The 230,686-nt window shown below is 52.5% G+C and carries 202 protein-coding genes, 1 pseudogene and 1 other annotated feature (2 of these 204 cut by a window edge); of the genes and pseudogenes, 37 read left to right on the forward strand and 166 right to left on the reverse strand.

Features of this window, described 5'->3' with window-relative positions:
• The 3 genes in view from LOS79_RS08375 to LOS79_RS08385 are tightly spaced (at most 3 nt apart) and all read left to right on the forward strand, a layout consistent with a single transcriptional unit that may run on beyond the window.
• Positions 1–590, forward strand: the 3' portion of a protein-coding gene (locus LOS79_RS08375) for a (Fe-S)-binding protein (protein ID WP_315418068.1). The gene continues 160 nt to the left of window position 1, outside the view; only the last 590 of its 750 coding nucleotides appear in the window; its start codon lies beyond the left edge, outside the window; it ends in the stop codon at positions 588–590.
• Entirely contained in the window at positions 587–2,017 is a 1,431-nt protein-coding gene (locus tag LOS79_RS08380) for a LutB/LldF family L-lactate oxidation iron-sulfur protein (RefSeq protein ID WP_315418071.1), read from the forward strand. The genes LOS79_RS08375 and LOS79_RS08380 overlap by 4 nt, the downstream gene beginning before the upstream one ends.
• 3 nt (positions 2,018–2,020) lie before the next feature.
• A complete protein-coding gene (locus tag LOS79_RS08385) occupies positions 2,021–2,737 on the forward strand; it encodes a LutC/YkgG family protein (RefSeq protein WP_315422078.1) in 717 nt (238 codons plus the stop codon).
• Positions 2,738–2,799: 62 nt separating this feature from the next.
• Here LOS79_RS08385 and LOS79_RS08390 read toward each other — a convergent pair whose 3' ends face one another.
• The 3 genes from LOS79_RS08390 to LOS79_RS08400 form a co-directional block, all read right to left on the reverse strand.
• Complete coding sequence (locus LOS79_RS08390) at positions 2,800–3,024, reverse strand: hypothetical protein (protein WP_315418074.1); 225 nt, start codon at positions 3,022–3,024, stop codon at positions 2,800–2,802.
• 100 nt (positions 3,025–3,124) lie between these two features.
• Positions 3,125–3,736 (reverse strand): sugar O-acetyltransferase, encoded by a 612-nt coding sequence (locus LOS79_RS08395; protein WP_315418077.1) that lies wholly within the window; start codon positions 3,734–3,736, stop codon positions 3,125–3,127.
• Between the two features lie 216 nt (positions 3,737–3,952).
• The gene (locus LOS79_RS08400) at positions 3,953–4,792 is read right to left on the reverse strand and encodes a hypothetical protein (RefSeq protein WP_397386744.1); all 840 of its coding nucleotides are present in this window, start codon (positions 4,790–4,792) and stop codon (positions 3,953–3,955) included.
• Positions 4,793–4,945: 153 nt separating this feature from the next.
• Here LOS79_RS08400 and LOS79_RS08405 point away from each other — a divergent pair, with 153 nt between their 5' ends.
• Positions 4,946–5,887 carry a zinc-binding dehydrogenase gene (locus tag LOS79_RS08405; RefSeq protein WP_315422080.1) on the forward strand — a complete coding sequence of 314 codons (942 nt, stop codon included), beginning with the start codon at positions 4,946–4,948 and terminating at the stop codon, positions 5,885–5,887.
• Between the two features lie 395 nt (positions 5,888–6,282).
• Positions 6,283–6,963: a class I SAM-dependent methyltransferase gene (locus LOS79_RS08410; protein ID WP_315418082.1), complete on the forward strand. Its 681-nt coding sequence runs from the start codon at positions 6,283–6,285 to the stop codon at positions 6,961–6,963.
• A 190-nt stretch (positions 6,964–7,153) separates the two neighbouring features.
• Here the strand turns inward: LOS79_RS08410 and LOS79_RS08415 are convergent, their stop codons facing one another.
• The 3 genes from LOS79_RS08415 to LOS79_RS08425 form a co-directional block, all read right to left on the reverse strand.
• Complete coding sequence (locus LOS79_RS08415; RefSeq protein ID WP_315418084.1) at positions 7,154–7,822, reverse strand: DNA alkylation repair protein; 669 nt, start codon at positions 7,820–7,822, stop codon at positions 7,154–7,156.
• A 62-nt stretch (positions 7,823–7,884) separates the two neighbouring features.
• Positions 7,885–8,556, reverse strand: a complete 672-nt coding sequence (gene bshB2 / locus LOS79_RS08420; protein ID WP_315418086.1) for a bacillithiol biosynthesis deacetylase BshB2 — start codon at positions 8,554–8,556, stop codon at positions 7,885–7,887.
• 25 nt (positions 8,557–8,581) lie between these two features.
• A complete protein-coding gene (locus LOS79_RS08425) occupies positions 8,582–9,460 on the reverse strand; it encodes a LysR family transcriptional regulator (protein ID WP_315418088.1) in 879 nt (292 codons plus the stop codon).
• A 110-nt stretch (positions 9,461–9,570) separates the two neighbouring features.
• Here LOS79_RS08425 and LOS79_RS08430 point away from each other — a divergent pair, with 110 nt between their 5' ends.
• Positions 9,571–10,950, forward strand: coding sequence for an MFS transporter (locus LOS79_RS08430; RefSeq protein ID WP_315418091.1), 1,380 nt, complete (start codon positions 9,571–9,573; stop codon positions 10,948–10,950).
• Between the two features lie 53 nt (positions 10,951–11,003).
• Here LOS79_RS08430 and LOS79_RS08435 read toward each other — a convergent pair whose 3' ends face one another.
• The 8 genes from LOS79_RS08435 to LOS79_RS08470 form a co-directional block, all read right to left on the reverse strand.
• Positions 11,004–11,573 (reverse strand): YdeI/OmpD-associated family protein, encoded by a 570-nt coding sequence (locus LOS79_RS08435; RefSeq protein ID WP_315418094.1) that lies wholly within the window; start codon positions 11,571–11,573, stop codon positions 11,004–11,006.
• A gap of 252 nt (positions 11,574–11,825) precedes the next feature.
• A complete protein-coding gene (locus LOS79_RS08440) occupies positions 11,826–12,356 on the reverse strand; it encodes a DinB family protein (protein ID WP_315418096.1) in 531 nt (176 codons plus the stop codon).
• Between the two features lie 83 nt (positions 12,357–12,439).
• Entirely contained in the window at positions 12,440–13,351 is a 912-nt protein-coding gene (locus tag LOS79_RS08445; protein ID WP_315418099.1) for a helix-turn-helix transcriptional regulator, read from the reverse strand.
• Between the two features lie 22 nt (positions 13,352–13,373).
• Positions 13,374–14,717, reverse strand: coding sequence for a serine hydrolase domain-containing protein (locus LOS79_RS08450; RefSeq protein WP_315418102.1), 1,344 nt, complete (start codon positions 14,715–14,717; stop codon positions 13,374–13,376).
• A 119-nt stretch (positions 14,718–14,836) separates the two neighbouring features.
• Entirely contained in the window at positions 14,837–15,145 is a 309-nt protein-coding gene (locus LOS79_RS08455; protein ID WP_315418105.1) for a hypothetical protein, read from the reverse strand.
• A gap of 18 nt (positions 15,146–15,163) precedes the next feature.
• Positions 15,164–15,706, reverse strand: coding sequence for a GNAT family N-acetyltransferase (locus tag LOS79_RS08460; protein WP_315418107.1), 543 nt, complete (start codon positions 15,704–15,706; stop codon positions 15,164–15,166).
• A gap of 26 nt (positions 15,707–15,732) precedes the next feature.
• Complete coding sequence (gene bshB2 / locus LOS79_RS08465) at positions 15,733–16,452, reverse strand: bacillithiol biosynthesis deacetylase BshB2 (protein WP_397386745.1); 720 nt, start codon at positions 16,450–16,452, stop codon at positions 15,733–15,735.
• A gap of 22 nt (positions 16,453–16,474) precedes the next feature.
• Positions 16,475–16,819, reverse strand: coding sequence for a YojF family protein (locus LOS79_RS08470; RefSeq protein WP_315418109.1), 345 nt, complete (start codon positions 16,817–16,819; stop codon positions 16,475–16,477).
• Between the two features lie 163 nt (positions 16,820–16,982).
• Between LOS79_RS08470 and LOS79_RS08475 the strand changes: the two genes are divergently transcribed.
• A complete protein-coding gene (locus tag LOS79_RS08475) occupies positions 16,983–17,189 on the forward strand; it encodes a hypothetical protein (RefSeq protein ID WP_315418112.1) in 207 nt (68 codons plus the stop codon).
• A gap of 142 nt (positions 17,190–17,331) precedes the next feature.
• On the forward strand, positions 17,332–18,072 hold the full coding sequence (locus tag LOS79_RS08480) for a YfjL-like protein (RefSeq protein WP_315418115.1): 741 nt from the start codon (positions 17,332–17,334) through the stop codon (positions 18,070–18,072).
• Between the two features lie 147 nt (positions 18,073–18,219).
• Here LOS79_RS08480 and LOS79_RS08485 read toward each other — a convergent pair whose 3' ends face one another.
• The 3 genes from LOS79_RS08485 to LOS79_RS08495 all read right to left on the reverse strand — a co-directional run bounded on the left by LOS79_RS08485 (position 18,220) and on the right by LOS79_RS08495 (position 21,011).
• Positions 18,220–18,834, reverse strand: coding sequence for an HD domain-containing protein (locus tag LOS79_RS08485; RefSeq protein ID WP_315418117.1), 615 nt, complete (start codon positions 18,832–18,834; stop codon positions 18,220–18,222).
• 167 nt (positions 18,835–19,001) lie between these two features.
• Positions 19,002–19,994 (reverse strand): Gfo/Idh/MocA family protein, encoded by a 993-nt coding sequence (locus LOS79_RS08490; protein ID WP_315418120.1) that lies wholly within the window; start codon positions 19,992–19,994, stop codon positions 19,002–19,004.
• A complete protein-coding gene (locus tag LOS79_RS08495) occupies positions 19,995–21,011 on the reverse strand; it encodes a Gfo/Idh/MocA family oxidoreductase (RefSeq protein ID WP_315418123.1) in 1,017 nt (338 codons plus the stop codon).
• Between the two features lie 179 nt (positions 21,012–21,190).
• Here LOS79_RS08495 and LOS79_RS08500 point away from each other — a divergent pair, with 179 nt between their 5' ends.
• Entirely contained in the window at positions 21,191–22,057 is an 867-nt protein-coding gene (locus LOS79_RS08500; RefSeq protein WP_315418126.1) for a MurR/RpiR family transcriptional regulator, read from the forward strand.
• 98 nt (positions 22,058–22,155) lie between these two features.
• Here LOS79_RS08500 and LOS79_RS08505 read toward each other — a convergent pair whose 3' ends face one another.
• The 9 genes from LOS79_RS08505 to LOS79_RS08545 form a co-directional block, all read right to left on the reverse strand.
• Positions 22,156–23,265, reverse strand: a complete 1,110-nt coding sequence (locus LOS79_RS08505; protein ID WP_315418128.1) for an AI-2E family transporter — start codon at positions 23,263–23,265, stop codon at positions 22,156–22,158.
• A gap of 45 nt (positions 23,266–23,310) precedes the next feature.
• Positions 23,311–24,729: a sensor histidine kinase gene (locus LOS79_RS08510; RefSeq protein ID WP_315418130.1), complete on the reverse strand. Its 1,419-nt coding sequence runs from the start codon at positions 24,727–24,729 to the stop codon at positions 23,311–23,313.
• Positions 24,707–25,414, reverse strand: coding sequence for a response regulator transcription factor (locus tag LOS79_RS08515; protein WP_315418132.1), 708 nt, complete (start codon positions 25,412–25,414; stop codon positions 24,707–24,709). Before LOS79_RS08515 ends, LOS79_RS08510 begins: the two co-directional genes overlap by 23 nt.
• 240 nt (positions 25,415–25,654) lie before the next feature.
• Complete coding sequence (locus LOS79_RS08520; RefSeq protein WP_315418134.1) at positions 25,655–26,869, reverse strand: MFS transporter; 1,215 nt, start codon at positions 26,867–26,869, stop codon at positions 25,655–25,657.
• Positions 26,856–28,040 carry an MGDG synthase family glycosyltransferase gene (locus tag LOS79_RS08525; protein WP_315418136.1) on the reverse strand — a complete coding sequence of 395 codons (1,185 nt, stop codon included), beginning with the start codon at positions 28,038–28,040 and terminating at the stop codon, positions 26,856–26,858. The genes LOS79_RS08520 and LOS79_RS08525 overlap by 14 nt, the downstream gene beginning before the upstream one ends.
• A gap of 256 nt (positions 28,041–28,296) precedes the next feature.
• Entirely contained in the window at positions 28,297–28,707 is a 411-nt protein-coding gene (locus tag LOS79_RS08530) for a hypothetical protein (RefSeq protein WP_315418139.1), read from the reverse strand.
• Between the two features lie 296 nt (positions 28,708–29,003).
• Positions 29,004–29,693: a response regulator transcription factor gene (locus LOS79_RS08535; RefSeq protein WP_315418141.1), complete on the reverse strand. Its 690-nt coding sequence runs from the start codon at positions 29,691–29,693 to the stop codon at positions 29,004–29,006.
• Positions 29,690–31,144: a sensor histidine kinase gene (locus LOS79_RS08540; protein ID WP_315418143.1), complete on the reverse strand. Its 1,455-nt coding sequence runs from the start codon at positions 31,142–31,144 to the stop codon at positions 29,690–29,692. Before LOS79_RS08540 ends, LOS79_RS08535 begins: the two co-directional genes overlap by 4 nt.
• Positions 31,145–31,241: 97 nt before the next feature.
• Entirely contained in the window at positions 31,242–31,676 is a 435-nt protein-coding gene (locus LOS79_RS08545) for a divergent PAP2 family protein (RefSeq protein ID WP_315418145.1), read from the reverse strand.
• A gap of 196 nt (positions 31,677–31,872) precedes the next feature.
• Between LOS79_RS08545 and LOS79_RS08550 the strand changes: the two genes are divergently transcribed.
• Entirely contained in the window at positions 31,873–33,321 is a 1,449-nt protein-coding gene (locus LOS79_RS08550; RefSeq protein WP_315418147.1) for a hypothetical protein, read from the forward strand.
• An 8-nt stretch (positions 33,322–33,329) separates the two neighbouring features.
• Here the strand turns inward: LOS79_RS08550 and LOS79_RS08555 are convergent, their stop codons facing one another.
• Positions 33,330–33,854: a winged helix-turn-helix domain-containing protein gene (locus LOS79_RS08555; protein WP_315418150.1), complete on the reverse strand. Its 525-nt coding sequence runs from the start codon at positions 33,852–33,854 to the stop codon at positions 33,330–33,332.
• 196 nt (positions 33,855–34,050) lie between these two features.
• Here LOS79_RS08555 and LOS79_RS08560 point away from each other — a divergent pair, with 196 nt between their 5' ends.
• The gene (locus LOS79_RS08560) at positions 34,051–34,845 is read left to right on the forward strand and encodes a MotE family protein (RefSeq protein WP_315418153.1); all 795 of its coding nucleotides are present in this window, start codon (positions 34,051–34,053) and stop codon (positions 34,843–34,845) included.
• 74 nt (positions 34,846–34,919) lie between these two features.
• Here LOS79_RS08560 and LOS79_RS08565 read toward each other — a convergent pair whose 3' ends face one another.
• From LOS79_RS08565 to LOS79_RS08600, 8 genes are all read right to left on the reverse strand, one after another.
• Entirely contained in the window at positions 34,920–37,724 is a 2,805-nt protein-coding gene (locus LOS79_RS08565; protein ID WP_315418156.1) for a DUF8487 domain-containing protein, read from the reverse strand.
• An 11-nt stretch (positions 37,725–37,735) separates the two neighbouring features.
• The gene (locus tag LOS79_RS08570) at positions 37,736–39,340 is read right to left on the reverse strand and encodes a response regulator (RefSeq protein ID WP_315418159.1); all 1,605 of its coding nucleotides are present in this window, start codon (positions 39,338–39,340) and stop codon (positions 37,736–37,738) included.
• 1 nt (position 39,341) lies between these two features.
• A complete protein-coding gene (locus LOS79_RS08575) occupies positions 39,342–41,129 on the reverse strand; it encodes a cache domain-containing sensor histidine kinase (protein WP_315418162.1) in 1,788 nt (595 codons plus the stop codon).
• A 62-nt stretch (positions 41,130–41,191) separates the two neighbouring features.
• Positions 41,192–42,886, reverse strand: a complete 1,695-nt coding sequence (locus LOS79_RS08580; protein ID WP_315418165.1) for a type 2 periplasmic-binding domain-containing protein — start codon at positions 42,884–42,886, stop codon at positions 41,192–41,194.
• Positions 42,887–42,961: 75 nt separating this feature from the next.
• Positions 42,962–43,858 carry a carbohydrate ABC transporter permease gene (locus LOS79_RS08585; RefSeq protein WP_315418167.1) on the reverse strand — a complete coding sequence of 299 codons (897 nt, stop codon included), beginning with the start codon at positions 43,856–43,858 and terminating at the stop codon, positions 42,962–42,964.
• Between the two features lie 6 nt (positions 43,859–43,864).
• Positions 43,865–44,758 carry an ABC transporter permease gene (locus LOS79_RS08590; RefSeq protein WP_315418170.1) on the reverse strand — a complete coding sequence of 298 codons (894 nt, stop codon included), beginning with the start codon at positions 44,756–44,758 and terminating at the stop codon, positions 43,865–43,867.
• Positions 44,759–45,417: 659 nt separating this feature from the next.
• Complete coding sequence (locus tag LOS79_RS08595) at positions 45,418–46,398, reverse strand: aldo/keto reductase (protein WP_315418173.1); 981 nt, start codon at positions 46,396–46,398, stop codon at positions 45,418–45,420.
• A 37-nt stretch (positions 46,399–46,435) separates the two neighbouring features.
• Positions 46,436–47,419: an aldo/keto reductase gene (locus LOS79_RS08600; RefSeq protein WP_315418175.1), complete on the reverse strand. Its 984-nt coding sequence runs from the start codon at positions 47,417–47,419 to the stop codon at positions 46,436–46,438.
• 303 nt (positions 47,420–47,722) lie between these two features.
• Between LOS79_RS08600 and LOS79_RS08605 the strand changes: the two genes are divergently transcribed.
• The gene (locus LOS79_RS08605; RefSeq protein WP_315418178.1) at positions 47,723–48,640 is read left to right on the forward strand and encodes an AraC family transcriptional regulator; all 918 of its coding nucleotides are present in this window, start codon (positions 47,723–47,725) and stop codon (positions 48,638–48,640) included.
• Positions 48,641–48,646: 6 nt separating this feature from the next.
• Here the strand turns inward: LOS79_RS08605 and LOS79_RS08610 are convergent, their stop codons facing one another.
• From LOS79_RS08610 to LOS79_RS08695, 18 genes are all read right to left on the reverse strand, one after another.
• Positions 48,647–50,128: an Lsa family ABC-F type ribosomal protection protein gene (locus LOS79_RS08610; protein WP_315418180.1), complete on the reverse strand. Its 1,482-nt coding sequence runs from the start codon at positions 50,126–50,128 to the stop codon at positions 48,647–48,649.
• A 319-nt stretch (positions 50,129–50,447) separates the two neighbouring features.
• Positions 50,448–51,305, reverse strand: coding sequence for a Cof-type HAD-IIB family hydrolase (locus tag LOS79_RS08615; RefSeq protein ID WP_315418182.1), 858 nt, complete (start codon positions 51,303–51,305; stop codon positions 50,448–50,450).
• Positions 51,306–51,502: 197 nt separating this feature from the next.
• On the reverse strand, positions 51,503–52,636 hold the full coding sequence (locus tag LOS79_RS08620; protein WP_315418184.1) for an amidohydrolase family protein: 1,134 nt from the start codon (positions 52,634–52,636) through the stop codon (positions 51,503–51,505).
• Positions 52,637–52,638: 2 nt separating this feature from the next.
• Positions 52,639–53,697, reverse strand: coding sequence for a pyridoxal-phosphate-dependent aminotransferase family protein (locus LOS79_RS08625; protein ID WP_315418187.1), 1,059 nt, complete (start codon positions 53,695–53,697; stop codon positions 52,639–52,641).
• 533 nt (positions 53,698–54,230) lie between these two features.
• Positions 54,231–54,980 (reverse strand): ABC transporter ATP-binding protein, encoded by a 750-nt coding sequence (locus LOS79_RS08630; RefSeq protein ID WP_315418189.1) that lies wholly within the window; start codon positions 54,978–54,980, stop codon positions 54,231–54,233.
• Positions 54,971–55,735 (reverse strand): ABC transporter ATP-binding protein, encoded by a 765-nt coding sequence (locus LOS79_RS08635; protein WP_315418191.1) that lies wholly within the window; start codon positions 55,733–55,735, stop codon positions 54,971–54,973. Before LOS79_RS08635 ends, LOS79_RS08630 begins: the two co-directional genes overlap by 10 nt.
• The gene (locus LOS79_RS08640) at positions 55,735–56,601 is read right to left on the reverse strand and encodes an ABC transporter permease (RefSeq protein WP_315418193.1); all 867 of its coding nucleotides are present in this window, start codon (positions 56,599–56,601) and stop codon (positions 55,735–55,737) included. The genes LOS79_RS08635 and LOS79_RS08640 overlap by 1 nt, the downstream gene beginning before the upstream one ends.
• Entirely contained in the window at positions 56,598–57,587 is a 990-nt protein-coding gene (locus LOS79_RS08645; RefSeq protein ID WP_315418195.1) for an ABC transporter permease, read from the reverse strand. Before LOS79_RS08645 ends, LOS79_RS08640 begins: the two co-directional genes overlap by 4 nt.
• Positions 57,584–59,164 (reverse strand): ABC transporter substrate-binding protein, encoded by a 1,581-nt coding sequence (locus LOS79_RS08650; protein ID WP_315418197.1) that lies wholly within the window; start codon positions 59,162–59,164, stop codon positions 57,584–57,586. Before LOS79_RS08650 ends, LOS79_RS08645 begins: the two co-directional genes overlap by 4 nt.
• A gap of 234 nt (positions 59,165–59,398) precedes the next feature.
• On the reverse strand, positions 59,399–60,523 hold the full coding sequence (locus tag LOS79_RS08655; RefSeq protein ID WP_315418200.1) for an NAD(P)/FAD-dependent oxidoreductase: 1,125 nt from the start codon (positions 60,521–60,523) through the stop codon (positions 59,399–59,401).
• Complete coding sequence (locus LOS79_RS08660) at positions 60,520–61,296, reverse strand: alpha/beta fold hydrolase (protein ID WP_315418203.1); 777 nt, start codon at positions 61,294–61,296, stop codon at positions 60,520–60,522. Before LOS79_RS08660 ends, LOS79_RS08655 begins: the two co-directional genes overlap by 4 nt.
• A gap of 126 nt (positions 61,297–61,422) precedes the next feature.
• The gene (locus LOS79_RS08665; RefSeq protein ID WP_315418208.1) at positions 61,423–61,857 is read right to left on the reverse strand and encodes a hypothetical protein; all 435 of its coding nucleotides are present in this window, start codon (positions 61,855–61,857) and stop codon (positions 61,423–61,425) included.
• Positions 61,858–61,860: 3 nt separating this feature from the next.
• Positions 61,861–62,742: an amidohydrolase family protein gene (locus LOS79_RS08670; RefSeq protein ID WP_315418211.1), complete on the reverse strand. Its 882-nt coding sequence runs from the start codon at positions 62,740–62,742 to the stop codon at positions 61,861–61,863.
• Positions 62,743–62,778: 36 nt separating this feature from the next.
• On the reverse strand, positions 62,779–65,886 hold the full coding sequence (locus tag LOS79_RS08675) for a GNAT family N-acetyltransferase (protein ID WP_315418213.1): 3,108 nt from the start codon (positions 65,884–65,886) through the stop codon (positions 62,779–62,781).
• Between the two features lie 103 nt (positions 65,887–65,989).
• Positions 65,990–66,484, reverse strand: coding sequence for a DedA family protein (locus LOS79_RS08680; protein WP_315418215.1), 495 nt, complete (start codon positions 66,482–66,484; stop codon positions 65,990–65,992).
• Between the two features lie 5 nt (positions 66,485–66,489).
• On the reverse strand, positions 66,490–67,014 hold the full coding sequence (gene pssA / locus LOS79_RS08685; protein ID WP_315418217.1) for a CDP-diacylglycerol--serine O-phosphatidyltransferase: 525 nt from the start codon (positions 67,012–67,014) through the stop codon (positions 66,490–66,492).
• Between the two features lie 31 nt (positions 67,015–67,045).
• Positions 67,046–68,815 (reverse strand): sensor histidine kinase, encoded by a 1,770-nt coding sequence (locus LOS79_RS08690; protein WP_315418221.1) that lies wholly within the window; start codon positions 68,813–68,815, stop codon positions 67,046–67,048.
• On the reverse strand, positions 68,812–69,492 hold the full coding sequence (locus LOS79_RS08695) for a response regulator transcription factor (RefSeq protein ID WP_315418223.1): 681 nt from the start codon (positions 69,490–69,492) through the stop codon (positions 68,812–68,814). Before LOS79_RS08695 ends, LOS79_RS08690 begins: the two co-directional genes overlap by 4 nt.
• A gap of 739 nt (positions 69,493–70,231) precedes the next feature.
• On the opposite strand from LOS79_RS08695, the gene LOS79_RS08700 reads away from it, so the two are divergent.
• Entirely contained in the window at positions 70,232–70,513 is a 282-nt protein-coding gene (locus LOS79_RS08700; RefSeq protein WP_315418226.1) for a hypothetical protein, read from the forward strand.
• Positions 70,514–70,550: 37 nt separating this feature from the next.
• Positions 70,551–70,973, forward strand: a complete 423-nt coding sequence (locus tag LOS79_RS08705) for a hypothetical protein (protein ID WP_315418228.1) — start codon at positions 70,551–70,553, stop codon at positions 70,971–70,973.
• Positions 70,974–71,027: 54 nt separating this feature from the next.
• Here LOS79_RS08705 and LOS79_RS08710 read toward each other — a convergent pair whose 3' ends face one another.
• The 5 genes from LOS79_RS08710 to LOS79_RS08730 all read right to left on the reverse strand — a co-directional run bounded on the left by LOS79_RS08710 (position 71,028) and on the right by LOS79_RS08730 (position 76,961).
• A complete protein-coding gene (locus LOS79_RS08710) occupies positions 71,028–72,866 on the reverse strand; it encodes an ABC transporter ATP-binding protein (protein ID WP_315418231.1) in 1,839 nt (612 codons plus the stop codon).
• A complete protein-coding gene (locus tag LOS79_RS08715) occupies positions 72,850–74,574 on the reverse strand; it encodes an ABC transporter ATP-binding protein (protein WP_315418234.1) in 1,725 nt (574 codons plus the stop codon). The genes LOS79_RS08710 and LOS79_RS08715 overlap by 17 nt, the downstream gene beginning before the upstream one ends.
• Positions 74,575–74,626: 52 nt before the next feature.
• Complete coding sequence (locus LOS79_RS08720) at positions 74,627–75,112, reverse strand: nitroreductase family protein (protein WP_315418236.1); 486 nt, start codon at positions 75,110–75,112, stop codon at positions 74,627–74,629.
• Positions 75,099–75,428 carry a hypothetical protein gene (locus LOS79_RS08725; RefSeq protein WP_315418239.1) on the reverse strand — a complete coding sequence of 110 codons (330 nt, stop codon included), beginning with the start codon at positions 75,426–75,428 and terminating at the stop codon, positions 75,099–75,101. Before LOS79_RS08725 ends, LOS79_RS08720 begins: the two co-directional genes overlap by 14 nt.
• 258 nt (positions 75,429–75,686) lie before the next feature.
• Positions 75,687–76,961, reverse strand: a complete 1,275-nt coding sequence (locus LOS79_RS08730) for a glycoside hydrolase family 1 protein (RefSeq protein ID WP_315418242.1) — start codon at positions 76,959–76,961, stop codon at positions 75,687–75,689.
• A gap of 248 nt (positions 76,962–77,209) precedes the next feature.
• Between LOS79_RS08730 and LOS79_RS08735 the strand changes: the two genes are divergently transcribed.
• The gene (locus LOS79_RS08735) at positions 77,210–78,205 is read left to right on the forward strand and encodes an AraC family transcriptional regulator (RefSeq protein WP_315418245.1); all 996 of its coding nucleotides are present in this window, start codon (positions 77,210–77,212) and stop codon (positions 78,203–78,205) included.
• A 4-nt stretch (positions 78,206–78,209) separates the two neighbouring features.
• Here the strand turns inward: LOS79_RS08735 and LOS79_RS08740 are convergent, their stop codons facing one another.
• From LOS79_RS08740 to LOS79_RS08790, 12 genes are all read right to left on the reverse strand, one after another.
• Complete coding sequence (locus LOS79_RS08740) at positions 78,210–79,448, reverse strand: cellulase-like family protein (RefSeq protein WP_315422085.1); 1,239 nt, start codon at positions 79,446–79,448, stop codon at positions 78,210–78,212.
• A 257-nt stretch (positions 79,449–79,705) separates the two neighbouring features.
• Entirely contained in the window at positions 79,706–80,647 is a 942-nt protein-coding gene (locus LOS79_RS08745; RefSeq protein WP_315418247.1) for a ketopantoate reductase family protein, read from the reverse strand.
• Between the two features lie 186 nt (positions 80,648–80,833).
• Complete coding sequence (locus LOS79_RS08750; RefSeq protein WP_315418250.1) at positions 80,834–83,155, reverse strand: universal stress protein; 2,322 nt, start codon at positions 83,153–83,155, stop codon at positions 80,834–80,836.
• Between the two features lie 86 nt (positions 83,156–83,241).
• A complete protein-coding gene (gene kdpC / locus LOS79_RS08755) occupies positions 83,242–83,928 on the reverse strand; it encodes a potassium-transporting ATPase subunit KdpC (protein WP_315418253.1) in 687 nt (228 codons plus the stop codon).
• Between the two features lie 498 nt (positions 83,929–84,426).
• Positions 84,427–86,460, reverse strand: a complete 2,034-nt coding sequence (gene kdpB, locus LOS79_RS08760; protein WP_315418256.1) for a potassium-transporting ATPase subunit KdpB — start codon at positions 86,458–86,460, stop codon at positions 84,427–84,429.
• An 18-nt stretch (positions 86,461–86,478) separates the two neighbouring features.
• A complete protein-coding gene (kdpA, locus tag LOS79_RS08765; RefSeq protein ID WP_315418258.1) occupies positions 86,479–88,155 on the reverse strand; it encodes a potassium-transporting ATPase subunit KdpA in 1,677 nt (558 codons plus the stop codon).
• Between the two features lie 25 nt (positions 88,156–88,180).
• Entirely contained in the window at positions 88,181–88,258 is a 78-nt protein-coding gene (kdpF, locus tag LOS79_RS33040; RefSeq protein WP_157764199.1) for a K(+)-transporting ATPase subunit F, read from the reverse strand.
• Between the two features lie 230 nt (positions 88,259–88,488).
• The gene (locus tag LOS79_RS08770; protein WP_315418260.1) at positions 88,489–88,824 is read right to left on the reverse strand and encodes a hypothetical protein; all 336 of its coding nucleotides are present in this window, start codon (positions 88,822–88,824) and stop codon (positions 88,489–88,491) included.
• A gap of 244 nt (positions 88,825–89,068) precedes the next feature.
• Complete coding sequence (locus tag LOS79_RS08775; RefSeq protein WP_315418262.1) at positions 89,069–89,785, reverse strand: response regulator; 717 nt, start codon at positions 89,783–89,785, stop codon at positions 89,069–89,071.
• Entirely contained in the window at positions 89,778–92,438 is a 2,661-nt protein-coding gene (locus LOS79_RS08780; RefSeq protein WP_315418264.1) for an ATP-binding protein, read from the reverse strand. Before LOS79_RS08780 ends, LOS79_RS08775 begins: the two co-directional genes overlap by 8 nt.
• 123 nt (positions 92,439–92,561) lie before the next feature.
• Positions 92,562–93,659 (reverse strand): hypothetical protein, encoded by a 1,098-nt coding sequence (locus tag LOS79_RS08785; protein WP_315418267.1) that lies wholly within the window; start codon positions 93,657–93,659, stop codon positions 92,562–92,564.
• A 49-nt stretch (positions 93,660–93,708) separates the two neighbouring features.
• Positions 93,709–95,634, reverse strand: a complete 1,926-nt coding sequence (locus LOS79_RS08790) for an AAA family ATPase (RefSeq protein WP_315418269.1) — start codon at positions 95,632–95,634, stop codon at positions 93,709–93,711.
• Positions 95,635–95,808: 174 nt separating this feature from the next.
• Between LOS79_RS08790 and LOS79_RS08795 the strand changes: the two genes are divergently transcribed.
• Both LOS79_RS08795 and LOS79_RS08800 read left to right on the forward strand, forming a co-directional pair.
• Positions 95,809–96,798 (forward strand): SHOCT domain-containing protein, encoded by a 990-nt coding sequence (locus tag LOS79_RS08795; RefSeq protein WP_315418272.1) that lies wholly within the window; start codon positions 95,809–95,811, stop codon positions 96,796–96,798.
• Between the two features lie 306 nt (positions 96,799–97,104).
• Positions 97,105–97,761, forward strand: coding sequence for a YitT family protein (locus tag LOS79_RS08800; RefSeq protein WP_315418274.1), 657 nt, complete (start codon positions 97,105–97,107; stop codon positions 97,759–97,761).
• On the opposite strand, the gene LOS79_RS08805 is transcribed toward LOS79_RS08800, so the two are convergent.
• The 5 genes from LOS79_RS08805 to LOS79_RS08825 all read right to left on the reverse strand — a co-directional run bounded on the left by LOS79_RS08805 (position 97,742) and on the right by LOS79_RS08825 (position 107,351).
• Positions 97,742–99,298, reverse strand: coding sequence for a peptide ABC transporter substrate-binding protein (locus LOS79_RS08805; RefSeq protein ID WP_315418276.1), 1,557 nt, complete (start codon positions 99,296–99,298; stop codon positions 97,742–97,744). The genes LOS79_RS08800 and LOS79_RS08805 overlap by 20 nt on opposite strands.
• Before the next feature lie 212 nt (positions 99,299–99,510).
• On the reverse strand, positions 99,511–103,425 hold the full coding sequence (locus LOS79_RS08810; RefSeq protein ID WP_315418279.1) for a discoidin domain-containing protein: 3,915 nt from the start codon (positions 103,423–103,425) through the stop codon (positions 99,511–99,513).
• 268 nt (positions 103,426–103,693) lie between these two features.
• Positions 103,694–105,754 (reverse strand): RCC1 domain-containing protein, encoded by a 2,061-nt coding sequence (locus tag LOS79_RS08815; RefSeq protein WP_315418281.1) that lies wholly within the window; start codon positions 105,752–105,754, stop codon positions 103,694–103,696.
• 156 nt (positions 105,755–105,910) lie between these two features.
• Positions 105,911–106,402, reverse strand: coding sequence for a GNAT family N-acetyltransferase (locus tag LOS79_RS08820; protein WP_315418283.1), 492 nt, complete (start codon positions 106,400–106,402; stop codon positions 105,911–105,913).
• A gap of 667 nt (positions 106,403–107,069) precedes the next feature.
• Positions 107,070–107,351: a hypothetical protein gene (locus tag LOS79_RS08825; RefSeq protein ID WP_315418285.1), complete on the reverse strand. Its 282-nt coding sequence runs from the start codon at positions 107,349–107,351 to the stop codon at positions 107,070–107,072.
• A gap of 388 nt (positions 107,352–107,739) precedes the next feature.
• Here LOS79_RS08825 and LOS79_RS08830 point away from each other — a divergent pair, with 388 nt between their 5' ends.
• Entirely contained in the window at positions 107,740–108,177 is a 438-nt protein-coding gene (locus LOS79_RS08830; RefSeq protein WP_315418288.1) for a GAF domain-containing protein, read from the forward strand.
• A gap of 189 nt (positions 108,178–108,366) precedes the next feature.
• The gene (locus LOS79_RS08835) at positions 108,367–108,969 is read left to right on the forward strand and encodes a P-loop nucleotide/nucleoside kinase family protein (protein WP_315418291.1); all 603 of its coding nucleotides are present in this window, start codon (positions 108,367–108,369) and stop codon (positions 108,967–108,969) included.
• Here the strand turns inward: LOS79_RS08835 and LOS79_RS08840 are convergent.
• The 3 genes from LOS79_RS08840 to LOS79_RS08850 all read right to left on the reverse strand — a co-directional run bounded on the left by LOS79_RS08840 (position 108,942) and on the right by LOS79_RS08850 (position 112,023).
• On the reverse strand, positions 108,942–109,505 hold the full coding sequence (locus LOS79_RS08840; RefSeq protein ID WP_315418294.1) for a GNAT family N-acetyltransferase: 564 nt from the start codon (positions 109,503–109,505) through the stop codon (positions 108,942–108,944). The two genes, LOS79_RS08835 and LOS79_RS08840, sit on opposite strands and share 28 nt — an antisense overlap.
• A 106-nt stretch (positions 109,506–109,611) precedes the next feature.
• Positions 109,612–110,535: a class I SAM-dependent methyltransferase gene (locus tag LOS79_RS08845; protein WP_315422088.1), complete on the reverse strand. Its 924-nt coding sequence runs from the start codon at positions 110,533–110,535 to the stop codon at positions 109,612–109,614.
• Positions 110,536–110,646: 111 nt separating this feature from the next.
• Positions 110,647–112,023 (reverse strand): sedoheptulokinase, encoded by a 1,377-nt coding sequence (locus tag LOS79_RS08850; protein ID WP_315418297.1) that lies wholly within the window; start codon positions 112,021–112,023, stop codon positions 110,647–110,649.
• A gap of 139 nt (positions 112,024–112,162) precedes the next feature.
• On the opposite strand from LOS79_RS08850, the gene LOS79_RS08855 reads away from it, so the two are divergent.
• Positions 112,163–112,921 (forward strand): SDR family oxidoreductase, encoded by a 759-nt coding sequence (locus LOS79_RS08855; RefSeq protein WP_315418299.1) that lies wholly within the window; start codon positions 112,163–112,165, stop codon positions 112,919–112,921.
• A gap of 60 nt (positions 112,922–112,981) precedes the next feature.
• Here the strand turns inward: LOS79_RS08855 and LOS79_RS08860 are convergent, their stop codons facing one another.
• From LOS79_RS08860 to nirB, 5 genes are all read right to left on the reverse strand, one after another.
• Positions 112,982–113,299 carry an iron-sulfur cluster biosynthesis family protein gene (locus LOS79_RS08860; RefSeq protein ID WP_315418302.1) on the reverse strand — a complete coding sequence of 106 codons (318 nt, stop codon included), beginning with the start codon at positions 113,297–113,299 and terminating at the stop codon, positions 112,982–112,984.
• A gap of 119 nt (positions 113,300–113,418) precedes the next feature.
• The gene (cobA, locus tag LOS79_RS08865) at positions 113,419–114,186 is read right to left on the reverse strand and encodes a uroporphyrinogen-III C-methyltransferase (protein WP_315418305.1); all 768 of its coding nucleotides are present in this window, start codon (positions 114,184–114,186) and stop codon (positions 113,419–113,421) included.
• On the reverse strand, positions 114,183–115,055 hold the full coding sequence (locus LOS79_RS08870) for a formate/nitrite transporter family protein (RefSeq protein WP_315418308.1): 873 nt from the start codon (positions 115,053–115,055) through the stop codon (positions 114,183–114,185). The genes cobA and LOS79_RS08870 overlap by 4 nt, the downstream gene beginning before the upstream one ends.
• A 29-nt stretch (positions 115,056–115,084) precedes the next feature.
• Positions 115,085–115,396 (reverse strand): nitrite reductase small subunit NirD, encoded by a 312-nt coding sequence (nirD, locus tag LOS79_RS08875; RefSeq protein ID WP_315422090.1) that lies wholly within the window; start codon positions 115,394–115,396, stop codon positions 115,085–115,087.
• An 18-nt stretch (positions 115,397–115,414) separates the two neighbouring features.
• The gene (gene nirB, locus LOS79_RS08880; protein ID WP_315418311.1) at positions 115,415–117,844 is read right to left on the reverse strand and encodes a nitrite reductase large subunit NirB; all 2,430 of its coding nucleotides are present in this window, start codon (positions 117,842–117,844) and stop codon (positions 115,415–115,417) included.
• A 291-nt stretch (positions 117,845–118,135) separates the two neighbouring features.
• Between nirB and LOS79_RS08885 the strand changes: the two genes are divergently transcribed.
• Both LOS79_RS08885 and LOS79_RS08890 read left to right on the forward strand, forming a co-directional pair.
• Positions 118,136–118,732, forward strand: coding sequence for an ANTAR domain-containing response regulator (locus tag LOS79_RS08885; protein WP_315418313.1), 597 nt, complete (start codon positions 118,136–118,138; stop codon positions 118,730–118,732).
• A gap of 11 nt (positions 118,733–118,743) precedes the next feature.
• On the forward strand, positions 118,744–119,799 hold the full coding sequence (locus LOS79_RS08890; RefSeq protein WP_315418315.1) for an anthranilate phosphoribosyltransferase: 1,056 nt from the start codon (positions 118,744–118,746) through the stop codon (positions 119,797–119,799).
• 420 nt (positions 119,800–120,219) lie between these two features.
• On the opposite strand, the gene LOS79_RS08895 is transcribed toward LOS79_RS08890, so the two are convergent.
• From LOS79_RS08895 to LOS79_RS08905, 3 genes are read right to left on the reverse strand one after another with little or no spacing between them, the layout of a single operon-like run.
• Positions 120,220–120,720 (reverse strand): DMT family transporter, encoded by a 501-nt coding sequence (locus LOS79_RS08895; protein WP_315418317.1) that lies wholly within the window; start codon positions 120,718–120,720, stop codon positions 120,220–120,222.
• 52 nt (positions 120,721–120,772) lie between these two features.
• Positions 120,773–121,471, reverse strand: a complete 699-nt coding sequence (locus LOS79_RS08900) for a Crp/Fnr family transcriptional regulator (RefSeq protein ID WP_315418319.1) — start codon at positions 121,469–121,471, stop codon at positions 120,773–120,775.
• A gap of 32 nt (positions 121,472–121,503) precedes the next feature.
• Positions 121,504–121,929, reverse strand: coding sequence for a DMT family transporter (locus tag LOS79_RS08905; protein WP_315418321.1), 426 nt, complete (start codon positions 121,927–121,929; stop codon positions 121,504–121,506).
• A gap of 203 nt (positions 121,930–122,132) precedes the next feature.
• Here LOS79_RS08905 and LOS79_RS08910 point away from each other — a divergent pair, with 203 nt between their 5' ends.
• A complete protein-coding gene (locus LOS79_RS08910; protein WP_315418324.1) occupies positions 122,133–122,507 on the forward strand; it encodes a VOC family protein in 375 nt (124 codons plus the stop codon).
• 146 nt (positions 122,508–122,653) lie between these two features.
• On the opposite strand, the gene LOS79_RS08915 is transcribed toward LOS79_RS08910, so the two are convergent.
• The 5 genes from LOS79_RS08915 to LOS79_RS08935 form a co-directional block, all read right to left on the reverse strand.
• Entirely contained in the window at positions 122,654–123,055 is a 402-nt protein-coding gene (locus LOS79_RS08915) for an NUDIX hydrolase (RefSeq protein ID WP_315418326.1), read from the reverse strand.
• Positions 123,052–125,034 carry a TetM/TetW/TetO/TetS family tetracycline resistance ribosomal protection protein gene (locus tag LOS79_RS08920; protein WP_315418331.1) on the reverse strand — a complete coding sequence of 661 codons (1,983 nt, stop codon included), beginning with the start codon at positions 125,032–125,034 and terminating at the stop codon, positions 123,052–123,054. The genes LOS79_RS08915 and LOS79_RS08920 overlap by 4 nt, the downstream gene beginning before the upstream one ends.
• 9 nt (positions 125,035–125,043) lie before the next feature.
• Positions 125,044–126,027 carry an aldo/keto reductase gene (locus tag LOS79_RS08925; protein WP_315418334.1) on the reverse strand — a complete coding sequence of 328 codons (984 nt, stop codon included), beginning with the start codon at positions 126,025–126,027 and terminating at the stop codon, positions 125,044–125,046.
• A 263-nt stretch (positions 126,028–126,290) separates the two neighbouring features.
• On the reverse strand, positions 126,291–126,470 hold the full coding sequence (locus LOS79_RS08930; RefSeq protein ID WP_315418335.1) for a hypothetical protein: 180 nt from the start codon (positions 126,468–126,470) through the stop codon (positions 126,291–126,293).
• 65 nt (positions 126,471–126,535) lie between these two features.
• On the reverse strand, positions 126,536–127,372 hold the full coding sequence (locus LOS79_RS08935) for a GNAT family N-acetyltransferase (RefSeq protein ID WP_315418338.1): 837 nt from the start codon (positions 127,370–127,372) through the stop codon (positions 126,536–126,538).
• 144 nt (positions 127,373–127,516) lie between these two features.
• Between LOS79_RS08935 and LOS79_RS08940 the strand changes: the two genes are divergently transcribed.
• Entirely contained in the window at positions 127,517–127,720 is a 204-nt protein-coding gene (locus LOS79_RS08940; protein WP_315418341.1) for a TOBE domain-containing protein, read from the forward strand.
• 137 nt (positions 127,721–127,857) lie between these two features.
• Here the strand turns inward: LOS79_RS08940 and LOS79_RS08945 are convergent, their stop codons facing one another.
• The 9 genes from LOS79_RS08945 to LOS79_RS08985 all read right to left on the reverse strand — a co-directional run bounded on the left by LOS79_RS08945 (position 127,858) and on the right by LOS79_RS08985 (position 136,349).
• Complete coding sequence (locus LOS79_RS08945) at positions 127,858–128,199, reverse strand: VOC family protein (RefSeq protein WP_315418344.1); 342 nt, start codon at positions 128,197–128,199, stop codon at positions 127,858–127,860.
• Between the two features lie 21 nt (positions 128,200–128,220).
• Positions 128,221–129,507, reverse strand: coding sequence for a sensor histidine kinase (locus LOS79_RS08950; protein WP_315418347.1), 1,287 nt, complete (start codon positions 129,505–129,507; stop codon positions 128,221–128,223).
• Complete coding sequence (locus tag LOS79_RS08955) at positions 129,494–130,174, reverse strand: response regulator transcription factor (protein ID WP_315418350.1); 681 nt, start codon at positions 130,172–130,174, stop codon at positions 129,494–129,496. The genes LOS79_RS08950 and LOS79_RS08955 overlap by 14 nt, the downstream gene beginning before the upstream one ends.
• Positions 130,175–130,196: 22 nt before the next feature.
• Positions 130,197–130,973, reverse strand: a complete 777-nt coding sequence (locus LOS79_RS08960) for an ABC transporter ATP-binding protein (RefSeq protein ID WP_315418353.1) — start codon at positions 130,971–130,973, stop codon at positions 130,197–130,199.
• Between the two features lie 43 nt (positions 130,974–131,016).
• Entirely contained in the window at positions 131,017–133,386 is a 2,370-nt protein-coding gene (locus LOS79_RS08965; RefSeq protein ID WP_315418356.1) for an ABC transporter permease, read from the reverse strand.
• Between the two features lie 173 nt (positions 133,387–133,559).
• Entirely contained in the window at positions 133,560–134,732 is a 1,173-nt protein-coding gene (locus LOS79_RS08970; RefSeq protein ID WP_315418359.1) for an alanyl-tRNA editing protein, read from the reverse strand.
• 3 nt (positions 134,733–134,735) lie between these two features.
• Positions 134,736–135,173 carry a GNAT family N-acetyltransferase gene (locus LOS79_RS08975; protein WP_315418362.1) on the reverse strand — a complete coding sequence of 146 codons (438 nt, stop codon included), beginning with the start codon at positions 135,171–135,173 and terminating at the stop codon, positions 134,736–134,738.
• 23 nt (positions 135,174–135,196) lie between these two features.
• Positions 135,197–135,961 carry a TSUP family transporter gene (locus tag LOS79_RS08980; RefSeq protein ID WP_315418364.1) on the reverse strand — a complete coding sequence of 255 codons (765 nt, stop codon included), beginning with the start codon at positions 135,959–135,961 and terminating at the stop codon, positions 135,197–135,199.
• 208 nt (positions 135,962–136,169) lie between these two features.
• Entirely contained in the window at positions 136,170–136,349 is a 180-nt protein-coding gene (locus LOS79_RS08985; protein ID WP_315418367.1) for a hypothetical protein, read from the reverse strand.
• Between the two features lie 181 nt (positions 136,350–136,530).
• Here LOS79_RS08985 and LOS79_RS08990 point away from each other — a divergent pair, with 181 nt between their 5' ends.
• Positions 136,531–138,786: an ATP-binding cassette domain-containing protein gene (locus tag LOS79_RS08990; protein WP_315422093.1), complete on the forward strand. Its 2,256-nt coding sequence runs from the start codon at positions 136,531–136,533 to the stop codon at positions 138,784–138,786.
• Between the two features lie 123 nt (positions 138,787–138,909).
• Here the strand turns inward: LOS79_RS08990 and LOS79_RS08995 are convergent, their stop codons facing one another.
• From LOS79_RS08995 to LOS79_RS09060, 14 genes are all read right to left on the reverse strand, one after another.
• On the reverse strand, positions 138,910–139,629 hold the full coding sequence (locus LOS79_RS08995) for a YebC/PmpR family DNA-binding transcriptional regulator (protein ID WP_315418370.1): 720 nt from the start codon (positions 139,627–139,629) through the stop codon (positions 138,910–138,912).
• A gap of 94 nt (positions 139,630–139,723) precedes the next feature.
• Entirely contained in the window at positions 139,724–141,277 is a 1,554-nt protein-coding gene (lysS, locus tag LOS79_RS09000) for a lysine--tRNA ligase (RefSeq protein ID WP_315418372.1), read from the reverse strand.
• 90 nt (positions 141,278–141,367) lie between these two features.
• Positions 141,368–141,634 (reverse strand) — a binding site (T-box leader).
• Positions 141,635–141,681: 47 nt separating this feature from the next.
• Positions 141,682–142,827, reverse strand: a complete 1,146-nt coding sequence (locus tag LOS79_RS09005) for a 5-methyltetrahydropteroyltriglutamate--homocysteine S-methyltransferase (RefSeq protein WP_315418374.1) — start codon at positions 142,825–142,827, stop codon at positions 141,682–141,684.
• Positions 142,828–142,842: 15 nt separating this feature from the next.
• Entirely contained in the window at positions 142,843–143,775 is a 933-nt protein-coding gene (locus tag LOS79_RS09010) for a LysR family transcriptional regulator (RefSeq protein ID WP_315418377.1), read from the reverse strand.
• A 78-nt stretch (positions 143,776–143,853) separates the two neighbouring features.
• The gene (locus LOS79_RS09015) at positions 143,854–144,975 is read right to left on the reverse strand and encodes a phosphodiester glycosidase family protein (protein WP_315418380.1); all 1,122 of its coding nucleotides are present in this window, start codon (positions 144,973–144,975) and stop codon (positions 143,854–143,856) included.
• A gap of 127 nt (positions 144,976–145,102) precedes the next feature.
• Positions 145,103–145,612 carry a GNAT family N-acetyltransferase gene (locus LOS79_RS09020; protein WP_315418383.1) on the reverse strand — a complete coding sequence of 170 codons (510 nt, stop codon included), beginning with the start codon at positions 145,610–145,612 and terminating at the stop codon, positions 145,103–145,105.
• A 223-nt stretch (positions 145,613–145,835) separates the two neighbouring features.
• Positions 145,836–147,398: a TPM domain-containing protein gene (locus LOS79_RS09025; RefSeq protein ID WP_315418385.1), complete on the reverse strand. Its 1,563-nt coding sequence runs from the start codon at positions 147,396–147,398 to the stop codon at positions 145,836–145,838.
• A gap of 126 nt (positions 147,399–147,524) precedes the next feature.
• Positions 147,525–148,355: an aldo/keto reductase gene (locus tag LOS79_RS09030; protein WP_315418387.1), complete on the reverse strand. Its 831-nt coding sequence runs from the start codon at positions 148,353–148,355 to the stop codon at positions 147,525–147,527.
• A gap of 37 nt (positions 148,356–148,392) precedes the next feature.
• Positions 148,393–152,886 carry a hypothetical protein gene (locus LOS79_RS09035; protein WP_315418390.1) on the reverse strand — a complete coding sequence of 1,498 codons (4,494 nt, stop codon included), beginning with the start codon at positions 152,884–152,886 and terminating at the stop codon, positions 148,393–148,395.
• Positions 152,873–153,631 (reverse strand): DUF6063 family protein, encoded by a 759-nt coding sequence (locus LOS79_RS09040; protein WP_315418393.1) that lies wholly within the window; start codon positions 153,629–153,631, stop codon positions 152,873–152,875. The genes LOS79_RS09035 and LOS79_RS09040 overlap by 14 nt, the downstream gene beginning before the upstream one ends.
• Positions 153,628–155,148 (reverse strand): hypothetical protein, encoded by a 1,521-nt coding sequence (locus LOS79_RS09045; protein ID WP_315418396.1) that lies wholly within the window; start codon positions 155,146–155,148, stop codon positions 153,628–153,630. The genes LOS79_RS09040 and LOS79_RS09045 overlap by 4 nt, the downstream gene beginning before the upstream one ends.
• A gap of 737 nt (positions 155,149–155,885) precedes the next feature.
• Positions 155,886–156,473: a GNAT family N-acetyltransferase gene (locus LOS79_RS09050; RefSeq protein WP_315422095.1), complete on the reverse strand. Its 588-nt coding sequence runs from the start codon at positions 156,471–156,473 to the stop codon at positions 155,886–155,888.
• A 53-nt stretch (positions 156,474–156,526) separates the two neighbouring features.
• A complete protein-coding gene (thrS, locus tag LOS79_RS09055) occupies positions 156,527–158,440 on the reverse strand; it encodes a threonine--tRNA ligase (protein ID WP_315418398.1) in 1,914 nt (637 codons plus the stop codon).
• Positions 158,441–158,882: 442 nt separating this feature from the next.
• Entirely contained in the window at positions 158,883–159,560 is a 678-nt protein-coding gene (locus tag LOS79_RS09060) for an HAD family hydrolase (protein WP_315418400.1), read from the reverse strand.
• Positions 159,561–159,681: 121 nt separating this feature from the next.
• On the opposite strand from LOS79_RS09060, the gene LOS79_RS09065 reads away from it, so the two are divergent.
• Together LOS79_RS09065 and LOS79_RS09070 are read left to right on the forward strand one after the other, a co-directional pair.
• A complete protein-coding gene (locus LOS79_RS09065; protein ID WP_315418403.1) occupies positions 159,682–160,167 on the forward strand; it encodes a DUF6803 family protein in 486 nt (161 codons plus the stop codon).
• A 125-nt stretch (positions 160,168–160,292) separates the two neighbouring features.
• A complete protein-coding gene (locus LOS79_RS09070) occupies positions 160,293–160,964 on the forward strand; it encodes a DUF1796 family putative cysteine peptidase (RefSeq protein ID WP_315418406.1) in 672 nt (223 codons plus the stop codon).
• Here LOS79_RS09070 and LOS79_RS09075 read toward each other — a convergent pair.
• The 11 genes from LOS79_RS09075 to LOS79_RS09125 form a co-directional block, all read right to left on the reverse strand.
• Positions 160,961–162,358, reverse strand: a complete 1,398-nt coding sequence (locus LOS79_RS09075) for a sensor histidine kinase (protein ID WP_315418409.1) — start codon at positions 162,356–162,358, stop codon at positions 160,961–160,963. The genes LOS79_RS09070 and LOS79_RS09075 overlap by 4 nt on opposite strands.
• Complete coding sequence (locus tag LOS79_RS09080; protein ID WP_315418411.1) at positions 162,348–163,061, reverse strand: response regulator transcription factor; 714 nt, start codon at positions 163,059–163,061, stop codon at positions 162,348–162,350. The genes LOS79_RS09075 and LOS79_RS09080 overlap by 11 nt, the downstream gene beginning before the upstream one ends.
• 28 nt (positions 163,062–163,089) lie before the next feature.
• A complete protein-coding gene (locus tag LOS79_RS09085; protein ID WP_315418416.1) occupies positions 163,090–163,578 on the reverse strand; it encodes a YfbM family protein in 489 nt (162 codons plus the stop codon).
• 165 nt (positions 163,579–163,743) lie between these two features.
• The gene (locus tag LOS79_RS09090; protein WP_315418419.1) at positions 163,744–165,102 is read right to left on the reverse strand and encodes a glycoside hydrolase family 64 protein; all 1,359 of its coding nucleotides are present in this window, start codon (positions 165,100–165,102) and stop codon (positions 163,744–163,746) included.
• A gap of 309 nt (positions 165,103–165,411) precedes the next feature.
• Entirely contained in the window at positions 165,412–165,924 is a 513-nt protein-coding gene (gene msrA / locus LOS79_RS09095; RefSeq protein WP_315418422.1) for a peptide-methionine (S)-S-oxide reductase MsrA, read from the reverse strand.
• A gap of 129 nt (positions 165,925–166,053) precedes the next feature.
• Entirely contained in the window at positions 166,054–166,479 is a 426-nt protein-coding gene (locus LOS79_RS09100) for a GNAT family N-acetyltransferase (RefSeq protein WP_315418424.1), read from the reverse strand.
• Between the two features lie 19 nt (positions 166,480–166,498).
• Positions 166,499–167,080: a TetR/AcrR family transcriptional regulator gene (locus tag LOS79_RS09105; RefSeq protein ID WP_315418427.1), complete on the reverse strand. Its 582-nt coding sequence runs from the start codon at positions 167,078–167,080 to the stop codon at positions 166,499–166,501.
• A gap of 169 nt (positions 167,081–167,249) precedes the next feature.
• Positions 167,250–168,275: a Gfo/Idh/MocA family protein gene (locus LOS79_RS09110; protein ID WP_315422099.1), complete on the reverse strand. Its 1,026-nt coding sequence runs from the start codon at positions 168,273–168,275 to the stop codon at positions 167,250–167,252.
• Positions 168,276–168,313: 38 nt separating this feature from the next.
• A complete protein-coding gene (locus LOS79_RS09115) occupies positions 168,314–169,402 on the reverse strand; it encodes a Gfo/Idh/MocA family protein (RefSeq protein ID WP_315418430.1) in 1,089 nt (362 codons plus the stop codon).
• Positions 169,399–170,178 (reverse strand): sugar phosphate isomerase/epimerase family protein, encoded by a 780-nt coding sequence (locus tag LOS79_RS09120; protein WP_315418433.1) that lies wholly within the window; start codon positions 170,176–170,178, stop codon positions 169,399–169,401. The genes LOS79_RS09115 and LOS79_RS09120 overlap by 4 nt, the downstream gene beginning before the upstream one ends.
• 54 nt (positions 170,179–170,232) lie before the next feature.
• Complete coding sequence (locus LOS79_RS09125) at positions 170,233–171,396, reverse strand: Gfo/Idh/MocA family protein (RefSeq protein ID WP_315418435.1); 1,164 nt, start codon at positions 171,394–171,396, stop codon at positions 170,233–170,235.
• A gap of 158 nt (positions 171,397–171,554) precedes the next feature.
• Here LOS79_RS09125 and LOS79_RS09130 point away from each other — a divergent pair, with 158 nt between their 5' ends.
• Positions 171,555–172,400 (forward strand): helix-turn-helix domain-containing protein, encoded by an 846-nt coding sequence (locus tag LOS79_RS09130; protein WP_315418437.1) that lies wholly within the window; start codon positions 171,555–171,557, stop codon positions 172,398–172,400.
• Between the two features lie 56 nt (positions 172,401–172,456).
• Here the strand turns inward: LOS79_RS09130 and LOS79_RS09135 are convergent, their stop codons facing one another.
• The gene (locus LOS79_RS09135; RefSeq protein ID WP_315418439.1) at positions 172,457–172,843 is read right to left on the reverse strand and encodes a hypothetical protein; all 387 of its coding nucleotides are present in this window, start codon (positions 172,841–172,843) and stop codon (positions 172,457–172,459) included.
• A 233-nt stretch (positions 172,844–173,076) separates the two neighbouring features.
• Here LOS79_RS09135 and LOS79_RS09140 point away from each other — a divergent pair, with 233 nt between their 5' ends.
• A complete protein-coding gene (locus LOS79_RS09140; protein ID WP_315418442.1) occupies positions 173,077–174,348 on the forward strand; it encodes a BNR-4 repeat-containing protein in 1,272 nt (423 codons plus the stop codon).
• A gap of 227 nt (positions 174,349–174,575) precedes the next feature.
• Here LOS79_RS09140 and uxaC read toward each other — a convergent pair whose 3' ends face one another.
• Positions 174,576–175,985 carry a glucuronate isomerase gene (uxaC, locus tag LOS79_RS09145; RefSeq protein WP_315418445.1) on the reverse strand — a complete coding sequence of 470 codons (1,410 nt, stop codon included), beginning with the start codon at positions 175,983–175,985 and terminating at the stop codon, positions 174,576–174,578.
• A gap of 210 nt (positions 175,986–176,195) precedes the next feature.
• On the opposite strand from uxaC, the gene LOS79_RS09150 reads away from it, so the two are divergent.
• Positions 176,196–176,879, forward strand: coding sequence for a GntR family transcriptional regulator (locus LOS79_RS09150; RefSeq protein WP_315418450.1), 684 nt, complete (start codon positions 176,196–176,198; stop codon positions 176,877–176,879).
• 36 nt (positions 176,880–176,915) lie between these two features.
• Here the strand turns inward: LOS79_RS09150 and LOS79_RS09155 are convergent, their stop codons facing one another.
• Positions 176,916–177,965 carry a YeiH family protein gene (locus LOS79_RS09155; protein ID WP_397386785.1) on the reverse strand — a complete coding sequence of 350 codons (1,050 nt, stop codon included), beginning with the start codon at positions 177,963–177,965 and terminating at the stop codon, positions 176,916–176,918.
• Between the two features lie 219 nt (positions 177,966–178,184).
• Here LOS79_RS09155 and LOS79_RS09160 point away from each other — a divergent pair, with 219 nt between their 5' ends.
• Positions 178,185–179,060 (forward strand): LysR family transcriptional regulator, encoded by an 876-nt coding sequence (locus LOS79_RS09160; protein WP_315418457.1) that lies wholly within the window; start codon positions 178,185–178,187, stop codon positions 179,058–179,060.
• 10 nt (positions 179,061–179,070) lie between these two features.
• On the opposite strand, the gene LOS79_RS09165 is transcribed toward LOS79_RS09160, so the two are convergent.
• The 18 genes from LOS79_RS09165 to LOS79_RS09250 all read right to left on the reverse strand — a co-directional run bounded on the left by LOS79_RS09165 (position 179,071) and on the right by LOS79_RS09250 (position 203,404).
• The gene (locus LOS79_RS09165; RefSeq protein WP_315418460.1) at positions 179,071–180,849 is read right to left on the reverse strand and encodes a glycoside hydrolase family 36 protein; all 1,779 of its coding nucleotides are present in this window, start codon (positions 180,847–180,849) and stop codon (positions 179,071–179,073) included.
• A gap of 16 nt (positions 180,850–180,865) precedes the next feature.
• Positions 180,866–182,584, reverse strand: a complete 1,719-nt coding sequence (locus tag LOS79_RS09170; RefSeq protein WP_315418463.1) for a cache domain-containing sensor histidine kinase — start codon at positions 182,582–182,584, stop codon at positions 180,866–180,868.
• A gap of 1 nt (position 182,585) precedes the next feature.
• The gene (locus LOS79_RS09175) at positions 182,586–184,154 is read right to left on the reverse strand and encodes a response regulator (protein ID WP_315418466.1); all 1,569 of its coding nucleotides are present in this window, start codon (positions 184,152–184,154) and stop codon (positions 182,586–182,588) included.
• 137 nt (positions 184,155–184,291) lie between these two features.
• A complete protein-coding gene (locus LOS79_RS09180; RefSeq protein WP_397386786.1) occupies positions 184,292–185,935 on the reverse strand; it encodes an extracellular solute-binding protein in 1,644 nt (547 codons plus the stop codon).
• Positions 185,936–186,003: 68 nt separating this feature from the next.
• The gene (locus LOS79_RS09185; protein WP_315418470.1) at positions 186,004–186,903 is read right to left on the reverse strand and encodes a carbohydrate ABC transporter permease; all 900 of its coding nucleotides are present in this window, start codon (positions 186,901–186,903) and stop codon (positions 186,004–186,006) included.
• A gap of 49 nt (positions 186,904–186,952) precedes the next feature.
• Positions 186,953–187,816: an ABC transporter permease gene (locus tag LOS79_RS09190; protein WP_397386787.1), complete on the reverse strand. Its 864-nt coding sequence runs from the start codon at positions 187,814–187,816 to the stop codon at positions 186,953–186,955.
• A gap of 214 nt (positions 187,817–188,030) precedes the next feature.
• Positions 188,031–191,006, reverse strand: a complete 2,976-nt coding sequence (locus tag LOS79_RS09195) for a glycosyl hydrolase (RefSeq protein WP_315418478.1) — start codon at positions 191,004–191,006, stop codon at positions 188,031–188,033.
• A gap of 177 nt (positions 191,007–191,183) precedes the next feature.
• On the reverse strand, positions 191,184–193,445 hold the full coding sequence (locus LOS79_RS09200; RefSeq protein WP_315418481.1) for a WD40/YVTN/BNR-like repeat-containing protein: 2,262 nt from the start codon (positions 193,443–193,445) through the stop codon (positions 191,184–191,186).
• A gap of 419 nt (positions 193,446–193,864) precedes the next feature.
• The gene (locus LOS79_RS09205; RefSeq protein ID WP_315422104.1) at positions 193,865–194,734 is read right to left on the reverse strand and encodes an IS3 family transposase; all 870 of its coding nucleotides are present in this window, start codon (positions 194,732–194,734) and stop codon (positions 193,865–193,867) included.
• An 11-nt stretch (positions 194,735–194,745) separates the two neighbouring features.
• Positions 194,746–195,060 carry a transposase gene (locus tag LOS79_RS09210; RefSeq protein ID WP_315414133.1) on the reverse strand — a complete coding sequence of 105 codons (315 nt, stop codon included), beginning with the start codon at positions 195,058–195,060 and terminating at the stop codon, positions 194,746–194,748.
• Between the two features lie 219 nt (positions 195,061–195,279).
• Complete coding sequence (locus LOS79_RS09215) at positions 195,280–195,954, reverse strand: ABC transporter ATP-binding protein (RefSeq protein WP_315418483.1); 675 nt, start codon at positions 195,952–195,954, stop codon at positions 195,280–195,282.
• Positions 195,951–197,075 carry an ABC transporter permease gene (locus LOS79_RS09220; protein WP_315418486.1) on the reverse strand — a complete coding sequence of 375 codons (1,125 nt, stop codon included), beginning with the start codon at positions 197,073–197,075 and terminating at the stop codon, positions 195,951–195,953. Before LOS79_RS09220 ends, LOS79_RS09215 begins: the two co-directional genes overlap by 4 nt.
• A 141-nt stretch (positions 197,076–197,216) precedes the next feature.
• Entirely contained in the window at positions 197,217–198,593 is a 1,377-nt protein-coding gene (locus LOS79_RS09225) for a sensor histidine kinase (protein ID WP_315418489.1), read from the reverse strand.
• Positions 198,590–199,267, reverse strand: a complete 678-nt coding sequence (locus LOS79_RS09230) for a response regulator transcription factor (RefSeq protein WP_315418493.1) — start codon at positions 199,265–199,267, stop codon at positions 198,590–198,592. Before LOS79_RS09230 ends, LOS79_RS09225 begins: the two co-directional genes overlap by 4 nt.
• A 45-nt stretch (positions 199,268–199,312) precedes the next feature.
• Entirely contained in the window at positions 199,313–200,167 is an 855-nt protein-coding gene (locus tag LOS79_RS09235; RefSeq protein ID WP_315418496.1) for an NAD(P)H-binding protein, read from the reverse strand.
• Between the two features lie 33 nt (positions 200,168–200,200).
• Complete coding sequence (locus LOS79_RS09240) at positions 200,201–200,665, reverse strand: MarR family winged helix-turn-helix transcriptional regulator (protein ID WP_315418498.1); 465 nt, start codon at positions 200,663–200,665, stop codon at positions 200,201–200,203.
• A gap of 204 nt (positions 200,666–200,869) precedes the next feature.
• Positions 200,870–202,003: an IS200/IS605 family element RNA-guided endonuclease TnpB gene (gene tnpB, locus LOS79_RS09245; RefSeq protein ID WP_315418501.1), complete on the reverse strand. Its 1,134-nt coding sequence runs from the start codon at positions 202,001–202,003 to the stop codon at positions 200,870–200,872.
• Between the two features lie 201 nt (positions 202,004–202,204).
• Entirely contained in the window at positions 202,205–203,404 is a 1,200-nt protein-coding gene (locus tag LOS79_RS09250; RefSeq protein WP_315418503.1) for a metallophosphoesterase, read from the reverse strand.
• A 278-nt stretch (positions 203,405–203,682) separates the two neighbouring features.
• Here LOS79_RS09250 and LOS79_RS09255 point away from each other — a divergent pair, with 278 nt between their 5' ends.
• Positions 203,683–204,132, forward strand: a complete 450-nt coding sequence (locus tag LOS79_RS09255) for a GNAT family N-acetyltransferase (RefSeq protein WP_315418505.1) — start codon at positions 203,683–203,685, stop codon at positions 204,130–204,132.
• A 130-nt stretch (positions 204,133–204,262) separates the two neighbouring features.
• Here the strand turns inward: LOS79_RS09255 and LOS79_RS09260 are convergent, their stop codons facing one another.
• Positions 204,263–204,676: a bacteriohemerythrin gene (locus tag LOS79_RS09260; RefSeq protein WP_315418508.1), complete on the reverse strand. Its 414-nt coding sequence runs from the start codon at positions 204,674–204,676 to the stop codon at positions 204,263–204,265.
• 237 nt (positions 204,677–204,913) lie between these two features.
• Between LOS79_RS09260 and LOS79_RS09265 the strand changes: the two genes are divergently transcribed.
• Positions 204,914–205,057: a DUF5808 domain-containing protein gene (locus LOS79_RS09265; RefSeq protein ID WP_315418511.1), complete on the forward strand. Its 144-nt coding sequence runs from the start codon at positions 204,914–204,916 to the stop codon at positions 205,055–205,057.
• Between the two features lie 106 nt (positions 205,058–205,163).
• Here the strand turns inward: LOS79_RS09265 and LOS79_RS09270 are convergent, their stop codons facing one another.
• Positions 205,164–205,667: a ferritin gene (locus tag LOS79_RS09270; protein WP_315418513.1), complete on the reverse strand. Its 504-nt coding sequence runs from the start codon at positions 205,665–205,667 to the stop codon at positions 205,164–205,166.
• 116 nt (positions 205,668–205,783) lie between these two features.
• Between LOS79_RS09270 and nagZ the strand changes: the two genes are divergently transcribed.
• Entirely contained in the window at positions 205,784–207,115 is a 1,332-nt protein-coding gene (gene nagZ / locus LOS79_RS09275) for a beta-N-acetylhexosaminidase (RefSeq protein WP_315418516.1), read from the forward strand.
• A 99-nt stretch (positions 207,116–207,214) separates the two neighbouring features.
• On the opposite strand, the gene LOS79_RS09280 is transcribed toward nagZ, so the two are convergent.
• From LOS79_RS09280 to LOS79_RS09300, 5 genes and pseudogenes are all read right to left on the reverse strand, one after another.
• The gene (locus LOS79_RS09280; RefSeq protein ID WP_315418518.1) at positions 207,215–208,315 is read right to left on the reverse strand and encodes an efflux RND transporter periplasmic adaptor subunit; all 1,101 of its coding nucleotides are present in this window, start codon (positions 208,313–208,315) and stop codon (positions 207,215–207,217) included.
• Positions 208,316–208,336: 21 nt separating this feature from the next.
• Positions 208,337–209,722 (reverse strand): ABC transporter permease, encoded by a 1,386-nt coding sequence (locus LOS79_RS09285; protein ID WP_315418521.1) that lies wholly within the window; start codon positions 209,720–209,722, stop codon positions 208,337–208,339.
• Between the two features lie 212 nt (positions 209,723–209,934).
• A pseudogene (locus LOS79_RS09290) lies at positions 209,935–210,600 on the reverse strand (ABC transporter ATP-binding protein); the annotation flags it as partial.
• Between the two features lie 90 nt (positions 210,601–210,690).
• The gene (locus tag LOS79_RS09295) at positions 210,691–213,267 is read right to left on the reverse strand and encodes a hypothetical protein (RefSeq protein ID WP_315418523.1); all 2,577 of its coding nucleotides are present in this window, start codon (positions 213,265–213,267) and stop codon (positions 210,691–210,693) included.
• Positions 213,268–213,453: 186 nt separating this feature from the next.
• A complete protein-coding gene (locus LOS79_RS09300; protein ID WP_315418525.1) occupies positions 213,454–214,287 on the reverse strand; it encodes a helix-turn-helix transcriptional regulator in 834 nt (277 codons plus the stop codon).
• 145 nt (positions 214,288–214,432) lie between these two features.
• Here LOS79_RS09300 and LOS79_RS09305 point away from each other — a divergent pair, with 145 nt between their 5' ends.
• The 3 genes from LOS79_RS09305 to LOS79_RS09315 all read left to right on the forward strand — a co-directional run bounded on the left by LOS79_RS09305 (position 214,433) and on the right by LOS79_RS09315 (position 218,292).
• A complete protein-coding gene (locus LOS79_RS09305; RefSeq protein WP_315418527.1) occupies positions 214,433–216,496 on the forward strand; it encodes a beta-galactosidase in 2,064 nt (687 codons plus the stop codon).
• 705 nt (positions 216,497–217,201) lie between these two features.
• Positions 217,202–217,975: an AzlC family ABC transporter permease gene (locus tag LOS79_RS09310; RefSeq protein WP_315418530.1), complete on the forward strand. Its 774-nt coding sequence runs from the start codon at positions 217,202–217,204 to the stop codon at positions 217,973–217,975.
• Positions 217,966–218,292, forward strand: a complete 327-nt coding sequence (locus LOS79_RS09315) for an AzlD domain-containing protein (protein ID WP_315418531.1) — start codon at positions 217,966–217,968, stop codon at positions 218,290–218,292. The genes LOS79_RS09310 and LOS79_RS09315 overlap by 10 nt, the downstream gene beginning before the upstream one ends.
• 5 nt (positions 218,293–218,297) lie before the next feature.
• Here the strand turns inward: LOS79_RS09315 and LOS79_RS09320 are convergent, their stop codons facing one another.
• From LOS79_RS09320 to LOS79_RS09380, 13 genes are all read right to left on the reverse strand, one after another.
• Positions 218,298–219,239, reverse strand: a complete 942-nt coding sequence (locus tag LOS79_RS09320) for an alpha/beta hydrolase (protein WP_315418534.1) — start codon at positions 219,237–219,239, stop codon at positions 218,298–218,300.
• Positions 219,240–219,330: 91 nt separating this feature from the next.
• Positions 219,331–219,924 (reverse strand): lysozyme inhibitor LprI family protein, encoded by a 594-nt coding sequence (locus LOS79_RS09325; RefSeq protein WP_315418537.1) that lies wholly within the window; start codon positions 219,922–219,924, stop codon positions 219,331–219,333.
• Positions 219,925–219,972: 48 nt separating this feature from the next.
• Positions 219,973–220,380 carry a MerR family transcriptional regulator gene (locus LOS79_RS09330; RefSeq protein ID WP_315418540.1) on the reverse strand — a complete coding sequence of 136 codons (408 nt, stop codon included), beginning with the start codon at positions 220,378–220,380 and terminating at the stop codon, positions 219,973–219,975.
• 31 nt (positions 220,381–220,411) lie between these two features.
• On the reverse strand, positions 220,412–221,743 hold the full coding sequence (locus LOS79_RS09335) for a hypothetical protein (protein ID WP_315418543.1): 1,332 nt from the start codon (positions 221,741–221,743) through the stop codon (positions 220,412–220,414).
• Positions 221,740–222,828: a DUF58 domain-containing protein gene (locus LOS79_RS09340; RefSeq protein ID WP_315418545.1), complete on the reverse strand. Its 1,089-nt coding sequence runs from the start codon at positions 222,826–222,828 to the stop codon at positions 221,740–221,742. Before LOS79_RS09340 ends, LOS79_RS09335 begins: the two co-directional genes overlap by 4 nt.
• Positions 222,829–222,831: 3 nt before the next feature.
• A complete protein-coding gene (locus LOS79_RS09345) occupies positions 222,832–223,809 on the reverse strand; it encodes an AAA family ATPase (protein WP_315418548.1) in 978 nt (325 codons plus the stop codon).
• A gap of 180 nt (positions 223,810–223,989) precedes the next feature.
• Positions 223,990–225,096 (reverse strand): GerAB/ArcD/ProY family transporter, encoded by a 1,107-nt coding sequence (locus tag LOS79_RS09350; protein WP_315418550.1) that lies wholly within the window; start codon positions 225,094–225,096, stop codon positions 223,990–223,992.
• Between the two features lie 18 nt (positions 225,097–225,114).
• Positions 225,115–226,278: a Ger(x)C family spore germination protein gene (locus LOS79_RS09355; RefSeq protein WP_315418552.1), complete on the reverse strand. Its 1,164-nt coding sequence runs from the start codon at positions 226,276–226,278 to the stop codon at positions 225,115–225,117.
• The gene (locus tag LOS79_RS09360) at positions 226,275–227,708 is read right to left on the reverse strand and encodes a spore germination protein (protein ID WP_315422106.1); all 1,434 of its coding nucleotides are present in this window, start codon (positions 227,706–227,708) and stop codon (positions 226,275–226,277) included. The genes LOS79_RS09355 and LOS79_RS09360 overlap by 4 nt, the downstream gene beginning before the upstream one ends.
• A gap of 161 nt (positions 227,709–227,869) precedes the next feature.
• A complete protein-coding gene (locus tag LOS79_RS09365) occupies positions 227,870–228,682 on the reverse strand; it encodes an undecaprenyl-diphosphate phosphatase (protein WP_315418554.1) in 813 nt (270 codons plus the stop codon).
• 9 nt (positions 228,683–228,691) lie between these two features.
• On the reverse strand, positions 228,692–229,285 hold the full coding sequence (locus tag LOS79_RS09370; RefSeq protein ID WP_315418557.1) for a DedA family protein: 594 nt from the start codon (positions 229,283–229,285) through the stop codon (positions 228,692–228,694).
• 56 nt (positions 229,286–229,341) lie between these two features.
• On the reverse strand, positions 229,342–230,382 hold the full coding sequence (locus tag LOS79_RS09375; RefSeq protein WP_315418558.1) for an LCP family protein: 1,041 nt from the start codon (positions 230,380–230,382) through the stop codon (positions 229,342–229,344).
• Between the two features lie 41 nt (positions 230,383–230,423).
• Positions 230,424–230,686, reverse strand: the 3' portion of a protein-coding gene (locus LOS79_RS09380) for a hypothetical protein (RefSeq protein WP_315418562.1). 241 nt of this gene lie beyond the right edge of the window; 263 of the gene's 504 nt are visible here — the last part of the coding sequence; its start codon lies off the right edge, out of view — the gene reads right to left on this strand; its stop codon occupies positions 230,424–230,426.

A 230,686-nucleotide genomic window follows, 5' to 3' on the forward strand; every position in this document is an offset into this window, starting at 1 on the left:
AATCTAAGCTGGCGATGCAGAACATGATGCTTGCCTTTGAAGCTTCCGATTATGTCGTCGGCCCGTCAGGCTCCTGTATTGCCATGTTCCATGAATACCCGAAGATCTTCCAGGGCGACCCTCACTGGGAATTGAAAGCGATTGCTTTAAAAGAAAAGTCCTACGAATTCACCCAGTTCATCGTCAAGGTGCTCGGTGTAACAGATGTTGGCGCGAGTCTTGAAGGAACCGCCACCTATCATCGCTCCTGCCATATGACCCGGCTGCTTGGAGAGAAGGAAACGCCGTTCCAGCTGCTGGAGCATGTCAGAGGGCTGCAGCTTGAGCCGCTCAAGAACAGTGATAACTGCTGCGGCTTCGGCGGCACCTTCTCGGTGAAGATGCCGGAGATTTCAGCGCAGATGGCTGATGAGAAATGCGGCTGTGTCCGGGATACCGGCGCAGAAATTCTGATCAGTGCGGACATGGGCTGTCTGATGAATATCGGCGGCCGCCTGTCCCGTAAGGGCGAACCGGTACGAATCATGCATATTGCCGAAGTACTGAACCAATTGGAGCCGGAAACGGCTAAAGGGGGGCATCCGGCTTGAGCCTGCAAACCGATACACGCCAGTTCAGTGAACGTACTTCAGACGGCCTTGGTGATGCCTTCATGCGCAGTGCCGTCGGCTCGGCACAGGACAGTCTCAAGACCAGGCGCCTCTCTGCGGCAACCGCACTGGGAGACTGGGAGCAGTGGCGCAGTGCAGGCCAGCTGATCCGCCAGCATACGCTGCAGAATCTGGATTATTACCTGAACCAGCTTGCGGAGAACATCGAGAAGCAAGGCGGACATATCTATTTCGCCGCTACTAAGGAAGAAGCCAGCAGCTATATCCGGGATGTCATAGTGCGCCAAGGCGCACGCAAGGTCGTCAAATCAAAATCCATGGTCACAGAGGAGATTGAGCTGAACCATGTGCTGATGGAAGCGGGCTGCGAGCTGGTTGAGAGTGACCTTGGGGAATACATCCTGCAGATGGATGACTGGGACCCGCCCTCTCATATTGTTGCCCCGGCACTGCACAAGGACCGGAAGCAAATCCGGCGGGTATTCGCCGAGAAGCTTGGGTATACCGGGGATGAGACGCCGGAGAACCTCGCCGCCTTCGCCCGGACTGTTCTCCGGGAGAAGTTTCTTGACGCAGAGGTCGGCATTACAGGCTGCAATTTCGCTATTGCCAATCTGGGGGCGATTAATCTGGTCACCAATGAAGGCAATGGTGATCTCACCGCCGCCATTCCGAAGACGCATATTGCCGTAATGGGCATGGAACGGATTGTGCCGACTCTGGAGGAAATGGAGGTGCTGGATAATCTGCTCTGCCGCAGTGCAGTCGGGCAAAAGCTGACCAGCTACATTACCGTGATGGGACCTGCCGCTGCCGGAGATACGGACGGCCCGGAGGAATTCCATCTGGTAGTCGTGGATAACGGGCGCTCCGATATTCTCGGAAGCGAATTCAATGAAGCACTGCAGTGCATCCGCTGCGGCGCCTGCCTGAATGTCTGCCCCATCTACCGCCACATCGGCGGGCATGCCTACGGGTCGATTTATCCGGGACCGATCGGGGCAGTGATCACCCCGTTGCTCGGTGGATATGACGATTACAAGGAGCTGCCGTTCGCCTCCAGCCTCTGCGGCGCCTGCACCGATGTCTGCCCGGTCAAGATTCCGCTGCATGAGCAGCTGATTTTGCACCGGCAGAACATCGTGGATCAGAAGCGGACCAGCTCCGGCGACCGGCTGCAGATGAAGGCGGCCAGCCGGCTGCTTGCCTCCCCTGCCCTGTTCGGCAAAGCGCTGCGGCTGGCCCATCCGGCGACTAAGCTGCTGAGCAGACAGGGGCGGATTGTCCGGGGACCGGCACTGCTGCAGGGCTGGATTCAATCCCGTGATCTGAACCAGCCGGTGAAGCAGCAGGACAGCTTCCGCGCCTGGATGGAGAAGCGCAGCAGCCAAGGAGGGGACAGCTGAATGATGATACCGGCGGATAACACAATTGGGACGAATCCTGCACATACAAGAGATAAGACAAACAAGGAAGCTTTTCTGAACACTATAGCCGCCAAGCTGGGCCGGGAACGCAGGCATGAGGTGCAGCGCCCGGCACTTCAGGAAGTCCTGCCGGACAGCTATGGTCCCCTGACTGAAGAAGATTTGGTAGAGATGCTCAAGGAGCAATGCTTCTTTATTCATACCCAGGTGATTGAATCGGTGCCGGAGCTGCTGCAGCGGACTCTGGATGATCTGATTGCAGGCAATGGCGGCGGACAGGTGATGACTTCCGGCGATCCGCGGTTTGCCGGCTACGGATTGCAGTTCCCGGATGCATCCGTTTGGGAAGAAGCCGCCGGACGTGAGGCTAATATCAGACATGCGGAAGCGGCGAATACAGCCATCGTATTCGCCGACTATGCCCTGGCGGAGTCCGGAACAGTTGTCGTAGAGAGCCGTCCGGATCAGGGCCGCGCGCTGCACTTCCTGCCCGCGCATTATATTGCCGTAATTGAGAAGAAACGGCTGGTGCTGCGTTCCACTCAAGCCGCCGCTGCGTTGAACCGGAGGGTCCAGGATGGCGGGGCGTTAGGCTCCTCGATTAACTTCATCTCCGGTCCTTCCAACTCCGCTGATATTGAGATGAAGCTGGTCGTCGGTGTGCATGGACCGCTGCGGGCTACTTATGTGCTGATCTAAGACAATGCGGCAGCCCGGGACGGGAAATCCGGTCCTGGGCTGCCGCTGTTTTTATTATAAAGTCACTTCTGATCATCGTCGCGGTAACCGAATTCTTCTGTCTTCACGCCGTTTTCATACACCTCAATAAATCGTGCGTGGCCTTCTTCACCTGAAGCAGCAATCATCCTGGCTGTCGCTTCGTGTGCTGTAGCTCCGGCGATTTTCTCTATCTGCTTATCATTGTGAAAATATAAATCTATCACCACATACACCTTATCTTCAAGATTAAGTTTAATTTCACTCATTGTTGTCGCCTCCAGTTCCTTAAATATATCCCGTAAGGAATAATATGTAAATGCATTGAAGGACCCTATATGCGGCTTCTACTTATTACCTATTATTCATCTACTTATAATCTTCCACGTCAAATTCCCTGTCTTTATAGTAATATTTCCGGTCTTCTTCGGTAATCTCACGGATGACCCGGCAAGGGCTGCCCACGGCAATTACATTGTCCGGGATATCCTTGGTCACTACACTGCCAGCCCCGATTACAACATTATTACCTATGGTTACGCCTGGATTTACAACAACATTGCCGCCAATCCATACATTATTTCCGATCGTTATGGCAATCCCGTACTCATACCCTGAATTCCTGGACTCGGGATGAACCGGATGCCCTGCAGTATACAGCGACACATTCGGAGCAAACATGACGTTATCACCGATAACAACTCTGCCGACATCCAGAATAGTACAGTTGAAATTAGCGTAGAAGTTATTCCCTACCGTAATGTTCGTCCCGTAATCACAGCGGAAAGGCGCTTCAATATGGGTGTTCTCGCCAGCCTGTCCGAGGATATCCCGGATTAGCCCTGCCCGCTTCTCATGTTCGTCAGGTGACAGCTGATTGAACTGGTGGACCTTCAGCCTGCTGGCTGTCCGCTCCTCTAATAATCCGTCCAACCAGGCTTTGTATGGGAGTCCTGCGAGCATTCTTTCTTTCTGATTCATGATTTTGTCCTGCCTTTTCTGAGAGTTGTTTTGTACGAAAAAAGTATATTCAAACCTTCTTCCGACTTTTTATATAACTTATAATAAGTATAAACATAAATTATTTTTAGCTAAATGTCCACTTTTATAATGTCCGGAATGTATTACCGGATCGTCAACCACTCGTGACTAAATGCAGCAGCGGCAGCCCGGGACTATAAAGTTGTTGATGTCAGGTTATACAAATGCACAATCAGCAGGACATCCAAGGCTCCCGAAAACTGTCCGCGCTGCAGAATCTGCCGGCAGGAAAACCTGAATCTGCGGATATAAGCGCCCGCCTGCAGAAATCGAAACCTGCTTGTAGCGCACGGGAACAAGCTCTCCGGAGCTTTCCATTCTGGCTAGAATTGTTTGTACTGGATCAGCCTCTTCCGCTGCATCCTGCCGATTTAGATAATCGCGCGCGTTATATTTCTGAATTCTGTCCAGCAATTTTTGATACCATACATCATATCGCGAGAGCATGTGTTCCCTCTTAAAGGCTTGTAATCCGTTTATGATGTGCTCCTCCCATTGCTTAAACGACACCTTGTCAAATGTGGAGCGGGACCGGACAGGAAAACCGGAACTAAAATGTAAATCGATCCTATTCAATAAACCGTCCAATGAACGCTCGAGGGGAATTTCAAACAATTGCTGAAAAGGCTCATTGAATCCCTTGATATCCTGAGTATGTGTTACGATCATAGCGGGAAAAGGAATACTCTTCATCGTTAGTTGAGCCCACTCCAATGCACGCTCCAACAACCGTCCATCTAGTTCGGTCTGAATTGGAAGAAAACCGGCTGCCATAAGCAAATCGTTACGCTCGTCGGAGGTACACTCCAGATATTCTGCAATATTTATTATCGTCTGGCGGGTCGGTATGCGATGGGTACGTCCAACCAGCAGATTTTTATACGAAGGAAAAGCCTCATCGTTCAACTCTTGTTGAGTAAACCGTTTCAAGAACGGTTGGGGGCGATCGGCAAGATTTTTCCGGCGTTTTATCCGCAGGGCTTCAATTTCACTCATTACGATTCTATGTCTGGAATTCTCCATATCCATCTTCTCACTCCTTATCTTATGAAGTGTAGTTCTGCACTTGGGGCGAAACTTTATTTAAAGTATACTCCTCATTGAAATGAAGATCATCCAATGACCATAACCAAGATGGAGGAAACCGATATGATTCGTACTATTGTAGTTGATCCGCATGAAAAGTCACTTTTTCGCTTCAAAGAAGTCGACGCCCCGCAGGCTAAACCTTGGGAAGCGCTTGTGCAAGTGAAGGCCGTCTCACTCAACCGGGGTGAAGTGAGTGACGCTAAGAATCAGGAAATGTCTAGCCGTCCTGGATGGGATTTCGCCGGGATTGTCCTCGAGCCGGCAGAGAATGGCGCAGGACCGCAAAAAGGGGCTCAGGTTGTTGGTTTACTGTCGATGGGAGCATGGAGCGAGCAAGTGGCTGCTCCCGTATCGTTGTTGGCCGAAATCCCGGACAAGCTCACCTTTACGGAGGCGGCTACTCTCCCCGTAGCAGGGCTCACTGCACTTTACGCACTCCGAAAAGGCGGCATGCTGCTTGGCAAACGCATTTTCATTACAGGCTCTAGCGGCGGGGTTGGGTTATTCGCTCATCAGCTTGCAGCCCAATCCGGCGCATTCGTTGTAGGTACGGCAAGTACGGAAGAGAAGGCCGGGCTTGTTCGGGAGAATGGATCTGACGAGGTGATCATTGGATATTCCGCAATATCATCAGCCCGTAAGTTTGGGCCGTACGATCTGATCATTGATTCAGTAGGCGGCAATACACTGGCGACGCTGCTGCCGCTGCTGGCGCCCCGGGGAGTTTGCGTTGCGGTAGGTTTTTCCTCTTCAAATACGGCAATGATTGATATGATGAATCTGGTGACCAGCGGCGGAAGAACCTTGTACAGCTTCTTTTTAGGTGAGGAGCTCTCTCGTCAATCAGCCACGGACGATCTGAGTTTGCTGGTCCGTCTGGTCACTGATGGGCTGTTAATCCCCCGAATCGGAGTAGAAGCATCTTGGACCGAAATTAACACCGTTGCCCATAATCTAATGGAACGGAAATTCTCGGGCAAAGCCGTACTTCTCATAGATTGATTGTACAAGTTTGCAGCTGGAATGCCAGAAATCTAAAAATGAATCTGAAGAAGAACCGGCAGCAGTAAACCTTGACTCGTTCTAGCAGGGAGTACTGCTGCTTTTTTGTATTATTGAGCTATTGGTTTCCGTTAGTTGAATCCGCATGCTTTCTTTTATTACACAATATCTTCGTACTGCGCATTAGTCACTAAGACTCTCAATGAAAAATTATTATTAGGCAAACGGTAGGGTAGTAAAAGATGGTGTCTTTGATTGTTTTTTGATAAACTAGGAATATATCAGAAATGGAGGCGGTTTACATGAAAAGTAAGGAGAACAATGGGCAAAAAAACGGGGAATATAGCGCCTAATTAGCCCTATAACTGCGACTCCCCATTAGGGAGAAAAATGTCTTGAATAATCCTTTCATAAGTATCCAAAAACCAACGCCATTAGGTGCGGGTTCATACGAAATGGCTCTGCCGCTGATTACTGCTTTAGAATTGAAGCCAGGTATGCGTGTATTGGAAATAGGCGCTGGTACTGGTCAAGTTGCGGCAACGTTAGCTAAACATTGGGGAGTAACTGTAATTACATTAGAATTCTGGGAAAGTTTGAATGTTATCCAGGAATACGCATCAGAACAGGGTGTAGATAATGACGTTCTGGTAGTAAAGGCGAATGCTGAACTTTTGCCATTTCCGGACGAAGCATTTGATGCAGTCTTTAGTATCGGCTCTTTTTTTATGATAGAAGATAGGGAACAAGCGCTGAAAGAAATCACACGCGTTACTCGTACTAACCGTTTTTTTGGAATTGCAGAGCCTATGTGTACGTTAAATCCGATACCGCCTGGTTTGGATAATTTCGATATATTACAGTCTTATAAAAAATGGGTTCGGACGTTAGATTGGAATTGCAATTTACTTCGAGATCACGGTTTTTTTATTACTGAAAGTTATTACTTCTCTGAGAGTTACCAATGGATGCTCGATAATTTCCGATATTACGATGGCGAGAAGGATTTTATATTGCACGATGAAGGACGTTGGTTGGGACTAGGGCTGGCTGTTGGCAAGATAGTACGACGATAAGCGTTGAATTAACAGGGAATGACTCTTGAATAACGAAGGACTGCCATATGGTAGTCCTTCGTTATTCTAAAGGGCCACATTAGCTCAATAACACAATGGCAATCTCTGGCTTTATTTTCTCGTTCCAGGGAATCCCTCCCTTACTGCGCCGTTTGCGTCAAATACGATATCCACCACTTCTCTTATTCGACTAATTATTCTTTCGTTTGTTTACTTCAATCGCAATGAAATCCGGCAAATAATTGGGAGTACAGCCCCGTGATACCATGTCATCTTTATACAGTCCCGTTATTTCTCCCAGTTTAATACAACGCGCACGATTATTGTCGTCATAAACGCCTATCCAGCCTGCGGTGAAATTCATAGCCCATTGAACTTCCGGTTCTTCCTGTGTAATTCTAGTCTCTAGTGCAGATAGCAGGTACTCGGTGTTATCAGGCGGTGTTTGTCCAGTCCATCTGAGCCGCGCTTGATAATACCAGAAAGTGCGTCTTTGTAATGCAGAAGAGCTATTTTCCCATGACTCCATCCAGGCAATTGTCTTCTTGTCCTTGCTGAGCTGATTAGCCATTAACCAATCCATTAAGTTATTCCGCTCATCATAGGTATGCGTCTGCATATCCTTATCAAGCTTATTTAGCTCTTCTTCTGAAAGAAGTTTTTTATCCATAATTAAGATTGCTAATAGTCTGGGTAAAAACGCCTCGCTTGACCATAGCTCCATAGCTAATCCGTGATCTTTTTTAATATCCTTTGCGAATTTTCGCAAGTCGCCCAGCTTGGTTGCACTATTAATCTGTTGTAGAATGTTTTCTGCTTTGGCAGAGCGTTTCATTACTGTACTTTTATCCTTACTCATTCTATACAGCTCCTTTAGCGGGCGCTCTTTAATGTAAAAGCTGCCTACAATAATTTCTGATATTAGAACGGATAGGTCCAGAATTGCTCCCGCCCGAACCGGACCCTGATTTCCTCTGCGCTCAGCTCACGGCTTCCGACAAGCTCCGCAGCTTGAAATTGGGAACGGTGCGCCTGAATGGAGGCCATTTTCTGCGTAAGGAAGTCAGTTACATCCACATTCACATCTGCTGTTCCGATCATCTGCTCATGCCCCGCAGAGAAAGCGACACAGTGAACCGCCGGCCGCTCTCCCTCCGGCAGCCGGCTAACTGCGCGGATCGCGGCTGCACCGGTAGCATCGTGGTCGGGATGCACACTATATCCGGGATAGAAGGTAATCAAGAGCGACGGAGCGAGCTCCTTAAGCAGCGAAAGAATGGTGCGTTCCAGCAGGACCTGATCTTCGAACTCAATCATTTTATCGTGGAAGCCGAGCATTCTTAGATCCTGTATGCCAATCGCCCGGCAGGAAGCGGTCAGCTCTTCCCTGCGGATCTCCGGCAGGCTGACACGGCTGGCAAACGGCGGGATGCCCATATTACGGCCCATCTCCCCCAAGGTCAGGCAGGCATAAGTGACCTCAGCGCCGCTGCTGATGTATTTCGCCAGGGTTCCGGCGGCAGCGAAGGCCTCATCATCAGGATGCGGGAATACAACCAGTATACGCTGCGTTGCAGCTTGATTAATCTCCATCGTATATAGTCTCCTTCTGGTAAACTCAGTTTGAGTCCGGAGCGAAGTATTCAGTAACAACCTCGCGGAATACCTGTCCGGCTTGTGATATATAACGGTCTTTATGCCACAGCAAGGCGATTTCCCTGACCAGATCGTGATCCCTTACAGGAATCAGAAGAATCTGATCCTGCGGGCTTTTGGCTGTGCCGGGGATGAAGGCCAATCCGACCTCCGCTTCGACGAGAGCGATCAGTCTTGCCGGTTCATCCCCCTCATATACATAACACGGGGTGAACCCGGCGGTCTGGCACACAGCGTCTATTGTATCACGGATGCCGTAGCCTTTTTTCACACCGACGAACCATTCATCCTTAAGCTCTATAAGAGACAAGCTGCTCCGCTTAGCAAAGCGGTGGCCCGCAGGAACCGCCACGAAGATAGGGTCCATGCAGACAATCCGGCATTCAATTTGTTCTCCCCGTACCGGTGGTGAGGCCAGGCAGAAATCAACCTCTCCCCTGTTCAGCAAGGTAATCATTTCAGGCATGGAGAGCATCTGTACATGAAAATGGATTGCAGGCAGCTTCTTGCGGAACTCCCGGAGCAGATTAGGCAAGGTGCTCGCGGTGGTCACTGCCAGCTTAAGCGTTCCCGGTTCAAGGCTGGACAGGTCACGCAGCTCCTGCCTGCCCTGCTCAAGCTCAAACAACGCCTTCTCCGCCCGCGGCAGGAAGATGCTTCCGGACTCATTCAAACGCAGCTTCCGGCCGGTCCGGTCGAACAAGGGCACACCCAGATCTTCCTCCAGCCGCTGAATCGTTTTACTGAGTGAAGACTGAGTTACATGCAGGCTGTGAGCAGCCTCAGTCATATGCTCCAAGCGGGCAACAGCGATGAAGTATTGCAATTGCAGAAGTTCCATATCCGCCTCCATTCATTCCCTTAAGTCTATGGAATTATAGCATGAAATGCGTTGGAGTATATCATTCGTTTCAAGTACGATATCACTACAACACATTAGGAGGAATAACAATGAATGTCCGCAGCTGGTGGCTGATGCTATCCGTGGGGCTCGGAATGCTGCTGAATCCGCTCAACTCTTCGATGGTTTCTGTGGCCCTGCCAAGATTACAACATGAGTTCAGGCTCGATTTTTCCACAGTCTCGTGGATTATTTTTTCGTTCTATATTGCAAGTGCCGCAACTCAGCCTGTTATGGGGAAAGTGAGCGATATTTTCGGCCGCAGGTTTATCTTCCTCACCGGACTTGTGATTACCTTCGCCGCATCTTTATTAGCACCATTATCCCCCGGCTTCGGTTGGCTTATAGCTTTCAGGGTTATGCAGTCCATTGGCACCAGTATGGTAGTGGCCGTGGGCATGGCTGTGGTAAGGATTCATATTACGGACAAGCAAGCGGCCGCTCTGTCAGTCCTGTCCATGTTTACCTCAGGGGCTGCGGCGGTTGGTCCTTTTATCGGCGGGGTCTTTATTCATCTTTGGGGCTGGACCTCTATCTTCTATATGAACATCCCGTTCGTTGCAGCAAGCTTCCTGTTAGGCTGGCATGTGATTCCTAGGGATAAACCGCCTGCAGCTGGAGCAGGCCATAAGCTGTCTTTGCGGCAATGGATGAAACGTATGGATGCAACGGGTATCCTGCTGTTTACGGCGGGCCTGGTTGCCCTGCTTGCCCAGCTGCTGTCCGCGAAATCCTCCGGGCATGTCTCATTACCTAATGTTCTTATTGGCCTGGGCGGTCTGATCCTGCTGCTTGCTTTCGTACGGCACGAGCTGCGGTCAGAGCTGCCTTTCATTCCACTGCGCACCTTTGCCGGTTATCCTGCGTTAACCAAAGTGAATATTGAATTTATGCTGGTGAATCTTCTGTACTACTCCGTCTTTTTCGGACTTCCTTCTTACTTGCAGCTGGTTCGGCAGGTCAGTGAACTCCACACAGGAATTCTCATGCTGAGTCTGGGCTTATGTTCACTCGCTGCTTCTCCGCTGGCAGGCAGATGGATAGACAGATCCGGCCCCAGGCCGGCTATGCTGGTGTCCGCAATCCTTATGGCGCTGGGGTCAGTGTGGATCATAATGCTCACGCCCGCCTCACCGGTATTAACGGTCTGTCTCGCCCTGGCCGCCTTCGGGGTCAGCAACGGTCTGAATAATGTCGCGATGCAGGCAGCCCTGTTCAATAGTTCACCGAAAGAGATCATCGGTGTAGCCTCCGGCTTGTTCAGTACGTCCAGATATTTCGGAACGATCCTGTCCTCCTTATTGATCGGAATCATTATGGGGAACCAGTTCAGCTTCAGCGGCTTCCGCGTGCTGGGTATTATTCTTGCTATGGTTGCTGTATGCCTGGTGTTCATGAACCGGCGGCGAAGAAAGACGAAGCATCTATAAATATAAAAAGTTATCAAAAAACCGCGCACAGCGCGGTTCCATGCCTTCCGTATTCAGTAATCCAGCAGCCGTCCGTTGTCATGCCACTGTCCGTACGATTTGTTCGCTTTAGTACCGGCGATGAACTTATCCAGCCTGCTCTGGTACAGCTCCGGCTGCTGCCGGCAGCTCTGGATATTATCAATCCGGATTCGCTGGTACAGCTCTGGAAAAGCCCGGAAATGCTCACAGACCAGAGGATCTTCCTGGATGCGCCGCATGATTTCCTGATCAATCCTGAAAGAGTCCTGTCCCATCCCGGGCAACACTGCCCTGCCTGCGTCTGTCATGAGCCCCAGCTTCTCCAGGCGCCGCACACGTTCCTTGTTGAGTTCGGTCCATGAGCTTTTAGGGCTGCGGGGAGAGAGCCTTTGGGCCACCCCGGTTTCGCCTATTTTCTTCTTGATTCCGTCGATCCACCCGAAACAAAGCGCTTCTTCAGCGGTGTCCAGGTATAACAGGGTATCCGGCTTAGGCGTCATGCTGACGATTACCCAGCAGGCTTTCTCCTTCCGGGAAAAGGCCTGCAGCCAGGCCCTTAATTCTTCCCTTGTCTGCACAGGCAGCAGGTTGTCAATTTCCATAGCTCTAATGATTCTCCTTACTATATAGCTTGAACTGGAAACCTATATGTTGACTTAGGATACAAGAATGCCCAAGGAGCTTCTTGCTGGACGGCCGGAATTCGCTCATGTCCTTAGGGTCCGGCACTCAGCTGCCTATCCTCGGGCTTAACGTCTCTCATGTCCGTAACGCTAATCTAGTCACTTGAACAACCGTTGTGCCCCTACATATCCCCCCCACCACCGACTCTCTTTTTTCTAAAGTTTTTTAGTTCAATCTATATAGGTGTTAGATGTTGCTTGCTCCTGATACCAATACAGAATATAGTCGTTCATAGTGGACGCATGGCCCAGTTGGCGCAGCATGGCAGAGATATTGCCCCGGTGATAGGTCCCGTGATTAACCGCATGATGCACAATCTCCTCTAAGGTAGTGTTGCGCGGTCCGATGTACGGATTCTCAAGCAGGATCGTCCGGGTAAGGTCAGGCCCGCTGCGGAACCATTCCTGATAATTCTCGGCTAGCCGGGCGAAGGCTTCCGCGAATTCATCTGCCGTATACAATACTGTCTCATGTACACGCGGCATACATTCCTCCAGCGCTTCCTTCATTCCCCGGCCGTTGACGACACTGTTCCACACCTGATCCACAGCATAAATATGGCTGAAGGCATGGGCAATTGTGGGAAAGGAAGTATTCACCTCCTGTGTCAGCACACCGGACGGGAGAGTCTTGATATGTTCTAAAAGTGTTTGTGTAGCCCAGAAGTGGTAATTAACGAATTGTTGCGGATGATTTGTCATTTGTTATGTCTCCTTCACTCTATCATGGATTGGGGATACGGGTACGGTTTCAATTATAAAAAAAGAAGTATGACAAAGGCCCGTCATACTTCTTCATAATATTTAAGCGCATTTTGCAGCTGTTCTTTCAGTATTTCCCGCAATGCCGGGGGCTTAAGCACCTCAGCCCCGCTGCCGAAGCTGAGCAGAATCGACCACAGCCAGCGTGCCCCCAGCGGATGGCAGACCGGAATCCGAATTAACATGCTGCCGTCCTGGCGGAACTCGGTATCTGCTTCATGGAACTGGTCCAGCGCTTCTGCCAGTGCCCCTGGACGAACTAGGATCACTACTTCTTCCACTGCACCCGGCACCCCTGCATCTTTAGCATGTTCAGGTACCTCTTGATGCGGCTCGAATGTTGTATCCGTCAACAGCACATTCATCATCCGTGACAGCCGGAATTCCCTGTACTCCTCCCGGGTTCTGCAGAACCCGTAGATATACCAATTCCTGTATTTGAAATGCAGCCGCACGGGTTCAACCTCACGGCTTGAGCGTTCATTCCGCACATTAATGTAATGGAAGGAAATTACCCTGCACCGAAGAATACCCTCGCGTACATTACGCAGCGCTTCAGAGGCGGATCTGTGTGTCTCGAAATCAACGAGCAGGCTCGGCTGCTGGTGTCCGGCATCGATTGTCTGCAGCCGCTCAATCGTCTCCTGGGCACGTTCGTCTTCAAATACAGAAGACAGGCTGTGCAGGACAGAGATAAGCGAGTTGACATCGTAGGAGCCCAGGAGGCTTTTATCCATCTTATAGCCGTCCATAATTCCGTAACCGCCCTTGGTCCCCTGATAAGACACAACGGGGATTCCTGCTGCGCAGATGACATCAATATCCCGGTATATCGTTCTTGGCGATACCTGATACTGCTCAGCGAGCACAGTTGCAGATAATACCTCGTTGTTCAGCAGCTTGTAGATCATCGAAATCAGCCGTTCCAGTTTCATACCGTTCTTAGCCGCCCCTATTTCATTTAGTAGTCTCTTCTTCTGTCCGCAGCAGCTTCAGCTTGCGGGAGATGGCTTCACTGCCTGGAAAGATTGCGGCAGCACAAGTAATAATGGCTAGTGCATCCTCCTTGTGACCATACCAGCTTATTGAATCCGTAATGCGCAGGAATTCGAAATCCGCATCATAATAGGCATCCTGCTCCTCCCGGCTGATCCGGTGGTACTCCTCCAGCGCCTGCTCCATTCCGCCCGTTACCGCTATGCTGGCAATATGATGAGCCATGGATTGCTTAATACGGTGAAGCTCTGCACCCAGCAAATGGTCCCGGAGAGGAAGAGTTACACTGCCGGGCCAGACATGATCGCAGTTAGTCATCACACAGATGCCTGTATTATCATCCGGAAACAGCATCAGCTCACTGAGGAAACCGGTATCCCATCCGGAATGTGACAGCATGCGGGAGCCTTTATATTCTCCGAGGAACCAGCCCAGGCCTACGTGCTCATGCTCATGACCCCAGCCAGTCGCCATCGACGGACTCCACATTGCATCATAGCTGTCAGGCTGTAAGGCGTTATAGCTGTCCTCGGCCTTACCCTGATTAAGGTGCATCAGCATATACCGGCACATATCATGAATGCTGGAGTATAACGTGGAGCTTGGCGCATGCGCCCTGTTGTAAGGAAACACCTTGCTGACTTGGGCTCCGTATCCGTCCGAGGTTGTCAGAATATGAGGTGCAGCAATGTTAGCTTCGACCTCCTGCTTCAGGAATGAGCTGGCTGTCATGCCCGCCGGATCAAGAATATGCTCTTTCATATACTGCTCAAAGCTCAGACCGCTAACCTTGGCAATCAAATCCCCCAGAATCTCATAAGCTATATTACTATAAGCAAAACAAGCACCCGGCTCACTCAGCAGCTTATGGCGGCTGATGCTGAGTACGTACCGTTCAAGACTTTGCTCATCATACTCCGGCCGGTCCCAGGCGTAGTCCTCTTCATCCGGCATGCCGGAAGTATGGTTCAGCAGCTGTCTGACTGTGATTAGCGGGTAGCGCTCATCCTCCATTTTGAAATAGGGAAGGTAGGCTGTAACGGGTGAATCCAATTGCACCAGCCCGCGCTCAGCCAGCTGCATTACAGCAGTTACGACTAAGGTCTTGGATACTGAGGCTAGATGAAATAAGGTGCTGTGGGCAACGGGCTCGCCTGTAGATACATTCGCTGCCCCGTATTCACCTGTAAAAATAACCTGCTGATCTTTCACAATTCCGACAGTTAATCCTGTAAAAGGTCCATTCGCCACAAATCCGGATAATATGGAGTGCAGTGAAGCCCCCGTTTGCAAATATGTATTCATCCTGTAGCCTCCCAAATATCTATCCTCACACTGGATAAATATAACACCGCTGGAGAGCTCCGAATGAGTAATAAACGGCTTATATCAAACTTTCCTTGAGGTAAAGCTGAATTTACTTGCTAACCCTCAACCACATCAGCCATCAGAGCCGTAGCGATTTCCAGCATTACAGGAACTACAGCTTCCGTTGACAGAGCTACATAGAGGTCACCAGCATACAGCCGGAAAGGAATCTCCATCTGCTCATAGTGCCACATGAAGAAATCTCCCTCGATGGACATCGTGCTTTCAGGTCCTTTTACAGTGTATACCTGTGAGTATGTGAAATCAGGCTTGTCCGCAAAATACTGCCGGCACTCCTCAAGCGAAATGGCCGGCTCCGGGTTGCCCTCCTGCATAGTACGGGTAATACGAAAACGCTGACTCATAGCTAAACCTCCAAATGGTTAAATTTCGTCCGCGGGGTTGAGAATGGCCAGAATCTGATGATCCTCCCACACCCCGTTAATCTTCACATTACGCTGCGCAATTCCTTCCTTGTGGAACCCGGCGTTCTCCAGCACGCGGATGGAACCCGGATTGCGGGGAGAAACTTCCCCGGTGATCCGGTGGAATTTCAGTTCGTCGAAGGCATAGCGTACGACCTGCTTCACAGCCTCCGTCATATATCCCTTACCGTTATACTCCTTGTCGAGACTATACCCGATCATACAGCTCTGCAGCGGCCCCCGGACCACAAATGTCAGGCCGACAGTACCAATTATCCGGTCATCCGCCTTGTGGCAGACCACGAAATCATATTTCCGGTCCTCTGCCCGGTCTTCGTTATACCGCATAATTTTATCGCGCTGATACTCTTCCGTGTAGAACTCCTCAGGAACATCCGGCGAATGCTGTGCGAAAAACTCGCGGTTCCGCTTATACAGCTCAGTTAATGCCCCGGCATCCTTTTCCTCTGAGAACCGCACATACACTTGCTGCTCTGTCATTGCTGTATCCTCCCCTGAATATCATGTTATCCGTTGCATCCCGCCAATACTTTGTCCTCCAGCTCTGTGCGCATAGCAAACTGGTAGGTCCAGAACCGCTCAGTACCGAACTTGCTGCGGATTTCAGCATCATTAATGTCCCTGCCCCCCAGAACCTTGTCCGCCTGGAACTGCGAGCGGTGCGACAGGATGGATTCCAGCTTCGCGGCGAGGAAGGATGTCACATCTATAATCACATCCGCATTTCCGATCTTCTGCTTGTGATTGTTGGAGAATGCGACACAGTGTACGACCGGCCGTTCTGCTGCAGGTATACAGGCAATGGTCCGAATAACGGCTGCACCGGTAGCATCATGATCGGGATGCACGCTGTAGCCCGGGTAGAAGGTAATTACCAGTGAGGGCTGCAGCTCCTGCACCAGCGCCAGAATCTGACCGTCCAGCAGCGCCGGGTCTTCGAATTCGATCATTTTATCATGGAAGCCGAGCATCCTTAAGTCTTGAATTCCAATCGCCTGACAGGAGGCTGCAAGCTCCTCCTTCCGGATAACCGGCAGCGTAACCCGGTTCGCAATCAGCGGAACGCCCATATTACGCCCCATTTCGCCCAGCGTCAGGCAGGCATAAGTGACATGGGTACCAGCGTCTATGTACTTGGCGAGTGTTCCGGATACGAAATACGCTTCATCATCCGGATGCGGAAGCACCACCAGAATTCTCCGATGTTCCATCAGTTTATTGTTCATGTGTAATTCATCCTCTGCTTTCTTAAAAAGGGTTCCGGCTGAGCTGCAAAGCTACAATCAGCTTGCCCTGATTATCATGTCCGGCCAGAATCAGCCGCTCGGTTTCGTTCTCATCGACATGAGTCAGGCCTTCGGCATAAATCCAGCCATGCTCAGTCTTCAGTCCTACCCGGTACGGGCCGTTTCCAGAAATAGAGCCGTGTGAATAACGGATCACTGCATTGCTGATGAATGCCGATCCCGGCGGGCGGGAGCTGTCAATGTGATTGGCATAAGCACCTGTTGTTAGTTCAAGGTGGATGAATAATTCTTCTCCGGCAAGCCGTTCGATCTGGAATTGAATATCTTTAGGTTGAATAGGCTGCATAACGGCCTCCTGGCTGTTTGTATTTTGACAATCGTGTCAGCAAGTATTATACCACCATCGGCCTAATGTCTCACCACTCCGTTCAACAGCAATTCTTGTCACCAACTTGTTTAACTGTGAATACGTTATCTCATTATCATCTGCAGAAAGGAAGTGGAATAAAGTGTTACGTACAGACCCTGTGTATCAAATACTCAAGCTAATTGGGGCAGGCAAGCAGCCTGATTTCCAGCTGATCGGAATGAACGAGCGTGACTTTACTGTTGTCTTACAGCATACTCACGCTGCCGGATATGCGGGGACAGGCGGGTTGCACCCGGCAGGCCTTGACTACATCAAAGGCTATGAACGCAGACTCAACCGCAAATGAGCTGGTAAATATGGAAGGTTCTATTGACCAATCCCGAATAGCAAGTTACCTTATTTCTATAGAGTGTTATTGTATGCGCTTATGAAAGAGGACCAGACGGATGAACGGAAAGATAAAAAAGATATTGGCTGGAATAACCGGCATGGGCTTAATCATCCTGGTACTGTTTGCTGTGAACAGTTTTACAGGTAATCCCGTGTCTGGTTTTCTGGCGAAAAAGGCTGCAGAGCAATATATTGACGCCCATTACGCGGACCTTCATTTGAAAGTTCAAAAGACCAGTTACAATTTCAAGTTCAGTTCGTACATTGTATTAGTACAGTCGGATGTAAGTAAGGATACTGCTTTCAATATTTCTGCCGACAGCTTCGGAAAGGTCATCCGGGATGACTATGAATTTGAGGTGGCCAATTATTTCACTACCTTTCGGAGATTGGACAGTGAATTGCAGGGAATAGCCATTGCAATCATTGGCGGCAAGCTTGACTATGATTTCGATTACATCTCTCTTCCGTTCGTAGACGAGGCAGATATATCGATTCTTGAGCGCGATATGGTGCTGGATATCCACCATCCTCCGCTGCCGCTTATGGTTAACGTTACCTTGTTCAATGAGGATGTTTCGTATAACAAAATTGCAGAAGTTGGACAAGCGATCGAAGCCATATTGGATGAGCAAAAAATTCCTGTAGCCGAGTACAGCATACGAATCTTGCCGCTGTCGGATAAGCCGGAGAATGATCATCAGGCCGTCTCATGGGCCAATTCGCTCGCAATTTCTGATTTTCCTGCAGAACTTATGAATGAGAAGGATTTGCCTCAAGCAATGGAGCATTTTGAAACAGGCCGGGCTGCTGAGCTGAATCAGAATGATAAACAATGAAAGCCCAATGGTTCCCCGCAGTAGCGGCCAAGCTTCGGGCGGTTACAACTTTTGGCCGGCAGGGCACCGCTCATACAGGTTCCGCAGTCCCCCTCCTTATGTCGATATCAATGAAAAAAGAGCCTCAATACGAGGCTCCCGCAGAAATTAGCTAAAATCTACTTCCCCGTTACACTCCAGCTTGAAGCGCTCATGGAACTGCTGCTCAAACTTCAGCTTCTGATCAAAAATATCCTTCGACCGGCTATAGTTCAGCTGACTGCGTGCCTTCACTAAAAACTGTTTATGCTCACCGCTATCCCAGAACCGGAGGGTCTCCCACACGCTCTCCTCGCTGTGCGCGCTGCCCAGAAACTTCGTCCAAATATTCATGCTCCCGAAATGATCCAGCATATCCGCATCCTGCACAAGCTTGATGTAGAACGGTAGCTCCTCGTGATTACGTACATTATGAAGGGCAATGATGTCCGAGATGAATTCCAGTTGTTCCGGGGAGCATTCATCCTTCAGCAGGGATTTGACCAGCACCGCCCCGGTCTCCTGATGGGGTTCAATGCCTTTGGTTACATCATGGAGCATGGCGGCAGCATAGATGATATCATCCATAGAATCTTCATCCGGGAACAGTTCCCTTCTTAGGCTTAGCGATATATTGGCTACACGCTGACAATGATAGTAGATGAATCCCTTCTCCCTGTGTAAATGTGACTTCCGGTAACTCATTGTGTTCTTAGCAATTTCGTTAATTGTATCCCGGTTCATTGCTTGCACATCCTTCTGTAAGAATTCAGAATAAATACCTGTTCACAAATTTATGTACTTCTATTGCTGTTAATAATTGTATATCAAATCGTCCAAAAGATAAACAAAGCGCAGACGCCTTCCAAATAGCGGAAGAACCCTGCGCTTTATTTATATATCTCGCCTGCTTAATTCTTGCAGTCCTTACCAAACACCAGTCCGGCGCTGCGCTTCGCCTGCTCCACCACCATCATCACGCGTTCGCTGTGTGCGAGCCGCTCCGCAGCCTGCGGGTGATCCTGCTCCGCGATCATCTGCTCGAAGGCAAGGAACTCATCATACATCCGGTGGGGATGGTCCTTCCGGTCAACACGGACGGGCTTCTGCTGATGTGCTGCATATTCGAAGGCGTCACATACATTTGCCGAACCAGCCATGTATATGTAGCCCTCCGTCCCCTGAATATTCACTGAGCTGACAGCCGAGCTGTCCTTGGCGCCGATGCAAGCGCAGTGGAAGTCCCCGTAATCAAGCAGCAGCAGGCCCGAGGTATCAATGCCCCGCTCGATATTGGCCCGGTACTCTACCTTCTGCGGGCTGCCGAAGCAGCCGACGATCAGATGGATATTATAGATATTAATATCCATCAGGGCTCCGCCGGACATCAGCGGATCAAACGCCGGCAAGACCACGCCCTGCTTGAATGCATCATACCGCGATGAATATTGCGAATAGTTGCAGGAGACCATTTTGATGACACCAAGCCCGGACAAGTGCTCCTTCAGCAGCGCAGCATTGACCAGATATTGATTCGAGATCGCTTCGAGCAGGATCAGCTCCCGCTCCTTGGCAAGCTGTTCCAGCTCCTGAAGCTCCTGCAGGCTGGAAGTGAACGGCTTTTCACAGATAACATGCTTACCCCCTAAAAGCGCATCCTTAGTATAGGAATAATGCAAGTGATTCGGGACGGCCACATATACGGTATCCACTTCCACGTCCTGCAGCATCGCACTGTAATCTGTGTATATTCTAGAAATCCCATGCTGTGCCTGCAGCCGCTGCAGCGCTTCCTCTCTGCCGGGTCTTGAACAGATTGCGCTCAGACTGATTCCCGGAATCTCACCGACGAAGCTCAGCAGATCTTTAACAATATTTCCCGCTCCTGCAATACCAAGTCTCATCTAATGACACCCCTCCATGCCCTGCTCCAGAATCTGCATCACCAGCGTCGTTTCCTCATCCTTAATTACTTTGTTCTTGCCCAGTACAATAGCATCATAAATCCCGTCATACACCCGCGCATAATCACCTTTGGCGGAGATTACCTTCTCTTCATGATACTTGCCCTCAGCATCAAGATACGTTAGAATACCATAATGCTCGGGCAGATCAATACCGAAATCCGGATGCCCCTGCGGCAGGTAGAACAGCTTCAGATGCTCCTCCTGGCGGTCCTTCGTTTGCTTGACGAACACACCTTTTGTACCGTATATTACGAAGCTTGGCCGTTCCTTTAAGCGGTGGTAACTGGATTTAACCGATACCTTAAGTGCGGGGTAGCTGAAATCCAGATCAAAGTAATCATTCATCCGTCCGGGACCCAGCAGCTGGCGCACATCATAATGAATGTGATCCGGCTTGCCGAAATAAGACAGGACCTGGTCGATCGTGTGACAGCCGTGCCCGTATAAATAACTGTTGTATTTGGAGTATGGCAGCGCAGCCGGAACCTCAGGACGGTAGTAATCATAATGCATCTCCACCTCAAGCAGATCACCAAGCTTACCGGAAGCAATGACTTGCTGTGCTGTCAGGAAATCCGCATCATACCTCCGGTTCTGGTAACACTGGATGATCAGATTCCGCTCCTTGGCATACTGGAATATAGATATCGCTTCCTCTTCAGTCAGCATAAACGGCTTCTCCACCAGTACATGCTTGCCGTGATCAAGCGCCATTTTGGCATAATGGTAATGGGAGTCCGTGTGGGTGCAGACCACAATCAGTCCGATTTCCGGATCGTTCATTACAGCTTCAAGATCGTCTGTATACGTTACACCAGGGATGGCATCCCATTCTTTTTTACCCAGGGTGCGCGCATAAATGGTCTTTACCTTCAAGTGATCGCGGTTGAGTGCAAATGGAAGATGGTAGCGGTTTGTGCTTTTGCCGTTGCCGATGTATCCGAGTGTCAGCATAATTATTCCTCCCCTTCTTATTCATTCATTATAGAAAAAAAACGCCTGCTGTGAAGCCATTGCAGGCATTACGGTACAATTATCCGCTGTTCCATCCGGTCTGATCGTTTTCTCTGAACATAATGTTCAGGCGGCCGGAGCGGAGCAGGCAACTGAAATTTAGGGTCTGAGGTGAATCCATGAAATTGATGCAGCAGCTGTCGGGAATGAATCATTTTACCGCCAATGAAATCAGTATTGCCACATACATTCTGGCCCATAAGGACAAGGTTCTGCCGATGTCGATTCAGGAGCTGGCCAAAGCCACTTATACTTCACACTCCGCGATCAACCGTCTGATCCGCAAGCTCGGACTGGCCGGTTATAAGGACTTCATTCTGACCCTGTCCCGCGAGTTCCAGCTGGAGGCCCATGCTATTTCAAATGTGGATGCCAATTATCCGTTCGGGCACGGTGAATCCCCGCTCCAGGTGGCCAGAGAAATTGCAGAATTAATGAAGGAAACGATTGAGAAAAATTTCGCTTATCTGGAGAATGCCCAGCTGGCGGAGGCAGCGGATGTGCTGAACCGGGCGGGCAGAATATTCATATATGCGCTGGGCGACTCGGAGATCCGGGCGAAGAGCTTTCAGAACAAGCTGATCAAAATTAATAAATATCCTATTATCGCTACAGAGCTGTCCGAATGGGAATACCACACAGTGAATGCTTCGCAGCAGGATTGTGCTTTGTTCCTGACCTACCACGGCCTGACGGCCAATGATTTGAAGGCTGCGCAGGTGCTCTCCCGCAAACATATCCCGTTCATCACAATTACGGCAGCACATGAAACACAACTCGCCAAGCTCAGTACACTGTGTATCCAGGTGCCTAAGGATGAAGTGAAGCATGCCAAGATCGGTACCTTCTCCTCGCAGATTGCCTTCGAATATGTACTGAATGTGATCTATTCCTGTATCTACACAATCAACTACGCAGAGAATAAGGAAGCCTCGCGGCAGGTACTGCAGGATTTCTATTCCGGTGAACCGGACCCTGGGCTATAAGCTAGTTGAGCAAGATTGCCGGCGGGACCGTAGCCCATCTCCTGAACTGGCAGAAGGCCCGGTGTATGCTCTGCCGCATACGCCGGGCCTTCTGTTATTCATTCTGCTGAGTCTGCGGACAGCTGCGGCGGCTCTTCTCCCCGGCGCTGGCGGATGAACAGCTGATACAGCTTAACTGTAATTATCTTAAGCATCATATATACCGGGATAATCAGCAGAATGCCAATGATTCCGCCGAAATCCCCTCCGGCCAGCACCAGGATGATAGTGGTCAGCGGATGGATATCCAGACTTTTTCCGAATATATATGGCGCCACCACATTATCCTGGATCTGCTGGGCGACCAGCACGACAACAATCGACCAGACTGCTGTAGACGGTGATTCAATCAGGCCGAAGATAAAGATCGGCACGGCTGAGAGTATCGCTCCGATAAACGGGATAAAGTTCATAAGTACCGCTACGATAGTCAGCAGCAGCGCGTAAGGCAGACCGATCATCAGGAATCCGGCATACATGAGCACGCCAAGGGCCAGATTCACCAGCACTCTGCCAACGATGAAGCCGCTCATCGCCTCGTCAATTTCTGCGACCACCCCGGCTCCCTCTTCATGATAACTCCGGGGGAAGATTCTAATCACTCTGTCTCCGAACTTGCCGCCTTCCTTCAGCATATAGAACAGCAGAATCGGGAATGTAAACAGTACAACAGCGAAGTTGGAGACAAAGGAGATCAGCTCCGAGACCGATGATGTAATCAGTGAGAAGCCCTTGTTCAAATACTCCATCAATTGGCCGGCCGGATTCATATCTGCGGGAATCAGCGACGACAGCAGCTGGCTGTCCTCCAGCTTTGTCAGCTGCTCACCGACAGATTTGAAGATACTCGGCATGTTGTTGACCAGATTCATCAGCTGATTCTGCAGCGATGGCCATACCCCGACGCTGAAGCCGAGCAGCAATATGGCAATACACACATACACCAGCAGAATAGCTGCTGAGCGGTTCAGCCTGCGGGCAGCCAGCAGATCAATCAGCGGCCTCAGCAAATAATAGAAGAACACCGCCAGCATCAGCGGTACAATCACCACACGGAACAGTGACAGCACCGGTGTGAAGATGAACTTGACCTGTGAGCCGACATAGATAATGCCGAGCACCAGCAGCACCGCAATACAGATACGGATAAACAGATTCAATTTGGCCATGAGCGTCTCCTGTCTCAGATTCTATCCGGCAGCAGCAGCTGCATACTAACGCGGAATACGGATAGTGAATATCGTCGGCTCCCCGCCGCTGCTCTCAAGCAGCAGTGTGCCGCCCATTTTCTCCACGTTTTTCTTGGCAATCGATAACCCGAGGCCCGTCCCGCCGCTGGTCGACCGGGCTTCATCACCGCGTACAAACGGATCGAAGATCGTGGACCAGAGCTCCCGGGGAATTCCCACCCCATTATCGGCAATCTCAATCCGTACCTCTGTATCCTCAGGAATGACAGTTACGCGGATGCAGGTGCCTTCAGGATTATAAGCTAATGCATTTCCAATCAGATTATTGATTACACTGGCGAACAGCTCCGGATCATAGCGGGCATAGACCTCTTCTTCCGGCAGCTGAAGCTGCAGCTCGAATGATTTCTGTTCGATATCCCCGTAAGTATCAGCAATAATCTCCCGCAGCTGGTCACCCAGCTCCAGCCGCTCCACACGGACAATGAAATCCGGTGAATCCAGCTTGAGCAGGTCCAGCATATGCTGAATCAGCTTCGTTACCTGCACCGACTTCGTATAGATATAATTCAGATATTTGGTCTGCCGCTCCTGGTCCGTAACCCGTCCTTCAATGAGCGCCTGCGCATAGCCTTGAATGCTCGTAATTGGTGTCTTAAGGTCATGGGACAGATCCATCATCAGCCGCTGCTTGCTTCGCTCAGCCATCCGCTTCTCTTCTGTAGTCTTCTGTATCACATCGGCCATATAGTTGAAGCTGTTGCCGATCCGCAGAAATTCCGTCTCGGCGTAGAGGGCAATCCGCGTATTGTAATGCCCTTCCATCATCCGCGTCATCCCCAGATTGAGCACCCGCAGAGGGCGCTTGATGCGTCTCGATACCCAATAGCTGTATACGAAGATCAGCAGCAGAATCAGACCGCTGACTACGAACACATAGAAAAATACCGAATGGTTCAAGTAGGAAACCAGCAGTTCGTTATTAATGGATACTTTGATTATATGCCGCGGAATTTTGAGCAGAAGGAAGGCCGCTTCACTGCCTTCTTCCAGGCGGGTAATGGAGTAGTAATAAGGCTGATCACTCCGGTTCTCCAGCCCGAGAAACAGGCTGTCCTCATCATATCCCATGGCCGTATCCTGCTTGTCGCCAACAACCCGGATAACCTGCTTGCCGGAATCAAGCAGCTCCAGCCAGCCGCCGCTTTGCAGCAGACGTTCGCTTTCCGGCCCTTCGCCCAGCTCCCTGCTGTAATCGACAGCTTCTACTGACAGCTCGGGATCGGGGATCATTTTATCCATAATGACGTGGGTAATATCTTTCTGAACGAACAGGTACACGCCGAGGACCAGCATCAGCAGCATACAGTTAAACAGCAGAAAATCTATGGTCAGCGACGTCTGCAGCGGGCGGTTGTCCCTACTTTTCCACGGGTGCTTCAATTTTGTACCCCAATCCCCTGATCGTCTTCAGGTATTCCGGTTTCTTGGAATCACGTTCGATCTTGTCGCGGATATTGCTGATATGCACCATAATGCTGTTATCCTCATAGACGTAGAAATCTTCCCAGACCGTTTCATAAATCTTCTTGCGCGTGAACACCCGGCCTGGCTGCTCCATGAGCAGCTCGAGAATTTTGTATTCAGTTGAGGTCAGGGCAACAGGCTGCCCGGCTACTTCCACCTGGCAGCTGCTCCGGTCCAGGGTCAGCCGTCCGAGTACAATCTGCTCCTTCACCTGTTCTTCTGCCGGAGCCTGGGCATCGAACTGATGCACCCGCCGCAGCAATGCCCCGACACGGGCTACAATCTCCAGCGGATTGAAGGGCTTCGAGATATAATCGTCGGCCCCCAGCTCCAGACCGAGAATTTTATCATGATGCTGGCTCTTGGCCGACAGGAATAACACCGGGAAATGCTCATGCTCGCGGATCCGCTTCAGCAGCTGCAGCCCGTCCATCCCCGGCATCATAATGTCGAGAATCGCCAAATCTACCTTGTTGCTCTGCATGAGCTTCAGGGCTTCCGTTCCGCTGTGTGCCTGCAGAATGTTATACTCCTTCTCCAGATACAGCTGCAGAAGCTCTACAATCTCCGACTCATCATCAGCAATGAGAATGGTATACATGGTGAATCCCCCTCTGTCTATTCTTACAAACAGCACTAATTGTAACTATAGCCTGCCATTCTTAATCCAGTCTAAACCAAATCTAAGGAAAAGCTAAAGAATTAATTAAGCTTATCAGGAAATTTCATAATATAACCCCTCTTATTCCATCTGCTGCACGAAAAGCGGTCTCCGTAAGTAGATACAGAGCCGCTCTTATTGGTGCTATCGGTCTGATATTATTCCAATTAATCATTCGGCTTAACTAATGGTGTCCGTCTGCAGCTTAGCCTGATTCTCCTTACGGGGGAACAGCCGCGCGGGTGACAGCAGATATACAATGCTGATGATCCCGAACAGGCAGGCGCTGACCTGGAACGGGAGCAGCTCGTTCCCGAAGCTCACCAGCCAGCTGCCGATCAGCGGACCGATGACTACGCCCAGCCCCTCTATTGAGAACAGGATTCCCCAGCTTACACTGGCGGATTCCTGCGGGATATACCGGGCCATCAGTGCATTCCATGACGGCAGCAGGGCAGCATAGCCGCTTCCAAGCAGAACCGCTAATACAATTGCCCCGGTGAACGAACTGACTGAGGTAAGCCCGAATAAGCCAAGCGCAAACATGGCGAACCCCAGAACAAGAAACCATCTGCCGCCGACCCGGTCAAACCATTTGCCCATGGGAACCAGGAGCAGAATGACACCGGCACCGCCCGTCAGCATAACAACCGATAACTGGGAATGGGACAGGCCCAGATGCTTCACAGCAAAGCTCGTCAGCAGCGGCACCAGCATCCCGCCTGCCATTGTTTGCAGGAACATGCCCGGTACGAGGAATCCGCCGCGTTTTATTTTGTGCCAAAGGGTATTGAACTGCTTCCCGAGTGAGCTCTTCACCTGCGGAACTACAATCTGATCCAGCTGAATGAAGGCTGCGACCATCCACCCGGCAGCAAGAAACAAGATGATGAACAGCAGGGATAACTCCACGCTTCTGCCCAGAATGAAGTTCATCATGACGGGTCCGAGACCCAGCCCCGCCATCCAGTATACGTACAGCATGCCCATCCGCTGCGCCCGGTTCTCTTGCTCAATCTGACTCATGCAGAGAATCCAGATCGGTGAGAAGCCGGCCCCGAGACACGCTGAGGCCCCGATCAGCACCCACGGGTTATGTGTAGTAATCATAAGCAGGATCCCGGCTACCCCGATGATGAAACCGATATGAAGAATAAGCTTGCCGGAGAACCGGTCCAGCAGATAGCCGACGAAGCCTTTGATAATGCTGTCAGTCAAATAATGCACGGATACTGCCACACCGACGACGGAGACCGACAATCCTGTCCCGCTTAATGCTGTGGCCGGCAAGAAGGCAACCAGCACTGCTCCACGAATCCACTCGATAAAGAATACAATGACGGCAAGCCGGGTAAAGGCCTGCTTCGCCCCTGATTTAGATTTAGTTATATCCATGAACTCTTGTCACCTGCCCCTCTTTCAGCTGTTGCTTGGCTTGCATAGTGAATGGATGCTGCAGGCTAAAGGCCTCAATTGCCTCGGAGACGATCCGCTCAGCCGGTGAATCCGGCTTGACCTCCCGCAGCCTCCGCTGCCAGTCCTCCCTGTAGCCCTGCTGCTGCAGCTGCTGAAGCCGCGAGATCAATTCAGCCTCATCCTGGACTACATCAATGATCCTCCGGCTGGCAAGCGCTGCAGCATTTCCCGCTTCCTGGCCGGGCAGCGGCTTGTATACAATGACGGGCAGCGTCTGGGCAATGGCTTCGGAGAGCGTAATTCCCCCTGCTTTGGTCAAGATGCAGGAAGACATTGCCATCAGCTCGTGCATTTTATCTGTGTAGCCAAGGATATGAACCCGCTCGTGATTGCCGTAGGCTTCTTCAATAACAGAGCGCAGCTTGTGATTATTCCCGCACACCACGATCAGATCCAGCTCTGTATGCTCCAGGACATTCTGGATCAGGCCGCTGATATTGGACAGCACCCCGTACGCACCGGCTGCGAGCAGCAAATGCTGCCTGGCAGGGTCCAGCCCGTACTGCTGCATCAGCTCCTCGCGCGGCTGGGGCTGACTGAACCCGCGGCGGACAGGAATTCCGCTGACCACAATCCGCTCTTCCGGGACCTCCGCAGCGAGTAAGAACTGCTTCAGCTCCTCCGTTGCAATGAAATATTTCGTTGTATTCGGATGCAGCCATCTGCCGTGAAGCACGTAGTCAGTCATCACAGTATAAATAGGCACTTGAGCAGCAGTTTCCTTGACCAGCTGTGCTGCTGCTAAATACGGAAAGGTATGAATAATGATATCCGGGCGGATCTCCTCCAGCAGCTGTAAGACCCGCATTTTTCCCATTGAATGGAGAAGCTTGCCCAGTGCCTGACCCGGCTTCATCATCCGGGTGGCTTCGTACAGCAGGCCGTAGAACTCCTGGGCAAGATAGGTGCTGTTCAGATAGAATTTCCGGGACAGCCCGTTCAGGCGGGGATGCACCTCAGCAAACAGATCAACAACATGAACATTCTGAACCCCTCTGGACTCAAAGGACTGGCTGATGGCTTCAGAGACTTTGAGATGCCCGTCCCCGAACTTGGATGTCACAATAAGCACAACAGGATTCTGTTTCATTCTGAAAGCTCCTTTTTGGAAGACTGTCTCTGGCTAGAGTCTTATAAGACTTATCACCTACCTCTAAATTTGATCCCTTTTTGTTTTCGTAAGATAAAAAACCAAGCCTAAAATAACAACTATATAGATAGAACTAAAAAACTTTAGAAAAAAGAGAGTCGGGGGGATATGTAGGGGCACTAGCGACCTCCTGAGTTACAGAATGTTCACCATAAATAGTAGTAATCAGCCAGCCACGCAACGGTTATTCAAGTGACTAGCTTAGCGTTACGGACATGAGGGACGTTAAGCCTGAGGAACGGTACCGGAGTGTCGGACTTGCGGACATGAGAGACGTTATTTCACCGGAAAAGTGGAGTTTGCCCATGAAAAGCGGCGGATAAGGGCCGTCGTGTCCGTAAGCCCGCCCAAATGACCTTTTTTGAGCGAATAAAGGCTGTGGTGTCCGTCCCTCGTCAATCCGCTTTGATCTCGCCTCCGGATAAAAGCTGGCGCTAAGCTTCAAATACTGGACGGCTGTAATGTAAGCGTAGAAATCAGCCGATTCGATCATGCAGCCAACCTTCCGCATGATGGCCGGAAACGACTGCTCCAGGTTAATTCCGCTCACTCCCCGGCCATTGTGAAATTCTTTACTGATTCCGGTTAATCTGACCACGCTATCCATCCCGGTTCCTCCTTATTGCAAATCACTTTGCACACCGCTTATAATTTCAACTTTGCAATTGTAGAGTAACGGGTAAATCTGAATTGCCTATGAACTGACCCTTAAATTATTCTTAACTCCCGGGCACAAGTAGAAACGGCTACGCCGTCCTTGAGGACGGGGTGTTTCAGCGAGAAATAGAAGGATAAATTATCTTGTGCTACATATAAATTCTTATATTTTGAAAAAAAGCCAAAGCATCCGCGTGTGGTACGCATCAGCTTTGGCTTGAGTAAGGTAAACTTGTCTTGCAGCATTCAGGAACGGAAGCGGTATCCCGCCCCCCATAACGTCTCGATATAGAGCGGATTCGCGGAATCCTCCTCAATTTTCTCACGCAGCTTGCGGATATGCACGGTGACGGTCTGCGAATCGCCTAAGGAATCCACCCCCCACAGCCGCTCGAACAGCTGATCCTTACTGAATACGAAATTAGGATGTCTCGCCAGGAAATAGAGCAGATCAAACTCTTTGGTCGTCAGTGTAATCTCCTCATCCCTGATATAAGCACGGCGGGAATCCGGGTTCAGCCGTAGACCCTTAACCTCCAGCTCATTCGTAGCCGGGCTATTCCCCTTCAGCCGGTCGTAGCGTGAGATGTGGGCCTTCACCCTGGCGACCAGCTCTGCCGGCTTAAACGGCTTAGTCAGATAGTCATCTGCCCCCAGCCCAAGACCGCGGACAATATCAATATCCTCACGCCTTGCGGTTACCATGAGAACCGGGATATCGAGTTCATCGCGGATTCTCCGGCATACCTCGAACCCGTTCAGCTTAGGCAGCATAACATCGAGTACGATCAGCTCAAATCTCCCGCTAAGAGCAAGCTCCAGGCCCAGTTCGCCATCGACGGCAATCTCCGTCCGATATCCGTTCATCTCCAGGTAATCCCGCTGCAGCTCAGCGATCGACGGTTCATCCTCAACAATTAGAATATTGCCTTTCATCCTGCTGTTCCTCCTTTACTGGCCGGCAGCACAATGCGGATCGTTGTACCTTGGCCTTCCTGAGAATCGGCATAGATGTCTCCGCCATGCCCGGCAATAATCTGCTTGGCTATAGCCAGACCCAGTCCGCTGCCGCCGGTGCTTGTATTTCTGGACTGCTCCGCCCGGTAGAAACGTTCAAAAATATGCTCCACAGCTTCTGCAGGGATACCCGGACCGTTATCTGTAACCGCCAGTGTAATGCTGTCCGCCTCCACCCAGGTCCGGAGCGAAATCCGTTTCACCGCTTTATCCATATATTTCAGGCTGTTCTGAATGATATTGCCCAGCACACGCTTGAAGGAATCACGGTCAACTGAGACAAACACATCAACGCCGCCGGTCATTTCCATCTCCAGCTCTATCGTCTGCTTTTCCAGCTCCACCGCAAGCTCCTCCGCCCAATCCTGCAGGAATGGCAGAAAGGGAACCTGCTCGAAGGTAAAGGGGAGCTTCTGCATATCCAGCTTCGAGTAGAGGAACAGCTCATTGATTAAATGATCCATTTCGCCGGCTTTGGCGGCTATGGTCCGCATGTATTTCTCATACTTCTCCGGTGAATCAGCAACACCTTCCAATATTCCGTCAACATAACCTTTAATCGCCGTGATCGGCGTCTTCAAATCATGTGAAATATTCGTTATCAGCTCTTTACGGTTGTTCTCATACTGCTGCTGGACATGAAGCGACTCCTGCAGTCTGAATCTCATTTCTTCAAAAGCATTGCCAAGCTGGCCCAGCTCATCCCTGCTGCTGATCTCCACACGGAAATCCAGATTTCCTTCGGTTACCTTACGGGCAGCCTTACGCAGCTCCAGCAGCGGGCGGATGATCCTGCGTGACATATAGGTGGTCAGCAGAATATGAGTCAATATAAGGACAATCAGCGTAGAGATGAACAAAACAGGGAAAAAGGTGCGGATAAAATTGACGAGCGGATCGACCGCGTTGATCAGGAAAATGCTGGCCGGCTTATTCGCGGAATCCATGAGATCAAACTGGGCAACCTCGTACCATTCATTATCCGCGTGATCCCGATAGGGCTCTATACGCGCTCCTGCTTTCTTGAATGCCGGTAACCTGTCGATGATTTCTTGTTTGAGTACAAGCTTATCAGAGGCATAGGATGTGACACCGTTTGAGCGGATCAGCACCGAAGTGTTTTTCTTCAGCATATCTGCGGATAATTCATCAAGGAATGCCGTATCTGTCAGCAGCTCAGGATTCTGCACGAAGGTATGCTTGATCAGATTCCGGGTATCCTCCTCTTCGAGGCCCTCAAATTTCTTCTCATAGGCGCTCTTCAGGCTCTGGACATCCCCGCGGTAGACGACTGTCAGCAGCATAGCCGTCAAGATCAGAAGCAGCAGCGGAACGACAAGCATTGCCGCATATGATAATAATAATTTCATTCGTATGGACATCGGCCTGGCTCCTTGCTTTCTGTTGTATTCCGGATGTGCCTATTGTACAGCATTTCAGCCTTATGAAGACAAGGCTCTATAGGGATTATAGAATAAAGTTCAAGGTAACACTGGTTAAGACCCCTAATATCAGACCAGCCATGACTTCAAGCGGGCGGTGTCCCAGCAGCTCCTTTAACTGTCCGGCCTGCGCCTCGCCCCTTGCGCTTTCAGGCAAATGATGAGTGATCCGGTTGAGCAGCACTGCATGCATACCGGCATGACGGCGGATTCCTGCTGCATCATAGGCAGTAATGGTACAGACCACAGCGGCGATTGCAAAGAGCGAGGAGCCGAAGCCGTTGACAATGCCTACTGATGCCGCAAGGGCTGCTGCTGCTGCGGAATGTGAACTTGGCATTCCTCCGGTGCTGAAGCAGAGTCCCGGGTTCCATGTCCGGCGGGCAACCAGCTGTAAGGGGGCCTTGATCACTTGCGCCATAAGCATTGCAACTAAGGCGGAGAGGAGCGGAAAATTCATGATATTGTGCAAAGTAATAAGCCTCCTATGCATGTTTTGCTTGCTCTTCTTCACTTTAATGCCCAAGTATAAACTCTAAGTGAAACATTTCTTAACGAAATATTAATTTCACGCTAACCTGTCCTTTCTTACCGTCATTTAAGATTAAGCAGGTATAGTGGAGCCAGTCACAGCTATAACCCGGAGGATAACCATTATGAGATTCAGCAAATCCGCAGCTCTGTACAGTATTTTGATTGTGTGTATTGTCTTGCTCATGTTCCCTAAATATTCCTTCAATGATCCTGATACCTTCTGGCATATTGAGGTCGGCAAGTATATGATTCAGCACGGCCAGATTCTTCATCATGCAATCCACACGTTCTACGGCGACAAGCTGCCTTATGTGCCGCATGAAGCCGGCTTTCAGATTATCGTTGCCCTGCTCTATACGGGACTGGGCTGGCCGGGAATTTATATCCTGACCGCTGTATGCTTTTACATACTGATTCTCGGTCTAATCCGGCTCGGACATACTGCACGCAAGGAATCCGGACAACGCCAGGAGCATGCACTTCTGCTGCCGTTTGTCCTGCTTATTTCCTGCTGGATTTATTATAACTACTTCAAAGGCCGGCCGCAGATGATCTCCTCCGGTATGATTGTCTGGTTCTTCGTGTACTTGCGTGAGTATCAGCTGGAGCCCCGGCGGAAGTATGCGCTGCTTCTGGTTGCACTCTCCTGGGGTATTGCTAACTTCCACACCGGAGTCTGGCTGGTGATTGCTGTTTTTACAGGCATGGCCCTGCTGGAATCTATACTGAACCGGAGTGTGCGTTTACACCAAATCATCGTGTTCTGCCTGGTATGGACGATCGGTATTCTCAATCCGGGCGGGCTGAAGAGCCTGCTGTACATTTTGACAGTGACCCGTAACAACTTCAATCTGCTGATCAATGAATGGCAGCCTATTCAATTTAACAGCCTGGAGAATCTGCCTATTCTGCTCCTGCTGCTATTCTTTGCCTGCACCCTGCCGCTCTCCCTTCAAGGAAAGCCGTTTCGTTATTTCTTCATGCTTGGCATCCTCTATTTAGGAGTTTCTAACTTTAAGCAAAATCTGTTCATGTGGCTGTTTATTCCCTACTTCGCTGCTATATTCTTCGACTCTATTCCCATAAACCGCCTGCAGCTCTCTAAGAGTCTGGTCCGGTGGACGGTGCTGAAGCTCTGCCTCGCAGCCGGCCTCTCGGTGAATATAGCCTATCTGTTCCTTTTCCCTCCGGCTATAGACAGCCGTAACTATCCGGTGGACGAGATGAATTACATCCTTCAGCTGACTGAACCGGGAGTGCGTCCCAAGGTGCTCAGCCGGTACGGTTCCTCCGGTTACGTCATGTTCCGGGGCGGTGATGTGCTCTGTGACGGACGGCAGGATCCATTTATTACAAAAGCTTCAACCGGAGCGCTGGGCTGGACTGCCTTCGAACGCTCCATGTACGGATTCTCGGAATATCTCCCGGATATTGTGAAATATGACCAGCCGGATTATGTGATCGTGCATAGCAGTACGTCTCAAAAGCTGCTCAGCGGCTGGACCCGGGAGTTCGGACAGCCTGCCTTCAAAGGAACATATGGCAGCGTATTTGCTATTAAGCACAAGTAGCAGGACAATCAGTTACGGATAACATAACCGAGACCGCGGACAGTCTGGATAATACTTGGTTGTCCTGCGGCATCAATCTTGCTCCGCAGATAGCTGATATAGACATCAACGGCTTTGATATCCACCTCCGAGTCATATCCCCAGACGGATTCCAGCAGCAATTCCCGTGTCATTACCCGTCCTTTGTTCTTCAGCAGTGCTGCAAATATTTCAAACTCGCGTTTGGTCAGGCTGATTGGCTCTTCCCCCTTCATCAGCAGCCATCCGTCCGGATCGAGAACGATATCCCGGACAACGAGCAGACTGCTCTCCGGCAGAGCTCCGACTTTGCCCAGCAGGGAACGCATCCGTCTGAGCAGCTCTTCCAGGGCATGGGAATGCTCTATAACCGCTTCACTCCCGGTTGCACCGATTCTTTCCTCAAGAGCTACAGTTATTGAATATAACTCATGATGCAGCTCGGGTTCCGCGAACCGTACTGAATTCTGCCCTCTGCTGGCAGGCCCGCCAGTGACCGCTGGTAAATTGTTCATATTCGTCCTTTCCTGCTTCCTCTTAATGGTTTATTGATCTGTTTGTATAGCCAGTTTACTTGGCGTTTCTTAAAAAATTATTAATCCTTAGCTCTTCTTCACCCGAACCGGCATTTATCAGGCAATTCTAACGGATTCTTAATCTAGCGGTGCTATACTTTGCGGCGAAAGAGTACAGAAGAAGGAAGTGAATACAATGCCTCAAACAGCAAAGCCCGGCCCGCGCGGCAAACATAAAAAGGGATGGATTCTTCTCCTGATCCTTCTACTGCTCACGGCGCTGGCCGGTTTGTATTGGAAACCTGTAACGAAGCTTGCAGCTTCTATGCTGGACAAGGCTGCCAATGCCGCAGCAACTCCTCCGCCAGTTAACCAGGCTGCGGCGGATGCTGCATCTGTGCCGCCTGGTCCAAGCCCTACAGCTGGCGTCAAACCGTCACCGTCTGCGTCCGTAAGTCCGGCAGCTGCGGCAACAGCTCCGGCCAAGGCCAAGACAAGCACTGCGGTCAGCGAAGCCGTTGAAATCGCCAAAAGCTATGCCGCCATGCCGCCGGCCAAAGCAGCGGCAGTACTTCAGGCCCAAACACCTGAAGAAATCGTATATGCTATGGCTGAGATGCAGTCTATTGAAAGGGCACATATCTGGAGTAAGATGGACCCGGGAACCGTGGCAGATGTTGCCTACCGGCTGAAACGGTACTCCGAATGGACTGAAGAGGAGATTGCCCGGCTGAAGCAGCAGGTGTATGCCATCAAGCAGCAGGAGCTTCTTAAGACTCCTTCTAAGAACCTGGCCTTAACCTATGCACAGATGCCCCCGGCAGCCGCAGCCAAGCTTATAGATCAAATGCTGCAGACAGACAGCTCTCATACACTTGCGGTTATTGGCAATATGGAGAATGCGGCCCGAACACGGATTTTAACGGTTATGATTCAAGACCCGTCGCTGATGGATTCAGCGATTTCGATTACTGATTCACTATCGAAATAACTTATACGCCAAAAAGGGGTGTTCCTCCAGCCGGTTCTGGCTGTGGAATACCCCTATCAAATTGCTATTATCCCTTAACGGATCAGTCTGTTAACCTCTTCCGCCGTTGCCGTATATCCCGGCTTGAACTCTGCAGAATTCATATAAGTTGCAACGCTGGCCAAGAATTGTCTGCCCTCAGGAGTTTCGCCTACCTTAGCAGCATCCAGTGCGCAGATCAGCAGCTTGCCCGGTCCGACGCTGCATTCACTCAGGAAGCTCAGCTTATGGTTGCGCTCGAAATTATCGATCGTCTGCACAACCGGCATCCAGCGATGGTCCGCGTCATCCATGATAATGGATTTCGAGTTCTCGACAATAGTCCACCATGGATAGGTGGAATAGGCTTCACTCGGGAATTCCCGGAGCACCGGATGGGTATTATCAATTAACAGTCCCATCGTGCCGACCGGCACAGGCCGGTTCATGCTCTCTGAGATGGAACGGAACATCGGATAACACCAGAAGTCTGTGCAATAGTAGCCTTCCACTGCATTCTGCAGCAGCTCCGGCTGCGGCATAAGCAGCACATTTGCCCCTAGATCAAGCAGGGCCGTTGCTTCAGCAGTCAGCTTCTTGAACACGTGGATGCCGGCCAGCGGATTGCTGTTTTGCTCCGGGTAGATCCACAGGTCATAGCTCTTGCGGATATCGCTTCCCGCAATCTGCAGGGACAGCGTAGCCTTCTGCATGGTCTGCACCACCGGAAGGCTAACCTCCAGATCACAGATATCAATATAATGTGTCCCGGCCGGAACCGCAGCTTCGGCAGAACCTTCCGCATACGTATTTCCTTCTACAGCCAGCTCCCATTGAAGCTTGACCGTCTCCGGCATCCCGCTGCGGAAGCAGCTTAGCTCCACATGGGCAGTGAAGGCTTCGCCGGCGGCATAATTGAATTTCGGGAACCGCGCCAGCAGAACGGCATCATTACAGAAGGTGCGCCATTCCTCAGGACTGATCAGCCCTTTGGAATCCATGAAGGCATCCAGCACACCAACCAGCGCTGTACCCTGGCCGCTGAAATCCTGCAGGTCAAGCAGCTGGAAGCCGGCGAGTCTGCGTGAGCGGAAGGCCGCTTCCAGCTCTTCCTTGTAGCAGGCTACAGCCAGCTGGCCGGAGCTGGCGAAGAATTCGGCAGCCTGGTGGCCCATGCCCTTGCTCTCGAGCCGCTCCCTGAAGATAACGAAATTCTCCGCTTTAAGCGGGCCTGTATATTTCCCGATTTCTTCGAAATTAGGGAAGGTCGCATATTGTCCAATTTCGTGCGAGACCACCGGCACCTGCGGAATCCATTCCCCGGATTCTCCGCCAGCCTGTACAGCCTTGGCTTCGGTACCATACTGGATCAGAATTTCGCCGCCTGCCCCGGCTGCTCCCCCTTCGCCGTTCTGGAAGCCAGCAGGAACAATCTGATCATCATAATCCTTCATCGTGCCCGGAAGCGCCGTCTGGACATGGCCCAGCGGAGCATCGCACATGGCATAGGAGCCTCTGAACAGCCGGTCGCGGGTGAAGCGTACGCCGCTGAAGAAGTCATCATGCTCCAATACTTCAGGCACCCACTGATGGTTATTGGAGCCTTGGGTATAGAGCGGGCGGTCGTCGAACGCCTTATAATCTGCCAGGAAGGAATCAATCCGCTCCTTGCTGCCCCACAGCTCATTGCCGAGCGACATCATTACGAAGGACGGATGATTGCCGAATTCCCGGAGAATGGCATAGCCTTCGCTGATCAGGTAATCCTGCTCGGCCTGATTATGGCCTTCATCCGTTTCTACTGTAATTGTGCCCCAGAACGGCAGCTCCGGCTGCATGTAGATGCCAAGCAGATCCGCAGCAGTGAAGGCCGCTTCCGGCGGACAGCAGGTATGGAAGCGGTAATGGTTAATGCCGTACGATTTCGCAATCCCCAGAATCCGCAGCCATTCTTCAACATCTGTCGGAGCATATCCTGTGAGCGGGAAAATCAGGCCGTCATGCTTGCCGCGCAGGAAGGTCTGCTCGCCGTTGATGGAGAACTTGTCGCCATCAGCGCGGAAATCCTTCAGGCCGAAGAGAATCTCCTGCCGGTCGGCCGGAAGTCCGGCGCCGTTTCTCAGCTCCAAAGTTACAGTGTATAGACGGGGAGCAAATTCACTCCAGAGCAGTGCGTCTGCGCCAAGCTCATAACCAATCGAGAATTCACCTGGTGTAACGGCGTATTCACGCTCCTCCACCGTATGGGCAGTATCGCTGTTCAAGCTCTTGGCGGAGACGACAAGTACAGCCTCCTGCTCACTTTCCAGCGTTGCCGAGATCTGTACCAAGCGGGCAGGCAGATCGGACTTCAGCCGGATGCCGCTAAGCCTGGATTCCCCGTAGAACTGCAGCTCGATCCGGCCGGTAATCCCGTTCCAGTTGGTCTGGGTATCCGGCGAGGTCATATGTCCGCCCTTCGTCGGATAACCAGTGTTGTTCACCCGGATAGTAAGCGTATGGGTTCCCGGCAGCAGCTGCGGCAGCTCATATACATGCGCGGTGTTCAGGCTGTCACGGCTGCCGATCTCCCGGCCGTCCAGCCAGACTGTAGTAAGTCTTGTGCGTTCCAGGTATAACGAACCATTCTTGCCGGCCTGCTCCTCCGTAATCACAAACTCTCTGGAGTACCAGACCGGGCCTTCGAACAAATATTCATCCGTTAGAGCACCTACGAGCACCTCACGGTTCTTAGGTCCTTTGCGTGCATGGGATGTAGTTCCCGGCAGCGTAATCACATCGGTAAAAGGCAATACGAGTCCTTGCCCGTTCTCTTCCAGCTGCAGCTTCCATTCGCCTTCAAGGCTGATCTTTGACAGCACAATTATCACTCCTAATAATGGTAATCTCTATACTCTTGCGGGGTAGTGCCGGTATTTTTCTTAAACAGGAAAGTGAAATAAGCCGCGGTCTGAAAGCCTACCCGCTCTGCAACCTCGTACACCTTGATGCCCGGGTCCCGGAGCAGCTCCTTCGCCTTATTCATGCGCGTTTCCTGGACATAATCGGAGATCGTCTGGCCGGTTTCTTTTTTGAACAACACGCTTAGATAACTGGAATTCAGATGAAACTGCTCAGCCAGCTGCTTAACCGTCAGATTCTCCTGCAGATGTTCAGCCAGCTGCTGGCGGACCTGCTGGATCAGATGATGCTCCTTCACAGTCTGCTCCTGCTGCTTATGCAGTGTATAACGGGCGACATATTCCAGAACCACCTTCCGGACCTCCTCCATTCCCGTGCAGTCAATTAAGCGCTGCCACATCTGAATGTTCATTTCGGTGTCCGTCTCCTTGTTCCGTTTGAGCTTACGGGCAAGCTCACTGAGCAGACCCATTCCGAACGCCTGCACATAAGAGAAAGAGACAGGCTCTCCGGCCAGCATCACCTCAAACGCGTGAGCTGCATAAGCAGAAGCCTTACTGTTCTCTCCAAGCTCCAGCAGCTTGACAATTTCCGGGATGTATTCCTCACGCAGCCTGAAATCATGATATTCGTTCATCAGATGCCGGTCAAAATACACGATCTGCCCGAAGCCGGCCAGCCGCGCATCGGCAATCATATGCCGCACTTCCTTGTACAGGAGCGGAATTTCTGTCCAGCTGCGCGCTTCTCTGCTGATGCCTATCGTAACGGAAGTATGATACTGCTCCCGCAGTACTTCCTGAATGAAGCCCAGCTGCTTCTCCAGCCTGGCCCGTACCTGCGGAACCTCCTCCAGCACCAGCACGGCGGCTTCACCCGCGCCTGCCTTCCCGGTGTATACGCCGGAGAACCCGCCCAGCCCGAGCTTCACCGCATTCAGCAGTCCTTCGTCGAGCAGAATCTGCTCCTTGGCATCATGACTATTATGCAGGAAAAGACGGTCACAGTCGAACAGGAACAGCGTAGCCTGCCAATCCCCTGCCGGGAGATCGAGCAGACGCCGCCATGAATCGAGCAGCTCCTCACTGTGGACGGAGCCTCCGGTCAAATCCTTAACGAAACGCTCCAGCAGCACTTCCCGGCTCTCCGTTACTTTCTCCCTGAGCAGGGCGGTTTCCTGCTCCAGCTGTTTTTTCTTCTCGGCGGCTTCACGGATTGCCGTAAGCTTAAGCTCCAGTTCGTCTGTCTTCACCGGCTTAAGCACATAGGCTTTGGCTCCGAGGTGAATGGCCTCCTGCACGAATTCGAATTCATCGAAGCCGCTGATCATTATCGTCTGCAAGGACTGCTGCTGCGGATAATCAGTCTGGACTCTGGCCAGCAGCTCAATGCCGGTCATCCCGGGCATCGCCACATCGGTAATCAGTACATCCACTGAATTCGCCTGGAGTACAGCTAGCGCCTCCTCCCCGGAGCGGGCGGTCAGCGGCGGCTCATAGCCAAGCATCTCCCAGCGGATATGGCGGAGCAGGCCCTGAATTTGCATAGGTTCATCATCAACAATCAACGCGCGCATGCTATCCCTCCCCTTTTCTCAGCTCAGGACGCTCGTGACAGACTGGAATGGTAACCGTCACTGCGGTCCATTCCTCTTCTGCACTGTCGATTTCAAGACAGCCCTCCGGCCCGAAATACAGTGCAAGGCGTTCCCTGATATTTTTCATGCCGAACCCGTTTTTGGTCCCGCTGTACGTACCCGCCCGGATCTGCTCCAGCTTCTCTTTGCCGATGCCTTTCCCGTTATCAAAAATCTGCAGGCGCACCTTGTCGCCCCTGGCTTCAACTGTGATCTGAATGAACGCATCTGTCCTCGCCGTAATACCGCCATGCAGATAGCAGTTTTCCACAATCGGCTGCAGAATCAGCTTAATCGTGTAGAGATTCAGCACCTCCGGCTCCACCTGCCATTCAACCGACACCTGGCCGGGATACCGGAGCTGCTGAATGTCCAGATAAGCCCTCACATGCTCCAGCTCTTCGCTGAACCGGGTCACATTCACCTGATTGCTCAGGGCCAGCCGGTAAAAGGTCGTCAATGCGTCAATCGTGCGGATTTGCAGCTCATCCTGCAGATCCAGCGCCCGCCAGCGGATCAGGCTGAGTGAATTGTAGATGAAATGCGGGTTAATCTGCGCCTGGAGTGCCCGGAACGATTGCTCACGCTCTTTAAGCAGTGCATCAGTATGCTCTTCTACCAGCTTCCGGAGCCGCCCGGACATGGAATTGAACAACAGCTCCAGCTCACCCAGCTCATCATTATCGCGGTTCTTCACCTTTGCTTCGAAATACCCTTCAGAAATATCAGTCATCCGGGTCCCCAGCTTGCGGATACGCCAGATTACATTCTTCAGGACAATCATGATCAGGAAAATCGACAGCAGCAGGAAGAATGCGATACCGGCTGCGATATAATACAGAATGCGCCGGGACTGTTCCTCCAGCCGGTCAAGATGCACCAGCGCACCTACACGCCAGCCGGATTTGATCTCCTGTGTAATCAATACCGTCCCGTTATTCGTCCGTACGGTTCCGTCCGCCCTGCCCCAGTATTCGCTGAGCGAAGAGGAGGACAGGGGCGTGCCGATCTCGGACGGTTCTGAAGAGGCGATAATCCGCTCGTTGCCGTCTACGATATACATTTCTCCGGCCCCGTCAAAGGGATGGTCGAATGATTCGGCGAACACGCTTTTATAATTCAGCAGCAGATAGACAATTCCGTATACATCGCCGCTGCTGCTGAGGATTTTGTGTGATACCACCAGCTTATTCCGGTCATCTCCCGCGTTGGTCCATACCAGATTATCCGGTGAAGCCAGCCGCTCCGCGTACCAGTCCCGCTCAAGCATGCCTGAGAGCTTGCGGTCCTCCGGCTTCCACAGCAGTCCGCCGTCCTGCACAAGGCTGTCATTGGTATGGTAAATGCGGAAGTTCTCAATGCCCGGCAAATACTTGCTCGTCAGCAGGAAGGATCTGTCCACGTAATTAACGGTTCCCAATTGCTCAGTAATGTCTTCGTAGCTGCGGGAGATTCTGGAGATCAGCTCCCCGTCGGTCGCTGTCCGGGTTGCCAGCAGATCATAGCTTTGCTTGCGGAACTCAATGCTCTGGGCGCTCTGGCGCACCGCTTCCCTGATCGTCAGAATATAATTGGCCCTGACTGTCTGCAGCATCATGTAGCCGGCTCCTGCCGCCAGCAGCACTGTAGGAAGGAATACGATCAAGCCGTAGAACAGCACGATCTTGCTTCTCAGGTTCAGGGACCGGGTCATACGAATGATCCCTTTCTCTATACTTTGCTTAATCATATGCCCCTCCCATGAACTATAAAGGGAGCCCCCCTCTCTGATGAAGGGCGCTCCGTAATAGATTATTGCTGACCGCTGGCCTGCATTTCTTCCTGGTAGACAGTAAGCCACTCGGCCTTGACTTCACTCCAGTGTCCGCGTTTCTCCAGTGCTTCCTGGAACTCATTCCACTCCGCTTCGAACTTGGCATCATCTTTGGCCATGAGTACCTTAGCCCGGTATTCCTTGCGGATGTTCTCCAGCTCCAGCGTATATTTCTCCCATAATCCGCCCTGCTTTACCTCGACCAGATCATACGGCTCAGCTACACGGATGGTTCCCATCTTCCCGATAGCTTCGGTGAACTGAATCGTCTTGGCCGCACCTGCTTTTCCTCCGTCCTCCGTATTCCACCACGGATACCACTCGTTGCTGTAGGAGGAGGCCATGTACAGCTCCGGCGTAACCTTCGCCTTCTGGGCAGTATCACCGGAATTGCGTCCCTCTTTGTAGGTCTCATCCGTGAACTTCCATTTGCCCAGCGGCTGATCCACCCAGTCCCAGTACAAACCGGCCGGACCTTCATTAATCACCTGCTGCTGTTCAGGCTTCGGCTGCAGCGTGTAATCGAGGAATTTCAGAATGGCCTCCAGGTTCTTCGTCTTCTGGCTGATGTAGACATCGTAACCCGGATTCGGATTCGTCACCTGGTTGATGCCGAGCTTCTCTACCCCCGGTACTTGCGGAAAAGGAATAACCTCATAGAACCAGCCCGGCTCTGTAGGACCGTCCAGTGTCTCCCAGGCTGAGGCGTTAATGTTCCAGAAGCTGCCTACATTCAGTGCGACCCGGCCGGATTTATTCTTCTCCATATACTGCTCGGCCTTGTTCGTTACTACCTCAGGATCGATCAGCTTCTCCCGGTACAGCTTATTCATCCATTGATAGGCTGCCTTATAGTTCGGATCATCATATGCGAAGACAAATTGATCGCCCTGCTTCTGGATGCCGTTGCCGCCGGTGCTGACTCCGAACGCTGTCAGAATCGCATTCTCATCACTCCAGCCGAGGGAATCATTCGTATCCATCAGAAAGGACATCGGGAGAAGGGCTTTGCCTGAGGCATCCTTCTGTTCTGCCGCTTTCTTCAGGAAGGTCTCGATTCCATCCAGCGTGGACAAATCAGCCTTGGTCATACCCGCTTTCTCCAGCACATCCGTTCTGACGATCCAGCCTTGAGAGGCCCAGCCCGGCCAAGGGTCTTCCGGATTCTGGTCGAACCAGGTCGGGATGGACCAGATATGACCGTCTTCATCCTTCATCAGCTCGAGATATGGCTTCGGAATTGCAGCCAGGCCCGGATATTTATCCGGCATCTCGAAGTATTGCTCTACCGGCAGCACCTGTTTGGAGCGCCGCATCGCGCTTTTTACCGTTTCGTTCCGGCTGAAGATCGCTGCATCCTCAAATCCGCCTGTATTGATCTTCAGGTTAAGCGCTGTCATTGCATCGCCCTGAGTGCCCTCCAGCTTCACATCAACCCCGGGCTCCTGCTCCCGCCAATATTTCTGCACCAGACTGTCGTTATTGATGGTAGCCGTCCAGCCAAGCCAGAGATTGAAGGCGGTAGAACTGCTGGACGTCTGTGGAGCCGCCGTTTCATTCGCTGTACCGCTGTCGTTGACCGCCGCATTCCCTCCGGAACCGGAACATCCGCTGACGATGGCCAGCATGGCCGTCATAGTTAGAGCTGCAAGCCGGACTTGTTTGATTTTCACTGTAATACTCCCCCTGTACTGTTATTGTACTGCATTATAGAACTATGGCTAGCTATTGCGGGTTGCCTAACCGGCTCACCCTTTCACCGATCCCAGGAGAACGCCCTTGACGAAATATTTCTGCAGAAAAGGATATACACAGAGGATCGGCAGTGCGCTGACCATCACAACGGCCATTTTGATCGACATCAGCGTAATATTCTTCATCTGCGAGCTGCGGGCCAGTGCCTCCTGATTGTTGTTGGAGCCGAGCACCGCCGACAGGTCCTGCGCCGAGAGCAGCTGCTGCAGGAAGGTCTGCACGGGAATCAGATCCTGCTTGGTGACGAAGAACGCTCCGGCGAACCAGTCATTCCAATGGCCCACTGCGGTGAACAGGCCGAGAGCGGCAAGCATCGGTTTGGATAACGGGACAATAATCTGCATAAGGATGCGCACCGGCCCTGCCCCATCCAGCTCCGCCGATTCCACAAGCGCTTCCGGAATGCCCTGAATGAATTTCAGCATGACGAACATATTCCAGACGGAGAACAGTCCCGGCAGAATATATACCCAGAACGTATTGATCAGACCGAGATGATTCAGCTGGATGTAAAAGGGTACCAGCCCGCCGCTGAACAGCATCGTCAGCAGAATGTAGCTGAGTATCGTACTCCGCAACGGAAGCCCCCGGTAAGAGAGGCCGAAGGCCACCAGCAGGGTAACCAGCAGTCCGCCTATGGTGCCGATAACAGTTCTGCCCACGGTAATCAGATAAGAATGGCGGATGGTCTCGTTGCCGAGCACGATCTCGTAGTTGATCAGTGTGAAATTGCGCGGCCAGAGGTACACTCCGCCTTTGGCGGCGTCGGCCCCGTCATTCAGCGAGATGGCCAGCATGTACAGGAACGGATACAACACCGATATACACAATAAGGCGAGCAGTGCAACAATGATGTATTCCGCTATTTTTTCACCTCGGCTTGCCTTCATTTGTTGTCACCACAGTCCTTCCCCGTTAAGTTTTCTGGATAGCTGATTTGTGGATACGACCAGCGTCAGGCTGATTAGCGATGACAGGAGGCCTACAGCCGTCGCCATTCCGAAGTACCCCTGCTGTAAGCCGTTGCGGAGAATATAAGTATCGAGGACATCCGCAACACTCTGGTTGGCAGAGTTCATCAGCGGATAGATCTGATCCATTCCCACTGTGATTAAGCTGGGAATACTTAGAATCAGCACGATGGAGATCGTCGGCATAATTCCCGGAAGCGTGATATGGCGGATCTGGGCCAGCTTGCCGGCACCTTCAACCTTGGCCGATTCATACAGCTGCGGATCAATCGTTGTAATAGCCGCCAGATATAGGATCGTATTCCAGCCGGTTTCTTTCCATAGTCCGCTGAACACGACCATTGGCCGGAACCACTCTGTTGAGCCCAGGAAAAAGACCGGTTCGCCCCCTGCCTTCCCGATGAACTGATTGACCAGTCCCCCGTCCAGCGTCAGAAAGGACTGTAGGATATAGGCGACTACAATCCACGAGAAGAAATGCGGCAAATAGCTGACCGACTGGACAAAACGCTTGAACACCGGACGGGTAACCTCATTGATCAGAAGCGCCAGCAGAATCGGAGCCGGGAAGCCGAAGATGAACTTCAGCACCGAAATATACAGCGTATTCTGGACTACGGTCAGAAACTGCGGGTCTTCCAGGAATGAGAAGTTGCCGAAGCCCACCCACGCGCTGTTCCAGATCGAGGTGCCGATTTGGAAATCCTTGAAGGCAACCTGAATCCCGGCCATGGGGATATAACTGAACAGAAACAGCAGGATTACCCCGGGCAGGATCATCAAATATTGCCACCGGTACTTGTAGAATTTGTTGTACAATTGTCTCCCCCCTTGATACTTCTATCATATTAGGAATGCTGGAGGCCGCCTATATAACAACGGTTGGATATCTATCGCTCTGATTTGATCTTTTGAAGCGCTTACTATTGGGATGAGGGACAGAACACAATCGCCCTCAGGGCGTGTTCGCCCGGATGCCCTACGTTAGTTTGGCTGCTGCTCGATGTGCCAGCGATGGTGCTCCTGCTGTTTAACTGCTTCATCGTGCTGGCTGATGTTATCCGGCACACTGGTTGACGTTGTTCGGGTAGCTGTGGAGATGACTTTAAGTGGACAAACGTATCTTAATTTTTTGATTTTGGCTTCTTTTAGTATATTAAGTGGATAAATGTCATTTAATTTCTCACGTTTCCCCTACTTTGGGCGCTTTGCCGCAAATTAAGTGCTCTTTTTCCACCTGCTGTTTGACTGTCACCCCGCTGATGGCGCAGCAAGTGTAGAAAATCCAATTATTTCAGTGAATCCGGACTTCAGGCACCAGACGCTACTGTCCTTAAATTCTTAAGCCGTCTCTTCACTGTTAGTCACATTTTGGGCATTGTATTATTTTCTGTATAATGCAAAAAGCACGCACCGGAATCATACCGGCACGCGCTCAATGTAATGTTCTGATTAAGTTGTCTGCTGAAGGATTGCGCTTATAGGGCTCCTACAACCGGATGCGGCACGTAATGCTCTTCCAGCCGTGTAATTTCTTCAGGTGTCAGCTGAATATCGAGAGCTCCTACCGCATCAGTAAGATGCGACAGCTTCGTTGCCCCGATAATCGGCGCCGTCACTGGCTGCTTCTGCAGCACCCAGGCCAGTGCAACATGGATGCGCGGAATCCCGCGCTCCGCAGCAATGGCAGCCACCTGCTCGACGATCAGGCGGTCCGTATCTGCGGTAGCATCATATTTGGATTTCTGCACCTGGTCAGTTTCCGAACGCAAAGTGGATTCTGCCCAGTCCCGGGTCAGCCGGCCGGAAGCCAGCGGACTGTAAGGAATTACAGCGATGCCCTCCTCCTTGCATAGCGGCAGCATCTCACGTTCCTCTTCCCGGTAGATGAGATTCAGATGGTTCTGCATCGAGACGAACCTGGTCCAGCCATTCATTTCTGCAACATGCAGCGCCTTCTGGAACTGCCAGGCATACATCGCCGAAGCGCCAATGTAGCGGGCTTTGCCGGCTTTTACAACATCATGCAGGGCTTCCATCGTTTCCTCAATCGGCGTATTATAATCCCACCGGTGAATCTGGTACAGATCGACGTAATCCGTTCCCAGCCGTTTCAGGCTGTTGTCAATTTCACTCATAATCGCCTTACGGGACAGACCTGCTCCATTCGGCCCTTCATGCATACGGAAGAATACTTTGGTCGCCAGGACAATCTCATCACGGTTAGCCATATCCTTCAAGGCCCGTCCAACCATTTCTTCACTGGTTCCGTCTGCGTAGACATTCGCTGTATCAAAAAAGTTAATGCCGCTGTTCAGCGCTTCCTTGATGATGGTCCGGCTCGTCTCCTCTTCCAGCAGCCATGGATGATTCCAGCGCTTGGCATCGCCAAAGCTCATACAGCCCAGACACAGTCTGGAGACATCAAGACCGGTATTACCAAGTTTCGTATATTCCAATGTCGTTCCCTCCTAAATTTGCCGGCATTCCGGCTTCTTAGCTTAGATTCCCCATAATCGGATGCGGTACATAAGGCTCTTCCAGACTTGCTGTTTCCTCTGCGTCCAGCTTCACAGTAAGTGCAGCGGCCGCGTCCTCCAGATGCTGCAGCTTGGTAGCGCCGATGATTGGCGCAGTAACACCCTCCTGCTGCAGCACCCAGGCCAGCGCGACCTGTGCACGCGGAATATTCCGCCCTGCGGCAATTTCAGCAGCCCGTTCAATAATGAGCCGGTCCGCTTCAGCCATCTGCGAGTAAAAGGCCTTACCCACCTGATCCAGCTCGGAACGGGCGGTCTGTTCGTTATAGTCCCGGGTCAGCCGGCCTCGGGCCAGCGGACTCCAGGGGATAACGCCAACCCCCTCTTCACGGCAGAGCGGCAGCATCTCCCGTTCTTCTTCCCGGTAGAGCAGATTGAGCAGATTCTGCATGGAGACGAATTTCGTCCAGTTGTTGCTCCCGGCTACATGCTGTGCCTTCTGGAACTGCCAGGCATACATGGAGGATGCGCCAATGTAGCGGGCTTTGCCGGCCTTCACCACATCATGCAGGGCTTCCATCGTCTCTTCAACTGGTGTAGCCTGATCAAAGCGGTGAATCTGATACAGATCGACGTAGTCGGTTCCAAGCCGTTTCAGGCTGTGATCGATTTCGCTCATAATGGCCTTGCGGGACAATCCGCCGCCGTTCGGTCCAGGACGCATCCGGAAGAACACCTTGGTCGCAATGACCACTTCATCCCGGCTTGTCATTTCCTTCAGGGCCCGTCCCACAATTTCCTCACTGGTTCCGTCTGAGTAGATATTGGCCGTATCAAAGAAGTTAATCCCAAGCTCCAGCGCCCGCTTGATGAACGGCCGGCTCTCTGCTTCATTAAGCGACCACGGGGCCATTCCGCGTTCCGGCACCCCGTAGCTCATACAACCGAGGCATATCCGTGAGACGTCCAGCCCGCTGCGGCCAAGCTTTACATAATCCATGATCTCAGTCCCCGCCTTCCACCATACAATTTGAAGGCTGTAACTTCTTTCGACACAGTTGTGATCGACCAGAACTTACAGCAACTTGATGAATTACTCTTCTCTTATTGTGCATGCAGATAGCAGAAACCCGTTATCACAATAGTTGCAGATGATTGCCTATTCCTCCTGCTCCCATTAACACTTCCGCCGCAAATGCCCTATAATGAAACCATGTTAAGCTAAGTCGGCGCTTCCGAAGAGCACTCTGGCTTAGCCCAATTGAAGAAGAATAGGTTATCCAGACGTTGAGGAGGCTCCCCAGTGACCGAAGAAATTGTTACGAAAAAGAATGAGCTGTGCCGGCTGATTGAGCAGCACACCGGCCGGGACGGGGCTTTCGAGACCGCTGTTCCCGCGCTGTTTTTCATCCGTTACTCCAAGGCGAGTGAGCCGGCTTACAGAGTATATAATCCCTGCATGTGCTTTATAGCGCAAGGCGTGAAGGAGATCATGCTGGCACAGGAGCATTTTGTCTACACCCCTGCCGACTTCCTGGTAGCTTCCATGAATCTGCCTGTAGTCGGCCAGGTAATCAAGGCATCTCCCGAGATCCCATATTTAAGCTTCAAGCTGGAGTTCACGCAGAGTCAGATTCTGGAGGTTCTGCATGAAACACAGCTGCAGATTGTTACCCGGGAGAACGCCCGGCGGGCGCTGTTTGTCGGCTACATCGGCACCTCGCTGCTGGATGCCATTCTCCGGCTGGCCCGATTGCTTGATACTCCCAAAGACATTCCGTTCCTTGCTCCGCTGTATACGAAGGAAATACTATATAAGCTGCTTCAAGGCCCTTACGGTGTAACCCTCGCCCAGATTGCCATGGAAGGCAGCAGCACTTACCGGATCAGAGAAGCCATTGAGCAGATCATCAGCCATAGTGCCGAGGCGCTGCGGATAGACGAGTTGGCCGACATTGCTAATATGAGTGTATCCGCATTCCACCGGCATTTCAAAGAGGTTACAGCGATGAGCCCGATCCAGTTCCAGAAGCAGCTGCGCCTGCAGGAAGCCCGCCGCCTGCTGCTCGCAGAGTCAGCAGATGCTGCCGATGTGGCCTTCCGCGTCGGTTACGAAAGCGCCTCACAGTTCAGCCGTGAATATTCCCGGATGTTCGGCGCTCCTCCGCGGACAGACATCAAACGCCTGAAGGAGAAGTACGAGCTTCCGGTACAGATTTGAAAGGGTCTAGTCTAAACTATAATGCTTGGTAGCTATATTCCCGCAGAATTCCCGGTCATGCTCCACGAACAGAATCGTCGGCTCATATTCCAGCAGCAGCTCTTCAATCTGCATCCGGGAGATGACATCGACAAAGTTCAGCGGCTCATCCCACACATGCAGATGCACTTTCTCGCTGAGGCTGGCGGCAATCAGTACCTTCTTCTTCTGCCCGCCGCTGTATGTGGACATGTCTTTCTCGAACTGCAGCCGCGAGAAATCCAGCTTGCGCAGAATCGATTTGAACAGGCTCTCGTCAATCCCCTGCTCATAGGCGTATTCGCTCAGGCTGCCCTGCAGATGGGAAGTATCCTGGGATACATAGGAGATTGCAAGCTGGCTGTCCTTCCGCAGGCTGCCTGTATGGGTGATATTCTCCCCGCAGATCAGCTTCAGCAGACTTGATTTCCCTGAACCGTTAATGCCGGACAGGGCAATCCGGTCACCCTGCTCAATCGTAAAGCTTACATGCTCACACGCTGTCCGGCCGCCATACTGAACAGATATGTCATCCAGCTCCACGAGCTGCTGTTTATGATACGGAAGCTGCGAGATTTCCAGGCTGTCGGAGCTTTCCAGATTGCGGAGCAGCTTCGACTTCTCGGCAATAGCCGACTCCTGCCGCTGCTGGATGGATTTCGAGCGCTTCATCATTTTTGCCGCCTTGTGGCCGACATATCCCTTATCCAGCTTGGAGCCGGAGTTACGTGTGCCGTTCTTGGACTTCTCCACCTCATGCGCCCAGCCGCCGGTCCGCTTCGAAGAACCTGCTAACCGCTTGATATCTTTCCGCAGCTTCTCGTCTTCTGCCAGCTCGAAGTTATCCTGACGCGTCTTATTCTCCCACCAGCTGCTGAAATTTCCCTTTTGAATCTCGATATTCGTCTTGTTGATTGACAGAATATGGTCTACGCAGTTATCAAGGAAGGCCCGGTCATGCGAGACCAGAATATACCCGCTCTTCGTGCTGAGATAGTCACTGACCAGCTGGCGCGCCTTCATATCGAGATGGTTGGTCGGTTCGTCAATCAGCAGGAAGCTGTTCTCCTTAATGAACAATGCCGCCAGCAGCACCTTCGTCTGCTCTCCGTTCGACAAGGAATCAAACGGCCGGTACAGCACATCCTCGGCAACCTTCAGCAGATTAAGCTCACGCAGCAGCTGCCAGTGCACATAATCCGGATCAATCTCACTAATGACATCGATAGTCAGGCTCGATTTGTCCGCAACCGGAAACGGGAAGTATTCAAAGCTCACCTTCGCGGAGATCGTTCCGCTGTATTCGTATTTACCAAGCAGCAGATTCAGGAAGGTCGTCTTGCCCCGCCCGTTCCGGCCGGTGAAGCCCAGCTTCCAATCCGTATCCAGCTGGAAATTCACCTGTTCAAAAATATTATCGTATGTGCCCTCATAGGCAAACGTCAGATTGCTCACATTGATCAAAGACATATAAATATCCTCCTGTATCCAAAAATAAAAGCTGCAAGAAGGTTATCTTCTTACAGCTCAAATAAATACAGCAAACCCGGTCCAGCAAAATAAACGGACCCCGGGTAAGGATATATTGGTCTGAGTGATAAGATGTAGTAACCTTCCTGCATATAAAGCATAAAACGCGCGCCAAATAAACTGCGCCGAACGGTTTTATTCTTTTATATCCTGCAAGAAAATTCTACACTATACTGCTCAGCTCCATTCGTTCAATTACTTGCATTCTACCATTCGTTCATCCTTAAGGCAACCCGTTTGAAAGCAATCAATGGATGAATCAGGCGGAGATCAGCCCGTATTTCAAGAAGCAATTATAGAGTCCGTCCGCTTCTATGCTGTCTGTTACATCGTCGGCGATGGCTTTGAGCTGTTCCCGGGCATTGCCCATTGCAACCCCCACCCGGCAAAATCCCAGCATCTCCAGATCGTTAAGACCGTCGCCGATGGCCATACTGTCTTCAACCGGAATGTTCAAGTGGACCAGCAAATCGGCAATAGCTGACGCCTTATGGATGCCCGGAATCATCAGTTCTCCGCTGTCCGCGCCAAAGATTGGAATGGAACACTGAATCGCCGTGAAGCGCTCTGCCAACTCCGCCTCAATCTGGCTGAAGGGCAGGCTGCTTTCGAGGAAGCACACTTTGTTGACATCATCCACTACCATACTCTCTTCCCCGTAAACCAAGGTGGCAATGTACGGATGCGGCGACTGCAGCTTTCTCTCCTGTGCTGCCGGATCATTCAGCAGGTCCCCGTAAATTCTGCGCTCCAGATGCGGCTGCAGATTACGGCTTCCGTAAAGGCCGTTGTTGGATTCCAGAATGAAATCCACGTTGTTTGCGTTGAAGTAATCGACCAGGTATCTTACATTTTCCGGAGTAACCTTTTTGTGATACAGCATTTCATTGCCGGTCTCGACATAACCGCCTGCGGCGCCGATCAAGCCATCGAACCCGATCTCCCAGATGGAATCATAGATTTCAGCTTTCGAGCGGCCCGTACACAGGTACAGCAAATGTCCGTTCGCCCGTGCTTGCCTGCACGCCAGCTGTGCTGATTCCGGTACAATTCCGTCCTCTGTGAGTAATGTTCCGTCAATATCGATGAAGACAATTTTTCTGTGATTTGTATTCATTTATGTCCAGCCCCTTTGTGTAATGTTCCTCTGTACTATAATTTGTGAAACGCATTACACGTCAAGCTGAACTTTGCGATAATAATGAAATGCCGCTCATATGGGCGTAAAAAATCGCCTGCTATCTGGAATGGAAGCAGAATCTGCCATTCCAATAGAGGCGACTACTTGGTGTAGCGCTACGGACAGGAGAGCCGTTAAGATGCAGAAAGCGCCCCGGTGATCACCGTGACGATGCTCTTCCGCAGCTCCTCCGCATTCCGCGCTTCATACGGATCAGCGGTATAGATGACCGCATCGGCCAGATAGCCTTCAGCGATCCGGCCCAGCTCATTGCCGCTGCCGAGGATAACTGCAGCGTCCTCTGTGGCCGAACGCCAGGCCTCCGTCCGGCTGAGACCGTATTCGAACAGCGTATCGAATTCCTGCAGATTATAGCCGTGCAGCGAAGGGGTGGCATAGTCTGTCCCGAAGCCGAGACGGACGCCTGCCCGCTGCGCATGCCCGATTGCAGCGGCATGTGCATCAGAAGCCCGGGCGGCCCGCTCACAGATGACCGGGGGCAGCCCGAGCACCCCCTTCGGATCGGCAGCGATCCGGTAGATGGAAGCGGTCGGCACGTAAGCTACTCCCGCTTCGGCCAGCCGGCCAGCCTGACCGGCGGTCAGGAACATCCCGTGCTCAATGGACTCTACCCCAGCCGCGCTGGACCAGTCGATGGTTACACCGCCCCAGGTATGGACGAGCACCTTCTTCCCGTGTGCATGGGCATGCCGGACAATGAACGTGAATTCCTCCTCAGAGAAATTCGGGTCCGTGACCTTCTCGGTAGGTGAGCCTAAGCCGCCTGTCGCCATAATCTTGATCCAGCCTGCTCCCGTTGCATAGATTCCGTTCAGCCGCTGCTCCAGATGCTTAACGCCGAGGGCGTCCGCTGCTCCCAGCATTTCACTGCTGGTCTGCACCCGCAGCGGCTGCTGATAATGCTGCACGAGATGCCGGATGGTGACGGGAAGAATCCCGCCGGCATCACGCGCCGTAGTCACCCCGGTGCGCAAGGTAGCAGCAAAGGCCTCGGCCTGCATCTGTTCAACCTCACGGCTGTCCCGCTTCAGCTGGTCAGCGTGGTCAAAGTCGGTCCAGGCCAGATGGGTATGCAGATCAATAATCCCCGGGCTGATCCACAATTCCTGCAGTGCCCCCGCTCCCGTGCCGGCTTCACTAATGGCTGAGAACCGTCCCTGCTTAATCTCGATGTCAAAGCGTTTGCCTGCTATGCCAGCGATATATATACCGCTGTAGCTTAGGGATTCCGGCTGCTTGAGGATCATGCTCATTCCCCCCATGCCGTGCGGACCGCCAGGACAGCCGGGCCTGCATCCTGTGCAAGCAGTCCGGCCAATGTCTGAACAGCTGTCTCCACACTTTCCCGGCTGGCATTCTGCCCGAAATGATTAATCCGCAGCAGTTGGCCGTATAGCTCTCCGTCTCCCGGTGCTACGATACCGATGGGCTGTTTAATCAGCAGCTTGTCTGCACCCTGAATACGCACGGTAGTTGTCAGCGTGGAGTAATGACTGCTGTTCTTCTGCCACGGCTCAAGCCCTAATGCTCTAATCCCGGCTACAGCCGCAGAAGCTGCGCGTTCATGCCGGGTGATGACTTGCGGCAAGCCCTCATCTTCCACCTGCGCCAGCGCCTGAATCAATGCTCTGGCTTCCAGTACAGGGATGTTCGGCGGCACACGCAGCGGCGGGGCACCATCCGGCGCTGGCTGCAAATCCAGCAGCGACAGAATAGAATTACGCGGTGCCCGTTCATTCGAGGCAAGGAACTGCCAGCCGCGCGGGGAAATGCTGACCGCACTGATGCCGTTCGGCCCGGCGAGCGCTTTTTGTGCACCGATTACAGCGAAATCCACGGCCCATTCATCGACAAGCAGCGCCTCCCCGCCAACAGCCGAGACGGAATCGGTCACCGTGATCAGATTATGCTGACGGGCCAGCCGGAAGATTGCCTCTGCGGGATTAGAGCCGCCTGTAACCACTTCGGCCTGCACGAAGGAGATAGCGACTGGCTGGAATTGTTCAATGGCTGCAGCTACCTTCTCTATAGTGACTACCTCATCAAAGCTTACTTTCACCTCAGCCACTGCCGCCCCGCCGCGTTCAAGCCATTGCCCAAATAAGCTGCCGTACGGGCCGGTCACCACATTCAATATTGTCCGGCCTGGCGCAGCAATACCCGCAGCAACTGCTTCAATCCCCAGAATGGCTTCACCCGGGATAATAACCGCAGGATGCTCAGTAGCTAAGAGTACGGAAAGCTGCTCTGTTAATTGATTGAACTCCGCTAAAGTCAGCGGGACATAACCTTTATATTGTTGGCTCATAATTACCTCCTGATGGAATTAGATAAGCTGAACTTAAGATACGTACTCAACCCTGCATGAAATAATAGAAGGATAGTTGACGATTCCCATCTCTTCGGGTGAAATAAAACCTAATTCTTACCCTTATGGACATCACAGCCCTTATTCGCTCAAAATAGGCCATCTGGGCGTTTTTACGGACACGACGGCCCTTATCCACCGCTTTTCATGGGCTAACTCCACTTTTTCGGTGAAATAACGGCGCTGGTGTCCGCAAGGACTGGCACTCAGGTACTTTCCGCAAGCTTAACGTCTCTCAGGTCCGTAACGCTAAGCTGAGTCACTTGAACAAGCGTTACGTGACTGGCTTCTTTCTTAGCAGGGGGCTACTGGCTGCGGTTGAAATCCGGTGACAAAGGCTGACGCTACTGCTCCATCCAGTTCCCATTTCCCCCCTCCGATCCTTTTTGCTTTTCGTTAGTTACTTTATTGCTACTTATATAGTTTCCCGCAGAAACGGGATGTCCTCTAATGGTATGCCAAGCCGTGTCTGCTTAAAGCGGCATCTTCGGAACCGCTGACAGCAGCTCCCGGCTGTATTCATGCCCCGGACGGCGGAAGAACTGTTCTTTAGCGTTAACCTCCACCAGCTGCCCCTGCCGCATAACTGCAACAGTATCGCTCACTGCATGAATCACCCCCAGATCATGGGAGATGAACAGTACGGTCAGCGCAAGCTCAGACTTAAGTGTATGGAATAATTCCAGAACACTCCGCTGCACAGATACATCAAGCGCACTGGTCGGCTCATCGGCAATCAGCAGGCTGGGCTCAACACTTAACGCCCGGGCGATGGCAATCCGCTGGCGCTGGCCGCCGGAGAATTCATGCGGATACCGGTCCAGCGCCTTCGCTTCCAGCTGAACCCGGCTGAGCAGCTCTTGGCATCTCTTCTCAACCTGTGAACGGTCAACAATCCGGTGGAACAATAAAGCCTCGGACAGGATCTGGCGGATAGAATGCTTGGGATTCAGCGAAGCATCCGGATTCTGGAAGATCATCTGAATTTGCTTATACTGCTCCCGGCTTCGCTTCTTGCGCAGCTCCTGCGGGCCGAGCAGAATTCTGCCTTCATCCGGAGCAATCAATCCGGCAATTACCCGGGCCAGCGTAGATTTCCCGGAACCTGACTCGCCTACCAGTCCGAGTGTGGTATGCTGCTCCAGCTTCAGCTGAATCCGGTCCAGCGCCGTAAAGGCGCCGTAACGAACCGTCAAATCCTGCACATGCAATGCTAATTCCATGCCTGTCCGCCCCCTTCAAGCTCCGGCAGCGGAAGCACCGAATCAATCAACATCCGGGTATAAGCATCCGCCGGATGCCGCAACAGATCAAGCGTCTCGCCATGCTCCACGATCTGTCCCCGCTTCATGACATACAATCTTGAACACAGATTAGCAGCTATCGCCAGATTGTGGGTGACAAAGACCATTGCAAAGCCCAGCTCCTGCTGCAGACTGGTAATAGTCTCAATGATTTGCCGCTGAACGGTCACATCGAGTGCCGTTGTCGGCTCGTCACAGAGCAGAATGCCTGGCTTGCAGGCCAGGGCCAAGGCGATCACAACACGCTGGCACTGGCCGCCTGACAGCTGGCTCGGATACCTGTCCGACCGTTGTAACGATTCCGGCAGGCCGAGCCGCTCCAGCAGCTCCAGCGCAACCGTCCGCGAAGCCTTTCGGCTTAGCTTTTGCCTGTAATAGACGACCTCCGTAAGCTGCTTCACTACCGGACAGAGCGGGTCCAGCGCACCGCGCGGGTCCTGGAACACCATTGCGCTGCTGACAGTGCTGCGGATTACCCCGCCGGTTTGTTCCACTCCGCGCGGAAGCAGGCCGAGGATAGCGCGCAGCGTAAGCGACTTGCCGGAGCCGGATTCCCCGACCAGCCCCAGGCTTTCCCCGCGGGCAAGCGAGAAGCTTACATTGTTAACCAGAATTTCTTTAGATTTGGCTGCGAGTGTCAGTGAATCTATTGCGAGAACAGGTTGTGTAGACATTATTTTTTCCTCCAAAAATCAGCCAGACCGTCCCCGAGCAGCGACAGGGCAATTCCCGTGTATACAACGGCAAACCCCGGCACGGCCGACAGCCACCAGGCTGTTGTAATGAACGGCTGTCCATCCGAGATCATCGTTCCCCAGTCCGGAGTCGGCGGGGCAATCCCGATCCCCAGATACCCGAGTGTTACAATGGCAACCAGCAGCCCCACCATGTCGGTCATCAGCACAACCACCGCCTGCGGCAGCACATTAGGCAGCAGATGACGCAGCAGAATCCGGATACCCGGCAGTCCCAGCGTCTTGGCGGAAGCCACCCATTCCTGTTCACGGAAAGAAGCGCTGAGTCCTCTGACCACACGGGCGAACACAATCCAGCCGACCAGAATGAAAGTGATATAGATGCCCCGCTCCCCGGCACCGCTGGCGAAGGCGACAATAATAACGATCAGATAAAAAGGGAATGCGATAAAAGTATCCGTCACTAGCGATATCACCCGGTCAGTCCATTTGCCGTAATACCCCGATACCATTCCCAGAAAGACACCGGTACAGAAAGGAATAATCTCCGCCAGCACCATTATGGTCAGGTCGGTACGGGCGGCGTAGATCAGTCTCGTGAACAAGTCACGTCCCAGCTGATCCGTTCCAAGCCAGTGAGCAGCAGACGGCGGCTGGAGAAAGGCGCTCAAATTCTGCTCAGACGGATGATAAGGGCTTAAGTAGGGTATGAACAAGGCGAGAAGAATAAGCACTGCAAACATAAGGATCCCGATCAGAAGTGTTGGAATGCTCCAGATCCGGCTCAGCTTAGCTTTGTTCCCTCCGCCTTCCGGCAGTTGCGGGTCTATGGTTATTGGTTTCATTGGGGTCCCTTCGTTCTGGGATCAAGCCACCAGGAGATAATTTCAATCAGCAGGCTGATAATCACAACGGACAAAGCGCAATATAGCGCTATTCCTTGGATCACAGGGAAGTCCCGGTTCGATATGGAGGTGAACAGGAGGCTGCCGATGCCCTTGATCCCGAATACCTGCTCTACCACAAGTGTACCTCCGATGAGATAAGAGATGTTGACCCCCAGCAGCATTAATGTCGGCAGTGCAGAGTTACGCAGAACATGCTTAAACAGAATCACCCGCGCAGGGATTCCGGCAGCCTTCAGGGTGACAACAAAGTCAGACTCCAGCACCTCCAGCATCTGGGCTCTTAATGAGCGGACCAGTGTAGGAATCTGCGAAAAAGCAACGGTGACCGCCGGAAGCGCCAGACTGTGCAGCGTCCCCCGCCAGCCCTGCCCCACTCCCCCGACCGGAAACCAGCCTAACCGGACACTGAAGAACAAAATCAAAAGGATGCCAACCCAGAAGATTGGCATACCCAGAGTGATTGCCGGAAAGATCCGGATCAGATGATCCAGTAACCGGTCCTTATGTGTAGCAGCGGCGGCTGCAAGCAACAAAGCGATGATAATCGCCAGTACACTGGCCAGCAGAATCAGCAGCAGAGTAACAGGCGCACGCTCAGCAATCAGTTCTCTAGTTGATATACCTGTAGTAATGGAGTTGCCGGTATCGCCTTGAGTGAACAGCGTCTTCATGAACCGGATGAACTGCTCCCAGAGCGGGAGGTCCAGCCCCAGTATATGGTGCATGTTCTTAAGCGCTTCAGGTGTACTGTATTCCCCGAGAATCATTTTGGCGGGATCGCCGGGTACAATCCGGATCAGGAAAAAGACTGCCGTCATTACGCAGAGGATAACAAGCAAGGCTCTTACAAGGGCTGTCCCCAGCCACTTGTAAGAACCGTTGTTTCCAGCTGCACCTGTTAAGGTTAGCCTGGATTTCCTCATTTGCTGATGCGGACATCTTCCAGACGGATGCTGCCGTTAGGCAGAACTACAAGACCGTCTACCGAAGACCGGGCACCGATCAGAATATCCGGGTAGTACAGCGGAATGTAAGGAACCTCATCCGCCAGAGTCTGCAGAAGCTTGCTGTAGATCTCCGCACGGGCGTCGCCGTCTGCGGTTTTTTGGCCTTCATACAGCAGCTTAGTTACATCGTCATTCGTGTAATGCGTCCAGTAAGATTTGCTGAAGCCTTCCGGATCGGTCTGGAAGGCCAGAATGGAATTGGCTTCCGGTGAATCGGCCTGGCCGCTGTTCAGCATGGCTGCGAAATCGTAAGCGAAGAAGCGTTCACGGAAGGTAGCCAGCTCAATGGACTCAATCTCAATCTTGATGCCGATCTGTTGTCCGGCTGCCTGAATAATCTGGGCTTCCTGAGCTCTTGTGCTGTTGCCGGAAGCTACCAGCAATTTCGTGGTGAAGCCGTTAGGGAAGGCGGACTTCGCAAGCTCTTCCTTCGCTGCGGCTACATCAAAGTTCAGCGCTTTGATTGTATCATTGGCATTGTAAGGAATAGTCGTCGGCAGCAGCGAATTAGCGGTCTGGGCATACCCGAAGGTCAGTGCCTTGGTCAGGCCGTCACGGTCCAGAGCCAGCGCCAGGGCGCGGCGGACATGGATATCGGAGAAATGCTCATCCAGGGTGTTAAAGAACAACTGCTCTGTTACCCAGCTGCCATTAGTGACAACAGTAGTATCCGTGCCGTCTTTGATTTCCCCGGCATTCTGCAGAGACAGGGCTTCAACCGCATCCACTTCTCCAGCCTTCAGCTGGTTGATGGCCTGGCTGTCATCCTGAATCAGCTTGTATACGAGCTTATCGAGATAGGGTTTGCCTTCCTGCCAGTAGTTTGTGTTCTTCGTGAAGGTTACATCCCCTGCCGGATCCCAGCTCTCAATTACGAAAGGTCCCGTACCTACAGGCTTCTTGAAGAACTCCTCTTCCGTTACACCGCCGAAGTTATTCGGGATAATCCCATTCGAGAAGTTCGACAACTCGGAGATGAAGGGTGTATAAGGCTCTTTAAGCGTAATTACCAGTGTCTTGTCATCCTGTGCCTTAACAGAATCGACCTTCGCCGAGATTGCCAGCGGTCCGCCGACAGTCAAATGACGGTTCAGAGAGAACACTGCATCCTCTGCGGTTACAGGTGTACCGTCCGAGAATTTCAGCCCGTCACGTAAAACGAAGGTATACGTTAAGCCGTCCTCGCTGATGGTATGTGAGGCTGCAAGGAAATCCTTAATTTCTCCCTTGCTGTCAAAAGCGACCAAAGATTCAAACACTTTATCAATCGCAAATGCGTTATTCGAAGTGATCTGGTTGTGCAGATCAAACGAGGTTACGGACGCCGGACGGCCATAGGTAAACGTACCTCCTGCGGCCGGCTCTGCTGTACTTGTGCTTTCGGTTGCAGCAGGACTGGCACTTGGGCTGGCGGAATTACCGCTATCCGCGTTATTGTTCGACCCGGCACAGCCTGCAAGCGTCATTGCAAACAGCACTGTCAGAGTCCCCATTCCAATTGTCTTCTTCAAAGCAGCATTTAACTTTAACTTGGTCACTTGTGATCCACCCTTCCAATAAATCATATATGTTTAGTATGGATTGTATTATGGATCACACTTTAGCATCTGTCAAACAAAAATTCATTTCTGTTCAGCTGTTCCTACTATTATATCCAGCAGAGGAAATGAATTCGTTTGCTTCAGCGGTTTGACCCATAGCTTACTGTTCACCAGGTATATTCTTCCTTATTCTTCAAGTGCTGAACGTACATCGTAATCACTCAGGTCTATGTCCGGGTCATGGCCGAGTGCCAGCTTGGCCAGCTGGCTGCCGATAAACGGGCCCATGGTTAATCCCGAAGCGCCCAAGCCGTTAGCTGTGAATAGCCCCTTCCAGCCGGGAAGCGCGCCGATGACCGGAAGAAATCCCGGTGTAAACGGGCGGAAACCGGTTCTTACTTCGGCCAAGGTACAGGCCTCAAGCGCCGGAGCCACCTCCAGCCCCTTGTTCAGCACTTCCTGCATCCCGCCGGCGGTTACATGGGTAGCATATCCTGCCACATTATTCTCATGCGTAGCTCCGATCACAAGCTTGCCATGAGCAAACGCAAGCAAATACTGGTCACTGGGCGGAATGACAACCGGCCACTTCTCCGTACCCTTCTGATCCGCAGCATGCAGATGCATAATCTGCCCCTTTTGCGAGGTGACCTTGAAGGTAATGCCTAATGGCTGCAGCAGCTCCGCAGCCCAGGCACCGGCACAGACAATGATCTCATCTGCGACATGGATCTCCGCACCTATAGAAACTCCTATTACGCGCCCAGCCTCATATTGCAGTGCGGCCTCGCCATGAATCAGTCTGGCGCCGTAATGCTGTGCAGCATGCAGCAAAACGTCACGCAGCGCACGCCCGTCAACCCGGGCCGCCCCGCTAATATGTACAGAAGCATATTCCTCTGCAAGCAGCGGGAACAATTCCCGGGTTGCTCCGGCGCTAAGCCGGGTTATCTCACCGATCTCCGGGGCATCAGAGAGCCGCATGCTTGCACGCGCTTCTATCTTGTCCAGCTTCGTCTCATCGTTATGAATACTAAGCGCACCCACCCGGGCATAGCCCGTTTCGGACGCCCCGCCGCGCTCAAGCTCCTCAATCAGCTGCGGATAGAACCGTGCACCCGCCTTGGCCAGCCTGTACCAGGCCTGGTTGCGCCGCTGTGACAGCCACGGGCAAATAATGCCGGCGGCGGCGTCTGTTGCCTGTCCCTGATCTTTACGGTCAACAACAAGAACTTCAGTGCCAAGCTTTGCTAACTGATAGGCTGTGGAGGCCCCAAGGATTCCTGCTCCGATCACGATGACTTTCTTCACCGGTACATCCCTCCCTGGACAAGTGCAGAATTAGCTTTCAGGAAATCAAGAATTGCATCATTGACCAGAACCGGCTGTTCTCTGCCCATATGCGGACCATGGCCTGCTCCGGGGACGACCAGTACCTCAGCACCTCTGAGAAGTGAAGCCAGGACTATAACTCTGTCGGTTGTAGCGTATGTATCGTGCTCTCCGGCAATAATGAACACAGGACAGCCGATGCCGGACAGCTGGGCTGCCGTAAGATCCGGGTAGCTCCGCCAATCCCCGGCAGACTGCCGCATGAATTCCTGCCAGTTGCCCTGATGTGCCTCGGCATGCCGCTCCAGCATCTGGCCGATGAAGGCATGCTCGCCCGCTTGCTCCAGCCTGTCCGGTTCGTACGCCTCTGCACCTGCCGGATTACAGAACCCTCCAGTTCCGATCACAGTAAGTGTGGCCACTCTCTCCGGATTCTGCACGGCAAGATATAATCCAACATTAGCCCCTGTACTGTAGCCGACGATATGCGCTCTGCCAATTTCCATCTGATCCATGAAATCTATGATATCTGCAGCCAGTTGCGGTGTAGACCACCGGAGACTGGCGCATCTGGTTCTGCCATGCCCCCTGAAATCAGGGAAATAACAGGTATATGTATGCTGGAAGTCGAGCAGCTGGCTCGAAAAGGCCAATATTCCGCGGGAGTAGCTGCTGTGCAGAAAAATCACGGGATCGCCGGTACCCAGCTTTTCATAATAAATCTGCAGATCATTACAATTCACGTACGGCATTAATATCCGCCTCCATTCCTGTAATATAGCTGAATATTCCTATTTCCCTACACAGCTTAGCACAGGTTGCCCTGTCAAAAAAAGCAGCAACTCTCCCTTTACAGGAGAATCACTGCCCTTAATTAATTATTCCAGCGGCAAAAGCTGCTCCGGCGGCAAATGCCTGGTCAGAACATCCAGCTCCGGAGAAGCATGCCAGTCATTGTCCTGAGCCTTACCGTATTTAATCGTGTGAATAACCGAATCCGCAGACAAATAGATGTTGTGCGGCACAAGCGGCTTAACCGTAACACTGCCTCCCTCTGCTAATAAATGCAGTTTGAGCTCTTCCTGCTGCAATTCCGCATATACCATCCAGCCGGATTGTACGACATACAGCTCCGAAACGGAGTTGTGATAATGGCTGTTCTGCCAGGCGCCTTCAGCGGATGCAACAGTCCGGCAATAAGAGCTTCCATCCGCCGCACAGTTCAGTCTGAACCTGCGTTCCCCGCTGTCCATCAGGTCATGCCTGGTCTCTATTCCAGCCCTGCGGGCTTCTTCATCCGTAATGGTACGCATGGCTTACGCTTCCGCCGGATGCAGTCCGCTGATCAGCTGTTCCAGCTTCGGGAATACGCGGAGAGCATTATTGTAGAACACATCCTCCCAGTGACTCACGGGAATCAGATGCTTCACAAACTTGATGTAAGCCTCAAGCGGAATCAGCGGCCAGTCGGTGCCGAAGACAAGCCGGTCATATTTCTCGGCGAATACAATCGCCCGGCGGAAATGATCCGTATAAGTCTGCTCTGTGAGCAGCCGGTCCACCTTGGCTTCATCTCCGACAATCCACCCGGACAGATCGGTGTAGAGATTCGGGTTCTTCTCCAGCAGCGCCGCCGTATCCATTACCCAGGGATCCCCCAGATGACAAAGCATGAAGGTCAGATCACGGTGCTTCAGGAAAGTCTCTTCCATTGACAGGGGATGGGAATATTTCAGCAGGCCCCGGTCGGAATAAGTCAGTCCGCCATGGATAACTATAGGCATCCCGTAGGCTGAAGCCAGCTTATAGACCGGATCGTAGATTGCATCCCCCACATTGAAGTGGTAGTAGCCGGCATAGAGCTTAATACCAACCACATCCTTCTGCTGCAGCGCTGCCTCCAGCGCCTCCAGCTGTCCGTCCAAATGAAGCGTCAGCGGATTGATACCTACACAGGTGAACAAATTGTGCGGTAGCGTGTCACTCAGATCCAGCAGCATCGGATTAAGGGCAGCGGAATCCGGAAAAGCGCCGGGAACCGTTTCCGTAACGCCCATCCCGACCCCGGCAATGATTCCTGCACGGCTGAATTCTTCCTGGAGTCCCTTACCGGTATAATCAATCTTCGCAAGGTCCTGTGCAGTTTCGTGAAAGGCTTCGATATTGGAATAATGAACATGTGCATCTATGATTTTCATGCGGATTTCCTTTCTGCAGTTAACTGTTGTTCCATCTCAGAAGCGGATCGTCAGCAAATCTCCATATGCCTGCTCCGGAACCTTAAGCTCCGAGAGGATAAAGAACTGCGGCTTACCGAATAGGGAGCGGCCGTCCTTAAGCTGCAGCGGCTCAATGGCATAGGAGAGGATAGCATGCGTATTGGCCATCAGCGCTGTACCGGAAAGATCGGGTTGTGTCAGCACCGTCAGCCGTTCTTTCCGCTCCTTAGACCCGTATTGTATCAACCCGTTATGGCTTTTTACGCCAAGCTGTACTTTTCCTGCCTTGTAGACCAGCTCATCTCCGCTGCTGTTAGTGATGTACGCCCGGCTGTCTGTGAGCACTTCTGCTGCATGGTAGAAACCCGAGGTCTCCAGCTTCAGATCATACATCGGCGCTCCGGCGTTCAGTTCGGCCTGAACAACAGAGACCAGCACAGGCACACCAGGGAGCAGCAGGTAATATTGATGCAGGGTCAGTCCCTTGAACTTGGGATTATGCTCGAAGGTTACACTCACCCGTAAGCCTGACCACAGATTCCCTTTATTGTCCCGTAATTCGGCAAAAGCAGCTGCCCGCGGCTCCTCCAGCAGACCGCGCGGAGAAGTATCTTCAGGGAAGGACCCGAGTCCGCCGATCCACGGATTCCACCAGGATTTGGCTACCGGCTGCGGGAAGGAGGAGTCCAGCCACTCATGGCCGTGATGCTTCAGGGAGAACAGTCCTGCCGAGAAATCACTGCTCGCCTGGATCTGCAGGACTCCATTATCTGCCGATAATACTTCAGCCTGCTCCACTTGCAGCTTCTGCTGCAGAACCGGCTGCCCTGCAACCGGAAAGATCAGGAACGGTACAGCCAGCTCATATACATCCATGTCCAGGCGAAGGCTGATTATATCGGCTTCCGGATTCGCGGAACGCGTCAACGGGATACTGATCTCTGCTAATCTGTCTTCGCTATCCACGTTAATGAACCGTTCCGCTATACTGCCAGCCAGGGATACCGCATGAATCTCCCCGTCCAGGAAGCTGTTCTTCTGCTCCAGCAGCCGGGCTTCCAGTTCTCCGCTGACAAACGGATTGCCGGCATTCAGGCTGACTGTCAGCGGCTGCGACAGCTTCTGCTCCTGCGTGCTGCCCTGAAGCAGCGCATAGTCACGGAAGTCCTGCCATTTACTCCAGGTCCCGAGCGCAAGCCGCAGCGGCTCTGTCACTACGGTGCTTCCGGCTGGAATTCTGCCAAGCTGATGCTCTACGGCATGCTGCCACGAATCCTGAATCAAGGCTAATCCGGCGGGCCAGGTTAATCCGATAGCGTGTTCCTTGTGTGCTGTAAACATCCAGTTCTCCGTAAATTTATCCACCGTCCAGTAATCCGGAACTCCGGCCTCAGCCCCTCTGCTTAAATCCATGTACTCCCCGTTATAAGGGAGAACCGCCCCGGACAGAGGGAATTGGAAGCTTTCCATGAGGACCAGTTCCGCTTCCTGCGCTGTTTCCAGCCCGTTATGCAGCTTGAAATGCCGGCTGAACAGGCCGCTGCCCTGCAGCTTGATTACCATCGTCAGCTGAAGTCCTTCTCTGCCGGTGATATTATATTTAGCTTCAAGCACCATGGCCCCATGCTCTTTATACTGCTGCACATCAAGTGCCGTCTGTTTGCTGAATGCGTTCGAATACGGCAGGCCTGCCTTGGGGTACGGGAGGCTGATTGCTTTTTTCCGGCCGCTTACAAGCGTAATTGTATTCGTGGATTTATTCAGATAAGCTGTATGCTTACCGCTGCTGATGATCCATTCCTTATCCATATTACCGCCGAAGGCCGCAAGTGCGCCCGGGAAGACCAGACTTAAGTTCTGCTGAAGAACTGCAGATTCTGCACCGTCCAGCACTTTGCGGATATCCGCCTGATGATGCCAAATCCCATAGTCCAGCAGCTTGGCTGCTATTGAGAGAGTCTTGCGGCCCTTGGCCGGAACCAGCAGCTGCACAGCAGGCTGTTCAAATTCCAGCACAGCATCCGAAGACAGCTCTAATGCAAACACAGTATCAGTGCTGTATTCATTCTCCACCGTAACATCCAGCTCAAGCTTCTCACCCGCAAACAGTGTCCGGTCCGGCAGCGCAAGCTTCACCTTCACCGGGTATTTCGGCTCAATTCCCAGCTTGAATACAGCAGGCAGGCCGTTAATCAGCAGCTCAGCCTCCACCACCGGATGTGTACGGAACGCATTCTGCTCCTCTTCAGCCGGCTGGACGAAGAAGCTGCCTTCGATTACAGTCTCGGAAGTAACCTCACAGCTCTCATTCAGTTCAAAGCTGATTTGCGGATTGCCGGTTCCGGTAATTTGCAGCGACAAGGGGCGTCCGCTTTTATTAACAGCTCTATAAACAACAGGATAGCTCTGCCCGAACGGCAGCTGATGCTGCACCGGAATTGCGGCCGAGATCAGATAATCCTCCGTTTCAATCAGGCGCAGCCCGCGGCCGGTCCGCTCATATTCCATAGTCAGCTGCAGGTCATCCTTGACCCATTCATATGTAAAATAATCGAACCCGTCTTCCTTCCGCCCGTCCGGCTGGACCACAATCTTCCGGGTGCTGTCGTTATACCAGTCAATCTTCTCGAAATAAGGCTTAACCGCAGCGGTCTGCAGCACTGACGGGATAAAGTTCATCAGATGGGTCGTTTCGTCGCGTTTTTCCCAGAAAAATCCGCTTTTCTTATAAGTCGGAACCGCTTTGACATTTCCCGGCCAGGTGTATAGATCGAGGCGCGGCCAGCCAAGCTGAATCGTCTCTTCAACAGCGCGTCTTACCAGCATTTTGCCGACCTTGCGTCCGTGATAATCAGGCCGTACATTCAGCAGCGGTATATAGAGCGCGCCGGTATCTTCCCGGTAATGGGAAAAGCTGCAATACCCGATCACTTCACCGCCTGTCACAGCGAGAAACACCTTGAGATGACTGCTGTTCTGATGTTCACTTAGCACACTCTGCTCCGTGCGGTATGAGTTGTCCCCGCCCCAGCTCTCGTAGCTGCGGTTCCACATCTCGGCAATCGATTTCGCGTGCTTGTCCGGAACGTATTCTTCAATTACAATTTCCTGTGTATCCAGCATTACAGTTTATACCTCCTGCCACTTGCATGTTTTTACCATTATATATTAGAAGGATCTTCCAGATAAACACCTACTTTAATTATAAAAAAACATTACCTATGCGCTAAGTAAAAGACAGTCTCGCGCCTACGAAGTAACCGATCGACACAAACAGCAGTGACCAGGTAAGTGCACCGGCTGTGCTGACCGCCAGATATTTTTTGAATGACATGGCACTAATGCCTGAAATATAGCTGGTCACATGCCTGACTCCCGGAATGAAATATGCGATGAAAATGGTCCAGTTCCCGAACCGGCAGAACCACCCTTTGACACTGGCAAAGCGCTTCGGCGTAAGCCCGACCCATTTGCCGAACCGGTCCACCACCGGCTGTCCCAGCCGCAGGCCTATCGTATAGCTGATCAGCATCCCCGTCATTGAGCCTATGAAGGATACCAGAACCGCCAGTGAGAAATCCAGCACCATCGTAGAGGTCAGATAACCGACGAACAGCATCAGCAGCTCATCCGGTACAGGCAGGCCAATAATCCCCAGTGCCAAAAGGGCAAAGATGGCGATATATCCGTATTGTGAGATCAGCTCCATAATCCATGGCATGGTGTTCACTTCCTGTTGACGAATTTTTTGAGCGAGGGAAAGGGGATTCTGCTAATCATTAACAGCGACAGCAGGCCCATTAACAGGATAACCAATTCCGGCTTCATCCGATCATTGCCAAGCGCAATCAGGGATAAAATAACGCCTGCCGCGGTAATCGGCATCCCTGTGAAACCGGTCGAAGGTGCGGACAGATTATATCTCGCCAGGCGCAGAGCGCCGCAAATCAGAAAAACGATGGCAGCTAACGGCCCAAGCCACGCTGCATTCTCCAGTCTGTAGAGCAGTGTAAGAAAAGCCGGGGCCAGTCCAAAGGAAATAATATCCGCTAATGAATCCAGCTGCTTGCCGAATTCGCTGGTGCAATGAAGCAGCCTCGCCAGCAAGCCGTCCAGTACATCGCATACAGCGGCAAGCAAAATCATTAATAGTGCAAGCTCATAACGCTCTTGAATGGTAAACAGCAGGGAGATTGAGCCGAGGCCCAAATTCCCCAGTGTGCACATTGAAGGCAGAAAGTTCCATTTCATACTGTATCCATCCTTTCTTTAAAAATAAGAATCAATATTGGCCGGGGTTGCCTTCAAAGGTCACATAGAAACAGACGCCGCCCGCAGTGTTTTTCACTGCATACCGGCAGCCGTGCATATCCAGAATTACCTTCGCAATGGACAAACCCAGCCCGTTACCGCCATTCTGGCGGCTGCGTGAAACCTCTGCCCGGTAGAACCGCTCCCAGATCTGCTCCTGCTGATCTTCGGGGATAGGCTCCCCCAGATTGTGAATAGAGAACATTAGAGCTGTGTTCCGGCTCTCTATATTAATGGTTATCGTACTGCTGTCCTCTGCATGCCGGATGGCATTGGTCAGGAAGTTGCTGATTACCTGCTCCATCCGGGCGGCGTCGGCATACAGCGGCCTTTCGTTCGCCGGAATAATGACGACCTTCAGTTCTTTTGCCTGGAGCAGATGAATCAGCTTGTCCGATACCTTCTCCGTCAGCTCGCTGAGCATGAATGAGCTTCTGCGCAGCTTGACGGTACCGGATTCCAGCTTGGCCAAGTCCAGCATATCTTTGACCAGCAGCTCCATCTTGTCCGCTTCTTCAATAATCACCTTGATATAATGGTCCTGCTTGCCCATGTTGACACCGTCCTCCAGCCCTTCGGCAAAGCCCTTAATAATACTGAGCGGTGTCTTCAATTCATGGGAGGCGCTGGCAAAAAACTCCTGCTGGATCCCCTCCATTCTGCGCTTGTCCTCCATCTCTTCAACAAGCTGGCGGTTCGCTTCCCGCAGCTCTCCGAGCGCCGCATCCAGGCTTTGGGATAAGGTGAACATGCTGCTGGACAGGCTGCCCAGCTCATCCTTTTGCCGGATCGGAGGTCCGCCGGTGAAGTCCAGGGACACCATGCGTCCCGCTATATCATTCAGCTTAATCAGCGGACGGGTGACCAGCTTGGAGAAGAAGAGCGACAGTACAAGAATCAGGATAAACCCGCCGATCCCCAGGTACAAAAAGAACCAGCGCAGCGCTTGATTCGAATCCTTCACATCCTGCAGTGAGGTTACTGTGAACAACAGTTCAATTCCCCCGTCAGCCTGCTGCACGGGCAGAACAATGACAGAGTTACGGATGCCGCTCCACGGTGCGGTCCACTCTTCCTTCAGCAGATGCAGCTGCTCCAAGTCCTCTGTCTGGGCTGCTGTAAGCGGGAACCAGTCATCAAGCGCTTCAAGCAAAATGCCTTGACGCGGATTCCAGATTCTCTGCTCCGGCAGGACCAGCTCAATTACCGTTCCGGATACAGTAGCCAGCCCGTTCATTTCGCCTTCACCTACGGTAGCTTCTCCCTGCTTCTTAATGGAGAACGGGTAGATTTGTGCATCAGCAGCCCCGTCTTCTTCATCCCGTTCGCCCTGAACAGTCACCTGGTCCCCTTCTGCAATATCTGCTGCTCTAAGGATATCGCCATACTGGTTCATAAACAGGGATAACGGAATCACCTGAAGCTTGCCGCTTTCATCCATCAGCTTCATCCGGAACGGATCCTCCGACTTCAACCGCCCGCTAAGATCCACAATGACCATCTGCGTCTTGTTGCTCAGCATGAAGCTGACCAGCTCGCGTGAAGTCCGGCTGTTCCCCCAGGCTCCGCTGGTGTAGTCTGCTCCGAAGCTCTTCAGATGCTTTTCCACTCTGGATTCCTTCTGGTTCTGGTAGAAGCTGTCGAAGAACAGCAGCTGGCCCAGAATTACCATGCCGTAGAAGCAGACAAAGAAGATCACCGTCATAATAAACAGCTTGAGGGTTATCCCGCGTCTTCTCATTCGGCATCCTCAAACATATATCCGGTGCCGATTACCGTGCGGATGAAGCGGGATTCATACCCCAGCTTGCTGCGCAGCTTCTTGATGTGGCTGTCCACCACCCTGGAATCTCCGGCAAATTCTATTCCCCACACCCGGCTGAGGATATTGTCCCGGGAAATTACAATTCCCTGATTACGGATCAGCAGCCACAGAAGATCATATTCCTTCGGGGCCAGCTCGACATCTGCACCTTCTACTTCAAGGCGGTGCGCCAGCGGGTTGAAGCTCGCTGAACCAAACCGGATGATTCCGGTCTCCGGCAGATGAGCGCCCTCTACCCGTTTCATCAGCGCATTCGCCCGGGCCACCAGCACCTTCGGGCTGAAGGGCTTGGTAACGTAATCATCCGCACCCAGCTCAAACCCGTGTATTTTATCATCATCTGCCGACTTGGCGGTCAGGAGGATCACCGGAATCGCCGATCTCCTGCGGATCTCCCGGCAGACGGTGAACCCGTCCATCTTCGGCAGCATAATATCCAGGATAAGCAGATCCGGCTGAAGCGCATCGAACCAGATCAGTGCATCCTGGCCGTTATCCGCCTCGCGCACTTCCCAGCCGTCCCCGGTGAAATAGTCCGCAATCAGCTCGCGGATCCGCAGCTCATCTTCAACGATCAGAACCTTTTTCTTCATGTGCTCCCTGCTTTCAGACTCTTTATGCCTACCAGCATAACAGAGTGATATGTCTTTTGTGTGCCCTGGGCCGAAATTGATATACTGCGGACAATCGGCCCGGCGGGCCTCGCGGTGGCGCATTGTATGCGGTTTTCCGCATACAATTGGGGCCGGGGCCCTCGCGGTGGCGTATTGTATGCGGTTTTCCGCATACAATTGGGGCCGGGGCCCTCGCGGTGGCGCATTGTATGCGGTTTTCCGCATACAATTGGGGCCGGGGCCTCGCGGTGGCGCATTGTATGCGGTTTTCCGCATACAATTGGGGCCGGGGCCTCGCGGTGGCGTATTGTATGCGGTTTTCCGCATACAATTGGGGCCGGGGCCCTCGCGGTGGCGTATTGTATGCGGTTTTCCGCATACAATTGGGGCCGGGGCCCTCGCGGTGGCGCATTGTATGCGGTTTTCCGCATACAATTGGGGCCGGGGCCCTCGCGGTGGCGTATTGTATGCGGTTTTCCGCATACAATTGGGGCCGGTCCCTCGCGGTGGCGCATTGTATGCGGTTTTCCGCATACAATTGGGGCCGGGGCCCTCGCATAGGGATAGGGACTTGCTGCCGCTTTTTTATCTGCTCTATTATCTGTTCCACTTTTTTCTTATTCAAAACCAATGCTATATGTTAACTGTACAGATAGCTGGATTACATTTCATGGTAAAATACACGTAACAGATTTCGGCTAAGGTGGTGGCAGAAAAGGTGAATCAGCAGTGGCTGGCATATCGAATATATCCAGGAGCATCCGGGACAGAGTACCGGCAATACGATTTAACAGATACAACTGAAGTTGAGCGTTTATTCGATTACTGTCAGATATTAGAAGCGGTAATTTCAAGAGCTGGTTGGAAGGTATTAATTGAATATCATAATTATCAAGGATTATATGAGATCAATGAGCGAAGCGGTTGGTTTGACTGCAACAACCTTGAAGAATTTATCTCTGAAGTGGAGTCTCACATTGATTCATTAACTGAATATTAAATCAATGTTAAACTCTTCAGAACGGAAGGTGGTATGCATGTTACCTCATATTGAAGCCAAAATAACATTATTTAAAAGTGATGGACAAGGAAATGGCCGGCTTACCTCTGCTTGCTCAGGCTACCGTCCGGCTCATTTAATAAAAGATGATTATTTAACAACAGGAATACATCAATACTACGGAGATGTTTTCGCTCAACCAGGTGAGACTGTGATGGGAACTATTACTTTCATCACTCCGGAGTATTATCCTCGGACATTATGGATCGGTAAATGCATCCGAATTCAGGAGGGAGCCAGAATAGTCGGCCAAGCAGAGGTTACACAAATTTTCAATGAACTATTGATAAAAGCTGAAGGTTTCGAAGCAGACGACAGTTTTATAGATTATTACCAGCCCGGTAATTTACTGTCTCGCCTAAAAGGAGCACTATTACAAAAAAAAGCAAAGCTCCCATAGCTGGAGCTTTGCCTTAGTGTATTAAGCATTCAAAAATATTATGAACAGCAGATGTTACCCTGCTTGGATCGCATGCCTGAACTGGCTGTCGTACAGCTCATGGTATACCCCGTTCAAGGCAAGCAGCTGTTCATGGCTGCCCTGCTCAGCGATCTGCCCGCCCTGGATCACCAGAATCCGGTCCGCATCCTGAATCGTGCTGAGCCTGTGGGCGATTACGAAGCTGGTCCGGCCCTTCATCAAGGTACGCATGGCCTGCTGGATATGCATCTCAGTCCGCGTATCCACGCTGCTCGTCGCTTCATCCAGAATCAGGATCGCCGGATCAGCCAGGATCGCCCGGGCAATGGTCAGCAGCTGGCGCTGCCCGTGGCTTAAGGTCGTCCCCTCTGTGCCTAGCAGCGTATCATAACCCTGAGGAAGCCTAGCGATGAAGCCGCTGACGTTAGCCAGCCTAGCGGCCTCCTCTACCTCACGGTCCGTAGCCTCCAGCCGGCCGAACCGGATGTTCTCGCGGATCGTTCCCGAGAAGACGTGGGCATCCTGCAGTACCATGCCGAGCTGGCTGCGCAGCTCATTCTTGTTCAGGCTGCGGATGTCCTGCCCGTCAATCAGCAGCTCCCCGCTGCTGATCTCATAGAAGCGGGTCAGCAGGTTGACGATCGTCGTCTTCCCTGCTCCGGTCGGCCCGACGAGCGCGATCTTCTCGCCCGGCCGGGCCGTGAAGCTGACGCCGCTTAAGATAGGCGAATCGGCCTGGTACCCGAAATGTACATCGCGGAAAACAACCTCCCCGCGAAGCCGCGGCAGCGCCTGAGGCTGCTCACCCGCATACTCCGAAGGCATATCCATCACTTCGAACACCCGCTCTGCACCGGCAATGGCCGATTGGATCAGATTATACTGGTTCGCAAGCTCGGCGATCGGACGGCTGAACTGCTTGGCATAATTCAGCATACTGACGATAACCCCGACGGTGGCCAGCTCCTTATAGGCCATCCATCCGCCGGCCGCCGCAATCAGCGCGAAGTCCAAATTGTTGATCATGTTCATCACCGGGCCTACCAGTCCGGAGACGATCTGCGCTTTGATGCTGACTTTGTTCAGCTCTCCGCTAAGCCCGCGGAAGCGGACGGTTTCCGCCTCTTCCCGGCGGTATTGCTTAATGACCTTCTGTCCGCTGATCGCTTCTTCAATATAGCCGTTCAGCTCTCCGAGATGCTTTTGCTGGTTCTTGAAATAGATCCGGCTGAGGCTTGTAATCCGGCGGCTGGCCAGCAGCACGAGCGGAATAGTAACCAGTGCAATAAGCGTCAGCGGGACATTCAGCAGCAGCATAATGACCAGTGACCCGCTTAGCGAAATCAGACTGTTGAGCAGCTGGGTTACACTTTGGTTCAATGAATTCGACACATTGTCGATATCATTGGTTGCCCGGCTCATTAATTCCCCGTTAGCCCGGGTATCGAAGAAGCTGACTGGCAGCTCCTGATACTTAGCGAAGAGATCGCGCCGCAGCTCAAATACGGTCCGCTGCGAGACGGAGGTCATCACGTATGCCTGCACCCAGGATACACAGCTGCCGAGCAGATAGATGCCGCCCAGCAGGATGCAGAACCGGACCAGCAGTCCATAATCCTGGGGAATGATTGCCGAATCAATAGCCTTGCCCAGCAGGTACGGGCCGGTCAGGGCAACAACAGCGTTCAGGACTGTAAACAGGTAGACCATGATCAGCCCTGCACGCTGACGGTTCAAATAGCTCCAGATCCGTTTAATTGTGGCCGCAGTATTCTTGGCCCTGACCTTGGGCACTGTTCCGCGGCCAAACGGACCGCCGCCGAAGCCGCCGGGACGTCCGGGTGCCTGCGCCTGATTAGGATGACTGGACATACGGCACCTCCTCTTCCTTCAGCTGTGACTGGCGGATATCACGGTAAATTTCACTGCCTGCCATTAGCTCAGAATGGGTGCCCTGGGCTGCAATCCGGCCGTTCTCCAGGATCAGAATCCGGTCTGCATCAATAATGGAGGAGACACGCTGGGCGATCATTACGACCGTGCAGCCCCGCAGCTGCGTCTTCAGCAGCTGCCGGATCCGGGACTCGGTAACGGCATCCAGCGCGCTGGTGCTGTCATCCATAATCAGGATGGCCGGCTTGATCAGCAGCGCGCGGGCTATGGACAAGCGCTGCTTCTGCCCGCCGGACAGGTTGACACCGCGCTGCCCGAGCAAGGTGTCGTACCCGCCTGGAAGTGTGCTGATGAAGCTATGCGCCTCGGCGGATATCGCGGCCTGCTCCACTTCCGCATCGGTAGCATCCGGGCGTCCGTACCGGATATTGTCCCGGATGCTGCCGCTGAACAGCAGCGACTGCTGCATTACGAAGCCGATCCGGCTGCGCAGATGATCAAGGCCAATCTCCCGGATATCCGTACCGTCGATGGTAACCGAACCGGACAGCACCTCGTAGAACCGGGGGATTAGGCTGACTAGCGTTGTTTTTCCGGAACCGGTTGCCCCCAGAATAGCAATGGTCTCACCCGGGCTGGCCGCAAAGCTGACCTCTTCCAGCACCAGATTAGCATCCGCAGAATTGTACGCGAAGGCAACATTATTAAACTCAATCGCTCCGCGGGTAATCCCTTCATTGTCTGCTGAAGGAGCTTCAGTAATCTCGCTTGTGGTGGCGAATACTTCATTCACCCGGTCACCTGAGACTTTAGCCCGTGATACGAAGGTAAGCATATTGCTCAGCATCATCATTGACATCAGCAGCTGGGTAACATAGTTGATGAACGCGATCAGCTCACCGACCGGAAGCTTCCCGCTCCAGTTCTGCATTCCTCCGAACCACAGCACCGAAACAATGCTTGCATTCAGGATAAGCATCATCAGCGGCATATTCAGTGCCATCAGGCGGATCGCCCGGATCCCGGTATCCGTATACTCTGTGTTTGCGGTATTAAACCGCTTCTGCTCATGCTTCGTACGGACAAAAGCTTTGATTACCCGGATTCCGCTCAGATTCTCCTGCAGCACATTACTCACGCTATCCAGCTTCTCCTGCATCCGGGCAAACAGCGGAAACGACAGCCGGATCAGAACATACAACAGAATGAACAGCAGCGGCACCGCAGCCAGCAGAATCAGAGCCAGCGACGGGCTGATGCGGATAGCCATGACCAGACTGCCGATTAAGAGCAGCGGCGAACGGACAAAGGTCCGCAGAATCATTTGCATAAAAGTCTGCAGCTGCACTACATCGTTCGTTAACCGCGTAATCAGTGAGCCGGTCTTCAGCCGGTCAAGATTGCGGCTTGAGAAGGTCTGAATATGCTCAAACAGCTTAATCCGCAGATCATTACCGAAATTCTGTGAAGCAATACTTGAAAAAACTGTACACCCCACACCGCCAACCATCCCCACCACGGCTACACCCAGCATTATTCCCCCGGTCGAGAGGATATGCGGCAAGTCATTCATCATCAGGCCTTTATCTACAATGCTGGCCATTAAGGCCGGCTGCAGCAGGTCCATTATGACTTCTATGATCATCAGCAGCGGGGCAAGCACACACCATAGTAAATAGGGTTTCATGAACCCCCTAAGTTTCCACAATCAGTTCACCTTCATCTCATCTGTCATTCATCTAAGGCAGGTAAGTCATTTTGCCAGCAATCGGTGTTCTCTCCTTGATGGCAGGACCATCCGCCGGATACCCGATCCCGAGCACGGCAATCACATCATAATCCTGCGGCACGCCAAGCAGCTCACGGTTGCGGGCAGACGCGCCCATCGAAGACCAGAATACACCGGCGCCGGCTGCATGGGCAGCGAGCATCAGATTCTGGATATAACAGGAGACCGCCATCACATGCTCATCACGTTCAAACGGGGTCGGCGCAGGTTTGGATAACACCCCAATCACTACCGGGGCTCCTCCGAAATCAGTCTTATGCTGCAGCGCCGCCCGGGTAACCGGTCCGATGGAGAGCAGCTCCCATGGCTCTGTCATCCGGTGATTCGGAGCATAGCTTGCGGCTGTAAGCCACTTGTGCAGATCAGCTTCGCTGACCGGATCAGGCTTGAATGCCTTAATTGTTCTGCGTGTCTCTATTGCATTAATGATCGTCATGTTTCTTGTCTCCTCCTTCGGTTGTGTTCTCCTGTTCAGCCAGCACCTCACGCAGTTCGAACGCCTGGATGAATTCCTGAATCACGGCCTCCGTCGCCTTCAGCTCTCCGCTGATTACCTGCTGAATGGAAGCAAACTCCGGCTGATTAAGCTGCTGCAGCAAGGTATCGCGCTTCACATGGAGCCGTTCCAGAAAAGCAATAGCCCGGCCGCGGCGGAAGGTCTGCGCACTCTGGAAATTCCTTCTCCCGTCATCAGGCGGCCCCCATCCCCTGTGCTCCTTATGGCCCCGGTGTTCATGCTTGCCTTCGCACATGCCTGTTCTCCTCCTTCTAACGTATACATTTGTATACGAGTGTCTCATGTATACAAATGTATACCCTGAATCAGGAAATTGTCAAGCTTCCAGAAGCAGCGGCCGGAAGAACAATGTTTCACTGATTCAGCGGCCGAGCCTCAAATTCACACGGAACCTAATTGTTTCTGGCTGATTAGTTCTAGATCAATACAAAAACAGCAGCGCAAGGCGCTGCTGTCATACTTCCTGCGTATCTATTCTCTCACCCTACACGCTTCAGCTTAAAGCCCGGACCGTATTCCTCCTGGCGATCGCACCGAGCAGATGCGCGCTTTCTTTTACATGACGTTCCTGCGTATCCCTGTTCACTGCAATTACACCGAAATGCGGGCCATAGCCAAAGGTCCATTCAAAGTTATCAAATGCCGACCAGTACATATAACCAAGGACAGGAATTCCATCGGCAATACAGCCCTCAAGCCCTTGCAGCCCCCTGCTTATGAACCGGATACGCTGTGAATCATCCTCCGTAGCAATTCCATGCTCTGTAACCATGATTGGCAGCGTCAGCTCAGACGCCACCCGGCGGATGCTTCCGGCCAGTGCTTCGGGGTAAAATTCTGTTCCCATCCCCGTTATTTCTTCAGCAGTGTCTGCAGTCTGGATCAGCCCTTGCGGTCCGTACACTTCCCTCGCGTAGTTCTGAACACCAAGGAAGTCATCCCCTGCGATAGCGTCCTTGTACTGTCCGAAATAGTCGTACCACTTCCCGGCTGCATATGCTTCTCCGCCCGCAACCGACTGCACATCCGGGAGCGCAAGCGACAGGCCCACCTTCGCAGCCGGCTGCAGCGCTTTGATCGCTGTCCGTGCTTTCTTATGCGCATCCATTACAATAGGCAGCGATTGCTCATCTGAGGCCATATGAAAGGTGAAATACTTATCAATCGTCGTTCCGCAGCGCAGGGCGGCGGCTTCCCGCCAGCCGGGTGCCGTCCAGGCTGCACCGTCAATCCCCACCGGCGGCATGAAATCGAGATTCACGAACAGCTCCTTCAGCAGAACAGGCAGATTCGCCTCGTTCATCGTTACAACATAGGGAATATCCTGTCCCAGCTCACTGAACACTGTTTCACAATATTGTGCGAACCGGTCTGCTGTCTGCGGATTCTTCCACCCGCCGAAGCGCATCAGCCAGCGCGGTGAAGTGAAATGATGCATCGTAACAACCGGGGTAATTCCGTTCTCCTTACACGCCTGTAGCACATCACGGTAATGGCCGATCTCCGCACTGGAGTAGATACCCGGTTCAGGCTCAATTCTGGCCCACTCGATGGAGAAGCGGTAGCTGTTCAGGCCAAGCCCGGCAAGCAGCAGGATATCTTCACGGTACAGCTGATAATGGTTAATAGCGTCACCCGAGTAGTCACGGTACGGCGAGCCCTCTGCATGCTCTTCCGCCCATAAATCAGCATTAATATTATTCCCTTCCACCTGATGCGCTGAGGTCGCTGTTCCCCATAGGAAATTTTCCGGATAGGATTGCGGCAAGATCATCTCTCCTCTGTAATCTGATATGTATATCGTTCTCGGGTTTAATGGTAACAAACGTACCCGCTTGATATAATGGTAGAATAACAGGGATTGATTGCTCGAATCGAAGATTTAATTAAACTAATGAATACAAGTGAATATGCTGTGATCCAGTTGTTATACCCTATGAACATATCCGAATCAAATAACTCCTTCAGCCGCAGAAAAATGGATTTCAGAATAAATTTATCAGAGGAGGAATTGCGGTGCAGCGTTCGGAACTGATCCTTTTTTTACAAAATCACCGCCTGGGGAATCTGGATACTGAGGCGGTCCGGCAGGAGCGTAATCCAGAATCCGTATTAATCGGAGGCCTTCCTGTATTTCTGTTTAACCTCAGCTTTGATATTCATGATTCGCCGGTGGACGAGAGTATTTCCATTTCACAGGTGCCGTACGGAACAGAAATTCCGCTGCATATGCATAATTATATTGAGATGATGTTCGTATACAGGGGCCGGTGTGACGTTACTGTCGGGGGGATGGAGCGGATGCTGATGGCGGGGGATCTCCTGATTATTGACAAAGAGACGCCTCATGCCGTAAAGCAGACAACGCAGGATGATTACGTGGTTAACATTATTTTGAAACAGGATTTTTTGTCTCCGGCCTTCCTGGGACGGCTCAGCGGACAGAGTATCATTTCGCGCTTTATGGTGGAGTCGTTAATCAGCAGCCGCAGGCATAATCATTATCTGCTGTTTGCTTCCGCCGGTGTGGAACGGATTGCAGAGATGGTGGAGAATATGATGTGTGAGTTTTTTGAGCGGGATCTCTTGTCGGGGGAGCTGATTGATTCGTATCTCCTTGTCCTCTTCTCGCTTCTTATCCGCTGCACGCCATTGCAGGAAGAGCGAGCAATCCGGCAACCCGGCAGCCATACCTGCTCGATTATTGAGTTCATGCAGTACATTGAAGCGAATTATGAGCACTGCACTCTGCCTGAGATGGGCCAAGCGTTCGGCTTCCATCCGAATTACCTGTCTTCTCTGCTCAAAAAAGGAACCGGAAGGTCGTTCAAGCAGCTGCTGCAGCTGCAGCGGCTAAGCCAGGCCAGCCTGTTCTTAACCAGCTCCGACCTCCCGGTTCCGGACATTGCCGAGCAGGTGGGCTATTCGAGCCTCACCTTCTTTTACAAAAAATTCAAAGAAATCTACAAGGTCACGCCCTCGGAATACCGTGAAGCGAATAAACGCTTCTGAATGCTCAGGAGTTCAGGATGAAGTTATTCCATTTCTGCTGCCAGGCAGTATCGCTCCAGAACGGATGATGCGGCGCACAGTTAGAGCACAGCGTCATACCCCAGAAGCCAAGCTGCATGCCTTTGCGCAGGGCATATTCAGCAATGAATTTCCCGACAGGCCCTTCCTCGAAGCCGGCCAGCAGCGGCGTGTAGCCTACATAACCTTCTCCGATAACCACCGGAATTCCTACTTTGGCCGCCCATTCGTGCGTTTCTTCAAACCGCAGATCTGCCTTCTGCAGCATCGCAAGCTTGTGCGCACTGTACCGGTCATACAGAAACAGATCCCACTGCTCAGGGTCAACCCAGTCGTGGAGATACAGCAGCCTTAGTCCAACGGGGTTGCCCTCCATCCGCCATTCCTGTCCGGCCGGGAGGGTCCACTCTGCGAATGGTGGCGCATCCTCACGCAGGATCGAAGTCACGAATTCACCGGGAAAAGGCAGCAGCGGATCATCCAGTCCTGCAGCTGCGGTAAGTTCATTTAACACACCTTTGATATACAGATGGAAATGCGCCACCTGGAGATTGCGGGCTACATAAGCCTTCGGATAGGCCTCATTTAAGGTATAACTGGCCGTAATCAGCACATCGGGATGGGCTGCCCGGAGATAACCCGCCGCTTCCTCAATATATGGCTGCATCGCCGCAACCAGGCCCGGAACATCACCGGCATCAATGCCTTGCGCGGTTCCGACGGCTGTCAATTGCCCGAACTCCACTTCATTGTGCAGCTCTGCGTAGACAATCTGCTCCCCGTAGCCCGCTTCCTTAACAAAGCGGATCAGCTGGTTCAGCGACCCCGCAATCGCCATAAACCGGTCCTCCGGGGCAATTGCAGCCAGTTCGTCCCGCAGTGCAGGGTGGGCCAGAAAGCTTGGACTTTGCTGGTATTCCCATGAGGAGAGCATAATATAGCAGCCGTGTGCTTTGGCTTGTCTGAACAGCTCCAGCAGACGGGCATGACCGTCCAGCTCTGCACCGCCGCGGCAGTTATACCATCTTGTCCGCTGGCCGATTGACCCGAGGCTGCCGAACTGCAGCGGTCCCGGACGTCTGCCCTCCGCCGTGAACAGCAGAAACGGCATGGCGCAGATACGGATTGTATTATAGCCCCGCTCCACTGCCTCCGCAAACCGTGCCTGCAGATCATGATAAGGCTCACCTGGCAGTGTCATCGTATACCAGGAGAAATCCCACATGGTAATGGTTAGTTTCCTTGGCAGTCCTGGATGCAGGCCGGCATTCTGCAGATCATCTGCATCGGCTTCTTCGGGTACCCTCTCTTTCACATCATCCATCATCCACATATCCCTTCCCGGATCTCATTGTAAATGCTTACATCAAGCTAAAGCTTACAGGATCTTCCGGTAGCGGACAATTGACAATAGCCTGTTTATGATGGATTATTCTCTGATTAGCAAGCACTCTTATCCTGCTCCCAAAGAATGATAGATCATCAGCGTTTCTCCGCTGTGTATCTGGCAGAGGTCTCCTTACGGAAATGATCCCATGCCGGTGCAGGCAGCTTAGCCTTCTTCTTCAAGCCTTCGAAGGAATGAAGCAGCGCCTCAATCTCGCTGAAGGAGCCGTCAATCAGCTTCATGAAAGGCAGCTTATGGATAAGCCTCAGCCCGTGGTATGTCCATTTCGGATGCCGGCGGACCGCTGTCAGCGGTGCAGCAGGAATAATGCGGTACCCCAGCTTCTCCAGCACGGCGAACCCTTCATCCATCACCGTTACAGCCTGCTTCAGCCGGACCTTGTCCCGGAAGATTTTTGAGAGATTACCTTCGTGTAGATAGGTCAGAGAATTGAGCGCTACAATGGGCACAATATGGCTGAGCAGCCAGGCATTCATATCCGCTTCATAGAGCAGCTTATATTTCGTTCCTTTGAAGGCCTGGTCCAGCACCGGTTTGAACGTCACCTCCCCTGTAAGGCTGCCCAGCACCATCTGTCCGCCTGCGCGGATACAAATCACCCGCCCGTCAGTCTCCCGCATACCGCCGCTGAGCTGGAAGCCGAAGATTATATTTTGCGGAACCCGGCTGTGCTCTTGGAAATACTGAAGCATGCCATGCGCATCCGCGTTATTGCCGACAAGCACAATATTTCTGCTCAGATTCTCCGCCAGCACCGGCAGCACCGCCCGGAAATCATTGTACTTCATCACCACGAAGATCAGATCATACACATCGCCTGACTCCAGCGTTTCAATGACCTTCACTTGATCAACCGTAGTTTTACGCTGAAAATAATGCCGGATCACCAGTCCGTCCTGCCGCAATTGCTCCGCTCTTGCAGTTCTGGCCAGCACTGTTACTTCATTTCCGCCCCTTACCAGCACATGGGCCAGATAACTGCCCAGAACTCCTGCTCCCAATACTAATATCCGCATCTGCCATTCCCCTTTGCTATCTAACATTTGTTCGTTTATGAACATCTGTTCAATAGATTATCAGCAGAGCAGCTGCTCAGCAATTGCCAATGAGGTACGGTATGTCAAGTTATGAACAAATGGCAGGTAATTGTCTAGTAAATGTGCTACAAGCATGAACTTCAGCGCCTGGCGGGCAACGGATAATCAATCCGTAATCGGCGTATGACCAGCAACAATCAGCATATCCATATGCCGGGCATGGCGGAGCAGATAATGGACGAAGCTCTGCTTGATCAATGAACGCCACAGGGACTTGCGTGATTGGCCGATGATCAGCTGTGTCGCCCCGGTCTCATTCATCCGCTGCAGCAGATGCTTATGCAGGTGCTTTGGGCTGCCCGCCTCCGTAATTTCCATCACTCCGCCCAGCCGCTCCGTGAGCTGCCGTAACGTCTCCAGCCGCTTCTCTTCGTCATCACTTTGCTTGTAAGCGCAGTGCACATAATGTACACGCCACTGCGCCTTCAGCCGGTGGGCAAGCCGGAAGCCGCGGCGGATCAGCCGCTCTGCCTGCGGTCCCGTGTCCACGCAGACGAAGATCATCTCGCGCCGGCTCCAGGGCCCGCGCAGCGAGGTCTCGCGGTCCCAGGCTTCGAGCCGCTCATCCACATCATCGGCAATCTCGCGGAGAGCAAGCTCCCGCAGCGCGATCAGATTGCCTAGCTTGAAGAACGACTCCAGCGCCTGGTTCACCTTCTCGCTGGCGTAGATTTTCCCTTCCCGCATCCGCTGCTGCAGCATCTGCGGGGTCACGTCGATCAGCTCCACCTCGCTGGCCATCCGCAGAATCGCGTCCGGTACCGTCTCCCGGACCCGCACCCCGGTCAACTGCTGTACCGCATCGTTCAGACTCTCCAGATGCTGCACGTTGACCGTGGTGATGACGGAGATGCCGTGCTCCAGCAGCCGGATAACATCCTCATACCGCTTCTTCGTCCGGCTGCCGGGAACATTGGTATGGGCCAGCTCATCCACCAGTACGACCTCAGGTTGCCGGGCAATGATGGCTTCAGTATCCATTTCCGTCAGTCCGGCTGACTGATACTGAATCCGGGCCCGCGGGATCATCTCCAGTCCACCGATTTGTCCTTGTGTCTCCAGCCTGCCGTGGGTTTCCAGCAGGCCGATAACAACATCTATGCCCTTGTTCAGGAGCAGGTTGCCTTCCTGGAGCATTTTGTAGGTTTTGCCGACTCCGGGAGCAGCGCCGATATAGACCTTGAACGTCCCCCGGCGGATTGTCTCGATCCGCTGCTCCAGCTCCCTGCCGGTCAGGCGGTGGAACGGCTCTGCTGCCTTCTCCGCTGCCGGCCGGACCGGCAGAATCCGTTCCCCCTCCTGCTCCGCCCGGTCAGCCATCAGGAAGATATCGATATTCCTGGTCTTGCGCAGGACACGGCTGGTGATCGGGCCCTGCCACTTCTCCTGCCAGCGGCTCTTCTGTGAATGGCCCATCACAATCCGGGTGACATTGTTCTGAGTCGCGTATTGCACGAGCTTAGCGGGCAGCTGCCGCAGGCGAAGCAGCTCCAGCTCTTCAAATCTGGCACTGATCCGCTCTGTCAGCTTGAGAATCGAACGCTTGAACACCTGCTGCTCTTTCGTCAGCGGGCGGCTGCGCAAGACGAAGGTAACGATGACCAGATCCCCGGAGAGCCGCTTGGCAATCTGCTGGCCTCTGCGGATATAGAGCGAGCCGTTCCAGTGATACTGGGCTGAGACAAGAATCCGCTCTGCTGCTCCGGACGGGCCAAGCAGCCCTTCCGCTTCACGGTGCTTCTCCAGCGAGTCATTGACGCCCTCCGCCATGAGCCGCAGCGCCAGCTCACGGAGCACCCCAAGATTTCCCCGGCGTAGGAGCGCCGGATGCACGCCATCTCCAAGCACCCCCTCCTCCATCCGCTTCAGGATCGTTTCCGGGGAGACATCTATCAGCCTTACTTCATCGGCGAGCTCCAGCGTATTCAGCGGCACCGTTTCGCCCGCACGGATACCCGTCATCTCATAGATCAGTTCACCAACTCCGGCCAGCTCATACACATTAACTGTTGTAATGACACTGATGCCATGATCCATCAGATAATGGATGTCCTCCAGCCGGGTCGGGTAAGCTGCTCCCTCCCGGTTGCGGTGCGCCAGCCCGTCGACCAGCAGTACCTCGGGGTTACGCGCAAGCAGGACTTCCAGCGGCAGATCCTTCTCTTCCTTGCCGTCCTTCTGCCAATGAAGGCTGGGTATCCGCTCCAGATCACCCAGCTGCTGAACCGTGTCGGCCCGGCCCATGGTTGAGACCGCACTGATTACTACATCAATGCCCTGCTGCTTCAGCAGCTTGCCTTCCTCCAGCATATGATAGGTTTTACCCGAGCCGCTGACCGAGCCGATGATGATCTTCAACCGCCCCCGCTGCAGCCGGTAGATGGAATAGAGAATTTCTTCCGGTGTTTTGCGTTTGTAGGGAGCCACTTGCTTCCCTCCTTTTCTGCTGATGTACAGCTGACAACGGAAACGACCCTGCCCTCTTATATCACAAGGACAGGGTACAAACTGCGTTACTTCGCGGCTAGTTCCGTTAAAGCCAGATTCAGCTTAAGCACATTCACCCGCGCTTCCCCGAACAATCCAAGATCGCGGCCTTCAGTATGCCCGGTGACCAGCGCCTTCAACTGCTCAGCGGGAATTCCGCTCAGTCGGCTGATCCGCGGAATCTGCACCAGCGCCGCTGCCGGGGAGATATGCGGGTCAAGCCCGGAACCGGAGTTCGTAATAAGGTCCACCGGCAGCCCGCTTACCGGCACATCCGGATTATCCAGCTTCCACCGGGCAATGGAACCGGCTGTGCGCTGCAGCATGTCAGGATTCGACGGTCCATAGTTATTCGAGCCGGAGGCTTCCGCTTTGTATTCAATACTGGATACCCGGCTCTGGAACAGCGCCGGATTACTGAAGCTCTGCCCGATCAGCTCCGAACCGACAGTCTCGCCTGCAGCGTTCTTCAGCAGGCTTCCGTTCGCCTGCGCAGGCATCAACACCTGAGCGAGCGCTGTAGAGGCAAGCGGATAGGCTATTCCGCACAGTATAATGAACACGGCACTGAGACGCACAATGGTGAAGAGATAAATGCCTTTTGACGATGCCGGCTGCTCCTCGGCAACCGAACTACTGCTGCTGCCGGAATGATTGGATTGCACGGAATCATTGGTTTGTACAGAATCAATGGATTGTATGGAATTCCTCATAATTGCGTTGCCCTCCTTGAAGTTACTTGCTTACATTTGCATCTGCTACTTGCTGTCTGCGTTCTTGCTTTTGCCCTCTCGCAATCTACTATCCCAATTTGCGACCTCGCTGTACGCTCACCCGCTGTCTGCCCTCTCGCAATCTACTATCCCAGTTTGCGACCTCGCTGTACGCTCACCCGCCGTCCGTTAACCCGCCGTCTGCTCAAGCGCTGTGCCTTCGCCGGAAATAAGTGGAAAAAGAGCATTTAATCATCTGGGAACCAGTGATTTCAAGAATTTAGCTGGAAGAACAACACTTATTCATCCGAGATTCACTGCTCACCGCCGAAATCGGGAGATTTAAGTGTCATTTATCCAATTATTTACCTGTAACCGGAAAAACACATATAATTAAGTGCCTATTTTCCACTTATTAGGCGGCTGCGACGGGAAATATACCTGCCATGGGAGACGTAGCTGCGACGGGAGATATGGATGTGACTAGGGACCTGCCCGCTAAATCCAGATCCGCACAAGCAGATCAATCAGCTTGATGCCGGCGAACGGGACGATGACTCCGCCCAGCCCGTAGACGACAATGTTGCGGGCCAGCAGCTTCGTTGAGCTCATCGGCTTATAGGATACACCGCGCATCGCCAGCGGAATAAGCAGCGGAATAATTACAGCATTGAAGATCAGCGCTGAGATAATAGCTGAACTTGGAGAACCTAGGCCCATCACATTAAGGGCATCCATCTCCGGGATCGCCAGCGTGAACATCGCCGGAATGATGGCGAAATACTTGGCAATATCGTTGGCGATGCTGAAGGTTGTCAGCGCCCCGCGTGTCATCAGCAGCTGCTTGCCAATGGCGACAACCTCGATGATCTTCGAAGGGTCGGAGTCCAGATCGACCATATTAGCTGCTTCCTTGGCTGCGGCTGTTCCGCTGTTCATGGCCAGCCCCACATCCGCCTGGGCCAGCGCCGGGGCATCGTTCGTGCCGTCACCGGTCATGGCCACGAGCTTGCCTTCATTCTGCTCGCGGCGGATGACGGCAATCTTGTCCTCCGGTGTACTCTCAGCGATGTAATCATCAACGCCTGCTTCCCGGGCAATCGTCGCGGCGGTCAGCGGATTATCGCCTGTACACATAATCGTCTTGATGCCCATACTGCGCAGCTCACCAAACCGCTCCTTCATCCCCGGCTTAACCGTATCCTTCAGATAGATCAGCCCGTAGATCCGGCTGTCTACAGCAACCGCAAGCGGCGTGCCGCCCAGCCGGGCAATGGCCGCGGCGTTATTGTCCAGATCCCCCGGCACATCTCCGCCCTGTGAGAGCACCCACTTCTTCACGGAATCAACCGCACCCTTGCGGACTGAACGCCCGTCCTGCAGGTCGATACCGCTCATCCGCGTTTCCGCCCGGAATTCAATGAACTCTCCGCCCTCCGCCAGCTTGGCGTCATAGCTGAGATTCAGCTTCTTCGCCAGCTCCAGCACCGAGCGCCCCTCCGGTGTCTCATCCTTCAGCGAGCTGACGGCCGCCCAAGCGGCAAGCTCAGCAGCGGATTCTCCGCCGGCTGTGACGAATTCGCTCGCCATCCGGTTCCCGAAGGTAATGGTTCCCGTTTTATCAAGAATCATGGTGTTGATATCCCCGGCGGCTTCTACCGCTTTACCGGACATCGCCAGCACATTGAACCGGGTTACGCGGTCCATCCCGGCGATCCCGATGGCCGACAGCAGGCCGCCGATGGTTGTAGGGATCAGGCAGACCAGGAGAGCGATTAATACCGGAATCTCCAGCTCCACCCCGGTGTAACCGGCGATCGGACGCAGTGTAACCACCACGATCAGAAAAATAATCGTCAAGCTGATGAGCAAGGTGTTCAGTGCGATTTCATTCGGCGTCTTCTGGCGTTTAGCCCCCTCCACCAGTGAGATCATCCGGTCGAGGAACGACTCGCCGGGATCACTGGTGATCCGTACTTTAATCTGATCACTGACGACGCGCGTACCGCCGGTAACGGAGCCGAAGTCACCTCCGGCTTCCTTAATGACCGGTGCCGATTCCCCGGTAATCGCCGACTCATCCACAGAAGCCAGTCCTTCAATCACTTCACCGTCGCCGGGAATCAGCTCGCCCTGGCTCACAATTACGGTATCACCTTTGCGCAGCTCCGCAGCCGGGACTTGCTTAACCGCCGTTCCCGCAAGCTTATTGGCGGTGATATCCTGCTTTGTTTTTTTAAGCGAATCGGCTTGTGCCTTGCCCCGCCCTTCGGCTAATGCCTCGGCAAAGTTGGCGAACAGCACCGTAAACAACAGGATTAGAAACACGGTAATATTGAAGCCGATAGAAGCCTCGGCATTGAAATACCCCGGGATCAGCACCATCAGCAGCACGATTACTGTCCCTGTCTCAACTACGAACATGACCGGATTTTTCATCAGGGTGACCGGGTTCAGCTTCAGGAAGCTGTTTCTTGCAGCACTCAGGAGTATAGGGGTGGTCAACAGTTTTTTTCTTTGTACAGTACTCATTCTCTTCTCTCCCTCTTCCTAGCGTAAAGTCAGGTATTCAGCAACCGGACCGAGCACAATGACCGGCAGGAAGGTCAATGCCCCGATAATCAGCACCGTGCCGATCAGAATTCCGGTGAACAGGCCATTGTCTGTGCGGAAGGTCCCAAGTGTCTCCGGCACCGGCTTCTTGCGGAGCAGGGAACCGGCTACCGCCAGCATCGCAATCATGGACATATACCGCCCCAGCAGCATAACCACACCTGTAGTAATATTCCAGAAGGTGGTATTATCGGCAAGTCCCTCGAAGCCTGAACCGTTATTCGCCGCAGAGGAGACATATTCATACAGCACCTGCGTCAGCCCGTGGAAGCCGGGGTTACTGATGCTCCCTTGACCGAGATCGGTCAGGAAGGCGGCAGCGGTAGGCACAAGAATGATCAGCGGGTGAATAAGGATCGCGATCGCAATCAGCTTCATCTCCCTGGCCTCTATCTTCCGTCCGAGGAATTCCGGTGTCCGGCCGACCATCAGCCCGCAGAGGAATACACCAAGCATCGCATACATCAGCATATTGATCAGCCCGACACCTTTACCGCCAAACACGTTATTCAGCATCATCAGCGCAAGCGGGGTAATACTGCCGAGCGGGGTCAGCGTGTCGTGCATATTATTCACACTGCCGGTTGTGGCCGCTGTAGTTACCGTTGTGAATAGCGCAGACTGTGCAATCCCGAACCGTACCTCTTTTCCCTCCATGCTGCCTTGTGAGGCATCTATTCCCATGGCGTTAATTGCCGGATTGCCGGCACTTTCCGCATAATAATTCAGTCCTAGCAGGGCTATGAACAAGGTCATCATCGCCCCGAAAATCATCCAGCCCTGGCGTTTGTTCTTCGCGAACTTTCCGTACATATATGGCAGGGAAGCCGGCAGCAGCCACATCGAGAGAATCTCCAGCACGTTGCTCAGCGGACTCGGATTCTCGAACGGATGCGCCGAGTTGGCCCCGAAGAAGCCCCCGCCGTTCGTCCCGATATGCTTGATGGACTCCAGCGAAGCAACCGGTCCGATCGCAATCTGCTGGCTCTGCCCTTCCAGTGTCGTAATCTCCAGCGTCGGCTTCAGTGTTTGCGGCACATGCAGGGCAACTAATGCCATTGTTACAAGAAGCGCAAGCGGAATGAACACCCGGATGTGCGCCTTAACGAAGTCCTCGAAGAAGTTCCCCACCGAGCCGCGTCCGGTAATCCCCCTGACAAAAGCAACCGCAACCGAGAACCCGCTGGCCGCCGAGGTAAACATCAGCATCGTCATCACAGCCATCTGGGAAAAGTAGGATACACCTGTTTCACCGCTGTAATGCTGAAGATTCGTGTTGGTAATGAAGCTGATTACAGTATTGAACGTAAGTGTCTCTTCCATATTACCGATTCCGCCCGGATTGAGCGGAAGCCCCTTCTGCAGCCGCAGAATAATGTAACTGAAAGCCACCAGCACGATATTCGTTGCAATGAAGCTGACTGCATATTTCTTCCAGGACATGTCTTTCCGCCGCTTCAGCCCTGCCAGCCGGTAGATTACGTTCTCCGTTCCGCCGAATATCCGGTCAGTCCGGTTCGGTTCATTTGAGAATACATGATATAGATAGGTTCCTGCTGGTTTAACCAGCAGAACCAGAATCAGAATAACTGCAATGATTTGAATAATACCCACAGCTGGCCCTCCTTCATTTGTTTATTTAAAATTTCTCCGGATGAATCAACGCATACACCAGATAGAGGAACAACAGCAGTGTTGCCGCGAGGACGACCGTCATGACTCGTTCCCCCCTTGTTCCTGAACGACACGCCCGCACCACTCTACGAACGCATAGAATACTGCAAAGATTACGGTTAATGCTCCTGCCATATACACATCCATCATCTTTATTGCCACTCCTTATCCTGTTTGAATTCACTCTCTCTATCTCTTGTAACTTCAGACCCTAGCGTACCATGTCTCCCATAAGTTCAGGGTTAGGGTTTCTGCAGGCGTGTTAAGATATCATTAAGACCGGTATACCTCTTCACCGAGCACTTTATTGACCGCCCCGACAAAAGCCGCGTATCCCCCGTCTGCATCCCCTCTGCACGGCAGTGCCCGGGCGAGAATCATTTCAATTCCCTCTGCACTAAACTCGAAGCTGGCTGTGAGCATCCTGCTGACTTCTTCTACGGGCCCCCCGCCCGCGAACATGCTGGCCGCTTTATATACCTCATTATTTTCATAGCCGCTCTCCTGCTGCAGAGCCAGCCGGGCGTACCTTCTTTTCACCAGCACCAGCAGCGCCGTCACGGCCGTGAGCCAGCCGATATTTCTCAGCCATACATTGATTACTTCCATTTCAAGTGCCTTCTTTCTCAAGTGTATCAGTACCAGTTCAGCGTACCACTCCCGCCATTAGTTATGGATAAGGGTTTGCCCGGAGCAGTTAAGATTCCGTTAAAATACAGCTCACTGCATACTTCAAGTTGCGTCCGCTATAACGGAACGGCAAAAAACCATGCCCCTAACGGACATGGTCGGACTTGTATAATCACTTCAGCTCTGCTGGTATGGACTGCCTTTTATCCCTGCAGTAGAAAGCTTAAATCCCCTTACTATCGTCCCCAACCTGGAGCATCCGGTAGCCGACACCGATATGCGTCTGAATATACTTCGGCTGGGAAGGCGTGCTCTCGATCTTCTTCCGCAGCGTTGCCATGAATACCCGCAGTGCCGGAACATCATACGTATGGCTGCCCCAGATTTCATGCAGGATATAATTATGGGTCAGGACTTTACCGACATTCTTGGCCAGCAGACAGAGCAGCTTATACTCAATCGGCGTCAGGTGGATCTCATTCTCCTCCAGCATGGCGCAGCCTGCGGCGTAATCAATCCGTAAATTCCCGTTGGTAAACACAGACGCATCCTTCATCAGCCTGTCACTGTCCCCGCGGATGCGCCGCAGACTGACCCGCAGTCTGGCAAGCAGCTCCTCCACGCTGAACGGCTTGGTCAGATAATCATCCGCCCCGGCATCCAGCGCTTCAATCTTATCCCGGTCCTCGCTGCGGGCGCTGACCACAATGATCGGAAGGTTCGACCACGCCCGCACCTTGCGGATAATATCAACACCGTCCATGTCCGGCAGCCCCAAATCGAGAATCATCAGATCCGGCTGGCTGGAGACCGTCTCCAGAATAGAGGCCTCCCCGGTTTCAGCCGTATGGTATTTATACCCTTGCGTCTCAAGGGTTGTCGTAATCAGCTTGCGGATGGGCTTATCGTCTTCGACAACAAGAATCAGCGGCTTATTCATGGACATTCACCTCCTCAGCCTGCAGGGTGAAGCTGAATACCGACCCCCGCGGTGTTTGATCCTGTACATCTATTGTGCCCCCATGGGCATGGATAATCGATTTGCAGAGGGCCAGCCCGAGGCCCAGGCCGCGCCTGCCGTCTCCGCGCAGGTTGTCTGCCGTGTAGAACATCTCGAATATTTGTACTTTAGCTTCCGGCGAAATGCCCGGACCGTCATCAGCGACTTCAACCCTTACCATCGGTCCTTCGCGCTTTACCGAGAGTGTAATATGTGATCCGGCCTCAGTATATTTAATCGCATTATCCACCAGGTTGATCAGCACCTGAATAATCAGCCGCGAATCCATCCTGGCCATCAGCAGCTCATCCTCCAGCTGCAGCTCAATCACATGCTCATTCTTATTGCGGTTCACATGGAGCATCGCTTCGGCGATCACTTCCTCCAGAAGCTCCGCCTGGAAGTTCAAATGAAGTGCGCCGTTATCAATTCTTGTAATCGACAGCAGGTTCTCAACCAGATTAATCAGCCACATGGAATCATCATAAATGTCATTGTACAGCTCCTGCTTCTGCGTCTCACTCAGCACCTTAGAGTTGCCGATCAGAATCCCGGCGTTGCCGGATATACTGGTGAGCGGAGTGCGCAGATCATGGGAGATGCCCCGCAGCAGATTCGTGCGCAGCTGCTCCTGCTGGATTTGCATGGAGATTTCCTTCTGCTTCTCGTTCAGCTTGTCCTTCTCCAGTGCCAGGGCACATTCGCCCAGCATGGCGATCATCAGGCTTTTCTCGAATACCTCAAGCGGCTCCTCCTGCTCCATCACAATTCCAGCAACCGCAAATACCTGTTCACCCCCGCGTACCGCATGGTACAGGCAATGTGCTGCCGAGAAGGTATCTGTGGATACTCCGGCGCGTTTATTGTTCTGCAGCACCCACTCTGCAACCTTGCGCTCCTCAGAAGAGGTATAGCTCTGCGGATCAGCCGGCGCATCCTCCTTAGGGAAGAGCAGCGGTTCGGCGAGTTCTCCCTCCTGCACCTCATAGATGATAATGCTCCGGTCCAGCAGCTTGACCATCTGCAGCGCCGTTTCGTTGAGGATCGCCGGGGTATCCTTAGCCTGCTGCAACTTCCGGCTGGTCTCGAGGAGGACTTCGGTCCGGTAAGCTTTTTGCGCGGATTCCCTCGCCTGCTCCTTAACCCGCAGTGTGAGTGTACTGGTAATGAATGAGGCAGACAGCATGACGAGGAAGGTCACCGGATAACCGGAATCATACGCCTGGAGCGAGAATAACGGTGCCGTGAAAAAATAGTTAAAAATCAGCACGCTCAAAATCGAAGTCACCGCGCTATACATCCGCCCCTGAGTGACCATCGCATCCAGCAGTACGCCTAGAATATAGACCGTAATGATATTCGCTTCACTGAAGCCAAGATATTGGAACCATAAACCGACCACCGTGCAGGCGATAAGAATTCCTAATGTTTTGCTGCTGTCAGCTAGAGAGAACAGCGGTTTTTTGGAATATTGCGGAATTTGTTTGTGCAGAGAAGGCCCATTATCCGGAATAATATAAATATCCATATTCGGGGCGGCAGCCGTCAGCTTGTCGACAAAGTTGGATTTAGCGGGCCAGCGGTTTTTGTTATGCGAGCGTCCAAGGACGATCTTGGAGACCCGGCTGGTTTTGGCATATTCGGCAATCTGCCCTGGAACATCCTCCCCGTACACGGTAGCGACCTGTGCACCAAGCTGCTCGGCCAGCCGCAGATTCTCCCGCAATTCAGCCTTGTTCTTGGCGGTCAGCTCCTTCGTCCGCGAAGTTTCCACATAGAGCGCCGTGAATGATCCATACTGCGCTTCAGCCATTCTTGCTGCTGTCCGGATTACCTTCTTGCTGCTAACGGCTGACGACAGGCAGACCAGAATATGCTCCTTTGTATAAAAGCCTGCGCTGTCCTCCCGCTCACCAATCTGCAGCGCAATCCGGTTCAGCTGGTCTGCCGTGTAACGCAGGGCAATCTCCCGCAAGGCGATCAGCTTGGCTGGAATAAATAAGCTTTCGTATTTTTGCCGCTGCTCTATATCCGGATACAGCTTTCCCTTATTCAGCCGCTCAATCAGATCACCGGGTGCTATATCCACCAGTTCTACCTGATCAGCACTGTCGAATACGCTGTCTGGTATGCGGTCATGTACAGTCATTCCGGTGATTGAAGTGATGACATCGGTCAGACTCTCAATATGCTCAACATTCACTGTAGCGTATACGTTAATCCCGGCCCGCAGCAGCTCCTCGATATCCTGGACTCTTTTTTTGTGGCGGCAGCCGGGGGCATTCGTATGGGCCAGCTCATCCAGCAGAATCAGCTCCGGACGTCTGCGGATTGCGGCATCGAGGTCGAACTCAGTGTACAGGTGGCCGTTATGGGAAATTTCCCGTGGAGGCACCAGCTCCAGCCCTTGCAGCAAAGCCGCCGTTTCCGGCCTGCCGTGAGGTTCAATATACCCGGCCAGGACTTGTACGCCATCCCTCTGCTCCTCATGGGCAGCATTCAGCATCGCCGATGTTTTCCCTGAACCCGCAGCATATCCGAAAAATATTTTAAGTCTGCCCCGTTTTTTATCTGCCGGAGTATGTCCTGCCATTCGCATAATCCCTTTCATTAAACGTTCATGCTAATTATTGTAGCGCCAGAATAGCCTGTGCACAATCAGCATGGCATTACGGAATCAGCTGTGGCATTAAGATTGCATTAAGATTGCTGGAATTTAAGAATTTCGCTGGATAATATCATAGGCAAGCTTGGATAACGGTCTTTTCCCAAATTCATCTTCTGTTAATGTGAAACCATATTGAAACAGATTCATTTCCTTCGCACTCAGATTAAGCTTACCAAGAAGGCTCATTAAATCTCCCTTGTAGCTCTCGCTGTAAGCATTCTTCTTGTACAACAGCTCACGTACATAATCTTTATGACTCTGATAGACCTTACTCAAGTTAAACAACTCAATACTATTATGTATAGCCGTTGAATCCGGTCCGGTGCCTTCATGGATCAGTTCCAACTCGAAATCAGTATCCTCACCAAGGATAGAACCGATTTTAGTGTCCGGCCTAAGCGGAATGTGGAAGTATGTATCTTGATTAAAACCAGAATTATAGGGGTAGAGGATTTCAATTCCCTTATCTAATTTGAATCTGGAGTTACATATTTGGCAAGAAGGAACGAAATTGAACATGGATAATGCGAATAGCGGAAAATGGGCTTTAGGATAAAAATGATCCAAATCAGCTGTTGTTTTAAATTTGTCCCGATCCATAAACTGTGTAATAAATTGACGGTTGCAGTAAGGGCAGACATCGATCCCCATCCGATTCAAAAGGATATGCCGGAATTCGGAATCCATATTTTCATAATCGATTATTTGCTTGATTTCTCCATTCAATCTTTCTAGCTTCCCGCTAACTTCCTGAATGAAACGGTTAAAACAATCAGTATTCTTAGCATAATCGCTATGGTTCTGAAGTATAGGCTCGATCCAATCCGTACGATAGGTGGCCACATATTCCTCCCGGAAAGCCTCTCGTTCTAACTGTCTATTTTGCTTACCTTTCCGTTGAAGCACTTTTGTAATTTGAAAATTGCTGTAGAAAACAAGCTGGCATGTCTTCATATACTTCCCGATATCAGGATATTTGCTGTAGATATCTTCAAATGAAAAGGTAAGCAAAGTATGAAGAAGAAGGGGATCCAGGCTTCCGGTTCCATTCTCAAGTAAGGCTGAAACAGGCAGCTGGGTAAATGGATTTACGTTATTTACGGTGTTTCTATAAAATACATAACTCTGCTGGATATCAGTTTCCATTTCAGATATATACATATCAGCAAGATCCGATATCATTTTTGGACGAAGCTTAATCACCGTGTTTCTCCCCTCTCTTTTTCTTCAGCTGCTCTAGTTCCATTTCGAGTTCTCTTATCCGCCGATCCTCTTTTTGCGTATTGCTCTCCTGTAAACGAATAGCTTGCGCTTCAAGGTGGGACTGAAGTTTCCCGCGGATAACCGGCTCACCAATCCCGCTAATGATCATACTTACCTTTCTTATTTCAACCGGATTATACTCTGGCCATCCATTCATCTGTTTCACAAGATCCTTGAAAAGATTATGTGCAAATTCTCCTATTGGTGAGCCAAGGAAAAAGTCATTTTTGACAATATCATAAAAATTACTCATGAGCCCAAATTCAGCTTCATTAACAACCCGCTGCAACTCGTCGTCCTTCTCGATAACATTGATACAAGTAATATGTTCTTTCGGAATGTCGGATACGATAAAAGGTGAATGCGTAGATAACAGAATCTGGTATTTTATTTCTTTGCTACTATTTACGTGCTCAATAAATTTTTTGAGGTAGTAAATATATTTTCTCGACCACTCGGGGTGAAACGAGACATCCGGTTCATCCATAATTAGAAGAACGCTATTGATTCTCTCATCCTTAAGGGAAACTTGTACCATATCATTAATGCAGCTAAATGCACGGATGAATTCTATCTCACCGGAGCTGAGATATTTATAAGATACATCCAAGCTGTATGATACCCCGTAGCTGTTATAAAAGCGGTCATATAAGTCTAAAAAGCCATATATTGACTCATGCATTCCTTCTTGTACTGGAACTCTAATTGTGGTCCGAGATTTAAAAAGACTAGCATCAATTTCCTCAAGAGCAATTAGGATAGCAGCGAATATATTCACATCAAACTCTATAGCTTCATATTTTTCTATTTTAGAAATACTAGTTTTCTTTAAAATATTAAGAACTTTAAATAAATAGACTTTCCTGGCCTCATAAGTATTCTCTTCCATGGTTTCAACACCAATCAGATCTCCAGGATGAACATCATTATGAGATGTCGGATACTTAGTTGCACGATTTGCAAGATCTATAATCAAAGCTTCCAAATAGGATAAGATAAATAATTCTTTGATAGACCATTTAGAAGCTGAACGAGAGGGTTGTTTAGTGTTATTATCATTCTCCGTTTTTGTAAAATACAACATTTTATGTTTATCTTGATACAGCGAGAAACCCAGAATACTATACATATCATTAACATCATTAATATCGGAGTCAATTCCGGCATGTTGGCTGATTTGAAATACAGCTTGATTAAATGTAAATAATCCCTCCAGGAATATGTATTCATTGCTCATGAAACGATAAGTGCTGGATAAGGCCGGTTTATGCAGATAATGCCTTTTGAAGCTGTCCGTATTGTCCTGTCCGTCTAATATGTTAAGACTCTTCAGCCAAAGCCGGTCCGACTCTTTCGTTTGAAACAGAGATATTAACGCTTCGCTAACCGGGTACTCTTGTCCGTCTGCCGCTTTATACGTCGTATCCTGTACGCTTTTCCACTGCATCATATGTGTCCTGAAGTCATACTTCACACAAATGCTGGTATCTGCTAACAATTCTGAAGGTGCATTCAATTCACGGAGAAGAAGCTTAGGTGCCCCCTCGATTAGAAACAGATCCTCTTCAAGATGGTATAGCGCAAACCACTGAGGATCATCAAAAAGCCTGCTTCTTCTTAATTTTGTTGAACCCAGCAATTCAAGCAGAGTTGTCTTTCCGGCACCATTTTTCCCGACAATCAGATTGATGTTACTAATATGACTGCCCCATAAATTTACATATGGATTTTCTTTACGTTCAATGAATAGCCTTTGCTGTTCTAACTTGATTATGAAGTCATTTGTCAGGACAAAGCTTTGCTCTTTAAATAATCTTCCGATATCGCTGATATGCACAAATAACAACTGTGGTTGCATGCTGTTTATCTCCTTTGGTTGAGTGCTTCTGCCAAGCCATCTATTCGACATTTCAGGATATCTTTCCTGTATGCCTTTATAATTAGCTTGGCATTAATTAGGAGGTAATCCGCTAGTCATGCCGAATATCTGTAGAGAAGCACTTACTTATACCCGATTACAAGGAGATTAGAGATGACTAACGAACAGCAATCCGGGCAAGGCACGATGGAAGTTCTGTTGGCGAATGCCGTGAAGCTTCCCGGTGTCCAGGTGAACCGCAATGAATTTCTGGCGCAGCAGCTTGCCAAATATGATACTTACGGAAATATGCCGGTTATTCTGGAAAAGGGACCGCTTGAGGCCGGTATCGGCCTGCAGGTCATTGATAAACTCGCGAAATCGCTGATTGAGAAACGGACGATATTGAGCACCGCCGCTTCTACGGTTGCCGGAATTCCGGGCGGGCTGGCTATGGCAGCAACGATTCCGGGAGATACATTGCAGTATTTCGGTGTAGCCATGCGGATGTCCCAGGAACTGGCTTACCTCTATGGACGCTCAGACCTGTGGCAGGACAGCACGCCGGATTCAGAGCAGATTTCGCGTGAGCTTACATTGTATCTGGGAGTCATGTTCGGCGTAGCCGGGGCTGCCCCGATGCTGAGAATCCTGAACGCGCCTAATTCCAGGTATCTGCTGCAACAGCACCCGCAGCTGAATCTGGCTGAATCACTCTACTTCCCGCTGCTGAAGAAGATTTCCTCCTACATCGGGATCAAAATCACAAAGCGAACCTTCACTCAAGGCGCTACCAAATTCATTCCTCTGCTGGGCGGGCTTCTATCCGGAGGAATGACTTACTTATCCATGAAGCCCATGGGGAACCGTCTGCGGGAGACGCTGGCAGAAGCGGTTGACCGTTATACTGAGGCTGAATTCGCACAGGATCTTGAAAAGGTACAGCGTGCGGTAGAGGATGCTGATATTCATGTAGCGGAAGGGGAGTTCTTCGACTTAGGCTTCGATTCGAAGCCCGAGCCGTCTGCACCCAAGGCGGCTGCTCCCGCTCCGGAGAAATTCAGTGCTGCCGACGAGCTGCTGAAGTTCAAACAGCTGCTGGACATGGGCGTTATTACGCAGGAGGAATTCGACCGCAAGAAAGCAGAGCTGCTGAACAGCTGATCTCCTGAATGAACATTGAAGAGCCATGACCTCTGCTTTGGCAGTGGGCATGGCTCTGTTTTTATTTACGCGAGTTTACTAAGTCAGGAATAGTAACATGGATTCAAGTTACAGCATTAATCTGAAATGGATAATCTTTTGCTCGCCGCATGCGACAATTTCAACAGTACCAGGCGCCGCTTTACTTATTTAAAGTGGATACGCGCACAAGCGGACTCGCAGCAACGCATGTTTTTGCCGGATTTCTCAACTCCCTTTATAATCAAACCCATGATTTACTATAGAGACGGAGTGAGTAAACCTGACATGAAAACAAATGAACTGCAACAAGGCATGCAACAAATCCTCAAGGTGCTGCTGGGCACCCTCATCGTAAGTTTGGGTGTACTGATTCTCAAACGCTCGGAGATCACCACCGGAGGTACTGTAGGCTTGTCACTGAGTCTGTCTTACTGGCTGGGCAGTTCCTTCCCCCTTACCTATTGCCTGGTGAATATCCCCTTCTATGTGCTCTCCTTATTCAAAATGGGCTGGAGATTCACCGCCTCCACGTTGTTCGCCGTCAGTTCCCTAAGCCTGATGTCAGCTGCCGCTGCCCGTTTGCCCCAGTTTGTGCTTCCGGGCTGGTTCGGTGCTATAATCGGTGGCTGCATTATGGGCCTTGGCATGTCTTATTTGTTCCTGAACGGTTCATCCCTGGGCGGCAGCAATATTCTCGCCCTTATGTTTCAGAAGAAATTCGGCTGGAATCCGGGGAAAGTAATGTTCGTGCTCGACGGGCTGATCATCGCGGGCTCCTTTTATTCCATCGGGCTGTTCAAAAGCATCTATTCCATAGCTTCGATTGTCATTCTGTCCTACCTGATCAGCCTGTTTAAAAGCCGTTTCGCTGTCCCGGTCAAAGCCCCGGCCCGCACTGCGGTTCTTCCGGCAGCCGAAGGATTTACAACCACGATCCTCTAGCGAAAGCGATGGAGCCATCGTAATCAATGTATACATTTTTCAGCAGCGGGTTATGGGCCACGTCGGCGACGCAATAATACAGCGGCAGAATAATCATTTGATCGATCAGCATTTTTTCTGCTTTGGCATACAGCTGCATCCGCTGTGCAGGGTCTGCTGTCTGCTTGGCCTGCTTGATATAGCCGTCGTACTGTGAATTGCTCCAGCCTGTATCATTATCCGCACTCCAGGAAGTAAAAGGTTCAAGCATAGAGGCAGGATCATTGAAGTCGGCGCTCCAGCCCGCTCTGGCCATCATGAAGTTCTGATTCCTCCGGTTCTCCAGCAGCAGAGTCCAGTTCTGCAGCTCAATCGTTGCTTCAATGCCCAGGTTCCTGTTCCATGCGGTCACCACTCTTTTTGCTATATTCTCATGCCCTTCGCCTTCATTCATAATAATGGAGAAGCTTGGAAGCTTGCTTAACCCTTCTTCACGCAGCCCTTCTGCAAGCAGCTGCTTCGCTGCTGCAATATCCATAGTGAAATACGCCTGATCTGCCACTTCAGAGCGGAAGCTCCCCTTCACCCCATGAATAGCAGGCGGAATCACTCCATAAGCTGGATTGCCGTATAACTGTTCCCGGTCAAGTGCCATCGCGAGTGCCTTGCGGATCTTCAGATTGCTGAAGGGAGCCTGATTAAGATTAAACATATAATAATAGTTGGTGGCGTAGGGCGCTCCATACACAAGCCGTGAGGTACCGTAATTCATTATTGAATAGTCCAGCTGTTCCTCGCCCCCGCCTCCAACCCAATCCACCTCTTTATTCACAAAAGCAGCTGTGGGATTCGCCGTTCCTAATTTGGGCAGCTGCAGATGTACCTCAGATAGTTTAATATCTTTGGCAGCGTAATAATCAGGATTCTTCACCAGTGTGATTGCTTCAGCTGTCCGCTGTTTAAGCTTGAAAGGACCGTTATTCACCATGGAAGTCATACCTGCAGCCCAGTTGCGGTTAGCCTTCACAGCCTTCTGATTTACGGGCAGGTAGATACTCTCGGCCAGCAGCTGGAGGAAATAGGCGGTTTTCTCCTTCAATGTCACCTGAAGTGTAGTGTTATTCAGCGCTTTCACACCGATTTGTGAAGCATCCTTCAGGATACCCTGATGATACTGCTCTGCATTATTGATTGCGTACATATTAAAAGCATAGACATTCCCGGCCTCCGGCGCGAGTGCCCGTTTCCAGGCATATTCGAAGTCAGAAGCCAGCACCTGCTGCTTATTGCTCCATTTGGCATCGCCGCGGAGTGTGAACGTGTACGTTCTGCCGTCACTGGAGACCATCCATGACTTCGCGATCCCCGGGACAGCAAGCCCTGCCTGGTTCAGACGGACCAGCCCTTCGAACATTCCTTTAACTACTGTGGCTGAAGCGTCATCCGCAACAGCCGCCGGATCAAGATTACCGGGCAGTGTTCCGAGACCAATCCGCAGTACCTTATCAGCTTGCGAAGCGGAAGCGGAGCTTGTCCCTCCGGTAAAAGTTAAACTCATGATTAAACCTAAAGCCAGAATCGCGTGCAGCACTCTTTTCATCAACGTTTCCCCTTCGATAAGCAAATATGGAATTACACTTCAGAATAACATGATCGTTAGGGCGGACGTTGTCGTAAAAGATCGAAAACAAATCATTCACAAAAATATCATTCATCTGAACGCAAAAAGAAGGGGCTTCAGGCCCCCTCCCTTATACTGCTGCCTATATTCTACTGAATCAGCAGGCCAAATCCGGTCTGGATATAATAGAGACTTGGATAGGCAATGTTGCTGGTGGTCAGGTTGTTAAATGTAGCTGATCCGTTGCCGGTATACGTGTAGATTGCCGCTCCTTTGTGGGCGCCGGAGAACCGGGAAGAGGTTACTCCATCCAGGCCGGTCCCGTTAATATTGATGTTGTTGAATACAATATTGGAGAAGCCGCCGCCGTATCCGAATTGAATTGCATCCCGCTGTGTGTTGATGATATCGATATTGGTGAATGTCACATTCTTAATCGGATCGCTAGAAGCCTCCAGATCGATGGCCCCGCGTTCCCCGTCATACAGGTCACGGCTGGTGCCGCTGTTAATAATTGTAGTGTCCGAGAATAGGATCCCGGTATTGTTGTTAAAATGGGCTCCCGGGAAGGTCGTATTCAGCCGGATGCCGGAGCCGCCGACCGTGTCGATGATATAGTTGTGATCCGCCTTGTGTCCGCTGCCGCCGAAGAAGGCAATCCCGCCGGCGCGCCAGTTGTTCTCAATTGTGTTGTAGGAGAAGGTATTATTCACTCCGTCCGGTGCACCGAAGGTGTTGCTCGGCCATACAGCCAGGCCATCATCCCCGTTATTGCGGACATTGGTATTACGGATAGTAGAATTGCTCGTTCCCTGGGAGTAGTTAATGCCGTCAGCAAGATTATTGCGGATGCGGCTGTTCTCGACTAGCAGATTATTCGCATAGATTGCCGGAGTATGCGCATAATCACCTACCCACATGCCGCATTCGAAATGCTCTACCCAGACATCATGGATGATGGAGTTGTTGCCGAAGTTATCCATGAAGCCTTTGTAGATTGCATTCTGGTTATAGCGCGACCGCAGGTTCGAATTCATATAGACATTGCTGAAATCGAGCTTGCCCAGAATCCGCAGGGAGATGCCTCCGCCAGCAGCATTCGGGTTGGTGAACTGCAGATTGGTATGCCAGTACCCCGCACCAGTAACCGTGAAGTTGTTAATCATGTTGCTGACAGAGCCAATCACCCACATGCTGCTCAGGTTGAATGTCCCTGCCGGAATATAGAGCGTTTTGCCGCCAGCGACTGCTGCAGTAACTGCACTGTTAAAGGCAGCGAGATCATCCTGGCCGTCTCCGGCCACCGCACCGTAATCCGTTACCGATACCGTATTCGCTGGTCTGCTGATTGCAGCCGGTACCGGCTCGATTTCGAGGAAGTCTACACCATACTCCAGACTGTCACCGTTGTTTTTCTGGATACGGATGGTGTCGCCCGGCTGAAGCGGGGTATCCAGCTTCCAGTGCACTTCATCAAACCGGAACAACGGCCGTCCGGCGCTTGGGGCATCACCCGGCTGGTCGCCGGAGAAATACTGCCAGGCGTAGTACGAAGTGAGCGGAATGGTTTTAGCTTTGCTGCCGTTCACGTATACATCCAGTGCGCCTGTAAGCCCCATGCCGTCCGCTGAGTCGGGCATAGTGAACCTCATGGTTACTCCGGCACCGCCCTGCCCTGCTCTGACCGTCCACTGGGCATAAGCACCATTGGACGGAAGAGCAATATAGCTCTGGCCCGAAGCCTCGGATGCGGTCAGCGCCTGATCGAAATCCGGAGCGGTCCGCAGTGCCGCCGCGCCGCCACGCGTTGCATCCTCTGTGTCATACCGGCTGTATGGTACGCTTGCCCCGCGCAGGGCATAGACAACAAGATTCGCCGTATTCACATTGTTGGCCTGCTTCGTTGCCACTTCATTGGCATCCACAGCAACCGTTGTCGTTACGGTGTAATTGCCGTTTACTGCCGTCCACGATCCCGGAATGGACACATTCACGGAAGCTCCGGCGGCAAGTACACCGCTGTAGGACCCTGTAAAGGTCTGCACTGTAGCCCCTGCTGAATTTTTGAGCACCAGGGTAATTCCATGTGCACCGCCTGCCGAAGCAATCGTGCCCTGATTCTTAAGATTGACGGTGAAGGCTACATTAGTATTGGCAACCGGGTTGCCAGGAGACCAAGTAGCTGTACCTGTCAGATCGGAGCTGGCTACAGGTGCAACTATAAGTGCTGTAGGGCTGGTATAGCTGTTGTTGCTGTCATTCTGCTCGATGATCAGATTGCTCTCATCGACTGTGGCACTCAGCGGATAGGTTGCGGCTGTTCTGGTACCGGCACTCACTGAGACTGTTGCCGAAGCACCTGCTGCAAGTGCGGCTACCGGAGCCGAGCCGGCCAGTTCATTGTTTAGATAGAAATTGACTGTAGTTGCCGCAGCTGCTGCGCTGCCGTTATTTTTAACAGTTGCATTCAATGTAAGCGCACTTGTCTCCACCGGTGAAGCCGGTGTCCAGGACAGGCCGGTGATGATTAAATCAGGGTTCGGTGCGGGCGTACCGTATACCTGGAATTCCGCAATTTGTCCGGCTGGCGCACCTGTATTCGAAGTAATGTTAAGCTGCAGCCTTTTGACTGTTGCCGTAACAGGAATAGTTACCGTATTACCGGTGGCCGGATTGAAGGTATACGCCTGGGCTGAGACCAGATTACTGAAGGCGGTTGTACTCTGGTTATGACCGAGCACCTGAATATTCTGAGTACGGGTTCCCCATTCCGTAGCCGGGTTCAGCTTCAGTACAACCGATGTAATATTATGATTCGCCCCCAGATCGAGCGTCAGTGTACTTGGATTGCTGCTGCCCTCCCAATAGGTAGCCGTGTTGTTGTCATTGGCATTACCGGCTATGAAGTTCTGTGTACTGGAGGATGCACTGATGGCCTTACCGGCAGCAACATTCCCTCCCGGTGATACCGTTGCCGTCGGTACTGGTGTCGGACTTGGTGTTACTGTTGGCGTAGGAACCGGTGTCGGGCTCGGCGTTACCACCGGTGTCGGGGTGGAGACCGGTGTCGGGCTTGGTGTCACTGCCGGGGTCGCAGAGGGTGAAGGTGTTGGCGTAGCGTTAACACCTTCAGCTGCAATGATCAGATCCAGATTCACATTCCCGGTATCCCCGGAGTCATATTTGTAGGCAATGGTGTTGCTGCCTGCATTCAGAACAAGGCTCTCCGTCTTGGTACTCCAGGTATCCCAGTTCGCCAGATTAGGCAGAACCGTTTGACGGATCTTAGTTCCATTGACGTAGATGCTGAGCGTCTTGTCACTTCCGCTTGCATTCGCATATTTCAGGGTGACGTTCCGTGTACCTGCTGCCGTCACATTCACAGTGAAGGTGGTAGCAGGTCCCTGGTTCAGGTATCCGTCTACAAAGCCTGCACCGGAATAGCCGGTATGGTCGGTATTCACCTTGGCTCCGCCTGACAGCGCTGCGGCTTCCGCCTCATAGGTACCGGCAGGAACAGGAGTTGCTGTCGGAGCAGGCGTAGCACTGGCTGAGCCGTAGATTTCAAGCTCGGCCAGCTGGGCGGCCGGCCAGCCGGTGTTCGCAGTGAAGCTTAGGCGGACATAACGGGTACTGACTGCTGCGAAGTTAACTGTTACGCTGTTCCCGTTAACCGGCGGATTAAATACGTAGTTAGCTGAAGCAACAATATCTGTAAAAGTTGTCCCGTTCGTACTGCCTTGAACAGCCAGTGTCTGTGTACGTGTCTCCCAGCCAGATGGAAGCTTTAGCACAAGCTGGTCAATCGCAGTGAGCGAACCTAAGTCGACCTGAATCCATTGCGGCCAAGCATTGTTCGTGCTCTCCCAATAAGTGTCCTGGTTGCCATCCTTTACATTGTCCGGTGAATAGGTTTGCGATTGACCGCTGGAAGTGATCGTTTTGCCTGGTGTCAGATTCTGCCCGCCCGCTGCAAACGTAAAGTTCAGCGGTCCGGCAGCAAGGAATAAAGTTGAGAACAGCAGCGTAACCACAAGTGACCAAATGACATACTTGTTGCGCATTAGACTCCTCCTTAATCTATTGTAAGACGTTGAAGCGGATGTCCTGTCTCCGGCAAGCCTCCTTTCGCTGCAATACACCATCATTATAAATTTAGTGCAGCACTCTCCATAATAGCTATTTCTACGGAAAAGATAGGCATTTCAATGATCGTACATATTTGAAGTAAATTCATCCTAAGCAAATGCCGGAATCCCCTATTGGCATACCAAAAAGACACTTCCCCCAGGGAAGTGCCTTCAATCTGTTCTATTCTATTACCGCCCGTATTTACTGTATCGGAGTAAGCTGATTGCCATATTTGCTGCCTGATCTGGACAAATCGCTTCCGTCATTTCCCCAGTTCCATACGGAACCATCCGTTTGAATACCTGTGGTATATGTGGACGAGGTGAAGATATCCTTCCAGCTGCCCGTTCCGCTGACACGGGTTGGCACGGATTGCACTTTGGCCGAACCATTCCCCAGCTGCCCGTAGCTATTATCCCCCCAGGCGTACAGCTGTCCGTTATTCTGCAGGGCATAAGCCCGGTATCCGGCATTCCATATCTTTGTCCAGCTTTTTACCGAAGAGATTATCACAGGTGTGGCTGAACTGCTGCCCACACCATTGCCGGCCATACTGCTGCCCCATTGCCATAAGGATCCGTCTTTCTTGAGACCCACAGAAGCGTATTCACCAGCCTCGGCCTGAACCCAGTCTGCAGTATTGCCTATCCGGGTAAAAGCCGTCACACCTGCACTGTACTTGGTGGCGATCCCCAGTTGTCCCCTGCTGTTATCCCCAAGTCCCCACAGCGTGCCGTTATTCTTCACGGCAAGTATTGAGCTATTAAACACACTGACAGACCGCCAATCCCTATTCTGGCTCAGCTGGAGCGGAGCATTAACGGCAACACTTGGAGCACCTTTATTAATCTTCTGCCAGCTGTCCTTGCCCCAGAACCACAAGGTACCGTCTGTCCGGAGGCCTACGGTGAAGCCTAGGTCTGATGGGGCAATCATCTTCCAGGTGCTGCCGGCCATCAGCGGTTCAAATTCATATGCCGCCGACCGGCCAAGACCGCTTGGTGCCTGGTCGCCATAGCGGTAGCTCCAGAGACTGCCGTCTCGTTTGAGTGCATACAGTTCCTCGCGGCTGCCGGTAATGGAGCTCCAGTCCCTGTCACTGCCAAGCTGCTGGTTGTGGATTTCATGGATCTCGTCACTTAGCCACAGGCTGCCGTCACCTTTCAGCGTATAGGTTCTCCAGTCGGTAAATACCTGATCAAGGATGGAATTGACTGGTGCCGCAGCATCAGGTGTTGTTTCTTCTACCAGCGGATTCTCATAGGGCAGCGGAGTGTATGCTGAATCCGACAGCCCGTTCCCGCGCTGGCCCCAGGTGTTGGTTCCGTATGTCCATACCCCGCCATTCTCATCCAGGGCAACCCCGAAGTTGCCCCCTTCATCCGCATCCGTTAATTTCACCGGACAATTATACTGATCATATTGATCAAGGCCGGTATTCCATTTCCAGAATGAACCGTCACCGCGCACCATTCCCGACACGAACTCCCCTGTCAGGCTTACCACCTGATTCATCTCGCTTAAGAGCTCAAATCCGATAGATTCCGAATTCTGATCCTTGCTTAGCCGCCAGACGGAGCCGTCCTTCTTCCGGACAACTGAATAGTAACTGGCTGCAATCTGGTCGAAATCATGCTCACTTCCGATGCGGACCAGCTTACCCGTGTTGTAATCGGTCGGAACTATGTTCCCCATTCCCCAGAGGCTGCCGTCCTTCTTCAATGCGAGCAGCCCGTCACTTCCGACGGATACATCCGCCCAATCCTTGTCACTGTTAAGCTTGCCGTTTCCTATTGTGCCCTGGAGTACATTCACGCCGAACTGCCAGAGTGTTCCGTCTTTGCGGATGGCCGCGAGCCCCCCGCCGCCAGCAGAGATCATGGCCCAATTATTATCCTTGCCGTAGCGGAGCGGCGTACTCCGGTCGACCAGCGCCGGGTCCTGCCAGGCAATATACTTATTCCTCACATTGGTTCCCCACATCCAGAGGCTGCCGTCCTTCTTGATTGCCGCCGATAAAGTATCTCCAGCCGCGACAGATACCCAATTCTTCTCCGCTCCAACTTGAACCGGTGCGCTGCGGGAGATGAAGCTGCCATCCCCAAGCTCCCCGCTGCTGTTGTCACCCCATGCCCACAGGGTTCCGTCTGCTCCTACGGCCAGCACATGTCCTGCACCGGCAGAGATGTTCACAACCTTCGGCAATGCGGAAGCATCCGCCGCCCGGACAGCAGGCGCGGATAATACGGTGCTGCATAGCATGGTGAGGATAAGCAAAGCTGTGCACAATGATCTTTTCCAGAGATGACTCATAAATTTCCCCCAGCGTATGTATCGGATGCGATAAGCTATAACGCTTATACCCGTGTATTATAATCCCGGAGGCTATAACCAGAATATGACAAAAATCCTCCCTGATTACTCAGAGAGGACCGTTAAATCTGTGATATACCAGGCATCACACGCGAAATGCTCGGAACCCGCCAGCGGGGCATCCAGCAGCTCAAATCCGTGTTTGAGATAGAAGCGGTTTGCCGCCTCCATGCTTTGCAGTGTCTCCAGGTAACACTTACGGTAGTGCTGTGAGGCAAAGCCGAGTGCCGTCCGGAGCAGTTCACCGGCAATGCCTTTGCCGCGGATTCCGGAGGCCAGATACATTTTCTGCAATTCACAGATCTGCTCCGGACCGTCAAAAGCGGCAATTCCGCATCCGCCCAGCACTGTACCCTCTTCCTCCACAATCCAGTAAGCCCGGTTATCCGCACTGCTATAATAGCTATGTAAGTCATGCATGCTGGCATCCGCCCACGCCAGTCCCTCGCGGTTGCCGCCGAATTCAATCAGGCATTCCCTGATGATCTGTTCAATAGCTGCGTTGTCTGCATGTGTTATAGGCCTGATTGTTAACATATGCTAATCCTCCTGTTGAATGATATCAGTCACATTAGCATATTCCGCTGCTGCTGTCATCCCTGGAAAGGCCTTATGATAATACATGGGTATCCCAGGATACAAGAATGCCCTAAGAAATTCCTTGCTGAACGGCCGGGGGAAATTCATTCCTGCTAAGCCAAGTCTAGTCAACCCATTGCCGGCCCTTATGGACATCACAGACCTTATTTGCTCAAAATAGGCCTTTTGGGCGGTTTTACGGACACCACGGCCCTTATCCGCGGCTTTTCGTGGGCTAACTCGGCTTTTTCGGTGAAGTAACGGCGCTGGTGTCCGCAAGTCCGCACTCTGGTGCCTCTCTGCAGGCTTAACGTCTCTCCTGTCCATAACGTGTAGCTAGTCACTTGAACAACCTTTATATGACGGGCAACTTTCTTATACAGAGGGCCAATTCAGTCCGTCTACCTGCGCGGCAGCTCATTAAACATGATTTTCCGCTTAAAGGTGAGGCATTCGGCCGCTGGCATCCCTACAGTTTCAATATCCCCTCTACCGGCTCCCCTTACTTTAAATTTTTTTAGTTCAATCAAATTAAATAAATTGAAATAAGAAACTTTAGAAAAAAGAGAGTCGGTAGTGGGGGGGATATGTAGGGGCACTAGCGACCTCCTGAGTTACAGAATGTTCACCATAAACAGCGGTAATCATCAATAAATTTGGGCATAACAGCGGCCGGAAATCCAAAACTCATTTTCAAGCGGAAATCATCTACAATGAGCTGCCTTGCGCAGGTAATTGGGTTGAATGTGCCCTCCATTAAGAAAAGCAGCCAGCCATGCAACGGTTGTTCAAGGTACCAGCTTAGCGTTACGGACATGAGCGACGTTAAGCCTGCGGAAAGGTACCGGAGTGTCGTTCTTACGGACATCAACGCCGTTATTTCAGCAGAAAAGCGGAGTTTGTCCATGATAAGTGGCGGATAAGGGCCGTCATGTCCGTAAGCCCGCCCGAATGACTTTTTTGGAGCGAATAAAGGCTGTGGTGTCCGTCAGATATGGATTGTACTTGAACCAGAGAGACGGCATTTGCTCTCTATAACCAGCCCCACCCTGAACACAATAGAATGAATTCCGGCCGTTCAGCAAGAAGCCCCTTGGGCATTCTTGTATCCTAAATCAACATATAGCTTTCCAGTTCAATCTATTTAGTATGTTTTCATTATAAATGAATATGTAATGATAATATATCATGATATATTTAGTTATGTTTGATGCTTTTTAAGTTAGAATTGCTTATGTTAAACTATTATAAAGAAAGGCTTTAAACCTAATAAGCTTTATACAGAGGAGAATTAGATGTCTGACAAGATAGATTACGTTCTGGAATTGAACCAAATCCGGGAGACGCTTGGGTACGATTTTCTTTCGTTAGCCTTAGCATATGATGGTGTTCTACGCTGGAGATATGCCTCTGGTAATATTAACGAGGGTTATAAACGAATTGTTTTACATTCAGGAAGAGGGATTGCAGAAGTGTTTCGGACCGGAAGATCCATACTTATTCCTTCATTTGATGAATATCTGCAGCCGGGCGAGCTCTTCAATTATCCGATTTCAAGAATGGAGAATCTAAAGAGCATAGGGGTGGTACCTGTATGGAATGATTTACGTGTTGCAGGCGTGCTGCTTGGCGGGTTCCGCGGGAAGGAACGAGTCACCCCCGAAATGCTGTATGCCCTGGAACAGGTGTCCAATAAAGGAATCGGAGAATTTAACGGGAAAAATTTGGTTTGAAGTACGCCCAGCTTACCCGCAACAGTGGTAAAATCGTGACCTTTACATTGAGATCCTCACAGCAGGCCCAGCCCTGCATCAATCCGCCTCATCCGGGACTTTCCGCTAAGCAGTCCTCCTGATATACTGAAATTTGCATAACAGCTTGCTGAAGCCGGATGCAACATGAATTCATGAGGAGCGGATACTTTGAATAAACTTGTATTTTTCCTTGGCCCGGGCGGGGCAGGCAAGACTACACTGGCGAAGACCATTGCCTCACGCCGCCCGGCATCAATCTTTGATATGGATATTCTGCTCCGCCCGGCAGCAACCGCCATTATGACGATGCACGGGCTGGACCCGGATGACCGGGATTCGGACGAGTATAAAAGCTTATGCCGGGACCTCGGTTACCGTATCACTATGGATGCTGCACTGGATAATACCGGCCTGCAAAGTGATATATTCGTGGTCGGACCCTTCACCAAGGAAGCAGCCGACCCGGAGTGGATCGGCCGTGAGCTGGCGAGCGCCGGACTTGCGCTGAATGAGATTGAAGTCAAGGTCGTGCTGGTCAGTCTGTCTGATGCAGCAGCATACCGCGAACGGATTGAAGGCAGACACTCTCCTCTGGACGGCTGGAAGTTCGCACACTGGGAGCAGTTCAGCGCTTCCCTGGGCAAACGTACGGTGGCCTGGCCGCTTCCGGAAGATCGCGTACTGCAGTTTGACAATTCTGCCCAGGACCGTAACGCTGCAGCAGCGGCTGTAGAAGCATTTATTTACGGAGCGCTGCCGGCCGGACCTTGAACAGCATTTGTTTTTGCTTTAGGTTCCACAGGCTCACCTTTTACAATTCCATAGTAGATTCTGTCATCGTATTCGCCGGTATCCTGATAGTAATAGCTTTGTCTGAAAACACCTTCGCAGCTCATCCCCGCCTTGCGCAGCACACCGCCTGAAGCGCTGTTTCTCCCGCGGTGAAATGCCTGCAGCCGGTGCAGGCCCGTCTCTGCGAACGTATATGTAATCACAGCGGACAAGGCTTCACTGGCATAACCTTGCCGCTGAAAGGCTCGTCCGATGCAATATTCTATATCGGCCATACGATGTTCCCCTTCCACACTGCAAAAGGCAATCTGCCCGATGCATTCTCCGCCCTCCTGCTGGATTACCGCCCACCTGTAGAAATCATCTCTGCTGTAGGAGCCGATCCAACGCTGAAGCAGCTCGTTCACAGCATCCACATCACCATAAGCCGGCTCTCCGTATTCGGATTGCACCGCTATATCACTAATCCAATTCTTGTACATACTCTCCGCATCAAGCAAATGAAACGGCCGCAAAAGCAGCCGCCCTGTCTCGATAACCCCTGTTCCGGAACGCAGGCTCTTCTCCCCCTTACCCTCTCCACCCGGAGGCCGGGTGGAGAGGCATATTTGACATATATAATTACTTCTTCACTGCATGAATATAATGAATCGTCTCGAAGGCTGACAAATAATCATTCCGGCTGCTGAAGAACTTCTCCTGAATGTCTGCGGGCGACAAGTGCTCATAGATCAAGAGTCCCGCCTGTTCCAGCAGCTGTTCCAGTTCCCCGTACGCGAAGCAGGATTTCATCGGTTCACCACTGGCCGCAGCCAGCTGCACCATTTTCTCCACCCGGCCGGACAAGCCCTGCGTTTCAAAAAGTCCCTCATCTGCGTAATCAAAGACAATCGAGCTGCCGGAGGGCAGCACATGGAACAGATCCCGCAATAGGCTGGCTGTCTCTTCTTTGGTCAAATAGTAAGTGACACCAAGCAGAGTGAAGAAGGTTCTGCTCTGAAGATTGAACCCTTCAGCGGACAGCGCAGCATAGGAGAACCTGCGGGTGAAATCCATTGGAACGAAATGCAAATGACCGGGAATCTCCAGTTCAGCATCCAGCAGACGCTTCCGCTTAAAGGCTTGCGTAGCCGGGTAGTCCACTTCGAAGATCTCCGGCTGGTGGTCAGGAGACGAATGCCGGAGAGCAAAGGTATCCAGACCCGCTCCCAGAATGACAACCTGCCCCACGCCAAGTGCCAGCTCCCGCAGCAGTATTCCCTCACAATAAGCGGAGCGGCCCAGGGCTGTAGGTGAAAGCTGAACCTGCGTAATCCACTTCAGAACCGCTTCCGGATCATCTTGATACTGCAGCGCAAGCTCCGGATTGAAGAATGCAATCCCCTTAATCATATTCGCCCGGATCTCTGCGAACTCCTGCGCTGTAATTACAGCCTCCGCCATATAATCATCGAATATCTTCGGTGAATCATACCGGCTGTGATAGGCCCTGCCAAATGCTGATATTAACGAAGTCATACTGGATTCATTCTGCTTCAAATGGATATCCTCCCATACAAAATAAGGTTCCCCCGGCCGGGAGAACCTTATTATATACAGAAACTATTAATATGTAAATTATAGCATAAATAATTTATTTTGTCAATTAATTATATCTCATTTGCAGCTGCCTTGCAGAAAACTTCCCGCCTCCCGGAAGCTGGGGATGCCTCCGCTGCCGACAGCGGCATATAGTGCAGCTCCCGCTGCGGCTCCCTCCACTGCGGGTGCAAGCAGCAGCGGTAATCCGAATGTTGCCTCCGCCTTGGCACAGAGTGCCGGATTATTACGGAGAGCATTACCGGAACCTATAAGCCGTGAAAACGGCCTGGTTGTCTGCTTCTCCAGCACAGCCAGAAATCCGTGCAGCTCATCTACCATTCCTTGAAGAAAGGCATGGGTCAGACCGGCTGGAGTGAAGTTGTCCAGCGAGATCCCCGTTATGCTCCCGCGCTGCCCCGGGTCCGTTCTGGTTCCCAGAAACTGCGTGATCACACTTAAACCATCTATTGCAGGCTGCCTGTCCAGCAATGTCTTCATCAGCGGATACATTTCACCGGGATCATGACCGGTATACGCTGATATGAGATTGCGGTAAAAGACCTCAAGCAGCGCGTAAGATTTCCCTCCGCTAAGCGCCGCACCAACCAGCAGCACACCGCCGCCCGGGTAAGGACGTACCTCCATTGAAGAGGGAGCTGAGCTGTATTCAGGCAGCCACGCCGACAGCTGGCTGCCTGTGCCGATATTAATCAGCACGGAAGTCTCCGGCTGCGGGACACTGCCGGTGAAGCTGGCCTGATTGTCCCCAAGTGAAGGGTACACAGGAATTCCCTGCGTTGTAACTCCGAGTGCCGTCCCCGAAGGGACAACCCGGGGCAGCAGTGCTACATCAATACCTGCCTGTTCAAGCGCTATCCGGTCGAAATCCCCCTTATCATGGCTGAAACCGCCGATCCCGGCTGACTGTGTGGCATCCATCAGCGGCACAGGAATGCCTGCCAGCTTCACCGCTATATAATCAGCAATCGTACAGAAGCTGGCCGCTTCCGGCGGCACCAGTCCACAGCACTGGTTGTAATAGTGAGTCGCCAGCCCGTAACCGGGAGCAATGCTATAGCCGGTCAGTCTGCTGATCTGCTCTGCATAAGTGAAGCTGTAATCTCCTTCATAGGGCAGAGCCCCTCTGCCATCCTGCCAGGTATACAGCGGACTGCACGCATTGCCCGTCTGGTCAATATATACAATTCCATGCATCTGTCCGCTGATGCCGATTCCTGCAGCATCCGGTGCAAGCGACAGTAAACTGCCAAGAATAGCTTCTGCCTGCCGCAGCATAAGTTCCGGCTCCTGCAGACGCTCCCAGACCTCCGTCCTGCTAGAAGGAGTACTTGCCTGCTGTTGCGTAATGGAATGCAGGATAGTCCGGGTATCCAGATCGTAGAGCAACCCGGAGATAGTAGTTGTTCCGATATCCAGACCGATTGTTATCATGTACGCCATCCTCTGCTTGTTAATATGTCTTCTATGTTAAACTTCTGTGCGGCAGAGCGTCAACCATACGCATAATTCCTCAGAAATCCAATGATACTAGACCAGTCAGAGTTTGAACCTTAAATCAGGAGGCGTTCATGTGAGAATTCAGAATAAAGTGGCCGTAGTTACCGGAGCCGCATCTGGGATGGGCAAAGCGATTGCACTGCTCTATGCCAAAGAAGGAGCTAAGGTGATCGTAGCGGATATTCATGAGGAGGCTGCGGAGGCAGTAGCCAAAGAGATCAGAAACAGCGGCGGAGAAGCAACCGCAGTGAAAGCAAATGTTGCTGAAGAAGCCGATATTAGTAACATGATCGATACCGCTGTGTCGGCTTACGGCACCGTCGATATCCTTGTAAACAATGCCGGAATCATGGATAATTTTGAACCGGCAGGTGATATCGATGACGAGAGCTGGAACCGTATATTTGCAGTGAATACAACCTCCGTGATGCGGGCAACACGTAAGGTTCTCCCTATTTTCCTGGCCAAAAAGCAGGGTGTAATCCTCAATGTTGCCTCTGTAGGCGGACTGTATGGTGCCCGGGCAGGTGCAGCTTATACGGCTTCCAAGCATGCGGTTACCGGATTTACCCGGAATACCGGATTCATGTATGCCCAGGCGGGCATCCGCTGCAATGCCATTGCACCAGGCGGTGTGGAGACCAATATCGGTTCTACGATGACGCATATCAACGAATTCGGGATGGGCCGCACCCAGCCGGGAATGGCCCTTAATCCGCGTATGGGTAAGCCCGGGGAAATCGCACAGCTTGCCTTATTCCTTGCCTCAGATGAAGCCAGCTTCATTAATGGAGCAATTGTGACTGCCGATGGCGGCTGGACAGCATACTAAAAAATCCCCACAAAGTGGGGCTCCAGCTGCGATAATTACTCAGGTACTTTGCATGCATGCTTATCTTCGGTCATCAACACGGATATTCGAGCCGAACAAGGTGGAGTCGCTCGTCAGCTTATAAGCGGGATACCCCGCTTCCGCCTCAAGCTTCATGTTCTCATCGAACAGCGATTCCTGCTGGCGGTCACAGATGAATGTGAAGGGTTCGGTTTGAAAAACAATATCCGTCGGCAAGGGTTCACTTACAATCCGGATAACGAGTACGCCGTTGCAGCCGCAGTCCTCGGTGTCATAGAACATTTTGAATTGGCCTGGCTTTCCGGCCAGACTCTCCGTGAGCCGCTCGGTGGTGAGCGGGTTAAGTTGTATCTGCATTCCGCATTCCTCTCCTTCAAGTCACAATTTATGTCTGACATTACTATAACACATTCAAAGCAGGCGTTAACAAATACCGGAGAAGAGCCGGTAATGTTAACGCCTGCTAATCTTGTTCTTCAGCCTATCTGCGAACGGATCATTTGCTCCAGGCTGAGCAGCTCTTCTCTAACCTTGACCACCTCGCCGATGACGATCAGGGCCGGATTGCTGATCTTCATTGCGGCAGCCAGCTTGTCAATCGTGCCAAGCGTACCGGTCACTGTCCGCTCCCGCACTGTTGTCCCGTTCTCGATCAGTGCGGCAGGCGTCTGCGGATCCTTGCCGTACTTCAACAGCTGCCCGCAGATTTCACCCAGTCCGCTGACTCCCATGTAGATCACAAGGGTGTCAACACCATGCGCAAGGGCATCCCAGCGTACCGGTGAACCCTCACCGTGGCAACGGCTCCCGGTCACGACGGCGAAGGAAGCGGCAAGTCCGCGGTGCGTCAGCGGAATGCCGGCTGACGCGGCTGCACCTATGGCTGAAGTAATCCCGGGGATAACTTCATAAGGAATGCCAGCAGCAGCTGCAGCCAGCGCCTCTTCTCCGCCCCGCCCGAACACGAACGGGTCGCCGCCCTTCAGGCGGACCACATGGCAGCCTGCGGCAGCATACTGGAGCATCAGCTGCTCAGTTGCTTCCTGCGGCATGGAATGCTGTCCCGGCGCCTTGCCGCAGTAGATACGGAGGCAACCGCTTGTTGCATAGGCCAGCAGCTCATCATTCACCAGGCGGTCATACAGAATCACATCTGCACACTGTATGCGCCGCAGTGCCTTAACCGTAATCAGCTCGGGATCACCCGGACCAGCACCAACGATGGAAATGCTCCCCTGCTTCATAGGCTTTTCTCCAAGGCAGCCGCGCCTGGGATTACCGGTTCTCCGCGTCCCGGTGCCGGATCTGCCGCTGAAGCAGCGCCGGTCTTGAAGTTTTTTTGCGACAGATACAGCAGAATGCCAGTGAACAGCACCCCTCCGATAAAGTTACCGAGCAGAACCGGTACACCGTTCCAGATCCACCAGTCGCTGAAGCTAACCTCCGCACCAAGCATCATTCCCGCAGGGATGACGAAGAAGTTGACTACGGTATGCTCGAAGCCCTGTCCGAAGAAGGTCAGGATCGGCAGCCACATGGCCAGGATTTTACCGGAGGTGGATTTGGAGGTCAGCGCCATTACTGCACCCAGTGTAACCATCCAGTTGCAGAGCACCGCCTTGATGAACACAAGCGCCATCCCTTCAGCACCCATATGCTTATAAGCCGTTGTCTTCGCTTCACTCGCCGTGATCAGTGTCTGAATCAGCGGATTCGACATATCTGTTCCCATCTTCGTAATCGTTAGTCCGTACAAGACGGCATAGATTGCACAGCCGATTAGATGCCCGATGATGACCCAGAAGAAATTACCCATCATCCGTGCTGCAGTAGTTTTCTTCTCAAGTACAGCCAGCGGAACCAGCGCAAAGCTGCCGGTAACAAGCTCAAGCCCCAGGAGAATAATCATTACAAACCCTACCGGAAAAAGAATCGCCCCTGCCATCGGGATTGACGTCTGGGCAGTTGCTGTAAAAGCCAAAGTTGTGGCACAGGCCAGAATGGCCCCGCCAAGGCCGCCGCGGACAATAAGCTGCATAATGCTGAGCTCCGCTTTCGTTGTACCTGCTTCAATCATGGAAGACAGCACTTCACTTGGTTTCACGTAGTCCATTATGAATCCCCCTTTTCCAGCCGGATGATTTAGATCGTTAAATACAAGCTGCCTGTGGCCGGATCAACCTCCACCTCATAGGTAGTTACATGTCCAGTATCAGGTGCCAGAACAGTGCCGCTATGGAGATCTATGCGCCAGTCATGAAGCGGACAATGAATACTCGAGCCGCAGACCATGCCTTCAGACAAAGCTCCGCCTTTATGCGGACATCTATTCTCCACCGCACGCACTTCACCGCTGCTTAACCGGAATAAGGCTATTTCGGTCTGACCCACCCGCAGCTTGCGTGATCCTTTGATATCGATATCCTTCACATTTCCGATGAGCATTTTGGTCATTGTCATCTTGAGGCCCCCTTAGACTGTCTCCGGCGAGAGAATCGGCTCGAAATTTTTGCGCAGCTCCGGTGTATTCACGATTTGCTTCCACGGATCGGTCGTGAGACTGAGTGTATGGCGGATCCGCTCCTGCAAGGCCAGACGTTCCTCACGGGACTCCAGCGCCTGCTTGATACTGTCAAGGCCGACACGTTCCACCCACTGGGCGGTACGTTCATTCCAGCCGGCATTCTCCCGGTAATATTGCAGGAATGCACTGGCCCATTCCATGACTTCATCATCCGTCTTCACTACGCACAGCAGATCCGTCGCCCGGACATTAATCCCGCCGTTGCCGCCGATATGCAGCTCCCAGCCGCCGTCAATGGCGACCACACCAAAGTCCTTGATCGTCGCTTCAGCGCAGTTGCGCGGACAGCCGGATACGGCCAGCTTCACTTTACCCGGGGCATTCAGCCGTTCAAAAGCCTGCTCCAGCCGGATTCCCATACCGATCGCATCCTGTGTGCCGAAACGGCAATAGGTGGAGCCGACGCAGGTCTTCACCGTGCGGAGCGTTTTGCCGTAGGCATGGCCGGAGGGCATATCCAGCTCCTCCCACATCTTCGGCAGGTCTTCTTTCTTCACGCCCAGCAGATCAAGCCGCTGCCCGCCTGTGAATTTGACCAGCGGAACATCGAACTTCACGGCAACCTCGGCAATCTTGATCAGTTCGGCCGGGGAGGTAACGCCTCCGTAGATCCGCGGTACCACAGAGTACGTTCCGTCCTTCTGGATATTGGCATGATAGCGCTCATTGGTGAATCTGGATTCATTCTCATCCACATATTCCGCAGGCCAGAGCATGCCCAGATAGTAGTTCAGTGAAGGGCGGCATTTGGCACAGCCTTCTTCATGACTCCAGTTCAGCACATTCATGACTTCCTTGACAGTCATCAGCTTCATCCGCTTGATTTCGGCTACGATCTCATCCCGTCCAAGTGTGGTACAGCCGCAGATCCCCTCCTTGACTGTCACGGCAGCCTCACCGGCGTACAGCTGAAGCAGTCCTTCCACCAGCGGTTTACAGCCGCCGCAGGAAGCGGAAGCTTTGGTGCAGGCTTTGATCTGTCCCACACTGGTGCAGCCGCCGGAGGTAATCGCCTCGGCAATTGTCCCCTTGGTCACTCCGTTGCAGCCGCAGATAATTTCATCATCCGGCATTCCTTCCAGCCGGTTCCCCTTGGGTGACGCCAGCGCATCCGGGGAGATCCCGAGCAGCAGCTCCTTCTCTCTGCCCTTAATATTCTCGCCCTTCTTAATTAGGGAGAATAACTCCGCACCATCACTGGTATCTCCGAAAAGCACAGCACCAACCAGCTTCTCATCCCTGATCACCAGCTTCTTGTACACACCTTCTGTCTCATCCTGGTAGCGTAATGACTTGGTGCCGTCCATCTCGGTAAACTGTCCGGCCGAGAACACATCGACACCGGATACTTTCAGCTTGGTTGAGGTAACTGAGCCAGCATAGCCTTCCGTAGGGACACCTGCCAGTCTTTTCGCGAGTACAGCCCCCTGTTCATATAGCGGAGCCACCAGTCCATAAGCAATGCCCCGGTGCTCCGCGCACTCGCCGACGGCATAGATGCCGGGCAGATTAGTCTCCATATAATCATTCACAAGAATTCCCCGGTTGACCGCAATTCCGCTGGTCCGGGCCAGCTCCACATTCGGCTTGATGCCTACAGCCATGACGATCAGATCCGCTTCAGCCGTCTCACCGTCAGCGAACAGCAGGCCTTTGACTCTTTTTTTACCAAGAATCGCTTCCGACTGCTTCTTCAGCAGGAATTTCATCCCCTGGGCTTCCAGCTCCTTGCGCAGCATGACGGCAGCCGCCTCGTCCAGCTGACGCTCCATAATATAATCATGGATATGGACCACCGATACCTCCATGCCCAGATGCAGCAGCCCTCTTGCCGCCTCCAGTCCGAGCAGGCCGCCGCCTATGACTACTGCTTTGCTGTATTTTTGCGACACCTCCTGCATGATTTGGGTATCCTTGATATCACGGAAGGCGATTACCCCCTCCTTCTCCGCTCCGGGAAGCGGCAGCATGAAGGGATTGGACCCGGTTGCCAGAATCAGCTCATCATAATGGGCAGTGATGCCTTTGTCCGTATGGACTTTGCGTTCTTTAGTATCAATTGCGGTTACAGTGTGTCCCGTATACAGCTTAATATTGAAGCTTCTGTACCATTCCAGATCGTTAATGACGATCTCATCCAGACTTGTACCGCCTGCCAGAACAGAGGATAACATGATCCGGTTGTAGTTCGGATACGGCTCTGCTCCAAAAATCGTAATTTCATAAGCCTCCGGTGCCAATTTGAGCAGATGCTCAAGCGCCCGCACCCCCGCCATCCCGTTGCCGACCAGAACCAGTTGTTTGCGTAAAGCTGTCATGGATCTCTCTCCTCTCCAGGTAAACAACAGAAATAGCCCGCTCCACTCCGCCCGGAAAACATACATTTCCCGTTGCGAGATAAGTGAAAGCAGGCGCCATTGCCGCTTCAGCCGGATACATCGTTGTATCCGCAGAATTGATAAATTTGTTACACCGACTATACTACAGCCATCTGCACTACGTCAATAATTATGACATATTAAATTTTATTATTTTAATTCATCGACAAAATTACGTAATTCGTGTTATATAATATTACATAATCAATAATAAAGGAGCGTCATCAACCTATGCATTCCCTGCTCGTGATTGATCCTGACAGAACAGAGAACTCCGCAGAAGCACGCTCCTCTCCAACTCCCGACAGTCTTTTGAGCTCCTGCGGTTATGTGATATATTCCGCTGCAACGGAGCAGCAGGCTGTTTCCCTGGCCGGCGATGCCGATGCCTTCATTCTTCATCTGCCGGTTACCGAAATCAACGAATGGAGAGCTGTACTGGTTCAGCAAAAGATTGCACCGGTTCTCTGGTGGTGCACCGCGCGGACCGCTACCTTATCCGTCTCTGCCTGCGGTGACGATATTATGGTCGACGGAATCCTATCCCCGGCGATGCAGGCCCGGGAGCTTCACTGGATTCTCCATTTCAGCTCCAGGCAAAGCTTCGAGCGCCAACAATGGCTGAAGGAACGGGAACAGCTGCTGTCCCGGATTGAAGAACGCAAGTGGATCGATATGGCCAAGGGCATTCTGTCCAAAGCCAAGAACATCAGCGAATCAGAAGCTTACGATCTGCTGCGCAAGCAGGCGATGAATGAACGTAAACGGATGGTGGATGTCGCTACCTCGATTGTCAAAGTGTATCAGCTGCTTCAGGACCAACACTAAGGAGAACCCATATGATTAATATTCTAAAAGAAGTGGCCCGCGGCAAACGCGGCTCGACGGATTTAAGCTACGGGCAGGCCGAGTATGCAGCTGAGGCCATTCTCGGTCAGACTGCCTCCCCAGTCCAGATCGGCGCTTTCCTGATCGCGGAACGGATGAAGCTGGAAAGTCTGGAGGAGCTCGAGGCATTCGTGGCGGTCTGCCGCAAGTATGCCCTGCGGGAGCCTGTGCAGCAGGGGATTGATTGTGCCGGACCATATGACGGCAGGCTGCATTCGTTCATTGCCACGTTTCCGGTGGCTTTCCTTCTATCCGCTGCCGGTCTGCCGGTCACGCTGCACGGCTCCCCGTCTCTGCCGCCGAAACGGGGGATTACGCTGCAGGATATTATCCGCGAAGCCGGAATTGATATTGCCGGGTTAAGCCGCGATAATGCAATTGAAGCTGCTGCTACGAGCGGTGTGCTGTTCGCGAAATCTGAACAGTGGTGCCCGCCTCTGGGAGCGCTGCGCGGACTGCGTGAAGATATCGGAGTGCGTACAATATTCAATACAGCGGAGAAGCTGATTGATTACGCCTGTTCACCTTATATTGTATTCGGAATATTCCACAATACGGTATTCGACCGTATTTCCCGGCTGATTGTGAAGCTCGGCTATCAGCGCGGCCTGGTCGTCCAGGGCATGGAAGGCTCGGAGGATCTGTATATTAACCGCCCGAACCGCGTATACCGCATTCAGGACGGCTCGGCTGAGCTCGACCTTATTGATCCGGAGTCGCTTGGACTGGAGGTGCCTGTTCCCGAGGTTGAATGGACTGCAGGGAGGCAGCTGCGTACCGCAGTGGAAGTACTGCAGGGCGGCGGCCATCTGGCCTTCTATAACCAGACGCTGCTGAACGGCGCAGCCCGGCTGCATACGGCCGGCCGGGTTAACTCCATCGAGGAAGGCGTCTATACCTGCAAGCATCTGCTGGATAACGGCCAGGCTTGGGAGACCTATACGAAGTGGCGCAGCGCACTGGCAGGCCGCAGCCCTAGCACAGCAGCTTCTGCCCGGCGGGGATAAGGTCCGAATGGTTTGGGAGCAGGTCGGATTACGGCCTGCTTGTTGTGCGTGCAATGGCCCGGCAATGGGCGAAACCGCCCGGACAGCTGGCTGCTATTAAGCATGCAGCCAGTCAGGCCAGGTCTTCAAGTACATAGTATAGCGTTACGGACTGGAGAGACGTTAAAATGTGGAAAGGTGCCTGAATGCTAGCCTTACGGACATCAGCGTCGTTATTTCGTCAGTAAAGTGTAGATATCACGTGAAAAGCGGCGAATAAGGTCTGTCATGTCCGTAAACCCGCCAAATAGGCCGAAAATGTCTAAACAACGGCTGTGGTGTCCGTAGTACCCGAAGCTTCCGACAAAAGGTGTTCGTGTTGGACTTGGGTACAATCAAAAAAACGTGCAATCCGCTATTCCGCGGTGCACGCCTCTTCCATTAATCGATATGAAGCGCACTGCGCTGCTTGACCGCGCCGGACGCTTCCTTGGCATCAGCTTTACTGCTGCCGCCTAATTTGAACACCAGGATGCCCCCGACGATAATGAGCACGCCGATCAGCTGGTTGAACGAGAACGGAACCTTCTCAAGGCCCAGCCATCCGAGCGAATCCCAGAGCAAAGCGAAGCCGAGCTGGGCGGTCAGAACAATCGAGATTGCATAGGTGGCGCCGAGAATTCTGGTGGCCTGCACCAGGCAGATGACAACCCCCACCCCGATCATTCCGCTGAACCAGTACCAGGGCTGCATATGCTGCAGCGTGAACATGTTCTTCCCTTCCATAATCAGCCCCATGATCAGGGATGCCGCGAAGCCTGTGCCGAGCACCAGCGTTGTTGTTGACCAGGAGCCTGTGTGTTCATTGACCTTGGCGTTAAAAATATTCTGCAGACTGACCAGCGCACCGGCGATCAGCGAGAGTAGTATTCCTGCTAACATATGTGTTGCTCCCTTGTGTGTAAGTTTGGTAATTGTTCAATTACAGCGCATGTCATTCGTAGATATTCCGGCTTGCCAGCGCCGACAATCCCTGCCGGTCCTTGACCAGAATCGCCCCCGGGCGCCGTTCAGTCAGGCCTTCCTGGGAGAATCTCCGGAGAACCCTGTTCAAATGCCTGTAGCTGGTGCCGATGAAATTAGCGGTATCCACCAGATTGATTGTATTCAGCTGCCCTGTGAACTGCGGATCAGATTCATCATACGAGATAGACAGCAAATAGCTGGCGAGCCGCACATCCACCGGATGCATCAGGTTCAGGCTAAGAAAGTTGGATTTGCGGTAGAATTTCTCAGTAATAATCTCCAGCAGAAAATGCAGGAGCGGCGGGTGATCCTTCGCATACTGGTCCAGCCAACGGTACGGGATCGCAATCATGTGCACGGGGGAGACAGCTTCAACCGTATTCAGCAATTCCGTCTTTTGAATATATTCAACATCACCGATCAGCTCCAGCGGGGTCTTGAACGAAATAATCAATGTCCGCCCCTCTGCCGAGGTGGTGTAGATCTTAAGCTTCCCTTTGACCAGCACGTAGAGCGTGCTTGACGGATCTCCTTTGGAACAGACAGTCTCGCCCGGCTCGTAGCTTTGCAGCGTCAACAGCGGCAATAACCGTTCTGCGAAAATCCCGGCCAGCTGCTGCTTCAGCAGATACGCTTGTAATAAGCCGGCATCTAAAATTTCCTTCATGGTACAAGCTCACCTCCGCTTCACCTAAGCCGTCAGAACTTCAGTACAACCACACCCAGAATCATCATCGCGATGCCGATGAACTGCGGCAGCTTCATCTTCTGCTTGGCAACCCCGAACCAGCCCTTGCTGTCGATAATGAAGGTCAGGCATAGCTGGGCAATCAGCAGAGCAGAGATGGTAAAGGTAACACCAATGCTCTGAATTGCAGTAACCTCACTGAAAATTACGAACGCGGCAAAACCGCCGCCTATCAGATATAACGGATTGCTCTTCCGGAAACCATGCTTCTTGCCGTCCCGGACGAACAGCGCAATAGCCAGTGCCATAACGAACCCGGTGAACTGGGTGATCGTCGCTGCCTGCCACGTTCCGATATCCTGGCTGATCCGCGCATTAGCCACCCCTTGAAGCGTAATACAGGCCCCGCCCAAAAATGCAAAAATAATTCCTTTCATCTCTCTCTCTCCTCTATACGATCTGCTCTGATCTAATTAAAATCCAGTTTGCCGGATTGGGGAAGGACATATGTCCTGAATCTTAAAAGTCTCTGCTGTAATACGGCAGCAGGACTTGTATTTATTCTGATTTGAGGCGATGATAACAAAGCAGGCTCCGGGCTTGTCCCAAACAAACATTTCACCTAAGGAGTGTTCAAATTATGATTAACCAAATCGGCCAAGTTATGCTGTATGTGAATGACCAGGACGCATCCAAAGACTTTTGGACAGAAAAGCTGGGGTTTGAGGTGCTCGCGGATGAAACTGATGGTCCGGTGAGATGGATTGAAGTAGCTCCTAAAGGCGCCGCAACCAGTATCATACTTCACAACAAGGCGTTCGTTGCCCAAATGAATCCGGACATGAATCTGGGCACACCTTCACTGATGTATTTCACTGACAAATTTGATGAGCTTTACAGCGATTTTCAGAATAAGGGCATTACCGTAGGTGATATAGTCCAGATTCCTTCCGGACGGGTGTTTAACTTTGCAGACAATGAACTGAATTACTTCGCGGTGCTGGAGAAAAAGTAAGCTCACTGCCTAAACTGAGCCGAGAGCAGCGTTAAAGGTCATAAAAAAGCCCGTTTCAAGCCGGAAAAACGGCCTGGAACGGGCTTTTTGCTTAGACAAACAACATCTATCAATCCAATGCCTCATGGCGCTAATCCTGCAAGTGATCAGGACAGCAGCTCCAGCTCCCGCAGCTTATCCATAATGATCACACTGACAGCCGACACACGATCGATGTCCGCATAAGTCAGCCAGGCTAATTCCTCAATTTCGGATGCCGGCTGCAATTCTCCGGTATACTCTGCAGTCAGGCATGTCATTCTGACCAGCACGCCTTCCGCTTTACCATGAGCCGGAGCTTCAAAGCTTCCGAACTCAGCGATTGTCTCCGGAATAATCTGCACAGACAATTCCTCTTCAATTTCACGGATCAGCGTCTGCGCATCACTCTCACCAGGTTCACGTTTGCCTCCAGGGAAATAATACGTATCCTTCCCTTTTGAGCGGGCACCAAGCACCTTGCCGTCCACTATGTAAATCCAGGCGATTTTATCAATATGTCCAGTCATTGTTGTATCTGCTCCTTCTGTTTGCGTACTGTGATGTGCATATGGCTCTCCGCCTCCTCCCAAGGCACCGGATAAGCCTGGCCCTTGGCACAAAAAATAGAGGTGGACGAGTATACCGGATCAGCATTTTTATTATAATTCCGCTGCTTAATGACAGTAACTGTCTGGTGGCAAGGCTGGTAACCAGCCACTCTAAGTGACAGTGAGCCTTTGCCTTGTGTCATAGAGGCCAGCCTGACCCCGTAATTCATGAAGGTTGCTACGGGAACAGTGCCGGTTATTACAGCCTTGGATTCTGTAAGCTCCGGCGGAAGGAAGCTGCCGCTCGCCTGCTGGATATCACTCATTACTTTTCCCACGTAATCCGGATCTATCCTTATCTTCAGCTCATAGACCGGCTCCAGCAGCAGGTTCTCAGCCTGCTCCAGCCCCTGGCGCAATGCCCGGAGTGCAGCTTCCCGGAAGTCCCCGCCGCTCGTATGCTTATTATGCGCTCTCCCGCTCAGCAGGGTAATCTTCAGGTCGGTAAGCGGTGAGCCGGTCAGCAGCCCGTGATGTCCGCTCTCCAGCAAATGCTGCCCGATCTGATGCTGGTATCCCACCGCCAGATCATCCGGATGGCAGCTGTTGATATACACTATCCCGCTGCCCCGCTCACCCGCCTCCAGCTTCAGATGCACCTCGGCATAGTGGCCCAGCGGTTCGAAATGTCCGCAGCCGTATACGGTATCGGCAATCGTCTCCTTATAGAGAATCTCCGGCGGACCGAAAGCTACCGCTATCCGGAACCGTTCTGCCATAATCTGCTCCAGAATCTCCAGCTGAATGCCGCCCATCACATGAATATGCAGCTCCTGCAGCTCTTCATCCCAGCTTACATTCAGTGACGGATCTTCCGCCCCCAGCTGGCCAAAGGCATGCAGCAGCTCCTTCAGATGCACCGGCGGCGCGAATAGGACTTTGGATTTCAATGTCGGGATCAGACCGCTGCCCTGAGCTTCCTGCAATTCTCCGGCACTCGTGCCGGGAAGGGCTTCGGACAGGCCGGTCACCGCGAACAGCTCTCCGGCCGCGGCCCAGTCAGCTGAGCTGTATTTAACGCCATTATATTTGCGGATTCCAGTGACACGCTCAGATAACCTCTCCGGTTCAGCGCCGTAGGCGAGATGCTCTCTGTTCTTCAGCACGCCTTGAAGGGCTTTGATATAGGTGATGCGCGTGCCCTTCTCATCATGGCGGACTTTATAGACTCTTCCGGCAAAAGGCTGCTGGTAATCATACTCCGTATAGGCCAGCTTGTCCAGATACTCCAGAAATTCATCCACTCCCTGGTCAAGCAGGGCAGAACCTTGCAGGCAAGGGAAGATCTCTGCACGTTTCACCATCGCCGTCAGTGCACTCCAGGTTGCCGCATCAGTCAAATCCCCTTCCAGAAAAGCTTCCAGCAGCGAGTCGTCACGTTCGGCAATGAAGGACTTCAGCTCCTCGCCTAATGCTTCTTCCGGGTTCGGAGGCAGCAGCAGAGCATCCTTGCTTAGCAGCTGCCTGATCTCATCCAGCACCCGCAGCGGGTTCGCGCCGGTACGGTCGGTTTTATTAATGAAGAATAAGGTTGGAATGTTATACTGGCGCAGCAGCTGCCATACGGTTTCGGTATGGCTCTCCACACCTTCCACTGCGCTCAGAATGACTACTGCATAATCCAGCACCTGCAGGCAGCGCTCCATCTCGGGGGAGAAATCCACATGGCCTGGAGTGTCCAGCAGGAAATAACGGGATTCCTTGTACTGAAATTCTGCCTGATCGGCAAAAACGGTGATTCCGCGCGCTTTTTCAATCTCATGGGTGTCCATGAAGGTATCCTGATGATCTACCCGGCCCCGGCTGCGGATCGCTTCCGTATGGTAGAGCAGTTGCTCGGCGAAGGTCGTCTTGCCGGCATCTACATGGGCAAGCAGTCCGACAGTAATATTGTTCATATGGTAAGGCTACACCCCTCCACGGATATGCGGAGCAACCTCAGAGCGATAAAATCCGCTCAGCCGCTCCATTTCAGTTGAACTGAAAGCCGGAACCTCTGATGCTGCCAGATTATCCGCCACCTGAGCCTCATTCTTGAAGCCCGGAATCACACAGCTGACAGCCGGATGATCGAGAATCCAGCGCATCGAGGCTCTGGCCATATTGCCGCGCCCTCCGGCAATCCATTCCAGCTGGCGGGCCAGCCGGACCCCTTCAGCAAACGGCAGACCGGAGAAGGTCTCACCAACATTGAACTGCTCTCCATTGGCATTGAAATGGCGGTGATCATTCGCCTGGAAGGTACTGCTCTCCTTGAATTTGCCGGTCAACAGTCCGCTGGCCAGCGGCAGCCTGACCAGAATTCCTGCTCCGCGGGTAGCAGCACGCGGCAATAATTCCAGTGCCGGCTGCTGGCGGAACAGATTGAAGATAATCTGCAGCGCGGCAACACCCGGATAGTCCAGACACAGCAAACCTTCCTCAATCGTTTCCACACTGACGCCGTAATGACGGATTTTGCCCTCGGCCTTTAGCTGGTCCAGAGCTGCGAACACACTGCCGTCACGCAGAATCTCTATTGGCGGACAATGGATCTGATACAGATCAATCGCTTCCCGCTCCAGACGGCGCAGGCTTTGCTCGCAGTATTCACTAATGCGGCGGGCGGAATAGTTATCCGGATCATGGATATCTCCGGCCCGGCAGAATTTAGTAGCAATATGTACTTCGTCATGTTTGCCTTTAGTTGCTTTAGCCAACAGCTCTTCGGCATGACCTGCACCATAGACATCGGCGGTATCGAAGAAGTTCACTCCCTGCTCCATCGCCAGCTGCAAGCCCTTTAATCCATCCTCATCGCTGCTGTTGCCCCAGTCACCGCCAATGGCCCAGGTGCCAAAGCTGACTTCACTTACAGTTAAGCCTGTGTTCCCCAGCTTGCGGTATTTCATCGCCTAAACCTCCGTTTGAGATTGTGATAGATTGCACATTGCAATAGACTCTGCGAAACCGTTAACAACTTATCTTATTATGAACGGTTTGTGCAGTGAGGTCCAGTCTGCGGGCGGCGCTACTGATTGGCGCTGAAGATTGGACGATACATTCATCCAGGATGAATGCAGTATGATTCACAACTTCCTGCGTACTAGAAATTAAACAGGCAGACGGAATGAAAGATTCCGCCTGCCCCAGCCATCTGATCTTAATTCGTTAGTCACCTTGAAGAGTGGTCCTCATTGTTCGACTGGTAGAAGGCGATTCCCCATACAAGTACTACCAGTGGAATAAATACAAACCACGGGAGGGTGATCGTCTTTCCGATTACAAATGAAATAGCCAGCAGGATGACCACTACGATGATGGAGTACAGCATACCTCGTCCAAACGTTTTCATGAGTTTCCCCTCCTGTCACTGGGTTATATTGTATATTAACCACTGAGCCGAAGTTCACGCTCATCTCAAGATTCAATCACAAAAGCAAACACCGGATAGCTCTCCACAGGCTGGAAGCCCAGTTTAAGTGCCAGCTTATGAGAAGCTTTGTTCTCATGTGTTGTTTCCCATAACGGCTGCCGGCCTTGCCCAAGATAGTAACGGATCAGTGAACGCGCTGCAAGCGTTGCATATCCCTTCCCCCGCTGCTCTTCCGCATAGGTATCCACATCTATGAAATATCTGCTGTTCACGGTGAACCCGTTATTTTTACAGACTGAAACAAGCTGTTCTCCCGCTCTAACGACAGCCCCTATAGTAGTCAGCCCTCCGAACCGGTTATGAACTTCAAAATGAACCTCATCCTGATCTTCAAGAAGCGGAAATTTCACGAGATCCACAGTAACCCTAGCAGCTGCGGAATCTGCACTGATACTGGCACTTTCCTCTTCCAGCCGCTCCAATTGTTCAAACTTCTCCCGGCCGAATTCATACACCGATTCCATATGCCTGTGCACCTTCAACCCCTCAAGCCCGGACATCAGCAGCTCGGTCCATGCCTCAGAATCTTCTGTGTAGATCTCGAACCACTGCTCACCATGCAGCCTGCATACAGGAATTACTATACTCTGCAAAAAAGCCGCCAGCCCGAGCCTTTGCTCCGCCGAACGAATCTCACCGGCAGCATACATCCATCTTCCTGTAGCCCACACAACTGCCAATGCTGGTGCTGCTGCACAATCTGTGAATACCCTGCCCGGATAGCTTCCCAGCAGAACTGCCATTGCCGGAATATGCTGCTGCTTCTTATCGAAGAAAGCTTTAACCGCAGAATAATCCTCAAGCTTCAATTCAATCATCATATAACACCTCTACATCTATCATTGTTACCGTTTACTTTCAAACTCTATTATGCTTTTTGCCAAAACGTTTGTAAATATATTGTAGATTATCGTTATATTTAGTATTGTTTAGTTATATCCTGTATATGAAAGGAAAGTGAGCAAATGAAGATCAGCGCCAGAAACCAGTTTGAGGGAACCGTAATATCGATTGAAGAAGGACAAGTTAATGCGAAGATTGTAGTGGATACCGGCGGCCAGAAGCTCACCTCAATTATCTCAGTGGAAGCACTTCGCGACTTGGAGCTGAAGGAAGGTTCTCCCGTTACAGCCGTCATCAAAGCTTCTTCTGTACTATTGATGGCGTAAGCTCCAGAAGCACCATCATCAGCTGATATTCGCAGTACACAAAAGGACCTGATCCGGCTGTCCGCTGCTGATCAGGTCCTTCAGTGTATCCGTTTCATTTCAACAGCCGCAGAAATGAATAGATGTAACCAGTATTATTACTTCTCATCTTCCTGGTACACAGCAATACGGTTGCCGTCCGGGTCAAGGAACCACACCGAGTAGGCTCCCCACGGTTTCCTTTCGGGCGGTGCGATGATCTCTATTCCGGGGATTTCCCGCAGCAGCCGCCCGTATAGCGCATCAATGTCCGGGGTACTGAATGATAACCACACATTCCTTACCTTTGCTGCGGTTACGTTACCTGGATTGTAAACGGCAATCTTACTGAATCCGTAGTGGCTGCCTTCAACTAACGGCTCCTCTTGCAGGACCTTTGAGTAAAACCCTGCAAGTAAAGGGGCATCATCGGTCTCTATACATACTCCGCTAAACTTCATAATTCATCTCCTTTATGGCTTTCAATACCGCAGCACCAGCACGAACCGCATCCCCCGCTCCAGCGGCTCCGCATAGATATCCCCGCCCATCTTCTGCAGCAGCTGCTTGCAGATGAACAGTCCGAGGCCGTTGCCCGGCTTCCCGTCTGCATTCGAGCCCCGCCAGAAGCTGGTGAAGATATACGGCAGCTCACCCGGCAAGAGCGGTTCCCCGGAATTCTCAATGACAATCAGCTGCCGGTAATCCTCTTCCCGGAAAGTGATGCGTATGGATAGACCATCGCCGTATTTGATCGCATTTTCAATAAGATTATTCATAACCTCAAGCAGCCTATCCTGATCTCCCAGCAGCAGTTTATCCGCATACGCTTCTATCTGCAGGTCAGTCTTCAGCAGCGTAAGCCGCTCCTTATGGGTATGGATAACCGCCCGGATCAGCCCGCTGATATAGAACTCTCCGGGAACAATTTCAATATTGTGCAGGGAGGATACGGAGGCGGTAATGATCCCGCCGATCAGCTGTTCTATCTGCTCCGCTTTTTGGCCGATGAGCCGGGCGGCTGCCCGCCGTTTCTCCTCATTGTCGTAGAGCCCGCCGTCCAGTGCACTGGCATAGAGCCGGATGGCGGCAACCGGTGTTTTGAGCTCATGTGACAGCGAGGCAACGAGGGTCTGGCGGTCTTTTTCCAGGCGGAGATTGGTCTGCTTCTGGCCCTCCAGCGTCTGCCGCAGCAGGTCCAGCCCCCATACGAACCGGCCGAAGAACCGGCTCCGGTGCTCCTTCATGCCTGTATTCACTTGTCCTCTGGATAGTTCAAAAGGCAGCTCCTGAAGTGTATGGAACGGCTGCAATATTTGCTTCCGGATATAGAGCAGCCCCCCGGTTAATGTGCCCAGCGCGGCCAGCAGTACCAGATTCAGCAGCAGATACAGACGGCTGCTCCGCTCGGGCAGTGTATAGTCGAAACGTACATAACCACTCAGCGAAGCCCCCCGGTAGACCGGCTTAACTGTGAATTCCGCATCATCCGCAGCCCCTTTGCCGGCAAAAAACGGCTCCACCGCCTCTGGCCCCGCAGACGCTCCAACCCAGCTTAATTTGTTCACATATGTATAACCGCCTTGCTTAAGAACAATATCCTCCGGCTTCTGCCCTTCGTTGATCCGGCTCATCATCCGGTTGACCTCTACGCGGTAGGCCTTAACAGGAGCTGAGGCATCCCGGGAGTATACATATCCGTTCAGAACGGCAATCCCTATGAATCCGGCCAGTATCGTCCAAAGAATCAGCCGGTCAAAGACCTTCATATTTGTATCCTACTCCCCAGACGGTGATAATCCGCTTCGGCTCCTTGGGGGTATGCTCGATTTTGTCACGCAGCTTATTGATATGTACAGTCAGGGTTGATGGCTCGCTGAAGCTGTCTGCCCCCCAGACCTGCTGGAACAGCCAGTCTTTACGCAGCGCCTTACCCTTATTACTCATAAGCAGCACCAGCAGCTCATATTCCTTCACAGTCAGCATAAGCGGCCGACCGTCTTTGATTACCTGCATCGCCGCCCGGTTCACGGTCAGATCCCCGTCAGCCAGCAGCTGCTTGTTGTCGTTCATGTCGTAGCTGCGGCGCAAGTGAGCCTTGACCTTGGCGGTCAGCAGATTTGCCGAGAACGGCTTCTCCATATAATCATCCGCTCCAAGCTCTAAGCCGATAATTTTGTTATCGTCGCCATGACGTGCACTCATGATCAGAATCGGCAGATTGAACTTCTCCCGGACAAGCCGGCAGACTGTGAAGCCATCCTGCTCCGGCAGCATAATATCAAGCAGCAGCAGCTTAACCGGATGCTCTGCAAGATAGGCCAGCCCTTCTTCCCCGCTGCCGGCAATCACTGCCGAATATCCCTCCACCTGCAAAAAATCACCAATCACCTCCGCCAGCTCAGCATTGTCTTCAATAATCAGAATATCTGTCATGGCCTTCTCTCCCTGCTGCTTCTTACCAGCCCATCTCCATCAGCCAGCCCGTCAGGCTGTGTTCCCGTTCCCTTGAACCCTGCTCCGGCGAAAATTTGCCCAGGATATGCTCACCCTGAATATTGCCGTCTACCATATATAGAACCTTATCACTCTGTGCGGCTACCTTCACGTCATGCGTCACAATCATCAGCGTGGTCCCTTCACGGTTAATCCGGCACAGCTCGGTCATCACTTCCTGGGCTGCTTTGGAATTGAGCGCCCCTGTCGGCTCGTCAGCAAACAGCATCGCAGGCTCATTAATCAATGCCCGGCAGATACAAGCCCGCTGCAGCTGTCCGCCGGATACCTCTGTAATGTCATTGCCGGCTGTTTCAATAATGTTCAGCTTGCGCATCAGCGCATCGGCAGATTGGTTCACCTCACTCCGGCTGCGCCGGGCTCCTGTGCCGGATAAAGCCTGGTAACCTGATAGAATAATATTATCATAAACGGAGAGATTGCTCAGCATATGCATTTGCTGGAAGATGAATCCCATCCTGTGCAGCCGCAGCTCAGCCATCCCCTTCTCAGAGAGCCCGGAGAGACTCTGGCCGTCAAACACCACCTCACCCGCCGTCAGCCGGTCCATTCCGCTGACCGTATACAGCAGTGTGGATTTGCCTGAGCCGGACGGCCCCATCACCGAGACGAACTCCCCTGCATGAAGCGTCAGATTGATATTCCGCAACACATTATTCTGAACCTTGTTGACAATATACGTTTTACATAAATTCGTTACTTGAAGAACTGCTGTCATTATTGTATTCCTCCTCAGGTGGATTCTTCCGGTTTACTCCGGTTTATTCCTTATTCATATTCCAGACCTGTACCCGCTTAATCTGGCCGCAGCTCGTAAATACCGCCAGCATGACGACTGCAAGGATCAGCAGCGGATAGAGCACATAGACCTGAAGCGGTACAATATTGAGGTCCAGCTTCGTTAAACCGAATATTCTAAAGACCATTCCAAGCAGCCGTCCGCCAAGCGTATTGGCTGCAACAACACCAAGAATTGTGGAAGCCGCCATAATAATCAGAATACGCAGTATCTGCCATTGCCGGATGGCTGAATTCGTGAATCCGATACTCTTCATCACTGCAATACCGTGTACCTCCTTCGTAATCAGCAGCCGGACGAACAGACTGTTAATGAAGAAGGTAATGATACAGATAACTGCAGTGAGCAGAGCATTGATGCTGCGCAGCTGGCCCATGAAGCCTCCGGTGATCTCTCCCAGCATTTCGAACGAGGTTTTAAGGTTCAAATCGCCCAGCTGCGCCTGAATTTCCTTGGCAATCCCTGCTTTCTGATCTTCCGGTGCGTTGATATTCCCCGAGAATACATAAGCGTTGACGAGCTGCGGGTCATAGTCACGGGCAATCCAGACCGCATAACCCTCGTTCGAAATACTTTGGAATAATCCGGTAATAAGATAAGTGCTTAGTTCACTGTCTATTTCGAAATCAATTGAATCGCCTATCTGCTTGCCGTACTTTTCAGCCATAATGGTAGTTATCGCAATTTCATTCTTCAGAACCGGCGCCGTCCCTTCCAGAATGGAAACGGATGTATTCAGGTCATTCTTCTGTCCATTGACCCGGCGGTTCTCTTGTCCGTTATCCGAAATATACTTGGTTCTCAAGGTATAATTGGCGGAAAGCGTTACATCGAAGCCCTTCTCCCGCAATTTCTGTGTAATCTCAGCCTTCCGGTGCTCAAGCTCTGAGGTAGAAAAGTCGCCAAGCACCGTCTGGCTGTACAAATCTGCCTCGATCGTACCGAAATACTCCAAAAACTTAGGAGTAACGATCGTATTCGTCAGATTCACCGGAATAAGCATAATAGCTGTGCTCAGGATCAGTGTCAAAATGAGCGAGGTGTAGCTTTTCAGACGGTTCAGGACATCACTCAGCGCGAGAAATAAGGGGGCAGGCAGGAACCGGCTTGTATGCAGATGAATTCTGCGTGAAGCCTTGAAGCGTTCACCGGTTTGGCCATACCGGATGGCATCTATTGCTGAAGCTTTATTAATTTTGCGCATACAGAGCAGACAGAACAGCAGGATGAAGCCGATCATAGCCACTGTACTGAGAGCTGAAATAATGATGCTGGTGCTGCCGCCGGGCATAATCATATACTGCGAAGTCCTGCGCGACATCAGACCGGTAAGCGGCAGACTAATCCCTAGACCCGCAGCACCCCCAAACAGGGAGAGACCCATATATTTCGTTAAATACAGCCGTTTAATGGCTATGCTCCTGAACCCGGTCGCTTTCATTATGCCAATCTCCTTGTATTCATCCTGGAGGGTAGAGACAATTGTGAACCGGAGTGTAAGCAGCGCAATGAAGATCAGGAACAGGCTGATCGCGAACATCATCGCAGAGATAATGCGGTCCGTCATATAAGCCATGGATACCAGCGACTTGTCGACCTCAAATTTAACCGGAAGATCAGCACCGGCGAAGACGTTCGAGAGTTCAGCCGGGGCCACACCAGGCGCTGCGGTGAAGCTCCAAAGACTAAGTAAGGTATCATCCGGCAGCTGCTTTTCAATCCCGGTGAAATCTTCAGCTGTAATCATCATGCGTTTGAGGCCCAGCAGATCCGCTCCCATGTATGCATCCTTGAAATAGCCGCTGACGGTGAAAGTTTGTCTGAACTCTCCGAGCTGAAGTGTAATTTTCTCGCCCTGCTGAACCCCGCTGCTCAGCATCAGGCTGGCCGGTAGTCCAATCTCCCCCTGATGAAGCGTGTACCTCTTATCGTCCTCTCCGAAGATCAGATTCACCTGATCCGGGATGCCGGACAGCACTATACTTGTATTTCCGGAAAAGCCGGTCCGGCCCTCAGGCAGGCCAATCTGATTCAGTGTTAAGGGAATTTGCTTCGAGGTATAGACGGCTGCGACCTTCGGCTCATCCTTCACCCAGTTCTGAATGTCTGCCGTATATCCGGGCTTATTCTCCACTGTAATATTCAGGTCTGCTACTTTACTGCCTGTAATGAAGCTGTCCAGCGCTTTTGAGGTGGAGTACATCAGGCTGGAACTGCTTGCGACTAGCGTTGAAGCCAGGGTAATCAGCACCAGTAGAACCGTATTCATGACCTTTTTGCGCCGCAGGTCTTTTTTTAGAATTTTCAGGAACACAATGAATTCTCCTTTCATGAAGCTCATGCCCTGAGTATAAAGCAGCAATTATTAATTAATCCTTAACTCTGCACCTAGAAAACAGAACAAATTCACCCACCAGGGCGAGCCTCGGCGGGAGCGTACTCCTTTTCACTGCTGCAATGAAAAAAGAGCTACGGATTCCTCCATAGCTCTTCATTTACTGTATATTAGAACTGTCTTTTGGCAAAATCATAGAAGGCCTGGGCCTCCTCCCGCGACGGGAAACCGGCTTGGGCCAGCTTGTCACTGCCGCCGCCCTTGCCCTGGAAGCCGCCCAGATGCTCCTTAAAGAATGCTCCGCAGGATATTCCGGCTGCTCCGCTTTGCGCAAGCACCGCCTTGTTCTCAGCTTCTGTAAGCAGCAGAACGGGCAGCTCGGTTAGCGCTGTTAGCTTCGTTGCCAGACTCTGCAGATCCTTAAGTGTTCTGGTGTCAGAGACATGCGTTACTACCCGGCTGCCCGGCTCCGTCTCCGACAGAATTTCTCTGGCCAAGTACAGATCATTCTGTTCTTTAACCGCAGTCAGCTCGGCCTGCAGCAGCTTCTGTTCCTGCTCCCACTTCCCTATCCTGTCCAGAATCTCATCCTTGCCGGTATTGAATTTGGCGGACAGCTGGGCCAGAATGCGTACATGGTCATTGAACTCGTCCAGCGCCCGGCCTCCGCATTTGAAGGTGACCCGGATATTGCCCTTCTGCTTCTCGGACCGCAGCAGCTTGATCATGCCAATCGCTCCGGTTGAAGACACATGTGTACCGCCGCAGGCATTATGCTCCACACCTTCGATCTCCACGATCCGGATATTCTCGGTCACCTTCGGCAGCTTCACGAGCGGCAGCGCAGCCATTTCCTCAGCCGTAACAAAGGTACTGGTGATGCTGCGGTTCATGTAAATATGCTTGTTAACCTCGTGCTCGGCCTCCGCCAGCTGTGCCGCTGACAGCTCCGGCAGCTGGATATCGATCGTGGCATAATCGCTGCCCAGATGGAAGCTGAGCGTCATTGCCTCGTACAGCTCGCGAAATACCGCCGAGAGCAAATGCTGGCCGCTGTGCTGCTGCATATGGTCGAATCTCCGGCTCCAGCTGATCCGGCAATGAACCGCAGGCTGTTCCGGCAGCTGCGCCACCTTATGCAGCACCTCGTCCCCTTCCAGTACCACATCCAGCACCGGAATCTGTCCTATGTAGCCTGTATCACAGGGCTGTCCGCCCCCATGGGGATAGAAGGCAGTCTCAGCAAGCGTCACGTAGATTCCGTCTTCACGCTCTAATGACCCGCTGATTGTGGTGCTCCATTCCTGCAAATAAGCCGATTCATAATACAGCTTTCTGGTCATGGCTTACGCTCCCTCCCCGTCCGTCTCAGCCGCGGGAGTGAAGAAACGCTCCATAACAACGTAATCCTTGCCGCCCTTGCTGAACACCTGCTCTGTAGGCTTCATTCCGAATTTTTTATAAAAACCGGCTTTATACGTCCGCGCATTGCAATAAATCCGTTCTACCCCTGCCTGCTCAGCTTCCTTCAGCACGGTCTGCAGCAGCTTGCTGCCATAGCCTTGACCCTGCTCCAGCTCCAGCGTAGCGAACTTACGGAACTGCGCCTCCTTGCCCGTGATAAACAGGGATAATACGGAGACAAGCTGCTCTCCCCTAAACAGGCCATAGTGTACTCCCAGCTCATCATCGGCAAGCTTAATGTAATCCGGCTCACGCTCCGGCCACATGACTTCATGCCTCAGCTTCCAGGCTTCTTCCTTATGTATTCTTCTGATTTCCATCTCATCCACTCCAATAGTTGTACTTAATGCATCGTATCCCAAATTTGCTTCCCGATCAATATGACAGTGACTGTAATGAACAGCGGGCGGATATAGGCAGCCCCTTTACGGATGGCTAATCGGGAACCGAGTACGGCACCGAGCACCATCGGGATACCCAGAATGAGGCCATAGGTGTAACTGACCGAACCGAGGGCGATAAAGGTAAGCAGACTCGTAATATTGCTGGTAAAATTAAGCATTTTGGCATTGCCGGCGGCTGTCACGAACTCAAAGCCCATCATGAGGAAAGCAAAGATCAGGAACGATCCGGTGCCCGGGCCGAAGAAGCCGTCGTAGAAGCCGATTACCAGCGCAGCAATAATTCCGGTCAGCCGTGCGCGGCTGTCACTGCCGGAGAAGGTGGACACGTCGCCCCATGCTTTTTTGAATAAAGTGTAAATTGTGATCACCACCAGCATGACTATAACCAGCGGCTTCAAAAATTCTGAGGGTACCTGCCGGACCGTAAGTGTACCCGCCAATGCGCCGATAATAGATAACGGGATCAGCGTCCGGACCAGCTTGAAATCAATTTTACCGGACCGCAAGAAAGAAGCCGTACTGGTCAGCGAGCACATCGTCCCGGCCAATTTGTTGCTGCCCAGCAGCAGAGGAAGCGGAATCCCAGCAGCGAGCAATGCCGGTATGGCAATCAGACCGCCGCCGCCTGCCACAGAATCAATTAATCCGGCCAGAAATCCGCAGACAACTAATAAAATAATCATGCCAAACGTCCAATCATCCATCCAGCGGTACTCCTCCTGCTATGTACTTTTCATTTGTTTTCAGTAAACAACATTCAGCATACACGACTTTGCCGGGTTGTACCATAGCTTTATGCAGAGCGCATTATACTTCCGGTATGCTCTGCTGCCCCATAACGAATAAGCGGCAGGAATCCCTGCCGCCTGTGAAATGCACTCTCAGCTCATTAAAACCGTCTAATCCGATCCTTTACTTATACGTGTTCTGCTCGTTTTTCTTGTACGTCGTTTTGTCATCCCGTAAGGATTCCTTGCGGATATCGCTTTTCTTCTGCTCCATCTGCTGCGCTTCCTGGCTGTTAACCGGGGCCTGATCCAGTTCTTTGACGGTGTTGATCAGGTTTTTGTCAGGTGCCGTATACTCTTCCACTCTTCTGCCTCCTTAAAGTGCTTTACTGTCTGTTCCGGTTTATTTTGACAACAACCGGAGAAGAATATACGCTGCTGCGGGCAGCAGTGCCTCAACATTCTCCTTCCCCAATACTCGTATTATGGGTAGAATAGTGATATCTAAAATTAGGAATACCAAATAACGATTGAAGGAAGGTACTATGACCCAGGAATATATCGAAATCCGCGGTGCCCGTGAGAATAATCTTAAGGATGTTACCCTGAGAATCCCCAAGCGTAAAATCACGATCTTCACCGGTGTATCCGGCTCCGGCAAATCCTCGATCGTCTTTGACACGGTTGCTGCTGAATCCCAGCGGCTGCTGAACGAGAACTTCACGATGTTCGTCCGCAACTTTCTGCCGCGGTTCCCGCAGCCCGATGCTGATGCCATTGAGAATCTGAGCATGGCCGTGATTGTTGACCAGAAGCGGCTCGGCGGCGGGGCGCATTCAACCATGGGTACCATTACAGATATCGCTCCGCTGATGCGGATGTTATTCTCCCGGACCGGCCAGCCCTATGTCGGCAAAGGCAATGCCTTTTCCTTCAACCACCAGGAGGGGATGTGCCCGGAATGCAGCGGACTTGGCCGTAAGCTCGGAGTCGATATGGACAAAGCGCTTGACCTGAGCAAATCGCTGAACGAAGGCGCTATCCTGCTGCCGGATTATGGCGTGGACAGCTGGGACTGGACGATCTGCACCCAATCCGGCCTGCTGGACAACGACAAGAAGCTGTCCGATTACAGTGAAGCCGAAATGAATCAGCTGCTCTACGGCAAACCGTTCAAGGTAGAGATGCAGCTTGGCGGCAAAGCCGTTAAATTTACTTTCGAGGGCATTATTGAGAAGTTCAGCGGGAAATATATCAGGCGTGATGTCAAAACCATGGCCGAGCGCACCCAGAAGATGGTGGCACCTTACATTACCGAAGGCCCTTGCCATCTGTGCCGGGGAGCCAGACTCAGCCAGGCCGCACTGAACTGCCGGATTAACGGCAACAATATCGCCGACCTGTCCTCGCTGGAGATCAGCCGGCTGATTACAGCCGTTCAGGCAATCGAAGATCCGCTGGCTGCCCCGATAGTAACTGCATTAACAGCCCGGCTGCAGCATCTGGTGGATATCGGCCTGGAATATTTAAGCCTGGACCGTGAGACCGACACCTTATCCGGCGGCGAGTCCCAGCGGGTGAAGATGGTTAAGCACTTAAGCGGCAGTCTCGTGGATGTCGTCTATATCTTTGATGAACCGAGTGTCGGCCTGCATCCCCGGGATGTTCACCGGCTTAACGAATTGCTGCAGAAGCTGCGCGACAAAGGCAATACCATCCTTGTGGTCGAGCATGACCCGGACGTCATCCAGGCAGCGGATCATATCGTCGATGTGGGCCCGTATGCCGGCAGCCGCGGCGGAACTATTGTCTATGAAGGCAGCTATGCCGACCTGCTTGATTCCGGTACCCTGACGGGCAATCATATGAAGCAGCCGCTGACCATTAAAGAGCAGTTTCGCCCGGCCACAGGCAGGCTGTCTGTCACGGGTGCCACTCTGCATAACCTGAACAATGTCAGCGTCGATATTCCCTCTGGGGTGTTGACTCTGGTAACAGGCGTAGCCGGCTCCGGGAAAAGCACACTAATCAACGAGGTGTTCCTGCGGAAGCACCCGGATGCCATCGTCATCGACCAGTCCTCGGTCGGTACCTCGACCCGCTCTAACCCCGCTACCTATACGGGGATGATGGACGATATCAGGAAGGCTTTTGCCTCAGCCAATAAAGTCAGTCCCGGGTTATTCAGCTTCAACTCCAAAGGCGCCTGCGAGAATTGCCAGGGACTTGGTGTGGTCTATACGGAAGTGGCGTTCCTCGACAGTGTTAAGACGGCCTGTGAGGTCTGCGGCGGTAAACGGTTCAAAGAAGAGGTGCTGGAGTACAAGCTGGACGGGAAATCCATTGCCGATGTACTGGAAATGACCGCCGAGGAGGCCCTGTCTTTCTTCAAGCTCAAGGAGGTTGTGCGCAAGCTGCAGGCAATGAATGATGTAGGACTGAATTACGTGACGCTCGGGCAGCCGCTCAGCACCTTATCCGGCGGGGAATGCCAGCGAATCAAGCTGGCCAGTGAACTGCACAAGCAAGGCAGTATCTATGTTATGGACGAGCCGACTACCGGACTGCATATGTCGGATATCACCCATCTGCTGGAGATCATGAACCGTCTGGTCGATGCCGGGAATACAGTCATTGTTATTGAGCATAATCTCGATGTCATCCGCAACGCCGACTGGATTATTGACATGGGGCCTGAAGGCGGCTCGAGCGGCGGCCGGGTGATTTTCGAGGGTACTCCGCGGCAGCTGCTGGAAGACGGGAAGCACTCGCTGACCAGCCAGTATTTGAGCAGATCATAAAAATAACCCCAAAGATCAACCCCACAAAGTGCAGCTTTTTCATGAAGCTTAATCAGGTACTTTCTAAAAAAAGAGGACAAGCATATGTTATCTGCTTGTCCTCTTCTATTTAATCCGGAGATTCTATTCTTCCGAATCCACGTTATGGTACACCTGCTGTACATCGTCCAGCTCTTCAAGTGCATCAATCAGCTTCTCGAACTGTGCCTGCGCATCCTCAGGAATGGCCACATAGTTCTGCGGCAGCAGCGTCAGCTCGGCTACGGTAAACTCAGTAATGCCAGCACTGCGGAACGCTTCCTGTACAGCATGGAACTGGTCCGGCTCAGCATAGACAATTACGGCTTCTTCCTCTTCCAGCACATCACGGACATCGAGGTCTGCTTCAATCAGCAGCTCCATCACTTCATCCGCAGATTTACCTTCCACCCCGATTACGGCAGTCGGATCAAACATATACGTTACCGAACCGCTGACACCCATGTTGCCGCCATTCTTACTGAAGGTCGAACGGACCAGCGGAGCCGTACGGTTAACGTTATTGGTCAGCGCATCGACAACAATCATCGAACCGCTTGGACCGAAGCCTTCATAACGCAGCTCAACATAGTTCTCGTCGCCGCTGCCCTTCGCCTTCTCCAGTGCACGGTCAATAATGGCCTTCGGCACATTGTAAGTCTTGGCACGTTCCAGAACGACCTTCAGTGCACGGTTCGATTCCGGGTCAGGCTCGCCCTTCTTCGCGGCTACATAGATTTCTACACCAAACTTGGCATAGACCTTACTTGTATTAGCATCCTTGGATGCCTTCTTTTCCTTAATATTATTCCACTTACGACCCATATATTTACCGCTCACTTTCCAACATTTGATTAAAAACAGTCTTGTATATTATACCTCTCTTCGATATATCCCGTAAAGGGCAGTCCCGTGTCATTCATAAATCCAGCAGCAGCAGCATTTTTTCCGTCCCTGCCGCCTGAATCAGCATCGGCAGACGCGGCCCTTCATCCGCATTCAGCACCAGCTGATAGATGATGGTGAACAGCCTTTTTTGCTGAGCCCGCATTGTTTTTTTGTCCTCATGGTGACAGATAGCGTAGACCGCAGTCATTTGCTCTTGATCATTCAGCTTGCTGCTCCGCAGCAGGCCGCATAAGCTGCGCAGCCATTTCAGCTCTTCGGCAGTCAGCGAATGGTAATAGGCCAGGTTCGGTGAGGAATTGAAGGTAACCAGCTTGTGCGGCATCCAGTTTCTGAGCCAGTGCTCTGCCCGGTCTGCAGTCTGCAGCAGCTGCTCTTCATCCGGCTCCTCGCCAGCCTGTGCCAGAATACCGCGGAGACGTTCTCTGCTGAAATTGATGAGCGGCAGCAGACCGGCAATCTGGCTGAAGCTTGGCGCCTTCCTTGCGGATTCACTCGGCAGCGATAACCCGAGGGCTGCCGCGTAATCGCCGCTTAGTGTTCCCGCAGCATACCCGGCCGCGTATCTTTCGAACTCCGCATAATTACGGAGCACATCCTCATCGAACCCGATATGAAAAGCAGCACCCGGCTGGTATTTGGCGAACAGAAAAAGGATATTCTCCGGGGCGTAGATGTTCAGCAGATCATCGGGTGTATAATGATGTCCCGATGAGCCCGACATTTTGGAATAACTGCCTTTGATGCTAATGAATTCGTATGGCTCATACATCGGCGGTGTGTTGCCGAAGATCCGCTCCGAGATTACTGCTGCTACATTGTAGCTTCCCGTTTCCGAGGAATGATCGCGGCCCCCCGGTTCGAAGTCCACCTGCTCCAGCTTCCAGCGCATCGGCCAGTCGATTTTCCAGTGCAGCTTCATATTGTCCGCCTGCGTTACACTCAGGGTCTCGCTGTGACCGCATTTGCAGCTGTATGCTACAGTCTCCGCTGTGTCATTGAAATGGTGCAGTGTGGTCGAATCTTTGCCGCATTGCCTGCAATAAATATTCACCGGATAGTAGGCTGCCCGGTCTTCCGCCGAGCTCTCCCCTGTTTTGAACGCCATCAGAATATCGTAGATTTCCTCCCGGTGCCGCAGCGCATGCAGAATTTCCGGATAATAACGGCCGGACTGGTATTCCCGGCTCTGGTAGATGAACTCCGGCCTAATCCCGAAGACTCCGAGCGCCCGCTCGAATTCCGCCTCGAAATGTGCCGCGTAGGAGGCATGACAGCCATAGGGACACGGAACCTGAGCGTACGGCATGCCAATGTACTGCACGAACCCGGGGTCTACATTTGCAGGCACTTTACGGAACCGGTCAAAGTCATCCCAGGAGAAAATAAAGCGCACCTCCTTCCCCGCCTTCCGCAGCGCCTTGGCTACAAAAGCCGTAGTCACAATCTCCCGGAAATTTCCGATATGTACCTGGCCTGACGGACTGATCCCTGATGCACATACAAACGTCTGCCGCTCCGGATGGTTCTCTATCAGCCGGCCTGCTATTCTTTCTGCCCAATGCACAATTAATCACCTCTACAGTTTATTTGAAATTACGCCAAACCAGACTATGCTCTGAAAAAGCAAAAAAGCCCCCGTCCTCAAGATTATAATCTTGAGGACGAGAGCTTAAAGTCAGCTTCGCGGTACCACCCCAGTTTGCGGACATGTTGCCACGACCCGCCTCTTCGGGTACGGCCATCACGCTTATACCCTATCTCTGTAACGGGAGATCCCGGCATACCATCCTTAAGCGCAAGGCCTAATTCCGTATGCAGCTCGGAGACTTTTTTCAGATCAGGTTCTTCGCTGCCCCCTTTCACCATCCTGGAGCTCTCTGTGAACGCGCCGCCTGCTTACTCTTCTCTTCATCGCTTGTGTTGTTGTCAGTTATTATGTGCAATGATACTGCGGCCGGAAGGGGTCTGTCAATTACTTAGATCATTCTCGCCAGAGCTGGATACCCAGACCTCATCCGCCGTCTCAATCACCAGCCGCAGCTTGTCCCATTGCTCTTCTTCCGTCAAAATATTGCCTTCCTCCGAGGAGGCGAAGCCGCACTGGGTGCTGAGGCACAGCTGATTGAGGTCGACATATTGCGCCGCTTCGGCAATCCGGACCTTTAGCTGCTCTTTGTTCTCCAGACCGCCATGCTTCGTAGTTACAAGTCCGAGTACGACAAACTGATCGCGGATGAAGCGCAGCGGCTCGAAATCACCGGAGCGTTCATTGTCATATTCAAGGAAGAACGCATCGACCCTGGCATTAGCGAAAAGCTCTTCGGCAACCGGCCCGTAGCCCCCGGCAGCGAACCAGGTTGAACGCAGATTGCCTCTGCATACATGCAGCGCAATGGTCATATCCGCCGGACGTTCGGCGATGCTCTCATTGATCAGCCGGACATAGTCCTTCGCCAGCTGATCCGGATCGGTTCCTCTGCTGCGAAGATGCGCTCGGTGTCTGCCGCTGCACAGCGTCCCCCAGGTCGTATCGTCCAGCTGCAGATACCGGCAGCCCGCATCATAGAAGGCCTGAATGGCGGTCCGGTACACCGCAATAATGTCCTCATACAGGGCTTTGGTATCCGTGTATACCTCATTCCCGTTATAATCCTGCACGAAATGGAACAGGGCCGGGGAAGGTATTGTCATTTTGGTCAGCATGCCGCCGGCCAGCTCCTGCAGTCTGGTGAAGTCCTTGACCATGGGATGCTCGCCGAATGCGATTTTGCCGCTGATCTTGAAGCTCTCTGCGCGGTTGACCTGATCTTTCGCCGTGCCGGGCTGTCCGAGCGTAATCTTCTGCGTTCCCTGAATGCCGAAAAAGAAATCCAAATGCCACCAGGAACGGCGGAACTCGCCGTCGGTTACTGCCTTAAGCCCCAGCTCCTTCTGCTGCACCAGCAGTTTGGCAATCTCAATATCCTCAATTTCACGCAGCTCCGCAGCGGTAATTTCGCCCTCGGCATACCGGGTGCGTGCTATTTTCAACCCCTCCGGGCGCAGGAAGCTTCCGACAATGTCGTAGCGAAAGGGCGGTGTTGTTCTTGTCGATTGGGTACCTGGACTAATCATGCGTCCCTCCTGCAGTTATAGTAGGAATGATTCCAGCTCGAAATATTTCCCCGACACCAGATCATTCAGAATCTCAATATAAGCCGCCATGATCTCACTCGGCCTGCGGTCCTTGTGGGCAATCCAGCCGACAGAGAACACTTCCCTGCTGTCAAAAGGAATCGTCACCAGCCCCGCATCAATCAGCTCTGAGGCCATAATGCCCGTGCCTATCGTATACGAACTGCTTCCCAGCAGCAGGTGAGTCAGGGTAGCCCGGTCAGTAACCTTAATATTCTTCTCAATCTGTGTGAAGCTAAGCATCTCTTCCGCGAAATGAAGGGAATTGTTATCCCCCTGCTCAAAGGTAATGTAGGGATACGGCAAGATATCCTCCGTGCTGATCCGCTCTTTAGCAGCCAGAGCATGTCCGGCCCGCACATACACATGCGGATTCGTATTGAACAGCGGAGTGAACTTCAGATTCCCGTCACTGAACAGCTTGTTCATCACCTTATAATTACTCTCGTTAATATACAGAATGCCGATATCACTGCGCAGCGTACGCACATCCTCGATAATCTCGAAGGTCTGTGTCTCCCGCAGGCTGAAATTATACTCCTCCACCTTGCTCTCATTCATCAGCTTCACAAAAGCGTCCGTAACAAACGCATAATGCTGGGTGGAGACTGCGAAGTACATCGGGCTGCGCTTTTTGCCGGTATAGCGGTTCTCCATAAATTCGGTTTGTTCAATAATCTGCCGGGCGTAGCCCAGAAATTCCATACCTTCCGCAGAGATGCTGATCCCCCTGTTGTTGCGTTCGAAGATGGTTATCCCCAGTTCGCTCTCCAGCTCCTTGATCGCATTGGAGAGGCTGGGCTGGGACACAAACAACCGTTTGGCCGCTTCATTCATAGAGCCGCTGTTCGCAATCTCGATCGCGTAGCGGAGCTGCTGCAATGTCAAACCTCTTCCCCCTCTAATCAAGGACTATTTCCATATTAAAATATCCTGGCACACCCCGGTGTAGTCAGCGTACCGCTGTTACTGTGTCCGCTTTTTGCCGGCATCGATTTTGGACGGGTCCAGCCCTTCCCAGATATTCTTGATATCCGCCTGCTCGGGATGCTCGAACACCAGGAATGCCGTAGGCAGATAACGTTCCCCGTACTGCGATGACGGCTTGTTAAGAATCTCGTTGTCCTTCACCAGCACAGTTGATGATCCGCCGTCCAGATTCGCTGCAATCACCGCACCATGCTTCAGCATGATCTGCTGTACATCATACAGGTTCGCTCCGATGCTGTAGCCGGGCTGTCTGCCGTCGATTACCACGAAGATCAGTGCCCCGTCTGCCCGCTGGCCCATCGCCGTTCTTGGCGCAATTCCCCAGCCCTCGGCAGCATTCTTGATCTGGCCTTTACCGTTCACGATGATCCGCGGCTGAAAAGTAACCGCCTCCTGCACACCGAGCTTACTCAGCTCATCTAACGTGTAGTTTCCGGCAATCATTTTACCTTCCTTGTCCAGCCCGACGATCTGCGTAGACTTCTTGCCGCCTAGTCCGTTGTAATACAGCTTCCCTTGCGAGATCACAAGTCCAATCGGCTTAAAGCCATTGCCCTTCCAGTTCGGATCAGCGAAGCCGCCGCCGTTCACCCCGGCGATTGCCCCTGTCCGGGCGACCATACTGGAGACCTTTTCCCCTGAACCGATTTTATTGGGCACTCCCAGGCGCACCTTAGTCGGGTCGTTTACGATCATAACATAGCCGCTGTACCCGCTGCCTGTAACCTCTTCAATCTCGACCAGCGGCTTCTCTGGAGCGACAGGGTCCGGTGCAATGTCATGGGTATCCAACTCATTGCCCATCTCCTGAAACCGCTGATTGTATTCGGTGACCCTGTTCTTCAGCTCGTCCTCACCAATTATATATTTCGCCATATAGCGATGCTGTGTTGTAATCAGTGTATCGGCCAGCAGATAACGTGTATTACGTGCCGACGGAGCCAGATAGAACCAGCTGCCGGCTGCAATCAGCAGGATGAAACAGATCATAAACACCCGGAATAATGTACGGAAGAATCCCCTTTTCTTCCGCTTGCGGGCCGGTTTCTTCTTCTTGCGGACGGTGCTGCGCTGCGGTAAAGATGATGCAGAATTCACTACTGGTTAGCCTCCCTAAACCAAACTGATAATGTATAAATCCATAACTCGCTTAATTCATAATAGACGAATCTGGAAGTTTAAAAGTTTCAGTTTGTTAAGATTGCCCGCAGAGCAGCTGTAAGTTTCATCTCGATTTTGTTAGATACAGCGTTAACTCATCATCAACACGGACCTGGCTGCCGGGTTCAGCAGGTATGTTATCATACATCAATCCTCGGCCGTCCGGGATGAAACCGCGTCTGATATACATTCTTTGTGCAGTTCCATAGCTGGCATACAGCCCGAAGCCGATACCGATTGTCCTAGATCTGGCGAACGCCGCTTCTTCAAGCGCTTCCGCCAATACACTCCCTATCCCGCGGTGCCTGAAAGGAGGAATAATATCGAAATTCTGAATCTCCGGAATCTGATTGTCTGCAAAATAAGAATACTGCGGCTGAAAAACAACATGCCCCCATCCTGCAAACTCATGGCCGCGGAACGCAAGCAGTGTCATCCGCTGCCCGGCCAGATTCTCCTTCCAGCATGACTCAATATAGTCCAGCGGCTTGCTCACATCATGCGATAATAACCCGCCGTGAATGATGGCAATATCGTTATCTCCCATCTGCCGGATCAATACAGGTATGCTCATCGTGTGGTTCATCCCCCTTCAAGAAACTATCCTCCACATTATATCTATTATATGCAGAATGGGTATAGTTCCATTGCGATATCAAGGGCACTTCTGCTCTTATTTCCCCTGTACCAGCAGTAAGCAGAGCAGCGGCATAGGCGTTTATCCATAAAAAAACAACGCCAGACCTGCCCGCTTCGGGCTGATCTTGACGTTGCTGTGGGCATTTTGATAGAAGGCATCAACGGTGTCTGCCTACACCGCCGCCGCTGCTCGCGCTGCCGCCACCGCCGGAACTGCCGCCTCCACCCGATGAACCGGAGGAGTGCCGGCCGGAGCCGCCGCCGCTGGATGAACCTCCACCGCCATGGTTCGTTTCCCTGTGGGAGGAAGAGGAACGTCCTGCACCTCCGCCGCTGGAGGAGCCTCCTCCTCCATGGTTCGTTTCTCTGCGGGACGAAGAGGAACGCCCCGCACCTCCGCCGCCGGATGAACCTCCACCGCCGCGGTTCGTGCCCCAGGAGCTGCTGTGTGAGCTGCCGGAGGATGAATCATAATGATGATGCGGCCGGTGTCTGTGTCTTCTTGGTCTATAACCATAACCCGGCTGCCCGGTCCAGACACCGAAGCGGCGGATATTCCGCTGGCTGTGCGGGTTAATCCGGATTCCATAACGGGCAATATAACGGTTGCGGGCAGCTGCCGCCAGACTGATCAGGCCTACAATGAACAGGAATATTACCATGATGGTGATTCCCTTCGCGCCGGATACAGGTGTCAGCGGAGTAGACTCCGCCTGCTTCACAGGGGAAACAGCAGGCTTACTGCCTGTTACTGCTGCTGCAGCCGGCTTAGTGCTTGCAGAAGCAGCAGCCTGCTCCATAGCCGAGTCTGCTCTGGCCAGGAGGAAGCTGTAGAATGCATTTGCGGTGGCGGTGGCACCGCCGGCGTAATCTTTTGCCGCAAACCGCGGTTCTAGCATGCTATCCAGAATGCCGCCGATGATGTCATTGGTCAATACTTTATCGACCTTATTACCCTGAAGCACATGATAGTTATCTCCGCCGATATCCAGCACCAGCATCACATCATTTGGGCCAGCTGCCACTCCGGCGAATTTATTGTAAGTATAATCCTGCAGCGTCTGATTTCCGGAGTTACTGACCGTCACCACATAGACACCGCTGCCTGTCGTCGCCGCATAGCGGTTGCTGGACTGATTCAGATAATCCTTGGTCACCTGCTTGAACACCCCGGCATTGTCGGAGACATAGTTACGGGAGCCGAGCGTTTCTGTATACACTCCCCCGAGGCGCTGAATTAATGAGCCGTAGGTTTTGCGTGCACCGGCGCTGTAATCCTTCTTGGCGAAATCCGGCTCCAGTGACTCAGAGAGGATCTGTGACAGTACATTGTCATTCAGCGTGTCCTCGAGCCCTTTGCCCGGAACGGCCCAGTAATCGTCATCCTTAATGGAGAGCAGCAGCAGCACGCCGTTATTCTTATCAGCTGAGCCAACCCCCCAGGAATTAAAGAGCGATGTCGCGTATTCCTCCATCGGAGTTCCATTCGTAGAATCTACCGTAACCAGCACTACTTGGGCGCCGGTCTGCTGATGCAGCTTCACTCCGTAATTAACCATATAATTCTCGGTCTTCTGATCAATTACATCCGCGAAATCATTTACATAGAACGACTCCGTATGATCAGGAACTGCAGCCGCAGCCCGGTTAGGTGCAAGCGGCAGCAGCAGTACAGCTATCAGAATGGTAACCAGCGCTGCCCGTAAACCTTTTAAATTCATTTATACCCCTCCGGCTAGTCATATCTCCTCTATACTATATCGGTTACGCGCAGGATGGGATATAGTTCCATCCCTCCTAATCTTGTATCCGAGTCTAGTTAATATATGAGTATTGCCTCCGGAAGATTACTCGTTGTTGAACCGGTCCGGATGTGACCCGAACCGCCGGCCGGCATTCAGTGCATCCACCCGGGCCATTTCATCCGCAGATAACTCAAAGTCAAAAATATCAGCGTTAGCGGTAATCCGCTCTTCTTTAACGGATTTGGGAATGGTCACAATTCCGTTCTGCAGATCCCAGCGCAGGATAACCTGAGGCAGGGTTTTATTATGGTGTGCTGCAATTTCAGCAATGACCTCGTTGTCCAGCAGATGGCCTTGAGCGAGCGGTGCCCAGGCTTCAATCTGAATTCCCTGCGCCCGGCAATACTCGCGGAGCTCAAGCTGGCTAAGCAGCGGATGCAGCTCAACCTGGTTCACCATAGGCTTCACCACGGCACTGCCCAAGAGATCCTCCAGATGATCAATCTGGAAGTTTGAGACGCCGATTGCCCGGACCTTGCCGTCTGCATACAGCCGCTCAAGCGCCCGCCAGGTGTCCTTATATTTGGCTCTGATCGGCCAGTGCACCAGATACAGATCCACATAATCGAGTCCCAGCTTGCTGAGGCTCAGGTCAAAGGCAGCCAGCGTCGATTCATACCCCTGATCGTTATTCCAAACCTTGGTCGTAATGAACAGCTCTTCGCGGGCAACCCCGGATTCACGGATAGCCTGACCAACACCTTCTTCGTTGCCATATACGGTTGCTGTGTCGATGCTTCTGTAGCCGGCTTTGATCGCCGCTTTGACCGAGTCAACCACCTCTTGGCCTTCCTGCACCTTGAATACACCCAGACCAAACCATGGCATTTCTACACCGTTTGCTAATTTAGTTGCCGATTGTAAATTCAACATTGCTGAACTACCACCCGTCTATATAAGTTTAATAATACTAGAATAATGAGGCAGGAATCAGCTTGCGGCCGCCCTTAATGAGGGTAGAATCCAGCGCATCCCCTTTATCCCCGCCAAAATAGAGCTGCCAGTACACGCCAAAACGGATGCTGACATCATTCTTCACGAGCTCCGGCGGCGTAACAATCAGCCACTGGAACTTAAGCGCTTTGGATATCTCAAATACCGGATCAAGCACGTTATTGGAGACCATTTCGCCAAACGGGTTATCGTAGAGGAATACCGTCCAGCCTTTATTCTCGCGGTTGACACGCTTGTGGGTCATAATCATCATCGCCACCAGCAGCTGAACCGACTGGCGCTGGCCTCCGCTGCCGACAGCCTCATCTAGCGCTCCGCGGTTGATAACCTCCCAGTCGGAATAATGATATTCTTCCGGGGCGGCATACAGGAAATAATTCTCCGTAACCGGCTTGTACACCTGGAGTACCGGGAACCGGTTCTGGAGTGCAGCATAGACCATCCGTCCGTCACTGATGAGATCCCGGACGGCCGCCGCCGGCACCTGTTCGATCTTCGGATACTTCTCCATCAGGCTGCTGATGCAGCGGTTGAAATATTCGCTGACCAGCGGCTCTATATCATCCGTTGTACGCGGAATATTAATATTCTTGTAATTCATGCGTACAAGCGGAAACGCATGCCCGTTCTCATTATGAATGATCATCCGGCGTTCCATCCGCTTGAGAATGTCAACAATCTGTACAACCCGTTTCGCCGCCCGTCCGACCCACAGCTTGCGGGACAGCTCCATATCCTCCTTGTCGCTGCGGATGCTCTCAATCTGATCACGCGAGCTTTGGAGCATGGAATCCAGCACCTGCAGCGCAACCTGGAAATCGTCCCAGTGAACCGTGTTCAGGCGTTCCTGAATTTTGGTCTCGAGCTCCGGATTCCATCCGGATTTAGCCAGTCTGCCGCTTAGCGCTGTCTTCTCCTCCTTGACCTTGCGCGAGAGGTCTGCACGCCGGCTGCGGCTTTCCCTGCTGCGCAGCAGCCAGTCTGCAACCAGCGGCTCACAGCTCTCCCGTACACCTAGCTTCAGCTCTTCCGGCACATCCCGCAGGTGAACACGCTGCTCTACATGCGTATCCATAATTTTACTCTGATTCGCAAGGGTCTGCAGCCATTGATCCATGGAAGCGAGAGCCTGCTTGCAGGAGTTCAGCAAATGCTCATTCTCGCGGAAGCGGGCGCTGATCTCTTCCTCCTTCTGACTGAGGGATTCACGCCAGATTTCTGCGGAACGTTCATGCTTCTCCTTAATGGACTTCTCGGACTTCACCAGCTCCTTCTTAAGGCTGTCCAGCTCCGTCTGGCAGCGGATATAGGAGTCGCGGATATGCTGATAATCCTCATCCAGTATAACAGTATCGGACTTCTGCCTTGCTCTGGCCGACTGGATTGCGTCCGGCGGGTCCTGCGGCTCGGGAGCAGCGCTCCATCCGGCATCGACCTGCTGCAGTACAGCTTCCAGCTCCGCCAGCTGTTCTCCGGCTGCTTTGATCTGGGCAGCTCTGGTACGGATCTCCAGCTCATTCCGGCTGAGCGACTGCTGCAGACTCTCGACCGTGCTCAGCAGCTGCAGCAGCTTGTCCTGTACCGCCTCATCCGGTACTTGGCTATTCTGTTCTGTCTCCGGTTCAGGTGCAGCAGCAGGTTCGCCCGGGAAATGAATTTCCGGGAACCAGTTCTGCAGTCGCGGAAACACAGAATATTTAGCATCGCCTATCCACTTCTCCCGCTGGAGAGCGATGGTGTTCATCTCAGCGAAGAGATGCGCCAGCTGCTGATCCAGAGCGGCAATCTCTTTGCTGAGATTAGTCTTATGATCTGTTGACTGCTGCTTGTCCTTATAGTCCTGCTCCTGCTTCCGGCTCCGTTCACTCCACTCACGAAGCGCTGCAGCCTTAGCCTCATGCCCGGTGCGCTCCGCTTCACTGTCAGCCAGTCCCCTGGATACTCCTGCCAAGAGCTCTTCATTGCGCGAAAGCTCTGCATTCAATTCATTCAGGCTTTTGCCAAGCTCCTGCTGTAGAGCCGCTATAGTCTTCTGCCGGGTCCGCAAGCTTACGGTATGCTCACCCTGAAGCAGACGGTCATACTCCTGTCTGGCTGATTTCAGCTTCGCCAGATAACCTTCGGCGCCCTGCAGCTCTTCCTCCTGCTCCTTCAGTCTGGAGGCGATTCCCCGCTTCCACTCCAGGAAGCGGTCCGGCTGCAGCACCATCTGCGGCCCCTGATGGGTAAGCAGCCGGAAGGAGGCTTCAGCCGCGTCAGCCATTTCCTCGCGGATGAATACCGGAACAGGTGATTTGAGCAGAAGCTCGTTAAGCATATCCGGCTGCAGCCTGGCCGATTCACGCTTGGTGACGATCAGGCCGTACGGCAGCAGCGGATGGCGCTCCAGCTTTTCTTCACGGACCAGATAAGGCTGGTCGTTAAGATAAGCACTTCCCGTCATGGAGCTGATCTTCAGAGCATCCAGAGCATCCTTTACCGTCACAATATCACTGTTAGGCAGCCAATAGGCTTCCTGCTGCAGCTCCACATCCAGCAGCTGATGATAATATTCGCGTCTGAGCCGCTTGGTCTGCTGCTCGGCGTCATCCAGTCTGCGGATGAACCGCTCCTGGATCAGTGCCTTCGCTTCGAACAATGCCGTCGTTCCCAGCTGCTGATGCTCTTCATACATCTCCAGCAGCACGACCACCTGCGACCAGAGCTGTGATTCCTTGTTCATCTGGCCTTCCAGCCGCTCAGTAAGCTCTTCTGCCTGGGCATCTGCTCCAAGCAGCTTCTCAGCCAGCCGGGTATGCCTGGTGTGCAGTGCCAGCTTCTCTTCCTCCGCTGCCCTGCGCTGCTCATTCAGGGCAGTGATATTCTCAGCAGTGGTCCGGGCTGCGATCAGCGTCCGCTGCAGGGCCGCTGCCGGACCATGCGCCGCCTCCTGTCCGTGGCGGGAGGCGAACACCCCCAGATCCTCTGTATACTGGCGGATTGCAGCCGTTAATTCATGAATCTTCCTGTCCAGTCCGCCGAGTTCGAGCAGAAGTGCTTCACGGCTTTTACGCAGAACGGTCTCTTCAGCTGCAAGGGATTGCTGGCGGCCGCTATAGAATTGAAGCTGTACCTGCCAGAGCCGGTATACCTCATCCCAACTTGCCCTCAGCTCCTGCTTGGCCCCCTGAATCACTTCCTGGCGTTCCTTCATCTCAAGCGAACCTTCAATCGCTTCGATTTCCTTCTGCCATTGTCCGATTTGCCGGAGCTGAAGCTTGCGTCTTGCCAGATAGTGGGCGACCTCAAGCTCCTTCTCCTTCTTCTTCGATTCTTCCAGCCGCTGCTTAGCCCGGGTCTGATTATCCGACACCGCTTTGAAATCATCCGCCTTGCCGTCATGCTCTTCCTTCAGACGCAGGTATTTCAGATTGTCCGTCTCGAATTTCAGCTGCTTCGCTTCCTGGTAATGCCCGGCCAGCTCATCCGCAGTTCTGCGGCGTTTATCTTCAGCGTTCTTCAGTTCATCATAGATGACCGTTGACAACTGCTGTCCAAGCCGTTCTGTCTCCAGAAAGCTCCGGTCAGCCTCGGTCCCCTGCTTAACTGCCTCATACAGCGGTGCGGCAAATGTAGTGAATTCGTCAAAAGCCCGCTCCCTCTGCTCCAGCATCGGCAGACGCTGGGCAACCGTCGCGGTGTCAATGAACATCCGCTGCAGCGAGCCTTCATCCTCGCCCATGCTGCCGTTCAGGCTGGAGCCGATCTCCGGAAGAATCAGCCGCTCGAACAGGTTATGGTTGGTGAAGGCATCATTTTTCTGGAAATACCCTTTGATGCCGCCTTCTTCCCCGTTGATCCGCCGCATATTCCGCCATTCATCAATATGAATATCCTTATCTGCAAGGAAGGCATAATATTTCTTCAGATCGGAGCTGTGGCTGCCGAATACAACAATCTCGTTGCGCCGCTCCCGGACAAACTGCTGAATCATTTCGAAGCTGGCCGGACTGCCCAGCTCCTGATCATATAACGGCAGCGTGGTCAGGCTAAGCTCGGCATTCTCCTCATAATTCAGCAGTGCATAGAGCAGGTAGTCCACTTTGATCTCCAGCTGATCCATAGAATGCTGGGCTGTCATGGCAATCCCCGTAGTTATGTACTCGATCCGCTCCGTACCGTCAAGCCGCCATTCAATGGCAACATGGAAGGTGTAGGGCTTCAGCTGTTTTTTATGATTATGGAAAAAAGCTTCGACCTGATTCTCATTATCTTTGCCCCAGGCCGCTTTGGGCATCAACAGCTGGAAGATTGACTGCAGCAGCACGCCCTTGCCCCCGCCGTTCATCAGGGTGATCAGGGTATTGGCCGGGCCTTCCTCGTTGCAAAGGTCAAGGACCATATCCTCGTATTTCTTCAGCATTTTCTCATATTTCAGTCCGGCGATACGGATTCGCTCAATGCGCGGCATGGGCTTCATCCTCCTTCCCGCTTAGTGTCCGGCCAATCAGTGTCTTCAGCTCTTTATAACGGTCCACATCATGATAGAGATAACGCATCCGCTCATACAGCTCCTCCCGGGGGAAAATCCGTTTCTCATTCTCCGAGATGAACACGAGATGCTCTTCCTCCAGCAGCTTCATCCCTTCGTGAATCAGGCCGATCCGGGAACCGGCACCGCGAGTCAGCGAATCACCGTCCTCCTGGCTTTTGGTCTGCATGAAAAGGCTGGCCCATACCCGGTGCATAGCCTGGATATCCAGCCGCCACTGCTTGCTGAAGCTGCCGTCCCCGTCCATATCCATCCAGGTCTGCAGGATGACGGACACCTGATCCGCAAGCTGAATATAGGACATGCTGTCCTGGCCCGGCTTGAAGTGCTGATCATCCTGATCCATTTCGGCGAGGAAGACCAGAATAACCACATTAATGATATGCAGATGTGTCTTACGCTCGATCCGCGAATATTTATTGCGCAGCTGGGTGAAGTTGCTGGCGAAGCCGGAACCGATCGGACTGACCAGCAAATGAAGACGGTGACCGGAGTTCATAATCCGGCAGCCGGCTTCTTTGGCTACATATTGCAGGGCATCATAAGCAGCCGTATCTTGCAGGCATTCTGCCGCTGCAGGATCATCCAGGGAAATGACTTTCCGGCGCAGCAGATCGAAGAACAGCCTTGAAGCCTGTTGTACTTGCTCTAACGAATAACTCATGCTGAATCAACTCTATTCTCTACTATAGTAATGGTATAAGGACTGATCTCAAGACCGGGGAAGCGGATGCTGCCTTGCCGCCCGGCCCGGATGGTTGTGCGCAGCACCTTGCCCCGCAGGCTCTCAAGCTCCGGATGGTTCATCATCAGATGCCCAATCAGCTTCTGGCATTCATCCGCTCCGCCGTGACCTTCCGCTTCCTGTTCCTGTACCGTAATTTCGGCATGGAACATTTGTATCCACAAATCCACCGCATTAGGGTTAGCTGCCCAGCGCAGCTGATCTTCCTCCGAGAAGGCTTCCGCCGATAAAGTAAAGCTTCCATGTGCGGCAAGCTCCGTGAAGACAGGCAGCCATAGCTCAGTTACCCCGGCCCAGTTTATGCCTTTAGGGATATATTGAATCTCTTCGTCTTCCCCGGCGTCATCCAGCGTGTCCGGCAGTTCCTCCGGGAGGAACCCGACATCCTGCTCTTCCCAGGCCCAGGCCAGCGGATAGATGAAGTCCTGGCTGGGGGAGAACAGGCCCTCTATTAAGGTCCCGAGACTATCTCCGTCCGGCAGTCCCTCAGGCTTCACCCACTCCTCCCACACATGGGTCCGGAAGTTGAAGCCCGCCGCGCCCCAGAACAGCTCCGGGAAGTTCAGCCTCAGATTCGTTTCCGCCTCAAAAATACTCAAAACGACCCCGGCCAGCTCATCATGCACTCTCCGTGACAGCTCCACCCGCTCCGAGAGCAGGCGGAGCTCATTGAAGTCAATCACATCCTTCTCATCATTGGCGAGCCGGGCCAGCGAGCGGTGGATGTTATCGAAATGCTTCCGTTCTTCATCGAACTGCTGATGGATCTCCTCCAGCCGCTGATGCCGCTGCGTGCCGTATTCACTGAAGATATGCTTCGGATTGCGGCGCAGCGCATTACGGTATTCCTGCTGCTGCTGAATCATCTTCCGCACCCGCGAGATCAGCTCATTGACATCCTGCATCGCCCGGGTAACCCGGCCATGCTTGATATGCATCTGAATCTCCAGCAGCTTAATGCTGATCTGGAATTCGTCAATAATCTCGTGGCTCATGAAGATCAGCTCCATCGCATACTCGGAGAGCTGGTAGATGGTGGTCCCGTTCTCCTCCCAGCTCGTGCGGGTAGCATCCTCATCTACAGCGAAATACTTATACTTTTGCACCGTCATCTGCCGGGAATGATCATCATAATAATTAGCCTCGAAATCCCCGCCGTTGCCGCTCCAGAGCAGCCCGTCCACCAGCCGCTCCACCGATTCCGGACTCCCGAGCTTCGCAATTCCGAAGCGTTCTAATGAGCGCCAGGCCAGATTCACCAGATCCTCTTTGGACCGCTGTTCATCCGATTCCAGCTCCAGATAATAGACCTGCAGCAATACGCTGAGGGCAATCATCTCCTTATACGGCTGAAGCTCGCCGAGATTCATCCCTGCGCCCAGGCTCCACAAGGGATTCAGCCGTTTATTCCGTTCTCCAAAATCACTCCAGTTCATCCTCTTGCCAACCTCGCCATCACTTCATAATTTAAGACTTCCTGGGGAATCCTTTTATTTTCTTTCAACAATGCTTTCGATAACTTCTTTAATTCGCTCTTTCATACTATCATCCTCACAAAATAACATAAACCCACATCTGCCCTAAGGGCAAAATATGGGCCGGAAGTGTCAAAAGAATAATTAAAGGGAATATACGTTTCTATTCAAATGTCATTTAATTATAGCAATCTTTCTTGAACATGGCTATTTGCAAAATGAACAGGACTGTCTCAAAACCCTTCATACGCGTGAATGGCCCCCCGTTAAGAAAGTAGCCAGGCACGCAACGGTTGTTCAAGTGACTAGCTAAACGTTACGGACAGGAGAGACGTTAAGCTTGCGGAAAGGCAGCAAAGTGCGGAACCTTAAGGACATCAGCGCCGTTATTTCACCGGAAAAGCGGAGTTAACCCATGAAAAGCGGCGGATAAGGGCCGTGGTGTCCGTAAAACCGCCCAAAATGCCTATTTTGAGCGAATAAGGGCTGTGATGTCCATAAGGGTCATAATGGGGCTACATTTGAACCGGAGAGTTGGCCTAAGTCGCTATGCATTATTCTGATATAGGCGGGATTTACTTAGCAGCAAACTGGATTGGAGTGAGAAAAATAGCTGCTGGCATAAAAAAGGGTTGACCCAAGCAGCTATTTCGCAGCCTTTTGAGTCAACCCCGGCATAAGCCCGCAACCCGGGCCCGTTATTTATATTTGACGTTAAGCAAATAGTGCAGATTGTCTTTTACCGCTGGCCACTCGTCATCAATGATACTATACAGCGCATTGTCCAGTGCAGCACCGCCTGCGGTTAACCGCTGCTTGCGCAGGATGCCTTCCCTGACAGCACCAATCCGTTCAATCGCCCGCTGCGACCGCAGATTGTCACTGACAATGGAGAAGTTTACCCGGATCAGGTTCAGATCCTCGAAACAATGATGCAGCAGCAGCGACTTGGATTCGGTATTCACCGGTGTTCTCCAGTATTCCGGGGAAATCCAGGTGCCGCCGATCTCTGCATTGCGGTGGGTATAATCCAGATGCATTATCCGCGTAGAGCCGGCGATCCGGCCCGAAGCCCGGTCTATTACAGCATAAGGTATATCCGTACCCATAGCCTGATTAACCATTGCGGTATCTATTAACTGATGGGCTTGCTGGGATGTGCTGATCTTCCTCCAGGTATATTCCCAGATCAGCGGATCAATAAGCAGCTTGACCAGTTCCGGACGATGCTCTTCCTTCAGGGGAACCAGCGTAACCACGCTGCCCTCCAGTTGCTGTGTGTCCATTGAAATCACTCGGTCGTCCTCCCAGACTAATGAAGTCTATATAATGAAGCAATTTATGTCCGGGCAGCGATCTGACCGGCCATCTGCTGAATAAGCTCCTGTACACTCAGAGACACCAGCGCCTGCTCCGCACGGCTTCTCACCGAGACCGTACCGGAATTCTGCTCCTGGTCTCCAAGCACCAGAGTATAAGGCACTTTCTCTAGCTGGGCTTCACGGATTTTGTATCCCAGCTTCTCGCTCCGCAGATCGACCTCCACACGCAGTCCTGCGGACTGCATCAGTTTCTTGACCTCAAAGGCATAACCGGCATGAACCTCGGCCACGGGGAGCAGTTTGGCTTGTACAGGAGACAGCCATAGCGGGAATGCCCCGCTGAAATGCTCTGTAAGAATACCCATGAACCGGTCGATCGAGCCGAATACCGCGCGGTGAATAACCACCGGACGATGTTTCGCATTGTCCTCACCGATATAAGTAAGATCGAACTTCTCAGGCATCTGGAAATCCAGTTGGATTGTACCGCATTGCCAGCTTCTTTTCAAGGCATCCAGGACATGAAAATCAATTTTCGGCCCATAAAAGGCTCCATCCCCGGGGTTAATCCGGTAATCCAGCCCGCTTCGCTGCAAAATCCGTTCCAGGGACTGCTCCGCCTGATCCCATAATGCTTCATCCCCCATGTAGTCAGCCGGACGAGTGGACAATTCTACCTTGTAGCTGAACCCGAACACTTTATAGATCCGGTCAATCAGCTCCAGAATAAGACCGATCTCCTCCCCGATCTGCTCCGGCAGCACAAACAGATGGGCATCATCCTGGCAGAATGTGCGGACCCGCATCATCCCGTTCAGCGCACCGGAGGATTCATGGCGGTGACACTGCCCGTACTCGGCAATACGGAGCGGCAGCTCCCGGTAGGAGCGCAGGCTGTTCTTGAAGATCAGCATATGGCCGGGACAGTTCATCGGCTTCAGCGCATAGCTTGTTTCATCAACCTTAGTGAAATACATCTCGTCTTTGTAATGATCCCAGTGTCCGGATTGCTCCCACAGCCGGTTGTTCATCATCAGCGGAGTACGGACCTCCTCGTAGCCGCTCTGCCGCTGCATTTCACGGGAGAAATTCTCCAGCTCAGTGCGGATAAACATTCCTTTCGGCAAATAAAACGGCATTCCCGGCGCTTCCTCCGAGAACATGAACAGCCCCAGCTCCTTGCCTAGCTTGCGGTGATCCCGTTTCTTCGCTTCCTCCAGCCTGTGCAGATGCTCATCGAGCTGCGCCTGCTTCAAGAAGGCAGTACCATATATCCGCTGGAGAACCTGATTATCCGCATTTCCCTTCCAGTAGGCTCCGGCTACACTAAGCAGCTTGAATGCCTTGATCCTGCCTGTGGAGGCCAGATGCGGCCCGCGGCACAGATCGGAGAATTCCCCCTGCTCATAGATGCTGATCTCTTCATCCTTCGGCAGATCACGGAGCAGTTCGAGCTTCAGCGGCTCCTCCAGCTGCGCGAACCGTTCCACGGCTTCATTATAGCTGACAACCCGGCGGATAATCGGCAGGTTCTCGGCAATGATGGACTGCATCTCGCGTTCTACCGCAGCTAGATCTTCGGAGGATAACGGCCGGGCAATATCTATATCGTAGTAGAATCCATCCTCGATGACCGGACCGATCCCCAGCTTTACATTCTTCTCCCCATAAATCCGCTTTATCGCCTGGGCCAGCAGATGGGCTGTGCTATGTCTGAGAATCGCTAGTCCGTCACTGCTGTCCGCCAATATAATTTCAACGAGGCTGTCCCGGTCAATCCTGTGATCAAGGCCAACGAGCCTGCCGCCGATCCGGCCGGCTACCGCATTCTTCCGCAGACTGGCGCTTATCGACTCAGCAACCTGCGCAATCGTGGTGTTATGCGAATACCTCCTATTAGTTCCATCCGGCAAAGTTACTTGAATCTCCATGATTGCGGCCTCCATTTCTACAAGTTATATTCAGTGTATTGAACGCAAAAAAACGCATCTCATCCCGTAAAGGGACGAGTGCGCTTAGCTCGTGGTTCCACCCTAATTCGACTATGGACCCAGTATCCCCGGCTGTTCGGCAGAATCGTGATCGGCATAATCCTCATGGCATCCGTTATCGGGGATGGGGCGGCGGTATTTACGCACCTCTCTAACAGCAGGAGGGTTCAGTACCGCGGCTGCAAAGGGGTAATATCCGGCTGGTCTCTGTAAGAAGCTCTCACCTTGCACTTCTCTCTCTGGTCAGTCCTTGAAGGATATCATGTCTTTGGTCATGGCCTTAAGTTATGGTGTTGATGGTTACATAATACTGAATGGGTTCGGCAAAAGTCAATACCGCATCTGAAAATTAGTTAATTGCCTGCTGCCCGGCAGCCGCAAATTATCTGTTAGCATAATTCACATCAATACGTGAAATAATATCCCCCACTTTATCCACTGAAGACGCAATATGATCTGCTCCGGCAGCAGACAGCTCCTCTTCCGAACCATATCCGATCAAGACCCCGATGGACGTCACACCGCAGCTTTTTGCCCCGATAATATCATGCTCCCGGTCCCCGATCATCAGCGCCTGTGCTGCGGGAATAGAATTCTCATCCAGCACGTACTGAATCACTTCCCGCTTCTTCGACCGGGTTCCGTCCAGATTACTGCCTGCTGTGAATTTGAAATAACCTTCCAGCCCGTAATGAGCAAGAATCTGCTCGGCAAATACCGTAGGCTTGGAAGTGGCTACATACAGGCTGAACCCTTGATCTGAAAGGTCCTTCAGCAGCTTGGGAATCCCGGGAATCACGCTGTTCTCGAACATGCCCACAGTCCGGTAACGTTCGCGGTAATAATCCACTGCCTGCTGTGCTGCCTCCGCAGTGAAGCCCTGAATTTCAATGAAAGAATCATAGAGCGGCGGTCCGATATACGGTATCAGCAGATCCGGATGCTCCACGGCAATGCCAAACTTATTCAGCGCATATTCTACGCATCTGGTGATCCCTTCCTTGGGATCGGTCAAAGTACCGTCAAGGTCAAATAAAATATGCTGCAAGCTATCATTCACTGCTGGTCTTGCTCCCTTCTCAATCAACTTCTAACCATCATACCCCCGTTTCTACATACTTTCCACATACTTTTCTACTAACATTCCTATGTAAGCTATTATTCATATTGGAGGATGTAACATGAACATGACGCATTATATGTCCCTGCTGGCGGACAATCAGCCCTGGAATCTGATTCTCTTCATGGCGATTCCCGTAATTTTTGCCGAGACGATCACCGTAACCGAGTTTATCATTCTGTTCACGAAGAAGCTGAACGGACCGCTCAGAGCCTTCAACCGGGTATGCAGTATTCTTGCCGGATTATACTTCACCGGAGTTTTCTTATACCTATTCCCTACCGCCTTCATTCCGCTCACCGCCAATGGGGAATGGCATACGTGGGTGGATGTGGTTGCAGTAAGCTTTTACTTAAGCGGAGTCCTCTTCCTACTGCCATTAGCACTGCTGGACCTCGGACTGATCGCCCGGAACCGCAGTGAGGAAAGCAAGCTGAAGCTGCACTTCCTGCTGATCAGCGGCTTCCTGGTCGTTGCTCACATCGCTATGATCTTCGGAATGGTCAATCCGGAAATCATGGGCGGGATGGCCGGGATGAACCACTAGAGCATAAGCGTTTATATAAGACGAACTTAGCACATGTTTAATTGGGTCTCCCCCGTCCAAGCAAACCGGACTTGTCGCGTATATGATTTATTAACGCTTGAGACTGATAGAGACGGGTGAGGACAATGAAACTGCTGGAGGTCAAACAAGGATACAGGCTGATTGTCAGCTTGGGCTTCTCTTGTGCACCGGCAATCAATCTGAAAAGATACGGGTTACGGAAATTTTCGATGCCGCTGGATTGGATGATTTCATACTCACTGACTGATGTTAACCGGCTGCTGCGCAGCAGATTTCAGCAGTTCATGGAATTCAGAAATCTGCACAAGCTGGATGAGACCGATTTCCTGCTGGATGACGGGGATCCCGTCTATCTGGATAACCTCAGAAGCGATCTATCCCATGCTTATTTCATCAAGGATGCTTCCTATAACATCATCTCTGTTCATGATTTCCCGGTTATACCCGGCCAGGACTGGACCGCTGGTTATCCGGCCTACCGTTTGAAGCTGGAGCGCCGGACCCGGCGGTTCTGGAGCCAGCTCATGAGCAGCAGTGATACTTTATTCGTCAGATGGTTTGCGGATGCGGACCAGGTCCGGGAGCTGCAGCTGATTTTGACAGCCTTACTTAAGAACAAGAACTTTACGATTCTCATTCTTAATCCTGTACCGGGACTCAGCACCACACGGGAGGTCGAATGGGGGATTCAGAATGTATGCGTGCTGGAGGTGTCTCCTGATTTGAATGATTACGCCAATTGGGATTATATATTACAAGGCATCAGTCTATATTAAGACTTCATCTCTCTCGGAAAAACCACCTCACAGCGCGTTCCTGCTCCTGCCTTACTTGTGATTTCGATGGTGCCTCCGAGCAGCTGTGTCAGCTTATTTACGATGGACAGCCCGAGGCCGGAGCCTCCGTATTGCCGTGAACGGGATTTCTCCACCCGGTAAAAACGGTCAAAAATATAAGGAAGCTCCGCTTCGGGAATGCCCATCCCCGTATCCTCCACCACCAATACTGCCGCAGCCGGAGCATAGGCCAGGCTCACCCGGATTTCACCCTGCTCCGTATACCGGACAGCGTTCTCCAGCAGATTCATTATAATTTGCTCCATCCGTTTGCTGTCACCGGGAACATTCCCTTCAGCCTCGCCGCTATAAGCAACAGACAGCTCCAGCCCCTTCTCCCTGGCCGTCAGCTCCAGTCTGCGGACTGCCTGATCAAGAATCAGCCGGAGATTAACCTCCTCCAGGTTCAGCGGAATCCGGCCTTCCTCCATCTTAGCCAGCTCGAACAAATCATCCACCAGATGCTGCATACGGTGTGCCTCCTGACCGATGATGTCCAGATACAGTACTTTCTCCGCTTCCGTCTCATACAGCCCGTCCTTCACTACTCTGGCATACCCTTGCAGATAAGTGATAGGAGTGCGCAGCTCATGGGAAATATTAGCCAGAAACTCCTGCCGGGTATCCCTGTAACGCTGCAGATCAACTGCCAGATCATTAATAGCACCTGCAAGGTATCCGATCTCGTCCTTCCCGCGGATGGTGAGACGCGTCTCCAGCTCGCCTGCAGCGATTTTGCGTGTAGCCTTCTGCATCTGCAGCAGCGGACGCGACAGCAGTCCGGCAATAATCCAAGTGATGCCCAGCGCCAGAATAAATGCACCGATACCCGCCAGGAGCAGGATATACCTTACAGAAGCAAGCGACCGCTCCATACTCTCAGTGGAGGACATTACATAAAGTGCAGAGCTGACCCTCTCCCCGCTCCGGATAGGCTGGCCTGTGACGAAATACCGGTGCCCTTCAGGGTCCTTGTACACAAAGCTCACGGTTTCACCGCCGAATATCACTTTAAGATCTCGGGTGCGGAGAAATGCCCTATCCCTGGAATCATGCAAGCCGGAATGCAGGTTCATCTCTCCGCCGGATGAAATGTTAAATATACTGACATTTGAGAATTCAGCAAACGTCAGCATCATCTGCTCACCAGCTGATTCCCCGGATCCGGCCATAACCGCGAAATGGGAAGCCAGCTCCCTGGCCTCCGTCTGCATTTCATTATAATAAAAGCTGCTGAACATCCGGTCGATCACGATGCCAAGTGTCAGCAAAACTACCAGAAAGACTGAGATAATAACCAGCCCGAGCTTTGTGCCGATCCGGTTATGCTTCATCGTGAATACCTGCTGCCTGAAACTTATAGCCTAGGCCCCATACGGTTTGTACCGGATTGTAAGGCAAGCCCGCCTTGTGTATTTTTTCGCGTATATTCTTGATATGGGTATCCACGACCCGCGTTTCACCCCCATAATCGTTCCCCCACAGCCGCTCGACAAGCTCCTCCCGGGTGAATACCCGTCTGCCGCCGCGGGCAAGCAGGGTCAGCAGATCAAATTCCTTCAGTGTAAAATCAATATTTCTCTCCTCAACCCTCACTACGCGTGACTCCGGGTAAATCCGCAAGCCGGGGTACTCTAATAACTCCTCTCGCAGAGGCAGTGCCTGAGTCAGCGCGGAGCGGCGCAGCAGGGAGTGAATCCTTGCCAGCAATTCTTCCGGCTCAAACGGCTTAGTGAGATAATCATCCGCACCGATGCCCAGCCCCTGCACCTTATCCTTAATCTCCGAGCGTGCAGTAAGCATCAGGATAGGAAGCTGGCTCTGCTCCCGGACCGCCCGGCAGACCTCCCAGCCGTCCATATCGGGCATCATGACATCCAGCAGAATCAAGTCAAGTCTATGCTGCGTGAGCATGGAGACCGCTTCGTGCCCGGTGGCCGCCTCTTTGACGGCAAAGCCCTCCTTCTGCAAATAAATCCGCAGCAGGTTCCGCATGTTCCATTCATCGTCAACGATTAATATTTGTACTTTGGACAAGTTGTTCACCCTTTAATGATTGCTGAAGTCAGAATATATAGAAGATGAGGCCCTTATCCTCGGCTGCAGCCTGGCTGAAGAAGCGCCGGATCTCCTTATAATGTTGAAGCATATAGGCAAAGAATTCTTCCTGGTCCTCTTCAGCACCCGTTTCAGGCTCAAGCGGATAGACCTCATCCTCAACCATGGCCGGAAAATCATACCGCAGCCGGAGCTGCTCTTCATTCAGCTCTGACATCGCCTGAAGCGCTTCACCAACTTGCCCGGCACGCAAGTAAAATGCCCCGATTGAACCGAACTCGATTCCCTGGTCTAACATCATCGGAACAATATAGCCCAAAGGGGCGGCTCCATCGGAAATATCTCCGCAGAGCAGATAGTGGATCGCCTCCCAGGAACGGTCAATGTCAAGTCCGGGATAATCGTCTATTGTCAAACTCTCCAGTGCAAGGTCACCTGCTGCAATTTGCTGCACCAGATTGTCATCCATAGCGAAGTAGTAACCGTACATGCCCATTCTCTCATCCTTCTTTCTTTGTTTAGTAGTGACTATTCTGATATATCAAATGTAACATCCGGTAATTGTATAATTCAAGGTACACAGAGAACCCGCGCCGGGCGCGGGTTCTCTGGGGGAGCAGCCTCATGACCAATGTATCAACTTTCAATAACTCTTCTACGCTTACCAGGCCACACGGATAATCAGGCCTTTAGGGTCGCCGACTTCCAGATAAGCCGCCTGGCCGTTGACATCATCATACGGGAAGCCGTAAGCAAGCCCGCTGATGCTGTGGTCATGCCAGAATTTCGCGTAATAGTTGGCAGGCGCCGCGTTGTAGTAATTGGCGACATTGTTCCAGTTGCTGGTGGTGTAGACATGACGGTTAATTGCTGCAGCGGTAGCGGCATCCGTCAAAGCACCGTCACAGCGGAGAATATCCTGTGTGTTATAGCTGGAATAACCGGCGAAATAGTTCGCGTTGGCCCCGCCGGCCTTAAACGAACCGTGAATAGGAGCAATAATGCGGTATGGCGCCTGGTCGGTTGCCAGGGACTTGAAGGCTGCAGGCACTTCATTCTGGTATTTCGTGAACAGTCCGGCGCGGGTCTCCGATTCAAACTCCCCTACTGTTTTGTCATATCCGCCTGAGAGGCTCACCAGCCGGTGCTGAATCGGGAATCCGAAACCGTCCACACGGGTCGTATTGCCGTGATAACCGGTGGCATCCACTGTAAATTCAACGAAATCGAAATAAATGTTACGGTTCGGATCAGAGGTGTTATTGAAATCCGGTCCGGCAAAGCCGTCGTCATAAGTCTTGATATACAGTGGGGTACCTACACTGAGGAACATGCGGCCGGAGGTGATTTTCGGCAGATTCACCCAGGAAGCCTGGCTGACGGTATGATAGACATTAGCGTAATTTACACCGTTTTTGGTCAAATGTCCGGAGGCATCGTTCAGCGCATTCGAGATTGGCAGCAGATTACCGTTCAGGTCAAGATAGCTCCATTTGCCGTTAGCCGGGTTAATGCCAAGAATTCCCCAATATACCTGGCTGTCAGAGTAAGCGCCTGAGGTTCCGTTCATAATCTTCAGCGACAGAGAGCCGGCCGGTGCTGCCGGTATGGAGGATGCGGTAATGGAATAGATCGAAGCAGAGGTGCCTGATGGCGGTGTGGTCGGCGCAGTTCCGGCCGTGTACGTGAACCAGCCGGTATCATAAGCCGGTGTTCCATTGTTGTACGTGAAGAAATAAGTGAGAGCGGTGCCGCCGGGCACCCCTGTTACCGTTTGTTCATAACGCGATTTAACGTTGTTATAAGTCATCCGGTAGTCTAGCTGAGTCCCGGAATTCACCTTATAATGGACATCAACCCAGCTGGTGCTTACCGTGGATTTGAACCACAGGGTTGCAGTGCTCCCCGACAAATCAACCCCTTGGGTATAATCCGCGGCAGCAGCTTTGGAACCAAACATAGGCAGGCATAAGAGCAGAAGTACAAACGCAAGCATGGACATTAGCCATCTTTTTCTCATCTTAATTATTCCTCCCGAAGAAATAGTAGTGAAGCAAACAGCTTTGCCGAAGAACTGAAGCCTCCCCTCCTCTCATGAGAAATTTGCTATCGCATTACTCTGTTGTATCCGCTTACAGATATGATTATAGTAGCCGATTTCCTGATTTAGTAGGCTTGGAATTTCGGGTTTGCAGCTCCATATTTTGGTTTTATCCTTCAAAAAGTACCACTTCAGCCGAAAAACGCTGCAAAAATAGAAAAAAGCCTTTAATCCCCAGAAGTCAGGTGATTAAAGGCTTTTTGCAAGAGAAAGCTTATCAAATCAGCTTTACCAATGCTTCGATATAAATGTATCCCGGCCGGACTGCTCGCGGTCCTCTTTATAGTGCTTCGGATTCTTCTTATGGTAATCCTGATGATAGTCCTCTGCGGGATAAAACTGCGGTGCAGGCACAATCTCCGTCACTACCGGAAGCTCAAACCTTCCGCTGACTGCTACCTGATCACGTGAAGCCTGTGCAGCCGCCCGCTGTTCTTCATTATAGTAGAATACCGCCGTACGGTACTGCGTTCCCCGGTCCTGAAACTGCCCGCCGTCATCCGTCGGATCAATCTGCGGCCAGAACAGCTCCAGCAGCCGTTCATACGGGAACAATGCCGGATCAAATGTTATTTGTACCACTTCATAATGTCCGGTTGTTCCTGTCTTCACCTGCTCATACGTCGGATTCTCCACAGTACCTCCGGCATAGCCCGACACAATTCCATGAATTCCGGGCAGCTCTTCAAACGGTGTAACCATGCACCAGAAGCAGCCTCCGGCAAACATTGCCTGTTCCATAACTTTACTCCCTCTCCCGTCTCTTATCTGCCTAGCTGTAAATTGCACATGTATTGAAGATAAGGCTTGAAGTTTATAATGTCAATTTGAGAACAAGGATATAGTGATCTGCAGATTAGGCAGACCTCACTATTTCAGGCCTTTAACCATCCGGACATGCGGAATTCCATCCTCCATGAAAACAGGTGAGTCCGTTACATACCCCAGCTTCTGATAAAAGCCTTCGGCCTGCTTCTGGCCGTGAAGCTTAGCCTGAGCCAGCCCTTTGTCAGCAGCCATAGCCTCCAGTGTACTGATGATTACCGTCCCGAGCCCGCTGGAGCGGTACGGGGCAAGCAGACAAATCCGCTCCAGCTTGGCCCATCCGTCTACAACCCGTAATCTGGCTGTACCTACAGGAGCATTCTCCTGATAGATCAAGATATGCTCCGCCTCCTGCTCATACTGGTCGAATTCATCTGCCAGCGGTACCCCCTGCTCCTCTACGAATACCTCGCGTCTGATTCTGAATGCCTCCTGCAGTCCTGCTTCGTCTGTAATATGCTCTACCCGCATCCCCGTGCTCCTTCTCATCCTAAGATTGTTTAATTCCGGCCCAGAATATTTCCCAGATATCCGCCAGACGCCGTTCAAATTCCTCCTGCCCGTAGAAAAACATCTGCATGGCAATCCCGTCCAGCAGACAATAAAAGGCCGGAAGCAGACTGTCCGCCTGCTGCTGCCGGATTACACCGGTGCTCATCCCCTGCTCAAAGATCGCCCGGTACAATTTCGCAGACCGCTGCTCCATAAGCGCAATCTGCTCCTCCAGCAGTTCTTTGAAGAAGGGCGGCGGAAACTGCACAGCCATCTTGTAAAATGCGGTCAGCACCGGCTGCTCCAGCTTGTAATAGTAGTTTCTGTAGACAATTTCTCGCAGCTTCATCTCTACTGGGTTATCGCTGATCTGGTGATAGAGCTGTTCCAGAAAATCATAATAATGCCGGGCCATTTCATGAAAGGCAGCCATGAACAAATCCTCTTTCCGGGGATAATAGGTTGCAATTGATTGCTTCCTGATCCCTACAGCCTGGGCGATGCCAGCCAGCGAAGCTCCCTCGAAGCCCTTCACGGCAAACTGCTCACATGCCGCCTGCAAAATAGCATTTGCGGTCATAACACACCTCCTGACGATCGTCAGGAAATTATCACACATGCCTGCGGATTTGTCAATTGCGGGGAAGCAAATTTAGCGCGTAAAAATCGGTGAATAAAACAAAATAAAGCTGCCCCTGCCGCAATTAGTCTGCAGCCGGAACAGCCCCGCTTGGGATTCCCCATATATTTTACAAGTGTTGTCCTGACGCCACTTCACGCCGGCTCTCCGATGATCTATAGATTCCGGCGATCAGCTCCAGCGCCTTAATAGCTTCCACTCCATCAATCCAGAACTTGCGGCCATCGCGAATATGGGCATAGAAGTCGTGAATGAGTCTGGAGTGGCCGGTGCCCCAATACGATTTGCCTCCGGTACTTACCGCAGGCGGCTCACTGAGCAGCGTCTCCTGGCCGTCCTTCCAGAGATACAGGCAGTCCCGGCGCTGGAGCAGCGTCCCTTCCTGAAACACAAGTTCCAGCTCCACCGGTGAGTTCACCGCATAGGCATTTGTACCATAGAACAGTCCGCGCACACCATTCTTGAAGGTAAAGCAGGCATGGGCACTGTCCTCTACTTCAATAACCTGATCCAGTACATCCGTAGTTACACTGCCTTGCACAGCACTGATCTCACCGCCGAACCATTGCAGCAGATCCAGGGTATGAATCGTCTGATTCATCAGTACCCCGCCGCCCTCGGTAGCCCAGCGCCCTCTCCAGCTGCTGTTCCTGTAGTACTCCTCACTCCGCGTCCAGGTCACAATCCCTTTCATACAGAGCAGCTTCCCCAGACTGCCGGCACTGATAATCTCCTTAATCCGCATCGAAGGATCATTGTAGCGGTTCTGAAAGACAACACCCAGCTGTCCTGCTGAATGCTCAGCCGCATCCAGAATCATCCGGGCCGAGGGAACATCATGCGCCAGCGGCTTCTCGGTGAGTACATGCTTGCCGGCCTTAAGCAAATCTACGGCCATCCGGGCATGCAGATGATGAGGTGTACAGAGATGAACCATGCTGATATCTCTCCGTTCCAGAAGCTCCCTGTAATCCGTCAAGCCTTCACACCCGTAAGTTTGTGCCGTTTGTACAGCCTGAACGGGGTCACTGTCCGCCACAGCCAGCAGCTGTACATTCTCCATTGATGCAATCGCACCCGCATGCAGCGGGGAAATCGCTCCGCAGCCAATAATAGCTGCCCCAAGCGTATTCATGATATCCACCTTCCATTCTTCCGGCAGCTGCATTCCTGCTATTTGAGGGAGTCCGGAGTCAGATTCAGCGCCACCCGCTGCGCCTCCAGGCACAGCTCGGCTGCCTTGAAGACATGCGCCTGCGTCATGGCAATTTCTGTACGCTGCAGGCAGTCGTTAATCAGCTCGCCGAAGAACGGATAGCCGACTTTGCCGGCAACATGCTCGTAATGCTCGCCGGCACCGTCTACCCAGTAGACATGGTCTGAAGTGCCGGAACGGCCGATGTCCGTGTATTTGCGCAGCTCGATATAGCCTTCTGTCCCCATGATAATCGTCCGGCCGTCCCCCCAGGTGCCAAGCCCTTCCGGTGTGAACCAGTCCACACGGAAATATTGTGTCGCCCCGTTATCTCCAACCAGCGTCGCATCGCCGAAATCCTCCAGCTCCGGATATGCCGGGTTATTGTAGTTAGCTACCTTGCTGTGCAGGACTTTGGCATCCCGGCAGCCGGCATAATACAGGAACTGTTCAATCTGATGGCTGCCGATGTCACAGAGAATCCCGCCGTATTTGTCCCGCTGGAAGAACCAGTCCGGACGGCTTGGTGCGTTGAGACGGTGCGGCCCCATGCCGATTACCTGAATGACACGGCCGATTGCCCCCTTTTGCACGAGCTGTCCGGCATAAACTGCACTTTCAACATGCAGCCGTTCACTGAAGTAGGTCATATACTTCCGTTGTGTCTGTTCTGCCTGAACCCGCGCAGCAGCGAGCTGCTCCAGGGAGGTGAACGGCGTTTTGTCTGTGAAATAATCCTTGCCGTGCGCCATCACGCGCAGGCCGAGCGGCCCCCGCTCCGAGGGAACTGCCGCCGCCGCGACCAGCCGGACCTCGGGATCCTCCAGAATCTCCTCCGCCGAGCGTGCTGCCCGGACACCAGGGTAGGTATTCAGGAAAGCTTTTACCTTCTCCGGGTCAGGATCGAATACCCACTTCAGCTGCGCCCCGGCTTCCACCAGGCCGTTGCACATTCCGTAGATATGCCCATGATCCAGCGCCAGTGCGGCGATTACGAATTCACCCGGCCCGACGACAGGCTTAGCCTCATGAACCGGAGCATACATCATGCCATCCTTGCGGCTCATACCGCCATGTCCTCCAGCTTGGAGTGCAGATACTTCAGGCTGATCTCCAGACTCTCAAACGGATCCCGCTGGCACACATCCTGCTCGACGATATGCCATTCCACACCGGTCTCACGGCAGGCTTCAATGATTGCATCATAGTTCATATTTCCTTGGCCGATCTCGGCAAATACCGGTTTCCGCGATAAGATCGTCATATCCTTGAAATGCACCGCCTGCATTCTACCCTTCACTTTATGAATCCATTCTACCGGATCGCCCCCGCCTGCTTGTACCCAATACAGGTCCAGCTCAAAGCCGAATACTTCCGGATCACTTTCCTGCAGCAGCACCTCCATGCCGGTAAGCCCGCCGAACCGCTCGAATTCGAAATCATGATTGTGATACACGAACTGCAGGCCATGCTGCTCCTTCAGGGTACGCGCGATGCCGGAAGCCAGCTTCGCAAACGTCCGGTATCCCTCCTGGCTGGTCTGATATTCCCCCGGCAATCCGCCAAGTCCGATGTATTTGCAGTTCCACAGCTTATGCTCAGCAGCCAGCGCATCAAGATCATTCACCAGCCGGTCCCACGGAACATGCGTCGCACAGATCTGCAGGCCAAGCTCATCTGCGTATTCCTTTACAAGCTGCGGGTCAACCGGACCGATACCGGATATCTGAACCGCCGGATAGCCCATGTTTTTCACTTTTTGCAGGCTTTCTTTCAAGCCCTCTGCAGTCTGGGTGAATTCGCGTAATGTATACATTTGTGCTGCTATCGTTGCTCGATTCATGTTAATCATCCACTCCCTGGCTAGATTAGTGAAGCTTACTGTCGGAAAGCTGTATTAATGTGTCCCTGATACATTAAGCGCTTGCCCGCTTGCAGGCTCTTTAGTAAAAGTTGAATTCTGCACCTGCTCCTTCAGCTTCGCGTGGAACAGCTCCCCGTCGATCGGCAGGTCGACCCAGTTATCCGTCCAGGCTGACAGGTACATCGCATTCGAGAGGGTCAGTCCGCGGATCCCCTCTTCACCCGGAGCCAGCAGCGGCTCGTCATGGAGAATCGCATTGGTGAAGTTGCGCATAATGCCCTTGTGCTGCTCCCCATCGCCTGCTGCTACCGGAATCTCACATTTCCAGCACTCCGGTGAACCGAACCCGCCAGTATACCCGGCATTGAACTCCGGCTCCGGGGTGCGCAGCCGCCAGAAGGTCAGCTTGCCGTCTTCAATGACGATTTTACCGTTGTCGCCTGTAATTTCGAACCGGTTCGTTCCCGGTGCTTCGCCAGTAGTGGTAATGAACAGCCCGGTCGCCCCATTCTCATATTCCACGTAAGCGGTCACATCATCCTCAACCTCGATCTTGCGGTACTTCCCGAAGTGGCAAAAAGCGCGTACCCGCTTAGGCATCATTCCGGTTGTCCACTGCCAGAGATCGAGCTGATGCGGGTCCTGGTTCAGCAGTACCCCGCCGCCTTCTCCGGCCCAGGTTGCCCGCCAGCCGCCGGAATCATAATAGCTCTGCGAGCGGTACCAGTTGGTGATAATCCAGTTGGTGCGCCGGATCTCGCCCAGTTCGCCGGACTGGATCAAATCTCTCAGCTTCTGGTAGAGCGGATTAGTCCGCTGATTATACATAATACCGAATTTGCGGTCTGACTTCGCTGCGGCATCGTTCATTTCCTGAACAGCCTTGGTGTACACGCCTGCCGGCTTCTCAATCAGCACATGCAGCCCGCAGCCGAGTGCTTCAATCGCCAGCGGCGGATGGTCATAATGCGGGGTAGCAATCAGGACTGCATCAATGGTACCTGACTTGAACAGCTCTTCCGGTGATGAGAAGCGCTGCACGCTTGCCGGCAGATGCTCCTCTGCCCAGTCCAGCCGCTCCGGGCTGGTATCGCAGACCGCAGTAAGCTCGGCCCCCTTGATATCATTGATTAAGCTTCGCGCATGGGCACGCCCCATATTGCCCACACCGATAATTCCATAACGGACCTTATTCATCTCTGTGCCACTTCCTTACTACAGTTTATGATAAGAGAATAACCTTTCTGGAAGGCAGTGAACAGGACTGGAATTAAGATGTTTTTGTACATTAATAAGATGAATTAGATAAATGAAAGCGGTATACTGAATGGAGGCAACTACAAAGGAGACCAATTATGAATATGAATGTAAGCGGAAATTTGACGGGGAATCTGACCGGACGGCTGCTGCAGAACCTCACAGTTACTGTCACGCATGCCCAGCTCAGCAGCCGGTTTCCCGGCTGGAACCGGACTAATGAGACACCGTCCTTCAACCGGCTGTATTACATTGATTCAGGTGAAGGCAAAGTAACAATTAATGGTGTAAGTCATTATCCCGTGCCCGGACAGCTTATGATTATGCCGGCCGGTTCTACACAGACCACCGACACATCACCGGATAATCCATATACACGGTACTACTGCCATTTCGACGCGCAGATTGGGGAGTGGCCGCTGTTCCATTCTGCCAATACACTCTATATCAGCCATGTAGCAGACCCGGACGGAGTACGGGCGATCTTCAATGAAATGATTGCGCTGTTTCAGGATACAGGATTTCTGGCGGCCTTGCGGCTTCAGGCCTCTCTCCTCACGCTGCTGGCGCTGTGTCTGGAATCCGGCGGCTACGCCAACTTCATGAACGATCTGATGCATACAAGCGACCAGGGCAAGCTGGCAAATGTGCTTCTCTACATTGATAAGCGTATTACACAGCCGCTGGAGGTAGAGGAGCTGGCCGAGCTGGTCCACCTGCATCCGAATTATTTCATCCCTTATTTCAAAAAATTCATGGGGGTACCTCCGATGCAATATGTGCAGCTGAAGCGGATGGACCTCGCCAAACGGCAGCTTTCCGGCACGGGCATCAGCATCGCCGGCATCGCTGAGCAGGTCGGCATGGAGCTGGCTCATTTCTCCAAGGTGTTCAAAAAGATTACCGGCGTCTCTCCGTCTGCTTACCGGCGCAGTACGAGGTAAGTCGTTCTATAAAAAAAGCCCGCCGGCCAGTTAAGGTTGACGGGCTTTGAATATGTTTATGCTTGAGCTAGCAGAAATTTTTGCAAATCGATCTCAATCTTCGCTGCTTCCGCCGCTGCAGCCAATGAAGGTATCCATAACATGGAATTTTGTCTGATATACCCAAGCACCGCTTCACTGCTCCGGTCAAAATCAATGAGGTATTTACTGTCCGAGAGCTCCAGTTTTTGCCTTGCTAGTTCAGCAACCGTTACATAATCAATTCTAAGCTGCGTCTGCAATATTTCGTCTTCAGAATTAAGGCTCGCCCAGGAAAAGGCTCCCCCCTCTACAACTTTTTCTGAATCCTGTACATACTCAACACTGGAATGTTCTGTTATAAAATGCAATACCCTCTCTTCAATTGCCCGGTAGTCATTCTGTAATTCTCCGACACTCTTCATTTAAAACTCCCTTCTATCCTATAAATTACAATTATAGCACATATGTTCGCAATTATAAACAAGCCATGGCAGCCGCGAAGAAATCCTTATTACTCGCAAGAAATTTGAATGTGTTGCCCATTCGGCCACGCCTATACAGTAAACTTGCAAAAATACAGTAACAATCGCTGCCGCCGCATGTTATCCTTGGCCCAGAAATACCAGAAAGATCCAAAATTAAGGAGGCGGAACAGTTGAACAGGATCAAGCAATGGAAGCTCGGGCTCATTCTGACGATGCTGCTGATGGTATTGCCGGCGGGAACAGGAAGCGCAGCGGCTGTGCTGGAAGAGGTGCCTTTTCCGATGGATTCCAGCAATCAGGCGGGCTGGTGGTCTCCGCTCGCAACGTATGGACTTGGTTATGAGTATGCTTATATGGCGTATAATGCGCCGGGAAGCATTCCCGGGAAACACACAGTAGCTATTGCCCGAAGGGATAATGACGGGAACTGGAGCAAGCTTCCGCTCATGAACGGCACCGTGCCTGCAGAATATCTCGATGATCTCGGCCATAACCAGCCCTCCATGGCCAGAGACGGGAGCGGGCGGTTCCACGTCTTCGCCTCCATGCACAGCAATCCATGGCAGTACTACCGTTCGGATACCGTAGGCGGAATTCCGCAGAATCACTCCTCTGAACTGCCGCAAGGGATGACAGTAACCTATCCGGTAGTAACGACAGCCCCCAACGGGGATTTGTATCTAATAGCTCGTGTAGACAAAGATCCCGCAGGGAAACGGGAGGCTGTTCTGTTCCGCTGGAATGATGCCGATTCGGTATGGAGCCAGGTCAAAGTGATCGCTGCCCACCTTAACCGCTCTGTCTACCCCGATGATCTGGTCTTTGACGCTAACGGCGATCTTCATATCTTGTTTGAGTGGGCATACTTCGCCTCCAGTCCGCTGCGCCATCAATTGTCTTATCTGAAATACAGCCCGTCCACGGGCATATTCAGCAAAGCGGACGGCACAACGGTATCCGCTCCCGTCTCCCTGACAACAGCAGATATTGTGCAGCCTCTGGCCCCGACGGAAACCTATGTGCAGAGCGGCAGTGATCCCGGCGGTCCTGGCGTCCAGAGTGCGAAGATGACGCTTGATACCGCAGGCCGTCCGGTAATCGCTTACCGCTACCGGGAAGAGGGCAGCACCAGCTTCTCAGTTAAGCAAGCCACTTATGACACAGGAGGCTGGACGCTGCAGACGGTCTATAACGCAGCTCCGACGACTGCCGCGATTGATGTAACCTGGGCAGGAAATGCTGCAAGAATCTATTATGTGAAAAGCAGCGGAAGTGACCGTGCGTTCATGGCGGTAAATACCGGCGGGGGCTGGACTGAAACCTCGCTGGCCCCGGGGATCCCGGTCGAGCGTCTAGCGGTGGACCGGAGTCCGAAGGGGATCGATATTCTGTACCTGGTGGATGTGACGAATCTGAAGCTCTACTACGGGCGGAATAATTAGCTGCAATGAAAAGAACGGCCGGATCACCGCAGCTCAACCAAGTGGAAACGGCTGCGCCGTCCTCCAGAGGACGGTATCCGTTTCAGCGAGAAAGATAAGGAACATTTATAGCGTAAAACATATAAATTCTTATCTTTTAAGAAAGGGAGCTCCTTCAGCCATCACTGGCTGGAGGAGCTCCCTTCGCAATTTCAATCCGCTAATCCTGTGAGACCGCCAGAGCGGCCCTACTTAATCCCGAAATACGCATCTGCATTGTTATAGCAGATGTTCTCAATCGTCTTGCCGACAAAAGCATAATCGCGCGGCAGCTCGCCCTCTTCGATCCACGTCCCGAACAGGTTGCAGAGAATCCGGCGGAAGTATTCATGGCGTGTGAAGGACAGGAAGCTTCTGGAGTCGGTCAGCATGCCGACGAACGGACTGATCAGACCGATGCTGGAGAGCGCCTTCAGCTGCTGCAGCATGCCATCCTTCTGGTCGTGGAACCACCAGCCTGAGCCCATCTGGACCTTGCCTTTGACTCCGGCGCCCTGGAAATTACCGATCGTTGTCGCAATCATCTCGTATTGCGTAGGGTTCAGTGTGTAGACGATCGTCTGCGGCAGCTGGCCGCTGGCATCCAGATCATTCAGCAGTGAATTCAGGCTGCGGGCCATGTTGAAGTCAAGAATCGAATCGAAGCCGCTGTCCCGGCCGAGCTTGCTGAACATCCGTGAATTGTTATTGCGGATAGCCCCGATATGCAGCTGCATGCTCCAGCCCCGCTCGTGATACAGCCGTCCGAGCTTAAGCAGTGTATAGCTCTGGAACTTCTGCTCTTCAAGCGCATTAATCTCCTCACCCTTGAAGGCGCGGGCGAATATGTAAGCGGCTTCGTGCTCTGTCGAATGCGCAAGCGGCAGCTCACCGAACGCCTGGTCAGACAGCCGGCAGCCATGCTTGTGGAAGTAATTAATCCGTGAGGTGACGGCGTTCATGAACTCTCCGTAGTAGCGGATGTCCATCCCGCTGACCTCGCCCAGCTTGGCTACATAAGTGGCGAAGCCTTCGTCGCGGATGTTCAGCACCCGGTCCGGACGGAAGGTGGGAGCTACAACTGTAGCAAGGGAGCGGTCCTCTTTGATCTGGATATGATGCTCCAGGGAATCGACCGGATCATCGGTAGTGCAGACAACATCCACATTCAGCCGTTTGAGAATGCCTTGAGTCGTAAGTTCGTCACCCTGAAGCTGCTCGTTGCAGCGTTCCCAGATACTCTCCGCAGTCTCTGCCGAGAGCAGGTCGTCGATGCCGAAATAGCGTTTCAGCTCCAGATGTGTCCAGTGATACAGCGGATTGCCCAGCATTTCAGGTACGGAACGCGCCCAGGCCATAAATTTGTCCTTGTCTGAAGCATCGCCGGTAATCAGCTGCTCATCAATTCCCAGCCAGCGCAGCGCACGCCATTTGTAATGATCTCCGGACAGGGCCAGATCGGCGATATTGCGGAATTTACGGTTGCTGCTGATCTCCTGCGGATTCAAATGGCTGTGGAAATCGTAAACCGGCATTTTTGCGGCATAATCATGATAGAGGGTCTGCGCGCTTTTGCTCTGCAATAACCAGTCGTCATGAATAAAAGGTGTAGTACTCAATGTGTTCTCCAGCCTCTCGTCATTCTAGATTTGTGAAAATCAAGTGGCATATGCTGCCTGCAATATACCATTCTTCTCCTTACCGCCGGTGCGGATACCATCCTGACCAGGGCCATACAGCCGCTTCCGGAGGATTGCACTACCATACTACCATACTTGTATGGTAGTATGGTAGTGCTTCTCACAAAACACAAAATGGAGGTATACGCGATGGAATACACTATCGGTACACAAGCGGTTTCCACACGGGACATCGTGTATCGTTCACTTAAGAATCAGATTCTGCTGCTGGAGCTGCCTCCGGGAACCGGCATATCGGAGAAGGAAATCTCACTGAAATTCAATGTTAGCCGTACTCCGGTCAGAGAAAGCTTCGTCCGGCTGGCCCAGGAAGGGCTGCTCGCCGTCTATCCGCAGCGCGGAACCGTTGTATCCCTTATCGATCCGGAGCTCGTAGAAGAAGCCCGCTTCATGCGCGAGCACCTGGAGCGGGCAGTAATTCGCGAGGCTTGCCTTGTCTTTCCGCAGATAAAGCTTCTGGAGCTTAAGCTCAACCTGGACAAGCAGCAGCTCTGCATTGAAGCACAGGATTACAAGGAAATGTTCATGCTTGATGAAGAATTCCATCAGCTGATCTTCACAGGCAGCAATAAGAAGAATACGTGGGAGGTTGTGCAGCAGATTAAGGTTCATCTGAACCGCAGCCGGATGCTGAAGCTTACGGCAGATCACAACTGGGAGCATCTGTATCAGCAGCATTACAGCCTCTACGAAGCTATCGGAGAGCATGATCCTGCCCGGGCTGATCTGATTATGCAGGAGCATATGGCGTTAACCCTTGCCGACCAGGAGATTCTGATGGCGAAATATCCGCAATATTTCAAGCAGGGATAAGAAGTTCGATCCTGATGCTAACAGGCTGCATACTGCTTAGGACAACCCGAACCAGTGCACCAGCCCGAAGCCCAGCACCGTTAACAGGATTGAACCGGCGAATCCGGCGATAATTGGCCTTACGCCCATCCGGGCAAACGTTCTCAGCCGGATACCAAGGCCCAGTGCGGCCATAGCCATAGCCAGCAGCAGGTAAGCCAGCGTAATCAGCTCGGCTGCTACACTCGGGGGTATCAGCCCCAGCGTGTTGATTCCGCTCATCAGCAGGAAGCCGCCGATGAACCAGGGCACGGGCAGCTTCTGGCGCTGCCGCCCTCCCTCATTCCACGGGTGCTCTGCTGTCGCTAACTTTCGTTGTACCTTCCGCTCCCGCCGGGTTTCCAACAGACCGAGAATCAGCGCCACAGGAACCAGCATCACCACCCGGGTCAGCTTCACAAGGATGGCCAGATCAGCCCCCTGCTGTCCGGCAGGTGCGGCGGCGGCAATAACATGCGCTACTTCATGCAGCGTGGATCCGGCAAGGATGCCGTAGCCTGTAGCACTTAGCCCCATGTACGGGTAGAGAATTGTATAGACCAGTGTAAAAACTGTGCCCAGCACCGCGACAACCGCTGCACTCACTGCCGTTTCATGATCTGCCGCTTTAATCTGCGGCGCAATTGCCGCTACGGCTGCAGCCCCGCAGATGGCGGTACCGCAAGCGGTCAGCAGACCCAGTCTGCGCTCAATCCTCAGCCAGCGCGATAATCCGTATACAGTGAACAAGGTGAAGACAAGGTTGATGGCGGCAATCGCCAGCACTTTTGGGCCCGCCTGCACAATATCCCCCAGATTTAGCCTTAGCCCCAGCAGGATGATTCCGGCCCTGAGCAGTCTTTTGCCGGAGAAGCTGATACCGGGCATCGCCTGCTCCGGAATAGTTACCACCGCTCTTAAGGCTGTGCCCAGCAGAATGGCCAGCACCAGCTGCCCCATGATGCTGAGAACCGGCAATACCGCCAAATATTTGGCCGCCACTGCCAGCAGAAGTGTAATCGCCAGCCCTCCACCAAAATAAACATATCTATGAAACCCCTGGTGCATCCGGGAAATTACGTTCATCAACTGTCCACGCTCCGTCCGTTGCCGCTTCTATATGGCTGCTATTTATAACTTCACTATATAAGCAGGCGTTCGGATTGTGAAATACGGGTTTGCTATCTCAATCATTATGATTTCTTATGATAAGGCGAATTCACTATGTTAAAATAGTAATTATTCGCCACTATCGTTATTTACATATCACATAAATGAGGGATTGTTATGATTACCGATGCATTCCGTGTATTCGTCACTGTAGTGGAACAGCAGCATTTCTCCAAGGCAGGCGAGCTGCTCAATCTCTCCCAGCCCGGGGTAAGCCTCCATATACGTAATCTGGAGAACGAGTTCGGCGTGAAGCTGCTGCACCGCTCGCCGAAGCAAGTCGTACTCACAGAAGCCGGAGCAATTCTATACCGGCATGCGAAGCAGATGCTGGCGCATTATGATGAGGCAGGCCGGGAAATCCGGCTGCTGCAGGACGAAGTCACCGGTACACTGCAGCTCGGAGCCAGCTTCACAATTGGTGAATATGTGCTGCCGGCCCGGTTAGCTGAATTCGCCAAGCAGTATCCGCTGGTTAATATTGGGGTTACGATCGGCAACACGGAGGAGATTATAGCGGCTGTACGTTCAAACCAGCTCGATATCGGCTTCATTGAAGGAGCAACCGCAGCCTCTGACCTGCTGATTATCCCGTATATGAAGGACGAGATGATTCTGGTCGCTCCCTCCGGTCATCCGTTAAGCGGGAATATTGCGGTTGAGGAGCACATGCTGCATAACGAGGTTTGGGTATTGCGGGAGCAGGGCTCAGGTACACGGGCCTTCAGCGACCGCTTTTTACAGGAATCGGGGATTACGGTCAAACGCTCTTATGTCTTCAACAGCAGCCAAGGCGTCAAGGAAGCCGTAAGCGCCGGGCTTGGCCTGTCCCTTCTGTCCAGATGGATAGTCCGCAAGGAGCTGGCCAGCGGGGAGCTGGCCGAGCTGAGAATCAGGCACACACAGACCGAACGGGATTTCCGGCTGATCCGTCCGAAGAATGCGTCGGATACGCTGGCAACACGGGTCTTCATCAGCAAGCTGCTTGGCTGACTCCCGCGGGTTAGCCCCGCGCAGAGCGGATTGAAATTACTCCGGCTGCCGGCACTTCAAGGACATAGACCCCTTTGGTCCAGACGGTGGTGTACGCAGCTGCTTCTGTTCCCCGGCAGTCGCGGATAGTTATCCGCAGCGCTCCCGGGTCCCGGTCCAGCTCGAGCACCAGGCGTGTGTACAGTGTGCCGTTAATGACCAGCACCTGTTCCGGCCATTCACCGGTCAGAGGAAGTACCGTATCATAATAAGCGGCAAACACCCATTTGCGCTCCGACCGGGCGATAACCAGCGGATACAGCAGCTCCGGATGCAGCGGCTCAAGGCGGCCCTCCAGCAGCACCTCCCTGTGCTCCCGCCAGAAAGCCAGCCAGAAGGCGAGCATCAACATATGCTGCTCCGGCAGTGCTGCGAGCCGCACAGAGATCTGCGGCACTGCGAACAGTACGTTGATAATCTGCAATGCGGCAGATTCGGGTGATTCCTCCGGGTTCCACATCAGCATGTCGGTATGCGCTGCCGTATCCCCGCAGATCAGCCGGATGTCAATCGTATGCAGCCGGTTCTGCAGGGCATCGTTCGGACAGTCCGCAGCCCGGAACATGTTGCCGTATTTGCGCATGAGCGGTCCGGTATAATTTTGCCGGAACTCAATCATAATGTCAGGCTTCAGCCGCCGCAGGCGGGCCAGCACTCCGCTTAACAGCAGATCGGCCGCCGCCGGAACGGAGTCTGTATCCCAGCCGGGATCAGGTCCGCCGCTTCCTTCCCCGTCCGCATAGAAGCTGTCCACGAAGTCGAGCTTGAAGCCATCCAGATCCCAATCCAGCAGTGCCTGTTCGTATAACGAAATCAGATACTCCCGTACCTCCGGATAACGCGGGTCGGCAACGCCCGCACCGAAGCTGTCACTGTAATAGAGCAGCTTATTCTGGAATTGCCGCCAGGCTTCACTATGCTTGCCGATGAACGGCACCGCATACCAGAGCATAAATTTCATGCCCAGCTCATGCACACGGGTGACAAGTGCCCGCATGTCCGCGATTTTCCCGGGGCTGGCCTTCCAATCCCCGCAATAGGCATAACCGCGGGCTTCATCCGAGGTCTGCCAGCCGTCGTCGACGATGACTGTGTGACAGCCGAGCCCGGCTGCCAGCCGGCATTCCTCCACGATTCTGTCCGGTGCAAGCTGCTGATGGAAGCTGTACCAGGTGGAATACACCGGTTCCTTCGCCAGCTCCGGGACAGCCGCCGGTTCATTGCCTTCCAGGCCTACCCACCACTGCGCAGTTCCATCCAGTGCCTCATAATAGGGAACATTGCGGGAGTCCAGCCGGACCATAGCCGCATAACGCGTTAAAGGAGAAGCAAATCCGGCGAACACCCCCACGGAGCATTGAAAGCGGGAGGTTTCTTCGTTCAGCCCCGCTGCCAGCTCCAGCGGATTCAGCACATCCGAGCAGGCAAAGGTCAGGAGATTGTTCCCCCTGTTGCCATACAGGCTGATCACAGGCGCCGATAATGTCGCTCTGGAGCGGAAACCATCCCGCCAATCGGGAAGGAGACTTCGGCTGCGTTCCGCAGCGGGATGCCAGATGCCTTGTACATCTACCGCCTTGCAGCTCCAGCGGAGCGATAATTCAGGCGGAAGCGCCGGTACCGGTGAGCTTAGTGTTAAAGTAACAATAGCAACGCCCTCCTCCCCGTCATGCACATGAAGCTGAGCTTGAAAATCCGCGGTGTTGCCTTCCAGCGTAATCTCGTATTTTCCAGCCTGTATACTTTTCAAGAGATTCCTCACTCCTTCATAACCGGCATGGAATGGTAATCTGTACGCAGGTACCGATGCCGGTCCGGCTGGCGATGATAACACCATATTCACTGCCCCCATGCAGCTTAATCCGTGAATCCACATTGCGGATGCCATAGCCGATCCGGGCTCCGTCAGGGGCCAGAATCTGCCGGACTGTATCCGGATTCATTCCTATGCCGTTATCGATCACCTTGAACACGATCTTCTCCCCCTGCTTCTCTGCCACAAGCCTGATACCGATGGTGCCCCCGAACCAGGCATGCTCCAGCACATTTTCAATCATCGGCTGCAGAATCAGCTTAACTGTCGTATATTCCAGCACCCCGGGATCGATATCATAATAGACTAACAGACGCTCGCCGTACTTAATGCCCTGGATGGCAATATAAGCTTTGGCATGCTCAATTTCCTTACCCACCGAAGTCATAATTCCGCCCCGGTTCAGGGACAGCCGGTAGAACTTCGCCAGCTCCTGGACAAGGGTATGCAGCTTCGGGATATCTCCGAACTGGGCCAGGCGGCTGATGGAGGACAGTGTGTTGTAGAGAAAATGGGGGTTAATCTGCGCTTGCAGCGATTCCAGCTCCGCCTCTTTTTTCTGCAGATCAGCTACATAATTCTTATGAATCAGCTCTTCAATGCTGCTGCCCATCCGGTTGAAGGCTACTGCGATCTGAGCCAGCTCATCATTGCCTTTGTACTTAATCCGTTTATGAAAATCCCCGTCGTGAAAAGCATTCAGTGACCCTACAATCTTCTGAATCCGCCGTGTGAAGTAACTGGATACGGAGACGCCAAGAATCGCCAGAACCAGTGCGCTGATCAGGCAGACCAGCAGGGTCATCCGGCGAACTTCGCCTGCACTCTCATCGAACAGGCTGTTCGGAATATAAGCCTGCAGCAGCCAGCCGGTGCTGTCCAGCGGCTCGACAAGCTGCAGCCGGTTCCCTGAGGTGCGCACAGGGTCTGCGGCTGCATCCTCCGGCGAAGATTCCAGTATGATTCTTCCGCTGCCGTCAGTCACGGCCAGTGACGCGTATCCGCCGATTTTACGGTAATCGACCGAATCCAGCAGATCCCGCATCTGTACCGTCACCCGGATCAGACCGATGCCCCGCTGCTTCTGGATATCGTCCATCCGCCGCAGCAGCGAGATATTCCCGTTCGCTTCATCCCGCAGAACCTGGCGCCATATTCCCTTGCCGCCGCTGTCCTCCGGCAGTACAAACTCCCGGTACCAGGCTTCATCCCGGATGCGCTGCAGATGAAAGATTTCATAGCGCTTTGTCGTAAGGAGCGGATTGGTCCCATAATCACTGTAATACAGCTCAGGAATGGATTCGTTCTCCAGATACAACGCCAGTCCTACATTGCTTGCCGTATAATTAAGCAGATTCTCCAGCGCCGGCATAAGCGTCTTCGTCATCGTCTCATAGCTGTACCAGCCTTGATCGTAGCGGCGCAGGGCGCTTTGCAGATTAAAGTTATAATATAGCGTGTTCGAGATGCGTTCAATATTATCCGTCCGGTAAGTGATATTGTCGCGGATCTGCCCCAGGGTGCCTTGGATATTCTCTCTTGTCTTCTGTTTGAGCGAGTTCACGGAATGGCTGTAGGCGAACATCCCGACTGTGACGACAGCCAGCAGCAGGCAGACCACATAAGGCAGTACCAGCTTGTATCCGTAAGGTATATTTAACCTGCGCCGCATCCTACAGATGTCTCCTGTAATCACCCGGGCTGATCCCGTAATAATCCTTGAATTGCTTGCTGAAGTGGGACAGATTCTTATAGCCGGCCTGCTGGGCGGCTTCATAGACCTTAAGCTTCGGATCCCCCAGCAGCAGCTTCACCCGCTCGAGCCGCCTTAAAGAAACATAGTCGGAAAAGTAGCTTCCCGTCTCTTCATAGAAAATTTGCCCCAGATGATTAGGCGAGAAGGAGAAATGATTCGCTGCATCGCGCAGCATCACATTCTGCTCCAGCCTCTCTTCTATATATGCGGTTATTTCCTGCACCAGCTTGCGCTTCTTGCCTTGCCGCTTGCGCTGCAAATGCTCCGACAGCTCGAACATGCGGCGGCGCAGCCAGGATTTCATATCCTGAGTGGTCTCGAAATGATAGAGAATGCTAAGACGCTTCCGGTCCAGCCCCAGCGCCATGTAGAAATCTTCGTTAATCGTATGCAAATAGGCATCCAGCTTCGTTACCACATGAAGAAACAGCTGGTAAATCTCCAGCTTAGTCTCCATATGCGCCACCCCTACGAACAGCTCTTCCATACAATCATCGACTGCAACCAGACGGTAGGAGGACATGGCCTGAAATAACGCCTGCAGAATGTCATCGAGATCCTTCGCTCTGGCCGTGACCGGCCCTCTGGCGTCGGTATGCAGAATCAGCTTGCCCTTGCCGAGGAACAGCTTGAGCTCTACAGCCTCCTTCGCCCGGCGGAAAGAATAGTGCAGCTCCTTGAGGCCCGTCACCAGCGGACCGGCTCCCACTGTCACTGACAGCGGTGTCCCGCTGACTGCACACATAATCAATTCCCTAAGCGCTTCATGCTCTACCCGCTCCTCCAGAATCAAGGCGTAATGGAACGGGTCCAGCCTGCAGAACTGAATCTCCTGCCCCGTGCAGAACTGTTCGACAGACAGGCTCAGCTGCTGCTCTATTTCAGCTCTGGCGGCTTCACTATAACCGTTCAGCTTCCAAGCCAGGTCATCCGGCTCGAGCAGCGCTGTGTACAGCGGGGTCGCAGAATGCCAGGGAATGCCCATCCGCCGCAGCAGCGGCATGGCCTTCCCCTCGTCCGGCACGCCATCCAGCAGCTGAATGAACAATTCCCGCTTCAGAAGCGGCTCCGACTCCGAGAAGTAATGCTCCAGATGGCTTTGCGCCCGTTCTTTATCCAAATTGCCCTTCACATCCATCAGGGTCCGGCGCAGATCATCATCATCGACCGGCTTCAGCACATACCCGCAGGCACTCAAGGAAATGGCTTGCTTCGCATACTGGAAATCCTCATAGCCGCTGACAAAAACAATCTTCAGCTGCGGATTCAGCTCAAGCGCCCTTCTGGCCAGCTCCATCCCGGTCATAATCGGCATCTTGATATCCGTGACAATAATATCCACCTGCTCTGTCTCCAGCACTTCCAGCGCTTCGAAGCCGCTGCTTGCGGCTGCACACACCTCCATGTCCATCTCATCCCAGTTCATGAAACACTCCAGGCCCGACAGATCCAGCAGCTCATCATCCACCAGCAGCACCTTGTACATTCCATCCCATCCTTCGTGCCTGCCTGCCGCAGCATGCAGAAGCAGATATGGTTCCCATAAGGCGGAAGGCAGCCTGTTCCCAAATTATGGGGTATACCTGGCTTCAGTATACCCCACTCCTCCGGCTGACTCTATCGTTATTTCATTTTGCTGAGGTTGCTCTGCCACCGCTCCGTCTGGAACTTAAGCAGCTTGGCGTAGCCTGCTTTGTCCGCATCCTCGTTGGCTTTGTTAAGCAGGCTCAGCACCTCTTCATCGCTCTTGGCATACAGCGCCTTGGCAAATACCTCCTGATAGATATCGTTGACGGCTGCAGCAATGGTTCCTTCCTCTGAATCCGGCAGCGGATCGAGATTGACGAATTCCGTGAAGTTCCTGGAAGTCTTCCAGGTTACCTTCTGCTGGGCCAGCGTTGTCCAGTTCTGCTTGTCAGCAGGCAGCTGAGCATCCATCTTGGCTTTGGTCCCGTCGATAAAGGTAGTATTGCCTACCCAGTTGAAACGGCCGATTCTTTCTTTGTCTTTGTTCGCCTGCTCTGTATTAAGTCCTGCTGCATTCAGAATAGGTACGCCGTCACTGTCGGTCTCATCCCAGTAAAGCCCTTTCCGGCCGAAGTTCGTAACCCGCTGCCCTTCATCGCTGGTCACCCAGTCCAGATAGGAGAAGATTGCTTCAGGGTCCTTCGCGTTCCTGGTAATCACAAGCACGTTCCAGCCCAGGGAGTTATAATTATTCGGGGTAATCTTGGCCGCATCGAGCCCTGCCTTATGAATCGGCCAGATAATTTCATAGCCCGCTTCCGGATCAGTTGCCTTGAGGGCACCGTCCGCTCCGCGTCCCGGATTGACCACATCGCCGTCCACATAGACGGCCACCCGGCCTGTTTTCAGCTTTTCGTTGATCTGGTCGCCGGTCTGGGTGAACACATCCTGCGAGATCAGCTTGTCGCGGAACAGCTTGCTCGCATACTTCATATTCTCAATGAAGACCTGATCTTCAAAAATCGACTTCAATTCGCTGCCCACCGGATTAGCCTTTGCCAAGTAAGGTTTATTCTCGGCGAATCCGCCGTACATCGTATCAATGCCCCGGGCTTTGGCGCCAACTTCAAGCGGGATAACATCGCTGTATTTTTCTTTTACCAGCTTCAGGTAGGTATACAGATCATCATAGGTTTCCAGCTTCGGCGAGCCGAGCTCCTTGTAAATCTTCTTGTTGATGATCCAGCCGCCATTGCCGTTCGGGCTGGATGTATACCAGTTCGGGAACTGATACAGCTTGCCGTCATCAGAGCGGAGCATGCCGAGCGTGGCTTCCCCGGCGTTATTTTTCAGATTCGGATACTTATCAAGATATTCATCGAGGGCTACCAGCATTCCGCCCTGGCGCAGCCGTTCAACGCTCGACCCCCGGTCCGTCATAATGACATCCGGCAGGCTGCCTGAAGCAATCATGGTGCTGAATTTCGTCTCGGCTGCACCGCTCGATTGAACAGGTGTTACCTTAACCTTCAGCGTGTCAGCAATCCAGCGGGTGGTTGAATCTGCGCCCCACTGCTCCGTTGTATCCCAGTCATAATTGCTGTAATAACTGAAGGTTACCGGCTTCACCGTGCTCCCGCTGCCGCCGGCAGGCTCTGCCGTTGCAGTCTCTGCTGCAGCTGTTGTTGCTGCCGCGGTTGCCGCAGGCTGCTTATCCGGCTCAGCTGTATTCTGTACAGCAACGTTATTCCCTCCACCGCAGCCCGCTATCAGCAATACTGTACTTAAGACAACCGCCATTTGCGCCAAGCTTTTGGTCCGTTTCAAATCGGGTACCCCTCTCTACTGGCAAAGTTAAGGATGCTGCGCTACTCTTTCAATGAGCCGATAAGGACGCCTTTGACAAAATATTTCTGTAAAAACGGGTATACCATGATGATCGGCAGTGTCGCCACCATCGTTGTAGCCATAATCAGTGACTTCGTTGTAACGGATTGTATCAGTGCCAGCCGGTCCTGGGCCGCCGCGTTGCCGAGCGACTGCAGCTGGTCAGTCACAATATTGGAATTCAGTATCTGCTTCAGCAATGTCTGGATCGGTATCAGATTAGGATTGTTAATATAAATGCTGGCTGAGAACCAGTCATTCCAGTGATAAACGGCGGTAAACAAAGCCAGTGTGGCAACGACCGGACCTGAGATCGGCAGGATGATGCGGACCAGCACACCGATATGATTGCAGCCGTCAATGCGTGCCGACTCTGCGAGTCCGGCCGGCAGCCCGAGAAAGAAGGTGCGGAAAATAATCATATTATATACACTGATTAATCCGGGAATTACGAGAACCCAAAACGTATCCATCATGCCGAATTCCCGCAGCAGCAGAAAGGTTGGAATCAGGCCGCCGCTGAAGTACATCGTAATAATGCAGAAGACCATATAAAATTTGCGGCCGATCAGCTCATGCCGGGATAACCCGTAAGCCAGAACCGCCGTGAACAGCACGGACAGGACCGTTCCGGCCAGTGTTCTCAGAATGGAGATCAGAAAGGCCTGCCCGATCCGGCTGTCCCGGAACACGACCTCATAGTTATCCAGTGTCGGCACCCGGGGCCAGAAGGTAATGCCGCCGAGTGACGTATCGGAGCCCATATTGAATGAAATGACCAGTGAATTCCAGAAGGGGTACAGGGTGACGAAGCCCAGCAGGATCAATATGAAAGAAATGAACAGCTGCAGTACTTTATCTCCCGTTGACAGCTTCATCATAACCTGTACTCCCCTTTCCGGCAGAAGCTGATTTTTGGTATTAGTCTCTTTACCATAGGCTGGAGCCCATTTTCCTGGCAGCCCTATTCGCAAGAGCCAGAAGTGTCACACTGACAAGCGCTTTGAACAATCCCGCTGCCGCCGCGTAGGAATACCGGTTATTCAGGATCCCCATCCGGTACACATAGGTGTCGATTACATCGGATACACCGCGCAGAACCGGATTCGTCGCCAGAATCAGAATATCCTCAAATCCGGCGTTGAGGATATTGCCGACCGCCAGAATCATGAAGATGATGATTACCGGCCGGATGCAGGGCAGGGTGATCAGCTGAATCTGCTTGAATCTGCCAGCCCCGTCAATAGCTGCGGCTTCATACAGATGCGGGTCAATCCCCGCTATAGCTGCCAGGTAGACAATAGCTGCAAACCCCATCTCCTTCCACATCCCTGTACCGACAAGAATGCCCCAGAAATATTCCGGCACGGACAGGAAGCTGATCGGCTCCGGGATGAGATGCAGGCTCATCAGCAGCATGTTAACGCTTCCATTATCAGTCGACAGCATTGATCCTACGAACCCGCCGACGATTACCCAGGAGAGAAAATGCGGCAGATAGCTTACAGTCTGGACTACCCGTTTGAACAGCATGCTCCGCACCTCATTCAGCATCAGCGCCAGCAGAATCGGTGCCGGGAACCCGAGGAAGAGCTTCAGCAGGCTGATTACCATCGTATTGCGCATCACTCTCCAGAAGTCAGGTGAATTAAAGAAAGCCTCGAAATGTTTCAGCCCTACCCACGGGCTGTGCAGGAATCCGCCAAACAGCTGATAATCCTGGAAAGCCATCAGCACTCCGTACATGGGCAGGTAACTGAAAATAAAGATGAAGATCAGGGCGGGCACAACCATCAGCTGCAGATCCCATTGCCTGATCCAGCTGCTCCGCCGGGATACCCGACTTCGTGCCTTGCGGACCGGCAGTCTCCGTTCAATTTCCACGTTTGTCATCCTTCCTGTTTCTTTGCTTTACCTCTTCATTGTATGGTCTTCAGGAAGGAGCCACCAGTAGCGCGGCCAACGAAAAATGTGGTCCAGCAACGGAGATTGGATTACTTGATTCCGCTTATTCCGGAAGTTTCACTGCTTTAACGTCATCGATATACAGAGTTCCGCTGCCTTGTGTCCCGTTGCCCTGGGCGATATAGAAAGCGAACTCCTTAATTGAACCGAGATCAATGATACCGTTACCGCCGGTGGACCAGCCGGGGCGCAGGAACGCCGTAAACGGAATACTTACCATTACCGGTGTGGTGCCTTGAACAGGGATGCTTGCTTCCCACACCTCCCCGTTAGTCTCGTGAAACTGGACGGCAAGCTGCCGGTTCGAGCCGTCAGGCTGCAGCCAGAACGAAATAGCTTCCATTCCCGGCCATTCCTTGCCCATGCTGCGGTAGAATCCCGCATAGCCGGGATTGCCGACGGTGTAGTCCAGTTTAAGGCCGTAGGTTCCGCTATTCAGGTGATAGGTGTCCAGCGTTACAGTGGCAGCATTGCCGGAGACATTGCGCTGCCATTTGGACCGCAGACTGCTGTCTGAGCCGCTGTACTGTTCAAAGTCATCAATGAGATAGCTGTCGGCAGGCGGCGGCACATACGGGCCGTTGCCCGTTTCGCCGTTATTGCGCGCCCGGGGGTTGCTGTAAAGGGACTGAATGGCGCTAAGTGAATTTTTATCGGTCAAATACCCTGACCAGGTCATGAAATAGACATAACGCGGCTGCTTCTCCCGCAGCATATCCATGTCGGGCAGCTCACCGTTCTCGCCTATGGCTATCGGCCTGCCGCCGCTTAGCTGCACGAGCTTATTGTAATAGGTATCGCGGTAATCATTGTTGTATATATCCATCGCCAGCACATCCACAGCGGCATGGCCCGGATAATACGGTGCAGAATCATACGCCCATGAGCTTTCGGCATTCGGGCTCCATACCCAAATCAGATTATCCAGCCCGTGCAGGTTAGTGAAGCGGTCAAACATATTGTTCCAGAGCTGCCTGAACAGCTCCGGCCGCGCACCCCACCAGAAGAATTCGGCATTCATCTCATGATAGGGCCGCCACAGCACCGGAATACCTGCTTCCCGCAGCTGCGCCAGGTACCCGGCAACTTCGTCCACCTGAGCCGCCCATTGATGATATAGCGCCGTCCCCGGTGTGACGATATCCGTCATCTGGGCCTCAGTCACATCGCCCGTGACACTCTCCCAGCCGGCGGTGGCGACATCCATCGGCCGGGGCTGATGGTACGTTAAAGTAACAATGCTGCCCGCATTGCCCTTGACAACCGCCTCATCAACCATCGCCTGGCGCAGGGCGGGGAAATCTCCACCGGTGTAATAAGCGAAATCCGAACCCCATAATGCCGGGTAATAACCGCTCAGCTCCGCAGCTGTGTCATACCACAGCGAAGGCTCTTCATAATAATTATGCTGTCCTGTATAGACTGCATTGCCGACTGTAGCATAGAGCCGGTCCAGCAGTGCTGCCGTTTCTTCCGACGCCCCCGGATTTACAGGAAACATCTTGCCCGTGGCCATCTGAAGCGTACCCGCCGCTGAGACAGCAGTCCCTTCGCTGACCGCCCTTACTTCAATCTCATAGAGACTCTCAGGCGAAAGGCCTTCCAGGTTGTATGCGTATACGGAATGTCCGGGGATATAGGGTGCTGTCACCCGGCTCCATTCTGTGTCCGCAGTCTTTTTGTAGGAAATCTGATAACTCCTGACGCCAAAAGGTCCGGTGGAGGCCAGCCATTCCAGCTCTGCCGACACTCCGTCTGCTGACTTCACCCTCAGTCCGGCGGGTGCCGCAGGAGCAAGCTCATCCGGAAGCTCCGGCAGCCTGCCGGCAAAGACCTGATCCAAGAATTGGTTACCTCCTGTCCCGTTCCTTGCGGTTATCTGCATATAGACATCGCTATCCGCTGCACTCAGCTGCGTTTCTGAACGTGTCCATGAAGACCCGGTATCCGTACTGAGCGGAAGCACTGCTGCTGAATCCGCTGCATACACGCTTATGCTGACCGTCAAGGCTTCAGGCGGGACCGCCGCAGATTTGCTCCAATAGGAGACCAGGTAATCCCCTTTCCCGGTTACGGGTATCCCGGGGCTGCTTATTGCCGAATGGACGGCCAGCTGTGCCGCATACTGGCCTGCATACGTTCCGTAGACGGTCGTCTGTACAGCTCCGTTCCCGGTCCACGGTTCAATAGCCCCTGTCTCGAAATCCCCGCCCTCAAGCAGATTCTGCCCCGGCGTTGCTTCCAGGCCCATCAAGGCATCTGAAGTATTGCCAGCCGTATCCTTGGACCTAAGCATTAGAGCATACACTGTGAACGGCTCCAGGTTCTGCAAAGTATAGGTATACGATGTGACCGTCTGCTGATGCGGGACAGACACTGTATTCCAGCCGGAATCCGTTGTTTTTTTGTAGGACAGCTGGTATGCTTCTACCGCCATATCATCCGTCGAGCCTGCCCAGGACAGCTTCAGCGAGTCCGGCTCATGCTCTGCCTTCCAGCTGCCGGGTGTGGTGGGCCGTTCAATATCTACGTTCTCCCGGATCAGTGCATCGTCGATATAATAATCCCTGGCCGTGTTATTCCAGAACGAGAAGCGGATATACTGGACCCCGGGGCCTGGTGTATACAACAGCTGCTTATATTCCCACTGGCCTGAACCCGAGAAATAGAGATATTCCTTCGTCTGCTGCGGGCCGAAAGCATCCAGATCAATCACAGCATTCGTCACTCCGCCGGCGGCAAATTTGACCCACAGGCCGACGCGGTACGTCTTTCCCTCCTGCACCGCTACAGCTGCTGAAGCGCCTCCTGTATTCCTTTTCACCTGAAGGCTCTTGGCGCCCCCATGGTGCTCGGCGGTTGTCACCACCGGACTCCCCCATTTCTCCCAAGATACATCCCCCGCTTCAAAGCCGGGATTGCTAAGCAGATTCTCACCAGCCGCCTGCGATACCGGCGGCGGCAGAATGATTGATGCAGCAAACAGAGCGAAGGCCAGGCAGACATGCAACCATTTCATGCTCGTTCGTGCAGCCACTTTATTCAAACCTCCATTTGATAATAACCGGATTATATTCGATAATTTCATCGTCCGGCCCATCAAATGTAAGCGCTTGCCAACCAGGCCGGCAAGCTTCTTCAGCAACGATTATTGTGTTTAAACAACGATCTCGCTCCCGGCACCACACTGCAACGGTTAACGGTTAAATACCGCACGGTAAGCTCCATTGCCGCAGGTGACGCCAAGCACCTGCCTGCCCTCACCATCCAGTGCAATTCCCTTCCAGCGGACTGCCCCAAGCGCCTCATGCTCCCACTTGTCCCAGCTGCTTCCCCCGTCCCGGCTCCAGACAAGCGCTGCTTCCGTGCCGGTCCGGACCATTGGCTCTGAGGCTGCGAGCAGCAGATCTTCGCCATGCTCTCCGCGGCCTACCGCCAGGGCCGAGATATTGAAGGGAGTGCCGTCTGCAGCTCCGGCCGGGGGGAACAGCCGGTGCCAGCTTTGGCCGCCATCGCTGCTGCGCCACAGCCCCTCCGAGATGAAGCCGGCATAGATTGTGTCCGGATGATTCGGGGAGTATGCTACGGTGTTCAGCACCGACGCGGGCCCCCTTTGCAGAAACGGAAGCCCCCCGCCAATGTTATCCCAGGTGTCACCGCTGTCCAAGGACTGCCAAATCCCCTCAGTGGCTTCACCCGCCATCAGCTGCCCCGCCCTATGCGGGCTGGCATCCATCAGCTGGTTGGAGCCGCAGGCATTCTTGACCTGATAGACAACTACAGACAGCAGCTCCGCTTCTATCCAGCGCTTCCGGTGCGGCAGTGATGTTACATGGTGCGGAGGGCTGAATCCGGTCTGTTCCCAAGCGGCTACGCCATCCCGGGAACGGTAGATTCCGGCACCGGCGCTGATCTCCCCATCCACATAAGCATAATAGGTTCCCGGCTGCCGGATATCCTCGCGCAGTGCTTGTATGAACGTCCCGGGGCCCAGGGCCAGCACAGCCTCAGCCTTACTCCCACCATCGCGGCAAGCAGCAATGCAGGCACTCCGGTCATGGCCGATCAGGCCATACAGATATAAGCCCGGCTCTGCGGCAGACAGGAGGACCGCCGAGCTTCCCGAATAGCCGCGCAGTCCCGGCAAATTGCGGAAGCTCCGCCCGCCATCCTCTGTCACCTTCGGGGAATGATCAGCCATCGTGACGCAGAACTTGCCGGGCTGATGCCTGTCTGCGGCGACGGCCTCCATGCAGGTCGTCTCAAGCCCGCGGAACTCCCCGGCCTTCCAGCTGAAACCGCCGTCTTCGCTGACCGCGACCCCGTACCAATTGCAGAGATAGAGCCGGCCTGGAGTGAAGCGGTCCACGATAATCTTGGAGATTGCCCAGCCGGCAGCCGAGGCGCGGGAGCCGCCGGAGAAGCCGTCCATGTATGCCGGGAAGCCGCTGAAATCCTCATCCTTATGATGATGAAGAAGCCGCCACTTAGCCCCGCTATCCTCTGACACATATAGCGGAACCGGCGGGAGACCCGCCATCTGCGGCCGCAGATCCGGCGCAGTGTACCAGCGCTGCGGATCATGCCCGTCCTGAACAACGGTGCCATACCGCTGTTCACCCTGCAGCAGCCCTTCTCCGGCAGACTGCCAGGACACCCCGCCGTCCGCGCTGCACCTAATGCCGCCCCAGATACAGGCGGCAAGCATGCGCTGCGGATCCCGGCTGCCGAAGCCCAGCTCGGCGAAGCTGGGACCTTGAGCCAGCAGCTCCCACGTCTGCCCGGAGTCGCGGCTGATGTACAGCTTGCCCGCCTTGCCCCGGGGCCGGTCCTGCAGCAGGCCCAGGATGCCATACTTCCCCGTATCGGCATAATCCATATTCAGCTCATCGTCACTGATCGTTCCGGCGTAGATCACCCCTTTCACGCCCGGGTGAAAGGCCACACAGCCGAAGCGATCCTCCGGAAGGCTGCTCTGCTCCCAGCTCTCACCCTCATCCCGGCTGATCCATAATCCGCCGGTATAGCCGCCAGCGGCCACAATCCCCGGATGGAAAGGGTCTACGGCAATTACTTCACCGTACATTCTCGTCGGACCGTTGCCGTAGAACCCCATCCCCCCGCATACCTCATACCAGCTGTTCCCGCCATCCGCCGATTTGTGTACAGAGCCGTAGAAGATCTGGCTCCGCACTTCACCGGAGCAGCGGAACATCACCTCCGGGTGATACCTGCTGACAGCGAAGCTCTGTACCTGATGATGGTACGCTGCCGTCATCCCCTTATTCAGGCTCTCCCAGCTCATCCCGCCGTCCCTGCTGCGGAATACACCCGCTACATCACATCGGGCGTACAGTATCCGGCTGTCTGCCGGATGCTGAAGCAGGCCGGTAATATACCCGCCTCCGCCCAGTGCCGCCGGCGACCATGCTCCCGCCGGGCTGATTGATTGCAACATAGAATCCACACCTCTCTTGTAGTACGGTCTGCTTAAGCATACCTTGCAGCCCCGGCCTGCGGGCAGCCCCGGGAGCAACGAAATATACCGCTCAGCACGGTAGATGCTATTGTGAAGTGAGCGAGCGCTCTCCCAGATATCCACCCATTGCTCACATAATGATTTTTAATCCAGCGTTACGGACATAGGAGACCTTAAGCCTGTGAATAACACTCAAGTGCTGGTCCTTACGGACATCAGCGCCGTTAATTTACAAGAAAAGCGGAGATATCAGGTGAAAACTGGTGAATAAGGGCTGTGATGTCCGCAAGCCTGCCAAATAGGCCTATTTTGAGCTGATAAGGGCCGTGATGTCCGTTAGCAATACAGATAGCGTCACATCTGTACTTCTGTCAATAGAGTGGACACGGAAAAACAGGTCATTTTGCAAGTTTTAGATTACGGTAGTATAGGGATTCGAAGCGATCCGGAGACAGGTATCCCAGTTTACTGTGGATTCGCTTCCGGTTGTAAAAGAACTCAATGTATTGAAACAGTTGGTGTTCAGCTTCTTTTTGCGTCTCAAACTTTCTGCGGTAAATGAGTTCCCGTTTCAGAATGCTGTGGAACGATTCAATGCAAGCATTGTCGTAGCAGTTTCCACGGCGGCTCATGCTACGAATCATATGGTACTCTTTCAGCTTTTTCCGGTAGTCTGCAGAGGCGTACTGGCTTCCCCGGTCTGAATGGTGGATCAGTCCCTTCCCCGGCTGCTGAGCCTCGTAGGCCCTCGCTAGCGCGCCAGATACCAGTTCCACTTTCATCCGGTTCCCTAGCTTCCAGCCTACAATCTTACGCGTAAATAAGTCTAATACGCTTGCCAAATAGACCGTGCCTTGGCGTGTTCGGATGTAGGTAATATCCGTTACCCATACCTGGTTCGGTTGGGTACACACATCAAAATGCTGGTTTAGCCAGTTGGGGGCAATCGGGAAATCATGGTTGGAATCCGTCGTCTGGACATTGAATTTTCTCATGGCTTCGGAACGGAACTTATGCGCCCGCATGAGTCGGCCTACGGTTTTTTCACCCACCGTAAACCCTTCTTCTTGCAGCTTTTTGGTGATTTTCGGACTGCCATAGATTTTATCGTTATCGTAAAAGTGGTACTCAATGCGCTTCACCAACTGCTCCTGTCGTTTCTTTCGGTCACTGGGAGGGGTCTTTCGCCATTTATAGTAGCCGCTGCGGGAGACGCCAAGTACGCTGCACATCTTCTCAATCCGGAACATGGAACGGTGTTCCTCAATAAACTGAAACCCTAGCTCCGGTCTTTGCTGAAGATGTGCATGGCTTTTTTTAAGATGGCGATCTCCTCTTCCAGATCCTTATTCTTTTGCTCGAGGTCCACAATCTGTTGTTCTTGGCTACGCAGCCGGCCACTGCCTACAAACGGTTCATCGGGGAACTGACGGTACGTGCTCATCCAACCCTTCAGTGTTCCTTTTGGAATATTGAGCTCGAGGGCAATCTCATCCATGGACTTCCGTTGTTCTTGGATGTACTTTACCGTTTCTTCTTTAAACTTTCGGTTATATCGCTTCCGTTCTGACACGGCGTTCACCTCTTCTGGCATTTATTCTATTATCCATGGGTTGGGTTTGCCGTGTCCACTTATTAGTCTACTTCAATCCGGCTTCCATCTGTACATAGTGGCATAATTTCGCGCTCAACTGGCTAAATCCACAACAAAAAAACTGAACCCCGTCACCAGGATTCAGTCCGTTCACATTTCTCTGCTATCATGCTCAACTCAGCTTTGCTCAGTACCCGCTGCTGCCCGTCACTTCCAAAGTTAGCCCACCAGCACTCCATCCTCCAGATGGAGCACCCGGTCACACCACTCCAGCATCCGCTCGTCATGGGTTACCATGACAGCAGCTTTACCTTCGCTTCGGACCTCATCCGCGATCATCCGCACCACTTCCCGGCCGCGGCTGTAATCGAGACTCGCCGTCGGCTCATCCGCGAACAGGATCGCCGGTTTGTTCATCCAGGCCCGGGCAATGGCGACACGCTGCTTCTCCCCGCCGGACAGATGCTCGGGATACACGTTGCGGCGCTCCCAGATTTCCAGGCGTTTCAGCAGATAAGCCGCGCGAACCTTAGCTTCCTTCGTGCTAATCTTGGCCAGCTTGGCCACATAGAGCAGCTGCTCCTCGACTTTGAGGAATGGCAGCAGCTGGGCACTCTGGAACATGAAGCCGATCTTGTGCAGACGAAGCTCAGTTAAGCCCCCCTTGTCCTTGCCGCTGAGCGATTCGCCGTCGATGACAATTTCACCGCTGGTTGGGGTCAGCAGCGCACCGGCTGCGGAGAGGAAGGTGCTTTTGCCGGAACCGGAAGGTCCTAGTACAGCTACGAATTCACCTTCATTCACTGTAAAATCAAGGTTCTTCAGTACGGTCAATGCCCCGTCTCCGTCCCCGTAGGTTTTGGTTACTTGCTTCATCACCAGCTTGGCGCTCATGCTCCAGTCCTCCCTATCGCTTCCAAGGCATCCACCTTGGCTACTCTTGCTACAGATATCAGTGAACCCAGCAGCGACATGCCGATGAACAGCAGACTGGTCAGCAGCATCGTCTTGCCATCCAGTTGGAAGGGCATCGTATCCGGCAGCCCCATGTTCATGCCTAACGTAAGCAGCAGACTCAGCGCCAGACTCACAACCGACAGCATCAGCACTTGACCGACCACACTCCAGGCCAGATAGGACATCTTGGTGCCCATCGCCTTCAGGATGCCGAACTGGCTGGTCTTCTGAATCGTAATGACGTAGAAGAACACCGCCAGCACTACTGCAGCAATAATGAACAGGAACGCGATCATCATCAGCAGGGAGTTCTGTTCAGCAGCATAACCGGGAACACTTGCGATCGCCTGCTTAAGCGTAATCACCTCAACATTATTCAGCTGTCCGGCAATTTCGTTCGCTTGAGCCTTCGATACATCCAGTGCAATTGCATTATAAGGAACATTGGCCTTGTCCGGTTGGCCTCCGCCTTGAACCGCTCCCTGCTTCATCGCCTGCCAGTCAAGCTGGTTGATGTATACGACCGGAATGTGGCTATAAGAGCTGTCCTTCACAAAACCGGCAACAATCCAGCTCATCCCCGAAGCCTGATCCCGAATGGTACTGCCCAGCACAACACCCGACTCTTCCAGCTTGGAATCAACAACAGCACTGCCCTGCACCTCATTGGTAATGCCAGCACCTTCCGTAACCTTCGGGGCCAGCATCCCCGCCATATCCACCGCGAAAAAAGTGACGTCTGCCTTCATATCCTTATCTGCAGCAGTTATGGTGCTTGTCTGTACACCGAGCAGAGTTGCCCCGGCATCTCCGGCCACTGCGCGGGCTGCCGCAAGCTCTGTACCGCTTAGCTGCGAGCGCCGGAATGCATGATCCGCATCACTCTGGACGGCAAAATAATGGGCAGGCATATTCTCCAGTGCCGAGATATTCGCATAGGCCAGCCCCCTGGCCAGCCCAGTCACAAACAGCACCAGGAACGAGACCAGCAGCATAATCACCATAATAAGACTGTACCGTGCTTTGGAATGCCTCATCTCCCGCAAAGCCAAAAACATATTACCACTCCTAAACATTTTGTCAGCATACACATCATCGGTACCGCTTCGCATAACCTGGCTTGCAGGCACCGGTCCGGTTTGTCTGCTCTGTATACCGTTAGTTTAGAGTGTGAAGATGAACGGAGTATGAATAAACAATTACAGAAGCGGAAGGGTAACGGTAAAAGCGGTTCCCTCTCCCACTGTACTTTTCACCTCAATAGTTCCGTTATGGGCCTGGATGATCTTCAGCGCAATCGCAAGACCGAGACCGCTGCTGTTGCTGTCACGGGTCCGCGCCTGATCCGCCTTGTAGAACCGGTCGAAGATCATCGGCAGCTGCTCCGCCGGAATGCCCGGACCATTGTCCGTGACGGTAACGATACAATTCTGCTCTGCCCTGCTGGCTGCAATGCTGATCGTACCGCCTGCCGGAGTATACTTCACCGCATTGGAGACAAGATTCATCCACACCTGATAGAGCAGATTGGAATCGCCCTGCAAGGTAATGTCCGCAGCATTCAGCCGTACCGCAAGCTCCTTCTCCGTCAGATGCCATTCCATAATCTGCACTACCTGGCGCAGCTGGGCTTTGAGATCGAAGCTTTGTTTCTGCAGGGCATGCTCATCATAATCCAGTGAGGATAGGGTGAGCAGCTGCTTGCTGAGCATGGATAACCGGCGGCTCTCATCATCGATAATTGCGAGGTATTCCAGCCGCTGGTTCTCCGGAAGGGTACCGTCTTTGAGCGCATGGGCGAAACCCTGGATCGAGGTCAGCGGTGACTCAATTTCATGCGAGACGTTTGCGACGAATTCCTGCCGTGCCCGGTTCGTGCGCTCCAGCTCACGGCTCATTGTCATGAAGTGTGAGGCCAGCTGGCCGATTTCATCGCGCCGTGCCGTATAAAGCTTAATATCATACCGGCCCTTGGATATTTTGAGTGTAGCTTCAGTCAGGCGGGTGATCGGTTTCACCACATGGAATACAGTAACCAGTACGAACCACAGGCTGCACAGAATCGTGACGGCAATCAGCACGGCAAAAAAGATCCGCAGCTCGCCAAACTGCACCTGAGCATCCGGACGCATGAACAGCGCATAGGTCTCGCCCTCGATCTGCACCGGAACCCCAATTGAATTACTCAGCTGGTTATCGAAAAATCCGGTCACGAAGACTTTACTCGGGAAATTCCCCACCCCGTGATAGGTTTCTCCGGCCAGTACCTTTTGCAGCTCCCCCTCCGGCAGATCATTTTTGCGGAACGGCAGACCGTAGAAATGCTCATCCCCCTTGTCATTGGCGAGTAGCATCTTATATCCCAAAGAGGCTGTACTGAGCAGATATTCTTCAACGGCTTCCGGGTGATCCTCAAGGAACTGCTGCAGCCCGATGGCCATGCGGGTCAGCTTGGCATCGTTTTGCGGCTTGATTTTGGCCTGATAATAAAAGTTTGAAGCCAGGAACCCGAGTATACTGCTGATCACAATGACCGAGCAGAACAGAATGCTCATTCTGACATACAGCGATCTCATGGATTCACCACATCCACCTTATAGCCGATTCCCCGCACAGTGCGGATCGTGAAGTCATTCTGATAATCAGCGAACCGCTGGCGCAGCCGTTTGATATGCACATCGACTGTCCGCTCATCGCCCTCATAATCCGCACCCCAGACCAGCTCAATAAGCTCACTGCGTGTGAACAGCCGTCCCGGATATTGTGCCAGCTGGGCCAGGAGTTCAAATTCCTTCACCGGCAGCACGAGCACTTCATTGCCTCCTGAGATCTCATAATTTTTGCGGTCAATGACTACTGAATTCAGGCGGATCCGGTCGTCAGAGGCAATCGAATAGCGGCGGAACAGCGCCTTGATGCGGAACAGCAGCTCCTCCGGCTCAAACGGCTTGGTCACATAATCATCCGTCCCGTGCAGATACCCCTGCTCCTTATCACTAAGCTGCTGGCGGGCAGTCAGCAAAATGACCGGGATATCATAAGTTTCCCGTATGTATGCACACAGCTCCAGCCCGTCCATATGCGGCATCATCACATCCACCACCGCCAGATCGACTGTCTGATCCTTCAGCAGCGTCACCGCCCCGCGCCCGTCGCCCGCCTCCAGCACAAGATATCCCTCTCTGGTCAGTACATGCCGCAGCAATGTGCGGATATGCAGGTCATCATCGGCTACTAGAATTTTCTTCATATGGGTTCCTTCTTTCTCTCGCTATTTAGCTCCCCTGTCCGCAGCCTATACCAGATATGGCATGACGCTGTCCTTCAGCGAAGTAACAAGCCGCCCGGTAAGCTGCTCCAGGTCCTCCGAAGTCGAGGCCGTATCCAGCCTACTGAGAAAAGCATAGATCCAGTGCTGCACTCCGTCATCCTGACGGTGCACCACCGGCTTGCCGGCAGCCTCTGCCAGTACTCCGGCCAGATCAGCGAAATTCCAGGTCCGCGGCCGGGCCAGCTCATAGATCCGGTTGCCTGCTCCGCTTCCGGCCAACACCGCAGCCGCAGCTAAAGCCAGGTCTTGCCGGGTAAGCGAATTGAATTGCCATTCGCCGGGTGCGGTAACCAGCTCGCCGCTGGCAAGGGCTTCTTTAAGCCCCAGCACGGCTACGAAATCGGTATAAAGGGCATTTCTCAGAAAAGTATACTCCAGTCCGGAATCTATAATGGCCTGTTCTGTTAATGCATGCACATTGAACTGCTCAGGTTGTCCGGTATTCTGCCGGGGAAAAGCAAGGCTTGTATAAAAAATATGTCCGACTCCAATTCTCTTGGCGGCATCGATGACCGCCTTGTGCTGAATCAGGCGGAGCTTGTCATCGGTATGGGAGCTGGAAATCAGCAGCAGCCTGCTGAGTCCGGCGAAGGCGGTATCCAGGGAGTCCGGCACATCATAATCGGTATAGCGTAATTCTACCCCCTGCTCCCGCAGCTCCGCGGCTGCCTCAATCCGCCGTACACCGGCAATAATCTGCCCGGTTGGTACCCGCTCCTGTAAATACTTAATTATCAAATGCCCTAATTGACCGTTAGCACCTGTAATCATTATGGTCATAATCTTAATCTCCTTCGTGACAGCAAATTCGAATCTCATGCGCTATCCGTATTCTAGTAGTTGTCCCGCTCCTTAATTCTGGCTCAGCTTCCCAAGCAGGTCCAGCAGCTGCTTAAGCTCCGCCTCATCCAGCCGCGACATCACAGCTGCCACCGCTTCACGGTTGCCAGGCAACTGTTCAGCTAACAGCGACCGCCCTGCGGCCGTAATTGTAATTACGCTCTTCCGCCCGTCCAGGGCATGTCCGGCACGGCTGATATAACCTTCCTTCTCCAGCGGGCCCAGCAGCAGGCTGATATTGGCTTTGGTCACACCGATCCGCTCTGCAAGCAGCGACGGGAGAATATTGCCCCCCTGCTTAGCAATCTCTACCAGTACGCGGATCCTGGCCCCGTTCAGGCCCCGCCCCTGCCAGTATTTCTCCGATACCGCCACTGCACCCGCAGTTGCCCCAACGAGTGCAAAGAACACTTCATTGGCCAGCGGGGGCTCCAGCACATATTGCTGCAGATTATCCGTCACATTGTTCAGCTCCATTTAGTTAATAGCTTAACTATATTGTCAAAAGCATAACTTATTCTGCTGATCATGTCAAAGGCAGGGTGAACTACTCCCACCTATAGAGGTGTGAGCTTCTTGGAAACAGCCCATACTTGCTCTGGAGACTACCTTCCGAAGCAGCGGTTAGGCTTATACACCAAGCGATCCCCGCAGTCCCTGCGGTTCCCTTCAGCGTTAGATTTAGGCGGTTCCATAGAGCTGACGCAGCCCTTCTGCCCGGATGTTCCTGCTTGCATTTACGTCCCGGTCATGCGTGGTTCCGCAGCTTGGACAGCTCCATTCCCGGATGTGGAGGCCCTTTTTTTCATCCCGGTGCCCACAGGCCGAGCAGAGCTGGCTGGAAGGGAACCAGCGTCCCACCCGGATCACTTGTTTCCCATACCACTCTGCTTTGTAGGTCAGTTTGGACAGAAAGGCGGACCACGAGACATCATGAAGACTACGGGCAAGCCTGTGGTTTTGAACCAGCCCCGTGACATTCAGGGTCTCCACACAGATCACGTCGTGGTTGTTGACGAGTTCCGTACTGAGTTTGTTCTGAAAGTCATTCCGCTGATTGGCTATTTTTTCATGCAGCTTAGCCACAAGGATACGCTGCTTCTGGTAATTACGGCTACCTGCGAGGAGGCGCCCCTCCTTCTGGGCCTGCAGCGCTCGGCGCGACAATTTACGCTGGGCCTTGGAGAGTCGGTCTGAGGTTTTCATCAGATGCTTCGGATTCTGGACTTTCGTTCCATCGGAGAAGGCGGCAAACGAAGTGACCCCGAGATCCATCCCGATGACCGAGCCGGTTAATGTCTTCGCTTCCACCTTCGTTTCGCACAGAATGGACACAAAATACTTACCGGTAGCCGTACAGGAGATGGTGGCCGATTTGATCTGGCCCTGAAGCTGCCGATGCAGCTTGATCCGCACAGGTTCCATCTTGGGCAGTTTCAAATAACGTCCTGCCACAATCGCGATGGTTCCATTCTGATTGTTCGCGGTGTAGGACTGGACCGGATGTTTACGGGATTTCCACTTTGGAAAACCGGAGGAAGGATGACGGAAAAAGTGGTTATAGGCGGCCTTCAAATGAAGCTGGGCATTGCATAGGGCCAAGCTGTCGACTTCTTTAAGAAAAGGATATTCTTTTTTGTATTGAGCGGGTGTAGGAAGCTTGATGGGATCACCGGTTTCCCGGTGCTTTTTGTAGGATTCGATGCGATCATTCAGCATGAGGTTGTAGACTTTACGTACACAGCCGAAGCTTCTCACCAAGAAATCAGCCTGCGGAGCACTTGGATATAACCGAAATTTGAAAGCTTTGAGCACGAAGCGTCACCTCAACTTCTATGAATCAAAACAGGAATATATGTTCTTGTTTCGATTTTACCAAAAATCTTCTAAAAAGCAAAGACAAACCGTTATCATTCATCCCGCCACTTTAGAAGTGGGGGAATTCTGACAACGATTTGTTAAAACCCCCGCCTTCAATTGAAAGCGGGGGCGGGAAATCTGCCAAATCTTCCGCCGTCAGGCCAATACTGCTTGTGGTGCTGAAGTTACAGATTCATCACCGTAGCTGATGTTGCCTTCCAGCACTACCGTAAGCTTAATCAGCTCGGACCGGCTGGCCAGCCGGATTGGCGGACCCCAGGTACCATAGCCGGAGGAAACAATGACGTGCAGTTTCTCCTTAAGCAGATAACCCCAGTCGAGCTCGAACAGGCGTCTCGTAATCCAGTGATTCGGGGCAATCTGCCCGCGGTGGGTATGGCCGGACAATAGAACATCCACGCCAGCCTGTGCAGCCAGATCAAAGCCTGTCGGCTGATGATCCATCATAATAATCGGACGCGAGCGGTCCAGGCCATCCAGCAGCGCTTTAACACTCAGGCGGCCTCCGGCCTCCATTGATTCGGCGGTTTTATCTTTACGTCCAACCACATACAATCCTGCAATATCCGCTACTTCATCCTGCAGAACCTTAATCCCCACATCCGCCATTACTTTCGTATACTGCTGAATGGACCCGCCATAATACTCATGGTTGCCCAGTACGGCATATACACCATGACGAGCCTTGAGCAGCTTCAGCTGCTGATCCATCCGGTTGCGGATAAACGGCTCCACGCTGTCATCGAGAACATCTCCGGCCAGCAGTACGATATCCGGATTCATCGCATTAATCTCTGCAACCATCCGGCGCAGATGGCGGTTGCCGACAATATTACCCAGGTGCAGGTCGGAGGCGACTGCAACCGTCAGCGGAACGCTGGTTCCGATGGATTTGTCAACCTCCAGCCGGTGGCTGCGCACAACAGTACTCCACGCATTGCGCGAGCCCCATAGCATAAACACAGCCAATAGAGCCAACAGGGCCGCTCCCGCTTCAGTAACAAATGCCGGATGATCCGTCCCGGTGAGCACCAGAATTCCGTACAGCAGATCAGTCAGCGGCAGCATAATTACCGCAAATTCCATACAAGCCAGGTAATAGGAGCCGATTACCTTGAATAACCGGCCTGCCGGCTTCAGTCCCTTCGGCAGCGGAATTCTGCCAATGACATAAGCAAAAGCAATTACCGCAAACACTGCCCAGTAAGCAGCAGCAGATATATCAGGCAGCCAGTCTCGCAGCAGAACCCACAGATGCCAGCCGATATAGAAATTAACAAGTCCAAGCACAAGCAGCATAATGATTCCCGAAGCCAGCATGCGTATTGTTTTCACACTGTCCACTCCCTTAACGTAAAGTTCTATACTATCTAATTAAAATCATAGCACAAAGTATTTCTGAAGTATAAACTGTGCCCCCGGACTCTGATAAACGTTGATTGTTCAGCAGGGAATTCATACAATGACAGCGAATAAACCGTATTGAATTCGAATTTCAGGTAAAAGGAGTGATGTGGTATGAACAGTAACCATATGAACCGGAATGCAGGCAGGATTATAACTTAACCGTGGAGGAACCTTCCTCCGCGAACTACTCGAGGGGGACTAATAACATGTCTATCAGCTTACAGCCAGTGACGGCGGATAATTGGTATGAGTGCACTACACTGCAAGTGACACCGGAGCAGCTGGGTGTATTTCCGGCACCGGTAGTCTACTGGATTGCAGAATCAAAGTATGTTCATGAGTTTGAATTGCGTGCGGTTTATTCCGGGGACACAGCAGCAGGATTCATCGTATTCTGTACAGAGCCGGATGAAGACGGTAACTACTGGATCCCCGCCCTGATGATTGATCACAGGCATCAAGGCAATGGTTATGGTAAACAAGCTTTAACCCGGCTGATTCAATTCATGAGCAGCAGCTACAATTGCACAAGAATAATGATCGGGCACCGCCCGGATAACACTGCTGCCGGCAGTCTGTACGAAGCTTTAGGGTTCATTCAAGTGAATGAGGAGCCCGTTGACGGCGAAATCATCCGGCTTCTGCAGATCATCTAACTGCCGGATAAGCATGCATATGGAGGGCCAACCGGCCCTCTTTAATTTCTAATCAGTCATTCTTCACCGCTCTCCCGCGCAAAAAAAAAGAAAATGCCCTGCGGCATCTTCATGATTCTAATTATGTAGTTTAGATGGCTTTGTTGCCTTTTGCCGCAATGCAGTCTCCGATGAGCTTGTCACATTTGTGGATATGATTGATCAGCCAGTCGGTCAATGTACGGTTAAGCTTAATCGTTGATAATACGGATACCCCTTTGGTCTTAACACTCTCTTCCAGATCCAGAACCGCCTGGACGAACTCTGCATGGGTCTTCTGGTGCTCTGTCAGCTCAGGGAAATCGATATCCTTCATCAATTGCTCTTCACTGCTGAAATGCTCAACGGTGTAGTCCTTGAGGAACTTAAGGGTTTCCTCGATTTTTTCTTTACCCTGCTGGTTGGTGCAGGCTTCGAAAAAGTCATTCAATTTCACAAGCAGCTGTCTGTGCTGGCAGTCAATCTCTTTTACCCCGATGTCGTATGAATCCTTCCAGCTAATCATTGACCCACCTGTCCTTTTCCATAAATTACATAGTGAAAAGCATAATTCATTTTCCGCTTTTCTACATAAAAGTTCTGTTAACAACATCACACGCCATCAGGTTACAGCAATTTTATTATGTTATGTCGAAAGGAACAGGGAGGCATCCGGCAGCAAGGATTGAAATCTCCTAATAGAAGCGTATGATGGAGATAATTAGCTCTCTATACTTTAAGTAATCAGAAGGAGTGCAGCACAATGTTTCATAAAATCATTTCAAAGCCGCTGATTGTCCGCAAAAATTCCGGTATCGGCTGGACACTCAACCTTAATCATCCTGCAACCTGGATTGTCATCGGCGGGCTGCTCGCTATCAAGCTTTATCTTGTAATCTCAGGCTGACAATTTCACAGGGCTCAGAGTTCTGGATAAAAAAGCGGACACCTCCACCCAGGAAGGCATCCGCTGTAACCTAACACCGCAGCTTACAGGAAGCCGGGGCGTTCATTTATTCCGCTGGCGGAGTGAACGAACGGGCGGCGAACTCGGCATCGAGCATATAGAAGGCATTGCTGTCCGTTTCAATCCGTTTGAGCTTGGCGATAATATTGCTGAAGAGTGCTTCTTCCTCCACCTGCTCATCGATAAACCATTTCAGGAAATAGATTGTTGCATGCTCGCGTTCGTCCAGTGCCAGATCGGCCAGATGATAGAATTTCTTCGTATTCTGCTGCTCATGGGCATAAGCATGCTCAAAGGCATCCAGCATCGAGCTATAATTGTTGTTCGGCTCAGGCAGGGCAGCAAGCGTAGCCCGGTAGTCCCGGTCATTGAGGAATCTGTAAATCTTCATACCATGGAACCGCTCTTCTTCAGCCTGTACCAGGAAAAAGTTGGCGAATCCGTCCAGGCTCTCACCGGAACAATACGCAGCCATCGCCAGGTATACGTGTGCGGAATAGAACTCGAAATTCATTTGTTCATTCAGGGTGTTCATTAATTGTTCTTTCATTGCCAGGTCACCTCATCCTTTTCATTTGTGTGCACAGTAAGCAGTCCTTATGTACAATCCCCTTCATCTTAACATTCCATCCGCCTAACCGGCAAACGAAAGGAAGATTCAGCCTTATGAAATGGTTCCATCCCCCTGCTCTCGCTGCCGCCGCCTGCCTGCTGCTCATCAGCGGCTGTGCCGGGAACGGAAGCAGCGCACCGTCAGGCTCAGCATCCAATCCGGCTTCACCGGCAGCCGTTGCTACTACAGCACCAGCCATTACGGAAAGTCCGGCGGCTTCCGCTCAGCAGACTCCCTCTCAGCCATCAGCCACACCGTCTCCGGGGAATCATCCTGCAGAGGCGGACACTTCCATCTCCAAAATACTGGCAGAAATGACACTCGAGGAAAAAATCGGCCAGATGCTGCTCGTGGGGATCGACGGGACAACACTTGATACTGCCGCCGCAAAAATGATTACTGAGGATAAGGTGGGCGGTATTATTCTCTATTCCGATAATGTCGGCAATCTGAAGCAGCTGGTCAGCCTGACCAATGCACTCAAGCAGAGCAACCGCGGAAACCCCGCCCCGCTGTTCATGAGTGTGGATCAGGAAGGCGGCAAGGTCAGCCGGCTTCCTGATGCTTACGCGGTATTTCCGTCCAATGCCGCTGTCGGAACCGGAAACAGCGCTGAAGCTGCCGGAAAGATGGGCGGGCTGCTGGCCCGGGCAGTGAAATCATCCGGCTTCAACATGAACTTCGCCCCTGTGCTTGATATTAACAGCAATCCGGATAACCCGGTCATCGGCGCCCGTTCCTTCGGCAGCTCAGCAGAGCTCGCCATAAAGCTCGGTGTTGCCGAGATGAAGGGACTGGAGCGTGAAGGGGCTATTCCGGTTGTTAAGCATTATCCCGGACATGGCGATACATCCGTAGATTCGCATCTCGAGCTGCCGGTAGTTAACAAGACTGCTGCCCAGCTTGCCAAGCTGGAATGGCTGCCGTTCCAGGCGGCGATCCGTGAGCAGGCCGATGCCGTCATGGTAGCGCATATCCTGTATCCGGCACTTGACCCGGACAAGCCGGCTTCCCTGTCCAAAGTAATCATTGGACAGCAGCTGCGCGGCGAACACGGATTCAAGGGTGTTGTGATTACAGATGACCTGACGATGGGCGCCATCGTTAAGAATTACAGTCTCACCGCAGCAGCAGTGGATACTGTTCTGGCCGGCAGTGATATTCTGCTGATTGCCCACGAGTATAAGAACGAGAAAGCCGTTCGAGGCGCATTAATCACTGCCGTGAAGGACGGCACCATTTCTGAATCACGGATTGATGACAGTGTCACCCGGATTTTGACATTAAAGGCTAAATATAAGCTGACCGACCAGCCTGTAGCTGTTCCGGATCTCAGCGGATTGAATGCGGATATCAAAGCCTGGCGCAAGCCGTTTCAGAAGTAGCGTCCGGCAGATCAGCTCATAGCACAATCATCAAAAGAACCTGTCTCCGGCTTGTCCGGAAACAGGTTCTTTTGTGATTATGCTGTTATAAAACTGTCTTTATTGCAGGACTACCGTATCTCCCGCCTTTAGTCCTGACAGCACTTCCGTCTTCTCAGACGTTTCTATGCCGACTTTAATCTCTGTCCGTTCGTACTGCCCGTCGCCCTTATCCAGCATAACGTACGCCAGATCGCCTTCATGAACAACGGCGATGCTGGATACCACCACCGCATTCTCCTTGCGTGAGGTTTCGATATCTCCGCTGAGGCTAAGCCCGCCGATCAGATGCTCATCAGGCTGCAGGGAGATAACAACCTCGAACTGCGGAATCTGTCCGGCGGTATTCTGGCCGGTGGTCGTAGTTGCAAATTTAGCAACCTTGGTCACTTCGCCAGCGATACTCAAATCCTTCTTCGCCGTCATTTTCACCTGCACCTTCATGCCCTTTTGAATACGGAAAATATCCTGTTCTCCGACCTGTGCAACGAACTCCAGCTTGTTCAGATCAACGATTTTACCGATGTACTGGTTATCCGTAACGGTCTGAGGCTGTTCACTGCTGCTGTCAAAGAGGAAGATGCCATTCGCCGGAGCATGGTACACAGATGCATTCAGTTTGGTCTTCTTGTCAGCCAGCTCCTTGGCCTGAATTTCAGCATTTACCTGATTCAGCTCATCGTTCAGCCGGGCCGTTTCCTCAGCGGCCAGTGCCTTCAGCCGTTCAGCCTCCGAGGCCGCCGGTGCGGCTGCTTCCTCATTCTGCTGGCTGATGAAGGCATTCAGCTCCGATTCCAGCTTGGTTTTGCGGTTGGTAGCTTCCGCTGTGGCAATCTCATTACGGAGCAGCGTCTGATCCAGGGTGAAGAGCACATCCCCCTTCTTCACCTGTCCGCCGTTCTCAACCTTCCAGCCGGTTACCTTGGATGCGAATGGTGCATATACCAGCGTCTCCTGCTGGTATTGGGACCGTCCTTTTACCTGAATGGAGCTGGTAAGTGTCTCTTCCGTGACCGGGAAGCTGATGACCTGCATCGGCTCCGGCGGCAGCTCCGCAACCTCACTACCCTTGAAGAATTTTGAATACAGCATATACCCGGCAGTAATGATAATCCCTAGTATGATGACCCACTTCAGGCTCTTCTTTAGAGTCCTTTTCATTATTTCTGCTTCCTCTCTAGCTTAGTCTCGTTTAATGGCAGTTAAGGCATCGGTGCGCGAGGCGCTGATCGCCGGGTAGATCCCCGACAGTACACCGGTCATGATTGCAAAGGACATACCGACCGGCAGATTCATCAGCGGGATGAAGAAATTCAGGCCCTGCCCCGCACTCCCGACCAGCTTGTTAAGCACCATAACAATCAAATAAGAGAACAAGACACCGAGCAATCCGCCCAGCAGGCCCAGCAGGGCTGCTTCTGTTATAAACATATTGCGTATTTGGCCCATGTTAGCCCCCAGCACCTTCATAATGCCAATCTGCCGCCGGCGCTGATGGGTCGACATCGTCATGGCGACAATAATGGATATGGAGGCGATAATCAGGATGAATACGCCGATACCCAGTGCAGCCATTTTGATCATATCGAATTGTTCCTTCAGCATATCCTGCTGATACAGATTGTCGCTGGCGTTCAGTGACAGCTTCTGAATCATCTGCTCGACCTGCTTGATGTAGGCAACATCGTCTACCTTTACCGTTACCGAGCTGTAGCTCCCCTCTTCCGGGAGATTCAGCACGCTGGTGGTGGAATTATCGAAGACCAGCTCCTTCTGGAGCTGCACTGCTGTCTCTGGCGACATGTAGATGATCTTGTCATACGAAGCCTGCATGTCGTCAACGCCCTTGGGACCGGCCAGAATACCGGATACTTGAAGCGGGGAGCTGAGCTTAGTGGTTGGTGTGGTCGTGCTGTAATCCTGCGCCTGAATCTGTATCTGCTTGCGGTACAGCTCTGACGGCTGGATCGACAGCTGCCTGTACTGATCCTGTACATCCTGGTTGAACGGATCGCTCCCCATCTTGTCATACAGCTTCTGCCGGGTCTCCAGATCAATCAGGCCGAGCGTAGCCCCGTAGTTCAGCACAATACTTCCTACCTGATCGTTCGCACCGCCCTGCTTGAATTTATGATCATAGGCTGTCAGCATCTGCAGATCGGCAACAATAACACGCGCATCGCCAATCTTGTTGTCCATCGTCATGACCTGCAGGTATCCGGCCTCCTGAAACGGCGAAGCGGCCTTCACATGATTCAGCCCCTGAATAATCTCCAGCTTCTGCTTTGTCAGCTTACCCGGGTCCAGATTCTCGTTAGCATCTCCAGACGCCGTGGCGCTTTTGCCGCCATTCGACGGAATCCCTCCGCCCGGCGAGACCATAATCTCGTCCATCTTGAAGCTCTGGTTCACCTGCTCTGTCACGTAGACCTGTGCAGACTGCCCTACACTGAGCGCTACAATAATTGCAGCGCAGCCAATGGAAATACCTGTCATACATAGTCCCGTTACTACCTTGCGCCGTTTGACCTGTTCCCAGGCCATCCGGGAAATATCCCTGATCTTCACGGCGTCCCTCCCTCTGCAGGATCAGCATCTGCTGCTGCGTCCACCACTGCTTCTGCATCCGTTTCAGCTTCAGCCTCAGCCTCCGCTTCAGTTGCCGCTTCGGCATCGGCTACTGCTTCCACGCCTGCTTCCGCTTCGGCATGCGCCGCTGTTTCTACATGCGCAGCGGTTACGGCATGCGCCGCTGCCTCAGCCTGCACCTGCACCTGCGGTTCAGTAATCAGATAGCCGTCTTTCAGCGTAAAGATCCGCTGCATTTGTTCCGCCACCTCATGTTCATGGGTGACTACGATAAAGGTGGTCCTCATTGTCCGGTTCAAGCTGAGCAGAATATTGATGATTTCCTCTTCAGTCTTGGTATCCAGGTTCCCTGTAGGCTCATCTGCGAAGATGACCGAAGGCTCTGTGATCAGAGACCGGGCAATACTGACCCGCTGCTGCTGCCCGCCGGAGAGCTGTGACGGAAACAGATCCGCCTTGTCGGGAATGCCTACCTGCTCCAGCAGGGCAAGTGCTTTTTTCTTGCGGGCTGACGGGGATACCGACTGGAAGACCAGCGGCAGCTCAACATTCTCGCGGACCGTCAGGCTCGTAATGAGCTCATAAGCCTGAAAGATGAATCCGATATGCTTGCGCCGGAATTCAGACAGCTTATTCTCACCCATCTTCACTATGTCATGGTCGGCAATGTAAATATGACCCTCCGTCGGTTTCATTAACCCAGCCATCAGGTTAAGCATGGTCGACTTGCCTGAGCCTGAGCTGCCCAGCAGCGCGACCATTTCCCCCTGCTTGACGTTGAAGCTGATATTGTGAAGCACGGATGTCCATTCACTGCCGGTTTTGAACGAATGCGTTATATTTTCAACACGCAACATGGAAGCTGCTCCTTTTTTAGCCTTTATAGAATCTGTTAGATTGCGGAGTTACATTAACCTGTATATTAAATCGGACTGCATAGAGCAGAATTACGGTGTCTTTGCCGGACGCTCCTCTGTAACTCTATATACCTGAGCACCCAGTTTCAGCCGCTCCCCTTGGAACTCATCATATAAGGTTAATTGATAAGTACCGCCTTCTATGGATTTATACATATTGCGGTTGATCGAGAAGTTAAATGTGTTATTGACGCCTTCGGTGAGGTCGGTGCCAAGCGCCAGCGTCCGCTCCTGGGACAAACCATACGGATCTGTTATCTGCAGAATCAGCTTATGCTCCAGAGCTCCGCTATCATAGATGTTGTTCCGTTGCAGCGTATAATTGAACGAAATGCTGATTTCTTCGCTTGCCGTCACATGCTTGCCCTCTGAGGCCAGGAATGAGATGGTGTACGGATAAAGCGAAACTGACAGCAGGTTACCCGCTGGAACATTAGTGTGCGGGGCAAGCAGCAGGGAGGACACATTGACGAAGCCTGTTGTTTCCTGACCGCTTTCACTTAGCTTTCCGCCATTCACGCCAGTCCCCAGATACAGGGACAGATCACTGTAATCCGCTGTTTTGGGCAGCTTGGACCAGAAGACGACGAGTTGTTGACCGCCCGGCGCAGCACCATTATCCGACTGGCTTGGTGTTGCCTCATAATACTGCCCGTCCTTCGTTCTGAAGTACGCCTGCAGCCGTGCCATCTTGCTCTGCCGTTTCTCCGAGCTGCTCAGCAACAGCTCTGTATAGAGCAGATTATAATTAGCCCCTTCGTAGACAATTGTGCTCTTCTCCTGCACAGAGGCGTTTTTGCCTTTTCCGCTGATCGCATATTTCTCGCCCTGGGCAATCGTGGAGATATTATTCATGGAATTTTTAATGCTCAGGTCCAGGAAGGGTACTATTTCCGTATTATCGGTGCCTGTTAAGGATATGCCAAGATCTGTGAAATCATCGGTGTACGGGATTTTGCCAAGGACAAACAGGTCAGCATACTGCCCCGGAGCCAGCACCTTCGTGTCTGCATCAGTCATGAACAGATCTGCAGCCGCAGACGCATTTTTGTTATCCAGCTTAATAGCGCCCTTCAGCTCCGGCAGGGTCAGCGAGACCGCCTGGGTATTGGTAATCCGCAGCTTGGCCGCTACGATATCATCATCCTTCCACGGATAGCGCTGCAGCGACTGCACGCTGTAAGCGAAAGAACCGTAGGAGTTCGTTGTCCGGTATTCCTGCCCGGTCTGAACATCCGCACGCAAAGCATAAGGGATGACGTAATAGGCAATCGGGAAAGTCATTTTGGCCGCCCCTGCTGTAGCCGGACTGCCTGCCGTTCCCGAGCCTCCTGTTGCTCCCGGCTCAGCGGCTGACTCCGTACCAACCGCTTCAATCATCTGCAGCTGCAGGCCGGACTGCTCCACTTCCAGCGGCACACGGACTGTCAGCGGAATGATTTTCGTTTCGAGCGGCTTAAGGGTTAGCCCGCTTAACGCTTTTGCTGCAACCGGGAAGGTCGTTCCCTTAACAGATTTGACCGCCAGCTCATAGCTTGGCAAGGTTACCGCCTTGTTGCCGGTATTCTTAAGCTGCATCTGGAAGGTCCATACCGCATCGGCATCCTGTGCATACACATTGGCGTTGCGGAGCTGGGTGTCGATAGTATTGCTGTTGACTATAATTTTTTTGGTTGCACCGCTGGCTACAACCAGATCCGGTGAAGTGGCTGCAGGCAGCTTATAAGAAGACTTTGGCAGCTCCAGCTTTAAGGCTTCATCCTTCTGGGTGAATTGAAGCTTCATATTATCTGTCTTCAGGTAGGCAGGAATCTCTGCGAGATAATAGATGCTGCGTTTCTCCTGCGGCTGAATCTTGTACCCGGACTGGGAGCTGCTCAGCGCAAGCTCGAAGGAAGATCCGCTTGCCGACATTAGATAAGCTGTATACCCCGGATCACCAAGCACTTTGTTCCCTTTGTTGGTAATACTGATTCCGACCTTGGCGTAGACTTTGCCGCCGTATTTATACAGCTGCAGCGAGTCTGCTTTGGCCGAGACCGGAATGTCATTCATCGTTGTGCTCTGGCTGGCCCCTGCAGCAATGGCTGTAGAGTAACTCGCCGGGATTGCAAAAGATCCGGTTTGTTTCAAATAGCCTTTCGTCTTGGAATCCCAGACCAGCATAGAAATTTTGACACCCTGCAGTGAAGCCGTTTGCCCTACATTGACATAATAGCTGACGCTCAGCGTCTCCTTCGCACCGATCTTCTTCTTCCCCGCATTAGTGCCGACCGGATTGCCCGGCAGCACTGAGCCGCCCGGGGTAACAACCCGCGAGAAAACCTGCAGCAGATTCGCACTGTTGTTGCCGGAATTCGTATATTTCAGCGTGTAAGAGACAATATTTCCTCCAGCCTGACTCCAGAAGCTGACATCCTCCAGCACTGCAGTCACACCGGCACTCAGCGGAACAGAATTGAATTTGAATGCCGCTGCCGGGGATACCGCTGCGTTCTTGGTTGCTCCGGCTGCACCTGCAACAGGAGAAATCACGGTGCCGGCCAGCTGACCGGCCATTAACGTACCTGCGAGCAGAGCAGCATATGTAACTTGATACTTTCTCATGTATTTCCCTCCAAAAGTATTTACTAGAAATAGTATAGTTGCTTAACGCGTGGAATTTGTATCCACTTTGTAACCCTATCGTACCCCGTTGTAACCTTCTGCGTCCAAATCATGCCAACATCAGCACACCTTCCGCTGTAAAAGTTACAAAGTTTGTTAATATTCGCCGCGGCGGATCAGGCATTCTTAGGAACGGAAGAGTCTCCTGTACTGATTGGGCGGCATGCTCTCCAGCTGTCTGAACACTTTAATGAAATAGCTGGACTGGTGAAAACCGCTCTGCAGCGCAATCTGCGCTACCGGCAGCTCGGTTGCCGCCAGCAGCAGCTTGGCACGGGCCATCCGGCATTCACTCAAATACCGGTTCGGTGTCTTTCCCATGATTGACCGGAACAGGCGCAGAAAATGATAGCTGCTATAGCCGGCAAGCCGCGCCATCGCCTCCAGGGTCCAAGGGCGCTCACACTGGGCATGGATCATATCTGCTGCACGGCGGATGGAATGCCTGATCTCCAGCGGTACCGAACCGGTCAGCGGCTGCGAATTCTGCATCAGCGTGACCAGAATCTCATAGAGCAGTGTGGACAGACGCGGTTCGCTCCGGGTCTCATAGGCCGCGCTGAGCAGATACATCTCTTCGAAGACCGCTTCATACCCTGCAGCAGGATCGAACGTGAAAAAATACCCGCGTGACTGATCGGCCTCCTCCAGCATGGGCAGCGGCATCACCGTAGTGAAATGCACCCAGCGCACATCCCACGGCTGGCCCGGATCTGAGCCATACTGCTGGTAAGCCCCCCGCGGGAACAGAAATCCGCTGCCGCGTTTCATGGTTATCCGTTCCCCTTCCTGAAAGACATACCCCTCCCCTTCATATACCATGTGCAGATTATAGCTGTTCAGGTCACCTTCACTTCTGCGCTCGGCATGCTGCGGGAACTGGCTGTAATGACCAAGCATCTCGGGGTAGCATACATAATGTGTATAGGCCGGCTGGGGCAATACATAATGCTGTTTCATTTGAATGAGTCTTCCTTCCAAATAGGCTTCAAGCACGCAAGATAATCATATTATAGCAATATTATGTTATATAAGCAGATACACCGTTGATAATACAATAGATTAGTACCGTACTCAAAGCATATTTTTACACTTGGAGGTTACTATGAAGAGACCTGTTGCTACTGAACAATTCGAGCTTGGCGTCTGCTATTACCCCGAGCACTGGCCGGAAGCCATGTGGGCGGATGATTACCGGAGGATGGTTGAAACCGGATTCACCGTTGTCCGCATGGGTGAATTCGCCTGGTCCGTCTTTGAACCGGAGGAAGGTAAATTTCAATTCGGCCTGTTTGACCGGGCGGTTGATCTGGCACACAGTTATGGCCTGAAGGTCATTATGGGAACGCCGACCGCCACCCCGCCGGCCTGGCTTACCGAGCAGTATCCCGAAGTGCTGAATGTAACCTATGAAGGTGTAACACTCCAGCATGGAATGCGCCGTCACTATAACTACAGCAGCCCCAAGTACCGTGAGCTGTGTGCTGCAATCGTCACCAAGCTGGCAGAGCATTACGGCAATCATCCCGGTATCGCCGGCTGGCAGATTGACAATGAGCTGAACTGTGAAGTCAATGAATTCTACTCGGAGAGCGATCATCTGGCCTTCCGGGAATGGCTGCAGCATAAATACGAAACGCTGGACAAGCTGAACGAAGCCTGGGGGACGGTGTTCTGGAATCAGACCTTTACCCGCTGGTCACAGGTGCATCTCACCCGGCCGACACCTTCGCCGAAGCAGCCGAACCCGCATCAGGCATTGGATGAGAAGCGCTTCATCTCTTACAATACGATTTCCTTTGCCAAAATCCAGGCGGATATCCTCCGTGAGCTGGCTCCCGGCCAGTGGGTAACCACGAACGGGCTGTTCGGCCATCTGGACAGCCATGAGCTGAATGAGGAGCTGCTTGATTTCTTCAGCTATGATTCCTATCCCCAGTTCTCCAGCATCTACTTTGATCCGGCTGAAGAGAATCCGCTGCGCGACCGCGGCTGGAGCTTGTCCCTGTCGGCGGTCCGTTCGATCAGCAGCAACTTCTGTATCATGGAGCAGCAATCCGGGCCGGGAGGCTGGGTGAACCGGATGGATATGCCTTCTCCGAAGCCGGGGCAGATGCGGCTGTGGACCTACCAGTCGATAGCTCATGGTGCGGATATGCTGCTCTACTTCCGCTGGCGGACGGCAACAATGGGCAATGAAATCTACTGGCATGGCTTGAATGATTATCACAACCAGCCGAACCGGCGGGTGAAGGAAGCCGCGCAGATCGGCAAGGAGCTGGCCCAAATCGGCAAAAGCATCATCGGCAGCGTAACCCAGGCCAGCATTGCTATTCTCCGTGACTATGACAATGAGTGGGACGGGGAATACGATAACTGGTATGGCCCGTTCATGTGGCAGAGCAACAAGGAATGGTTCAAGGCTTTGCAGCACAAGCATATTCCAAGCGACGTATTATATATGCGCAGCAGCACGACTCTGGAGGAGCTGTCCCGTTATGAGGTGCTCGTCTACACGCATCCGGCAATTATGAGCGATGAGACCGCTGCACTGCTCGATCAATATGTTCAGCAGGGCGGGAAGCTCGTCTTCGGCTGCCGGACCGGATACAAGGATACACGCGGACAATGTTATATGCGGCCATTCCCGGGAGCAGCCCAGGAAATGACCGGTATTACTGTCGAGGAATTCACTATGGTCAAAGGAACCCGGCAGCCTACCTCCATCTCCTGGAGTCATGATGCAGACATCCTGACAGGTGCCGATGCGTTCAATGATATTCTGCATGTGGAAGCTGACACTGTCGAAGTGATGGGAAGCTACGCCTCGGATTATTATGCCGGCAAACCTGCGGTGACCCGTAACAAACGCGGCCAAGGAGAAGTCTGGTACTACGGTGCAGTGTTCAATGAGCAGGCTGTACTGCAGATGCTCCCTGCGCTCGGGCTCGACTCCCCTGCCGCAGATTGGCTCGAACTGCCGCCGCAGGTAGAGCTGCAAATCCGCGCAGGAGCAGATAAATCTGCCGGAAGTCTCACCTTCCTGTTGAATTATAGCGAAGAACCGGCAGAGCTTCTGCTGAAGCAGCCGAGAACAGACCTGCTCAGCGGGCAAACGCTCTCAGGAGCCGTTACGCTCCAAGGATTCGGTGTACTTGTGCTGCAATAACCATATGCAGTGGAGCTTTTGAGCGGTTGGCTGCACGGCTGATGCCGGTTGGGCAGAGTGAACCGGCTTCTATAAGACAAAGGGTCCGGCCGCCGCAGATAACTTTGCGGACGGCCGGACCCTTTCTTATAATATGAATAATCACCTGAACCTACACCCCGCTTTGCGGGGTTATTCTGTGCAGGGTTATTTGGTGCAGAATTCCCTTGCAATTCACTGTGGATTGTTAGATATTAAGATAATCATCCAAAAATCCGGTAATAACAGCGGCCGGCAGTCTCACCTTAAAGCGGAAAATCATGTACAATGAGCTGCCGCGCAAGTAATCGACTGAATGGGCCCCCTGTTAAGAAAGTAGCTAGTCATGTAACGGTTGTACAAACGATTAGCTACACGTTACGGACAGGAGAGACGTTAAGCCTGCAGAAAGGCACCGGATTGCCGGAATTGCGGACACCAGCGCCGTTATTACACCGAAAAGCCGAGTTAGCCCATGAAAAGCGGCGGATAAGGGCCGTGGTGTCCGCATAGCCGCCCAAAAGACCTATTTTGAGCAAATAAGGGCTGTGATGTCCATAAGGGACAGAATTGGGTTGATTTGACTTGGCTTAGAAGGTAATGTACGCGGGCAATCGTGTACATTAAGCTCCGGTCAGACAAGCGGTGAATTTTATAGAAGCTTCAACAGAGGAGTTGTCTTACCACATGAATTCAGAATCCGTTTCTCAACAGGCTTCACCGGACAGCCATCCTGCAGGAGCAGGAGCAGCTCCCCCAGCCACGGCTGAGGGCAACGAAAGCTTCCTGCAAGGTGTTAAGGACTGCCTGCCTACACTGCTCGGCTATCTCAGCATCGGCTTCGCCGCAGGCGTAGTAGAGAAAACCGCCGGCCTCTCCATTGCCGAAATTGCCATGATATCCATCATTCTCTATGCCGGTTCGGCCCAGTTCATCGCTGCCGGAATGATTGCCGCCGGAAGTACGGCCTCCAGCATCATCGTGACGATTCTGCTGGTCAATCTCCGGCATCTGTTGCTGAGCGCCGCCATCTCACCTTATTTCCGCCATCTCACCCCGCTGCGCAACCTGCTGATCGGCTCACTGCTCACCGATGAGACCTTCGGTGTTGCGATCCAGAAGAGTGCTTCAAGGAAGCAGCTCAGCGAGAAATGGATGCACGGCCTCAATATTACCGCTTACCTGAACTGGTTCCTGGCCAATATCGCGGGCGCATTCTTCGGACAATGGATATCCAGCCCTGAGAAGTGGGGGCTGGATTTCGCCCTGCCGGCCATGTTCATCGGGCTGCTGGTACTGACTATGATGAGCCGGCGCAAATATGTACTGGATCTCATTGTCGGAGCGGTTTCCGTGATTATTGCTGTCCTCGTCTCGGTCCTCTGGTCGCCCAGCATGGGCGTTATTTCTGCAGTGCTGATAGCCTCAACGATTGGAATGGTGATTGAACAATGGAAGTAAGGCTGGATATCTTTTTTATTATTCTGGGGGCTGCACTCGTGACCTTCATCCCGCGGGTGCTTCCGCTTATGCTGCTTAGCCGGATTACGATTCCGGAATGGGGCATGCGCTGGCTCAGCTATGTGCCGATTGCCGTTATGGCGGCTCTGGTCGCCCAGGAGCTGTTCGTTACAGACGGCAAATTCGCAGTCCTGTCAACGAATGTAGAGCTGATTGCCGCCCTGCCGGCATTCTGGGTGGCCGTCAAAACCCGCAGCCTGCTGGGAACTGTAGTTGTAGGTATACTGGCTCTGATGCTGCTGCGGCTGCTGTTCTGAACGATTTAGTTAGCTGCACCCAGCGTCCGCTTGATGAAGCTTCCGATTTGGTCGATCGCCTGCTGCGCTTCAGGCAGTAAGGCGCCCAGCAGCTGGAACGAGCACCACATGTTCTCCCAGACTTCGAGCGTTACAGCATTGCCAGCAGCCTGCGCCTTCGCGGCCAGGCGCTCCGCATCACTTAGCAGCACCTCCAGTGAGCCGGCCTGTATAAGCAGCGGCGGCAAGCCTTGCAGGTCCAGGCGCAGCGGTGACAATAAGGCCGGCATCTCTCCCGCATAGGGCCCCAGATAATCCACCAGTATCCGCTGATTCGCTTCCCGGCTGCCAGTCGGGTCCACTGCGGCCCGGCTCTCGTACGACTCGCCGTCGAGATGTACGAGATCGGCATGCGGTGAGAGCAGACAAGCTCCGGCCGGGAGCTTAACGCCCTGTTCCCGCAGCGTTATGAGTGTCATTAACGCCAGGGTTGCCCCGACCGAATCCCCGCCCAGGATAATATCTGCGGGGGATACGCCCTGCTCCAGCAGCCAGCGGTAAGCCGCCAGGCAATCATCGCCCGCTGCCGGATAGCAGAATTCCGGGGCGAGCCGGTATTCTGCAGTCAGCACGGCAATGCCGCCGGCTGCGGAGAGCCGGGCTGCGAGATCCCGGCAGATGGCGCAGCTGCCGGAGATGAAGCCTCCTCCATGGTAATAGAGGAGGACTTGGCCGCCCGGGCCGAGCGGAAGCCCGGGGCCGTCAGCACAGCTGACCCACTCCCCGCGGAAGGAACCGTGTATCACCGGCTGCACCTGCAGACCGCTTAAAGCCGGCAGCCGGCTTACAGATTCTTCCGCCGCCGCCCGGATCTCTTGCACTGTCTGTTCCGCATAGCGTGTCGTCTGCCGCAAATGCGCCTTAATCGCCTGAAGATGCCCGTCTGGAGTTATACTTGGATATAACATGTTATCAAACCTCCTGTGCTGTAATATCCGCAGTATAAGCCCTGTAGCAAGGTACAGAGTCAAGCGTTCCGCACAGAATCTTTCTAACACTCTATTTGTTGCTTTGGTACAGAAACTCGACTTCACCATCCAGCAAATAACGGTATTCAAATAATTGCATGGTTCTTTCTCTAATTCTCCCCATGATAACCGTGCCCAGGCTTACTGAGCCTTGTGATCCAAGGTAACCATTATCAATAAATGCCTTCTCTACAAATTCTGTTTCCTTCAAGTGATACTTTAACCATTCCTTCTGCGATGCAATTAGCGCTTCTTTTGGCTCTCTATCCAACTTAGAAAGCAGCTTGTTATAGATCTGATTCAACTCTTTATCCCAATGCTCTGTATATTTGCCTACTAGCGCCCCCCATCCAAGTGTTGTGAACTCTTCGGAATTTTGAAATTCATTAAACTCCGCTTCATAATCACGATCTATAGGATTCTGAAGCATTTCATCATAGAATTCCCCTTTAAGATCATAGTTCCCAATGCTCATGGGTAACACTTCATTATTAGTAGGATCGGATTGAACTTCAGTTGTTTCTTTTGATTCAGTTTCACTGTTCAAGGCAGCCGGTTGACTATTATTTTGACAAGCTGATAACAATATCGTTATAAAAAATAATAAGAGTATCTTACCTTTCATAAATGGTCTCCTTAAATATTGCAAGATCCGGTCAAAACTCCGGTCCGCTTAATCACCCATCTGCAAAATATCCAGCGTCTCCTGGACACTGGCATGCCGCTGAGGAGACAGGAGATTACTCTTCAGCTCCTCCAGCCGCTCGCGGGTTTTCTGCCGTTTGCTGATTTCCAGGTCCACGGCACGCATTTTACGTTCAATCACCTCAACGAAATCCGTAATTCCGATACTGCCGTCTGCGGATTTAATGAGCGCTTTCTTAATCTCACGAAGTGTGAATCCGCAGTTCTTGGCATTCTGGATAAAAACAATCCGCCCCAGCGTCTCCTCGGTATACAGCCGGTAACCGCCTGCAGAACGCTGCGGCAGCGGAATCAGCCCGTGCTTCTCATAGAATCTCAGGGTTTCGATATTCACCCGGGCTTCCTTCGCCAGCTCACTGCGTAAATATTGGACCATTGCCGCGTCTCCTCTCTCCTCCGGATGGATGTTACAGCTTCAATTGCTCCTTAAGTGCCGCAACCTCTTCAGCAGAGGGCTCAGGCAGCTCCTCGCCGCCGTATCTTGCCCGGTTGTAAAGGCCGGGCAGCTTGTCAGCGGATCGTCCTCCACTGCCGGAGCGCTGCCGCTTCTGCCCTTCCGACCATTCCGCAACGTCGGCAGCCGTCTCCTGCGGGGTAAGATAGGTCTTCAATTCGTAGCCTTCCGCCTGCTTGGCGCGGAGCCAGTGCCGGTAGAGCCAGCGTACACGCTCGCGGCTTCCGTTCATGCCTTCCCAGCGGTCCTTACGGCTAGCCGGAGACAGCTTCGACCGCAAGTAATCGCGGAAGCCCTGGACCGTCTGCTCCCAGGTGAACAGGCTGGTCTCCTCATCCCGGTAACCGGCTGCCGCTGAAGGAGATTCCCGCCGCAGCAAGGTTAGCAGCCAGTCGATGGCCCGGCGCAGGATCCCGCCCGTATTGCTGTACAGCCAGCGCAGGATGTAATAGAGAATGACAAGCAATAGGGCTGTTCCAGCAATATAGAATAAGATGTTCAGGATGGCACTAAGCAGCCCCGGTTCGCCGGATTCTACCGGCGGGAACCCGGAATTTGCTGCCGGCAGCTCCTCAGTAACCGGAGCGGGCGCTTCGGAGCCGGAGAGTACGGCGGTGAGCCAAATGAAGAAGCCGCGGACGGCTCTCCAAAGCAGCGTACCGGCCGCTTTGCCTCCACCGGCTGCCAGCAGGGCTGCTGCCACAATGAATCCGGCAACGAACAGCCGGTTATGCCCCCGCAGCCCCTGGGGCAGCCGTGCCGTATCACCGTTCATTGAGCTGTACCTCAGATGGCTGCTGTTGGAATCCAGCAAAGCCAGCACAAGACATAAGCTGCCGCTCCAGGTTAAGGCAGCCACATTCGGCTGAAGCTCCGGAATACGGGAGTATATAATCGCCGAGATGAAATACAGAATAAGTCCGGCAATGTACATTTTGAGCCGGTTCTGCCGGCCAGCGGCGGTCATGCCAAGGTAGGCGCTGACTGCTGCACCGGCCATAAGCGGAATACCTGCAAGTGCCAGCGGACCGCTGATACTTACAGCCAGTGCACCCAGCAGCAGAGCGGCCAGCAGCTGGTTCCACAGGCGGCTGCAGATCCGGCGCAGCAGCACGCCGCCTGCTACAAGCAGCGGCAGCAGCCAGATCCAGCGCACCGCCGCACCGCTTGGCTGCAGATAACTCTGCAGCAGCAGCCAGACAGGCAGGAGCAGCAGCCAGTCTATGAAAGCAGATATCCATAGAGCAAATCCGCCGGGCAGCAGGGTTGAGAACCGTTGTCTCATAGGCTTCTGCCTCCTTCACCGGGGATGTCCAGCCATTCCACACCGTTGCCCAGGTAACTCAAAGCCTCTGCCGCCAGCTGCAGCTCCGCCCCCCGGTGACAGGTGATGATCAGATAATCTGTATCCCGGTCCCCCTTCTCGGCCTCAAGCTCAAGCAGTCTGCCCATCGGCAGGGTTCTGTCCAGGTTTAGCCTGGCCAGGAGGCCAAAGTATTCTTCGGCATGCGAGATAGGCCAGGAATCTACAGCTTCTCTTGCCCCTCCCCCATCCAGTCTGCCGTTGCTCAGCAGCCGGGTCTCGATTCCGTGGCTGATGGCATATTCAGCGACGGTTGCCGCATAGCGGATGCCAAGCTCAATCCGCTGCGCATCGGTGACTGTCCGCCACATGGAATCGCTGATCTCCACATTCAGGCAGATCACCAGCCTTGAATCAGCGGTATAATCCTTCTGGTGTACCTGCATCGTTCCGGTACGTGCAGTCGCTTTCCAGTTGATGGAGGCCAGCGAATCACCTGCACTATACTCCCGGGTGCCTGCTATCAGAAAGGGATCTTCTACAATCCAGCGCTTAACGGGCAGCTCCCCCAGCCAGCTGTGGACCGGCAGCGGAAGCTCTTCAAAAGGCAGCAGACCCGGATAGACCAGCAGCTCCAGCTGCAGCGGGAACGTCTTCGTCTTATGGCTAAGGCCGAAAAGATCGCCCGTAGTCATAGTAGCCGTCTCCAGTACGAACAGGCCGCGCTCCCGGCAGATTACCTGATGCCGCCGTTTGATATGACGGTAAGAGCGGAGAAAGAACAGGCTGATATGATTCTGGGAGATCTCCCCGCTGCTGATGCCGAGATTCTCCTGGCTGCCGAATTCAAGCCCCCGGGCAATGCTGGATTCCAGCCGCAGCCAGGGCAGCGGCAGCAGCTTCCGGTTCATTATTTCCTCAACCATCTCTACCTGTTCGCCGGCATATACGGCTTTGGCCGAGAAGTAACGGGTATAGCTGACTCTCTTAAGCGCATTCTTGTCGTAAATGATAGAGCTGAACATTAAGAGAAGAATAGTAAACGCAATGAACCACGGCAGCGACATGGTTCACTCCACCCTTCCGCCTCTGGAGAGCACTCCGGTCTCGGCCGGTACCTCAACCTCCCGGAGCACCTGGAGCACTACCTCCGCCGGTTGTCCCTCGCGGACTCCCGGTCCGCGCTGCAGAATCAGCCGGTGGGCCAGTACAGGGACGGCCACCGCCTTGATGTCATCGGGCAGGCAATAGCTTCTGCCTTGAATCAGCGCATATCCCTGCGCTGCGCGCAGCAGGGCGAAGCCCGCCCGGGGACTGGCCCCCAGCCGGACAGACGGGGCCTTACGCGTAGCTTCGACCACGCTGATCATGTACGCCAGCAGCTCGTCGCTCACGCTGATGCCTGCGGCAAGCCGCTGCAGCGCCACAACCTGCTCGCCGCTTGCCACGGCAGCAGTGTCCTCCAGCGGGTTGTTCTCACGGAACCGCTGCAGAATATGTACCCCCTCTTCGAAGGTGGGGTATCCGGTAGTGATCCGCATCAGGAAGCGGTCAAGCTGTGCTTCCGGCAGCGGAAAGGTCCCTTGGCTGTCAATCGGATTCTGGGTCGCGATGACCAGAAACGGCCGCTGCAGCTCATGAGTCACACCGTCGATCGTAATCTGCCGCTCCTCCATACATTCCAGCAGACTCGACTGGGTGCGCGGGGTGGCCCGGTTAATCTCATCGGCCAGCAGGATGCTGGCGAACACCGGCCCCGGACGGAACTGGAATTCGCCGCTCCGCTGGTTGTAATAATTGATGCCGCTTAAATCTGACGGCAGCAGATCAGGTGTGAATTGAATCCGTTTGAAGGCGCAGTCGAGTGAGCGGGCCAACGTTTTGGCGAGCAGTGTTTTGCCGGTGCCGGGTACATCTTCCAGCAGGACATGGCCGTTAGCGAGCAGGGCGGTCAGCAGCAGATTCACTCCGCTTTCTTTGCCGACAATAACTTTAGACAGATTGTGACGGATTGCTTCAATAAGGGCAGTTGCTTCGGATAAATTCATGAATAATTACACCTTCCCATTCCTAAATCCCCCCTTACAGCGGGGCTTTTTCATGAAGTTGACTCAGGTACTTGGCGGGGACCCCAGATGATAAAAAATCTTAGCTTTCAAATAAATGTATGTACAATAACTTAATCATACCAGAAAGCGTGTACATTTTATAATGGAACAGCCTCACCTTCATTTTCCCCGCCCCTGCAGCCCCTGCTTGCCGAGCTTCATCCTGATCACAGCCACGATAAAATAATACACCGGAATACATTCAACAATCAGCCAGAAAAGCACTGTACTGAAGGCATAGTAGTCCTGGTCATACTTGGCGAGATGTCTCGAGTACAGGAAGGCTATAGTAATGGAGCAGACCGTCAGGGCAGGGACCAGCAGTTTTTTTGCCCGCTGCCCGGTTAAGTAAGCTGCACATTTGCCGGCCACGAAGATCAGGAAGGCGCTGTGAATGAACATCGAGGAGGACCAGAAGCCAATCAGAATCGGGTCGGAATTGCCGAGCAAATCATCGTTTGAAGAGCTGCGGACCAGCTGGAGATACGGAAATTTCAGTTCTTTACTTAAATACACCCCAAAGTTCAGCAGGGTCATCAGCCAGGACAGCAGCACAAGCAGCATGACAGCAACCCCGGCAACGGCCAGCCGCTTCATGGTGCTTTTACTGATTTTAAATTCAGGCACAATAAACAGGAGCACCACCCATTCACTTAACCATGACATCACCGTAACCGCATCATTTGAGATCAGCCGTGGATCATGGTAATGAATAAAGGCCGGAAGCATGGCGAAGTTGGCATGTTGAACGAACAGGTAAATGCTTAAGATGAATGAAAATATAAATATAAGCGAAATACCATCGGACATATACACGATCGAGGTTACTCCAAGCTGAGCGGTGTAGATGATGACCAGCCCGATCACAATCTGGATGAAGAGCGGCGGAGTGCCGCGCAAATAATTCGCTCCGAAGAACAGGACGAAATTCTCGATGTCGTAGGAAGCGTAGTACACACACCAGCATAATAAAAGTATAACCATCAGCCGGTGCAGCCACTTGCCCATAATCTCTGCCCCGAAATCTATCCAGCCGGTCCCGGGTCTCATCCTGCCCACCTGGACCGTAAAGAACAGCGGAATCATCGCCAGAGCACAGCCGGCAATAATCCCGATCCAGCCCTGATAGCCCGAGGCTTCAATAATTCCCGGTGCAAGGAACATGGTACTCTGACCGCTCAGATATACAATTGCGAACCGGGTCAATTGCCATTTTGATGTCTGCATATCCTCTTCTTCCGCTCCTCACTTTTCTTTACCGAAGTCTTCAATGACGAAGCTGGTAGTTACCTCTATCTGTGCCTCGCGGCTGTAATAGTCTCCCCAGCGCTCACGCAGCTTGTCCCATACCGCCGGATAATTCCATTCCAGCAGCATGCCCAGCTGCAGCACATCTGCTCCTGCCTGCTGGGTGCTCTTTAGCGCCGCTGTAATTTCCTTCTTCACCTGCTCCTCAAGCTTGCTTACGATCAGATCACTAAGCTCATCCGCATTGCGCAGTTTGGAATCCTTGAGCGAGGTGATGCTCGCCCGGCCTTTTACTCTCAACTGAAACAGCGGACCGTCCGCGGTCATTGCGACTGAAGCAGAAGAAGTATTGTTCAGAAAAACAGAGCTGGCTGCTCCCTTCCCGTCATCATCCCATTGAATTGAATAGACAGGCAGCGCCAGCTTGCCCGCCTTATTGCCCGCCGCCCAGGCCAGAGCCCTGCCCTCTTTGACCTTCAGAATGCCGTGCATTTTCATATCCTGAAACAGCATTACTCCTCCGTTGCCGACCCAATATTCAGTTTTCCCCTGATCTGCACTTTCGGCCTTCCGGCCAAAGGACAGATAGTTCATGGCATATCCCGTATGGGAAGCCTCTGACAGCATACAATCCCGGATGGTTGTGCTAAACAAAAGATTCTCTTTCGCCATATTGCTCAGCACCTGATCCGGCAATTGCTCGAAGATCGGTGACAATTTAGGTATCTCACTGGCCCTGCCGGGTGCAGCCATAATGAAGGTGCCCAGCGGAATTTCAGGCTGTCTTTTGAACCAAGCCAGCATATCGCCAATTCCCTGACTGGCAAACTGCTTACCTATAACGACAATTTTGATATGTGAGATTTCCAGCCGGCGGGTCAGATCCTTCTGGATCATAATGACAGCCTCCGGTATGGTTTCCGCCGTCTTGGTAATCATGGAATAGGCTTTCCCGTCCCCCGCTCCGCTGCCTCCCTGAGTGCCGGACATCAGGCGGTTGGGGAGCGGGGAGCTGATCGACACTTCAACCGTTCCCGGCTCATCCCCCGCATCAATGTACATCCCGTAGATGAAGGTTAGCTCATCCAGTTCGACCTTGGTCCAGCAGCCGGTCAGATTCAGCACTATTCCCAGTGCGAGAAGCAGTTTGACGGCTTTCATGGCTTCTGTCTCCTTTTATTCCTCCTGTCGGTAAAAGAGCTGCTGCGGTTCTTCATATACTGAGAGGGAAAGCGGAATAAGGTATCCTTCCAATCCTCCAGCACAAGCGGAGCGACAGGCTGCAGGTAAGGTGTGCCGAAGGAGCGCAAATGGACCAGATGGCCGTAAATGATAAACACGGCAATAAATACACCAATCAGCCCCATTGTTCCCCCGAGCACCAGCAGGACAAACCGCAGCAGCCGGAAGGTCAGCCCAAGCTCCAGATGGGGAATAATGTAGGAGGCAATCCCGGTAATGGACACCACAATAACCATCGGAGCCGAGACAATTCCCGCCTGGACCGCCGCCTGCCCGATTACAATCCCGCCGATAATCGAGACCGTCTGGCCTACCGGCTTCGGAATCCGCGTACCCGCTTCACGCAGCGCCTCGAAGGTCAGTTCCATAATCAGCGCCTCTGTCAGGGCCGAGAACGGGATATTTTCGCGCGCCGAAGCAATTGTAATCAGCAGATCTGACGGAATAATCTGTGAATGGAAGGTGGTAATCGCGACATATAATGCAGGCAGAATCATTGAGATTAATGAGAAAAAAAGCCGGACCAGCCGGATCCAGCTGCCGGCATAGAAGCTCTGGTAATAGTCTTCCGAGGACTGCAGCAGCGCAAAAAAAGTGACCGGTGTCAGCAGTGCAGACGGGGTACCGTCCTGCAGAATTCCAATCCGTCCCTCCATCAGCGAGGCCGCCACCGAGTCAGGGCGCTCCGTATATTGATAAACGGGAAACGGTGAGAACTTTCCCTGGTTCATATGCTCAGCCAAATAACTGATGCCCAGTATGCCGTCTACGGACAGGTCATCCAACTGTTTTTCCATATATGCGAGAATTTCCGGCTTGTACAGCCCCTCAATATAGACCAGATAGACATCAGTCTTCGTATATTTGCCGATGGAGAAATGCTTGGTCTTCAGATCCGCATGCTTGATCCTGTGGCGCAGCAGAGACAGATTGGTCTGGATATCCTCTATAAAAGCTTCCTGGGGGCCGATGACCACCAGTTCATTCTGCGATTCAGACACCGCCCGTTTCTGGTAATGGGCAATTTCGAAGTAATAGACATAAGGCAGATCCTCAATGCACAGCACCGGATTTCCGCTGACAATCAGCTCCACCACCCGGTCGGGATGATAGGCTTTGATATAAGGAATAGCGAATGCTGTTCCGTGGTCCAGCCTTTCCATGAAATGAGGCCAGTCCGGCTCACTGTTCGCCTCGGATTTCAGTGGGCTGGCGACAAATTCCTGCAGGCTAAGCGTATCTACTATAGATGGAATATAAATCAGCATGCAGGCATGTCCGTATACATTAATCGACTGGTACACAGCATCACTGCACTCCTGAAGCTGCTCTTTGATCATCTCCAGCATGACTTTGTCCGCCACCCTGCCCGCCCCCTTCAACTCTTGGGTAATCTGGATTAGTTTGCCGGTTCAAGCCGTTATTTATGCCCGGAAGGCAAAAAAGGAACCGCTGGCGCGGCTCCTTAAGTACAAGCGGGATAGCTTCCTCTCTTTTGAATAGAAATGGTTTAGAGGAAAATCATTAAAAGTATGCTAACGGCAAAGCAATAATATGAAAAGTAGATCAGATTGCCTTTGGCCATAATTCCTATGAACCATCGCATTGCATAATACGTAGCCACAAGCGTTGTAATAAAAGCAATCAGGTAAGGAAGCGCCAGCTGTGCCCGGTTTGGATCATTAGCTATATCAGAAGCGCCCAGGATGAGTCCCCCGATGCTAATGGGAATGTACAGCATGAACGAGAATTTCAATGCCGTATCCTGCTTCATGCCAACTGCTATGGAGGCTATAACCGTTGAACCGGAACGGCTGATGCCGGGAATAAGCGCTACGGCTTGAGCCAGCCCGACAATAATAGCATCCCTGACTGTTAGATTACCGTCCCTCTTCTGTCCCCGGAGATTGCGGATGAGCCAGAGAGCGACACCTGTGATTAACAGGCTGATGGAGACGGTATGTACCGAAGTAAAGATTCGTTCGATCGAATCCTTGAACAGCACCGCAGCGGCAGCAGCAGGAATTGTGCCGAGGATGATATACATGCAGAACATGAAATCCGGCCGGTATTCAGCCTGACGCGACTGCAGGTAACGAAATGCACCTGTGATTAGAGCTTTGATATCATTACGGAAAATAAATGTGATGGCAATAAGCGAAGCCGTATTCGTCAATATTTCGAAGGACAATCCGTTCTGTTGCATGCCCAAAAGGCGCTGCACGATAATTAAATGCCCGCTGGATGAGACGGGGATAGGTTCCGTAACCCCCTGAACAACACCTAGCAGCATATATTTTAGCCAATCCAGCCAATTCTCCATTGTCCCCTCCTAAATCTGTCTGCTTCTTAAGCGTTTGAACAGCACGTAAAACCCAAATCCCAGAATAATAATTGTAGCCGAGGGGATGATGTAAGGCTTGACGATTTCATCTACATGCTCCCACTGGGCACCTAATTTAAAGCCCAAATATACATACAATGATGTGATGGGAAGCATGGCCAGAAAGGTATACAGACTGAACTTAAACACATTCATCCTGGCAATACCACAAGGGATGGAAATCAAAGTTCTCACCCCGGGGATAAAACGTCCGGAAAAAGCTACACCACTGCCGTACTTTTCAAAAAAACGGTCTGAGGCATCTAAATGATGGGGGCGAATCCATAAATACTTACCGTATTTCTCAATAAAAGGTCTGCCCCCGAACCGGCCAAGGGCATATAACGTCAATGGGCCAAGCGTTCCTCCAAGGGTACCCGCAAGAATCGTAAGGACCAGTTTCATGTCTCCAAGGTAAACCCAATAACCTGCAAGCGGGAGTACAAGTTCAGCAGGTACAAATTCAAATGACAAAGCGATGACTATACCTGCATAGGACATACTTTTAAAGAAAAGTATAAATTCTGTGATCCATTGTGTCATATAGTCTCCTCCAGGATTCTAACCGTATTTAGATCATGAACTGCAGAAGGGGAACCTCATTCATCTCGGGAGTAATCTGCCGTTCCGACATTCTCTAAGTTTATTGAACTTCCGGTACCGGCTTCCGCTTCATTAACCAGCGCAGTAAGTGCTTGTCCGAGATCGTCTTTATCCATATACACATAAGGGCTCTTCCAATGGGATCCCACTTGTAATGAATGAATCAGCTGCGGTTTAAGTTTAGGAAAGTTGAATAACCATTGCTGGAGATCTGCACGGGGAATATCCGTCTTCACATTCTCGCCTATGATATCCAGTATATCTGCCCAGTGGGACATTCCCTGCAGGTTCCCCATTTTATCCAGAATCTGTTTGATCACCTGCTGCTGCCGGTCATTACGCTCGAAATCAGAAGACTCCCCTGTTCCCTGATTCGATTTACGGTACCGCACAAAGTCAAGGACCTGCTTGCCGTCCAGCTGCTGCAGCCCTTTTTTCAAATCAATATTCGTTCCATCCGCTGTATCTCTGTATTTCATATTCATATCGACATCTATCGTCAGGCCGCCCAGCAAATCTACAGTCTCCTGCAGCATGTTAAAATTCACTACAACCATATGATTGATCGGCAGCCCCAGCAGATTGCTGAAGAAATCTTTTGTATTTGAAATAGCGCTTGCTTTATCTTTTATGTAATAGTGCGCATAATAATAATTGGCTTTATGGGCAGGCAACGATTCAGGAGTCAAGAGCAAGTCCCTGGGAAGCGATAAGAAACTCGCCGATTGGGTATCCGGATTAAAGCTGACAAGCATCAGGACATCGGTATTCATCACCCCGCCGCCTCCCGCCCGGCTGTCTACTCCGGCAAGAAGAAAGATCATCGGTTTAATGGAAACGGGCTCCTCTTGCTTCTCTGGAGCAGCAGCCGGCTGGGCGGCCGCGGCGGCGGGAGCTGCTATCCGCTGAATTGCATCATCCGTCTTTTTGTATAGATACCCGGCATACACTCCAGTTCCGATAATGGCAGCACCTGCGGCAAGACTAATGCCCATCATAATTTTGCTTATTGTAGTCCGCTTTCGTTTGTAAAACATAATGTCCTCCATTCCGTTCCCGTACCATCATCAACCTCTGCTTACCGGTCCTGCTGCACCATGGGGTTCTCATACTTTCCCTGATACGCATTGTTCGATAACAGCTGTAATTGATTATCATACAGCGTATAGATATCCAGCCCATTTCCTGCCTCTCCAAGTGACCAGCCCAGGGCAAGCTCATTATGCCCATCATCATCAACATCGAAGAATCCCGCATAATCAAGGCCGTATCCGAAGCCCTTAACTTCCGTAATTTTCTGCCATGCTTCATTTTCCTGCCTGAACAGCATCGCTTCTTTCG

Source organism: Paenibacillus sp. MMS20-IR301, from assembly GCF_032302195.1.
Lineage (GTDB): Bacteria > Bacillota > Bacilli > Paenibacillales > Paenibacillaceae > Paenibacillus_AQ.

Excerpts from the sequence above, each read along its gene's own strand:
- LOS79_RS08940 (WP_315418341.1), top strand. The coding sequence starts at position 127,517 with ATGAAGATCAGCGCCAGAAACCAGTTTGAGGGAACCGTAATATCGATT.
- LOS79_RS09270 (WP_315418513.1), bottom strand. The coding sequence starts at position 205,667 with ATGAAAGAACAATTAATGAACACCCTGAATGAACAAATGAATTTCGAG.
- LOS79_RS09090 (WP_315418419.1), bottom strand. The coding sequence starts at position 165,102 with ATGAGAAAAAGATGGCTAATGTCCATGCTTGCGTTTGTACTTCTGCTC.
- LOS79_RS08500 (WP_315418126.1), top strand. The coding sequence starts at position 21,191 with ATGAAATTGATGCAGCAGCTGTCGGGAATGAATCATTTTACCGCCAAT.
- LOS79_RS08440 (WP_315418096.1), bottom strand. The coding sequence starts at position 12,356 with ATGACAAATCATCCGCAACAATTCGTTAATTACCACTTCTGGGCTACA.
- LOS79_RS09210 (WP_315414133.1), bottom strand. The coding sequence starts at position 195,060 with ATGCCAGAAGAGGTGAACGCCGTGTCAGAACGGAAGCGATATAACCGA.
- LOS79_RS09295 (WP_315418523.1), bottom strand. The coding sequence starts at position 213,267 with ATGAGAAAGTATCAAGTTACATATGCTGCTCTGCTCGCAGGTACGTTA.
- LOS79_RS08640 (WP_315418193.1), bottom strand. The coding sequence starts at position 56,601 with ATGAAACCAATAACCATAGACCCGCAACTGCCGGAAGGCGGAGGGAAC.
- LOS79_RS08690 (WP_315418221.1), bottom strand. The coding sequence starts at position 68,815 with ATGAGAAGACGCGGGATAACCCTCAAGCTGTTTATTATGACGGTGATC.
- LOS79_RS08935 (WP_315418338.1), bottom strand. The coding sequence starts at position 127,372 with ATGATGATTGAATTGAAGCTTGAGGATTATTCTGCGGTTAAAGCTTTC.
- LOS79_RS08915 (WP_315418326.1), bottom strand. The coding sequence starts at position 123,055 with ATGACTGGACATATTGATAAAATCGCCTGGATTTACATAGTGGACGGC.
- LOS79_RS09120 (WP_315418433.1), bottom strand. The coding sequence starts at position 170,178 with ATGAATCGAGCAACGATAGCAGCACAAATGTATACATTACGCGAATTC.
- LOS79_RS09335 (WP_315418543.1), bottom strand. The coding sequence starts at position 221,743 with ATGAGACAACGGTTCTCAACCCTGCTGCCCGGCGGATTTGCTCTATGG.
- LOS79_RS09040 (WP_315418393.1), bottom strand. The coding sequence starts at position 153,631 with ATGAGTTATTCGTTAGAGCAAGTACAACAGGCTTCAAGGCTGTTCTTC.
- LOS79_RS08980 (WP_315418364.1), bottom strand. The coding sequence starts at position 135,961 with ATGGATGATTGGACGTTTGGCATGATTATTTTATTAGTTGTCTGCGGA.
- LOS79_RS08610 (WP_315418180.1), bottom strand. The coding sequence starts at position 50,128 with ATGTCTTTGATCAATGTGAGCAATCTGACGTTTGCCTATGAGGGCACA.
- LOS79_RS09370 (WP_315418557.1), bottom strand. The coding sequence starts at position 229,285 with ATGACACAATGGATCACAGAATTTATACTTTTCTTTAAAAGTATGTCC.
- LOS79_RS08670 (WP_315418211.1), bottom strand. The coding sequence starts at position 62,742 with ATGAAAATCATAGATGCACATGTTCATTATTCCAATATCGAAGCCTTT.
- LOS79_RS09225 (WP_315418489.1), bottom strand. The coding sequence starts at position 198,593 with ATGAGATCGCTGTATGTCAGAATGAGCATTCTGTTCTGCTCGGTCATT.
- kdpC (WP_315418253.1), bottom strand. The coding sequence starts at position 83,928 with ATGAGGAATTCCATACAATCCATTGATTCTGTACAAACCAATGATTCC.
- LOS79_RS08675 (WP_315418213.1), bottom strand. The coding sequence starts at position 65,886 with ATGCTGGATACACAGGAAATTGTAATTGAAGAATACGTTCCGGACAAG.
- LOS79_RS08705 (WP_315418228.1), top strand. The coding sequence starts at position 70,551 with ATGTTACCTCATATTGAAGCCAAAATAACATTATTTAAAAGTGATGGA.
- LOS79_RS09300 (WP_315418525.1), bottom strand. The coding sequence starts at position 214,287 with ATGAAACAGCATTATGTATTGCCCCAGCCGGCCTATACACATTATGTA.
- LOS79_RS08805 (WP_315418276.1), bottom strand. The coding sequence starts at position 99,298 with ATGAGTTTAACTTTTACCGGAGGGACAAGCTCCGCTTCCGCTTCGCAA.
- LOS79_RS09365 (WP_315418554.1), bottom strand. The coding sequence starts at position 228,682 with ATGGAGAATTGGCTGGATTGGCTAAAATATATGCTGCTAGGTGTTGTT.
- LOS79_RS08660 (WP_315418203.1), bottom strand. The coding sequence starts at position 61,296 with ATGCCGTACGTGAATTGTAATGATCTGCAGATTTATTATGAAAAGCTG.
- LOS79_RS08530 (WP_315418139.1), bottom strand. The coding sequence starts at position 28,707 with ATGGATAGCGTGGTCAGATTAACCGGAATCAGTAAAGAATTTCACAAT.
- LOS79_RS09180 (WP_397386786.1), bottom strand. The coding sequence starts at position 185,935 with ATGGCGGTTGTCTTAAGTACAGTATTGCTGATAGCGGGCTGCGGTGGA.
- LOS79_RS08520 (WP_315418134.1), bottom strand. The coding sequence starts at position 26,869 with ATGGATATAACTAAATCTAAATCAGGGGCGAAGCAGGCCTTTACCCGG.
- pssA (WP_315418217.1), bottom strand. The coding sequence starts at position 67,014 with ATGAAATGGAACTTTCTGCCTTCAATGTGCACACTGGGGAATTTGGGC.
- LOS79_RS09320 (WP_315418534.1), bottom strand. The coding sequence starts at position 219,239 with ATGTTATATCCAAGTATAACTCCAGACGGGCATCTTCAGGCGATTAAG.
- LOS79_RS09085 (WP_315418416.1), bottom strand. The coding sequence starts at position 163,578 with ATGGGCATGTACGGTTACTACTTCGCTATGGATGACAATCTGGTGCAG.
- LOS79_RS09170 (WP_315418463.1), bottom strand. The coding sequence starts at position 182,584 with ATGCGGCGCAGGTTAAATATACCTTACGGATACAAGCTGGTACTGCCT.
- nagZ (WP_315418516.1), top strand. The coding sequence starts at position 205,784 with ATGAAATGGTTCCATCCCCCTGCTCTCGCTGCCGCCGCCTGCCTGCTG.
- LOS79_RS08965 (WP_315418356.1), bottom strand. The coding sequence starts at position 133,386 with ATGAAAGGAGAATTCATTGTGTTCCTGAAAATTCTAAAAAAAGACCTG.
- LOS79_RS08910 (WP_315418324.1), top strand. The coding sequence starts at position 122,133 with ATGATTAACCAAATCGGCCAAGTTATGCTGTATGTGAATGACCAGGAC.
- LOS79_RS08460 (WP_315418107.1), bottom strand. The coding sequence starts at position 15,706 with ATGACAGAGCAGCAAGTGTATGTGCGGTTCTCAGAGGAAAAGGATGCC.
- LOS79_RS08925 (WP_315418334.1), bottom strand. The coding sequence starts at position 126,027 with ATGAAATACCGCAAGCTGGGGAACACAGGCTTAACTGTAAGTGAAGTC.
- LOS79_RS09260 (WP_315418508.1), bottom strand. The coding sequence starts at position 204,676 with ATGATTAGCTGGAAGGATTCATACGACATCGGGGTAAAAGAGATTGAC.
- LOS79_RS08680 (WP_315418215.1), bottom strand. The coding sequence starts at position 66,484 with ATGCCATGGATTATGGAGCTGATCTCACAATACGGATATATCGCCATC.
- kdpF (WP_157764199.1), bottom strand. The coding sequence starts at position 88,258 with ATGACGGTCGTCCTCGCGGCAACACTGCTGTTGTTCCTCTATCTGGTG.
- LOS79_RS08630 (WP_315418189.1), bottom strand. The coding sequence starts at position 54,980 with ATGGAATTAGCATTGCATGTGCAGGATTTGACGGTTCGTTACGGCGCC.
- LOS79_RS08560 (WP_315418153.1), top strand. The coding sequence starts at position 34,051 with ATGCCTCAAACAGCAAAGCCCGGCCCGCGCGGCAAACATAAAAAGGGA.
- LOS79_RS09075 (WP_315418409.1), bottom strand. The coding sequence starts at position 162,358 with ATGAAGCATAACCGGATCGGCACAAAGCTCGGGCTGGTTATTATCTCA.
- LOS79_RS09240 (WP_315418498.1), bottom strand. The coding sequence starts at position 200,665 with ATGGAGCTGAACAATGTGACGGATAATCTGCAGCAATATGTGCTGGAG.
- LOS79_RS09020 (WP_315418383.1), bottom strand. The coding sequence starts at position 145,612 with ATGAGCATACCTGTATTGATCCGGCAGATGGGAGATAACGATATTGCC.
- LOS79_RS08795 (WP_315418272.1), top strand. The coding sequence starts at position 95,809 with ATGACTAACGAACAGCAATCCGGGCAAGGCACGATGGAAGTTCTGTTG.
- LOS79_RS09230 (WP_315418493.1), bottom strand. The coding sequence starts at position 199,267 with ATGAAGAAAATTCTAGTAGCCGATGATGACCTGCATATCCGCACATTG.
- LOS79_RS08810 (WP_315418279.1), bottom strand. The coding sequence starts at position 103,425 with ATGCGCAACAAGTATGTCATTTGGTCACTTGTGGTTACGCTGCTGTTC.
- LOS79_RS09375 (WP_315418558.1), bottom strand. The coding sequence starts at position 230,382 with ATGTTTTACAAACGAAAGCGGACTACAATAAGCAAAATTATGATGGGC.
- LOS79_RS08785 (WP_315418267.1), bottom strand. The coding sequence starts at position 93,659 with ATGGAAACTGATATCCAGCAGAGTTATGTATTTTATAGAAACACCGTA.
- LOS79_RS09050 (WP_315422095.1), bottom strand. The coding sequence starts at position 156,473 with ATGGACACACAGCAACTGGAGGGCAGCGTGGTTACGCTGGTTCCCCTG.
- LOS79_RS09025 (WP_315418385.1), bottom strand. The coding sequence starts at position 147,398 with ATGAATTTAAAAGGTTTACGGGCAGCGCTGGTTACCATTCTGATAGCT.
- LOS79_RS08860 (WP_315418302.1), bottom strand. The coding sequence starts at position 113,299 with ATGCAGATACAACTTAACCCGCTCACCACCGAGCGGCTCACGGAGAGT.
- LOS79_RS08945 (WP_315418344.1), bottom strand. The coding sequence starts at position 128,199 with ATGAAGTTTAGCGGAGTATGTATAGAGACCGATGATGCCCCTTTACTT.
- LOS79_RS08395 (WP_315418077.1), bottom strand. The coding sequence starts at position 3,736 with ATGAATCAGAAAGAAAGAATGCTCGCAGGACTCCCATACAAAGCCTGG.
- LOS79_RS09340 (WP_315418545.1), bottom strand. The coding sequence starts at position 222,828 with ATGTCGCTGCCGTGGTTCATTGCGTTTACTATTCTTCTCTTAATGTTC.
- LOS79_RS08405 (WP_315422080.1), top strand. The coding sequence starts at position 4,946 with ATGATTCGTACTATTGTAGTTGATCCGCATGAAAAGTCACTTTTTCGC.
- LOS79_RS08435 (WP_315418094.1), bottom strand. The coding sequence starts at position 11,573 with ATGGAAATTGACAACCTGCTGCCTGTGCAGACAAGGGAAGAATTAAGG.
- LOS79_RS08430 (WP_315418091.1), top strand. The coding sequence starts at position 9,571 with ATGAATGTCCGCAGCTGGTGGCTGATGCTATCCGTGGGGCTCGGAATG.
- LOS79_RS08575 (WP_315418162.1), bottom strand. The coding sequence starts at position 41,129 with ATGATTAAGCAAAGTATAGAGAAAGGGATCATTCGTATGACCCGGTCC.
- LOS79_RS08850 (WP_315418297.1), bottom strand. The coding sequence starts at position 112,023 with ATGATAACAATCGGTCTGGATATCGGAACAACTACTATCTCCGGGTTG.
- LOS79_RS09345 (WP_315418548.1), bottom strand. The coding sequence starts at position 223,809 with ATGAATTTATCCGAAGCAACTGCCCTTATTGAAGCAATCCGTCACAAT.
- LOS79_RS08955 (WP_315418350.1), bottom strand. The coding sequence starts at position 130,174 with ATGACAGATATTCTGATTATTGAAGACAATGCTGAGCTGGCGGAGGTG.
- LOS79_RS08950 (WP_315418347.1), bottom strand. The coding sequence starts at position 129,507 with ATGAAGGTCTTTGACCGGCTGATTCTTTGGACGATACTGGCCGGATTC.
- nirD (WP_315422090.1), bottom strand. The coding sequence starts at position 115,396 with ATGACCAAAATGCTCATCGGAAATGTGAAGGATATCGATATCAAAGGA.
- LOS79_RS08975 (WP_315418362.1), bottom strand. The coding sequence starts at position 135,173 with ATGGAAATCAGAAGAATACATAAGGAAGAAGCCTGGAAGCTGAGGCAT.
- LOS79_RS08490 (WP_315418120.1), bottom strand. The coding sequence starts at position 19,994 with ATGAGACTTGGTATTGCAGGAGCGGGAAATATTGTTAAAGATCTGCTG.
- LOS79_RS08930 (WP_315418335.1), bottom strand. The coding sequence starts at position 126,470 with ATGAAAACGTTTGGACGAGGTATGCTGTACTCCATCATCGTAGTGGTC.
- LOS79_RS09110 (WP_315422099.1), bottom strand. The coding sequence starts at position 168,275 with ATGAATACGCTTGGGGCAGCTATTATTGGCTGCGGAGCGATTTCCCCG.
- LOS79_RS08830 (WP_315418288.1), top strand. The coding sequence starts at position 107,740 with ATGTCTGACAAGATAGATTACGTTCTGGAATTGAACCAAATCCGGGAG.
- LOS79_RS09325 (WP_315418537.1), bottom strand. The coding sequence starts at position 219,924 with ATGAAAGGTAAGATACTCTTATTATTTTTTATAACGATATTGTTATCA.
- LOS79_RS09115 (WP_315418430.1), bottom strand. The coding sequence starts at position 169,402 with ATGAGCCGCAAGGATGGCATGATGTATGCTCCGGTTCATGAGGCTAAG.
- LOS79_RS08710 (WP_315418231.1), bottom strand. The coding sequence starts at position 72,866 with ATGTCCAGTCATCCTAATCAGGCGCAGGCACCCGGACGTCCCGGCGGC.
- LOS79_RS08790 (WP_315418269.1), bottom strand. The coding sequence starts at position 95,634 with ATGCAACCACAGTTGTTATTTGTGCATATCAGCGATATCGGAAGATTA.
- LOS79_RS08620 (WP_315418184.1), bottom strand. The coding sequence starts at position 52,636 with ATGATCCTCAAGCAGCCGGAATCCCTAAGCTACAGCGGTATATATATC.
- LOS79_RS08455 (WP_315418105.1), bottom strand. The coding sequence starts at position 15,145 with ATGAGTCAGCGTTTTCGTATTACCCGTACTATGCAGGAGGGCAACCCG.
- LOS79_RS08885 (WP_315418313.1), top strand. The coding sequence starts at position 118,136 with ATGCATTCCCTGCTCGTGATTGATCCTGACAGAACAGAGAACTCCGCA.
- LOS79_RS08625 (WP_315418187.1), bottom strand. The coding sequence starts at position 53,697 with ATGAGCCAACAATATAAAGGTTATGTCCCGCTGACTTTAGCGGAGTTC.
- LOS79_RS09065 (WP_315418403.1), top strand. The coding sequence starts at position 159,682 with ATGAACATGACGCATTATATGTCCCTGCTGGCGGACAATCAGCCCTGG.
- LOS79_RS09200 (WP_315418481.1), bottom strand. The coding sequence starts at position 193,445 with ATGTTGCAATCAATCAGCCCGGCGGGAGCATGGTCGCCGGCGGCACTG.
- LOS79_RS09070 (WP_315418406.1), top strand. The coding sequence starts at position 160,293 with ATGAAACTGCTGGAGGTCAAACAAGGATACAGGCTGATTGTCAGCTTG.
- LOS79_RS08695 (WP_315418223.1), bottom strand. The coding sequence starts at position 69,492 with ATGAAGAAAAAGGTTCTGATCGTTGAAGATGAGCTGCGGATCCGCGAG.
- LOS79_RS08745 (WP_315418247.1), bottom strand. The coding sequence starts at position 80,647 with ATGCGGATATTAGTATTGGGAGCAGGAGTTCTGGGCAGTTATCTGGCC.
- LOS79_RS08385 (WP_315422078.1), top strand. The coding sequence starts at position 2,021 with ATGATACCGGCGGATAACACAATTGGGACGAATCCTGCACATACAAGA.
- LOS79_RS08720 (WP_315418236.1), bottom strand. The coding sequence starts at position 75,112 with ATGACGATCATTAATGCAATAGAGACACGCAGAACAATTAAGGCATTC.
- LOS79_RS09135 (WP_315418439.1), bottom strand. The coding sequence starts at position 172,843 with ATGAAGAGTGTCGGAGAATTACAGAATGACTACCGGGCAATTGAAGAG.
- LOS79_RS09190 (WP_397386787.1), bottom strand. The coding sequence starts at position 187,816 with ATGGTTGTGCCCGCCCTGATCTTCATCTTTATTTTCAGTTACCTGCCC.
- LOS79_RS09045 (WP_315418396.1), bottom strand. The coding sequence starts at position 155,148 with ATGAACTGGAGTGATTTTGGAGAACGGAATAAACGGCTGAATCCCTTG.
- LOS79_RS08470 (WP_315418109.1), bottom strand. The coding sequence starts at position 16,819 with ATGCAGCCTATTCAACCTAAAGATATTCAATTCCAGATCGAACGGCTT.
- LOS79_RS08895 (WP_315418317.1), bottom strand. The coding sequence starts at position 120,720 with ATGTTAGCAGGAATACTACTCTCGCTGATCGCCGGTGCGCTGGTCAGT.
- LOS79_RS08870 (WP_315418308.1), bottom strand. The coding sequence starts at position 115,055 with ATGGACTACGTGAAACCAAGTGAAGTGCTGTCTTCCATGATTGAAGCA.
- LOS79_RS09155 (WP_397386785.1), bottom strand. The coding sequence starts at position 177,965 with ATGCACCAGGGGTTTCATAGATATGTTTATTTTGGTGGAGGGCTGGCG.
- cobA (WP_315418305.1), bottom strand. The coding sequence starts at position 114,186 with ATGAAGCAGGGGAGCATTTCCATCGTTGGTGCTGGTCCGGGTGATCCC.
- LOS79_RS08905 (WP_315418321.1), bottom strand. The coding sequence starts at position 121,929 with ATGAAAGGAATTATTTTTGCATTTTTGGGCGGGGCCTGTATTACGCTT.
- LOS79_RS09195 (WP_315418478.1), bottom strand. The coding sequence starts at position 191,006 with ATGAAATGGTTGCATGTCTGCCTGGCCTTCGCTCTGTTTGCTGCATCA.
- LOS79_RS08525 (WP_315418136.1), bottom strand. The coding sequence starts at position 28,040 with ATGAAACAGAATCCTGTTGTGCTTATTGTGACATCCAAGTTCGGGGAC.
- LOS79_RS09035 (WP_315418390.1), bottom strand. The coding sequence starts at position 152,886 with ATGCCGCGCATTGAGCGAATCCGTATCGCCGGACTGAAATATGAGAAA.
- LOS79_RS09160 (WP_315418457.1), top strand. The coding sequence starts at position 178,185 with ATGATTACCGATGCATTCCGTGTATTCGTCACTGTAGTGGAACAGCAG.
- bshB2 (WP_397386745.1), bottom strand. The coding sequence starts at position 16,452 with ATGAACAATAAACTGATGGAACATCGGAGAATTCTGGTGGTGCTTCCG.
- LOS79_RS08550 (WP_315418147.1), top strand. The coding sequence starts at position 31,873 with ATGAGATTCAGCAAATCCGCAGCTCTGTACAGTATTTTGATTGTGTGT.
- LOS79_RS08825 (WP_315418285.1), bottom strand. The coding sequence starts at position 107,351 with ATGGACAAACTCCGCTTTTCTGCTGAAATAACGGCGTTGATGTCCGTA.
- LOS79_RS08645 (WP_315418195.1), bottom strand. The coding sequence starts at position 57,587 with ATGAGGAAATCCAGGCTAACCTTAACAGGTGCAGCTGGAAACAACGGT.
- LOS79_RS09310 (WP_315418530.1), top strand. The coding sequence starts at position 217,202 with ATGAATTCAGAATCCGTTTCTCAACAGGCTTCACCGGACAGCCATCCT.
- LOS79_RS08725 (WP_315418239.1), bottom strand. The coding sequence starts at position 75,428 with ATGTGCGAAGGCAAGCATGAACACCGGGGCCATAAGGAGCACAGGGGA.
- LOS79_RS09185 (WP_315418470.1), bottom strand. The coding sequence starts at position 186,903 with ATGATGAAGCTGTCAACGGGAGATAAAGTACTGCAGCTGTTCATTTCT.
- bshB2 (WP_315418086.1), bottom strand. The coding sequence starts at position 8,556 with ATGGAGATTAATCAAGCTGCAACGCAGCGTATACTGGTTGTATTCCCG.
- LOS79_RS09355 (WP_315418552.1), bottom strand. The coding sequence starts at position 226,278 with ATGAAAGCCGTCAAACTGCTTCTCGCACTGGGAATAGTGCTGAATCTG.
- LOS79_RS09175 (WP_315418466.1), bottom strand. The coding sequence starts at position 184,154 with ATGTACAAGGTGCTGCTGGTGGATGATGAGCTGCTGGATCTGTCGGGC.
- LOS79_RS09280 (WP_315418518.1), bottom strand. The coding sequence starts at position 208,315 with ATGAAAAGGACTCTAAAGAAGAGCCTGAAGTGGGTCATCATACTAGGG.
- LOS79_RS08920 (WP_315418331.1), bottom strand. The coding sequence starts at position 125,034 with ATGAACAATATTACTGTCGGACTGCTTGCCCATGTAGATGCCGGCAAG.
- nirB (WP_315418311.1), bottom strand. The coding sequence starts at position 117,844 with ATGACAGCTTTACGCAAACAACTGGTTCTGGTCGGCAACGGGATGGCG.
- LOS79_RS08425 (WP_315418088.1), bottom strand. The coding sequence starts at position 9,460 with ATGGAACTTCTGCAATTGCAATACTTCATCGCTGTTGCCCGCTTGGAG.
- LOS79_RS08615 (WP_315418182.1), bottom strand. The coding sequence starts at position 51,305 with ATGAATACAAATCACAGAAAAATTGTCTTCATCGATATTGACGGAACA.
- LOS79_RS09305 (WP_315418527.1), top strand. The coding sequence starts at position 214,433 with ATGAAGAGACCTGTTGCTACTGAACAATTCGAGCTTGGCGTCTGCTAT.
- LOS79_RS09100 (WP_315418424.1), bottom strand. The coding sequence starts at position 166,479 with ATGCGGGTAGAGCATATTACAGACGAAGCAGGACTGCAGGAGGCATTC.
- LOS79_RS09030 (WP_315418387.1), bottom strand. The coding sequence starts at position 148,355 with ATGTTGAATTTACAATCGGCAACTAAATTAGCAAACGGTGTAGAAATG.
- LOS79_RS08780 (WP_315418264.1), bottom strand. The coding sequence starts at position 92,438 with ATGGCAGGACATACTCCGGCAGATAAAAAACGGGGCAGACTTAAAATA.
- LOS79_RS08600 (WP_315418175.1), bottom strand. The coding sequence starts at position 47,419 with ATGGATTATGTAAAGCTTGGCCGCAGCGGGCTGGACGTCTCACGGATA.
- LOS79_RS09235 (WP_315418496.1), bottom strand. The coding sequence starts at position 200,167 with ATGAGATTCGAATTTGCTGTCACGAAGGAGATTAAGATTATGACCATA.
- LOS79_RS08415 (WP_315418084.1), bottom strand. The coding sequence starts at position 7,822 with ATGAGTAAGGATAAAAGTACAGTAATGAAACGCTCTGCCAAAGCAGAA.
- LOS79_RS08820 (WP_315418283.1), bottom strand. The coding sequence starts at position 106,402 with ATGTTAACAATCAGGCCTATAACACATGCAGACAACGCAGCTATTGAA.
- LOS79_RS08570 (WP_315418159.1), bottom strand. The coding sequence starts at position 39,340 with ATGCGCGCGTTGATTGTTGATGATGAACCTATGCAAATTCAGGGCCTG.
- LOS79_RS08900 (WP_315418319.1), bottom strand. The coding sequence starts at position 121,471 with ATGAAGGAAATTTTAGATGCCGGCTTATTACAAGCGTATCTGCTGAAG.
- LOS79_RS09005 (WP_315418374.1), bottom strand. The coding sequence starts at position 142,827 with ATGATTAGTCCAGGTACCCAATCGACAAGAACAACACCGCCCTTTCGC.
- LOS79_RS08800 (WP_315418274.1), top strand. The coding sequence starts at position 97,105 with ATGAAAACAAATGAACTGCAACAAGGCATGCAACAAATCCTCAAGGTG.
- LOS79_RS08445 (WP_315418099.1), bottom strand. The coding sequence starts at position 13,351 with ATGAAACTGGAACGGCTGATTTCGATGATCTACAAGCTGCTGAACAAC.
- LOS79_RS08535 (WP_315418141.1), bottom strand. The coding sequence starts at position 29,693 with ATGAAAGGCAATATTCTAATTGTTGAGGATGAACCGTCGATCGCTGAG.
- LOS79_RS09350 (WP_315418550.1), bottom strand. The coding sequence starts at position 225,096 with ATGCAGACATCAAAATGGCAATTGACCCGGTTCGCAATTGTATATCTG.
- LOS79_RS08545 (WP_315418145.1), bottom strand. The coding sequence starts at position 31,676 with ATGAATTTTCCGCTCCTCTCCGCCTTAGTTGCAATGCTTATGGCGCAA.
- LOS79_RS09265 (WP_315418511.1), top strand. The coding sequence starts at position 204,914 with ATGTTTCATAAAATCATTTCAAAGCCGCTGATTGTCCGCAAAAATTCC.
- LOS79_RS09130 (WP_315418437.1), top strand. The coding sequence starts at position 171,555 with ATGAATATGAATGTAAGCGGAAATTTGACGGGGAATCTGACCGGACGG.
- LOS79_RS08480 (WP_315418115.1), top strand. The coding sequence starts at position 17,332 with ATGGGCTTAATCATCCTGGTACTGTTTGCTGTGAACAGTTTTACAGGT.
- LOS79_RS09105 (WP_315418427.1), bottom strand. The coding sequence starts at position 167,080 with ATGACCGCAAATGCTATTTTGCAGGCGGCATGTGAGCAGTTTGCCGTG.
- LOS79_RS09330 (WP_315418540.1), bottom strand. The coding sequence starts at position 220,380 with ATGGTCCAATATTTACGCAGTGAGCTGGCGAAGGAAGCCCGGGTGAAT.
- LOS79_RS08890 (WP_315418315.1), top strand. The coding sequence starts at position 118,744 with ATGATTAATATTCTAAAAGAAGTGGCCCGCGGCAAACGCGGCTCGACG.
- LOS79_RS08995 (WP_315418370.1), bottom strand. The coding sequence starts at position 139,629 with ATGGGTCGTAAGTGGAATAATATTAAGGAAAAGAAGGCATCCAAGGAT.
- thrS (WP_315418398.1), bottom strand. The coding sequence starts at position 158,440 with ATGGAGATTCAAGTAACTTTGCCGGATGGAACTAATAGGAGGTATTCG.
- LOS79_RS08390 (WP_315418074.1), bottom strand. The coding sequence starts at position 3,024 with ATGAGTGAAATTAAACTTAATCTTGAAGATAAGGTGTATGTGGTGATA.
- LOS79_RS08770 (WP_315418260.1), bottom strand. The coding sequence starts at position 88,824 with ATGGAAGTAATCAATGTATGGCTGAGAAATATCGGCTGGCTCACGGCC.
- LOS79_RS08555 (WP_315418150.1), bottom strand. The coding sequence starts at position 33,854 with ATGAACAATTTACCAGCGGTCACTGGCGGGCCTGCCAGCAGAGGGCAG.
- LOS79_RS08505 (WP_315418128.1), bottom strand. The coding sequence starts at position 23,265 with ATGGCCAAATTGAATCTGTTTATCCGTATCTGTATTGCGGTGCTGCTG.
- LOS79_RS08960 (WP_315418353.1), bottom strand. The coding sequence starts at position 130,973 with ATGACAGCAGTTCTTCAAGTAACGAATTTATGTAAAACGTATATTGTC.
- LOS79_RS08635 (WP_315418191.1), bottom strand. The coding sequence starts at position 55,735 with ATGTCTACACAACCTGTTCTCGCAATAGATTCACTGACACTCGCAGCC.
- LOS79_RS08495 (WP_315418123.1), bottom strand. The coding sequence starts at position 21,011 with ATGCTGACACTCGGATACATCGGCAACGGCAAAAGCACAAACCGCTAC.
- LOS79_RS08775 (WP_315418262.1), bottom strand. The coding sequence starts at position 89,785 with ATGAATAAGCCGCTGATTCTTGTTGTCGAAGACGATAAGCCCATCCGC.
- LOS79_RS09360 (WP_315422106.1), bottom strand. The coding sequence starts at position 227,708 with ATGCTGGAGATGATCAAAGAGCAGCTTCAGGAGTGCAGTGATGCTGTG.
- LOS79_RS09255 (WP_315418505.1), top strand. The coding sequence starts at position 203,683 with ATGTCTATCAGCTTACAGCCAGTGACGGCGGATAATTGGTATGAGTGC.
- LOS79_RS08515 (WP_315418132.1), bottom strand. The coding sequence starts at position 25,414 with ATGTATACCATTCTCATTGCTGATGATGAGTCGGAGATTGTAGAGCTT.
- LOS79_RS08990 (WP_315422093.1), top strand. The coding sequence starts at position 136,531 with ATGACCCAGGAATATATCGAAATCCGCGGTGCCCGTGAGAATAATCTT.
- LOS79_RS08450 (WP_315418102.1), bottom strand. The coding sequence starts at position 14,717 with ATGAATACATATTTGCAAACGGGGGCTTCACTGCACTCCATATTATCC.
- LOS79_RS08740 (WP_315422085.1), bottom strand. The coding sequence starts at position 79,448 with ATGTGGGATTTCTCCTGGTATACGATGACACTGCCAGGTGAGCCTTAT.
- LOS79_RS09215 (WP_315418483.1), bottom strand. The coding sequence starts at position 195,954 with ATGAGCGCCAAGCTGGTGATGAAGCAAGTAACCAAAACCTACGGGGAC.
- LOS79_RS08665 (WP_315418208.1), bottom strand. The coding sequence starts at position 61,857 with ATGCGTACCATTACGGATGAAGAAGCCCGCAGGGCTGGAATAGAGACC.
- msrA (WP_315418422.1), bottom strand. The coding sequence starts at position 165,924 with ATGGAACAGGCAATGTTTGCCGGAGGCTGCTTCTGGTGCATGGTTACA.
- LOS79_RS09150 (WP_315418450.1), top strand. The coding sequence starts at position 176,196 with ATGGAATACACTATCGGTACACAAGCGGTTTCCACACGGGACATCGTG.
- LOS79_RS08485 (WP_315418117.1), bottom strand. The coding sequence starts at position 18,834 with ATGAACCGGGATACAATTAACGAAATTGCTAAGAACACAATGAGTTAC.
- LOS79_RS09220 (WP_315418486.1), bottom strand. The coding sequence starts at position 197,075 with ATGTTTTTGGCTTTGCGGGAGATGAGGCATTCCAAAGCACGGTACAGT.
- LOS79_RS08715 (WP_315418234.1), bottom strand. The coding sequence starts at position 74,574 with ATGAAACCCTATTTACTATGGTGTGTGCTTGCCCCGCTGCTGATGATC.
- LOS79_RS08585 (WP_315418167.1), bottom strand. The coding sequence starts at position 43,858 with ATGAAGGCAAGCCGAGGTGAAAAAATAGCGGAATACATCATTGTTGCA.
- LOS79_RS08650 (WP_315418197.1), bottom strand. The coding sequence starts at position 59,164 with ATGGGGACTCTGACAGTGCTGTTTGCAATGACGCTTGCAGGCTGTGCC.
- LOS79_RS08970 (WP_315418359.1), bottom strand. The coding sequence starts at position 134,732 with ATGACCAGAAAGCTGTATTATGAATCGGCTTATTTGCAGGAATGGAGC.
- LOS79_RS08815 (WP_315418281.1), bottom strand. The coding sequence starts at position 105,754 with ATGCTATGCAGCACCGTATTATCCGCGCCTGCTGTCCGGGCGGCGGAT.
- LOS79_RS09125 (WP_315418435.1), bottom strand. The coding sequence starts at position 171,396 with ATGAATAAGGTCCGTTATGGAATTATCGGTGTGGGCAATATGGGGCGT.
- LOS79_RS09315 (WP_315418531.1), top strand. The coding sequence starts at position 217,966 with ATGGAAGTAAGGCTGGATATCTTTTTTATTATTCTGGGGGCTGCACTC.
- LOS79_RS08540 (WP_315418143.1), bottom strand. The coding sequence starts at position 31,144 with ATGAAATTATTATTATCATATGCGGCAATGCTTGTCGTTCCGCTGCTG.
- kdpB (WP_315418256.1), bottom strand. The coding sequence starts at position 86,460 with ATGAGTACTGTACAAAGAAAAAAACTGTTGACCACCCCTATACTCCTG.
- LOS79_RS08400 (WP_397386744.1), bottom strand. The coding sequence starts at position 4,792 with ATGAGTGAAATTGAAGCCCTGCGGATAAAACGCCGGAAAAATCTTGCC.